Annotated in this window: 212 protein-coding genes, 1 other RNA gene and 2 riboswitches (2 of these 215 running past the window's edge); of the genes, 70 read left to right on the top strand and 143 right to left on the bottom strand. The window is 70.2% G+C overall.

Translation table 11 applies throughout. The features are described 5' to 3' along the window. On the top strand, positions 1-262 hold the final stretch of the coding sequence (gene sucB / locus BLR91_RS06715; protein WP_089876219.1) for a 2-oxoglutarate dehydrogenase, E2 component, dihydrolipoamide succinyltransferase. It extends 1313 nt beyond the left edge of the window; the window shows 262 of its 1575 coding nt (coding positions 1314-1575); the start codon falls outside the window, past its left edge; the stop codon is at positions 260-262. A gap of 5 nt (positions 263-267) precedes the next feature. On the opposite strand, the gene BLR91_RS19980 is transcribed toward sucB, so the two are convergent. Continuing rightward, on the bottom strand, positions 268-1776 hold the full coding sequence (locus tag BLR91_RS19980) for a hypothetical protein (RefSeq protein ID WP_157694654.1): 1509 nt from the start codon (positions 1774-1776) through the stop codon (positions 268-270). Positions 1777-1891: 115 nt separating this feature from the next. Between BLR91_RS19980 and lipB the strand changes: the two genes are divergently transcribed. The 3 genes from lipB (at position 1892) to BLR91_RS06685 (ending at position 4295) form a co-directional block, all read left to right on the top strand. Beyond that, positions 1892-2551, top strand: a complete 660-nt coding sequence (gene lipB / locus BLR91_RS06695; protein WP_089876227.1) for a lipoyl(octanoyl) transferase LipB — start codon at positions 1892-1894, stop codon at positions 2549-2551. Continuing rightward, the gene (lipA, locus tag BLR91_RS06690) at positions 2548-3537 is read left to right on the top strand and encodes a lipoyl synthase (RefSeq protein ID WP_026307205.1); all 990 of its coding nucleotides are present in this window, start codon (positions 2548-2550) and stop codon (positions 3535-3537) included. Before lipB ends, lipA begins: the two co-directional genes overlap by 4 nt. 62 nt (positions 3538-3599) lie before the next feature. Then, a complete protein-coding gene (locus BLR91_RS06685; RefSeq protein WP_020077407.1) occupies positions 3600-4295 on the top strand; it encodes a DUF4191 domain-containing protein in 696 nt (231 codons plus the stop codon). Between the two features lie 117 nt (positions 4296-4412). On the opposite strand, the gene BLR91_RS06680 is transcribed toward BLR91_RS06685, so the two are convergent. Further along, on the bottom strand, positions 4413-4835 hold the full coding sequence (locus BLR91_RS06680; protein WP_089876229.1) for an RDD family protein: 423 nt from the start codon (positions 4833-4835) through the stop codon (positions 4413-4415). Between the two features lie 188 nt (positions 4836-5023). On the opposite strand from BLR91_RS06680, the gene glnA (BLR91_RS06675) reads away from it, so the two are divergent. From glnA (BLR91_RS06675) to BLR91_RS06660, 4 genes are all read left to right on the top strand, one after another. Then, positions 5024-6448 carry a type I glutamate--ammonia ligase gene (gene glnA, locus BLR91_RS06675; protein ID WP_018191311.1) on the top strand — a complete coding sequence of 475 codons (1425 nt, stop codon included), beginning with the start codon at positions 5024-5026 and terminating at the stop codon, positions 6446-6448. 114 nt (positions 6449-6562) lie between these two features. Further along, positions 6563-8041, top strand: coding sequence for a dicarboxylate/amino acid:cation symporter (locus BLR91_RS06670; RefSeq protein ID WP_231918838.1), 1479 nt, complete (start codon positions 6563-6565; stop codon positions 8039-8041). A gap of 109 nt (positions 8042-8150) precedes the next feature. Then, positions 8151-8579, top strand: a complete 429-nt coding sequence (locus tag BLR91_RS06665) for a YciI family protein (RefSeq protein ID WP_089876234.1) — start codon at positions 8151-8153, stop codon at positions 8577-8579. Between the two features lie 22 nt (positions 8580-8601). Then, positions 8602-9837, top strand: coding sequence for an RNA polymerase sigma factor (locus BLR91_RS06660; protein ID WP_089876236.1), 1236 nt, complete (start codon positions 8602-8604; stop codon positions 9835-9837). Between the two features lie 135 nt (positions 9838-9972). On the opposite strand, the gene BLR91_RS06655 is transcribed toward BLR91_RS06660, so the two are convergent. Together BLR91_RS06655 and glnA (BLR91_RS06650) are read right to left on the bottom strand one after the other, a co-directional pair. Then, positions 9973-12996 (bottom strand): bifunctional [glutamine synthetase] adenylyltransferase/[glutamine synthetase]-adenylyl-L-tyrosine phosphorylase, encoded by a 3024-nt coding sequence (locus tag BLR91_RS06655; protein WP_089876238.1) that lies wholly within the window; start codon positions 12994-12996, stop codon positions 9973-9975. 10 nt (positions 12997-13006) lie between these two features. Beyond that, positions 13007-14344 (bottom strand): type I glutamate--ammonia ligase, encoded by a 1338-nt coding sequence (glnA, locus tag BLR91_RS06650; RefSeq protein ID WP_018191316.1) that lies wholly within the window; start codon positions 14342-14344, stop codon positions 13007-13009. A gap of 102 nt (positions 14345-14446) precedes the next feature. On the opposite strand from glnA (BLR91_RS06650), the gene BLR91_RS19975 reads away from it, so the two are divergent. From BLR91_RS19975 to panB, 3 genes are read left to right on the top strand one after another with little or no spacing between them, the layout of a single operon-like run. Then, the gene (locus BLR91_RS19975; RefSeq protein ID WP_157694655.1) at positions 14447-14707 is read left to right on the top strand and encodes a hypothetical protein; all 261 of its coding nucleotides are present in this window, start codon (positions 14447-14449) and stop codon (positions 14705-14707) included. After that, positions 14704-15090, top strand: coding sequence for a type II toxin-antitoxin system VapC family toxin (locus BLR91_RS06645; RefSeq protein ID WP_157694656.1), 387 nt, complete (start codon positions 14704-14706; stop codon positions 15088-15090). Before BLR91_RS19975 ends, BLR91_RS06645 begins: the two co-directional genes overlap by 4 nt. Before the next feature lie 41 nt (positions 15091-15131). After that, positions 15132-15983 (top strand): 3-methyl-2-oxobutanoate hydroxymethyltransferase, encoded by an 852-nt coding sequence (gene panB / locus BLR91_RS06640; RefSeq protein WP_018191319.1) that lies wholly within the window; start codon positions 15132-15134, stop codon positions 15981-15983. A 69-nt stretch (positions 15984-16052) separates the two neighbouring features. Here the strand turns inward: panB and BLR91_RS06635 are convergent, their stop codons facing one another. Beyond that, a complete protein-coding gene (locus BLR91_RS06635) occupies positions 16053-16262 on the bottom strand; it encodes an SPOR domain-containing protein (RefSeq protein WP_018191320.1) in 210 nt (69 codons plus the stop codon). A 12-nt stretch (positions 16263-16274) separates the two neighbouring features. On the opposite strand from BLR91_RS06635, the gene map reads away from it, so the two are divergent. Continuing rightward, a complete protein-coding gene (map, locus tag BLR91_RS06630; protein ID WP_089876242.1) occupies positions 16275-17141 on the top strand; it encodes a type I methionyl aminopeptidase in 867 nt (288 codons plus the stop codon). Here the strand turns inward: map and BLR91_RS06625 are convergent. Next, positions 17128-18567, bottom strand: a complete 1440-nt coding sequence (locus tag BLR91_RS06625; protein WP_089876245.1) for an MDR family MFS transporter — start codon at positions 18565-18567, stop codon at positions 17128-17130. The genes map and BLR91_RS06625 overlap by 14 nt on opposite strands. Positions 18568-18633: 66 nt before the next feature. On the opposite strand from BLR91_RS06625, the gene BLR91_RS06620 reads away from it, so the two are divergent. From BLR91_RS06620 to BLR91_RS06605, 4 genes are read left to right on the top strand one after another with little or no spacing between them, the layout of a single operon-like run. Continuing rightward, the gene (locus BLR91_RS06620; RefSeq protein WP_018191323.1) at positions 18634-19251 is read left to right on the top strand and encodes a TetR/AcrR family transcriptional regulator; all 618 of its coding nucleotides are present in this window, start codon (positions 18634-18636) and stop codon (positions 19249-19251) included. Positions 19252-19277: 26 nt separating this feature from the next. After that, positions 19278-20111, top strand: a complete 834-nt coding sequence (gene ppgK / locus BLR91_RS06615; RefSeq protein ID WP_018191324.1) for a polyphosphate--glucose phosphotransferase — start codon at positions 19278-19280, stop codon at positions 20109-20111. A gap of 6 nt (positions 20112-20117) precedes the next feature. Next, positions 20118-22682: an ATP-binding protein gene (locus BLR91_RS06610; RefSeq protein WP_089876247.1), complete on the top strand. Its 2565-nt coding sequence runs from the start codon at positions 20118-20120 to the stop codon at positions 22680-22682. Continuing rightward, a complete protein-coding gene (locus tag BLR91_RS06605) occupies positions 22679-23377 on the top strand; it encodes a response regulator (protein WP_089876249.1) in 699 nt (232 codons plus the stop codon). The genes BLR91_RS06610 and BLR91_RS06605 overlap by 4 nt, the downstream gene beginning before the upstream one ends. 69 nt (positions 23378-23446) lie before the next feature. On the opposite strand, the gene rnpB is transcribed toward BLR91_RS06605, so the two are convergent. The 4 genes from rnpB to BLR91_RS06585 form a co-directional block, all read right to left on the bottom strand. Continuing rightward, positions 23447-23814, bottom strand: an RNA gene (gene rnpB / locus BLR91_RS06600) — RNase P RNA component class A. Positions 23815-23904: 90 nt separating this feature from the next. Then, positions 23905-24639: a zinc ribbon domain-containing protein gene (locus tag BLR91_RS06595; protein ID WP_089876251.1), complete on the bottom strand. Its 735-nt coding sequence runs from the start codon at positions 24637-24639 to the stop codon at positions 23905-23907. Positions 24640-24667: 28 nt separating this feature from the next. Beyond that, the gene (locus BLR91_RS06590; RefSeq protein WP_089876253.1) at positions 24668-25486 is read right to left on the bottom strand and encodes a Nif3-like dinuclear metal center hexameric protein; all 819 of its coding nucleotides are present in this window, start codon (positions 25484-25486) and stop codon (positions 24668-24670) included. Positions 25487-25586: 100 nt separating this feature from the next. Continuing rightward, a complete protein-coding gene (locus BLR91_RS06585; RefSeq protein ID WP_089876255.1) occupies positions 25587-27833 on the bottom strand; it encodes a purine-cytosine permease family protein in 2247 nt (748 codons plus the stop codon). Between the two features lie 199 nt (positions 27834-28032). Here BLR91_RS06585 and BLR91_RS06580 point away from each other — a divergent pair, with 199 nt between their 5' ends. Both BLR91_RS06580 and BLR91_RS06575 read left to right on the top strand, forming a co-directional pair. Further along, a complete protein-coding gene (locus BLR91_RS06580; protein WP_089876257.1) occupies positions 28033-28839 on the top strand; it encodes a thymidylate synthase in 807 nt (268 codons plus the stop codon). Next, a complete protein-coding gene (locus BLR91_RS06575) occupies positions 28836-29318 on the top strand; it encodes a dihydrofolate reductase (RefSeq protein WP_089876259.1) in 483 nt (160 codons plus the stop codon). Before BLR91_RS06580 ends, BLR91_RS06575 begins: the two co-directional genes overlap by 4 nt. Positions 29319-29324: 6 nt before the next feature. Here the strand turns inward: BLR91_RS06575 and BLR91_RS06570 are convergent, their stop codons facing one another. Then, the gene (locus BLR91_RS06570) at positions 29325-29924 is read right to left on the bottom strand and encodes a DUF1345 domain-containing protein (RefSeq protein ID WP_089881512.1); all 600 of its coding nucleotides are present in this window, start codon (positions 29922-29924) and stop codon (positions 29325-29327) included. 108 nt (positions 29925-30032) lie between these two features. Between BLR91_RS06570 and BLR91_RS06565 the strand changes: the two genes are divergently transcribed. Together BLR91_RS06565 and BLR91_RS06560 are read left to right on the top strand one after the other, a co-directional pair. Then, on the top strand, positions 30033-31346 hold the full coding sequence (locus BLR91_RS06565; RefSeq protein ID WP_089876261.1) for an aminotransferase class I/II-fold pyridoxal phosphate-dependent enzyme: 1314 nt from the start codon (positions 30033-30035) through the stop codon (positions 31344-31346). A 5-nt stretch (positions 31347-31351) separates the two neighbouring features. Beyond that, entirely contained in the window at positions 31352-31888 is a 537-nt protein-coding gene (locus BLR91_RS06560) for a GNAT family N-acetyltransferase (RefSeq protein WP_089876263.1), read from the top strand. Positions 31889-31950: 62 nt separating this feature from the next. On the opposite strand, the gene dhaM is transcribed toward BLR91_RS06560, so the two are convergent. From dhaM to trpD, 4 genes are read right to left on the bottom strand one after another with little or no spacing between them, the layout of a single operon-like run. Then, positions 31951-32676: a dihydroxyacetone kinase phosphoryl donor subunit DhaM gene (gene dhaM, locus BLR91_RS06555; RefSeq protein ID WP_018191335.1), complete on the bottom strand. Its 726-nt coding sequence runs from the start codon at positions 32674-32676 to the stop codon at positions 31951-31953. Beyond that, positions 32673-33314 (bottom strand): dihydroxyacetone kinase subunit DhaL, encoded by a 642-nt coding sequence (gene dhaL, locus BLR91_RS06550; RefSeq protein ID WP_089876265.1) that lies wholly within the window; start codon positions 33312-33314, stop codon positions 32673-32675. The genes dhaM and dhaL overlap by 4 nt, the downstream gene beginning before the upstream one ends. 32 nt (positions 33315-33346) lie before the next feature. Continuing rightward, entirely contained in the window at positions 33347-34345 is a 999-nt protein-coding gene (dhaK, locus tag BLR91_RS06545; protein WP_018191337.1) for a dihydroxyacetone kinase subunit DhaK, read from the bottom strand. A gap of 40 nt (positions 34346-34385) precedes the next feature. Continuing rightward, positions 34386-35435 carry an anthranilate phosphoribosyltransferase gene (trpD, locus tag BLR91_RS06540; protein WP_089876267.1) on the bottom strand — a complete coding sequence of 350 codons (1050 nt, stop codon included), beginning with the start codon at positions 35433-35435 and terminating at the stop codon, positions 34386-34388. A gap of 132 nt (positions 35436-35567) precedes the next feature. On the opposite strand from trpD, the gene ctaE reads away from it, so the two are divergent. The 5 genes from ctaE to BLR91_RS06515 all read left to right on the top strand — a co-directional run bounded on the left by ctaE (position 35568) and on the right by BLR91_RS06515 (position 40708). Next, on the top strand, positions 35568-36212 hold the full coding sequence (ctaE, locus tag BLR91_RS06535; RefSeq protein WP_026307206.1) for an aa3-type cytochrome oxidase subunit III: 645 nt from the start codon (positions 35568-35570) through the stop codon (positions 36210-36212). 23 nt (positions 36213-36235) lie between these two features. Next, entirely contained in the window at positions 36236-37075 is an 840-nt protein-coding gene (gene qcrC / locus BLR91_RS06530; RefSeq protein ID WP_018191340.1) for a cytochrome bc1 complex diheme cytochrome c subunit, read from the top strand. Between the two features lie 42 nt (positions 37076-37117). After that, positions 37118-38185 carry a cytochrome bc1 complex Rieske iron-sulfur subunit gene (gene qcrA / locus BLR91_RS06525; protein WP_018191341.1) on the top strand — a complete coding sequence of 356 codons (1068 nt, stop codon included), beginning with the start codon at positions 37118-37120 and terminating at the stop codon, positions 38183-38185. Then, positions 38182-39798 carry a cytochrome bc1 complex cytochrome b subunit gene (gene qcrB, locus BLR91_RS06520; RefSeq protein WP_018191342.1) on the top strand — a complete coding sequence of 539 codons (1617 nt, stop codon included), beginning with the start codon at positions 38182-38184 and terminating at the stop codon, positions 39796-39798. Before qcrA ends, qcrB begins: the two co-directional genes overlap by 4 nt. Before the next feature lie 94 nt (positions 39799-39892). Further along, entirely contained in the window at positions 39893-40708 is an 816-nt protein-coding gene (locus BLR91_RS06515; protein ID WP_089876269.1) for a putative RNA methyltransferase, read from the top strand. A 793-nt stretch (positions 40709-41501) separates the two neighbouring features. Here BLR91_RS06515 and BLR91_RS06510 read toward each other — a convergent pair. The 5 genes from BLR91_RS06510 to BLR91_RS06490 all read right to left on the bottom strand — a co-directional run bounded on the left by BLR91_RS06510 (position 41502) and on the right by BLR91_RS06490 (position 46623). Continuing rightward, positions 41502-41924 carry a cytochrome c oxidase subunit 4 gene (locus BLR91_RS06510; RefSeq protein ID WP_018191344.1) on the bottom strand — a complete coding sequence of 141 codons (423 nt, stop codon included), beginning with the start codon at positions 41922-41924 and terminating at the stop codon, positions 41502-41504. Between the two features lie 3 nt (positions 41925-41927). Next, positions 41928-43676 (bottom strand): aa3-type cytochrome oxidase subunit I, encoded by a 1749-nt coding sequence (ctaD, locus tag BLR91_RS06505; protein WP_018191345.1) that lies wholly within the window; start codon positions 43674-43676, stop codon positions 41928-41930. 9 nt (positions 43677-43685) lie between these two features. After that, the gene (ctaC, locus tag BLR91_RS06500; protein ID WP_018191346.1) at positions 43686-44573 is read right to left on the bottom strand and encodes an aa3-type cytochrome oxidase subunit II; all 888 of its coding nucleotides are present in this window, start codon (positions 44571-44573) and stop codon (positions 43686-43688) included. Positions 44574-44717: 144 nt separating this feature from the next. Beyond that, the gene (gene erpA, locus BLR91_RS06495; RefSeq protein ID WP_018191347.1) at positions 44718-45074 is read right to left on the bottom strand and encodes an iron-sulfur cluster insertion protein ErpA; all 357 of its coding nucleotides are present in this window, start codon (positions 45072-45074) and stop codon (positions 44718-44720) included. Between the two features lie 94 nt (positions 45075-45168). Continuing rightward, the gene (locus BLR91_RS06490; protein WP_089876271.1) at positions 45169-46623 is read right to left on the bottom strand and encodes a dipeptidase; all 1455 of its coding nucleotides are present in this window, start codon (positions 46621-46623) and stop codon (positions 45169-45171) included. A 41-nt stretch (positions 46624-46664) separates the two neighbouring features. Here BLR91_RS06490 and BLR91_RS06485 point away from each other — a divergent pair, with 41 nt between their 5' ends. Further along, positions 46665-47261, top strand: a complete 597-nt coding sequence (locus BLR91_RS06485; RefSeq protein WP_089876273.1) for a DUF3043 domain-containing protein — start codon at positions 46665-46667, stop codon at positions 47259-47261. A 1-nt stretch (position 47262) separates the two neighbouring features. Then, positions 47263-48213 carry a ribonuclease HI family protein gene (locus BLR91_RS06480; protein ID WP_089876275.1) on the top strand — a complete coding sequence of 317 codons (951 nt, stop codon included), beginning with the start codon at positions 47263-47265 and terminating at the stop codon, positions 48211-48213. On the opposite strand, the gene BLR91_RS06475 is transcribed toward BLR91_RS06480, so the two are convergent. Genes BLR91_RS06475 through hisD form a run of 3 tightly spaced genes read right to left on the bottom strand, consistent with a single transcriptional unit; the run spans position 48181 to position 51043 of the window. Next, positions 48181-49224 carry a quinone-dependent dihydroorotate dehydrogenase gene (locus tag BLR91_RS06475; RefSeq protein WP_089876277.1) on the bottom strand — a complete coding sequence of 348 codons (1044 nt, stop codon included), beginning with the start codon at positions 49222-49224 and terminating at the stop codon, positions 48181-48183. The genes BLR91_RS06480 and BLR91_RS06475 overlap by 33 nt on opposite strands. 21 nt (positions 49225-49245) lie before the next feature. Further along, positions 49246-49716 carry a transcriptional regulator NrdR gene (nrdR, locus tag BLR91_RS06470; protein ID WP_018191352.1) on the bottom strand — a complete coding sequence of 157 codons (471 nt, stop codon included), beginning with the start codon at positions 49714-49716 and terminating at the stop codon, positions 49246-49248. A gap of 16 nt (positions 49717-49732) precedes the next feature. Beyond that, positions 49733-51043 carry a histidinol dehydrogenase gene (gene hisD, locus BLR91_RS06465; protein WP_089876280.1) on the bottom strand — a complete coding sequence of 437 codons (1311 nt, stop codon included), beginning with the start codon at positions 51041-51043 and terminating at the stop codon, positions 49733-49735. Between the two features lie 79 nt (positions 51044-51122). On the opposite strand from hisD, the gene BLR91_RS06460 reads away from it, so the two are divergent. After that, positions 51123-51653 (top strand): flavin reductase family protein, encoded by a 531-nt coding sequence (locus BLR91_RS06460; protein WP_089876283.1) that lies wholly within the window; start codon positions 51123-51125, stop codon positions 51651-51653. 22 nt (positions 51654-51675) lie between these two features. Here the strand turns inward: BLR91_RS06460 and dnaE are convergent, their stop codons facing one another. The 21 genes from dnaE to BLR91_RS06355 all read right to left on the bottom strand — a co-directional run bounded on the left by dnaE (position 51676) and on the right by BLR91_RS06355 (position 75924). Continuing rightward, the gene (gene dnaE, locus BLR91_RS06455; protein ID WP_089876286.1) at positions 51676-55191 is read right to left on the bottom strand and encodes a DNA polymerase III subunit alpha; all 3516 of its coding nucleotides are present in this window, start codon (positions 55189-55191) and stop codon (positions 51676-51678) included. A gap of 35 nt (positions 55192-55226) precedes the next feature. Continuing rightward, positions 55227-56147, bottom strand: a complete 921-nt coding sequence (locus BLR91_RS06450) for an RluA family pseudouridine synthase (protein WP_020077379.1) — start codon at positions 56145-56147, stop codon at positions 55227-55229. After that, positions 56148-56741: a signal peptidase II gene (gene lspA / locus BLR91_RS06445; RefSeq protein ID WP_089876288.1), complete on the bottom strand. Its 594-nt coding sequence runs from the start codon at positions 56739-56741 to the stop codon at positions 56148-56150. Positions 56742-56772: 31 nt separating this feature from the next. Beyond that, positions 56773-57609, bottom strand: coding sequence for a DivIVA domain-containing protein (locus BLR91_RS20325; protein ID WP_020077377.1), 837 nt, complete (start codon positions 57607-57609; stop codon positions 56773-56775). 148 nt (positions 57610-57757) lie between these two features. Then, positions 57758-58054: a YggT family protein gene (locus tag BLR91_RS06435; protein ID WP_018191359.1), complete on the bottom strand. Its 297-nt coding sequence runs from the start codon at positions 58052-58054 to the stop codon at positions 57758-57760. Between the two features lie 101 nt (positions 58055-58155). Continuing rightward, positions 58156-58683: a cell division protein SepF gene (locus BLR91_RS06430; protein ID WP_018191360.1), complete on the bottom strand. Its 528-nt coding sequence runs from the start codon at positions 58681-58683 to the stop codon at positions 58156-58158. Positions 58684-58747: 64 nt separating this feature from the next. After that, positions 58748-59461 carry a YggS family pyridoxal phosphate-dependent enzyme gene (locus tag BLR91_RS06425; protein WP_089876290.1) on the bottom strand — a complete coding sequence of 238 codons (714 nt, stop codon included), beginning with the start codon at positions 59459-59461 and terminating at the stop codon, positions 58748-58750. Beyond that, positions 59427-60608 (bottom strand): cell division protein FtsZ, encoded by a 1182-nt coding sequence (ftsZ, locus tag BLR91_RS06420; protein WP_018191362.1) that lies wholly within the window; start codon positions 60606-60608, stop codon positions 59427-59429. The genes BLR91_RS06425 and ftsZ overlap by 35 nt, the downstream gene beginning before the upstream one ends. Before the next feature lie 142 nt (positions 60609-60750). Further along, complete coding sequence (locus BLR91_RS06415; RefSeq protein ID WP_089876292.1) at positions 60751-61767, bottom strand: FtsQ-type POTRA domain-containing protein; 1017 nt, start codon at positions 61765-61767, stop codon at positions 60751-60753. An 11-nt stretch (positions 61768-61778) separates the two neighbouring features. Then, the gene (murC, locus tag BLR91_RS06410; RefSeq protein ID WP_089876294.1) at positions 61779-63206 is read right to left on the bottom strand and encodes a UDP-N-acetylmuramate--L-alanine ligase; all 1428 of its coding nucleotides are present in this window, start codon (positions 63204-63206) and stop codon (positions 61779-61781) included. A 95-nt stretch (positions 63207-63301) separates the two neighbouring features. Continuing rightward, on the bottom strand, positions 63302-64369 hold the full coding sequence (locus BLR91_RS06405) for a UDP-N-acetylglucosamine--N-acetylmuramyl-(pentapeptide) pyrophosphoryl-undecaprenol N-acetylglucosamine transferase (RefSeq protein WP_089876297.1): 1068 nt from the start codon (positions 64367-64369) through the stop codon (positions 63302-63304). Next, entirely contained in the window at positions 64366-65658 is a 1293-nt protein-coding gene (gene ftsW / locus BLR91_RS06400) for a putative lipid II flippase FtsW (protein WP_089876299.1), read from the bottom strand. The genes BLR91_RS06405 and ftsW overlap by 4 nt, the downstream gene beginning before the upstream one ends. Beyond that, positions 65621-67201 (bottom strand): UDP-N-acetylmuramoyl-L-alanine--D-glutamate ligase, encoded by a 1581-nt coding sequence (murD, locus tag BLR91_RS06395; RefSeq protein ID WP_089876301.1) that lies wholly within the window; start codon positions 67199-67201, stop codon positions 65621-65623. Before murD ends, ftsW begins: the two co-directional genes overlap by 38 nt. After that, the gene (gene mraY, locus BLR91_RS06390) at positions 67198-68313 is read right to left on the bottom strand and encodes a phospho-N-acetylmuramoyl-pentapeptide-transferase (protein WP_089876303.1); all 1116 of its coding nucleotides are present in this window, start codon (positions 68311-68313) and stop codon (positions 67198-67200) included. Before mraY ends, murD begins: the two co-directional genes overlap by 4 nt. Beyond that, positions 68310-69749, bottom strand: coding sequence for a UDP-N-acetylmuramoyl-tripeptide--D-alanyl-D-alanine ligase (locus tag BLR91_RS06385; RefSeq protein ID WP_089876305.1), 1440 nt, complete (start codon positions 69747-69749; stop codon positions 68310-68312). Before BLR91_RS06385 ends, mraY begins: the two co-directional genes overlap by 4 nt. After that, complete coding sequence (locus tag BLR91_RS06380) at positions 69750-71294, bottom strand: Mur ligase family protein (RefSeq protein WP_089876307.1); 1545 nt, start codon at positions 71292-71294, stop codon at positions 69750-69752. Positions 71295-71321: 27 nt separating this feature from the next. Beyond that, a complete protein-coding gene (locus BLR91_RS06375; RefSeq protein WP_020077369.1) occupies positions 71322-73064 on the bottom strand; it encodes a peptidoglycan D,D-transpeptidase FtsI family protein in 1743 nt (580 codons plus the stop codon). 20 nt (positions 73065-73084) lie between these two features. Then, entirely contained in the window at positions 73085-73756 is a 672-nt protein-coding gene (locus BLR91_RS06370) for a hypothetical protein (RefSeq protein ID WP_089876309.1), read from the bottom strand. Further along, positions 73753-74757 (bottom strand): 16S rRNA (cytosine(1402)-N(4))-methyltransferase RsmH, encoded by a 1005-nt coding sequence (gene rsmH, locus BLR91_RS06365; RefSeq protein ID WP_089876311.1) that lies wholly within the window; start codon positions 74755-74757, stop codon positions 73753-73755. The genes BLR91_RS06370 and rsmH overlap by 4 nt, the downstream gene beginning before the upstream one ends. A gap of 115 nt (positions 74758-74872) precedes the next feature. Beyond that, a complete protein-coding gene (gene mraZ, locus BLR91_RS06360) occupies positions 74873-75304 on the bottom strand; it encodes a division/cell wall cluster transcriptional repressor MraZ (protein ID WP_018191374.1) in 432 nt (143 codons plus the stop codon). A gap of 239 nt (positions 75305-75543) precedes the next feature. Beyond that, on the bottom strand, positions 75544-75924 hold the full coding sequence (locus BLR91_RS06355; RefSeq protein WP_018191375.1) for a DUF3040 domain-containing protein: 381 nt from the start codon (positions 75922-75924) through the stop codon (positions 75544-75546). A gap of 80 nt (positions 75925-76004) precedes the next feature. Here BLR91_RS06355 and BLR91_RS06350 point away from each other — a divergent pair, with 80 nt between their 5' ends. Further along, a complete protein-coding gene (locus tag BLR91_RS06350; RefSeq protein WP_089876314.1) occupies positions 76005-77135 on the top strand; it encodes a polyprenyl synthetase family protein in 1131 nt (376 codons plus the stop codon). 24 nt (positions 77136-77159) lie between these two features. Here the strand turns inward: BLR91_RS06350 and BLR91_RS06345 are convergent, their stop codons facing one another. After that, entirely contained in the window at positions 77160-77501 is a 342-nt protein-coding gene (locus BLR91_RS06345) for an Rv2175c family DNA-binding protein (RefSeq protein ID WP_018191377.1), read from the bottom strand. A 150-nt stretch (positions 77502-77651) separates the two neighbouring features. On the opposite strand from BLR91_RS06345, the gene BLR91_RS06340 reads away from it, so the two are divergent. Beyond that, entirely contained in the window at positions 77652-78767 is a 1116-nt protein-coding gene (locus BLR91_RS06340) for a LysM peptidoglycan-binding domain-containing protein (protein ID WP_089876315.1), read from the top strand. 86 nt (positions 78768-78853) lie between these two features. Then, positions 78854-80755, top strand: a complete 1902-nt coding sequence (gene pknB / locus BLR91_RS06335; protein WP_089876317.1) for a Stk1 family PASTA domain-containing Ser/Thr kinase — start codon at positions 78854-78856, stop codon at positions 80753-80755. Positions 80756-80913: 158 nt separating this feature from the next. Here pknB and BLR91_RS06330 read toward each other — a convergent pair whose 3' ends face one another. The 3 genes from BLR91_RS06330 to BLR91_RS06320 all read right to left on the bottom strand — a co-directional run bounded on the left by BLR91_RS06330 (position 80914) and on the right by BLR91_RS06320 (position 84026). After that, the gene (locus BLR91_RS06330; protein ID WP_020077360.1) at positions 80914-82248 is read right to left on the bottom strand and encodes a class II 3-deoxy-7-phosphoheptulonate synthase; all 1335 of its coding nucleotides are present in this window, start codon (positions 82246-82248) and stop codon (positions 80914-80916) included. Positions 82249-82357: 109 nt separating this feature from the next. Continuing rightward, complete coding sequence (locus BLR91_RS06325) at positions 82358-83047, bottom strand: lysophospholipid acyltransferase family protein (RefSeq protein ID WP_018191385.1); 690 nt, start codon at positions 83045-83047, stop codon at positions 82358-82360. A 28-nt stretch (positions 83048-83075) separates the two neighbouring features. Then, positions 83076-84026: an ROK family glucokinase gene (locus BLR91_RS06320; RefSeq protein ID WP_020077359.1), complete on the bottom strand. Its 951-nt coding sequence runs from the start codon at positions 84024-84026 to the stop codon at positions 83076-83078. A 148-nt stretch (positions 84027-84174) separates the two neighbouring features. Between BLR91_RS06320 and BLR91_RS06315 the strand changes: the two genes are divergently transcribed. Beyond that, positions 84175-86004, top strand: coding sequence for an AMP-dependent synthetase/ligase (locus BLR91_RS06315; RefSeq protein ID WP_089876320.1), 1830 nt, complete (start codon positions 84175-84177; stop codon positions 86002-86004). A gap of 14 nt (positions 86005-86018) precedes the next feature. Here BLR91_RS06315 and BLR91_RS06310 read toward each other — a convergent pair whose 3' ends face one another. The 5 genes from BLR91_RS06310 to BLR91_RS06290 form a co-directional block, all read right to left on the bottom strand. After that, positions 86019-86951 carry an endonuclease domain-containing protein gene (locus tag BLR91_RS06310; protein WP_157694657.1) on the bottom strand — a complete coding sequence of 311 codons (933 nt, stop codon included), beginning with the start codon at positions 86949-86951 and terminating at the stop codon, positions 86019-86021. A 173-nt stretch (positions 86952-87124) separates the two neighbouring features. Continuing rightward, positions 87125-87970, bottom strand: a complete 846-nt coding sequence (locus tag BLR91_RS06305; RefSeq protein ID WP_089876324.1) for an NAD-dependent epimerase/dehydratase family protein — start codon at positions 87968-87970, stop codon at positions 87125-87127. 35 nt (positions 87971-88005) lie between these two features. Further along, positions 88006-88497: a peptide deformylase gene (def, locus tag BLR91_RS06300; RefSeq protein ID WP_018191390.1), complete on the bottom strand. Its 492-nt coding sequence runs from the start codon at positions 88495-88497 to the stop codon at positions 88006-88008. Positions 88498-88535: 38 nt separating this feature from the next. Continuing rightward, on the bottom strand, positions 88536-89894 hold the full coding sequence (locus BLR91_RS06295) for a MinD/ParA family ATP-binding protein (RefSeq protein WP_089876326.1): 1359 nt from the start codon (positions 89892-89894) through the stop codon (positions 88536-88538). 88 nt (positions 89895-89982) lie between these two features. Then, complete coding sequence (locus tag BLR91_RS06290) at positions 89983-93387, bottom strand: pyruvate carboxylase (RefSeq protein WP_089876328.1); 3405 nt, start codon at positions 93385-93387, stop codon at positions 89983-89985. A 79-nt stretch (positions 93388-93466) separates the two neighbouring features. On the opposite strand from BLR91_RS06290, the gene BLR91_RS06285 reads away from it, so the two are divergent. Continuing rightward, positions 93467-94276, top strand: a complete 810-nt coding sequence (locus tag BLR91_RS06285) for a ParA family protein (RefSeq protein ID WP_026307211.1) — start codon at positions 93467-93469, stop codon at positions 94274-94276. A gap of 93 nt (positions 94277-94369) precedes the next feature. Here the strand turns inward: BLR91_RS06285 and BLR91_RS06280 are convergent, their stop codons facing one another. The 8 genes from BLR91_RS06280 to BLR91_RS06245 all read right to left on the bottom strand — a co-directional run bounded on the left by BLR91_RS06280 (position 94370) and on the right by BLR91_RS06245 (position 99497). Then, complete coding sequence (locus BLR91_RS06280; protein WP_018191394.1) at positions 94370-94921, bottom strand: MerR family transcriptional regulator; 552 nt, start codon at positions 94919-94921, stop codon at positions 94370-94372. A 132-nt stretch (positions 94922-95053) separates the two neighbouring features. Continuing rightward, the gene (gene ftsR / locus BLR91_RS06275) at positions 95054-95746 is read right to left on the bottom strand and encodes a transcriptional regulator FtsR (RefSeq protein ID WP_089876330.1); all 693 of its coding nucleotides are present in this window, start codon (positions 95744-95746) and stop codon (positions 95054-95056) included. Continuing rightward, on the bottom strand, positions 95746-96252 hold the full coding sequence (locus BLR91_RS06270; RefSeq protein ID WP_018191396.1) for an FHA domain-containing protein: 507 nt from the start codon (positions 96250-96252) through the stop codon (positions 95746-95748). The genes ftsR and BLR91_RS06270 overlap by 1 nt, the downstream gene beginning before the upstream one ends. Beyond that, positions 96245-96877 carry a CDP-alcohol phosphatidyltransferase family protein gene (locus BLR91_RS06265; protein WP_018191397.1) on the bottom strand — a complete coding sequence of 211 codons (633 nt, stop codon included), beginning with the start codon at positions 96875-96877 and terminating at the stop codon, positions 96245-96247. The genes BLR91_RS06270 and BLR91_RS06265 overlap by 8 nt, the downstream gene beginning before the upstream one ends. Positions 96878-96887: 10 nt before the next feature. Next, positions 96888-97718, bottom strand: coding sequence for a DUF72 domain-containing protein (locus BLR91_RS06260; protein WP_089876332.1), 831 nt, complete (start codon positions 97716-97718; stop codon positions 96888-96890). After that, positions 97718-98122, bottom strand: coding sequence for an RNA-binding S4 domain-containing protein (locus BLR91_RS06255; protein ID WP_018191399.1), 405 nt, complete (start codon positions 98120-98122; stop codon positions 97718-97720). The genes BLR91_RS06260 and BLR91_RS06255 overlap by 1 nt, the downstream gene beginning before the upstream one ends. 1 nt (position 98123) lies before the next feature. Beyond that, positions 98124-98618, bottom strand: coding sequence for a hypothetical protein (locus tag BLR91_RS06250; RefSeq protein WP_089876334.1), 495 nt, complete (start codon positions 98616-98618; stop codon positions 98124-98126). Positions 98619-98660: 42 nt separating this feature from the next. Then, positions 98661-99497 carry a DUF1295 domain-containing protein gene (locus BLR91_RS06245; protein WP_172823190.1) on the bottom strand — a complete coding sequence of 279 codons (837 nt, stop codon included), beginning with the start codon at positions 99495-99497 and terminating at the stop codon, positions 98661-98663. Between the two features lie 108 nt (positions 99498-99605). Here BLR91_RS06245 and BLR91_RS06240 point away from each other — a divergent pair, with 108 nt between their 5' ends. Continuing rightward, on the top strand, positions 99606-99905 hold the full coding sequence (locus tag BLR91_RS06240) for a hypothetical protein (protein WP_018191402.1): 300 nt from the start codon (positions 99606-99608) through the stop codon (positions 99903-99905). Positions 99906-99915: 10 nt separating this feature from the next. Here BLR91_RS06240 and BLR91_RS06235 read toward each other — a convergent pair whose 3' ends face one another. Both BLR91_RS06235 and BLR91_RS06230 read right to left on the bottom strand, forming a co-directional pair. Beyond that, positions 99916-100305 carry a VOC family protein gene (locus BLR91_RS06235; protein WP_089876337.1) on the bottom strand — a complete coding sequence of 130 codons (390 nt, stop codon included), beginning with the start codon at positions 100303-100305 and terminating at the stop codon, positions 99916-99918. A gap of 45 nt (positions 100306-100350) precedes the next feature. Further along, complete coding sequence (locus BLR91_RS06230; protein WP_089876339.1) at positions 100351-101298, bottom strand: nuclease-related domain-containing protein; 948 nt, start codon at positions 101296-101298, stop codon at positions 100351-100353. Positions 101299-101445: 147 nt separating this feature from the next. Here BLR91_RS06230 and BLR91_RS06225 point away from each other — a divergent pair, with 147 nt between their 5' ends. Further along, on the top strand, positions 101446-101826 hold the full coding sequence (locus BLR91_RS06225) for a glyoxalase superfamily protein (protein WP_089876341.1): 381 nt from the start codon (positions 101446-101448) through the stop codon (positions 101824-101826). Positions 101827-101941: 115 nt separating this feature from the next. Here BLR91_RS06225 and BLR91_RS06220 read toward each other — a convergent pair whose 3' ends face one another. From BLR91_RS06220 to BLR91_RS06195, 6 genes are read right to left on the bottom strand one after another with little or no spacing between them, the layout of a single operon-like run. Then, positions 101942-102814 (bottom strand): prenyltransferase, encoded by an 873-nt coding sequence (locus tag BLR91_RS06220; protein ID WP_442911257.1) that lies wholly within the window; start codon positions 102812-102814, stop codon positions 101942-101944. A gap of 5 nt (positions 102815-102819) precedes the next feature. After that, on the bottom strand, positions 102820-103143 hold the full coding sequence (locus BLR91_RS06215; RefSeq protein ID WP_089876345.1) for a lycopene cyclase domain-containing protein: 324 nt from the start codon (positions 103141-103143) through the stop codon (positions 102820-102822). Continuing rightward, positions 103140-103499 carry a lycopene cyclase domain-containing protein gene (locus BLR91_RS06210; RefSeq protein ID WP_089876348.1) on the bottom strand — a complete coding sequence of 120 codons (360 nt, stop codon included), beginning with the start codon at positions 103497-103499 and terminating at the stop codon, positions 103140-103142. Before BLR91_RS06210 ends, BLR91_RS06215 begins: the two co-directional genes overlap by 4 nt. Continuing rightward, positions 103496-105094 carry a phytoene desaturase family protein gene (gene crtI, locus BLR91_RS06205; protein ID WP_089876351.1) on the bottom strand — a complete coding sequence of 533 codons (1599 nt, stop codon included), beginning with the start codon at positions 105092-105094 and terminating at the stop codon, positions 103496-103498. Before crtI ends, BLR91_RS06210 begins: the two co-directional genes overlap by 4 nt. Then, complete coding sequence (locus BLR91_RS06200) at positions 105091-106014, bottom strand: phytoene/squalene synthase family protein (protein ID WP_089876352.1); 924 nt, start codon at positions 106012-106014, stop codon at positions 105091-105093. Before BLR91_RS06200 ends, crtI begins: the two co-directional genes overlap by 4 nt. Continuing rightward, positions 106011-107135 carry a polyprenyl synthetase family protein gene (locus tag BLR91_RS06195; protein WP_089876354.1) on the bottom strand — a complete coding sequence of 375 codons (1125 nt, stop codon included), beginning with the start codon at positions 107133-107135 and terminating at the stop codon, positions 106011-106013. Before BLR91_RS06195 ends, BLR91_RS06200 begins: the two co-directional genes overlap by 4 nt. Positions 107136-107210: 75 nt before the next feature. Between BLR91_RS06195 and BLR91_RS06190 the strand changes: the two genes are divergently transcribed. Continuing rightward, positions 107211-107864, top strand: a complete 654-nt coding sequence (locus BLR91_RS06190; RefSeq protein ID WP_157694658.1) for a MarR family winged helix-turn-helix transcriptional regulator — start codon at positions 107211-107213, stop codon at positions 107862-107864. Here the strand turns inward: BLR91_RS06190 and BLR91_RS06185 are convergent. Then, entirely contained in the window at positions 107746-109332 is a 1587-nt protein-coding gene (locus BLR91_RS06185; RefSeq protein ID WP_089881515.1) for an SDR family oxidoreductase, read from the bottom strand. The two genes, BLR91_RS06190 and BLR91_RS06185, sit on opposite strands and share 119 nt — an antisense overlap. A 91-nt stretch (positions 109333-109423) precedes the next feature. On the opposite strand from BLR91_RS06185, the gene BLR91_RS06180 reads away from it, so the two are divergent. Then, entirely contained in the window at positions 109424-109765 is a 342-nt protein-coding gene (locus tag BLR91_RS06180; protein ID WP_089876356.1) for a DUF7882 family protein, read from the top strand. Positions 109766-109869: 104 nt separating this feature from the next. Here BLR91_RS06180 and BLR91_RS06175 read toward each other — a convergent pair whose 3' ends face one another. Continuing rightward, entirely contained in the window at positions 109870-110781 is a 912-nt protein-coding gene (locus BLR91_RS06175) for a sigma-70 family RNA polymerase sigma factor (RefSeq protein WP_089876358.1), read from the bottom strand. Positions 110782-111087: 306 nt separating this feature from the next. Between BLR91_RS06175 and BLR91_RS06170 the strand changes: the two genes are divergently transcribed. After that, positions 111088-112509, top strand: a complete 1422-nt coding sequence (locus BLR91_RS06170; RefSeq protein WP_089876360.1) for an MFS transporter — start codon at positions 111088-111090, stop codon at positions 112507-112509. A gap of 83 nt (positions 112510-112592) precedes the next feature. Here the strand turns inward: BLR91_RS06170 and BLR91_RS06165 are convergent, their stop codons facing one another. Together BLR91_RS06165 and ku are read right to left on the bottom strand one after the other, a co-directional pair. After that, the gene (locus tag BLR91_RS06165; RefSeq protein WP_018191417.1) at positions 112593-113564 is read right to left on the bottom strand and encodes a DNA topoisomerase IB; all 972 of its coding nucleotides are present in this window, start codon (positions 113562-113564) and stop codon (positions 112593-112595) included. Next, the gene (gene ku, locus BLR91_RS06160; protein ID WP_020077335.1) at positions 113561-114496 is read right to left on the bottom strand and encodes a non-homologous end joining protein Ku; all 936 of its coding nucleotides are present in this window, start codon (positions 114494-114496) and stop codon (positions 113561-113563) included. The genes BLR91_RS06165 and ku overlap by 4 nt, the downstream gene beginning before the upstream one ends. 99 nt (positions 114497-114595) lie before the next feature. On the opposite strand from ku, the gene BLR91_RS06155 reads away from it, so the two are divergent. Continuing rightward, positions 114596-117052 (top strand): ATP-dependent DNA ligase, encoded by a 2457-nt coding sequence (locus BLR91_RS06155; RefSeq protein WP_089876362.1) that lies wholly within the window; start codon positions 114596-114598, stop codon positions 117050-117052. 73 nt (positions 117053-117125) lie between these two features. Here BLR91_RS06155 and BLR91_RS06150 read toward each other — a convergent pair whose 3' ends face one another. Next, on the bottom strand, positions 117126-118427 hold the full coding sequence (locus BLR91_RS06150; RefSeq protein WP_172823253.1) for an MFS transporter: 1302 nt from the start codon (positions 118425-118427) through the stop codon (positions 117126-117128). A 119-nt stretch (positions 118428-118546) separates the two neighbouring features. Beyond that, a complete protein-coding gene (locus tag BLR91_RS06145) occupies positions 118547-118990 on the bottom strand; it encodes a hypothetical protein (protein WP_020077333.1) in 444 nt (147 codons plus the stop codon). A 151-nt stretch (positions 118991-119141) separates the two neighbouring features. Here BLR91_RS06145 and BLR91_RS06140 point away from each other — a divergent pair, with 151 nt between their 5' ends. Next, entirely contained in the window at positions 119142-120716 is a 1575-nt protein-coding gene (locus tag BLR91_RS06140; protein WP_231918835.1) for a bifunctional phosphatase PAP2/diacylglycerol kinase family protein, read from the top strand. 18 nt (positions 120717-120734) lie between these two features. On the opposite strand, the gene BLR91_RS06135 is transcribed toward BLR91_RS06140, so the two are convergent. Continuing rightward, positions 120735-121250 carry a mycothiol transferase gene (locus BLR91_RS06135; protein ID WP_089876366.1) on the bottom strand — a complete coding sequence of 172 codons (516 nt, stop codon included), beginning with the start codon at positions 121248-121250 and terminating at the stop codon, positions 120735-120737. A 50-nt stretch (positions 121251-121300) separates the two neighbouring features. Next, positions 121301-122473, bottom strand: coding sequence for a citrate synthase (locus BLR91_RS06130; protein ID WP_026307214.1), 1173 nt, complete (start codon positions 122471-122473; stop codon positions 121301-121303). A 19-nt stretch (positions 122474-122492) separates the two neighbouring features. Between BLR91_RS06130 and BLR91_RS06125 the strand changes: the two genes are divergently transcribed. Further along, positions 122493-123764: a citrate synthase gene (locus tag BLR91_RS06125; protein WP_231918834.1), complete on the top strand. Its 1272-nt coding sequence runs from the start codon at positions 122493-122495 to the stop codon at positions 123762-123764. A gap of 90 nt (positions 123765-123854) precedes the next feature. On the opposite strand, the gene BLR91_RS06120 is transcribed toward BLR91_RS06125, so the two are convergent. From BLR91_RS06120 to BLR91_RS06110, 3 genes are read right to left on the bottom strand one after another with little or no spacing between them, the layout of a single operon-like run. Continuing rightward, positions 123855-124514: a methionine ABC transporter permease gene (locus BLR91_RS06120; RefSeq protein WP_089876370.1), complete on the bottom strand. Its 660-nt coding sequence runs from the start codon at positions 124512-124514 to the stop codon at positions 123855-123857. Further along, the gene (locus BLR91_RS06115) at positions 124511-125554 is read right to left on the bottom strand and encodes a methionine ABC transporter ATP-binding protein (RefSeq protein ID WP_089876372.1); all 1044 of its coding nucleotides are present in this window, start codon (positions 125552-125554) and stop codon (positions 124511-124513) included. The genes BLR91_RS06120 and BLR91_RS06115 overlap by 4 nt, the downstream gene beginning before the upstream one ends. Then, a complete protein-coding gene (locus BLR91_RS06110) occupies positions 125554-126501 on the bottom strand; it encodes a MetQ/NlpA family ABC transporter substrate-binding protein (protein WP_089876374.1) in 948 nt (315 codons plus the stop codon). Before BLR91_RS06110 ends, BLR91_RS06115 begins: the two co-directional genes overlap by 1 nt. Positions 126502-126702: 201 nt before the next feature. On the opposite strand from BLR91_RS06110, the gene BLR91_RS06105 reads away from it, so the two are divergent. The 3 genes from BLR91_RS06105 to BLR91_RS06095 are packed head-to-tail and all read left to right on the top strand — an operon-like array spanning position 126703 to position 129253. Further along, the gene (locus BLR91_RS06105; RefSeq protein WP_018191429.1) at positions 126703-126957 is read left to right on the top strand and encodes a hypothetical protein; all 255 of its coding nucleotides are present in this window, start codon (positions 126703-126705) and stop codon (positions 126955-126957) included. Next, on the top strand, positions 126957-128312 hold the full coding sequence (locus BLR91_RS06100) for a cupin domain-containing protein (RefSeq protein ID WP_089876376.1): 1356 nt from the start codon (positions 126957-126959) through the stop codon (positions 128310-128312). The genes BLR91_RS06105 and BLR91_RS06100 overlap by 1 nt, the downstream gene beginning before the upstream one ends. Beyond that, positions 128309-129253 carry a sucrase ferredoxin gene (locus tag BLR91_RS06095; protein ID WP_089876378.1) on the top strand — a complete coding sequence of 315 codons (945 nt, stop codon included), beginning with the start codon at positions 128309-128311 and terminating at the stop codon, positions 129251-129253. The genes BLR91_RS06100 and BLR91_RS06095 overlap by 4 nt, the downstream gene beginning before the upstream one ends. Before the next feature lie 76 nt (positions 129254-129329). On the opposite strand, the gene BLR91_RS06090 is transcribed toward BLR91_RS06095, so the two are convergent. The 11 genes from BLR91_RS06090 to BLR91_RS06040 all read right to left on the bottom strand — a co-directional run bounded on the left by BLR91_RS06090 (position 129330) and on the right by BLR91_RS06040 (position 139608). Next, positions 129330-129752 (bottom strand): VOC family protein, encoded by a 423-nt coding sequence (locus BLR91_RS06090; protein ID WP_018191432.1) that lies wholly within the window; start codon positions 129750-129752, stop codon positions 129330-129332. Between the two features lie 88 nt (positions 129753-129840). Beyond that, positions 129841-130245, bottom strand: coding sequence for a helix-turn-helix transcriptional regulator (locus BLR91_RS06085; RefSeq protein WP_018191433.1), 405 nt, complete (start codon positions 130243-130245; stop codon positions 129841-129843). Between the two features lie 59 nt (positions 130246-130304). Then, the gene (locus BLR91_RS06080; RefSeq protein WP_089876380.1) at positions 130305-133850 is read right to left on the bottom strand and encodes a TM0106 family RecB-like putative nuclease; all 3546 of its coding nucleotides are present in this window, start codon (positions 133848-133850) and stop codon (positions 130305-130307) included. Between the two features lie 125 nt (positions 133851-133975). Beyond that, entirely contained in the window at positions 133976-134542 is a 567-nt protein-coding gene (locus tag BLR91_RS06075; protein ID WP_089876383.1) for an HhH-GPD-type base excision DNA repair protein, read from the bottom strand. A gap of 4 nt (positions 134543-134546) precedes the next feature. After that, positions 134547-134765, bottom strand: a complete 219-nt coding sequence (locus BLR91_RS06070; RefSeq protein WP_089876385.1) for an SCO4848 family membrane protein — start codon at positions 134763-134765, stop codon at positions 134547-134549. 45 nt (positions 134766-134810) lie between these two features. Beyond that, positions 134811-135707, bottom strand: a complete 897-nt coding sequence (locus BLR91_RS06065) for an SseB family protein (RefSeq protein ID WP_089876387.1) — start codon at positions 135705-135707, stop codon at positions 134811-134813. Continuing rightward, a complete protein-coding gene (gene priA / locus BLR91_RS06060; RefSeq protein WP_089876389.1) occupies positions 135691-136437 on the bottom strand; it encodes a bifunctional 1-(5-phosphoribosyl)-5-((5-phosphoribosylamino)methylideneamino)imidazole-4-carboxamide isomerase/phosphoribosylanthranilate isomerase PriA in 747 nt (248 codons plus the stop codon). The genes BLR91_RS06065 and priA overlap by 17 nt, the downstream gene beginning before the upstream one ends. 65 nt (positions 136438-136502) lie before the next feature. After that, positions 136503-137156 carry an imidazole glycerol phosphate synthase subunit HisH gene (gene hisH / locus BLR91_RS06055; protein WP_089876391.1) on the bottom strand — a complete coding sequence of 218 codons (654 nt, stop codon included), beginning with the start codon at positions 137154-137156 and terminating at the stop codon, positions 136503-136505. Then, a complete protein-coding gene (hisB, locus tag BLR91_RS06050) occupies positions 137153-137755 on the bottom strand; it encodes an imidazoleglycerol-phosphate dehydratase HisB (protein ID WP_018191440.1) in 603 nt (200 codons plus the stop codon). The genes hisH and hisB overlap by 4 nt, the downstream gene beginning before the upstream one ends. Next, complete coding sequence (locus BLR91_RS06045) at positions 137752-138900, bottom strand: histidinol-phosphate transaminase (protein ID WP_089876393.1); 1149 nt, start codon at positions 138898-138900, stop codon at positions 137752-137754. The genes hisB and BLR91_RS06045 overlap by 4 nt, the downstream gene beginning before the upstream one ends. Positions 138901-139242: 342 nt before the next feature. Then, positions 139243-139608 (bottom strand): LysM peptidoglycan-binding domain-containing protein, encoded by a 366-nt coding sequence (locus tag BLR91_RS06040; RefSeq protein ID WP_018191442.1) that lies wholly within the window; start codon positions 139606-139608, stop codon positions 139243-139245. 262 nt (positions 139609-139870) lie between these two features. Between BLR91_RS06040 and lexA the strand changes: the two genes are divergently transcribed. Beyond that, entirely contained in the window at positions 139871-140551 is a 681-nt protein-coding gene (lexA, locus tag BLR91_RS06035) for a transcriptional repressor LexA (RefSeq protein WP_018191443.1), read from the top strand. Between the two features lie 98 nt (positions 140552-140649). Here the strand turns inward: lexA and BLR91_RS06030 are convergent, their stop codons facing one another. From BLR91_RS06030 to hflX, 4 genes are all read right to left on the bottom strand, one after another. Next, positions 140650-141000 (bottom strand): metallopeptidase family protein, encoded by a 351-nt coding sequence (locus BLR91_RS06030; protein ID WP_018191444.1) that lies wholly within the window; start codon positions 140998-141000, stop codon positions 140650-140652. A gap of 91 nt (positions 141001-141091) precedes the next feature. Then, complete coding sequence (gene metE / locus BLR91_RS06025; protein WP_089876395.1) at positions 141092-143455, bottom strand: 5-methyltetrahydropteroyltriglutamate--homocysteine S-methyltransferase; 2364 nt, start codon at positions 143453-143455, stop codon at positions 141092-141094. Continuing rightward, entirely contained in the window at positions 143452-144432 is a 981-nt protein-coding gene (locus BLR91_RS06020; protein ID WP_089876397.1) for a methylenetetrahydrofolate reductase, read from the bottom strand. Before BLR91_RS06020 ends, metE begins: the two co-directional genes overlap by 4 nt. 234 nt (positions 144433-144666) lie before the next feature. Continuing rightward, positions 144667-146202 (bottom strand): GTPase HflX, encoded by a 1536-nt coding sequence (hflX, locus tag BLR91_RS06015; protein WP_089876399.1) that lies wholly within the window; start codon positions 146200-146202, stop codon positions 144667-144669. A gap of 55 nt (positions 146203-146257) precedes the next feature. Here hflX and BLR91_RS06010 point away from each other — a divergent pair, with 55 nt between their 5' ends. Beyond that, complete coding sequence (locus BLR91_RS06010) at positions 146258-146875, top strand: class I SAM-dependent methyltransferase (protein WP_026307217.1); 618 nt, start codon at positions 146258-146260, stop codon at positions 146873-146875. 116 nt (positions 146876-146991) lie between these two features. On the opposite strand, the gene dapF is transcribed toward BLR91_RS06010, so the two are convergent. The 13 genes from dapF to dapA all read right to left on the bottom strand — a co-directional run bounded on the left by dapF (position 146992) and on the right by dapA (position 161126). Next, positions 146992-147870: a diaminopimelate epimerase gene (dapF, locus tag BLR91_RS06005; RefSeq protein WP_089876401.1), complete on the bottom strand. Its 879-nt coding sequence runs from the start codon at positions 147868-147870 to the stop codon at positions 146992-146994. A gap of 10 nt (positions 147871-147880) precedes the next feature. Then, on the bottom strand, positions 147881-148855 hold the full coding sequence (gene miaA, locus BLR91_RS06000; protein WP_089876403.1) for a tRNA (adenosine(37)-N6)-dimethylallyltransferase MiaA: 975 nt from the start codon (positions 148853-148855) through the stop codon (positions 147881-147883). Then, a complete protein-coding gene (miaB, locus tag BLR91_RS05995) occupies positions 148852-150462 on the bottom strand; it encodes a tRNA (N6-isopentenyl adenosine(37)-C2)-methylthiotransferase MiaB (RefSeq protein ID WP_089876405.1) in 1611 nt (536 codons plus the stop codon). Before miaB ends, miaA begins: the two co-directional genes overlap by 4 nt. A 71-nt stretch (positions 150463-150533) precedes the next feature. Further along, a complete protein-coding gene (locus tag BLR91_RS05990) occupies positions 150534-151403 on the bottom strand; it encodes a regulatory protein RecX (protein ID WP_231918833.1) in 870 nt (289 codons plus the stop codon). A gap of 31 nt (positions 151404-151434) precedes the next feature. Beyond that, a complete protein-coding gene (gene recA / locus BLR91_RS05985; protein ID WP_018191453.1) occupies positions 151435-152508 on the bottom strand; it encodes a recombinase RecA in 1074 nt (357 codons plus the stop codon). Between the two features lie 173 nt (positions 152509-152681). After that, entirely contained in the window at positions 152682-152906 is a 225-nt protein-coding gene (locus BLR91_RS05980) for a DUF3046 domain-containing protein (RefSeq protein WP_018191454.1), read from the bottom strand. Positions 152907-152988: 82 nt separating this feature from the next. Beyond that, a complete protein-coding gene (locus BLR91_RS05975; RefSeq protein WP_018191455.1) occupies positions 152989-153300 on the bottom strand; it encodes a helix-turn-helix domain-containing protein in 312 nt (103 codons plus the stop codon). Positions 153301-153458: 158 nt separating this feature from the next. Beyond that, positions 153459-153965: a CinA family protein gene (locus BLR91_RS05970; protein WP_089876407.1), complete on the bottom strand. Its 507-nt coding sequence runs from the start codon at positions 153963-153965 to the stop codon at positions 153459-153461. Next, entirely contained in the window at positions 153952-154575 is a 624-nt protein-coding gene (gene pgsA / locus BLR91_RS05965) for a CDP-diacylglycerol--glycerol-3-phosphate 3-phosphatidyltransferase (protein ID WP_018191457.1), read from the bottom strand. Before pgsA ends, BLR91_RS05970 begins: the two co-directional genes overlap by 14 nt. A 9-nt stretch (positions 154576-154584) precedes the next feature. Beyond that, positions 154585-157419, bottom strand: a complete 2835-nt coding sequence (locus tag BLR91_RS05960; protein ID WP_089876409.1) for a DNA translocase FtsK — start codon at positions 157417-157419, stop codon at positions 154585-154587. A gap of 422 nt (positions 157420-157841) precedes the next feature. Continuing rightward, a complete protein-coding gene (locus BLR91_RS05955; protein WP_089876411.1) occupies positions 157842-158333 on the bottom strand; it encodes a GNAT family N-acetyltransferase in 492 nt (163 codons plus the stop codon). 67 nt (positions 158334-158400) lie between these two features. After that, on the bottom strand, positions 158401-160077 hold the full coding sequence (locus tag BLR91_RS05950; protein WP_018191460.1) for a ribonuclease J: 1677 nt from the start codon (positions 160075-160077) through the stop codon (positions 158401-158403). Positions 160078-160148: 71 nt separating this feature from the next. Next, positions 160149-161126 (bottom strand): 4-hydroxy-tetrahydrodipicolinate synthase, encoded by a 978-nt coding sequence (gene dapA, locus BLR91_RS05945; protein WP_018191461.1) that lies wholly within the window; start codon positions 161124-161126, stop codon positions 160149-160151. A gap of 79 nt (positions 161127-161205) precedes the next feature. Here dapA and BLR91_RS05940 point away from each other — a divergent pair, with 79 nt between their 5' ends. The 4 genes from BLR91_RS05940 (at position 161206) to BLR91_RS05925 (ending at position 163562) form a co-directional block, all read left to right on the top strand. After that, positions 161206-161646, top strand: coding sequence for a TlpA family protein disulfide reductase (locus BLR91_RS05940; RefSeq protein ID WP_089876414.1), 441 nt, complete (start codon positions 161206-161208; stop codon positions 161644-161646). Then, complete coding sequence (locus BLR91_RS05935) at positions 161633-162109, top strand: DUF4395 domain-containing protein (RefSeq protein WP_026307218.1); 477 nt, start codon at positions 161633-161635, stop codon at positions 162107-162109. The genes BLR91_RS05940 and BLR91_RS05935 overlap by 14 nt, the downstream gene beginning before the upstream one ends. Before the next feature lie 113 nt (positions 162110-162222). Further along, the gene (locus BLR91_RS05930; protein WP_026307219.1) at positions 162223-162648 is read left to right on the top strand and encodes an OsmC family peroxiredoxin; all 426 of its coding nucleotides are present in this window, start codon (positions 162223-162225) and stop codon (positions 162646-162648) included. Positions 162649-162665: 17 nt separating this feature from the next. Beyond that, positions 162666-163562 (top strand): TIGR01777 family oxidoreductase, encoded by an 897-nt coding sequence (locus tag BLR91_RS05925; RefSeq protein ID WP_089876417.1) that lies wholly within the window; start codon positions 162666-162668, stop codon positions 163560-163562. A 40-nt stretch (positions 163563-163602) separates the two neighbouring features. Here the strand turns inward: BLR91_RS05925 and BLR91_RS05920 are convergent, their stop codons facing one another. Next, entirely contained in the window at positions 163603-164070 is a 468-nt protein-coding gene (locus BLR91_RS05920) for a tetratricopeptide repeat protein (protein ID WP_026307220.1), read from the bottom strand. 13 nt (positions 164071-164083) lie between these two features. Beyond that, positions 164084-164890, bottom strand: a complete 807-nt coding sequence (gene dapB / locus BLR91_RS05915) for a 4-hydroxy-tetrahydrodipicolinate reductase (protein ID WP_089876419.1) — start codon at positions 164888-164890, stop codon at positions 164084-164086. Between the two features lie 38 nt (positions 164891-164928). Between dapB and BLR91_RS05910 the strand changes: the two genes are divergently transcribed. Beyond that, complete coding sequence (locus tag BLR91_RS05910; RefSeq protein ID WP_018191468.1) at positions 164929-165423, top strand: GNAT family N-acetyltransferase; 495 nt, start codon at positions 164929-164931, stop codon at positions 165421-165423. 85 nt (positions 165424-165508) lie between these two features. Here the strand turns inward: BLR91_RS05910 and BLR91_RS05905 are convergent, their stop codons facing one another. After that, positions 165509-166111, bottom strand: a complete 603-nt coding sequence (locus tag BLR91_RS05905; protein WP_018191469.1) for a histidine phosphatase family protein — start codon at positions 166109-166111, stop codon at positions 165509-165511. Between the two features lie 40 nt (positions 166112-166151). After that, on the bottom strand, positions 166152-167510 hold the full coding sequence (locus tag BLR91_RS05900; protein ID WP_089876422.1) for a M16 family metallopeptidase: 1359 nt from the start codon (positions 167508-167510) through the stop codon (positions 166152-166154). A 184-nt stretch (positions 167511-167694) separates the two neighbouring features. Here BLR91_RS05900 and BLR91_RS05895 point away from each other — a divergent pair, with 184 nt between their 5' ends. Beyond that, positions 167695-168279, top strand: coding sequence for a TetR/AcrR family transcriptional regulator (locus BLR91_RS05895; protein WP_018191471.1), 585 nt, complete (start codon positions 167695-167697; stop codon positions 168277-168279). 98 nt (positions 168280-168377) lie between these two features. On the opposite strand, the gene BLR91_RS05890 is transcribed toward BLR91_RS05895, so the two are convergent. From BLR91_RS05890 to BLR91_RS05855, 8 genes are all read right to left on the bottom strand, one after another. Beyond that, positions 168378-169442 (bottom strand): aldo/keto reductase, encoded by a 1065-nt coding sequence (locus tag BLR91_RS05890; RefSeq protein ID WP_018191472.1) that lies wholly within the window; start codon positions 169440-169442, stop codon positions 168378-168380. 179 nt (positions 169443-169621) lie between these two features. Continuing rightward, complete coding sequence (locus BLR91_RS05885) at positions 169622-170434, bottom strand: HpcH/HpaI aldolase/citrate lyase family protein (RefSeq protein ID WP_089876424.1); 813 nt, start codon at positions 170432-170434, stop codon at positions 169622-169624. Then, positions 170431-170955 (bottom strand): MaoC family dehydratase, encoded by a 525-nt coding sequence (locus BLR91_RS05880; protein ID WP_089876426.1) that lies wholly within the window; start codon positions 170953-170955, stop codon positions 170431-170433. The genes BLR91_RS05885 and BLR91_RS05880 overlap by 4 nt, the downstream gene beginning before the upstream one ends. Beyond that, on the bottom strand, positions 170952-171599 hold the full coding sequence (locus BLR91_RS05875; RefSeq protein ID WP_018191475.1) for a CoA transferase subunit B: 648 nt from the start codon (positions 171597-171599) through the stop codon (positions 170952-170954). The genes BLR91_RS05880 and BLR91_RS05875 overlap by 4 nt, the downstream gene beginning before the upstream one ends. After that, positions 171596-172357 (bottom strand): CoA transferase subunit A, encoded by a 762-nt coding sequence (locus BLR91_RS05870; protein WP_018191476.1) that lies wholly within the window; start codon positions 172355-172357, stop codon positions 171596-171598. Before BLR91_RS05870 ends, BLR91_RS05875 begins: the two co-directional genes overlap by 4 nt. A 105-nt stretch (positions 172358-172462) precedes the next feature. Further along, complete coding sequence (locus BLR91_RS05865; RefSeq protein WP_089876427.1) at positions 172463-173698, bottom strand: acyl-CoA dehydrogenase family protein; 1236 nt, start codon at positions 173696-173698, stop codon at positions 172463-172465. A 23-nt stretch (positions 173699-173721) separates the two neighbouring features. Continuing rightward, positions 173722-175872: an acetyl/propionyl/methylcrotonyl-CoA carboxylase subunit alpha gene (locus BLR91_RS05860; protein WP_089876429.1), complete on the bottom strand. Its 2151-nt coding sequence runs from the start codon at positions 175870-175872 to the stop codon at positions 173722-173724. A gap of 4 nt (positions 175873-175876) precedes the next feature. After that, positions 175877-177484, bottom strand: a complete 1608-nt coding sequence (locus BLR91_RS05855) for a carboxyl transferase domain-containing protein (RefSeq protein ID WP_089876431.1) — start codon at positions 177482-177484, stop codon at positions 175877-175879. A gap of 120 nt (positions 177485-177604) precedes the next feature. Between BLR91_RS05855 and BLR91_RS05850 the strand changes: the two genes are divergently transcribed. After that, positions 177605-178228, top strand: coding sequence for an SACE_7040 family transcriptional regulator (locus BLR91_RS05850; RefSeq protein ID WP_018191480.1), 624 nt, complete (start codon positions 177605-177607; stop codon positions 178226-178228). Between the two features lie 78 nt (positions 178229-178306). Here BLR91_RS05850 and BLR91_RS05845 read toward each other — a convergent pair whose 3' ends face one another. From BLR91_RS05845 to BLR91_RS05825, 5 genes are all read right to left on the bottom strand, one after another. Then, on the bottom strand, positions 178307-180910 hold the full coding sequence (locus BLR91_RS05845; protein WP_089876433.1) for a penicillin acylase family protein: 2604 nt from the start codon (positions 180908-180910) through the stop codon (positions 178307-178309). 78 nt (positions 180911-180988) lie between these two features. After that, positions 180989-182317, bottom strand: a complete 1329-nt coding sequence (locus tag BLR91_RS05840) for a citrate synthase (protein ID WP_089876435.1) — start codon at positions 182315-182317, stop codon at positions 180989-180991. A 157-nt stretch (positions 182318-182474) separates the two neighbouring features. After that, positions 182475-183593: a succinyldiaminopimelate transaminase gene (gene dapC, locus BLR91_RS05835; RefSeq protein WP_089876437.1), complete on the bottom strand. Its 1119-nt coding sequence runs from the start codon at positions 183591-183593 to the stop codon at positions 182475-182477. Between the two features lie 54 nt (positions 183594-183647). Next, entirely contained in the window at positions 183648-183968 is a 321-nt protein-coding gene (fdxA, locus tag BLR91_RS05830) for a ferredoxin (protein WP_018191484.1), read from the bottom strand. A 34-nt stretch (positions 183969-184002) separates the two neighbouring features. Next, a complete protein-coding gene (locus BLR91_RS05825) occupies positions 184003-184383 on the bottom strand; it encodes a hypothetical protein (protein ID WP_089876440.1) in 381 nt (126 codons plus the stop codon). A 100-nt stretch (positions 184384-184483) separates the two neighbouring features. Here BLR91_RS05825 and efeU point away from each other — a divergent pair, with 100 nt between their 5' ends. The 3 genes from efeU (at position 184484) to efeB (ending at position 187944) form a co-directional block, all read left to right on the top strand. Continuing rightward, positions 184484-185347 (top strand): iron uptake transporter permease EfeU, encoded by an 864-nt coding sequence (gene efeU / locus BLR91_RS05820; protein WP_089876442.1) that lies wholly within the window; start codon positions 184484-184486, stop codon positions 185345-185347. Between the two features lie 69 nt (positions 185348-185416). Continuing rightward, positions 185417-186622 (top strand): iron uptake system protein EfeO, encoded by a 1206-nt coding sequence (gene efeO, locus BLR91_RS05815; RefSeq protein ID WP_089876444.1) that lies wholly within the window; start codon positions 185417-185419, stop codon positions 186620-186622. Between the two features lie 5 nt (positions 186623-186627). Next, positions 186628-187944, top strand: coding sequence for an iron uptake transporter deferrochelatase/peroxidase subunit (gene efeB / locus BLR91_RS05810; protein ID WP_089876446.1), 1317 nt, complete (start codon positions 186628-186630; stop codon positions 187942-187944). A gap of 9 nt (positions 187945-187953) precedes the next feature. Here the strand turns inward: efeB and BLR91_RS05805 are convergent, their stop codons facing one another. From BLR91_RS05805 to BLR91_RS05795, 3 genes are all read right to left on the bottom strand, one after another. Next, positions 187954-188418 carry a hypothetical protein gene (locus tag BLR91_RS05805; RefSeq protein WP_089876448.1) on the bottom strand — a complete coding sequence of 155 codons (465 nt, stop codon included), beginning with the start codon at positions 188416-188418 and terminating at the stop codon, positions 187954-187956. 128 nt (positions 188419-188546) lie between these two features. Next, on the bottom strand, positions 188547-190472 hold the full coding sequence (gene typA / locus BLR91_RS05800; protein WP_018191490.1) for a translational GTPase TypA: 1926 nt from the start codon (positions 190470-190472) through the stop codon (positions 188547-188549). A 287-nt stretch (positions 190473-190759) separates the two neighbouring features. Beyond that, positions 190760-192622 carry an ABC transporter ATP-binding protein gene (locus tag BLR91_RS05795; RefSeq protein ID WP_020077291.1) on the bottom strand — a complete coding sequence of 621 codons (1863 nt, stop codon included), beginning with the start codon at positions 192620-192622 and terminating at the stop codon, positions 190760-190762. Positions 192623-192672: 50 nt separating this feature from the next. Here BLR91_RS05795 and BLR91_RS05790 point away from each other — a divergent pair, with 50 nt between their 5' ends. Beyond that, positions 192673-193299 carry a PH domain-containing protein gene (locus tag BLR91_RS05790; RefSeq protein ID WP_089876449.1) on the top strand — a complete coding sequence of 209 codons (627 nt, stop codon included), beginning with the start codon at positions 192673-192675 and terminating at the stop codon, positions 193297-193299. 32 nt (positions 193300-193331) lie between these two features. Here the strand turns inward: BLR91_RS05790 and BLR91_RS05785 are convergent, their stop codons facing one another. The 3 genes from BLR91_RS05785 to BLR91_RS05775 form a co-directional block, all read right to left on the bottom strand. Next, positions 193332-194345: an ABC transporter permease gene (locus tag BLR91_RS05785; RefSeq protein WP_018191493.1), complete on the bottom strand. Its 1014-nt coding sequence runs from the start codon at positions 194343-194345 to the stop codon at positions 193332-193334. Next, a complete protein-coding gene (locus BLR91_RS05780; protein ID WP_018191494.1) occupies positions 194346-195878 on the bottom strand; it encodes an ABC transporter permease in 1533 nt (510 codons plus the stop codon). A gap of 193 nt (positions 195879-196071) precedes the next feature. Then, entirely contained in the window at positions 196072-197859 is a 1788-nt protein-coding gene (locus tag BLR91_RS05775; RefSeq protein WP_018191495.1) for an ABC transporter family substrate-binding protein, read from the bottom strand. Positions 197860-198089: 230 nt separating this feature from the next. Here BLR91_RS05775 and BLR91_RS05770 point away from each other — a divergent pair, with 230 nt between their 5' ends. Further along, a complete protein-coding gene (locus BLR91_RS05770; RefSeq protein ID WP_018191496.1) occupies positions 198090-198884 on the top strand; it encodes a CPBP family intramembrane glutamic endopeptidase in 795 nt (264 codons plus the stop codon). A gap of 105 nt (positions 198885-198989) precedes the next feature. Here the strand turns inward: BLR91_RS05770 and gcvP are convergent, their stop codons facing one another. From gcvP to gcvT, 3 genes are read right to left on the bottom strand one after another with little or no spacing between them, the layout of a single operon-like run. Beyond that, the gene (gcvP, locus tag BLR91_RS05765; protein ID WP_089876451.1) at positions 198990-201905 is read right to left on the bottom strand and encodes an aminomethyl-transferring glycine dehydrogenase; all 2916 of its coding nucleotides are present in this window, start codon (positions 201903-201905) and stop codon (positions 198990-198992) included. Between the two features lie 16 nt (positions 201906-201921). After that, positions 201922-202296, bottom strand: a complete 375-nt coding sequence (gcvH, locus tag BLR91_RS05760; protein ID WP_018191498.1) for a glycine cleavage system protein GcvH — start codon at positions 202294-202296, stop codon at positions 201922-201924. 2 nt (positions 202297-202298) lie between these two features. Continuing rightward, on the bottom strand, positions 202299-203486 hold the full coding sequence (gene gcvT / locus BLR91_RS05755) for a glycine cleavage system aminomethyltransferase GcvT (RefSeq protein ID WP_089876452.1): 1188 nt from the start codon (positions 203484-203486) through the stop codon (positions 202299-202301). Between the two features lie 63 nt (positions 203487-203549). Beyond that, a riboswitch (glycine riboswitch) is annotated at positions 203550-203654 on the bottom strand. 1 nt (position 203655) lies between these two features. Then, a riboswitch (glycine riboswitch) is annotated at positions 203656-203744 on the bottom strand. A 214-nt stretch (positions 203745-203958) separates the two neighbouring features. On the opposite strand from gcvT, the gene BLR91_RS05750 reads away from it, so the two are divergent. From BLR91_RS05750 to BLR91_RS05700, 11 genes are all read left to right on the top strand, one after another. Beyond that, positions 203959-204687: an NUDIX hydrolase gene (locus BLR91_RS05750; protein ID WP_018191500.1), complete on the top strand. Its 729-nt coding sequence runs from the start codon at positions 203959-203961 to the stop codon at positions 204685-204687. Next, positions 204684-205979 carry a quinolinate synthase NadA gene (gene nadA / locus BLR91_RS05745; protein ID WP_089876454.1) on the top strand — a complete coding sequence of 432 codons (1296 nt, stop codon included), beginning with the start codon at positions 204684-204686 and terminating at the stop codon, positions 205977-205979. Before BLR91_RS05750 ends, nadA begins: the two co-directional genes overlap by 4 nt. 1 nt (position 205980) lies before the next feature. Then, complete coding sequence (gene nadB / locus BLR91_RS05740; RefSeq protein WP_089876455.1) at positions 205981-207579, top strand: L-aspartate oxidase; 1599 nt, start codon at positions 205981-205983, stop codon at positions 207577-207579. Then, positions 207573-208427, top strand: coding sequence for a carboxylating nicotinate-nucleotide diphosphorylase (gene nadC, locus BLR91_RS05735; protein WP_089876457.1), 855 nt, complete (start codon positions 207573-207575; stop codon positions 208425-208427). The genes nadB and nadC overlap by 7 nt, the downstream gene beginning before the upstream one ends. After that, on the top strand, positions 208424-209566 hold the full coding sequence (locus BLR91_RS05730; RefSeq protein WP_089876459.1) for a cysteine desulfurase family protein: 1143 nt from the start codon (positions 208424-208426) through the stop codon (positions 209564-209566). The genes nadC and BLR91_RS05730 overlap by 4 nt, the downstream gene beginning before the upstream one ends. Positions 209567-209706: 140 nt before the next feature. Further along, positions 209707-210471, top strand: coding sequence for a hypothetical protein (locus BLR91_RS05725; RefSeq protein ID WP_231918832.1), 765 nt, complete (start codon positions 209707-209709; stop codon positions 210469-210471). Between the two features lie 118 nt (positions 210472-210589). Next, positions 210590-212077 carry an MDR family MFS transporter gene (locus BLR91_RS05720; protein ID WP_089876461.1) on the top strand — a complete coding sequence of 496 codons (1488 nt, stop codon included), beginning with the start codon at positions 210590-210592 and terminating at the stop codon, positions 212075-212077. Between the two features lie 154 nt (positions 212078-212231). Beyond that, positions 212232-212801, top strand: coding sequence for a carboxymuconolactone decarboxylase family protein (locus BLR91_RS05715; RefSeq protein ID WP_089876463.1), 570 nt, complete (start codon positions 212232-212234; stop codon positions 212799-212801). Next, positions 212798-213832: an ADP-ribosylglycohydrolase family protein gene (locus BLR91_RS05710; RefSeq protein WP_018191508.1), complete on the top strand. Its 1035-nt coding sequence runs from the start codon at positions 212798-212800 to the stop codon at positions 213830-213832. The genes BLR91_RS05715 and BLR91_RS05710 overlap by 4 nt, the downstream gene beginning before the upstream one ends. Next, positions 213825-214754: a PfkB family carbohydrate kinase gene (locus tag BLR91_RS05705; RefSeq protein WP_089876466.1), complete on the top strand. Its 930-nt coding sequence runs from the start codon at positions 213825-213827 to the stop codon at positions 214752-214754. Before BLR91_RS05710 ends, BLR91_RS05705 begins: the two co-directional genes overlap by 8 nt. Before the next feature lie 61 nt (positions 214755-214815). Then, entirely contained in the window at positions 214816-215175 is a 360-nt protein-coding gene (locus BLR91_RS05700; RefSeq protein WP_089876468.1) for a DUF488 domain-containing protein, read from the top strand. A gap of 135 nt (positions 215176-215310) precedes the next feature. On the opposite strand, the gene BLR91_RS05695 is transcribed toward BLR91_RS05700, so the two are convergent. The 3 genes from BLR91_RS05695 to aceA form a co-directional block, all read right to left on the bottom strand. Then, complete coding sequence (locus BLR91_RS05695; RefSeq protein WP_231918831.1) at positions 215311-216138, bottom strand: LysM peptidoglycan-binding domain-containing protein; 828 nt, start codon at positions 216136-216138, stop codon at positions 215311-215313. Positions 216139-216284: 146 nt separating this feature from the next. Continuing rightward, a complete protein-coding gene (aceB, locus tag BLR91_RS05690) occupies positions 216285-217928 on the bottom strand; it encodes a malate synthase A (protein WP_089876473.1) in 1644 nt (547 codons plus the stop codon). A 115-nt stretch (positions 217929-218043) separates the two neighbouring features. After that, on the bottom strand, positions 218044-219360 hold the full coding sequence (gene aceA / locus BLR91_RS05685; protein WP_089876475.1) for an isocitrate lyase: 1317 nt from the start codon (positions 219358-219360) through the stop codon (positions 218044-218046). Positions 219361-219485: 125 nt separating this feature from the next. Here aceA and BLR91_RS05680 point away from each other — a divergent pair, with 125 nt between their 5' ends. Next, a complete protein-coding gene (locus tag BLR91_RS05680) occupies positions 219486-220973 on the top strand; it encodes a helix-turn-helix transcriptional regulator (RefSeq protein ID WP_089876477.1) in 1488 nt (495 codons plus the stop codon). An 89-nt stretch (positions 220974-221062) separates the two neighbouring features. Here BLR91_RS05680 and BLR91_RS05675 read toward each other — a convergent pair whose 3' ends face one another. The 6 genes from BLR91_RS05675 to BLR91_RS05650 form a co-directional block, all read right to left on the bottom strand. Continuing rightward, positions 221063-222994, bottom strand: a complete 1932-nt coding sequence (locus BLR91_RS05675) for a cellulase family glycosylhydrolase (RefSeq protein ID WP_089876479.1) — start codon at positions 222992-222994, stop codon at positions 221063-221065. A gap of 37 nt (positions 222995-223031) precedes the next feature. Next, positions 223032-223871 carry a carbohydrate ABC transporter permease gene (locus BLR91_RS05670; RefSeq protein WP_020077270.1) on the bottom strand — a complete coding sequence of 280 codons (840 nt, stop codon included), beginning with the start codon at positions 223869-223871 and terminating at the stop codon, positions 223032-223034. Then, the gene (locus BLR91_RS05665; RefSeq protein WP_089876481.1) at positions 223864-224850 is read right to left on the bottom strand and encodes a carbohydrate ABC transporter permease; all 987 of its coding nucleotides are present in this window, start codon (positions 224848-224850) and stop codon (positions 223864-223866) included. The genes BLR91_RS05670 and BLR91_RS05665 overlap by 8 nt, the downstream gene beginning before the upstream one ends. A gap of 78 nt (positions 224851-224928) precedes the next feature. Continuing rightward, positions 224929-226233, bottom strand: coding sequence for an ABC transporter substrate-binding protein (locus BLR91_RS05660; protein WP_020077268.1), 1305 nt, complete (start codon positions 226231-226233; stop codon positions 224929-224931). Positions 226234-226548: 315 nt separating this feature from the next. Then, the gene (locus BLR91_RS05655) at positions 226549-227580 is read right to left on the bottom strand and encodes a LacI family DNA-binding transcriptional regulator (RefSeq protein ID WP_089876483.1); all 1032 of its coding nucleotides are present in this window, start codon (positions 227578-227580) and stop codon (positions 226549-226551) included. A gap of 151 nt (positions 227581-227731) precedes the next feature. After that, on the bottom strand, positions 227732-228313 hold the end of the coding sequence (locus tag BLR91_RS05650) for a PucR family transcriptional regulator (RefSeq protein WP_089876486.1). Its footprint extends 1158 nt past the window's final position; only the last 582 of its 1740 coding nucleotides appear in the window; the start codon falls outside the window, past its right edge — the gene reads right to left on this strand; it ends in the stop codon at positions 227732-227734.

Here is a 228313-nt window from a genome sequence, read left to right as displayed (position 1 = left end):
GAACACCGGTTCGCGTGGCGCCCTGTTCGACACCCCGGTCGTCTTCCTCCCGCAGGTCGCGATCCTGGGCACGGGCATCGTCACGAAGAAGCCGGTCGTCATCTCGGCCGACGGCACGGACTCGATCGCCATCCGTTCGACCGTGTACCTGGCTCTCTCGTACGACCACCGCATCGTGGACGGCGCCGACGCGGCCCGCTTCCTCGTCGCGGTCAAGAACCGTCTCGAGGGCGGCAACTTCGAGGCCAACCTCGGAATCTGATCCGCTCACGGGTACACCGCCCGTAGCCGCCAACCGGCCTCGATCCTCACCAGCAGGAGCGAGGCCGGTTCGCTTTTCGGGGTGCGGGTGGAGTCCGGGGCGGCGCTGACGAGGGCGGCACCGCCCCACCGTTCGACCAGCGACAGCGTCGCGCCGCTGAAGTCGCGCTTCGCGGCGGCACCCTCCGCACCCAACGCAGCCGTCTCTTCCGCGACCACGGGCGAGCCCTCGTCGAGGACGCCCGTCAGGCAGTCGGAAAACGCCGGGCGCGCCGTGAAGCACGAATGCCGAGCGTCGAGCACGGCACGGGCCGCATCCACCGGATCCTCCGTCGCCGAGCCGCCGGCGGCCTCGCCCGCCCCGACCGCAGCCTCTGCGACAGCAGCCGCAGGCGCCACCGCGGACGACGAAGGCGTCGGCGTCGGCGTCGCCGTCGCAGTCGGCGTAGCCGTCCGGCCGAACGGCGACGGAGTCGGCATCGGCGTCGCCGCCGTGTGCGGCGATGAGCCGGGTGCCGGCGATAGCGCGACGAACGCGAGCGCCGCCACCACGGGCACCGCCGCAGCCGCAACCAACGCGGGCCTCCGCCGCAGCGTCGTCCGGATCCGTTCACCGAGAGCACGACCCGGTCGACCGTCGAGCAGGTCCATCGCCCGGCTCACCAGCACGGCGGCCCGCCCGACGCGACTCGAAGATATCCGACGCTCAACGGGCTCGACGTCGTCGAGCGTGGACGGTTCCAGCCCCACAGATTCCGGCGCTACCACGCGCAGGACGGAGTCCGCGACGGCCGGCCAGCGCCCGCGACGGAGCCCGGCTTCCACAGCGGCCAACAGCCGCATCCCGAATCCGTCCACCACCTTCAGGCAGATCGTCCGAGCCAGGGCGTAGAAGCGCTCGGCGTCCGTCACGGCGGCGTCGGCGGTCCACGGCCCCACGTCGTCGAGCGCGTCGAGGGCCGGACAGCCGTCGCCGAGGAATACGATCCCCGAACCGGTCAGTCCCGGTCCGGCCCAGCCGGAGGAGTGCAAGGCGGCCAGCCCGGCAGCGACCCCGAGCAGGATGGTCGCCGCCTCGCCCGAACGCACGCCGCCCCTCCGTGCGAGCAGGCCGTCGAGGTCTCCGTGCTCCGGGAAGTCCAGGAGCACAGCATCCACCTCTCTCCCCCGCACGCGCCGGTCCGGAAGCTGTGCCACCACACCGACCACATGCTCGCTGACCGCCGCAACGCGCGCGTCGATGTCGGCACTGTCGGCGGCCACCCCGGGAGCACGCTCCCGCACCCGCAAGAGACGCCGCCCCGGGAGCCGCCCACCGGATGCCGCCACCCGGATCTCGTGCGGCGGCTCGCCGCGCACCTGACAGGTCGGCGCATCCACCTCCCACCCTTCGGCGGCGGCGATCGTCCGGGCCGCACGCAAGAGCTCGGCCTCGGCCGGGGCGCGGTCGGCGGAACGCGCGGAAGCCGAGGGCCGGATGGATGCTGAACGAAGGGAGACGGGAGAGGAAGTCACACATCGATCCCATCCCACCGCCGGACGCCGCGGTCGCCCGTCCGCGGATCTGTGCATAACGCATCCACTCGTCCGCCTGTGAACACCGAACGCGCCCCGCGCATAGACTGGCCCCGTGACCACGTATGACGTCACGGGGCTAAGCGCCAACTCCGTGCCGTATCTCGAGGCCCTTCAACAGCAGCGTGCCCTGCACGCCGCCGTCGTCGCAGGCCGGGCGCCCGATACCGTCATCCTCCTCGAGCACCCGCCGGTGTACACCGCGGGCAAAAGGACCTCACCGGACGAACGTCCCGACGACGGCACCCCCGTCGTCGACGTCGACCGGGGAGGCAAGATCACCTGGCACGGGCCGGGTCAGCTCGTGGGGTACCCGATCCTCCGCCTCCACGACCCCATCGACGTCGTCGGCTACGTCCGCGCGCTCGAACGGGTGCTCATCGACGTGCTCGCGCGCGTCGGCGTGACCGGGGTGCAGATCGAGGGCCGCTCCGGCGTGTGGATGCGACCCGAGCACAACCCCGGAGCCACCAGGGACGAGAAGATCGCCGCCATCGGCATCCGCGTCGCCGAGGGTGTCACCATGCACGGGTTCGCGCTCAACTGCTCCAACAGCCTCGACGCCTACGACCGCATCGTCGCCTGCGGCATCCGCGACGCCGGGGTGACCACGATCTCCCGGATCCTCGGCCGCACCGTGACACCGCAGGACGTCGCGCCGCTCGTCATAGACGCCTTCGACCTGGAGTTCACCGCTGCGGAGGCCGTCGCGTGAGCGCCGTACCCGAGGGGCGCCGGATGCTGCGCCTCGAGGTCCGCAACGCCCAGACGCCGATCGAGCGGAAGCCCGAGTGGATCAAGACCAAGGCGAAGATGGGGCCGGAGTACCGGCAGCTGCAGAGCCTGGTGAAGTCCGAGGAGCTGCACACGGTCTGCCAGGAGGCCGGCTGTCCCAACATCTACGAGTGCTGGGAGGACCGGGAGGCGACCTTCCTCATCGGCGGCTCGCAGTGCACGCGCCGTTGCGACTTCTGCCAGATCGACACCGGCAAGCCGGCGGAGTTCGACCGCGATGAACCGCGTCGCGTCGGAGAGTCCGTGCAGCGCATGGGCCTCCGTTACGCGACCGTGACGGGCGTTGCGCGCGACGACCTGGAGGACGAGGGCTCGTGGCTGTACGCGGAGACGATCCGCGAGATCCACCGCCAGTCGCCGGGCACCGGGGTCGAGATCCTCGTGCCCGACTTCTCCGGCAACCCCGACCACCTCGGCGAGGTGTTCTCCGCCCGCCCGGAGGTGTTCGCCCACAATGTGGAGACGGTCCCGCGCATCTTCAAGCGCATCCGGCCCGCGTTCCGCTACGATCGCTCGCTGGACGTGCTGACACAGGGCCGGTCCGCCGGGCTGATCACGAAGTCCAACCTCATCCTCGGGATGGGCGAGGAGCGCCACGAGATCAGCACAGCCCTGCGCGACCTCCATGACGCGGGAACCGACATCATCACGATCACGCAGTACCTGCGGCCGAGCCCGCGCCATCTGCCGGTGGCGCGGTGGGTGCATCCCGACGAGTTCGTCGAGCTCAAGCAGGAGGCGGAGGAGATCGGATTCCTCGGCGTCCTGGCGGGGCCGCTGGTGCGCTCGTCGTACCGAGCGGGACGGCTGTGGGCGCAATCCATGCAGGCGAAAGGACGGCCGGTGCCGGACGAGCTGAGGCACCTGGCCGACGCGACGCTCGGCTTCGCACAGGCCGTCTCCTGAGAGCCCTCTCCCCGCAGCGAACGGGTCATCTGGAACGCCGCCGAGCCGGTATCCTTGGAGCTATGGCAAAGGACAAGTCCACCAAGGAGCCCGGCCGTCTGAAGCAGATGTGGCAGGTGTTCCAGATGACCCGCCGGTACGACAACCGTGCGGTGCTGTACATCGTCCTCGGGGCTGTCCTGCCGATCATCCTCGGCATCCTGCTCGCCGTGTTCCTCTCCGGCGGCAACATCTTCACGATGGTGCTGTGGATCCTCGCGGGTGTGCTCGCCGGCGTCCTGATCGCGCTGATCATCCTCGGTCGTCGTGCCGAGCGTGCCGCGTACTCGCAGATCGAGGGACAGCCAGGCGCCGTCGGCGCTGTGCTCCGCTCGTCGCTGAAGCGCAGCTGGCGCGGCTCTGAGATGCCGGTCGCCGTCAACGGCAAGACGCAGGATGCGGTGTACCGGGCGACCGGCCGCGGCGGCGTCGTGCTCATCAGCGAGGGCCCGGTGACCCGCACCAAGCGCATGATCGACGAGGAGCGCCGCAAGGTGAACCGCGTGCTCCCGAACGTTCCGGTCACCGTCATCAGCGTCGGGCCGGACGCCGACTCCGTGCCGCTGCACAAGGTGCCGCGCACGCTCGCCAAGATCAAGCCGACCCTCACCAAGGCCGAGGTGCTCGCGATCAGCAACCGCCTCCAGTCGATGGAGAACCAGATGCCGATCCCGAAGGGCATCGACCCCATGAAGGTGCGCGCCCAGCGCGCGCGCTGACCCTCGCACTCCCCCGCCGTCGGGCCGCTCCGCCCGCCGTCGAGTACACAAAAGCTGCACGGATTCCACCCGGAAACCGTGCAGTTTTTGCGTACTCGGCGGCGGGTGGGAACCGCGTCAGGCGCGTATGAGGACGGTGCCAGCGATCTTGTCGTGGAAGCCGCGCTGGTCGGAGTCCCAGACCAGCGCCGGGATCACGATGCAGAGGAGCAGCGTCCGGACGATCGGGCGCCACACCCCGACCCAGCCGCCGCGCACGGCGACGACGCGCATCCCGAGCGCCCTGTGGCCGACACTGCCCCCGAGAGTCGGGATGAACACGATCTGCAGCACGGCGAAGATCGAGATCGTCGCCCACGAGTCGTAACGGAAGAACGCGAACGACAGCAGGGATGCGATGGCCCAGTCGATGGCGATTGCCGCGATCCGCCGTCCCACCCGTCCGACGGACCGCGGACCGGCCTCGGGCAGTCCGAGGCGCTCCCCCGGGTAACGACTGGGGGCGATGTCGTCGGGGCGGTTGGCGGGATTCTGCGGCACCCGCCGAGTCTATCGAGAGCTCCCCGGCGCATCCTGAGCCCTGCCGACCGCGATCGCGCATCCCCTGCCCGGGTACCCGTAACATGCCGGAAACATTTGCGTCACCCCCGGGAAACGGCCTCCCCTTAGCGTTGACGTGGGCTGCACGCGCAGTCCGGTCACCCGCAAAGCCATTGGGAGTCGTCCGTATGTTCCGTGATTCGTCTGAGGTGCTCAAGTTCATCAAGGACACCGACGTCAAGTTCCTTGATATCCGCTTCACCGACCTTCCCGGTGTGCAGCAGCACTTCAACATCCCCGCCTCGACGGTCGATGAGGAGTTCTTCTCCGTCGGTCAGCTCTTCGACGGCTCCTCGATCCGCGGCTTCGCGTCGATCCACGAGTCCGACATGCAGCTGATCCCGGACGTGTCGACGGCCTACATCGACCCGTTCCGTGCCGAGCGCACGCTGATCATGGTGTTCGACATCTACAACCCGCGCAACGGTGAGATCTACTCGAAGGACCCGCGCCAGGTCGCCAAGAAGGCCGAGAAGTACCTCGCCTCCACCGGAATCGCCGACACCGCGTACTTCGCCCCCGAGGCGGAGTTCTACATCTTCGACGACGTCCGCTACGAGGTGAAGCAGAACTCCAGCTTCTACTCCGTCGACTCCGAAGAGGGCGCCTGGAACTCGGGCCGCGTCGAAGAGGGCGGCAACCTCGCCAACAAGACCCCGTACAAGGGCGGCTACTTCCCGGTGAGCCCCGTCGACAAGCAGGCCGACCTGCGCGACGACATCTCGCTGAAGCTGATCGACGCCGGCCTCATCCTGGAGCGCGCACACCACGAGGTGGGCACCGGCGGCCAGGCGGAGATCAACTACCGCTTCGACACGATGGTCCACGCGGCGGACGACATCCTCAAGTTCAAGTACATCGTCAAGAACACCGCCAACGAGTGGGGCAAGACGGCCACGTTCATGCCGAAGCCGCTGTTCGGCGACAACGGCTCGGGCATGCACACCCACCAGTCGCTGTGGAACGACGGCAAGCCGCTGTTCTACGACGAGGCCGGCTACGGCGGACTCTCCGACATCGCGCGCTGGTACATCGGCGGCCTGCTGAAGCACGCCCCGGCCGTCCTGGCGTTCACGAACCCGACGGTGAACTCGTTCCACCGCCTGGTCCCCGGCTTCGAGGCCCCGGTCAACCTGGTCTACTCGGCCGGCAACCGCTCGGCGTCGATCCGCATCCCGATCACGGGCTCCAACCCCAAGGCGAAGCGCATCGAGTTCCGCGCCCCCGACGCGTCCGGCAACCCGTACCTCGCGTTCGCCGCGCAGCTGATGGCGGGCCTCGACGGCATCAAGAACCGCATCGAGCCGCACGAGCCGGTCGACAAGGACCTCTACGAGCTTCCCCCGGAGGAGGCGCGAAACATCCCGCAGGTGCCGGCGTCGCTCGGCGAGGCGCTCGACGCGCTCGAGGCCGACCACGACTTCCTCACCGCGGGCGGCGTGTTCACCCCGGAGCTCATCGAGACCTGGATCGAGTACAAGCGCGAGAAGGAGATCAAGCCGCTCGCGCAGCGTCCGCACCCGTTCGAGTACGAGCTGTACTACGGGGTCTGATCCGCACGTTCTCACGCGAAGGGCCGCATCCGATCACGGGTGCGGCCCTTTCGTGTGTTTCGGTATGTTGCCGTAGAACTGGGAGTCCACCTCCCCCGCTCCTAGCGTGGAAGCATGACTTCCACTTCGCTTTCCTCCCCTGCGCCACGGACCCGGCGCGGCCCCCGCTGGCTTCGCTCCTTCGGCGTCCAGGTCACCGCTGCGCTCGTGCTCGGCGTCGTCGCCGGCCTGATCGCACGCCAGCTCGGCGAACCGGGCGGGCAGCCCAACGGGCTCACTGCGACCCTCAACACGATCGGGCAGTCGTACGTCTCTCTGCTGAAGGCCGCGGTGATCCCGCTCATCTTCCTCGCGATCGTCTCCAGCATCGGCAACCTGCGCCGCGTCTCGAACGCCGCGCGCCTCGCCGGGCGGACGCTGCTGTGGTTCGCGATCACCGCGTTCATCGCGGTGAGCATCGGCATCGCACTGGGCGTCGTCATCCAGCCGGGCAGCCGGGCGTCGCACGGGGAACTCGCCGCCGCCGATCCCGGTGTCACCGCGACGTGGTGGAACTTCCTGCTCGGCCTGGTGCCGGCGAACTTCGTCGGCGCTCAGGTCAACACCCATGTGGATGTGGTGGATGGCGTGGCCACTGCCACCTCCGCCGTCAGCTTCAACGTGCTGCAGGTGATCGTGGTCGCTGCGGCCATCGGCATCGCCGCCCTGAAGGTGGGCAGGAAGGCGGAGCCGTTCCTCACCTTCACCGATTCGGCGCTGAAGATCGTCCAGCGTGTGCTCTGGTGGATCATCCGGCTGGCCCCGCTCGGCACGTTCGCCCTCATCGGCAACGCTGTCGCGACCTACGGATGGACGACCATCGGATCGCTCGCCTGGTTCGTGTTCGCGATCTACCTCGGCCTCGCGATCGTGCTGTTCGTTGTGTACCCGATCATCGTCCGCAGCAACGGTCTCTCGATCCGCCAGTACTTCTCGGGCGTGTGGCCGGCGGTGCAGCTGGGCTTCGTGAGCCGGTCCTCGATCGGGACGCTCCCGCTCACGCAGCGCGTCGTCGAGCGCAACCTGGGCGTGCCGAGCGGATACGCGTCATTCGCCGCGCCGTTGGGGGCGACGACCAAGATGGACGGCTGCGCCGCGATCTACCCGGCCATCGCCGCGATCTTCGTCGCCCAGTTCTACGGCATCCAGCTCAACTTCCTGCAGTACCTGCTCATCATCGTGGTGTCGGTCGTCGGATCGGCGGCGACCGCCGGGACGACCGGCGCGATCGTCATGCTCACGCTCACGCTCTCGACGCTCGGCCTGCCCCTCGACGGTGTCGGCCTGCTGCTCGCGGTGGACGCGATCCTCGACATGGGCCGGACGGCGGTCAACGTGGCCGGCCAGGCGCTGGTGCCGACGATCGTCGCCAAGCGGGAGGGCATCCTGGACCTCGAGCTGTACAACGCGCCGCGCTCTGGCGTGCCGTTCACCGATGAGGATGAGGCGCACGCCACAGAGGCCGGCGACACCGATGCGACGGTGGACGGCGGTGAGCCGGAGTCCAGCGACAGCGGCGACGACGCCCGGGGTAAGGTCGCGCAGCCGGTCTGAGGTCGGCATCCCGAAGATTTTCCACCGCCCTGTCGACCTTTCGCACCGCCGTTCGACACGATGGTAGGAGGGTGCGACCGAAGCACCCCGGATCTGAGGGAGACACCCCATGAAGTACATGCTGATCATGCGCTCGGACGACGCCGCGAAGCAGGCCTACCAGGAGATGGACTTCAACGAGGTCATCACCCAGATGGGCAAGTACAACGAGCAGCTGATCTCCGCCGGCGTCCTGCTGTCGGGCGACGGCCTCGCGGATGATGTCGCCGAGACGGGATTCGTCGTGGACTTCTCGTCGACGCCCCCGGCGATCACAGACGGCCCCTACGGCGAGACCCACGAACTGTTCAACGGCTTCTGGATCCTCGAGGTCGGCTCGAAGGAGGAGGCAGCGGAGTGGGCCAGCCGATGCCCGCTCGGCCCCGGCTCGAAGCTGGAGGTGCGCCGCGTCACCGACGAGAGCGACTTCGCCGCCTTCGCCGACAACGAGTACATCCGGAAGGAGGCCGAGTGGCGCGCGGCCGCCGACAAGGCCTGAGCAGAGCGGAAAGCAGCAGAAGATGAGCGGGATCCCGGCACGGGTCGACGCCGTCTGGCGCATCGACGGAGCGCGCGTCGTCGCGACGCTCGCGAAGGTGACCGGCGACGTCGGCCTGGCCGAGGATCTCGCGCAGGAGGCGCTCGTCGAGGCGCTGAACCAATGGCCCCGGGATGGCGTGCCCGAGAACCCGGGCGGCTGGCTCGTCGCCGTGGCGAAGCGCCGCGCGATCGACCAGTGGCGGCGGCGCGAACGGCTCGACGACCGGTACCGGGCGATCGCGGCGACACTGGAGGAGGCGGGCGAAGACTCCTGGGAGCCGATCGATGACGACGTGCTCCGGCTCGTGTTCACCGCGTGCCATCCTGCTCTGTCGAGGGAAGGCCAGGTCGCGCTCACCCTGCGCGTGGTGGCCGGGCTCAGCACGGCGGAGATCGCCCGGATGTACTTCGTGCCGGTCGCCACGGTGCAGCAGCGGATTGTCCGGGCGAAGAAGACCATCGCCGCCGCGCGCATCCCCTTCGCCTCCCCCGAGCCGGCCGAGTGGAAGCAACGGCTCGCCGGCGTGCTCAGCGTCGTCTACCTGATCTTCACGGAAGGCTACGCGGCGACGGCGGGACGCGAGTGGATGCGGGCCGACCTCGCGAACGAGGCGCTGCGGCTGGGACGCATGGTCGCCGCGCTGCTGCCCCGGGAGCCCGAGGCGCATGCGCTCGTCGCTCTCATGGAGTTGCAGGCCGCCCGCTTCCCGGCGCGGACCCGGCCGGACGGGACCCCGGTGCTGCTGACCGAGCAGGACCGGACGCGATGGGACCGCGCGCAGATCCTCCGTGGACGGGCGGCGCTCGCCCGGGCGGACGAGCTGGGCCGCGGGCGCGGGCCGTACGCGCTGCAGGCCGCCATCGCCGAATGCCACGCGGTCGCGCCGAGCGCCGACGACACCGATTGGGACCGCATCGTCATCCTCTACGAAGCGCTCGGCCGGATAGCCCCGAGCCCGGTGGTGGAGTTGAACCGGGCCGCGGCGGTGTCGATGGCGACCGGTCCGGCCAACGCGCTGCGGATCGCCGACGAGCTCGCCGCACGCGGCGCCCTCCCGGGGTCGCACTTGCTGCCGAGCGTCCGCGGCGAACTGCTGGCGCGCCTCGGGCGCACCGAGGAGGCGGCCTCCGAGCTGACCGCGGCGGCGGGCCTCACCGCGAACGAACGCGAGCGCGACGTCCTGCTCGCCAAAGCCGCCCGCCTCCGCGACGCCTGACCCCTCCGCGCCCGCCGCGCCGTCGCCCTACCGTCCCACCGTCCCACCGTCGAGTCCGCAAACTTTGCACGCTTGGCGCCCCGAAACTGTGCAAAGTTTGCGGACTCGACGGTGGGGGGAAGGGGCGCGGGCGCGTCAGGCGGTGGGGGCGGGGCGCTGCGGGAGGCCGTAGAAGGCGCGCTCGAAGACCTGACGGGCGCGGCGCGTCACCGCGAGGTAGTCCTCCTCGAGGCGGGAGGCGGAGCCGGGCGGGTACTCCATCAGGCGGGCGACGCCGTCGAGGGCGACGCGGTCGGACGGCAGCACATCGGCGGTCTTGTCCGCCCACAGGGTCATCGCCGATCGGGTCCGGGATGCGAACACCCACGCGTCACGCAGCCGCGCGGCGTCCTCGGCGGAGACGAACCCGTGTTCAGCCGCCGCAGCCAACGCATCCAGAGTGGATGTGGTCCGCAGCGCGGGCACCTCGGCGGCGTGCTGCAGCTGGATCAGCTGGACGAACCACTCGACGTCGCTCAGCGAACCGCGCCCGAGCTTGAGATGGCGGGACGGGTCGGCGCCCTGCGGCAAGCGCTCGTTCTCGACGCGCGCCTTGATGCGCTTCACCTCGCGGATCTCCTGCTCGCCGATGCTCTGCGGATAGCGCACCTCGTCGGCGAGTTCGGTGAAGTCAGCGAGCAGGCCGGCATCCCCCGCAATCCCGCGGGCGCGCAGGAGCGCCTGCGCCTCCCAGGTGAGCGACCAGCGCTGATAGTAGGCACGGTAGGAGTCGAGCGAGCGCGCCGGCGGCCCGTTCTTCCCCTCCGGGCGCAGGCCGATGTCGAGGTCGAGCGGGAGCCGGTTGTCCTCGGTGAGCCGGTTCAGCTCCGACACGATCGCCAGCGCGCTCCGGTTCGCGGCCTCCTGTTCCGCCGCCAGCGGCCGGAACACGTACATCACGTCGGCATCGGAACCGAAGCCGAGCTCGCGACCGCCGAACCGCCCCATGCCGATGACGGCGAACTCCAGCTGGTCCGCATCCCCTCGAGCGAGCCGGATGGCCTCCAGCACACCCGAGATGATGTTCTCGGTGACGTCGGTGAGCCCGTGCGCCAGCTCCTCGATCGTGGCGAAGCCGAGGATGCCGGAGAACGCGAGCCGCAGGATCTCCCGTCGACGCACCGCCCGCAGCGCCGCGGCGGCCGTGTCGACCGACTCGTGCCGGGCGAGGATCGCGGCCGTCTCCTCCCGCAGCAGCGCCGCCGGGCGGGGCCGCAGCTCGTCTTCGTCTTCGAGCCACGCGACGGACTCGGGGATGCGCCCCAGCAGCTCGCCGGCGAACCGGGAGCCGGACAGCACACGCGTGAGGCCTTCGGCCGCCCCCGTGGAGTCGCGCAGCATCCGCAGGTACCAGTGCGTGCTGCCCAGCTCTTCGCTGAGTCGCCGGAAGGTGAGGAGACCGTAGTCGGGATCCGGACCACTCGCGAACCACTGCAGCATCACCGGGAGGAGGTGCCGCTGGATCGCCGCCCGGCGTGAGACGCCGGAGGTGAGCGCGCCGATGTGCGAGAGCGCCCCGCGCGGGTCGCGGAACCCGATCGCGGCGAGACGTGCCTCCGCCTGCTCGCTGGTGAGCCCCGCTCCCCCGCCGAGCCGCGCGTCGTCGGCGGGTGTCGCCGCGACCGCGCTGAGCAGCGGGCGGTAGAAGAGCCGCTCGTGCAGCCCGCGCACGCGGTGCTTGATCTCGTTCCACTGCACGAGGAGCCCATCGGCGCTGGGAGCCAGACCGGTGGCGCGTGCGAGGATGCGCACATCCGCCTCGTCGCGCGGCATCAGGTGGGTGCGGCTCAGCCGTCGCAGCTGCAGGCGGTGCTCCATCAGGCGGAGCGACCGGTAGTCGCGCGAGAAGGTCGCCGCCTCCTCACGCCCGACGTAGCCCTGCTCGGCGAGGGCTGCCAGCGCGGAGAGCGTGTCGCGCTGCCGCACCGCGTCGTCGGTCTGGCCGTGGACGAGCTGCAGCAACTGGACCGTGAACTCGACATCGCGCAGCCCGCCCGGGCCGAGCTTCAGCTGGTAGTGGACCTCGTCGTCCGGGATGTGGTCGGTGACGCGCTCGCGCATCCGCTGCACCGACTCCACGAAGTTCTCGCGGGAGGCGCTGCTCCACACCTTCGGCGCGAGGGCCGCGACGTACCGCTCGCCGAGCCCGGGGTCGCCCGCGAGCGGACGTGCCTTGAGCAGGGCCTGGAACTCCCATCCCTTCGCCCACCGGTCGTAGTAGGCGATGTGCGAGTCGAGAGTGCGGACGAGCGCGCCGTCCTTGCCCTCCGGCCGCAGATTGGGGTCGACCTCCCACAGCCCCGGCTCGATGGCCGGCTCGTGGATGCCGCGCATCGTCAGCATCGCGAGACGGGTGGCGATGTCGACCGCGCGGCCTGGCTCCAGTCCGGCCGCGTCGTCGCCCTCGGTGACGAAGATGACGTCGACGTCGCTGACGTAGTTCAGTTCGCGGGCGCCCGCCTTGCCCATCCCGATGACGGCGAACCGTGTCGCGCGCACCTGCTCCTCCGGGAAGCGGCCGGGACCAGTGCCGATGGCCATCCGCCGTGCCACGGCCAGCGAGGCCTCGAGCGCCGCCGCGGCGAGGTCGGAGAGCGTCGCGGCGACCGCATCGAACCCGCCGACGGGGTCGGCCTGCTCCAGGTCGAAGCTCGCCACCTGGACGAGGCGGCGGCGGTAGCGGATGCGGAGGCGCGTCCACGCGCTCTCGTCGCCGTCGGCGGCCACACCGTCGACCGCTCCGACGACGGCGAGAAGGTCTTCTCGCAGTTCGTCGGCCGACGGGAGCTCGGCGATCGGCGCGGCGAGGGCATCCACTTCGGCCGGCTGGCGGAGGAAGAACTCGGCCGCGCCCTCCGACGCCCCGATCACGCGGAACACCCGGCGGGCGTCCTCCTCGGTGCGGAGAGCCGCCGTCGCCTGTTCCGGCGCCTGCCGCAGCAGCCGCAGCGCTGAGGCCAGCGCGGTGTCGGGATCGGCCGCAGCGGACAGCGCCGAGATCAGCGTCTCGGGAGTCAGCCCGGTGAGGTCGGCGAGCTCGTCCAGCGCGTCACGGACCGAACTCAGCCCCACGAACCCGGCGCGCGCCAGGGCGGTGAGGGAGAGCTGCTGCCGCGTCACGACGAAGGGGTCAGAGGATCTCGAGGTTGGATCGCAGCTCGTACGGGGTGACCTGCGCCCGGTACTCCGCCCACTCCTTGCGCTTGTTGAGCAGGACGTAGTTGAAGGCCTGCTCGCCGAGCGTCTCGGCGACGAGCTCCGAGTCCTCCATCAGGGAGATGGCGTGGTCGAGGCTGGCCGGGAGCTGGCTGTACCCGAGGGCGCGGCGTTCGCCGTCGGACAGGGCCCAGACGTTGTCCTCTGCCTCCGGCGGCAGCTCGTACTGGCCCTCGATGCCCTTGAGGCCGGCCGCGAGCAGGAGCGAGAACGCGAGGTACGGGTTCGCTGCCGAGTCCATCGCCCGGTACTCGACGCGCGAGCTCTGGCCCTTGCTCGGCTTATACAGCGGGACGCGGACCAGCGCGGACCGGTTGTTGTGACCCCAGCTGACGAAGCTGGGCGCCTCGTCTCCGCCCCACAGCCGCTTGTACGAGTTCACGAACTGGTTGGTGACCGCGGTGATCTCCGGAGCGTGGCGCAGCAGGCCCGCGATGAACTGGCGGCCGATCTTCGACAGCTGGTACTGGGCACCCGGCTCGAAGAACGCATTGGTGTCGCCCTCGAACAGCGACATGTGAGTGTGCATCCCGGATCCCGGGTGGCCGTAGAGCGGCTTCGGCATGAAGGTGGCGTACACGCCCTGCTCGATGGCCACCTCCTTGATGACCGTCCGGAACGTCATGATGTTATCGGCCGTGGTGAGCGCGTCGGCGTAGCGCAGGTCGATCTCGTTCTGCCCCGGACCGGCCTCGTGGTGGCTGAACTCGACGGAGATGCCGAGGTCTTCGAGCATGCGCACCGAGCGGCGGCGGAAGTCGTGGGCGGTGCCGCCGGGGACGTTGTCGAAGTAGCCGGCCGAGTCGACCGGCTCCGGGCCCTCGGTGCCGAAGGACGACGACTTGAGCAGGTAGAACTCGATCTCGGGATGCGTGTAGAAGGTGAAGCCGCGGTCGGCCGCCTTCTCCAGCGTGCGCTTGAGCACGTTCCGCGGGTCGGAGACGGCCGGCTGCCCGTCCGGCGTCGTGATGTCGCAGAACATGCGTGCGGTCGGGTCGATCTCGCCCCGCCACGGAAGGATCTGGAAGGTCGTCGCGTCCGGAAGGGCGAGCAGGTCGGACTCGTAGGCGCGGGTGAGGCCCTCGATGGCGGAACCGTCGAACCCGAGCCCCTCGCTGAACGCTCCCTCGACCTCGGCCGGGGCGATCGCGACGGACTTCAGTGTGCCGACGACGTCCGTGAACCACAGCCTCACGAACTTGACGCCACGCTCCTCGATCGTGCGAAGAACGAAGTCGCGCTGCTTGTCCATCCTGCCCCTTTCCTCGGCCGTGTCCAGACTACTGGTTGCGGGCAGCGTCCACCCCGCAACGCGTCGGTGCAACACCTGAGAGGCAGGTGCTACACTTCCGTCATGCCGACCACATTGCTCCGCACTCAAGTGACACATACGCCAGCCGTCGCCCATGCACTGGAGACTGCGCGGGAGAGGTGGCCTGGCGAATCGGATAGCAAGCTGCTCCTGCATCTGGTCGAGCTGGGCGAGCACGCCCTTCGGGCCGATCAGAGGAAGCAAGCGGAGGATCGGCTGGCCGAACTCGATCGCATCAGCGCGCGCTACGCGCATGCATTCACCGAAAGCCCCTCGGGCGCTCGAGACAGCCGGCCAGAGTGACCTTGGTTCTCGATGCGAGCGTGCTCATCGGACTGCTCAATCCGAATGACGAACACCACGCTGCATCAAAGAAGGTATTCGAATCAGAGCGCGCCTTTCTCGTCCACCCCGTGAATTTCGCGGAGGCACTCATCCGTCCTCACAAGGCACACCTGGCGGTCGAGGCGTTCGAAGACTTGCGGCGGCTCGGAGTTGTATCGACGCACCTCTCGGAGCAAGGCCCGCTCCTGCTCGCCCAGCTGCAAATCGCTGACGGACTGAGCGAGATGGACGCTTGCGCGCTCGGCCTGGCCGTTGACAACGACATCCCACTGGTGACCTTCGACAAGCGGCTTGCTGCCGCAGCGCGGAAGCGCGGACTCCACGAACCCATATCCGTCTGAGCCGCCGGACACCTCTGCGCGCCGTCACTAGACTGAGCCGCATGAGTGAGCAGTCACCGGTGCCCTCCGTCCATCCCGCGACCTCGTCGATGCAGTCGCTGAAGCGGGTGCGCACCCGCCACTTCCAGGCGGCGAAGGAGGAGGGGGCGCCGTTCACCGGCTTGACGAGCTACGACATGCTCACCGCCCAGATCTTCGACGAGGCGGGCATCGACTTCCTCCTCGTCGGCGACTCCGCCGGCAACAACGTGCTCGGCTACGACACGACGCTCCCGGTGACGGTCGACGACCTCATCCCCCTGACGCGTGCGGTCGCCGGCGCGGTCAAGCGGGCGTTCGTCGTCGCGGACATGCCGTTCGGCTCGTACGAGACCGGCCCGCTGGAGGCGCTGCACACCGCGGTCCGCTTCATGAAGGAGACCGGCGCGCACGCGGTGAAGCTCGAGGGCGGCCGGCGCAGCGCGGAGCAGATCCGCCGGATCGTCGACGCGGGCATCCCCGTCATGGCGCACATCGGCTTCACCCCGCAGAGCGAGCACGGCCTCGGGGGTCATCTCGTGCAGGGACGCGGCCAGGCGGCGGACGACGTGCTCGCCGACGCGCACGCGGTCGAGGAGGCGGGCGCGTTCGCGGTCGTCCTCGAGATGGTGCCGGCCGAAGTGGCCAAGCGCGTGACGGCCGAGCTGCGCATCCCGACGATCGGTGTCGGTGCGGGGCCGCACGTCGACGGCCAGCTGCTCGTGTGGACCGACTGGGCCGGCTTCACCACGGGCCGGGTGCCGCGCTTCGTCAAGCAGTACGCCGACATCAAGACCGTGCTGTCGGATGCGGCGCGCGCGTACAAGGCGGATGTGCAGGAGCGGACGTTCCCGACCGACGAGCACAGCTTCTAGCGGTCACCAACTCCCGCGAAGGGCGCCGCAGCGCGGCCGGCCGCGGCAGAGCGGCCGACCGTCGCGGGGCTAGCGACCGTCCTCGGCGTCCTCCTCGGCCCACTTCGCGGAGTTCTCGCGCAGCTTCTCGAGGGCGTGCTCGGCCTCGTCGCGGGTGTCGAACGGGCCGACGCGGTTCGGCGCGGGCGACAGGAAGCCCTGCTCCACCTCGCCGGTCTTCATGTTGTACCAGTACTTGTGCTCGGCGTCCTGCTTGATGCCGTACTCGTCGCTCGTCATAAGGTTGATCGTATGCCCAAGGATTCCGCCGGTCACCTGATCCCCGGTCGCGTCACACCGATGCGGCCCGTGCCGAGCCGGATCGCGCGCCCCGAGTACGTCGGTCGCCCCGGGCCCGCTCCGTACACCCGCGGCGACGTCTACACGCCCGACGAGGTGGAGCTCATCCGCGAGTCGGGGCGCATCGCCGCGCAGGCGATCGAACGCGTCGGCGAGGCCGTCCGCCCCGGCGTGACGACGGAGGAGCTGGATGCGATCGGGCACGAGTTCTTGCTCGCCCACGACGCCTACCCGTCGACGCTCGGCTACCGCGGCTACCCGAAGTCGATCTGCAGCTCGGTCAACGAGGTCATCTGCCACGGCATCCCGGACGACACCGTGATCGAGGACGGCGACATCGTCAACATCGACATCACCGCCTACAAGAACGGCTTCCACGGCGACAGCAACCAGACCTTCGTCGCCGGCACCGCCTCCGACGAGGTCGTCGGACTCGTCGAGCGCACCCGCGAAGCCTTGAACCGTGGCATCAAGGCCGTCGCCCCGGGGCGGCAGGTCAACGTCATCGGCCGGGCCATCGAGTCGTACGCCAAGCGCTTCGGCTACGGAGTGGTCCGCGACTTCACCGGTCACGGCGTCGGCGCGGCCTTCCATTCCGGCCTGATCATCCCGCACTACGACTCGGCGCCCGCGCACGACGACGTGATGGAGCCGGGGATGGTGTTCACCATCGAGCCGATGCTCACCCTCGGCACGCACGAGTGGGAGATGTGGGCCGACGACTGGGCGGTGGTGACCCGTGACCGGAGCATCACCGCCCAATTCGAGCACACCCTGGTCGTGACCGAGCGCGGCGCCGAGGTGCTCACGCTCCCCTGACGTCCACAGGAGCCGGCGCGACCGGGGCCGGGACCGCGTCGTCGGCCGTCGCGCGCGCGGGCCGCGGCAGCACGAACGCGATCCCCACGCCGAGCACTGTCGCCGCCGTCGCCACCCAGAAGGCGGTGTCGAAGGCCGAGGACACCGACGCCCCGCCCTGCACCGCCGCTTGCAGCAGCACCGCGAACAGCGCCGTACCGAACGACCCTCCTAGCTGCTGCGCCGTCCGGGTCAGGATGCTGGAGTGCGCGATCTGCTCCCCCGCGAGCCCCTGGTACGACGCCACCATGAGCGGCATCGTGATCGCGCCGAGCCCGAACCCGCGCACGAACAGGGCGACAAGCAGCAGCGGATCGGCCGCCGACGTCGGACCGAGCGCGAACGGGATGGTCGCCACCGCGACCACCGCGAATCCGGCCACCGCGATCCACCGCGCACCGATGCGGTCGATGAGACGACCGGCGATCGGACGGCACGCCAGCGTCCCGAGCCCCTGCGGCACGAGGAGCAGTCCGGCGCCGAGCGCATCCGTCCCCCGTGCCTGCTGCCAGAACAGCGGCAGCAGCAGCATCGCGCCATACAGGGCGACGCTGGAGAGGAACAGCAGAGTGGATGCCGACCAGACCGAGCGGACGCGCAGCAGCCGCACATCCACCAGCGCAGCGCCCTTCCGCCGCAGGGCCCAGAACGCGAAGGCGGCGACGAGGACGGCGCCCGCCACCAGGGGCAGCCACGCGTCGAGCCGCGCGAACCCGCCGTCGAGCACCGAGTCGGACAGGCCCAGCAGCAGTCCGGCGAGCCCAGGCACCAGGAGCAGCACGCCGATCAGGTCGAGGCGGCGCTTCGGGTCGCGGCCGCGGTCCGATGGCAGCATCCGCCAGGCCAGCAGGAGACCGGCGACCGAGAACGGGATGTTGACCCAGAACACCCAGCGCCAGTCGCCGAGTGCGAGGATGAGGCCGCCGATAACCGGTCCGAGGATCGGGCCGGCCATCGCCGGGAGCCCGATCACCGCCGAGACGCGGCCGAGCTGTCGGCCGCCGGCCACCTCCATCACCATGGTTGTCATGACGGGCAGCATGAGACCGCCGCCGACGCCCTGGAGCACGCGGAAGGCGATGAGGGAGTCCGCGTTCCAGGCCAGGCCCGAGAGCACCGAGCCGGCGAGGAAGATCGCCAGCGCCACCATCCATACGCGCTTGCCGCCCCACCGCGCCAGGCACCACGCCGACAGCGGCACGGTCGCGGCGAGCGCGAGCAGGTACCCGGTGGTCACCCACTGGATCTGCGCGACCGTCGTGTGCAGGTCGCTCGCCAGGGTGTGCAGGGCGACGCTGAGGATGGTCGTGTCGAAGACCACCGCCAGCGCGCCGATGACGAGTGCGGTCGCCGTCCGCACGACCGTCCGATCCAGTTTCTCCGCCATGTCCGCTCCTTAAGATGCGCGTCTGTATCTTAACGAGATCGTATGACGCTCGGATAAGATGCGCAAATGGACTCTAAAGAGACCGCTAGTCGTCGACGCCGCGGCGCGGCCCTCGAGAGCGCGCTGCTCGACGCCGCCTGGGACGAGCTCGACGAACACGGCTTCGCCGCCCTCACCATGGAGGCCGTCGCCGCCCGCGCCGGCACCAGCCGCCCCGTCCTCGCCCGCCGCTGGGCGACCCGCAGCGATCTGGCGCTCGCGGCCATCCGCCACCACTTCGCGGCCGAGCCGATCCAGGTGCCCGACCACGGCAGCCTGCGGGAGGACACGCTCGACCTGCTGCGCCAGATGAACACCCGGCGGCGCGGACTGGTGACGGAGGTGCTGCTCCGGTTCTCCGGCGTCGTCACCGAAGCCGACGGCGGAATCGCCGGCCTCCGCGAACGTCTGATCGGCGACCAGCCGACACAGCTCGGCGCCATCCTCGAGCGCGCGGACGCCCGGGGCGAGATCGACCTCGCCCGGCTCTCCCCCGTCGTCGCCGACCTCCCGCTCACCCTCGTCCGCCACGAGATGCTGATGCGGCTCACGCCGGCCGACGACGCGACGCTCCAGTCGTTCGTCGACGATGCGTTCCTCCCTCTCGCGCTGGCGACCCGTCGGCCGGGTGGCGGCACGCAGTGAGGTTCGCGGCGCGGTAGATTCGAGGCATGACTTCGCAGAAGCACGCGATCGGCATCGACATCGGCGGAACCGGCATCAAGGGAGGCCTGGTCGACCTGTCGACCGGCGAGCTCGTGAGCGACCGAGTCAAGCTGCCCACTCCGGAGGGCGGCAAGCCGGACGACATCGTCGAGACCACGAAGGAGATCGTCGACCGCCTGGCCCAGGAAGAGCCGGATGCGCCGGTCGGCGTCTGCTTCCCCGCGATCGTCAGCCACGGGGTCACCCTGTCGGCGGCCAACGTCGCGAAGGACTGGATCGGTCTACACGCCGAGGACCTGTTCGAGAAGGCGCTCGGTCGCGACATCCACTTCGTCAACGACGCAGACGCCGCCGGATACGCCGAGACCCGCTTCGGCGCGGCGAAGGGCAAGGACGGCCTGGTCATCATGACCACGCTGGGCACGGGCATCGGCTCCGCGCTGATCTACGACGGCATCCTCATCCCGAACGCCGAGCTCGGCCACCTGGAGATCGACGGCCACGACGCCGAGTCGCGCGCCGCGTACTCCGCCAAGGAGCGCGAAGACCTCAGCTGGGAGAAGTGGGCGAAGCGCCTGCAGAAGTACTACTCCACCGTCGAGTTCCTGTTCACGCCCGACCTCTTCATCGTGGGCGGCGGTGTCTCGAAGCACTACGAGGAGTTCCTCCCTCTGCTGAAGCTGAAGACCCCGATCGTCCCCGCCGTGCACCGCAACAACGCGGGCATCCTCGGCGCCGCGGCCCTGACCGTCCGCAACGAGCGCCGCGACGCCGGCGAGCGCGGCCGCAGCGCGGAGGCCGGGACGCCCCAGGACGCTCCTGCGCCGACCCCGGCGTAACATCCCATGCCGCGGGGTCGCCTCCGGGTGATGCTGGGTGCCGCCCCGGGCGTGGGCAAGACGTTCGCGATGCTGGAAGAGGGCGAACGGCTCCGCGCGCTCGGGAAGGACGTCGTCGTCGCCATCGTCGAGACGCACGACCGCGCGGCCACCGCCGCTCTCGTCGATACGCTCGAGGTCGTGCCCCGGCGCACCATCGAGCACCGCGGGGTGACGCTCACCGAACTGGACCTGGATGCGGTCCTGCGCCGCAATCCTCGCGTCGCGCTGGTCGACGAGCTCGCGCACACGAACGCTCCGGGCTCGGAGCACGAGAAGCGCTGGCAGGACGTCGAGACCCTGCTGGAGGCCGGGATCGACGTGATCTCGACCGTCAACATCCAGCACATCGAGTCGCTGAACGACGTGGTCGAGCAGATCACCGGCGTTCCGCAGCGGGAGACCATCCCGGATGCCGTGCTCCGGCGGGCGGACCGCATCGAGCTGGTCGACCTGGCGCCGCAGGCGCTGCGCGATCGGCTGGCCGACGGCCTCGTGTACCCGGCGGCGCGGGTGGATGCGGCTCTGTCGAACTACTTCCGCCTCGGCAACCTGACCGCCCTGCGCGAGCTGGCGCTCCTGTGGCTCGCCGACGAGGTCGACAACGCGCTGCTGGCGTACCGCGCCGAGCACGGGATCGCCGGCACGTGGGAGGCGCGCGAGCGCGTCGTCGTCGCGCTCACCGGCGGCCCGGAAGGGGAGACACTGCTCCGCCGCGGGGCGCGCATCGCCGCACGGAGCGCCGGCGGCGAACTGCTCGCCGTGCACGTCACCAGCCAGGACGGCCTCCGTGAGGCGCAGCCCGGCGTCCTCGCGGCACAGCGCGCGCTGGTGGAGCAGCTCGGTGGCAGCTACCACCAGGTGGTCGGCGACGACATCCCACGCGCCCTGGTCGAGTTCGCCCGCGGCGAGAGCGCGACCCAGCTCGTGATCGGCGTCTCCCGACGCAGCCGGCTCGCCGCGCTGCTGACCGGTCCGGGCATCGGCGCGACCGTCATCCGCGAGTCCGGTGACATCGACGTGCACATCGTGTCGCACGCGCGCGCCGGCGGGCGGTTCTCGCTGCCGCGTCCGCGCGGCGGGCTAACCGTGCGACGCCGGGTGTACGGGTTCGCCCTCGCCCTGATCGGCGGCCCTCTGCTGACCCTGCTGCTCACCAGTGTGCGGTCGGGCGAGTCGATGACGGCGGATGTCCTCAGCTACCAGCTCCTCGTCGTGCTGGTCGCCCTCGTCGGCGGCATCTGGCCGGCGCTCTTCGCGGCGCTGCTCTCGGGGCTGACGCTCGACTTCTTCTTCGTGGATCCGCTCTACACGATCACCGTCGGCGAGCCCCTGCACCTGCTCGCGCTCATCCTCTTCGTCGTCATCGCAGCGCTCGTCAGCCTGGTGGTCGACCAGGCGGCGCGCCGCAGCCGTGCGGCGATCCGGGCAGCAGCGGAGGCGGAACTGCTGGCCACCGTCGCCGGCGGGGTGATCCGCGGCGAAGACGCGCTGCAGGCACTCGTCGCCCGCACCCGGGAGGCGTTCGGACTGAGTGCGGTCCGCCTCGTGGTCGCCGCGCAGGACGGCGGACAGACCATCGTGGCCGAGGACGGCGAGGCCGGGGTGTCGGAACCGGTGCAGCGCGTCCCGGTCGGGCCGGGGGCGGGGGACGACCGAGGCGCGACGAGCGGTCGCGCGTCCACCTCGTCCGCGCAGCGCGAGATCGCGACGCTGGAGCTGTACGGACGCGACCTGGAGGCGAGCGATCGGCGGCTGCTGTCGGCCATCGTCGCGCAACTGGAGGCCGCACTCGAACACCGCCGCCTCACCGCCACGGCCGCGGAGCTCGCGCCCCTCGCCGAAGCCGACCGCGTGCGCAGCGCTCTGCTCGCCGCGGTCGGGCACGACCTCCGCCGTCCGCTCGCGGCCGCGACCGCCGCGGTGACCACCCTCCGCCAGTCGGACCTCGCGCTCGGCGACGACGACCGGGAGGCGCTGCTGGAGACCGCGGAGGACAGCCTCCACGGCCTCGCATCCCTCGTCACCGACCTGCTCGACGCCAGCCGGGTGCAGGCCGGCGCGCTAGCAGTGTCGCTGGCTCCGACCGAGGTGGATGACGTGGTGCTTCCCGCGCTCGACGAACTGGGGGCCGGCCCCGGCGACGTCGAGCTGGACCTCGGCGCCCACGTGCCGCCGATGCTGGCCGACGGCGTTCTGCTCCAACGTGTCATCGTGAATCTGCTCGGCAACGCCCTCCGCTACAGCCCGCCGGACGCGCGGCCGGTACTCGCCGCCAGCGAGTTCGCCGGGACGGTCGAGCTGCGCGTCATCGACCGCGGGCCGGGCATCCCCGCCGAGCGCCGCGAGGCAGTCTTCGCGCCGTTCCAGCGGCTGTCGGACACCGACAACGATGCCGGCATCGGTCTCGGGCTCGCCCTGTCGAAGGGTTTCGTCGAAGGGATGGGCGGCACACTCGAAGCGGAGGACACGCCCGGCGGCGGACTCACCATGGTCGTCTCCCTGCCCGCGGCACGGGAGGCGGACGCGTGAAGATCCTCATCGCCGACGACGACCCGCAGATCCTGCGCGCGCTGCGCATCCTGCTCACCGCCCGCGGCTACCAGGTGCTCACCGCGCGGAGCGGGGCCGAGGCGCTCAGTGTCGCCGTCGACCAGCATCCGGAGCTGGTGATGCTCGACCTGGGGATGCCGGAACTCAACGGCATCGAGGTCATCGAAGGGCTCCGCGGCTGGTCGAGCGTGCCCATCCTGGTGGTCTCCGGCCGCACGGGCTCTGCCGACAAGGTCGACGCCCTCGACGCCGGCGCCGACGACTACGTCACGAAGCCGTTCGCGGCGGACGAGCTGCTCGCGCGCATCCGCGCCCTCACCCGGCGGCAGAGCACGACGGCGGACGAACCGGTCATCACGTTCGGCGACGTGACGGTGGACCTCGCGGCGCGCCAGGTGACCCGGCGGGACGGAGACGGCGGCGGGGCCCGTGCGGTGCGGCTCACGCCGACGGAGTGGCAGATCCTGGAGGTGCTGCTGCGGAACCCGCGGCGCCTGGTGACGCGCCAATCCCTGCTGACCCAGGTGTGGGGACCGCAGTACACGACGGACACCGGGTACCTGCGGCTCTACCTGTCGCAGCTGCGCAAGAAGCTGGAGCCGGAGCCGTCGCGGCCGCGCTACCTGCTCACGGAGCCCGGGATGGGCTACCGCTTCACGCCCGACGACGCCTGACGCCGCACATTCGGCACGAATGTGCGCTTTGAGCGCCCGAAAACGCACATTCGGCACGAATGTCGCGAGGGAATGGGCCGGCTGATACGCCGGGTTCTGTCACGGTGCGAGCACCGCGGACGGCCATCTATCTCGGGACGACGTTGCCGCCGCCCTCCAGCGGTCTACCCGGGGACGAGACGAGCAGCCTCATGGTCCCCTGTCCGACCTTGCTCCGGGCGAGGTTTACCCAGCCGGCCGGGTCACCCCGGCCGCTGGTGGTCTCTTACACCACCGTTTCACCCTTACCGCGGGCCGAAGCCTGCGGCGGTCTGCTTTCTGTTGCACTTTCTCGCGGGTTGCCCCGGGTGGGTGTTACCCACCGCCCTGCTCTGCGGAGCCCGGACGTTCCTCGGCGGTCCGCTCTCGCGGACCGACGCGACCGTCTTGCCGACCCATTCCGCGCTCAACGATAGCGCAGGCGCCTGAGGGCGGACCGCCGCCCGAGGTCGGGGTCGGGAGTCAGGGCCGCACGTCAGTACCCCGCGTCAGAGCCCGGAGTCCTCCCCGCGCACCAGGATGGCGCCGCTGTCGGGGCAGAGCACGACGTCGTCGGCCGCAGCGCGGCGGATGTCGGAGAGGTCGGACTCGGTCAGCTTCACGTTGGAGCCCATGGAGACGCCACGGATCAGCGCCGCCGCGCCGATGCCGTAGCGGGTGCGCTGGCGCTCGTACAGTTCGATCAGGTCGGCCGGGAGCGTCTCCGCGATGGCGGCCCGGTCTTTCGCGAGCGCCGTGCGCTGCGCGTCCAGCTTGCCTGCCTCCTCCCCGCGCTCGCCTTCGAGCGCGGCGACGCGGCCGTTCAGTTCGGCGCGCTCCGCCTCGACTGCGGCGAGCGCCTGCTCGAGGTCTTCGACGCGCTGCATGACGGTCAGCTCGATCTCTTCGAGGTCGTTCTTGCGCTTGGCGAGCGAGGCGAGCTCCGCCTCGAGTGCCTGGACGTCCTTCATCGAGGCGGACTGCTGCACACGGTCGGAGTCGCGCTTCGATCGCGCATCGACGACCTGGACGTCGGACTCGATGCGCTTGAGCTCGGCCCGGGCATCCTCGAGCTCTCCGGTGGCGGCGATCCACCGCGCTCGGAGCGCCTCCACCTCCGGCTGCAGCTTCAGGAGCTCGGCCGCCTGCGGCAGGTTCTTGGTGGCATGGGCGAGCTGCGCCAAGCGGGTGTCGGCCGCCTGGAGGCGCAGCAGCTCGTTCTGGTCGGCAGGGCTGGCTTTCACGGTGTGGTGCTTCCTTCGTGCGAGGTGGTCATTGCAGGATGACGAAATCCCAGGGGTCGGTGCGGAGTTCGCTGACGACGACCTCCACCCCGGGCAGCGCGGCGCGCAGCTGATCGGCGGCGGTGTCGAGCCAGAGCCACTCGCTCGCCCAGTGGGAGACGTCGAGAAGGGCGGGGCCGCCGCCGAGCACCGCTTGCTCGCGTGCTTCGGAGGCGGGATGGTGCCGCAGGTCGGCGGTGATGTAGACGTCCGCACCGCGCACGGCGTCGCTGCCGAGCAGGGAGTCGCCCGCTCCGCCGCAGACGGCGACGCGCGTGACCGGCTGGTGGTAGTCGCCGGCGGCCCGGACTCCCCCGGCCGTCGGCGGGAGGATGTCGGCGAGCGCGCGAGCGAGCTGCCCGAGCGTCGTCGGCTGCGCGAGGTCGCCGACGCGCCCGATGCCCGTCGTGCCGTCGGCCGCCGGTGAGATCGGGCGGGTGTCGCGGAGCCCCAGCCGCGCGGCCAGGACGTCGCTGGTGCCGTCGGCGACCACATCGGCGGTGGTGTGCGCCGCGTACAGGGCGACGTCGCCGCGGATCAGCCGGGCGAGCAGCGCGCCCTTGTAGCGGTCCTCCGCGATGCTGGTGACGCCGCGGAGCAGAAGCGGATGGTGGGCGATCAGCAGGTCGGCTTCGAGTTCGACCGCCTCGTCCACGGTCGCCGCGACCGCATCCACAGACAGCAGGATGCGCTCGATCGCGGCAGCCGGATCGCCCGCCACGAGCCCGGGCGCATCCCAGCTCTCGGCACCGGCGAGCGGCCAGAGCTGCTCGATGGTGTCACGGACGGAGGCGAGGGTGTGGGGCACGCCGTTCAGCCTACGGGATGCGGTCCGAACGGCACCGGACGGGGTCGGGGATGTGGACAACGCGCCGGCGCCGAACCCTGTGGACGGAATCCCCTTCGCGTCACGCGGCGGCCAACTCCTGCCGCCGGACGGCGGGGACCGCGCTCACGAGCACTCCGAACATCCCGATGACGAGGGCGATGACCACCCCGATATTGCTCGCACCGATGCCCGCGTTGGGGTCGATGCCGACGAGCCGGAAGAGGTACCCCTCCCACGCCAGCCAGGGCAACGGCGAGCTGATCGTGCCCCACCCGACCGCCGTTCCGGCCACCAACAGGCCCACGTTGATCCACCGCCAATCCGGGTAGACGCCGCCACGGGCGAGCAGCGACGCCTGGTGGAACCGCCGCGTGCGCAGCATCATCTCGCCCGAGAACACGCCGACCCACGCGGCGACTGGCACGGAGAGGGCGGTCGGGACGCCGCGGATGACGGAGGAGAGGTCGGTCACCGTCGCGGCCAGCACGACACCCACCGCCGCGATCGCCGCACCGGCGATCAGCGTGCTCCATCGCCGCCCCAGCCGGACGCCCAGCGCGTCGAGCGTGAAACCGGCCGAATACACGGTCAGCACGAGCGCCGAGACGAGCGACAGCCCCACCGCGAGCAGCAGCGGCACGGGGTACCAGGCGGGCAGCCCGAGCTGCACCAGACCCGCCACCGGGTCGCGCGCGAGCTCCCCCGCGAGCCCCGGATTGGATGCAGCCAGCAGTCCCCCGTACGACACCAGCAGAAGCGGAGGGACGCCCGCGCCGAACGTCGCCCACAGCATCGCCGCACCGCCCGACGACAGCGGCCGCTGGTAGCGCGCGACCTCGGCGCTGCTCATCGCCCACGCCAGTCCGACGTAGCTGAACACGATGACGGCGCCGGTGACGACGTGCGTCCACAGCGCGTCGGGCACCGCGAGCGCTCGCGACACATCCACGTGCCGCCAGGTCGCCGCCACCATCAGCGCGATGAGTACGGCGGAGGCGATCGTCAGCACCAGCTGCACCCGCGCGACGAGGGCGTACCCGAAGTAGGCCACGGCGACGGCGGCCAGGATGGTGACAGCCAGGCCAGCGGACGTCGCGAGCACAGCATCCCCCGGCCACTGCTCTGCGACCGTGAGCGACCCGGCCGCCGACCCCGCCAGCCAGAGCAGGACCGACCCCCAGAACAGCTTCACGACCAGGGCGAGCACCGTCGGGATGATATTCCCGCGGAGCCCGAACGACGCGCGCGACACGACGAGCGTCGGCTGGCCGCTCCACTTGCCGGCGAGCGTGCCGAGGCCGAGCGGCAGGAACGACAGTGCGACGCCGACGAGGGTCGCCACGAGCAGCTGGCGCAGGCTCAGCCCGAGAGCGAACAGCGTCGCGCCGACTCCCACGCTGATGAGGGAGGAGGTGCCGGCGAACCAGAGCCAGAACATCCGGGAGGCGCGTCCGACGCGGCGCTCGACGGCCGTCGGTTCGAGGTCGGCGGCCTCGGGGATGAAGACCGCTGGACGGCGTTTCGCGGAGGGCTCGGGTGCCGGCGCTTCTCCGATCGTCGGCGGAGTGGCGGTCGTGGCCGCCGAGGCGGCTACGGGAGCGGGGATGTCGGTACCGGTCGAGTCGTCGGTGTCGGTCTCCAACGCGGCCCGCTCGGGCTCGACCAGAGGGGCCGCGGGAGCGACCGCCGTCACCACCGGGACGAGGGGAACCGGTTCCGAATCCCGCGGCGCCAGCTCTTCCGGCACCAGCCCGAGCGGCTCCGCCCGCGCGAGCGGCGGGTACGCGGGAGGGGCGACGGCTGCGGCGGGTTCCGGCTCCGGCTCCGGCTCGGCTTCGTTGGGCGCCGACGCGTGCCGCCCCGGCCGGTGCTCCTCGTCCTCGTCCTCCGGCTCGCGCTCGCTGATCGGCAGGGCGTGCGCGCCGGTGGGATGCGCCTCCCGCGTCACGGGCACCGCCTCGGGCACCGCCTCTGGCACCGGCTCACTGCGCTGGATGGGGATGGCCGCCGTCGCCACCCACGGGCTGAACGTCGGCTCGGGCCCGGTCGGCTCCCGGCGAACAGGGAGGTCGTCGAAGCTGATCGCCTGCGTGGGCGGCCCGGTCCACTCCCCTTCGTCATCTCCGACGTCGGCATCTGGCTCGTCCGCATCCACAACGTCGGGCTCGGTCTCGCCTGGCGCGCCGCCCTCGGACGCCTCCTCCGCACCCCCGCGGAGCGCCTCGGGAAGGATGATCGGGATGGCGGACGTGATGCGCGCGACCTCTTCCTCGAGCACGCTCGCCAGCTCGTCGTCGCTGTGCCGATCGGCCGCTCCCCGGTCCATGGCCCCCAGACTACGACGCGCCGCCTCCCAGCAGCAGAGCCTCCCTCCCGCCGCCGCCTCACCCACCGACCCCACCCACCGACCCCACCCACCGTCGAGTCCGCACATTTTGCACGTTTCGCGCCGAGAAACGGTAAGTCTCTGCGGACTCGGCGGTGGCGGGCCGGGATGCGCGGGCGGGGGAAGTAGCATCGGGGGTGTGAGCGAGATTGCGACCCCGTACGAGGACCTCCTGCGCGACGTGCTGACGAACGGCGCCCACAAATCCGACCGCACGGGCACGGGGACGCGCAGCGTCTTCGGCCGGCAGCTGCGGTTCGACCTCGCCGACGGCTTCCCGCTGATCACCACCAAGCGCGTCCACTTCAAGTCCATCGCGTACGAGCTGCTGTGGTTCCTGCGCGGCGAGAGCAACGTGGGCTGGCTGCGCGATAACGGCGTCACGATCTGGGATGAGTGGGCCGACGCCGACGGCGAGCTCGGCCCGGTGTACGGGGTGCAGTGGCGCTCCTGGCCGGCCCCGGACGGCCGGCACATCGACCAGATCCAGCAGGTCATCGACACGCTGCGCAGCGACCCCGACTCCCGCCGCATCATCGTCTCGGCGTGGAACGTGGCCGACATCCCGAACATGGCGCTTGCCCCGTGCCACGCCTTCTTCCAGTTCTACGTCGCCGACGGCAAGCTCTCCTGCCAGCTGTACCAGCGCAGCGCGGACATGTTCCTCGGCGTCCCGTTCAACATCGCCAGCTACGCGCTCCTCACCCTCATGGTCGCCCAGCAGGTCGGCCTCGAGCCCGGTGAGTTCGTCTGGACCGGTGGAGACGTCCACATCTACGACAACCACGTCGAGCAGGTCACCGAGCAGCTCACGCGCGATCCCTATCCCGCGCCAACCCTGCGCTTCGCCCGCAAGCCCGACAGCATGTTCGACTACCGGTTCGAGGACTTCGTCGTCGAGGACTACCAGCACCACCCGGCGATCCGCGCGGCCGTCGCCGTATGACGATCGCACTGATCTGGGCGCAGGCCCACGACGGGGTGATCGGCGCGGACGGCGTCATGCCCTGGCACCTCACCGAGGACTTGCGGCACTTCCGCGCGCTCACCGGCGACGATCCGGTGGTGATGGGCCGCCGCACCTGGCAGTCGCTGCCCGAGCGCTACCGGCCCCTCCCTGGGCGCGACAACATCGTGGTCACCCGGCAGGCCGACTGGACCGCCCCCGGCGCGATCGTGGCGCATTCTGTGGATGAGGCGCTCGCCTCCGCGGGAGACGCCCCCACCGTCTGGGTGATGGGCGGCGCCGAGCTGTACCGCCAGACGCTTCCGACGGCAGACCGGCTGGAGGTCACCGAGATCGACCTCGACGTCGCGGGAGACACGTACGCCCCCGAGCCCGGCGACGGCTGGACGGTCGACGCGGGCGAGTGGCTCACCGGCTCCAACGGGATGCGGTACCGCTTCGTCACCTACACGCGCTGAAGCACGTCAGGTCAGCCCGGCGACCAGGTTCACCGTCGCCGCGACGATGACCGTCCCGAACAGGTATGACAGCAGGGTGTGCCGCAGCACCGTCGCCCGGATGTACGCGTTCTGGATGTTCGTGTCGGAGACCTGGAACGTCATCCCGAGCGTGAAGGCCAGGTAGGCGAAGTCGCTGTAGCGCGGCGGCTCCTCCTGGTTGAAGTCGATGCCGCCGCCGGTGCGGTAGAAGATGCGGGCGTACCGGAGGGCGTAGACGGTGTGCACCAGCGTCCACGAGAGCGCGACGCTGACGACGGCCAGCAGCGCGACGCCGAGCTGAGCTCCGCCCTTGAGAGTTTTCGCATCGACCAGGATGTATACGACGGCGACGACGCTCGCCAGCGACGCGAGGAGCAGCACCAGATCGGTGGTCCGCCTGCCCGGATCCTCGAGGGTGGCGTGGTCTTTCGTGGAGGTGCCGTCGAGCCTCCAGACCGACAGCCACACCCAGGCGATGTAGACGATGCAGGCGGCCGCCCAGCCCGCGATGATCGCGTAATGCCAGGCGTTCAGCAGCCCGACGGCCACGGCGACCACGATGCCGGCGGCGACGGCGGTCGTCATCTTCGCGCGGGTCCGGCCGCGGCCCTTGTGCAGATCGTCGGTCACACTCCGGATGTTCGCACACGCCGCCTGAGCGCGCCGTGAAGCAGCGCCGGTACGATCGATGTCGTGACGTCAGCAGCCCACTCCGCCTCCGCTCTCCGGCCCTCCCCCCTGGCCGACCTCGACACCGCCGCGCTCCGCGAGGCGCACTCCGCATTCGCCCGCGCGTACGACGACCTGAAGGCCGCCGGCCTGAAGCTCGACCTCACGCGCGGCAAGCCGTCGGCCGAGCAGCTGGACCTCTCGAACGACCTGTTGCACCTCCCCGATGGCCGCTATCGGGATGCTGCGGGCACCGACCTGCGCAACTACGGCGGCGCGACGGGGCTGCCCGAGCTCCGTGCGATCTTCGCGGACGCGCTCCGCGTGCCGGTCGAGCAGCTGCTCGCGCTCGGCAACTCCAGCCTGACCCTCATGCACGACACCGTCATGTTCGCCCTGCTGCACGGCGTTCCGGGCGGCGAGCTGCCGTGGGCCGGCCGCCCGATCAGCTTCCTGGCACCCGTCCCCGGCTACGACCGGCACTTCACCATCGCCGAGCGTCTCGGCATCCGGCTCATCCCGGTGCCGTCCGACGACAACGGCCCCGACATCGAGGCGGTCGCGTCGCTGCTGGAGACGGATGACAGCATCCGCGGCATGTTCTGCGTCCCGGTGTACTCGAACCCGACCGGCGCCGTGTACTCGGAGGAGGTCGTGCGGGCGCTCGTGTCGCTGCCCGCCGCCGACGACTTCCGGCTGATCTGGGACAACGCGTACGCGGTCCACCACCTCACCGACGAGCGCCCCGAGCCGATCGACGTGCTCGCCCTCGCCGCGGAGGCCGGCAACCCGGACCGCCCGCTCGTGTTCGCCTCCACCTCCAAGGTCACCTACCCGGGCGCGGGCGTCTCGTTCTTCGGCGCCTCCCCCGCGAACGTCGAGTGGATGCTGCACAACCTGTCGGCCCAGAGCATCGGCCCCGACAAGCTCAACCAGCTGCGGCATGCCGAGCTGTTGCGCGACGCCGACGGCCTCGCCGCGCACATGGAGAAGCACCGCGCCATCCTGGAGCCGAAGTTCGCCGCCGTCGACGCGGCCTTCCGCGAGCGGCTCGCGCCGTGGGGCGGCGGCACCTGGACGGCACCGCGCGGTGGGTACTTCGTGAGCCTCGACGTGATCGACGGCGCCGCCAAGCGCGCCGTGCAGCTCGCCAAGGAGGCCGGGATCGCGGTCACGCCGGCCGGGGCGACGTTCCCGTACGGCGACGACCCGCGCGACGCGAACATCCGCATCGCCCCGACGTTCCCGCCGCTCGACGAGCTGACGACCGCGCTCGACGGGCTCTGCACGGCGATCCTCCTCGCCGAGGCGGAGACCCTGCTGTCCGCGCGGGACTGACCCGCATGACCGGCTGGACGGTCCGCGCCAGCACGGAGGACGACTGGCAGGCGTACCGCATGCTGCGGTTCGAGATGCTCGAGGATGCGCCGATCGCCTTCCTGGAGACTCTCGAGCAGGCGCGCGCGCATCCTGACGAGCATTGGCGCAGGCGCGCGGCGAACACGTCGTCGACGAGCCGGCTGTTCGCCGCGGTCGCGGACGACGGCCGGTGGCTCGGCAGCATGGGCGGGTTCCAGTCCGCGCCGTCGCGGGAGCCGTACCTGGTCGGCGTGTACGTGTCGCCGGAGTGGCGGGGCCGGGAGCACGGCATGACGGACGCCCTGCTGGATGCGGTGATCGACTGGGCGCGCGGGCGCGGCAGCCGCCTGCTGCTGGAGGTGCACGAGGACAACGAACCGGCCATCCGCTCGTACCTCCGCCGCGGCTTCACGTTCACCGGCCGCACGCAGCCCTATCCGCTCGACCGCACCGCCGACGAGCGCGAGATGCAGCTTCCCCTCACCGACCGCTCCCCCACGTCCCCCACCGCCGGCTCCTGAGTTTTTCGCGTTCCCGACGGCGTGTCGGGCGAAAAACTCAGGAGCTGATGGCGTGGATGCGGTCAGACCTCGCCGAAGCCGGTGTCGACGAGGTCGGCGAGAGCGTCCACCGCGGTGCGACCGTCAGGGTCGTCGGACGAGATGCGCGCGGTGGAGCCCGCGGTGAGCCCGAGCGACATGATGCCGAGGAGACTCTTCGCGTCCTTGCCGTTGACGGTCACCTTCACCGGGAAGGTGTTGGCGAGCTTGACGAACTCCGCCGCAGGGCGCGCGTGAAGCCCCTCCGGGTTGCGCACGAGCACCTCGCGCTCGTACGGACCGGCGGTCTCGGTTACCACTGGCTCGGCCGCTTCGGCCGGAGTGGATGCGGCCGCCGGCTCGCCGCCGGACCTCCCGGCCCACGCATCCACCGCACCCTCCGCTGCGGCGACGACCTCGTCAAGACTTCCGCCGGACTCGGCGGCGACAGCCGCAGCGACGCCGCCCTCGACGAACGGCACGTCCACGACCCGCACGCGGGACCGCTGCGCCTCGTCGAGCATGTCCAGCACCGTCTCCGCGGTGAGCAGAGCAGAGCCGAGGTCGCTGATCACCACGACACCATCGCCGCCGTCGGCCTCCGACACGGCGGACATCACCTTCGTGAAGCTGGTGCCGATCCCGTCGTCGTCGGTCCCGCCCGCCGCGACCAGGCGCACCGAGCCCGCCATCTGACCGGCGAGCTGCACCATCCCCGCGGCGATCTGGGAGCTGTGCGAGACGAAGACGACACCGACCTTCCCGGTCATCCGGCCGCCTCGGCGGTCTGGGCCGCTGCGCGCAGCAGCAGCGCCGTCGACTGGGCGCCCGGGTCACGGTGTCCGGCCGACCGCTCGCCGAGGTAGCTCGCGCGGCCCTTCCGGGCGACGAGCGGCTCGGTCGCCTCCGCGCCCTTCTCGGCGGCCTCCGCGGCGGCCGCCAGGATGCCCGCGGCCGAAGCCCCGGACTCCTGGGCGGCCGCAGCGGCGTCCACCGCGGGCGTCCATGCGTCGATCATGGTCTTGTCGCCGGGTTCGGCCTTTCCGCGGGACACGATGCCGTCGCGCGCGGCCGCCAGGGCCGCGACGAGCGCCTTCTCATCGATGGCGGCGGCGTCGCCCACGGGGTCGGCCGCCTTCAGGAACGCCGTGCCGTAGAGGGGACCGGACGCACCCCCCACCGTCGAGATCAGGGTCATGGCGACCGACCGCAGCGCCGCGTTCGGCGTGGTGTCGTCCGGCAGCTTCTCCAGGGCGATGACCGATGCGTGCAGCCCGCGGTCCATGTTCTCGCCATGGTCGCCGTCGCCGATCTCCCGGTCGAGCGTGTTCAGCTCCTGCTTGTGCTCGCCGATGGATGCCGCCGCGGCGGAGATCCACTGCCTCACCCAGTTCGTGTCCAGCGTCATCGACGCCTCCTCCTCGTTGTCGTTCCGGCTTCCTACAGACCCCAGCGCAGAGCCGCGGTGTGGACGGGGGCGTCCCACAGCTGCGTCAGCTCATCGTCCAGCTTGAGGAGCGAGATGGATGCGCCCTGCATCTCGAGCGACGTGACGTAGTTGCCGACGAGGGAGCGGCTGAGGGTGATGCCGCGCTCGTCGAGCACCTCGGCCGCCCGCCGGAACAGGATGTACAGCTCCGACAGCGGCGTGCCGCCCATGCCGTTGACGAACAGCAGCACCTGCGAGCCGTCGAACGAGAGGTCGGTGAGCACCGCATCCATCATCCGGTCGACCAGGCGGTCCGCCGGCTCCAGCTTGATGCGCTCGCGACCTGGCTCGCCGTGGATGCCCACCCCGAACTCGATCTCGTCCTCCGGGAGCACGAAACCGGGCTCTCCGGCGTGCGGCACCGTGCCGTCGGTCAGCGCGAGGCCGATCGAGCGCACATTCGCGTTGACGCGCTCCGCGATGGCCGTGACCGCGTCGAGGTCGTCACCGCGGTCCGCGGCTGCTCCGGCGATCTTCTCGACCAGGACGGTGCCCGCGACGCCGCGCCGGCCGGCCGTGTACAGGGAGTCCTGCACGGCGACGTCGTCGTTGGTGACCACGGAGCGGACCGTGATGCCCTCCGCCGCCACCAGGTCGGCCGCCGTCTCGAAGTTGAGCACGTCGCCCGTGTAGTTCTTGACGATGTGGAGCACGCCGGCGCCGCCGTCGGCGGCCTTGGTGGCCTCCACGATCGGCATGGGCGTCGGCGAGGTGAACACCTCGCCCGGCACCGCGGCATCCAGCATCCCCTTGCCGACGAAGCCGGCGTGGAGGGGCTCGTGACCACTGCCACCGCCGCTGACCAGGCCGACCTTGCCCTGCACCGGGCCATCGGCCCGGGAGACGAAGCGCGGATCCTGGGACACCGTGACGATGTCCGCGTGTGCCCGGCCGAAGCCCGCGAGGGATTCGGCCACGACGTCGGGTACGTCGTTGATGAGCTTCTTCATCGAAACCCTTCCTTCCATTCCAGTGGAATGCTCCACTTTGTCAGTGCGTCGCCGCCACCCACTCGTCGAGCTTCGCGGCCGCAGCCCCGGAGTCGATCGCTCGAGCAGCGACCGCCATTTGCGAACGGAACCGATCCAGGATGGATTCCTGAACCCTCGACGGGTCGGACGCGAGCTCGAAGGAAACGAGCCCGGCCGCCGCGTTGAGCAGGACGATGTCGCGCACGGGGCCTTCTTCACCCGCGAGCACGGCACGCACGACCGCCGCGTTGTACGCGGCGTCCTTCCCGAGCAGGTCGTCGATCCGCGCGCGGGGGATGCCCAGATCGCGCGGGTCGATGTCGTGCTCGGTGACGAGGCCCCTCGAGACCTCCCAGACGTGGCTGTGACCGGTGGTCGACAGCTCGTCGAGCCCGTCGTCGCCGCGGAAGACCAGCGCGGTCGCGCCGCGGGTCTGGAACACGCCGACGATGAGCGGGATGCGGTCGAGCGTCGCGACGCCGACCGCGGACGCCTCGGGGCGCGCCGGGTTGCACAGCGGTCCGAGGTAGTTGAAGACGGTGGGGACGCCCAGCTGGGCGCGGACGGGACCGGCGTGGCCGAACCCGGGGTGGAACGCGCTGGCGAAGGCGAACGTGATGCCGACCTTCTTCAGCACCTCGGCGACGCGGTCGGCGGGGAGCGTGAGGTCGATGCCGAGGGCGGCCAGCACATCCGAGGAGCCGGACGACGAGCTCGCGGCGCGGTTCCCGTGCTTGATGACGGGGACACCGGCGGCCGCCGCGACGATCGATGCGGTCGTCGACACGTTCACGGTGCCGAAGCGGTCGCCGCCCGTGCCGACGATGTCGAGCGCCATCGGATCCACCACCAGCGGCACGGCGTGGTCCAGGATCGCGTCGCGGAACCCGACGATCTCATCCACCGTCTCGCCCTTGGCGCGCAATGCGATGAGGAATGCCGCCAGCTGGGCGTCGGTCGCCTCGCCGGTCATCACCTGGTCCATGGCCCAGGCCGCGTCCGCCACGCTCATGTGCTCCCCCGCCAGGAGAGACGCCAGCACGGACGACCAGGACTGCGTGTGGACCATGAAGCGATCCTATCGGCGGGCGACACGCCACGGCGATAGCGGCCGCTGGACGCCTGGTAAGGCTGTCCTAACCGGAAATCCGCTCGATTCACGCCCCTCAGGTGGGAAAACCAAGGGTTCTTTTCAGCCATAATGGGTTACGTGACGAGCACCTCCATTTCTCCCTCAGCGAGTGCGCCGGCGATCAACCGGCCCAATGTCGTGGCCGTCGGCACGATCGTCTGGCTCGGCTCGGAGGTGATGTTCTTCGCGGGGCTCTTCGCGATCTACTTCACCCTCAAGTCGACGTCGCCCGATCTGTGGGCCGCCGAGACGCAGCACCTCAACATCCCGTACGCGGCGACCAACACGCTGATCCTGGTGCTCAGCTCGGTCACCTGCCAGTTCGGCGTCTTCGCCGCTGAGCGCATGCAGCCGCGCCGCACGGGCGGTCTGCTGCAGTTCTGGCGCTGGGGCATGGTCGAGTGGTTCACGCTGACCTACCTCATGGGCGCGGTCTTCGTCTCCGGCCAGGTGCTCGAGTACGCGACCCTCGTCTCGGAGGGCATCTCCCTCAGCTCCAACGCCTACGGATCGGCGTTCTACCTGACGACGGGCTTCCACGCCCTCCACGTCACGGGCGGCCTCATCGCCTTCCTCCTCGTGATCGGCCGTGCGTTCGCGGTCAAGATCTTCGGCCACAAGGAGGCGACGAGCGCCATCGTCGTCTCGTACTACTGGCACTTCGTCGACGTCGTGTGGATCGGACTGTTCGCGGTCATCTACATCATCCGATAGGAAACAGGAGCGTTCTTCACCCCATGCGTCCGAAAAACCCCCGCCCGGCCACCCAGCCTCGCACGGGCAAGCCCGCCCGCAAGGCCGGCCGTCGACACCCTCTGGCCACCGTCGCGCTGCTCGCGATCGGCCTCGGGCTGACCGGCGGCGCGTACGCCGCGTTCACGACGACCACCGCGTCCGCCGACGAGCCGCAGGTGGCCGCCGCCAGCCAGAACTCGGTCGACGAGGGCAAGAAGCTCTTTCAGGCCAACTGCGCCACCTGCCATGGGCTCGACGCCCAGGGCAGCTCGGTGGCCCCGAGCCTGATCGGCGTCGGCGCCGCCGCCGTCGACTTCCAGGTCGGCACCGGCCGCATGCCCATGCAGATGCAGGGCCCGCAGGCGCAGGAGAAGCCGGTCCAGTTCACCGACGACCAGGTCAAGGCACTCGCCGACTACGTCGCGTCCCTCGCCCCCGGGCCGTCCATCCCCGAGCAGAAGTACCTCGACGGGAAGGGCGACGCCGCCCACGGCGCCGAGCTGTTCCGCATCAACTGCGCCATGTGCCACAACGTGGCCGGCGCGGGTGGAGCGCTCACCGAGGGCAAGTACGCCCCGCCGCTCACCGGCGTCAGCGCCGAGCACATCTACGAGGCCATGGTCACCGGCCCGCAGAACATGCCGGTCTTCAACGACCTGAACATCACGCCGCAGGGCAAGGCCGACATCATCACGTACCTGAAGTACATTCAGAACAACCCGTCCCCGGGCGGCTTCGAGCTGGGCAACCTCGGCCCGGTCGCCGAGGGCCTGTTCCTCTGGATCTTCGGTCTGGGCGCCATCGTCGCCCTCACCGTGTGGATCACGGCCAAGTCCAACTAGTCGGCCCGCACAGGCACGAACCACAGCGTAAGAAGGAGAGCAATGGCACAGGACGAGAACGGCGGTCGCGAGCTGACGCCCGCCAGTTCGTCTGAGGCGCACCGCACCGGCGACCCCGGGACGGCGGTGATCATCCGCGACGCCGTCGAGAACCCCGGCTTCCCGCCTCACCGCCCGCGCGTCACCGACCTCGACCCGCGGAAGGAACGGCGCGCCGAGCGCACCGTCTACACGCTGTTCTACCTGTCGATCGCGGGCTCGGTCTGGGCGGTCGCCGCCTACCTCGCCTTCCCGATCGTCGACGGCGACCCTGGCTCGGTCCGCCTGAACAACCTGTTCATCGGCATCGGCGGAGCGCTCGCGCTCCTCGCGATCGGCATCGGCGCCGTCCACTGGGGCAAGGCGCTCATGCACGAGAAGGAGGGCGTCGACCTCCGCCACCCGGTGCGCGGCAGCGAGGCGACCACCGAGCGCGCGGCCGAGATCTTCCGTCAGGCCGACGAGGAGTCCGGCTTCAGCCGGCGCACGCTCGTGCGCAACAGCCTCATCGGCGCGCTGATCGCGTTCCCGCTGCCCGCCGTCGTCCTCTTCCGCGGCCTCGCGCCCGAGAACGAGGACCCGGTCGAGCTGCTCTCGAACACGATGTGGGCGAAGGGGGTCCGGCTCACCCGCGACCCAACCGGAACCCCGATCAAGGCCTCGGATGTGACCCTCGGGAGCGCGTTCCACGTGATCCCCGAAGGCCTCAACGAGTCGGAGAACATGCTGGAGGAGAAGGCCAAGGCCGCCGTGCTCCTCATGCGCCTCAAGCCCGAGGACCTGCACGTGTCCAAGGGCCGTGAGAACTGGAACTACGACGGCATCGTCGCCTACTCCAAGATCTGCACGCACGTCGGGTGCCCGGTGGCGCTCTACGAGCAGCAGACCCACCACCTGCTCTGCCCGTGCCACCAGTCGCAGTTCGACATCACGCACGAGGCGCAGGTCATCTTCGGACCGGCGAAGCGGCCGCTGCCGCAGCTGCCGATCACCGTCGACGCCGATGGCTATCTGGTCGCCCGCAGCGACTTCACCGAGCCCGTCGGCCCAAGCTTCTGGGAGCGCCATTGAGCACCACGACCGCCGCACCCGCGGCAACGACGACGGCCAAGAAGGGTGGCTTCACGGCGGCAGCCGCGAACTACCTCGAAGACCGCACCAGCATCTCAGGGGCCGTCAAGGAGTTCGGTCGCAAGATCTTCCCCGACCACTGGTCGTTCCTTCTCGGTGAGGTCGCGCTCTACAGCTTCATCGTCATCCTGCTGTCCGGCACGTTTCTGACGTTCTTCTTCCAGGCGTCGATGGCCGAGGTCACCTACAACGGCTCGTACGTGCCGCTGAAGGGCATCGAGATGTCCTCGGCGATGCAGAGCACGCTGAACATCTCCTTCGAGGTGCGCGGCGGCCTGCTGGTCCGTCAGATCCACCACTGGGCGGCTCTGCTGTTCGTGGCGTCCATCGGCCTGCACATGCTCCGCATCTTCTTCACGGGCGCGTTCCGCAAGCCGCGTGAGCTGAACTGGGTGATCGGCTTCGTGCTGTTCATCCTCGCGATGGCCGAGGGCTTCACCGGCTACTCGCTCCCGGACGACCTGCTCTCGGGCAACGGCCTCCGCATCATCGACGGCCTCATCAAGGGCCTTCCGGTGGTCGGAACGTGGATCTCGTTCCTGCTCTTCGGCGGCGAGTTCCCGGGCACGGCGATCGTCGGGCGCCTCTATACGCTGCACATCCTGCTTCTGCCCGCGTTCGTCGTGGCGTTCATCGCGCTGCACCTGATGTTCGTGGTCATCCACAAGCACACGCAGTACGCGGCTCCCGGTCGCACCCAGGGCAACGTCGTCGGCTACCCGGTTCTCCCGGTGTACGCCGCGAAGGCCGGTGGATTCTTCTTCATCGTCTTCGGTGTCCTGGTGCTGATGGCCTCGCTGTTCACGATCAACCCGATCTGGAACTACGGCCCGTACGACCCCTCCCCGGTGTCGGCCGGTACCCAGCCGGACTGGTACATCGGCTTCGCGGACGGCGCCCTGCGTCTGGTCCCGCCGGGCTGGGAGTTCGTGTGGCTCGACCGCACCTGGTCGTTCAACATCATCATCCCGGTGGCGATCCTCGGTCTGTTCATCGTGACCGTCATGATCTACCCGTTCCTCGAGTCGTGGATCACCGGCGACAAGCGTGAGCACCACATCCTGGACCGTCCGCGCAACGCTGCAACCCGCACCGCCATCGGCGCTGCCGGTGTCACGTTCTACGCGGTCTTCTGGGCGGCGGCGAGCTCGGACATCATCGCGACGCACTTCAAGCTGACGATGGAGGGTGTCATCCACACCCTGCAGGCGCTGCTGTTCGTCGGACCTGTCGTCGCGTACGTCGTGACGAAGCGCGTCTGCCTGGCGTTGCAGAAGAAGGACCGCTCGATCGCGCTCCACGGCTACGAGAGCGGCCGCATCGTGAAGCTGCCCGGTGGCGAGTTCATCGAGGTGCACGAGCAGCTGAGCGACTACGAGCGCTGGCGTCTGGTGTCGTTCGAGTCCTACGAGCCGCTGATGCTGCGTCCGAACCGTCGGGGCAAGATCACGGCGGCGAACCGCATGCGCGCTGGCCTGTCCCGCTGGTTCTTCGAGGACCGCATCGTTCCGCCGACCCGGAACGAGCTCGAGTCGGGTCACGACCACCACTGAGGCCCGCCTCCGTCGGAAGCGCCGGTGCGTTCATTCGCGCCGGCGCTTTCGTGTTCCCGCCCGTTGTTCCCGTTGCTTGACCGAGGGGCTGCCGATGTCCGCTGATCCGTCCCGCCTCTCCACCTGGCTGCGCTGCCCCGTCTGCGCGGCCGATCTGAAACCGGTCGACCGCCTCACCCTCGGTTGTGTCAACGGCCACCGCCACGACGTGAACAAGCGCGGGTACGTCTCTCTTCTGGGCGGAGGCACCAAACACCTGGGCGACACCGCCGAGATGCTGGATGCGCGCGACCTGGTGCTCGAAGGCGGCGCCTACTCCCCCATCGCCGACGCCGTGGCGGCGTCCACCGTCGGGACGCGAGTGCTGGATGCGGGCGCCGGGACCGGCCACTACCTCCGAGCAGCCTTGTATGCCCTGCCGGACGCCCTGGGGCTCGCCCTGGACCTGTCCCCTCAAGCGGTCGCTCGCGCCGTGCGCTCCTCGGACCGGATGGACGGCCTCGTCGCCGACACCTGGCGTCCGCTGCCCGTGCGCTCGGACACGGCCGACACCGTGCTCGACGTGTTCGCCCCGCGCAACCTCCCGGAGTTCCACCGCGTCCTGCGTTCCGGCGGAACCCTCGTGGTGGTGGTCCCCCGCGCCGACCACCTCGGTTCGCTGCGCGCCGCCGGGACCATGCTCGACATCCCCGCCGACAAGGCGGACGACGTGATCATGGCCGCAGAGCCCCTGTACGCCCTCCTGGCGCGCGAACCGGTCGCATACGACCTGGCACTCACGCCCCCCTTGCGCGAGGCTCTGGCGGGCATGGGGCCTTCCGCGCGTCATGCTGCCGCAGGCGCTGCCGTCCCGTCAGACGTCGACGCGACGCGCGTCTCCGTCGACGTCGTCCGCTTCACCCGCCGCTGACGCCGCCTGTCTCGCCTTCACCCTGTAGGCCCCATCCTCTGCGCCTGGTGGACGCAACACGCCGCCCATGGCGTCGCAGCCACGGCGTGTTGCGTCCACTGGACGGAGCAGGCCGGGCCCGGCGGCCGCCTCGGCGCGAGCCGGAGCACGAGACCAACTCGCGCGGGACACCTCCGAGGGTCGCAACACGCCGTTACGACGGCAGGATAACGGCGTGTTGCGTCCCACAGAACGAAACGTGGGACGACGACGCGTTGCATTACACGGGCCGGACGGGCCGGACGGTGCGACGGCTCACTCGTACGCAGCGCCAGTTGGAGACGCAGCCCTCGTTGCCCACGACCGTGCCATCCCTGGGTCGCAACACGCCGTTATGCCAGCGGGATAACGGCGTGTTGCGTCCCACACGCGAGGAGTGTGCCACACACGCTGAGTGCCCACGTCCGTGTCATCCGTGGGTCGCAACACGCCGTTCTGGCGGCGGGATAACGGCGTGTTGCGTCTCACACGCGAGGAGTGCGCGTCACGCACGCTGAGTGCCCACGTCCGTGCCATCCGTGGGTCGCAACACGCCGTTTGGGCGGCGGGATAACGGCGTGTTGCGTCTCACACGCGAGGAGTGCGCGCCACGCACGCTGAGTGCCCACGTCCGTGCCATCCGTGGGTCGCAACACGCCGTTTGGGCGGCGGGATAACGGCGTGTCGCGACCCACAGGCGACGCGTGAGTGCCCGGACACGCAGCGAGGGCCGCCTCCCGTGGGAGGCGGCCCCCAGCAGGCGCGGACGGCGCGCTCAGCGCGCGAAGTAGCCGCGGTAGTACTCGTAGACCCAGCCGACGATGCAGACCAGGGCGAAGGCGACGCCGATGTAGCAGATCCAGAAACCGACGGCGAGGCCCAGGACGACCAGGCCCGCGCCGAACGCGAGGGCGACCGGCCACCAGCTCCACGGGCTGAAGTGACCCAGCTCGGGGTCACCGTCGTCGATGTTCGCGTCGAGACGGTCCTCCGGCAGCTCCCCGCCCTGCGAGGCGTGGGAGCGACCGACATAGAACGCGATGAAGGCGGCGAGGATCGCACCGAGCAGCATGCCGATGGTGCCGACCCACTCGACGTTGCGGTGGGACTGGTCGAGCAGGTTCCACAGCGTGTAGACGACCGCCGAGAGCAGGAAGAAGATCGACAGGATCCAGAACAGGATGGCATTGGCGCGCATGGGTTACTTCACCTCGTCGTTCGCGACGTCGTGCACAGGGGCGTCGGGGGCGTCCTTCGCGGGACCCACACCGATCGGGATGCCCGCCTCGGGGTGGTTCAGGTCGAACGCCGGCGACTCCGAACGGATACGCGGGATCGACGTGAAGTTGTGCCGCGGCGGCGGGCAGCTGGTCGCCCACTCGAGCGAACGGCCGTAGCCCCACGGGTCGTTGACCGTGACCTTGGGCGCGTTGCGCGCGGTCAGGTACACGTTCACGAAGAACGGGATCATCGAGATCGCCAGGATGCCGGCGCCGATCGACGAGACCTGGTTCATCCAGGTGAAGCCGTCCGACGGCAGGTAGGTGGCGTACCGGCGCGGCATGCCCACGACTCCCAGCCAGTGCTGGATGAGGAAGGTCGTGTGGAAGCCGATGAACAGCAGCCAGAAGTGCCACTTGCCCAGCCGGTCGTTGAGCATCTTGCCCGTCCACTTGGGCCACCAGAAGTAGAAGCCGGCGAACATGGCGAACACGACGGTTCCGAACACCACGTAGTGGAAGTGCGCGACGACGAAGTACGTGTCGGACACGTGGAAGTCGAGCGGCGGCGACGCGAGGATGACGCCGGTCAGACCACCGAAGGTGAACGTGATCAGGAAGCCGATCGACCAGAGCATCGGCGACTCGAACGTGAGCGACCCGCGCCACATCGTGCCGATCCAGTTGAAGATCTTCACACCGGTCGGGACGGCGATGAGCATTGTCATCAGCGAGAACCACGGCAGCAGCACCGAGCCGGTGACGTACATGTGGTGCGCCCACACCGTGACGGACAGGGCGGCGATCGCGATCGTCGCGTACACCAGCGTCTTGTATCCGAAGATCGGCTTGCGGCTGAACACCGGGAAGATCTCGGACACGATGCCGAAGAACGGCAGAGCGATGATGTACACCTCGGGATGGCCGAAGAACCAGAACAAGTGCTGCCAGAGCAGGGCTCCGCCGTTCGCCGCGTCGTAGATGTGCGCGTCGAACACGCGGTCGGCAGCGAGAGCGAAGAGGGCGGCGGCGAGCACCGGGAAGGCCATCAGCACGAGGATCGACGTCACCAGAGTGTTCCAGGTGAAGATCGGCATGCGGAACATGGTCATGCCCGGGGCACGCATCGTGATGATCGTGGTGATGAAGTTCACCGCGCCGAGGATGGTGCCGAAGCCCGACAGACCGAGGCCGAGCACCCAGAGATTGCCGCCGATTCCCGGCGAGAAGGTCGTGCTCGAGAGCGGTGCGTAGGCGAACCAGCCGAAGGACGCTGCGCCCTGCGGGGTGAGGAAGCCGGCGACCGCGATCAGCGAGCCGAACGAGTAGAACCAGTACGCCAGCGCGTTCAGACGCGGGAACGCCACGTCAGGTGCGCCGATCTGCAGCGGCATGAGCACGTTGGCGAAACCGGCGAAGAGCGGCGTCGCGAACATGAGCAGCATGATCGTGCCGTGCATGGTGAACAGCTGGTTGTACTGCTCCTTGGTGGCGACCACCTGCAGGCCCGGCTCGAACAGCTGGGCGCGGATGATCAGCGCCATCACGCCGCCGATGAGGAAGTACACGAACGACGAGACCAGGTACATGTACCCGATGGTCTTGTGGTCCGTCGACGTGATGTAGTTCACGAGGATGTTGCCCTTGCGCTCCACACCGTTCGCGGTGAGGAACGTGGGCGCTGGCTTGGGGGCGGTGGTCGCTCCCGGTGCCGGTGCTGTCGTCGTCATCTGTGCGTCCTACTCGTTGCCCTGCGGGGCGCCCGTTCCGGGCAGGTTCTGGTTGCGGTCGTACTCGGAGCCCAGCTGACCCTCGTAGCCCTGGGCGCGGAGGCTCTTGATGTGTGCGTCGTACTCGGACTGCGGGACGATCTTCACGTTGAAGAGCATCGCGGAGTGGTACTCGCCGCAGAGCTCGGCGCATTTGCCGACGAAGGTGCCCGTGCGGTCGGTCGTCTCGAAGTACATGTAGTTGGTCTTGCCCGGGATGACGTCCTTCTTGTAGAGCATCGCCGGCACCCAGAAGGAGTGGATCACGTCGCGCGAGTCGAGCTGGATCGTGATCTTCTTGTTCTCGGGGAGGTACAGGGTCGGGACCTCGCCCTCCTGGACCGATCCGGGGGTGGCGCTGTTGTCATCCGGCTGGACCTGGATTCCCGGGTCGTAGACGTTGTCGCTGACGTAGTTGAAGTCCCATGCCCACTGCTTGGCGTAGACCTGGATCTTGACGTCCGGGTTCGCGTAGGGCTGCTCGATGGCGTTCTGGTCGCGCGCGGTGAAGGCGAAGAAGCCGAGCACCAGGATGAGCGGCACGATCGTGTAGAAGATCTCGATCGGCATGTTGTAGCGCAGCTGCACGGGGAGGCCGGTCTGGCCCTTCCGGCGGCGGTACACGATGACCGCCCAGAGCGTGAGGCCCCAGACGACGATGCCGACGATGAGCAGGACGATCCAGCTGGTCACCCAGAGGCCGCTGATGCGGTCGGTGTGGTTCGTGACGGGCGGCTCGCCCTCGACGAAGCCCGGGAGGAATCCGTGCAGCTGAGCCTGCGTGCAGCCCGCGAGTGCCACGACGAGCGTCGCGGCGATCGGGATGGCAGCCCATCGGAGACGGCGATTGTGACGCACCGGTGACCTTTCGAGTGACTACTGGACAGTTCACATGCAACTGTATGTGGCTGTGTCTACCCTACTCCGACTGACACCCTGATCCGAACAAAAGGGCCGCCCTGTGGAGGGCGGCCCGATGTGTTTCTCTGTGCTATATGAGGCTCAGTGGAAGGAGTCTCCGCACGCACAGGAACCGGTCGCGTTGGGGTTGTCGATCGTAAAGCCCTGCTTCTGGATCGTGTCCTCGAAGTCGATCGACGCACCGTCGAGGTACGGGACGCTCATCTTGTCGACGATGACCTCCACCCCGTCGAAATCGACGGTCGCGTCTCCGTCGAGCATGCGCTCGTCGAAGTACAGCTGGTAGATCAGACCCGAGCATCCGCCGGGCTGGACGGCGACGCGCAGACGCAGGTCGTCGCGGCCCTCCTGCTCGAGCAGGCTCCTGACCTTGGATGCCGCGGCGTCGGTCAGGCCGACTCCGTGGGCCTTGGTCGCGGTCAGCGTTGTGTCGGTCATGGGACTCCTCACGAAGGTGAAACGGGACTTCGGAACGAAATCTGCGTCGATTGTACGTCGCCGAACTGGAAATTCGGCAGAGCGCGGGATCTGCTCAGGATGCGGTGCGCCCGTTGAGCCGCGAGAGCAGGAGCGCCTCGGTCAGCACGGCGCGCTTGAACACGCCCAGGTGCAGCGACTCGTTGGGGCTGTGAGCGCGCGTGTCCGGGTCCTCGACGCCGGTCACGAGGATCTGCGCGGCCGGGAACTCGCGGACGAGATCGGCGATGAACGGGATGGAGCCGCCGACGCCGGTCTCGACTGCTTCGGCGCCCCAGGCGTCGGTCATCGCGCGCTTCGCCTCGGTCGCCGCCCATCCGTCGGTGTCGACGAGGAACGGGTCGCCGAGGTCGACGTCGTCGATCGCGATGTGCGCGCCGAACGGCGCGTGCGCCCGCAGGTGGCGTTCGAGCGCCTCGTACGCCTCGCGAGCGGGCTGGCCGGGTGCGACGCGGGAGCTGATCCGCACGGCGACGCTGGGCAGCAGGGTGTTGGATGCGTTGGCCACGCTGGGCGCGTCGATGCCGGTGACGGTGATGGTCGGCTGCGACCACATCCGCGACAGGATCGGCCCCCTTCCGACGCTGGTGACGCCCGGCAGGAACGCCGCGTCCTCGGCGAGCTGCTCCTCCGTGAACGCCGGCGGCTCGGCCGCTGCGTCGTACGAGGTGAGCCCCTCGACGGCCACCGCGCCATCGTCGTCGTGCAGGGTGGCGAGCAGCCTGACCATGGCGAGCATCGCATCCGGTGCCGCTCCCCCGAACATGCCCGAATGGGATGCGTGCTCCAGGGTCGAGACGGTGAGCCGGAACGTCACGTTGCCGCGCAGCGACACGGTCAGCGCGGGAGTGTTCACGTCGACGTTGTCGGAGTCGGCGACCACGATGACGTCCGCAGCGAGGGCCGCGGTGTTCTGCTGGAGGAAGTTCGCGAACGAGCGCGAGCCGAACTCCTCCTCCCCCTCGATGAAGACGGCGAGGCCGACCTCCAGGTCGTCACCCAGCACATCGCGCAGGGCGCGGACGCTCGCGACGTGGGTCATCACGCCCGCCTTGTCGTCGGCGGCGCCGCGGCCGTACAGGCGGTCGCCGCGCACGGTCGGCTCGAACGGCGGAGTGTCCCAGTTCGCCTCGTCCCCCTCGGGCTGGACGTCGTGGTGCGCGTAGAGGAGCACGGTCGGGCGGCCGTTCTTCGCGGCCCGCGTGGCCAGCACGGCCGGCTGTCCGAGCGTGTCGCTGTCGCCGATCGGCGCCTGCTTGATCTCGACGCTGTCGAACATCCCCGTGTCCGTCAGAAGCGCGGCGACGGCTTCGGCGCTGCGGCGCACGTTCTGCGGGTCGAACGCGGACCACGACACCGAGGGGATGCGGACGAGCTGCGAGAGGTCGGCGACGGCCGACGGCAACCCCGCCTCGACCGCGGCGCGGACCTCCCCTTCGACGCCGGGGGTCGCTCCGCCCGACGCATCGTCGGCGGCCGCGGGAACTGGGGTCTGCTGGCTGTCTGTCATGCGGGTAATCTTAAGCGGACCCCACAAGCGAAGGCTCGAAGTTGGCGAAACGACAGAATGCGGCAAGCGAGGCGGAGACGCCCGTCGCCGAGACCCCCGAAGAGACGGCTGCCCGGCTGAAGCAGGGCAAGGGTGCACCGACGCCCTCGCGCCGCCAGCAGGAGGCCGCCCGCAAGCGCCCGCTGGTGCCGACGGACCGCAAGGAGGCGGCGCGCGTCGCCCGGCAGAAGCAGGCGGAGGCACGCGAGAAGGCGCGCATCGGCATGGCGGCAGGCGACGACCGCTATCTGACCGCTCGCGACCGCGGACCGCAGCGCCGGTACGTGCGCGACTACGTCGACGCCCGGTTCTCGATCGGCGAGTTCCTCATCCCCGTGATGCTGATCGTCATCATCCTGACCTTCCTGCCGTGGCCGGAGATGCAGGTCTACGGCCTGTTCGCGCTCTGGGGCTTCTTCCTGATCGCGGTCATCGACTGCTTCGTGCTCGGCTTCCTGGTGCGCAAGCGCATCGGCGCCAAGTTCGGCGCGACGAAGGTGGAGCGCGGCCTGCGCTGGTACGCCGCGATGCGCGCACTGCAGCTGCGGGTCATGCGCCTGCCGAAGCCGCAGGTCAAGCGCGGCCAGTTCCCGAGCTGACGTGGCGATCGTCGCGGCGGCGGACGGCTCCGCCCTCGGCAATCCCGGCCCGGCCGGCTGGGCCTGGTACGTGGATGACGACCACTGGTCCGCGGGCGGCTGGCCGCACGGCACCAACAACCAGGGCGAGCTCATGGCGGTCATCGACCTGCTGGAGGCGACCGCCCACCTCGGCGACGACCTGCACATCTTCTGCGACAGCCAGTACGTGATCAACGCGGTGACCAAGTGGATGCCGGGCTGGAAGCGCAAGGGATGGCGTAAGGCCGACGGCGCTCCGGTGCTGAACCGCGAGCTGTTGGAGCGTCTCGACCGTGCCCTGCAGGGCCGCAGCTATCGCTTCGAGTGGGTCAAGGGCCACGCGGGCCACGAGCTCAACGAAGCGGCGGACGAGCGTGCTCGCGCCGTCGCGCTCGCGTATCAGAAGGGCGACCCCATCCCGATCGGTCCGGGCTGGCCGGGTCGCGCGGCCGTCGCGGAGGAGCCGGCGCCGGCACCAGCGGCAGCGGCGCCCGCGGCTGCACCAGCTGCCGCCGCTGCAGCCGCCGTACCCGCCCCCGCGCAGGACGCCTCCCTCGAACTCGACCTCTTCGCCGACCTCGCCGCCGACGAGACGGACGAGCAGGTCGTCGCGCGACTGGAGCGCGAGCTGCTGGAGCCCGCGGTGCGCTCGGACGCATCCCGCCTCGCCGAGCTGCTGCATCCCTCGTTCGAGGAGATCGGGCGCTCCGGCCGGCTCTGGGGTCGGGATGCGATCATCTCCGAGCTGGCCGTCGAAGACGATCAGGCGGCCGCCATGGAGGTGCTCGCGGTCGACCGCGTCGCCTCGGAGACGCTGCTGCTCACCGCACGAACGACGGATGCGCGCGGAGCGACCCTGCGCAGCTCGCTGTGGGTGCGCAGCTCCGGACGCTGGCGCCTACGGTTCCACCAGGGCACGCCGGAGGCGTAGCAGCCCCCGGTTGATCTGCCGGGCCCAGAGCGGGCCGCGGTAGAGGAACGCGGTGTAGCCCTGCACCAGGGTCGCCCCGGCACCCAGCCGCTCCTGCACGTCCTCCGCGGTCTCGACGCCTCCGACGGAGATGACGCAGAGCTCGGCGGGCACGACGGCCCGGATGAGGCGCAGCACCTCCAGGGAGCGCGCGGCGAGCGGGGGGCCGCTGAGGCCGCCTGCCCCCGCCGCTTCAACGACGGAGGGATCGGTGCGGAGCCCGTCGCGCGAGATCGTGGTGTTGGTGGCGATGATGCCCGCGAGTCCGAGCTCCACGGCGAGGCGCGCGATGCGCTCGACCTGCTCGTCGGTGAGGTCGGGGGCGATCTTCACCAGGAGCGGCGTCGCGCCGGCGACATCCTTGACGGCGGTGAGGAGCGGGCCGAGCAGTTCCAGCTCCTGCAGGCCGCGCAGGCCCGGGGTGTTCGGGGAGCTGACGTTGACCACCAGGTAGTCGGCCACCGGTGCGAGCGCGCGGGCGCTGGTGAGATAGTCCTCCGTCGCGTCCTCGACGGCGACGACCCGAGACTTGCCGATGTTCACGCCGAGCACGGGGCGCTGGGATGCGCGTCGCACGCGGAGCAGCCGGTTGGCGGCGGCACCGGCGCCATGGTTATTGAAGCCCATCCGGTTGATGACCGCACGGTCCGGGATGAGACGGAACAGCCGCGGCTTGTCGTTGCCGGGCTGCGGCCGGGCGGTGATCGTGCCGACCTCGACGTGGCCGAAACCGAGTGCGCCGAGACCGAGCACGCCCTCGCCGTCTTTGTCGAAGCCGGCGGCGACGCCGAACGGCGAGTCGAACCGCAGACCGAGCGTCTCGACGGCGAGCGACGAATCTGGGGCCGTGAAGCGCCGGGCCAGGCCGCCGAGCCCGACGGCCGGGAGGGCGCGGATCACCACGAAGGCGAGGTGATGGGCCCGCTCGGGGTCGAGTCGGGACAGGACGAGGTCGAAGAGTGCGCGATACATGCCGGTAAGAGAATACCTGGCTTAGTCGACCTGCACCGGCTCCGCGTGGTGCGCCAGCCGCAGCGAGCGGATGGCCTCCTCGAAGTCATCGAGCGAGTCGAAGCCCTGGTAGACGCTCGCGAAGCGCAGGTACGCCACCTCGTCGAGCTCGCGCAGCTCCGGCAGGATCGCCAGACCGATGTCGTTGGCCTCGATCTGCGACGCGCCCGTCGAGCGGATGGTCTCCTCGACCTTCTGCGCCAGCACGGCGAGATCGGAGTCGGTCACCGGCCGGCCCTGGCAGGCCTTGCGGACGCCGAGCACGATCTTCTCGCGGCTGAACGGCTCCGCCACCCCGCTGCGCTTGATCACGCTGAGGCTCGCCGTCTCCGTCGTCGAGAAACGACGGCCGCACTCCGGGCACTGCCGGCGGCGGCGGATGGACAGCCCGTCGTCGCTCGTCCGAGAGTCGATGACGCGGGAGTCCGGGTGACGGCAGAAAGGGCAGAACATGGAGGGATTCTATCGCTCAGCGGGTGCGGAACCGCTGGGTGACCGCTTCGCCGTGCGCGGGCAGGTCTTCCGCCGTCGACAGGGCGACGATCCGGTCGGCGACCTCCTGCAGTGCCTCGCGGTCGTACTGCACGACCTGCTGCGGCCGGAGGAAGGAGTACGCGCCGAGTCCCGACGAGAACCGCGCCTGACCGCCCGTCGGCAGCACGTGGTTCGACCCCGCCAGGTAGTCGCCGAGGCTCACCGGCGACGTCGGCCCGAGGAAGATGGCGCCGGCGTTGCGGATGGAGCCGAGGAGCTCCTGCGGGTCGTCCGTCTGCAGTTCGAGGTGCTCCGGGCCGTAGGCGTTGCTGAACGCGGCGGCAGCGGCCAGGTCGTCCACGAGTACGATCGCGGACTGCGGGCCGCCCAGCGCGGTGCGCACCCGCTCGCTGTGCTTGGTGGCGCCGGCCAGCGCATCCAGCTCGGCCACGACCCGCTCGGCGAACGCTGGGCTGTCGGTGACCAGCAGGGATGCGGCCGCCTCGTCGTGCTCGGCCTGCGACACGAGGTCTGCCGCGACGTAGGCGGGGTCCGCCGAGTCGTCGGCGATCACGAGGATCTCGGTGGTTCCGGCCTCGGAGTCGATGCCCGCCTGCCCGCGCACTACGCGCTTCGCGGCGGCGACGTAGATGTTGCCCGGGCCGGTGATGACCTGGACCGGGTCGAGCCCGAGCTCTTCGACTCCGTACGCCAGCGCGCCGATCGCACCCGCGCCTCCCATCGCGTACACCTCGTCGATGCCGAGGAGGCCCGCCGCGCCGAGGATGACCGGGTGGACCGCTCCCCCGAACTCGCGCTGCGGGGGGCTGGCGAGGGCGACGGAGGCCACGCCGGCGATCTGCGCCGGCACGGCGTTCATGACCACGCTCGACGGGTACACGGCCTTTCCGCCCGGCACGTAGAGTCCGGCGCGCTCCACAGGCTCCCAGCGCTGCACGATGGACGCGCCCGGGCGGATGACGGTCTCGGTCGGCGGCGGAACCTGCGCGGCCGTCGCCTCGCGCACGCGTGCGATCGCCTCCTGCAGCGCCTCTCGGACCTCGGCGGGAAGGGCCTCGACGGCCGCATCGATCTCGGCCTGCGGAACGCGGACGGAGGCGGGAGCCGCGCCGTCGAAACGCTCGGCCTGCTCTGCGAGGGCGGCGACGCCGCGATGGCGCACGTCATCGATCAGCTCGGAGGCGACCGACATCGCCACCTGCACGTCCACGACGGGACGGGGCACGAGTCGCTGGAAGGCGGCGCGAGTAGGCTGGACACCGCGGAGGTCGATGGTCTGGATCATGGCCCATCCACCTTATCCGCTCGGGCGAGTCCCTCCCCCGCGGAATGGTCCACACAGATTCGGGCTTGTATCCAACAGTATGAACAGCGCATCCCCCGACCCCACCGACGGCGCCATTGCCGACGCGACCCCCGACCTCGCGGCCTTCCGGCAGACGTTCCGGCGGCACGCGGCCGGGGTGGCCATCATAACGGCCCAGCGCGAGGACGGCACGCCCGTCGGGTTCACCGCGACCTCGCTCGCCTCACTCGCCGCCGTCCCGCCGCTCGCGACGTTCAACATGGCGCTGTCTGCCTCGAGCTGGCCGGCGATCGCGGAGACCGATCGCGTCGTCATCCACACCCTCGGGGTGCGCAACCGCGAGGTCGCCCAGACGCTGTCCGGCGACAACAGCCAGCGGTTCCTCGGCGACCACTGGTACCGCGGCCCGCACGGCCTGCCGGTGATTAAGGACACGACGGCGTGGATGATCGGACGGATCGTCGAGCGCGTGCAGGTGCACCAGAGCGCCGTGGTCGTCGTGCAGATCGAGCAGGGTGGCCTCGGCGAGGACGACGCGCCGCTCGTCTACCACGAGCGCACCTACTGGCGTCCCGGCACCCCGGTCTGACCCGGCGCCCTCCGGACCCCGGTCAGACCAGGCAGTGCGGGCCCAGCAGGCCCTTCAGCTCGCCGTAGAGATCGGCGCTCACCGTCACCGGCTTCGGCACCTCGAACACGCGCGCGACCTGCCCCTTCACCAACCGGAGACGCACCTCGCTCTCGCCCGGATGCCGTGCGAGCACCTCGCTCAACGACATGACCGTGTCGGTCGTCGCCCGCTGGTCGGGCATCGTGATGACGAGCGGACCGGAGTCGTTCGCCTGCCCGAGGTCGGGCGTCATCAGCGAGAACGCGTGCAGGTTCATCCCGTCGTCGCGCAGGCTCACCCGGCCGCGGACGACGACGATCGCGTCTCCCTGCAGCTGCGCCGAGTACTCCTGGTACGCCTTGCCCATGAACATCACGGTCAGCTCGCCGCCGAAGTCCTCGACCTGGATCATGCCGTACTGATTGCCGGACGCCTTCGCCACGCGATGCTGCACGCTCGTCACGAGGCCCGCGATCGTCACCGTCTCGCCGTCCTGGATGTTCTCCGACGCCACGAGCTCGGCGATCCCCGTGCTGGCGAGCTTCGCCAGCTGCAGTTCGAGGCCGGCGAGGGGATGGTCGGAGACGTACAGCCCGAGCATCTCGCGCTCGAACGCCAGCTTGTCGCGCTTGGCCCACTCCGGCCGCTGCGGGATGTGGTGCTGCGTCTGCGACACCTCGTCCTCGCCCCACAGGCTGTCGAAGTCGAACCCGACGTCGCCGTTGGCCTCATTGCGCTTGATCTTCACGGCCGATTCGACCGCATCCTCGTGCACCTCGACGAGCGCACGGCGGGTGTGGCCGAGCGAGTCGAACGCGCCCGCCTTGATCAGCGACTCCACCGTGCGCTTGTTCGCGGCGTGGATGGGCACCTTGTTCAGGAAATCGTGGAACGACTCGAACCGGCCCTTGCTCTCGCGCGCCTCGCGGACGCCCTCGACGACGTTGGCGCCGACGTTGCGGACGGCTCCCATGCCGAAGCGGATGTCCTCGCCGACGGCGGCGAAGTAGAGATTGGACTCGTTGACGTCCGGCGGGAGCACTGTGATGCCCATGCGGCGGCACTCGTTGAGGTACAGCGCCATCTTGTCCTTGGAGTCGCCGACGCTGGTGAGCAGCGCGGCCATGTACTCCGCCGGGTAGTGCGCCTTGAGGTACGCCGTCCAGTACGAGATGACCCCGTAGGCCGCCGAGTGCGCTTTGTTGAACGCGTAGTCGGAGAACGGGAGCAGGATCTCCCAGAGCTTGTTGACGGCGTCCATCGAGTAGCCGTTGGCCTGCATTCCCTGCGAGAAGCCCTCGAACTGCTTGTCCAGCTCCGACTTCTTCTTCTTGCCCATCGCGCGGCGCAGGATGTCTGCTTGACCGAGCGAGAAGCCGGCGACCTTCTGCGCGATCGCCATCACCTGCTCCTGGTAGATGATGAGGCCGTAACTGGTCGAGAGGATGTCGGCCAGCGGCTCGGCGAGCTCCGGGTGGATGGGCGTGATCGCCTGCTGCCCGTTCTTGCGGAGCGCGTAGTTGGTGTGCGAGTTCGCGCCCATCGGGCCCGGGCGGTACAGCGCGATGAGTGCCGAGATGTCCTCGAAGTTGTCCGGCTTCATCAGGCGCAGGAGGGACCGCATGGGGCCGCCGTCGAGCTGGAACACGCCCAGCGTGTCACCGCGCGACAGCAGTTCGTAGGCGGGCCGGTCGTCGAGCTCCAGGTCTTCGAGCACCAGCTCTTCACCACGGTTGTCGCGGATGTTGTCGAGGGCGTCGTTGATGATGGTGAGGTTGCGGAGCCCCAGGAAGTCCATCTTGATCAGACCGAGCGACTCGCAGGCCGGATAGTCGAACTGCGTGACGATCTGGCCGTCCTGCTCCCGCTTCATGATCGGGATGACGTCGATCAGCGGGTCGGACGACATGATCACACCGGCGGCGTGCACACCCCACTGGCGCTTCAGGTTCTCGAGCCCGAGCGCCGTGTCGAAGACGGTCTTCGCCTCGGGGTCGGTCTCGACGACCGCCCGGATGTCGACGGCCTCCTTGTAGCGCGGGTGGTTCTTGTCGAAGATCCCGGTCAGCGGGATGTCCTTGCCCATGACGGGCGGCGGCATCGCCTTCGTGAGCTTCTCGCCCATCGAGAAGGGGAAGCCGAGGACGCGGCCCGAATCCTTGAGCGCCTGCTTCGCCTTGATCGTGCCGTAGGTGACGATCTGGGCGACGCGCTCCGAGCCGTACTTCTCGGTCACGTACTTGATGACCTCGCCGCGGCGACGGTCGTCGAAGTCGACGTCGAAGTCGGGCATGGAGACGCGGTCGGGGTTGAGGAAGCGCTCGAAGATGAGGCCGTGCTGCAGCGGGTCGAGGTCGGTGATCCGCATCGCGTAGGCGGCCATCGAGCCGGCGCCGGAGCCACGGCCCGGACCGACGCGGATGCCGTTGCGCTTCGACCAGTTGATGAAGTCGGCGACGACGAGGAAGTAGCCCGGGAAGCCCATCTGCGAGATCACGCCGATCTCATAGTCCGCCTGCTTGCGCACCTCGGGTGTGATGCCGTTCGGGTAGCGCTGCTCGAGGCCCTTCTCGACCTCCTTGACGAACCAGGTCTGCTCGGTCTCGCCCTCGGGCACCGGGAAGCGCGGCATGTAGTTGGCGGCGGTGTCGAACTTCACGTCGCAGCGCTCGGCGATCGCGAGCGTGTTGTCGCAGGCGTCCGGGTAGTCGCGGAACAGCTGCCGCATCTGCTCCGGGGTCTTCAGGTAGAACTCGTCGGCGTCGAACTTGAAGCGGTTCGGGTCGTCGAGGGTCGAGCCGGACTGCACGCACAGCAGCGCCGCGTGGCTCTTGGCGTCCTCCGCGTGCGTGTAGTGGAGGTCGTTGGTCGCGACGAGCGGGAGGCCGAGGTCTTTCGCCAGCCGGATGAGGTCGGACATGATCCGGCGCTCGATGCCGAGGCCGTGGTCCATGATCTCGGCGAAGAAGTTCTCCTTGCCGAAGATGTCGCGGTAGTCGGCCGCCGCGGCCCGTGCCGCCTCGTACTGCCCCAGCCGCAGGCGGGTCTGCACCTCGCCGGACGGGCAACCGGTCGTCGCGATGATGCCCTTGGAGTACTTGCTCAGCAGCTCGCGGTCCATGCGCGGCTTGAAGTAGTAGCCCTCCATCGAGGCGTACGACGACAGCCGGAAGAGGTTGTGCATCCCCTCGGTCGTCGCCGCCAGGAGCGTCATGTGCGTGTACGCGCCCGACCCGGAGACGTCGTCGCCGCCGCCGTCGCCCCACCGGATGCGGGTCTTGTCGGAGCGGTGCGTACCCGGGGTGAGGTAGGCCTCCGTGCCGATGATCGGCTTGATCCCGGCGTCGGTCGCCGTGCGCCAGAAGTCGAACGCACCGAACATGTTGCCGTGGTCGGTGATCGCGACGCCGGGCATTCCCTGGGCGGCCGCGGACTCCACCAGGGGTTTGACACGCGCCGCCCCGTCGAGCATCGAGTACTCGCTGTGGACGTGGAGGTGGACGAAGGAGTCGGACATCGATCTAAGCCTAAGGCCGTCCTCCGACGTCGGCCCTACGACTCTCGGAGGACGTCCAGAGCGTGCTGCAGGTCGGCGGGATACGTCGTCGTGAAGGTGACCCACTCCCCCGTCGCCGGGTGGTCGAAGGAGAGCTGCACGGCGTGCAGCCATTGCCGGGTGAGGCCGAGCTTCGCGCTGAGGACGGGGTCGGCGCCGTACATCGCATCCCCCACACACGGGTGCCGCTGAGCGGCCATGTGGACGCGGATCTGGTGCGTGCGCCCGGTCTCCAGGTGGATCTCCAGCAGGCTGGCGGAGGGGAACGCCTCGATGGTCTCGTAGTGCGTCACGGAGGGCTTGCCGCCGGCGACGACCGCGAACTTCCAGTCGGACCGGGGATGCCGGCCGATCGGGGCGTCGATGGTGCCGGTCAGCGGGTCGGGGTGACCCTGGACGACCGCGTGGTAGATCTTCTCGACCGTGCGGTCGTGGAAGGCGCGCTTCAGCACCGTGTAGGCGTGCTCCGACTTGGCCACGACCATGAGCCCGCTCGTGCCCGCGTCGAGCCGGTGGACGATGCCCGCGCGCTCGGCGGCGCCGGAGGTGGAGATGCGGAAACCCGCGGCGGCCAAGGCGCCGAGCACGGTCGGGCCCTCCCAGCCGACAGAGGGATGCGCAGCGACGCCGACGGGCTTGTCGATGACCACGATGTCGTCGTCGTCATGGACGATCGTCAGCTCGGGGACCGCGATCGGCACGATCTCGACGTCGGACTTCGGCTGCCACGAGACCTCGAGCCAGGAGCCGGCGGAGAGGCGGTCGGACTTGCCGGCTTCGCGGCCGTCGACGGTGACGCCGCCGGCCTCGGCGATCTCGGCGGCGAAGCTGCGCGAGAACCCGAGGAGCTTGGCGAGACCCGCATCGACCCGCGAGCCCTCCAGGCCGTCCGGGACGGGGAAGCTGCGCGACTCCATCTAGGCCTGCGGTTTGTCGTCGTGCGGTTCGGGCGCGGGGCGAGTGGTGTCAACGGCCGCTGCATCCGCGGCCGCTGCATCCGCGGCCTCAGCGTCCGCATCCGCCTCATCCTCGTCCTCGTCGCGCGCATGCCGGCCGTCGAGGCCGACACCACGGAGGGTGAGGATGAGGAAGAGCGCCATGCTCGACACGATGGCGACGTCCGCCAGGTTGAAGATCGCCGGCAGCAGCGGGATCTGCAGGAAGTCGACCACGTGACCGACCCCGAAGCCCGGCTCGCGGAACAGCCGGTCGGTCAGGTTGCCGAGCAGGCCGCCCAGCAGGAGGCCGAACAGCACGGCCCAGGCGGTGGAGCGGATGCGCGGGGCGTACCAGATCACGAAGCCCAGGACCCCGACCCCGACGATGGAGAAGATCCACGTCGAGCCGCTGCCGATGGAGAAGGCCGCGCCGGCGTTCTTGACGAAATGGAACTGGAGCAGCTGCCCCAGGACCTCGATCTGCTGGCCCTCGTACAGGTTCGAGACGACCAGGACCTTGGCGATCTGATCGACCAGGTACACGCACAGCGCGACCACCGCCAGGACCGCCAAGGCCCTGATGCTGACCTTGGACCGGGAGGGACTAGCCTCCAAAGCCGGGGAACGCCGGGGGCTGCTGCCCCTGGCCGGAGTCGTCGGAGCCGCCCGCGGGGACCGGCGCCGGGACGGAGCCGCTCACGGGTGCCGCGGAACGGCTGCCGGACGCACCGCCGGGCTGGGCTCCGCCGCCCTGCACCGGAGCGTCGAGGTCGCGGAGCTGGCCCTCGATGTAGCTCTTGAGGCCCTTGCGGTAGTCGCGCTCGAACGTGCGCAGCTCGTCGATGCGGCGCTCGAGGCCGCTGCGCTCCTGGTCGAGGGCGCTGATCTGCGCGCGCTGCTTCGACTCGGCCTCTGCGACGATCCGGGCTGCCGTCGCGTGACCCTCGGCGATGAGCTGGTCGCGCTTCTCGACGCCCTCGCGCACGTGCTCCTCGTGGAGACGGCGGGCGAGCTGGAGCAGGTTGTTGGTGGCGTTGGGGTCGTTCGCGTCGTCCGCGGGCGCCTGGTAGGCCGGAGCGGCCTGCGCCTGCTGCTCGGCCTGCTGCTTCGCCTGCGCGGCCTCCTGCTGGGCCTGGGCGAGGCGCTGCTTGAGCTCCTCGTTCTCGCGCTGGAGGCGCTCGGTCTCGGCGTTGTCAGCCGCCTGCGGCGCTGCGGCGGCGACCGGGGCGGCACCGCCCTGACCGCCGCTGCGCTGCAGCTCGGCGATCCGCGAGTCGGCCGCCACGAGGCGCTGCTTGAGCTCTTCGTTCTCCTGGTTCAGGCGACGCAGCTCGACGACGACCTCATCGAGGAAGTCGTCGACCTCGTCCTGGTCGTAGCCCTCGCGGAACTTCGTCGGCTGGAACCGCTTGTTGACTACATCTTCCGGAGTCAGCGCCATGGCAAGCCACCTTAGATCGTGAAATTGGAACAGAAACGCGTTCAGCCAACGCTAGCAAAGCGGGCGGGAGTCGCGCACTCCAGCGCCTGTCCGGCGCGTCGGCTCGTCAACGATACAACGGGCCTTCCCCCGAACAGCGGACCGACGCTCAGCGGAATCCCAGGGTCACGTACAAGCCGATGATCACCACGAGCATGGTGAGGCTCCAGCCGAAGTCGATCGCCACCGGGCCCATCGAGACGCGCGGGATGATCCGACGGAAGAAGCGGATGGGCGGATCGGTCACCACGTACGTCGACTCGGCGAGCACGAGCCCGAAGCCCCGCGGGCGCCACTGGCGCGCGAAGACGCGCACCAGATCGAGCACGAACCGGGCCCACAGAACGAAGAAGTAGAGCAGCAACGCATAGTAGAGGACGGTCGCGATGAGGGAGACGACAAACACCTTCCCAGTATGGACGAAAGCGCACCGCGTCCCCTGAGCGTCCGCAATGGACGAGAGGGAGGCGGTGCGCTTCGAGCGTCGACGGGCCGGAGCCCGCAGGTTCAGGCCTGGGCGAAGAAGGAGGCGTCGACCTCGGCGTCCTGGCCGCCGTGCTCGCCCGAGACGACGACGTGGCTGGGCGACAGCAGGAACACCTTCGGGGTGACCCGCTCGATCTTGCCGTAGAGGCCCTGCGAGAGGCCGCTGGCGAAGTCGATGAGGCGGCGGGCGTCGCCCTCGCTCATCTGCGAGAGGTTGATGATGACCGGGATGCCCTCCCGGAACGACTCGGCGATCGCCTGGGCGTCGCGGTACTGGCGGGGGTGGACCGTGAGGATCTCGTTCATTTCCTGTACCGATGCATTCCGTGCGGTGGACGACTTGCGCAGCGGCGTGACCGGAGCGCGACCGGCCGCGGGAGCGACCGGAGCGGGGTGGGGGACGGCCTGGACCGGCGACGGGGCCGGGGTGTGGACCGGTGCTTCGCGGCGCGGCTGGTGATGAGCCTGCTCCTGCGGCTGCTCCTCGAACTCCAGTTCCTCGTCGGCGAGGCCCAGGTAGACCATCGTCTTCTTCAGCGGGTTGGCCATGGTTCCTCCGTACAGACCTGCGCGTCGACGCCTCGCCACGCACTTCGAACTCTTCTTTTCGAGATTAACGAAGCTCCGGCCGATTCCCGGTAATGGCGGTCCCGATCCGAAGGTGTGTCGCGCCGGCCGCGATGGCTTCGCGGTAGTCCTGCGACATCCCCGCGGAGATCGACGTGGCCTCCGGCGCGAGGATGCGGACGCGGTCGGAGGCGGCACGGACCCGCTCGAAGGCGCTGGCCGGCGTCTCGCCGAGCGGGGCGACGGCCATGACCCCGAGCAGGTTGAGCCCGGGCGCGGCGAGCACGTGCTCCACCAGCGGTTCGAGGTCGCGGTCGGCGACACCGCCGCGCGCGGGGTCGTCGGTCAGGTTCAGCTGGACGAACACGTCCACATCCGGGTCGCCTTCGCCCTCGCGCGCGGCGAGGGCGTCGACGAGCGAGAACCGGTCGACCGAGTGGATGACGGACGCGTAGCGCCGCGCCTGCCGCGCCTTCTTGCTCTGCAGCTGGCCGACGAAGTGCCACGTGAGGTCGAGGTCGGCGAGCTCCGCCGCCTTCTCCTGCGCCTCCTGGTGGCGGTTCTCCCCCACGTCGTGCACGCCGAGGGCCGCCAGCTCGCGGACGAGCGAGGCCGGGTGGAACTTGGTCACGACGATCGTCGTCAGCTCGTCGGGCGAACGGCCGGCGGCCCGGGCGGCGTCGGCGACGCCCTCCCGGACCGCGGCGAGCCGCTCGGCCAGCGGACTACTTGAGGAAGTCGGGGATGTCGAGGTCGTCATTCTCGTCGTCGAACGCCGGGTCCTTCTGCTGGGCGGCCTCGGTGACCGGGCTCTCGCCCGTCTGCCAGGCGTCGGTCGTCACGGGCGCGGGGATCTCGCCTGCCTCGACCTCGGCGGAGGAGGCCACCTGGGACTCCTCGGAGCCGGCCTCGATGTAGCTGGCGCGGCGCGCATCCACCGCGGCCGGCCGCGTGCTCGGCTCGCCGCCGTCGAATCCGGCCGCGATCACGGTCACGCGCACCTCGTCGCCGAGGGTGTCGTCGATGACCGCACCGAAGATGATGTTCGCCTCCGGGTGCACCGCCTCCTGCACCAGACGGGCGGCGTCGTTGATCTCGAAGATGCCGAGGTTCGATCCACCCTGGATGGAGAGCAGGACGCCGTGGGCGCCGTCGATGGACGCCTCCAGCAGCGGGGAGGCCACGGCCAGCTCCGCCGCCTTGATCGCCCGGTCGGCGCCGCGCGAGGAGCCGATGCCCATGAGGGCGGAGCCGGCTCCCTGCATGACCGACTTGACGTCGGCGAAGTCGAGGTTGATGAGGCCGGGGGTCGTGATGAGGTCGGTGATGCCCTGGACACCGGCGAGGAGCACCTGGTCGGCGGTGGAGAACGCCTCCAGCATGCTGATGCCGCGGTCGCTGATCTCCAGCAGCCGGTCGTTCGGCACCACGATGAGGGTGTCGACCTCTTCCTTCAGGCGCTGCACGCCGGCCTCGGCCTGCTGCTGGCGGCGCTTGCCTTCGAAGGAGAAGGGCTTGGTGACGACACCGATGGTCAGTGCGCCGATCGACTTCGCGATGCGCGCGACGACGGGTGCGCCACCGGTGCCGGTGCCGCCGCCCTCACCCGCGGTGACGAAGACCATGTCGGCGCCCGCGAGCGCCTCCTCGATCTCCTCCGCGTGGTCCTCGGCGGCGCGACGGCCGACCTCGGGGTCCGCTCCGGCGCCGAGGCCGCGCGTGATCTCACGGCCGACGTCGAGCTTCACGTCGGCGTCGCTCATCAGCAGCGCCTGGGCGTCCGTGTTGATGGCGATGAACTCGACGCCGCGGAGGCCGAGCTCGATCATGCGGTTGACGGCGTTGACGCCGCCTCCGCCGATGCCGACGACCTTGATCACGGCGAGGTAGTTCTGTTGTGCTGTCACGTCCGGCCTCCACTGGAACCTTCAACCTCTAGCTGAGGCTTAAAGTCTTGCTGAGTATGCAATTCTCGATCCGACGTTAGGTGGGCCGGGCCGCCGCCCCGGTATCCGGTCAGGCGTGTCGGAAAAGTCGTGCCCAACCCGGTCATCCCGTCGTCACGCTGTGGGGCGAGGAGACGTCGTACCGCGACGATCCCGGCGCGCTCTTCAGCAGGGCGCCCAGGTCCGCCGCCTTCAGCGACGAGTCCTCCGCACTCCCCCACACCACGGTCGCACCGTTGCCCCGGAGAGTGAAGCTCACGTCGTCCTTCGTCTTGGCCGCGATAGTGTCGACCTGCGCGAGCACGTCGGCCGGGAGAGCGCTCAGGACGCTGGCCGCCGCCGCGAAGCCGGAGCCGGCATCCACGTCGGCCGCCCCGCCGCTCGCCGCGATCAGGGGGTACCCGTCCGGCCGCTTCTCGCTGCTCGAGATCGGCACCTTCGCGGCATCCACCAGCGTGTACGCGGCCCCCTGCTGGATGACGCCCACCGGCTGCCGCTCCACCACGCGCACGATGATCGAGTCGGGCGGGTGGCTCTCCACCGTGTAGCTGCGGATGAGCGGGAACGCGGCCAGGTCTCTCGAGATGCCGGCCTGGTCGAGCAGCGGCAGCGGGGTGCCCAGCTGATCCGACAGCTTCTTCTCGACGGCCTTCGCATCCAGCCGGGAGGTGCCGGTCACCTGGATGTGCTTCAGCGCGAGCAGCGGGGAGTACGCGATGAGCGCGACGGAGAGCACGAGCCCGGCCACGACGGCGCCGGCGGCCAGCCAGGCGATGCGGCGCCTGCGCGACCGCTTGGTGAAGCGGCGTACCTCGCCCCGCTCGAGCCGTTTGCGCTCCCGGCGGGCCGCTCGCAGCGCCTTGTCGATCTCCCGGTTCGTGGGGAGCCGCGAGTACGGCGAGGTGTCCGTCGGCCGGTCGGCGCGGGCGGGACGCGTGGGTTCGGCGTCAACGGGCTGCGCGGCCGAGGGATCGGCGATCACCGGGATGGGCTCGGTCACCGTACCGACGCCGCGCGCGGGCGCGGACTCCCGCCGCTGCTCGTCGCGCGCCTCCGGCTCGCGCCGGAGTGGCGCGGACGCCGGCACCTCCTGCCGGTCGAAACCCTGGGGACGCTTCACCGAGCAGCCCGCTAAACGCCGGGCGCGTCCGGGTGCTCCCGGCGCAGCGAGTCGAGCAGCTGGGGCACGATGCGGTACACATCGCCGCAGCCGAGGGTGATCACGAAGTCGCCCTCCCGGGCGATCTGAGCGGTGTGGTCGGCGGCCTGCTGCCAGTCGGCGATGAAGGCCACCCGCTCGGGATGCTCGAAGCGGTCGGCGACGAGCGCTCCGGTCACGCCGGGCTCCGGGTCTTCGCGCGCTCCGTATACGTCGAGCACGACGGTCTCGTCGGCGTAGCGCTCGAGCGTCTCGGCGAACTCCTGCGCGAACAGACGCGTGCGGCTGTACAGGTGCGGCTGGTGGACGGCGATGATGCGTCCGTCTCCGACCACCGTGCGGGCGGCGGAGAGCGCGGCGGCGACCTCGGTCGGGTGGTGCGCGTAGTCGTCGTAGACGCTGACGCCTCCCACCGTGCCGTGCAGCTCGAAGCGGCGCTCCGTTCCGCCGAACTCGGCGATGGCGGCGAGGGAAGCGGCCGGGTCGAATCCGAGGCCGGTCAGCACGGCGAAGGCGCCGCCGGCGTTGATGGCGTTGTGCCGCCCGGGCACGCGCAGCTGCGCGGAGTAGTCCTCGCCCTGGTAGCGCAGAGAGAACGAGACGGGGCCGTCGGTCACGATGGAGTGGACGCGGACGTCAGCGTCCTCCGCCTCGCCGAACGTGACGATCCGCTTGTCCGGCGACTGCTCGCGCAGCCGGCCGGTCACGTGCACGGCGCCCGCGTCATCGGACGAGACCACGACGAACTCGTCCGCCTCGCGGGCGAACGATACGAAGGCGTCCTCGAACGCCTCCAGCGAGCCGTAGTGGTCGAGGTGGTCGGGGTCGACGTTGGTGATCAGGGCGACGGCCGTGTCGTAGAGCAGGAACGAGCCGTCCGACTCGTCCGCCTCGACGACGAACAGCTCGCCGGTGCCGGTCTTGGAGCTCGTGCCGAGGGAGGCGATGACGCCGCCGTTCACGAAGCTCGGGTCCTCGCCGAGGCCCAGCAGGCCGGTGATGATCATGCCGGTGGAGGTCGTCTTGCCGTGCGCGCCGGCCACGGCGACCAGGCGCGAACGGTTGATCAGCCAGGCGAGGGCCTGCGACCGGTGCAGAACCGGGAGTCCCTTGGAGAGCGCCAGCTGGTACTCCGGGTTGTCCTGCCAGAGGGCGCCGGTGACGACCAGCGTGTCCGCGTCGCCGACGTTCGCGGCGTCGTGGCCGATGGCGATCGTCGCGCCGAGGTTCCGCAGGGTGTCGATGTTCGCGGAGTGCCGCACATCCGATCCGGTCACGGTGTAGCCGGCCTCGAGGAACAGGCGGGCGATGCCGCTCATCCCGGAACCGCCGATGCCGACGAAGTGGAGCTTTCCGAGCTCCTCCGGGAGGGCGAGGGTCAGGTCGGGCTTGATCGTCACAGGTACAGCTTTCGGTTACGCGAGAGGGACTCCATCCAGTATGAGGCTACGCGGCGACCCTGCGGATCGGCCCGAGGCTCACCGGAGTGGAGCTGTCAGAGGGCCGAGCGGATGAGGGCGACCATGCGGTCGGAGCCGTCGCGGACCCCGACCGACGCGGCCCGGCGCGCCATCTCGGCAACACGGGCACGGTCGGACAGCAGCGGAAGCAGCTCGCCGTCCACCCAGTCCGGAGCGAAGGCGGCATCGTCGACGAGCACGCCGCCTCCCGCCTCGACAACCCCGGCCGCGTTGAACCGCTGCTCGCCGTTGCCGATCGGGAAGGGAACGTACACCGCCGGGATGCCCAGCGCGGCGAACTCGCACACCGTCGCGGCGCCCGCGCGGGCGACGGCGACGTCGGTCAGGGCGAAGGCGAGATCCATGCGGTCGCAGTAGTCGAGCAGCCGGTAGTGCTCGATGCCGGGGTCCGTCAGCTCGCCGCGGCCGCCCTGGATGTGCAGCACCTGCCAGCCGGCAGCCGTCAGCTCGGCGGCGCGTGCGAAAACGGTCTGGTTGATCCGGCGCGCGCCGAGCGAGCCGCCTGTGACGAGCAGCGTCGGGCGTTCGGGGTCGAGCCCGAACTCGGCCGCGGCCTGTGGGCGGACGGCGGCCGCATCCAGCTGCTCGATCTCCACCCGCAGCGGCATGCCGACGAAGGTGGGATGCGGCAGCGGCGTCCCCTCGAAGGCCACGCCGACCCACGGCGTGTAGCGGGCGCCGAGCCGGTTCGCGAGGCCCGGCCGCGCGTTCGCCTCATGCAGGACGAGCGGGATGCCCTCACGTCGGGCCGCCGAGTAGGCCGGGGCCGCGGCGTAGCCGCCGAAGCCGACGACGGCGTCGATCCCGCGGTCGCGGATCAGGGCGCGGACGGTCGAGATGCTGCGCCGGTACTCGCCAGGGAAGCGCAGCGCGGCCGCGTTCGGGCGGCGCGGGAACGGGAGCTTCGGGATGGTCGCGAGCTCGTAGCCGCGCTGCGGGACCAGACGCGCCTCGAGCCCCTCCTTCGTCCCGAGCACCAGCACCTCGGCATCCGGCTGGTCACGGCGCAGACGGTCGGCGACGGCGAGCAGGGGGTTCACGTGGCCGGCGGTGCCCCCGCCGGCGAGAAGGTACCGCGTCATGCCCGGGGGCCCGCCGAACCGGTCTCGGAGGCGGCCTGGGAGTCACGGTGCGACTGCCGGGCGAACGACAGCACGATTCCGATGGCGATCATGGAACTGATCATCGCAGTCCCTCCCGCAGAGATCAGTGGGAGCGGGACGCCCAGCACCGGGATCACCCCCAGCACCACGGCGATGTTGACGAACGCCTGGCCGATCAGCCACACCATGATGGCCGCCGTCGTCACCCGCGCGAACGGGTCGGTCGACGCGTGGATGATGCGCAGGAAGACGACCGCGAGCATCACGAAGAGCAGGAGCACGACGACCGCGCCGATGAGGCCGAGCTCCTCGCCGATGATCGCGAAAATGAAGTCGGTGTCGGCGGCGGGCAGCCACGACCACTTGGAGTGCGAGTTGCCGAGCCCGACCCCGAAGACGCCCCCGGAGGCGAGCGCGTAGAAGCCGTTCTTGATCTGCCAGTCCACGTCCGGGTTCGCGACGCTCGTCCCGCCGAAGTAGGCGGCGATGCGGCCGACTCGGCTCGCGCTCGACAGCGCGACAACGACCGCGAGCGCGCCGACGGCGACGACACCGGTGAGGAGGTACCGGAGGCGCACGCCGGCGAAGTAGAGGGCGCCGAGGATGAGCGCCGCCATGATCATGGTCGTGCCCAGGTCGCCGCCGAGCAGCACGAGCGCGACCGCGCCTCCCGCGATGGGGACGACGGGGACGGCCACATGCTTCCACTGGTCGAGCACATCCCGCTTGCGCGCAAGGACGACGCCCAGCCAGACGACGAGCGCGAGCTTGATCGCCTCCGACGGCTGGGCCGTGACCGAGCCGATGCGCAGCCAGTTGCGATTGCCGCCGATCTCGACGCCGAGCGGAGTGAGCAGCACGAGCAGCTGCAGGAAGCAGGCGGCGCCGAGGAAGAACCAGATCGTCTTCTTCCAGAACCCGCGCGGGATGCGCGAGACGAGGAACATCAGCGGCAGGCCGACCAGCGTGTACGCGCCCTGCGACCAGAAGCGGGAGAAGAAGTTGTCGTCGTCGTTGTGCGCCTCCACCGAGGAGGAGGACAGCACCATGACGAGGCCGAACACGACCATGAACAGCGTGATGCCGAGCAGGAGGAAGTAGTTGGCCGATTCGGACGTCATGCCCCGACCCAGCTGGATGCGGGTGGTCAGCGCACCGATGCGTGCGGCGGCGCTGGGGCGGGACGCGGCCGATGGAGCAGCGCTCTGCTGAGACCGGGCGCTCGGACGCTCAGTCCTGCGCGTCGGGACGCGGGGCGGACTCGTCATCCGCCTCACCTCCCAAATACTCGTTCACGGCCGACTGGAAGCGGCGGCCTCGTTCTGCGTAGTCGGCGAACTGGTCCATCGATGCCGCCGCCGGAGCGAGCAGCACGGTGTCTCCTTCGTGCGCGAGACCACCGGCCAGCCGAACCGCCGTCGGCATGACCTCATCAGTCTCGTCGGCGACGACCTCCAGCACCGGAAGGTCCGGCGCGTGTCGCCGGAATGCGGCGAGGAGCGCCTCCCGGTCGACGCCGATGAGCACAGCGCCGCGAAGGCGGCCGACGTGTCGGCCGACCAGCGCATCCACGTCGACACCCTTGAGCAGGCCGCCGACCAGCCACACCACGGAGGGATAGGCACGCAGGGACGCGTCGGCCGCATGCGGGTTCGTGGCCTTCGAGTCGTCCACCCAGTTCACGCCGGCCTGGACGCGCACCAGCTCGATACGGTGCGCGTCGAGCCGGAAGGCCGTGAGCACGTCGCGGATGACCTGTGGAGCGACACCGTACGATCGCGCGAGCGCGCTGGCGGCGAGGATGTTCGCGACGACGTGCGGCGCCGAGAGCCCGGCCTCCTGCAGCTCGTCGAGAGTGGTCAGCTCGAGCGCCGCGTTCGCTCGGTCGTCGAGGAAGGCGCGGTCGCAGAGGATCCCGTCCACGATCCCGAAGTCGCTCGGGCCGGGCACGCCGAGGCCGAAGCCGATGGCGCGTGCGCCCTCGGTGACCTCCGCCTCCTCCACCATGTGCAGGGTGTTCTCGTCGGCCTTGTTGTAGACGCAGGCGACGCGGGTGTTGTCGTACACCTTCGCTTTGGCGGCGATGTACGCCTCGAGCGAGCCGTGCCAGTCGAGGTGGTCGTCGGCGATGTTGAGGCACGCCGCCGAGAACGGCGACAGCTCTCCTCCGACGTTCCGGTTGACCCAGTGCAGCTGGTAGCTGGAGAGCTCGACCACGAGCACGTCGAATCCCTCGGGATCGCGGATGGCGTCGAGGACGGGGACACCGATGTTGCCGCACGGTGCGACGCGGTTGCCTCCCGCGAGGATCATCGTCGCGGTGAGCTGCACGGTGGTGGTCTTGCCGTTGGTGCCGGTGACGCAGATCCAGTCGGCGGGGCCTTCGGCGCCATCGGGACGGGCGACCTTGTCGCGCAGACGCCAGGCGAGCTCGATGTCGCCCCACACGGCCGTGCCGCGCTGCTCCGCCCAGAGCAGGAGGGGGTGATCCCAGTGGAAGCCCGGCGACGCGATGACCAGTTCAGGGTCGAACGCGACGAGACGCTCCGGCGGCGCGGCGAGGTCGGGCTCCTCGAGGAGCTCGGCGCCGATGACCTCCAGCAGCATCCGCCGCTCGTCGTCGGCCTTCGCCGCGACGACCAGCACGTCGGCGCCCAGCTCGACGAGGGTGTCCGCGACCGAGAAGCCGGTGACGCCCAGGCCGTACACGGCGACCCGGAGGCCGCTCCAATCGTGGTGCCAGCTGGTCAGAGCGGCCAGGCGCTGCGCCAGGGCGTCGCCCGCGCGGGCGGTGTCGTCGGAATCGGTCACGTCGCCAGCCACTCCAGGTAGAAGGACCCGACGCCGGCGGCGACGAGGAGTCCGCCGATGATCCAGAACCGTACGACGACCGTCACCTCCGCCCATCCCTTCAGCTCGAAGTGATGGTGGATGGGGCTCATCAGGAAGATGCGTTTGCCGTGCGTGAGCTTGAAGTACGCCCGCTGCACGATCACCGACCCGGCCTCGATCACGAAGATTCCGCCGATGAGGACGAGCAGCAGCTCCGTGCGGCTCAGGATGGCGAGGGCCGCGACCGCGCCGCCGAGCGCCAGCGAGCCGGTGTCGCCGAGGAAGATCTGCGCGGGCGAGGTGTTCCACCAGAGGAAGCCGACGACCGCGCCGACGATCGCCGTTGCGACGATCGCGAGGTCGAACGGATCGCGCACGTCGTAGCATTTCGCGACGTTCTCGGGGTTCAGGTTGATGCTCGCGCACGACTGGATCGACTGCCAGAACCCGATGATGATGTAGGCGCCGATCGCCAGGATGGACGCGCCGGAGGCGAGCCCGTCGAGGCCGTCCGTGACGTTCACGCCGTTCGATGTCGCCGCGACCAGGAAGTTGATCCAGATCAGGTAGAGGCCGTAGCCGACGATCACGCCGATGGCGCCGTACCGGGTGATCTCGCCGAAGTCGATCGCCGGCAGGTCGCGGATGAAGGACACCGTCATCGTCGCAGGCGTGTAGCCGTTGCCGTTCGGAAAGCGGATCGCGAGGAAGGCCCAGACGGTGGCGACGATGACCTGGCCCGCCACCTTTGCCCAGCCGGTGAGACCGAGGCTGCGCTCGCGCCGGGTCTTCAGGAAGTCGTCGATGAACCCGACGACGCCCAGGCCGACCATGAGGAACAGCACGAGGAGCGCCGAGACGCTCGTCTCATCCCCCGTCAGCAGGAGGGCCGTGAAGTAGCCGAACAGGGTGCCGAGGATGACGACGATGCCGCCCATGGTCGCGGTGCCGCGCTTGGCGTGGTGGCTCTGCGGTCCGTCGTCGCGGATGAACTGTCCCCACTGCAGCCGGCGGAAGAGCCGGATGAAGAGCGGGGTCAGGAAGAGCGTGAACGCCATCGACAGCGCACCGGATGTCAGCAGGGCTCTCACGAGAACGATTCTCCCAGTCGGTCGCCCAGGAAGCGCAGTCCGGCCGAGTTGGAGGACTTCACGAGCACCGTGTCGCCGGGGCGCAGCGCGCCCCGGAGGTGCTCGAACGCGGCGTCCTGCGTGTCGAAGTACAGGGATTCGCCGTCCCAGGAGCCCTCGTTGATGGCGGAGATGTGCATCCGGCGCGCCGCCGGTCCGACGATCACGAGCTGGTCGATGCCGAGCCGGACGGCCAGCAGGCCGATGCGGTCGTGCTCCTCGCCGGAGAACTCCCCCAGCTCGCTCATCTCGCCGAGGACGGCGATGGTGCGGCCGTCCGGTTCGGCGATCTGCGCCAGGGTCTTGATCGCTGCGGCCATCGAGTCCGGGCTCGCGTTGTAGGCGTCGTTGATGACCGTCACATCGCTGCCGCCCATGACCTCCATCCGCCAGCGCTCCGCCGTCTTCACGGTCTGGAGCGCTGACACGATGGTGTCGATGTCGACGTCGAGCACGTACGCGGAGGCGGCGGCGGCCAGGGCGTTCATGACGTGGTGCTCGCCGAGCACCTGGAACCGCACCGGGCGCGACTGCGACTCGGAGCTCGGGCCTTCGGCCCCGTTTCGGGGCGGCAGGTGGAGCGTGAACGACGTGCCCCTCCGGTCGGAGACGACGTCGGTCGCGCGCACGTCGGCGCGCTCGTCCAGGCCGAACCAGAGCACGCGGGCGACGGTCTTGTCCGCCATCGTGGCGACGCGCGGGTCGTCCATGTTCAGCACGGCGACGTCGGACTCCAGCAGGTCGGTGACCATCTCGGTCTTCGCCTGCAGGGTCTTCTCGATGCCGCCGAACTCGCCGGCGTGCGCGAGGCCGACCTTGAGGACGACTCCGACGTCCGGGCGCGCCATGCGCACCAGGCGGGCGATCTCGCCGATTCCGCTCGCGCCCATCTCCGCGACGAGGAACTGCGTCTCCTCGGTCACCTGGAGCATGGTCACGGGTGCGCCGACCTCGTTGTTGAAGGAGGCGCGCGGCGCGATCGTCGGTCCGACCTGCTCGAGCACGGCGCGGAGCAGGTTCTTGGTCGTGGTCTTGCCGTTGGACCCGGTGATGCCGACGGTCTTGAGCAGTCCGAGCGCCCGGACACGGGCGATCACCTCGGTGGCGAGGTCGCCGAGGGCGACGACGGTGTCCTGCACCAGCAGCTGCGGGACGGGCAGCTCGAGTGGATGGTCGACGACGACGAGCGCGGCGCCCGCCTCGACCGCCTGCGGGGCGAAGAGGTGGCCGTCGGTCACATCCCCCGGCTTCGCGAAGAAGATACTGCCGGGGACGACCTCGCGCGAGTCGGTCGTGGACAGTCCGGAGACGACCGTCTCCGGCGAGACGTGGGTGCCGTCGAGCAGCAGGGTGCCGCGGGTGGCCTCGGCGATCTCGGCCAGGGTGAGGGCGATCATTTACAGCCACCCGGCCTCTCGCAGCGCGAGGCGCACGTCGTCGCGGGCAGAGTACGGCAGCCGCTGGCCGGCGACCTCCTGGTAGTCCTCGTGGCCGGGACCGGCGTACAGGACCACGTCGCCCTCGTCGGCCAGGGACAGCGCGGTGCGGAATGCGGCGCGCGGGTCGGGCACCTCGTACAGCTCGAGGTCGGGGACGGCGCTGCGCGCTCCGTCGAGGAGGGCGGCACGGATGCTCGCCGGGTCCTCCCAGCGCGGATGGAAGTCGGTGATGACCACGGCGTCCGACCCGCGGGCCGCGATGGCCCCCATGTCGGTGCGCTTCGTGGTGTCGCGGTCGCCGTCGGCGCCGAACACCATGACGATGCGGCCGTCGGTCACCTTGCGGAGTGCGCTCAGCATCGAGAGGAACGCGTCGGGGCTGTGGCCGTAGTCGATCAAGACGACGGGGCCGCGATCGCCGGAAAGCCGCTCTGCACGGCCTGGGATGTACGCGTCGATCCCGCCGTCGCGCTCCAGCGCCGCTCCGATCGCGTCGAGGTCGTACCCCGACTCGACGAGCATGACGATGGCGAGCGCCGCGTTCGCCGCGTTGTAGGCGCCGAGCAGCGGGATGTTGGTCTCCAGCCGGCGGCCGTCCGGGCCTTCGAGGGCGAACGAGGTGCGGGTGAGCGTCTCCTCGAGCACGGTGAGCAGCCACTCGGAGTCGGCCCCCGGCGAGCTGGAGAGCGTGGCGACCGGGATGCGCGACTGCTCGACCAGGGCGCGGCCCCAGTCGGAATCGACCGTGACGACGCCGCGTCGGGCGCGGTCGGGCTGGAAGAGCTCGAGCTTCGCGGCGAAGTAGTCGTCCATCGCGGCGTAGTCGTCGAGGTGGTCGTGACTGAGGTTGGTGAAGCCGACGACGTCGAACACGATCCCGTCGACGCGGTGGCGGGTCAGCGCCTGCGCCGACACCTCGATGGCGACGGCGCGGACGCCCTCCTCGCGCATCCGGGCGAGCAGCGCGTGGAGCTCGCTCGCCTCCGGCGTGGTCAGCTTGCTCGTGATCGCCGTGTCGCCGATGCGGCGCTCCGCCGTCGAGCTGAGGCCGGAGACGACTCCGAGCTGCCCGAGGATGGCGTTGAGCAGGTACACGACGCTGGTCTTGCCGTTGGTGCCGGTGACGCCGAACAGGGTCGCCGAGTTCTCGTCGGTGCGGTAGATCCAGGCGGAGACCGCGCCGAGCGCGGCCCGGGGCTCCGGCGTGACGATGACCGGGAGGCCGGACTCGGCGGCGAGGGCCGCACCCTCCTCGTCGGTGAGCACGGCGACGGCTCCGGCCTCCGCCGCCGCGGTCGCGTACGTCGCGCCGTGGGCGTTGCGGCCGGGTACGCCGACGTAGAGGTCACCGGGTTCGACGGCGGAGCTCGCGAGAGCCGCACCGGTCACCTCGACCCCGTCGAGGTCGCCGCGGCAATCCAGCCCGAACTCCGCTACCAGCTGGGCGAGCGGGCGGGCGACGGGATGCTCGGGGCGCAGTGAAGAGGGCGCCGGTCCTGTCACGTGGCTCACTTTCCGTTGACGCTGTTTCTAGTAGTAGGGCGGATAGTCCGCCGGGCTCGACGTGGAGGGCTTCACCCGGTAGGTCTTCAGCACCTGACTCATGATCGTGTGGAACAGCGGAGCGGCGGCTGCCGACGAAGTAATGGTAGTCGGGAACCCGAGGTTGACCGAAACGACGTACTGCGGATCGTCAACCGGCGCGACGCCCATGACCGACACGTAGTACGACGGCAGGTACCCGCCCTTGCCGTCCGGCTGCTGGGCCGTTCCGGTCTTCGCGGCGATGCGGTACCCGGGGATCTGGAGCTGCTTCTTCAGCTCGCCGTCGGTGACGACGGACTCCATCATCCCGAGTGTCGTGGCCGCCGCCTGAGCGGAGACGACCGGCGTCGGCTTGCTGTTCGGGATGTCCGTCACCGAGCCGTCCGGGTGCTCGCATCCCTCGACCAGGGACAGCGGGATGCGGGTGCCGCCGTTGGCGAGCGCCTGGTACGCCCCGACCATCTGCAACTGGGTCGCCGAGACGCCCTGGCCGAACATCGTCGCGTACTTGGTCTGGTCGTCCCAGTCCTTGACCGGGTGGAGCTCGCCGGCGGACTCGTCGGGGTACGGCAGACCGGTGGGATCGCCGATCCCGAACTTCTTCAGGTAGTCGTACCGCGTCTGGTCGCTGAGCGCGCGGCCCAGCTGCGACATGCCGGTGTTCGACGACATCATGAGCACGCCGGTGAGCGTGAGCCGGAGCGGTGCGTGGAATCCCGAATCGTGCAGGTCGGCCCCGTTGCCTGACTGCCACGAGTACGGGGCGAGCACCTGCGAGGTCGGCGTCGCCTTGCCCTGGTCGATGAGCATCGCGGCGGTCAGCGCCTTGAAGGTCGAGCCCGGCTCCCGCGGGTCGGTGAGCGGCTGGAGCCGCCAGAACGACGGGTCCGTCGCATCGATGTTGTTGGGGTCGAGCGACGGCACCTGCGCGATCGCCTTGATCTTCCCCGTCTTCGCCTCCGCCACGGTCACGAAGCCGAACTTGGAGCCTGTCGCGGCGACCTGTTGCGCGAGGGTCTGCTGCGCGAACCATTGGAGATCCGAGTCGATCGTCAGCTTGAGCGTGCCGCCGTCCTTCGCCTCCTTCTGCACCACGGTGCTGCCCGGGATGGCGACGCCGTCGGCTCCGCGCTGGTAGGTCTCCTCGCCGTTCTCCCCTGCCAGACAGCCGTTCTCGCTGGCCTCCAGCCCCGCGTCGCCGCCCTGTGAGAGGTAGCCGAGCAGGTTGCCCGCGACGGCGCCGTTCGGGTAGCTGCGGGCCTGCTTCTTGGTGAAGGTGAGCCACGGGTACGGGAGCTTGTCGAGCTTGTCGAACGTCCCGACATCCATACCGGCCTTGATGAGGACGTACTGCGACTTCGGGTTCTCTTTGAGCGCCGCGTCGAGGAGCGCGACGACGGCATCGCCCCCCTGGCCGGTGATCGCACCGATCTTCGCGGCCGCCTCGACCATCTTCGCCCGGCCGCCGGCGATCGCATCCTTCGGCGATGCCGCAGCCGTGTACGTGTAGATCGTGGTGGCCAGCACCGTGCCGTCACTGTCGATGATGTCGCCGCGGTTGCCCAGCAGCGGCGTCGACACCTCTTTGGCGGTCACCGACTGCTTCTGCAGCGCATCCGCCCGGACCACCTGGATGTCGACCAGCTTGGCGCCGAGGATGCCGACGGTCGCTGCGACGGCGAGGACCGTCATGGCGGTCCGCCGCCGCAGCATCTTCTTGCTGACCATGCCCCGCATCCGTCCCGTCGTCAGTGCGTCACCGGAGTCGGCAACGCTCCCTGCAACGGTACGGTCGGCGCGGCCCCGGATCCGGTAGCCCCACCCGAAGTTGTGGAATTCCCAGCCTGCCTCGCCGCTGGGGACGGATTCGCCGTCTGCTGCGGCTGCGTCACCAGCGAGACGCCCGCGAGCAGTGCGTTCGGGACGAGGTTGCCCTGCGTGCCGGTGACCGTGCCCGCGGCCCCGCTCGCCGGCAGCGGCGCCCCCAGCACCGCTCCGTCGGAGAGGCGCAGGTAGGCGGGGTTGCTGTTGCTGACCATCCCGAGCGCGTTGGCGTTCGCGGCCAGATTCTGCGGCGACGCGACCCGGTTGAGGTCCTCCGACACCGCCTGGTACGAACGCTGCAGCTCGGTCTGCTTCGACTCCAGCGTCTGCAGCTGGTAGGCGCCCTGCGAGATGCCGATGCTGAGGAGGAGCTGGGCGACCACGACCGCGAGCAGCGTGGCGACCGCGATCCCCGCGTACAGGGCCCGCGGGCGTGCACGTCGCTGGGACCGGGTCGGGACGACCTCGAGGTGGGTCCGCTTCGGCTCCTCCACCGGTGCGGGGAGGGCGCCGCCGCGCCAGAGCGCCGCGGGGCGCAGTGTCGCGGGACGTCTGCGCCCGGTGACCGGGGCCGCCTCTGCCAGATTGCCGCTCACGACCGCCTCCTCGTCTCGTCTTTGCTGTGGGATGCGCCGCTCGCCGGGCGCACCCGCTCGGCCGCCCGCAGGCGCACCGGGGTGGCCCTCGGGTTGGCGGCCTTCTCGTCGTCGTCGGCCAGTTCCGCACCGCGGATGAGGAGCTTCAGCTCCGGCCGGTGCTCGGGGAGCTCGACGGGCAGTCCCGCCGGAGCGCTCGACGTGGAGCGGGCCTGCAGCTCGCGCTTCACGATGCGGTCCTCGAGCGACTGATACGCCTCCACGACGATGCGCCCGCCCACCGACAGGGAGTCGATGGCCGCAGGGATCGCCCGCTGCAGCACCGCCAGCTCCTGGTTGACCTCGATGCGCAGAGCCTGGAAGACGCGCTTGGCGGGATGCCCCTGCCGCTGCAGGGCCACCGGAGTCGCCTTGATGATGAGGTCGACCAGCTGGCCGGAGCGCACCAGAGGCTCGCGCTCGCGCGACTCCACGATCCGGGAGGCGTAGCGGCCCGCAAGCTTCTCTTCGCCATACTCGCGGAAGATGCGCCGCAGGTCGGCCTCGGAGTACTCCGCCAGGACCGTCGCGGCGGTGAGCTCGCTCGTGCCGTCCATCCGCATGTCGAGCGGCGCGTCCTTCGAATAGGAGAAGCCGCGCTCCACCCGGTCGAGCTGGAGGGAGGAGACGCCGAGGTCGAACAGCACGCCGTCGACCGCCTCGAAGCCGAGCCCCTCGATGGCCTCGCGGATGCCGTCGTACACCGTGTGGACGAGGTGCACGCGGTCACCGAAACGCTCCAGGCGCTCCCCCGCGATCGCCAGCGCCTCGGGGTCGCGGTCGAGCCCGACCAGCGTGACGTCCGGGAAGCGCTCGAGGATGCCGGCGGAGTGGCCGCCCATCCCGAGCGTGGCGTCGACGAAGACGGCGCCGGGCCGCGTCAGCGCGGGGCCGAGCAGCTCGATGCAGCGCTCCAGGAGGACCGGAGTATGGATGCGGGAGGTGTCGTCGGAGTCGGTCATGGTCGTTCGGGACGAGTCGCCTGCCCCTGATCCCGGATCCCCATCCATTCCGACCTGGCACCGGGGAAGTGGTGTCAGGGCGTATGGCTGGGAGTCCGGCGCCAGGGACGCGGGCTCAGAAGAGTCCCGGGATCACCTCCTCCTCCGTGTTGGCGAATGCTGCTTCCTGTTCGGCCAGGTAGGTCTCCCAGGCCTGGGCGTCCCAGATCTCCGCGCGGCTGCCGGCGCCGATCACGACGAGGTCGCGATCGAGTCCCGCGTACGAGCGCAGCGCGGACGGGATGGTCACCCGGTTCTGCTTGTCCGGGACCTCTGCGCTCGCCCCCGAGAGGAAGACGCGCAGGTAGTCACGGGCCTGCTTGCTCGTCACCGGCGCCTGGCGGATCTTCTCGTGGAGCGATTCGAACTCGCGCTGCGAGAAGACGTAGACGCAGTGCTCCTGGCCACGGGTGAGGACGAGGCCGGACGCGAGCTCATCCCGGAATTTCGCCGGCAGGATGATGCGCCCCTTCTCGTCCAGCTTGGGGGCGTGCGTACCGAGGAACATCGGCTGCCACCCCCACTCTCCCGGCCCAGGTTGCGGTGTGGCTCCACTTTACTCCACTTCCATCCACAAAATCGCGCATTGAGGACAGATTGCCCCGAAGTGGGTACGTCAAGGCCCGGAAAGACGGGGAATTTGCGGGTGGAGGAAAGTGGAGCGATCGGGCGGCTCCTGGAGCAACAAAAAAGGGCCGATCAGAAGATCGGCCCTTCGTCGAAGAACGTGTGGAGCGGAGTGGAGGGTTAGCCCTCGCCGCCGTCGTTGCGCTTGTCCCAGCGGTCGTTCATGCGGTCCATGAAGCCTGTCTGACCGCCGCGCGCCTTGGCCTTCTTCGGCTCGGCGGCGCCCGGCTCGACCGCGACGCGCTTGCCCGGCGCGATGGACACGAGGACACCCGCGAACATCACGACGAAGCCCAGGATCCCGACGATCGGCTGCTGGTAGTAGACCCCGGCGATCAGCACGCCGACGCCCACGACGGCGAGCAGGATGCCGAGCACGATCGACCGGTAGGCGGGACGTGCCCGCTTGCCCCCGACCTTCGCGACGAAATCTGCATCGTTCTGATAGAGACTGCGTTCCATCTCTTCGAGGAGGCGCTGCTCGTGTTCCGAAAGCGGCATCCGATTCCCCCTCTTTCTCGCGGGTTCGAGGCTTCAGTGAGGTCGATTCTAGACCTCACGTGTCTGGCTAGGCTAGGCGTGTGTCTGAAAGCATCCGATTCGTCGACCTCATCCAGTCAAGAATCGATGGATTCTTCGATGCGCGTGCCTCCATTCTCGTCTCGATCGCCGACGAGCTCTCTCCCGTAGCGGCGTTCTCAAGGGAATTTCTCAGCGGCGGCAAGCGCTTCCGCGCCCTGTTCTGCTTCTGGGGATGGCAGGCCGTCCGCACCACAGGAGACGCGGGCGACGACGGGTCGGACAGTGGCGCCGTCACGGCCGGCGGCGCCCTCGACGCCGTGGTCTCCGTCGCCAGCGCCCTCGAGCTGTTCCACGCCGCCGCGCTCGTCCACGACGACCTCATCGACAACTCGGACACCCGGCGCGGCAAGCCGGCCGCCCACAAGCGCTTCGAGCACCTCCACGAGAACGAGGGATGGGGCGGTTCCGGCGCGACATTCGGCACGGGCGCGGCGACCCTCCTCGGGGACCTGCTGCTCATCCTCAGCGACGAGCTGTTCGACGAGGGGCTCACCCAGCTGGTGAGCGCACCGGCCCGGCGGGCGACGCGGGCGGAGTTCAACCGCATGCGGATCGACGTCACGGCGGGCCAGTACCTCGACATCTTCGAGGAGATCGGCTGGTCGGGCCGCCCCGACTCGGAGCAGCTGGAGCGCGCCGAGCGCGTCATCGTCTTCAAGTCGGCCAAGTACTCGATCGAGTCCCCTCTGCTCATCGGCGCGAGCCTGGCCGGAGCGAGCGTCGGCCAGCTGGAGTCGCTCCGGGCGTTCGGGCTCCCCCTCGGCATCGCCTACCAGCTGCGCGACGACCTGCTCGGCGTCTTCGGAGACGCCGACGTGACGGGGAAGCCCAGCGGAGACGACCTCCGCGAGGGCAAGCGGACGGTCCTCATCGCGCTCACGCGCCAGTCCATCCCTTCGGGCGCGCGTGCTGCCCTGGACGAACTGCTCGGCGACCCCGAGCTCACGCCGGAGCAGATCAGGACGATGCAGCTGACCATCCGGGAGTCCGGGGCCGTCGACACGGTGGAGCGGATGATCGCCGACAACGTCGCGCGCGCCATCGAGGCGTTGGATGCGGCACCGCTCGGGGCGGCGGCGAAGGGGCAGCTCCGCGAGCTCGCGGTCGCGGTCACGCGTCGGAGCGCGTAGGCCCATCCCTGAGCCGGGAGCGATTCAGGCCAGCGCTTGGGCCACGCGGCGCACCTCGGCCTTGCGGCCGGCGCGCAGAGCCTCGATCGGCGATGTGCCGAGGCTCTCCTCCTCCGTCAGCAGCCAATCCACCGACTCGTCGTCGCTGAAGCCGTCGTCCGCCAGGACGATCAGGGTTCCCCGCAGCTCGCTGAGCGGCTGGCCGTCCTTGAGGAAGGACGCGGGCACCTTGAGCACGCCGTCGACGCGCTTGGCTCCCAGGTGGCGGTCCTCGATGAGCCGACGGACGCGGCTCACGCTCAGTCCCATCAGCTCGACGAGGTCGGGTACGGTCAACCACTCGGTGGTCTGGACGTGCTCGGTCACCCCACCAGCGTGCCACGGATTGCCGTCCGGCGAGAAGCGGGAGTAATTGTTACGATCATGTAAACCCGTGTCACATTCGTCACTCCTGTTGACTCCTCTCTCCTTGTGTGTCAGCGTGATGGGCGACGTGTCACTCGAAGAGGGGGTCACATGGCTCTGGCAGACACCGGCAGATCGCGCAGCATCCTGGGCACCGTCCCGATCGCGGTCGCGAGCTCGCTCGCGGTGACCCTGAACCTGGTCACGCCCGCACAGGCGGCGCCCCAGGAGGACCGCGCGACCGACCACTCCGGAGACACCGGCGAGATCAGTCCTCTCGAGCGCGCCGCGCTCGGCAGCACCATCGGGATGACGCCCAGCGGATCGACGTCGAGCACGTCCGCTCCGCTCACCTCCGTCGCGGCAGCACCCGCGACCTACCGCGTGCAGTCGGGCGACACCATCTCCGGCATCGCGGCCCGTTTCGGACTCTCGACCGCAGCCGTCCTCGCGATGAACGGCCTCAGCTGGAAGAGCCTGATCTTCCCGGGCCAGGTGCTCGCCCTCGCGCAGGCCGCACCCGCGGCCGCGCCGGCCCCGGCTCCCGCGGCTCCCGCACCGGCTCCCGCTGCCACGGTGTACTCCGTGGTGCGCGGCGACACGATCAGCGGCATCGCCGGCCGTTTCGGCGTCACCACCCGCGCGGTGCTCGCCGCGAACGGCCTGAGCACGTCCAGCCTGATCTTCCCCGGGCAGAAGATCCGTATCCCGGGCATGACCACCGCCGCGCTCAACGCACCCGCACCGGCGCCCGTCGCCGCTCCGGCCCCCGTCGCCGCGCCGGCACCGCTGCCGACCGCGTCCGCCGGTCAGGTGGTCGCCCTCACCGACGAGATGCGCGCGAATGCCCAGCTGATCATCCGCATCGGCCGCCAGCAGGGCGTCCCGGACCAGGGCATCGTCGTCGCCCTCGCCGCGGCCGCACAGGAATCCGGCCTCCGAAATGTCCGCTACGGCGACCGCGACTCCCTCGGGCTGTTCCAGCAGCGGCCGAGCACCGGATGGGGCACGCCGGAGCAGGTGCTCGACCCGACGCGCGCGACGCTCGCCTTCTACGGCGGAGCGGGGAACCCCAACGCCGGCCGCACCCGTGGCCTCCTCGACATCCCCGGATGGACGCGGATGAGCGTGACGCAGGCCGCGCAGGCCGTGCAGATCTCGGCGTTCCCCGACGCCTACGCCAAGTGGGAGACGTCGGCGCGCACCTGGCTGGCCCAGCTCGGCTGAGCCGGAATGTCACAGCCCGATCACAGCCACCGCGTCCACCGGTGTTTTGCAGGGTTCTCGCCCGGCTCGTTCCCTAGACTCGATCCGTGACCACGAGCCAGACCGACCCGATGATCGGCCGTCTCATCGACGGCCGCTATCAGGTGCGCTCGCGGATCGCCCGAGGCGGCATGGCCACGGTGTACCTCGCGACCGACCTGCGCCTCGAGCGCCGCGTCGCGATCAAGATCATGCACGGCCACCTCGCCGACGACTCCACGTTCAAGAGCCGCTTCGTGCAGGAGGCCCGCTCGGCCGCACGGCTTGCACATCCCAACGTGGTCAACGTCTTCGATCAGGGCCAGGACTCGGACATGGCCTACCTGGTCATGGAGTACCTGCCCGGCATCACCCTGCGCGACCTGCTCAAGGACTACGGCAAGCTGACGCCCGAGCAGACCATCGACATCATGGAGGCGGTGCTCGCCGGCCTCGCCGCGGCGCACAAGGCGGGCATCGTCCACCGCGACCTCAAGCCGGAGAACGTGCTGCTCGCCGACGACGGGCGCATCAAGATCGGCGACTTCGGGCTCGCCCGTGCGGCCAGCGCCAACACGGCCACCGGCCAGGCGCTGCTCGGCACGATCGCGTACCTCTCCCCCGAGCTCGTCACCCGCGGCGTCGCCGACGCCCGAAGCGACATCTACGCGCTCGGCATCATGATGTACGAGATGCTCACCGGCCAGCAGCCCTTCCAGGGCGAGCAGCCGATGCAGATCGCCTACCAGCACGCGAACGACGCCGTGCCGGCGCCGAGCAGCAAGAACCCGGCCGTGCCCGCCGAGCTGGATGAGCTCGTCCTCTGGGCGACGGAGAAGGACCCGGACCGTCGACCCCGCGACGCGCGCGAGATGCTCGATCGCCTGCTGGAGGCCGAGAAGGCGCTCCGCGGCGAGGCCGTTCTGCAGCCGACGATGGTGCTGCCGCCCGCGTACGAGATCGACCAGGGCGACACCCAGATCATCAACCCGGCGATCCGCCAGCAGGTCGCGTCCAGCACGCCGGCCGCGGCGACGACCCTCACCACCGCCGCTGCCAAGCGCCGCTCGAAGGGCTGGTGGCTGTTCGCTCTCGTCCTCGTGCTCGCCGGCGTCGCAGCCGGCACCGGCTGGTACTTCGGGGCGGGCCCTGGTTCGCTGGTCGCCATCCCGAACGTCGTCAACAAGGCGCCGGATGCGGCGGTGTCGCAGCTGCAGAAGCTCGGCTTCAAGACGGCGCAGGCACCCGAGTACAGCACGACCGTCGCGGCCGGGATGGTGTCGAGCACCGACCCGGGAGCCGGCGTGCCCGCGGGGCGCGGCAGCACGGTGACGCTGCGCGTCTCGCAGGGGCCGAAGCCCGTGACCATCCCGCCGCTCGCCGGCACGACGATCGACACCGCCAAGAGCGCCATCACCGGCGTCGGGGCGAAGGTCGGCACGGTCGCCGAGCAGTTCGATGCCAAGGTGCCCGCCAACACCGTCATCTCGGCGACCCGCGCCGACAACGGCGCGGACATCTCCGGCGGCGGCAACTACTTCGAGGCCGCGTCGGTGAACCTCGTCGTGTCGGTCGGTGCGATCCCGGATGTCGCCGGCAAGTCCGTGGAGGACGCCTCGGCCATCCTGAGCAAGGTCAAGCTCCTCACCTCCGCCGGCCCGCAGAGCTACAGCGACACGGTCGAGGAGGGCGACGTGATCTCCGCGCAGCCGCAGCACGAGCCCGTGCGCCCCGGCGACACGCTGCTGCTGGAGACGTCGAAGGGGCCGGAGCCCGTCACGATCCCGGATGTCGCCGGCAAGACCTGGGATGTGGCCAAGAAGGCGCTCACCGACGCCGGCTTCAAGCTCAAGTACAGCGCCATCGCCGACGTCGCACCGAACGCGTTCGTCGTGTCGAAGGTGTCGCCGGCCGGCGGGACCCAGGCGCCCAAGGGCTCCACCATCACGGTCAACTTCGCCGGGTTCTGAGCGACCGACGCCGCAACCGGCGCGGTCTGCCGCGCTGACCCGTGTCGGAACGGAGGAGATACCGCTCCGCCGCGCCCGTCAACGCAGAAAACGGAGGAGCACCGCGGCCGTGGGGCCGTGGGCTCCTCCGTTTCTGTGGAGGGTGCTGCGAGCTGGTGTCAGCGGCCCGCGGCCGAGAGCTCCTCGGCGACCAGGAAGGCCAGCTCCAGCGACTGCTGGTGATTCAGACGGGGGTCGCAGAGCGACTCGTAGCGGGTCGCCAGCGTCTCCTCGTCGATGTGCTCGGAACCGCCCAGGCACTCGGTCACGTCGTCGCCGGTGAGCTCCACGTGGATGCCGCCCGGGTTGGTGCCGGCAGCGCGGTGCGCCTCGAAGAAGCCCTTCACCTCGTCGACGATGTCGTCGAACCGGCGCGTCTTGTAGCCGGTCGGCGTGGTGAGACCGTTGCCGTGCATCGGGTCGGTGACCCACAGCGGCTTCGCGTCCGACCGCTTGATCGCCTCGAGCAGCGGCGGGAGGGCATCCCGGATCTTGCCGGCGCCCATCCGGGTGATGAAGGTCAGGCGGCCGGGCTCGCGCTCGGGGTCCAGCTTGTCGATCAGGCGCAGCATGTCGTCGCGGGAGGTGGTCGGCCCGAGCTTCACGCCGATCGGGTTGCGCACGCGGGACAGGAAGTCGACGTGCGCGCCGTCGAGCTCGCGCGTCCGCTCGCCGATCCAGACGAAGTGCGCCGACGTGTTGTACGGAGTGCCGGTGCGGGAGTCGATGCGCGTCATCGGCCGCTCGTAGTCCATGAGCAGCGCCTCGTGGCTGGAGTAGAACTCCACCCGCGTGAGCTCGTCGAAGTCGGCGCCCGCCGCCTCCATGAACTTGATGGCGCGATCGATCTCGCGTGCGAGGCCCTCGTAGCGCTGGTTGGCCGGGTTCGCGGCGAAGCCGCGGTTCCAGCTGTGCACCTGGCGCAGGTCGGCGAAACCACCCTGGGTGAAAGCGCGGATGAGGTTCAGCGTGGATGCGGCGGTGTGGTACCCCTGCACCAGCCGGCGCGGATCGGCCTGGCGCGACTCGGGCGTGAAGTCGTAGCCGTTGACGATGTCGCCGCGGTACGCCGGCAGCGTGACGCCGTTGCGCGTCTCTGTGTCGCTGGAGCGCGGCTTGGCGAACTGCCCGGCCATGCGGCCCATCTTGATGACGGGCACGGAGGCGCCGTAGGTGAGAACGACGGCCATCTGCAGCACCGTCTTGACGCGGTTGCGGATGGCGTCGGCGGTCGCTCCGGCGAACGTCTCGGCGCAGTCGCCGCCCTGCAGCAGGAATGCCTTACCCTCGGCGGCCCGGGCCAGCCGCGTCCGCAACTGGTCGACCTCGCCGGCGAACACCAGCGGCGGAAGGGTGGCGATCTCGGCGGACGCGGCGGCGGCCGCCTCCGGGTCCGGCCAGGCCGGCTGCTGCTTGATCGGGAGAGTGCGCCAATACTCCAGGCCCTCGATCACGGACTCGTCAGGTCGCACGACGGGCTCTGTGGTCTGTAGCACTGGTCTTCCGCTCACTCGGGGTTTGGATGGGATATCCGAGCCTATCGCGAAAGCCGATGCGGCCGTCCTACTGTGACAGCGTCGCCCGCTTCTCCTTGACCGTGCTGGCGTAGACATCGACGTATTCCTGGTCGCCGAGGCGCTGCAGCTCGTACATGATCTCGTCGGTGACGGAGCGCAGGATGAAGCGGTCGCCCTCCATCCCGTCGAACCGGGAGAAGTCGAGCGGCTCCCCCACGATGATGCCGATGCGCCCGATCTTCGGGAGCCGCTTGCCGATCGGCATGATCTTGGCCGTATCCACCATCGCGACGGGGACGACCGGGACGCCGGCCTCCAGGATCATCCGCGCGACGCCCGTTCGGCCGCGGTACAGCTTGCCGTCCGGGCTGCGGGTGCCCTCCGGGTAGATGCCGAGGATCTCGCCACGAGCGAGTACGGCGAGCCCGGTGTTGAGCGACGCCTCCGACGCCTTGCCGCCGGAGCGGTCGATGGGCAGCTGGCCGGTGGCGTTCATGAACGCCTTGGTCGCCCATCCCTTCAGGCCCCTGCGGGTGAAGTAGTCGCTCTTGGCGAGGAAGGACACGTGCCGGTCGACCTCGAGCGGCAGGAAGATCGAGTCGATGAACGACAGATGGTTGCTCGCGAGGATGACCGGTCCGTCGGTGGGGATGTTCTCGAGGCCGACGACCCACGGCCGGAAGATACCGCGCAGCAGCGGTCCCACGATCACGTACTTCATCAGCCAGTAGAACATCGAACCGAAGCCTATCCCCGCGCTGCCCCTAGAGCGAGGATGCGTGCAGTCGCGCCAGGTCGGCCGCTCCGACCACCCCGGCGTCGTTCACCAGCTCGGCGATCGCGAACTCGGGCTCCGGGTGGAAGCCGCGGGCGGGCAGGTTCTCCAGATACGCCAGCCGGATGGGCTCCAGCAGCAGCTCGCCGGCCTGGGCGACGCCGCCGCCGAAGACGAAGAGCTGCGGGTCGAGGATGGCGCCGAGGCTCGCGCACGCCTGCCCGAGCCAGTCGCCGAGCTGGCGGAGAGCGGCGAGCGCGCCCGGGTCGCCCGCAGTGATCAGGGCGCTGATGTCGTTCCCGGTGAGCGCGCCGGTCCGGCTGCGCACATCCGCGAGTCCCTGGCCGATCCCGCCCGCATCCGCGAGCTCGTTCGCCATGCGCTGCAGGGCGCGGCCGGAGCCGTACTGCTCGATGCAGCCGTGCGCGCCGCAGCCGCAGGGAAGCCCTCCGGGTACGACGCGCATGTGGCCGATCTCGGCTCCCGCGCCGAAGCCGCCGCGGAACAGGCGGTCGTTGCTGACGATCGCACCCCCCACACCGGTTCCGATGGTGAGGACCACCATGTCGGAGACCAGCCGGCCCGCGCCGTAGCGGAACTCCGCCCAGCCGGCCGCGTTGGCGTCGTTCTCGATGATCACGGGGATGTCGAGACGCTCCTCGAGCTTCTCCCGGAAGGGCTCGTGGCGCCAGTTGATGTTCGGCGCGTAGTAGACGGTCGACTGAGCGGCGTCGATGAAGCCGGCGGCGGCGACTCCCGCACCGGCGATCTCCTCGGGGCCGTCGCTGAGGCGCTGGATCATCGCGACGACCGCGTTCTCGATCTCCTCCGGACGCGTCGCGTCGGTGGGGACGCGATCCTCCCGGACGATCGTCCCGAGCTCGTCGACGAGGGCTCCGGCGATCTTGGTCCCTCCGATGTCGATGCCGATGGCGTGCACGTGGGGCCTTCCTGGAGGGATGGTGAGAGGGAGGGGCGGTCGGGCCGGGTCTCGGGCGAGCCGTGGCGGGACCATCTAGAGTGTAATCAACCGAATCGCCCCGAGCCATTCGGCCGCACGCCCGCCCACCGGTATCGAGGGAGCTACCGTGAAACAGATCCTTACCCCCGCGATCGTCCCTGCTGACCCGGACGCCAACGCCACCGACCTGCTCGTCGACCGCGTTGCGCAGACGCCGGACCAGCCGCTGTTCAGCCTCCCGGATGGCGACGGCTGGCGCGACGTCTCGGCGGCGGAGTTCCACCGCCAGGTGATCGCACTCGCCAAGGGCCTGGTCGCCGCCGGCATCGAGCCCGGCGACAAGATCGGGCTGATGTCGAAGACCCGATACGAGTGGACTCTCATCGACTTCGCCGTGTGGTTCGCCGGCGCGGTGCTCGTTCCGATCTACGAGACGTCCTCCCCCACCCAGATCCAGTGGAACATGTCCGACTCCGGCGCGATGGCGGTGTTCCTGGAGAACGCCGAGATGCACGCGCGCTTCGACGAGGTGCACCCCGAGCTCCCCGACATCCGCACCGTCTGGCAGCTGCACCTCGGCGACCTCGACAAGCTCGCCGCCGCGGGCGTCGACGTGCCCGACGAGGAGATCGAGCGTCGCCGCCGCATCGCCAAGGGCTCCGACATCGGCACGCTGATCTACACCTCCGGTTCGACCGGACGGCCGAAGGGATGCGTCCTCACGCACTCGAACTTCGTCGAGCTCTCGCGCAACTCGGCCGAGGCGCTCAAGCAGGTCGTGCAGCAGCCGGGTGGCGCATCCACTCTGCTCTTCATCACCACCGCGCACGTCTTCGCCCGCTTCATCGCCGTGCTCTGCGTCACCGGCGGCGTGAAGGTCGGCCACCAGGCCGACACCAAGCAGCTGCTGCCTGCGCTGGCGAGCTTCAAGCCGACGTTCCTGCTGGCGGTGCCGCGCGTTTTCGAGAAGGTCTACAACTCGGCCGAGCAGAAGGCGGAGTCCGGTGGCCGCGGCAAGATCTTCCGTGCCGCCGCGGAGGTCGCGGTCGAGCACTCGAAGGCCGTCGAGGCGGGCTCGGTGCCGTTCGGACTGAAGCTCAAGTTCGCCCTTTACGACCGGCTCGTGTATTCGAAGCTCCGTGCCGCGATGGGCGGCCGCGTGAAGTTCGCGGTTTCGGGCTCCGCACCGCTCGGCTCGCACCTCGGCCACTTCTACCACAGCCTCGGCATCAAGGTCCTGGAGGGATACGGGCTCACCGAGACCACGGCGCCCGCGACCGTGAACCGGCCGGACACGTTCCGGATCGGCACGGTCGGACCGGCGCTCCCGGGCGTCGACCTGCGTCTCGCCGACGACGGCGAGATCGAGGTGCGCGGCATCAACGTCTTCAAGGAGTACTGGAAGAACCCGGAGGCGACGGCCGCGGCGTTCGACGACGGCTGGTTCAAGACCGGCGACCTCGGTTCGTTCGACGAGGACGGCTTCCTCACGATCACGGGGCGCAAGAAGGAGATCATCGTCACGGCCGGTGGCAAGAACGTCTCCCCCGCCGCGCTCGAGGACCCCATCCGCTCGAACCCGCTCGTGAGCCAGGTGATCGTGGTGGGCGACCAGAAGCCGTTCATCTCCGCCCTCATCACCCTCGACACCGAGATGCTGCCCACGTGGCTCGCCAACAACGGCGAGGACAAGGACATGACCCTCGCCGAGGCGTCGGTCAATCCGGCCGTCCACGCCGAGATCCAGCGCGCCATCGACCACGCCAACGCCGGCGTCTCGCGCGCCGAGAGCGTCCGCAAGTTCGTGGTGCTCGCGACGGAGCTGAGCGAGGCGAGCGGCCACCTGACGCCCAAGATGAGTATCAAGCGCAACGTCATCCTCGCCGACTTCGCGGACGTGATCGACGGCATCTACAGCGACAACCCCCGCACCGAGGGCTTCTCCCTCGCCCACTGACCCGACCGTCTCGTTCACGATTTGCGCCAAATCTCGGTTTTCGGCGTCGCAATACCGAGATTTGGCGCAAATCGTTGGAGGCGTTGGACGAATGCGGCGCGGTCGGCGAAGAGGTCGTCGGCGGTGACCCTGAGCACCCGCCAGCCTGCCGCCACGAGAAGGTCGTGACGTTTGATGTCGAGGAACCACTGGCGCCTCTCGACCCGGTGTCCGTCTCCGTCGTACTCGAACGCGATGCGCTGGTCGGGAAGTGCAAGGTCCGGGTGCAGGACCCGGCCGTCGGCAACCAGGACGGGCTCGTTCACCCTGAGGCCCGTGATGCCGAGCTCCTCCAGGAACAGGCGCAGCAAGCTCTCCGGGCGGGAGTCGGTTCCGAACCGGATGCGGGACAGAGCCCAGGCGCGCGCCTTGCCTCCTTTCGTCCGGCGAACGCGGGCGGATGTCTCCGCCAACTGATCGATCGTGACGATCGGAGGGCGGTTTCGCGCGCCGACGAGATGGTCGCCGGCAGCGACGAGATCGCTCGGCCCGAGCATCCCGGAGAGCTGGCACCAAACATGAGCGGGCATGGACACCGGAAGGCCGCTAACGTCCATCCCTTCGATCTCTCGCAGACTGTGCCCGGTCACCCCTCGACCGTGCGGGGCTGTGCGTGGAGAGAGCACCGACACGTGCAAGGGGCGACGAGGCGCATCAGCCGGCAACGGGATGCCGAGGAGTTCAGCGGCCGTGGTGTGACTGAAGAACGCATGCATCGGCATGACGCGCAGGTACGCCCGACACAGCTCCTGCAGCTCACCTGGACCATACGACAGATTCACGCCGTGAAACGGATGGTGGATGTCGCCGGCGCGCAAGCGCAACGCGTCGACGCCGTGCCGCTGTGCCTGCGACAGAGTGAAAGGGACACCGACGAGCGGTCGTGGGAGGGGTGGTGGGGTTCGCATCCCGTCATCATGGCGAACACGCCCGCCGCAGGACCCTGCAGCCCGCCGATCTGTGGACAGCGCGCGTTCTCCACAGCCGCGCCGCGGATCGAGATTTGCGCCAAATCGCGGTTTTGACGCCCCCATAACCGAGATTTGGCGCAAATCTCAGGAAGGGCGGATGCGACGGCGGGTCAGACCTCGTCGCGCCAGGAGTGGGTGGGGGCGTAGCCGAGGACGCGGCGGGCCTTGTCGATCGACAGGAGGGTGTCGTTGACGCCGAGCTCGCGCTTCAGCGGCACACCGGGGAACACCTCGGCGACGAGCTCGTCGTTGGGGCGGCTCATCACGGTGTCAGCGGCGGCGATGATGAAGCGGTCGAAACCGGTCGTGTCCCACTCCAGCGCGCGGCGGATGGCCTGGGCGCCGTCCCGCGCGTCGATGTAGCCCCACAGGTTCCACTTGCGCGCCCACGGGTCGTCGTCGAACGCCGGGAACGCCGCGTAGTCCTCCGGGTCCATCACGTTCGAGAAGCGCAGCGCCACGATCTTCAGCGCAGGATCCCAGCGCACCAGCTCGATCGCCATCTGCTCCTCAAGGTGCTTCACCAGCGAGTAGGTGCTCTCCGGCCGGGCCGGGTAGTCCTCGTCGACGGGGATGTACGGCGGCGGCACGTCGAACGGCAGGCCCAGCACGGTCTCGCTCGACGCGTACACGACATTCCGGATGCCTGCGCGGCGCGCGGCCTGGAACACGTTGTACGTGACCCGGATGTTGTTGTGGAACGTAGCGACGTCGCTCAGGATGCCCGGCGCCGGGATGGCCGCCAGGTGCACGATCGCGTCGAAGCCGTCGTGCTTGTCGTTGACGCCGAAGATCGCATCCACCGTCTGCCCGTAGTCGGTGAGGTCGACGCGGACGAAACCAGGACCACGCTCCCCCGCCGCGTCGAGGGAGACGACGACGTCTCCCGACTTCCGCAGCTCGCGCACGACAGTGCGTCCGAGCTTGCCCGATCCTCCGGTGACCGCGATTCGCATGCGGCCAGTCTACGAGTGCCGCGGGCGGCGAGGCGTCAGAACCAGTCCGACTCGCGGACCTGCTTCATCGCCTCGCGGCGGCTCTCCTTGTCCAGCCGGTCGAGGTAGAGCTTGCCGTCGAGGTGGTCGGTCTCGTGCTGCAGGGCCTGCGCGAGCACACCGGTGCCGGAGACCTCGATCTCGTTGCCGTCGAGGTCGATGCCCGTCACCCGGGCGAACGGGTAGCGCAGCGTCTTGAACCAGAGACCGGGCACCGAGAGGCAGCCCTCGTCCATCAGCTCCGGCTCCCCCGACACCTCGACGAGCACGGGATTGATGACGTACCCGACCTTCCCGTCGACGTTGTAGCTGAACGCGCGCTCGTTGACGCCGATCTGCGGAGCTGCGACGCCGGCGCGGCCCGGCGGGAGCACGCTGTCCACCAGGTCCTCGACCAGCCCCCGCACGCCGTCGTCGATCTCGCCGATCGGATCGGACGGGGTCTTCAGGACGGGGTCGCCGAACAGGCGGATCTGACGCTCGGTCACAGGTGCTCCTCGGTGGATCGGGCGGACGGTCGGGATGCTCAGTCGCGCTCCGCGGGCAGGCCCTCGACGACGAGAGCGGCCAGCGTGCGGGCCGAGAGGCGGGTCAGCGGCTTGAGGTCCTTCCACGACACCACCGAGCCGGCGGCCAGCTGCGGGTCGTACGGGACACGGACGATCTCGCGGACGCGCGAGCGGAAGTGCGCCTCGATCTCCTCCAGCTTCACCAGGTTCGTGGCGTGCGTGGCGGTGTTCAGCGCGACGACGGCGTTGCGGACGAGTTCGCCGTAGCCGTTCGCCTCCAGCCAGGTGAGCGTCTCGGAGGCCAGGCGCGCCTCATCCACACTGCCGCCGGACACGATGACGAGCGAATCCGCCCGCTGCAGAGTCGCGCGCATGACCGAGTGGACGATGCCGGTTCCGCAGTCGGTGAGCACGATCGAGTAGAACCGTGCGGAGAGGTCGGCGACGACGTTGTAGTCGTTCTCGTCGAACGCCTCCGAGAGCATGGGGTCGGTGTCGGACGCGAGGATGTCGAGCCGCGTCTCGTCGCGCGAGACCAGTGCCGAGAAGTCGGTGAAGCCGCCGATGCTCGCGGCCTTGTGCACTACGTCCCGCACGGTGGAACGCGTCTGGCGCGGAACCCGCTCCGACAGCGTCCCGCGGTCCGGGTTCGCGTCGATGGCGATGATGCGGTCCTCGCGGGCCGACGCCAGCGCCATCCCGAGCAGCGTGGTGACCGTGGTCTTGCCCACGCCGCCCTTACGGGTCAGCACGGGTACGAAACGTGCGCCGCCCTCGAAGTGCTTCTGGATGCGGTGGTCGAGCTCTTTGCGCGCCCGCACCTTGGCCGAGTCGCCCAGGTTCACGGTGCGGAAGGTGACGTTGTAGACGAAGCGCTGCCACGGTCCCTCCGGGCCGGGACGCGTCTTGCGGTTGACCTCGAGGAGGCGGTCCGCGGTCAGCATCGCGGCGGGCTCGGGCTGCCCCGACTGCTCGCCGCGGAGCCGATCGCGGCGGGAGCCGGCGAACGCATCGGACGCGGACAGCGGGGGCACGTCGGCGGCGGGAGCCGATGCACCCTCCGGAGGCTCGGGCGTCGACGCGAGACGCGAGGCGACGATGGCGACCGACATGGTGGTCGGCTCGGCGGGCGAGGCGACGAATCCCGGGTCGACCGGGACCTCGTCGATCGCGACGGCGGCCTCGTCCTCCGGGATCTCGCGCGGCGGCGTCGGCGGGAGGTCGACGGCGATGCTCAGCGTCGATTCGACATCCAGCGTCGGCTCGCGCGACGACGTCGGCTCGAACGAGCGCGCGGGCGTCAGCTCGTCATCCGCGGGCACGAGGTCGCGCGGGGCGCGCTCCTCGGGCGCGTCGGCGTCGGACCTGTCAGCCACGTCGTCTCGTCCTCCTTCTGCCGCGGGAGTGTCCCGCCGACTCGTCATTGTAGGCCGCCCCGGGCCGGGGCGGCCGATCAGCGCCCGCTCAGGCGGGCTGGATCACCACGAGCAGGTCGCCCGCGTCGACCTGCTGGGTCTTCGGGATGGCGAGCCGCTCGATGGTCCCGGCGATCGGAGCCGTGATGGCGGCCTCCATCTTCATCGCCTCGATCGAGGCGACCGCCTGGCCCGCGGCGACCGTGTCGCCGACCGCGACCTGGAGGGTGACGACGCCGGAGAACGGCGCGGCCACCTGGCCCGGGTTCGCGGAATCGGCCTTCTCGGCCGCCTTCGTCTCGACGACGATGCTGCGGTCGCGCACGAACACCGGCCGCAACTGGCCGTTGAGCGTGGTCATGACCGTGCGCATGCCCTTCTCGTCCGCCTCGCCGATGGCCTCCAGACCAACGTACAGGCGCACGCCGCGGCTGAACTCGATGACGTGCTCCGAGCCCTGCTTGAGCCCGTACAGGTAGTCGAGCGTGTCGACGACGGAGAGGTCGCCGAAGAGCTCGCGCATCTGCTCGTAGATGCGGGTGGGAGCCGGGAACAGCAGGCGGTTGAGGGTCGCGCGACGCTCCTCGCTCGACCCCTCGAGCGCGCTGCGGTCGTCGGCCGAGAGGTCCTCGACGCCGACCTTGACCGTCTTGCCCGCGAGCACCTTCGTGCGGAACGGCTCCGGCCATCCACCCGGCAGTTCGCCCAGCTCGCCCGCCATGAAGCCGACCACCGAGTCCGGGATGTCGTAGTTCTGCGGGTTCTCGGCGAAGTCGTCCGGGTCCGCCTTGACCGCTGCGAGGTGCAGGGCCAGGTCGCCGACGACCTTCGAGGACGGCGTCACCTTCGGGATGCGGCCCAGGATGCGGTTGGCCGCCGCGTACATGTCCTCGACGAGCTCGAAGTCCTCCGCGAGGCCCAGCGCCTTCGCCTGCTGACGCAGGTTGGAGAGCTGACCGCCGGGGATCTCGTGCTTGTATACGCGGCCGGTGGGGCCGGGCAGACCCGACTCGAACGGGCGGTAGACCTGGCGCACGGCCTCCCAGTACGGCTCGAGGTCCTCGACCGCGGTGAGGGAGATGCCGGTGTCGCGCTCGGTGTGGGCGAGGGCGGCCACCAGGGCGGAGGCGCTCGGCTGGCTGGTGGTTCCGGCCATGGGGGCGCTGGCCACATCCACCGCGTCCGCACCCGCGCGCGAGGCGGCGAGCAGCGTGGCGAGCTGGCCGCCGGGGGTGTCGTGGGTGTGCACGTGGACCGGGAGGTCGAACCGCTCGCGGAAGGCGGCCACGAGCTCCTCGGCGGCCGACGGGCGCAGCAGTCCGGCCATGTCCTTGATGGCGAGGATGTGGGCGCCCGACTCGACGATCTGCTCGGCGAGGCGGAGGTAGTAGTCCAGCGTGTACAGGTCTTCCGCCGGGTCGAGCAGGTCGCCGGTGTAGCAGACCGCCACCTCGGCGATCGCGGAGCCCGTTGCGAGCACGGACTCGATGGCCGGGCGCATCTGCGACACGTCGTTGAGGGCGTCGAAGATGCGGAAGATGTCCACACCGGTCGCGGCGGCCTCCTGCACGAAGGCGTCGGTCACCTGCGTCGGGTAGGGCGTGTACCCGACGGTGTTGCGACCGCGCAGCAGCATCTGGATGTTGATGTTCGGCAGTGCCTCGCGGAGCGTTGCGAGACGCTCCCACGGGTCCTCGCCGAGGAAGCGGAGCGCGACGTCGTAGGTCGCGCCGCCCCAGGCCTCCACCGAGAGGAGCTCCGGCGTCATCCGGGCGACATAGGGGGCGACGGCGACCAGGTCGCGGGTGCGGACGCGCGTGGCCAGCAGCGACTGGTGCGCGTCGCGGAAGGTGGTCTCCGTGACCGCGAGCGCCTTCTGCGCACGCAGGGCCTCCGCGAATCCGGCCGGGCCGAGCTCGAGCAGGCGCTGGCGCGAGCCCGCGGGGGCCGGCGCACTCAGGTCGACCTTCGGCAGCTTCTCCGCCGGGTCGGCGCTGAGCGGGCGCGGGCCGTTGGGCTGGTTCACCGTGACATCGGCGAGCCAGTTGAGCACCTTCGTGCCGCGGTCCTTCGACGCACGGCCCTTGAACAACTCCGGGCGCTCCTCGATGAAGGAGGTGGAGACGTTGCCGGCGATGAAGTCCGGGTCCTCCATGACCGCCTGCAGGAACGGGATGTTCGTGGCGACACCGCGCACGCGGAACTCGGCCAGCGCGCGGCGAGCACGCAGCACGGCGGCCGGGAAGTCGCGTCCGCGGCAGATGAGCTTCGCCAGCATGGAGTCGAAGTGCGGGCTGATCTGCGCGCCCGGGTTGATCGTGCCGCCGTCGAGGCGGATGCCCGCACCGCCCGGAGAGCGGTAGGTCGTGATCTTGCCGGTGTCGGGGCGGAAGCCGGCCGTCGGGTCCTCCGTGGTGATGCGGCACTGCAGCGCCGCGCCCCGGATCTGGACCGTGTCCTGGCTGAGGCCCAGGTCGGCCAGCGTCTCGCCCGCCGCGATGCGGATCTGCGACTGGACGAGGTCGACGTCGGTGATCTCCTCGGTGACCGTGTGCTCCACCTGGATGCGCGGGTTCATCTCGATGAACACGTGCTGTCCGGCGCGCTCGCCCGCGGTGTCGAGCAGGAACTCCACCGTTCCCGCGTTCTCGTAGCCGATGGAGCGGGCGAACGCGACGGCGTCGCGGTACAGCGACTGACGGATGTCCTCCGACAGGTTCGGCGCCGGAGCGATCTCGACGACCTTCTGGTGGCGGCGCTGCACCGAGCAGTCGCGCTCGAACAGGTGCATCGTCTCGCCCGTGCCGTCGGCGAGGATCTGCACTTCGATGTGACGCGGGCGGAGCACGGCCTGCTCCAGGAACATCGTGGGGTCGCCGAAGGCGCTGCCCGCCTCGCGCATGGCCTCCTCGAGCGCCGGACGCAGCTCGTCCTTGCTGCTGACGCGGCGCATCCCGCGGCCACCGCCACCGGCGACCGCCTTCGCGAAGATGGGGAAGCCGATCGCGTCGGCGCCCGCGAGAAGTTCGTCGATGTCGCGCGACGGCGGGGTGGACTTGAGGACGGGGACGCCCGCGGCGATCGCGTGCTCCTTCGCCGTGACCTTGTTTCCGGCCATCTCGAGCACGGAGGCGGACGGGCCGATGAAGGTGATGCCGGCGGCGCGAGCCGCCTCGGCCAGGTCCGGGTTCTCGGACAGGAAGCCGTAGCCGGGGTAGATGGCGTCCGCGCCGGACTCCTTCGCGACGCGGATGATCTCGTCCACATCCAGGTAGGCGCGGACCGGGTGGCCCGGCTCGCCGATCTGGTAGGCCTCGTCAGCCTTCAAGCGGTGCATCGAGTTGCGATCTTCGTACGGGAAGACGGCGACCGTTTCGGCGCCGAGCTCGTACGCGGCCCGGAAGGCTCGGATGGCGATTTCACCGCGGTTGGCAACGAGGATCTTTCGGAACATGGGGACCTTTCGAGCAGGGGTCGACACCACACAGCAAACGGTTAGGTTCTCTAAGACTAGTGAAGGTAACGTGGCTCTCGTGCACGTACTCAGCGTTAGCTCCCTCAAGGGCGGTGTCGGAAAGACGACGGTGACGCTCGGTCTGGCGTCGGCGGCGTTCGCGAAGGGCCTCCGGACGCTGGTGGTGGACCTCGATCCGCAATCGGATGTCTCGACCGGCATGGACATCCAGGTCGCCGGTCACCTCAACGTCGCCGATGTGCTCGCGTCGCCCAAGGAGAAGATCGTGCGCGCCGCGATCGCCCCTTCCGGCTGGACGAAGGGCCGTTCCGGCACGATCGACGTCATGATCGGCAGCCCGTCCGCGATCAACTTCGACGGACCGCACCCGAGCATCCGCGACATCTGGAAGCTCGAGGAGGCGCTCGCCAACGTCGAGCACGACTACGAGCTGGTCCTCATCGACTGCGCCCCGTCGCTCAACGCGCTCACCCGCACAGCGTGGGCCGCGAGCGACCGGGTGGCCGTCGTGACCGAGCCCGGCCTGTTCTCGGTCGCCGCCGCCGACCGTGCACTGCGTGCGATCGAGGAGATCCGCCGCGGGCTCTCGCCGCGCCTCCAGCCGCTCGGCATCATCGTGAACCGCGCGCGCGTCCAGTCGCTCGAGCACCAGTTCCGCATCAAGGAGCTGCGCGACATGTTCGGGCCGCTCGTGCTGTCGCCCCAGCTGCCGGAGCGCACGTCACTGCAGCAGGCGCAGGGCGCGGCGAAGCCGCTGCACGTCTGGCCGGGCGAGAGCGCTCAGGAGATGGCGCACAACTTCGACCTGCTGCTGGAGCGTGTGCTGCGCACCGCCCGCATCGGCGAGTACGCGACCGCCCAGTCCTGACCCGGGCAAGAAGCAATCAGCTCCTGAGTTTTTCCGCTCAAAACATCGTTTGAGGCCGAAAAAGTCAGGAGCTGTTGGCTAGGTGGCGGGAGTTTAGGAGGCGCGGGTGCGCGCGGCGCGACGGGCGGCTAGCTCGTCCATGGCGTCGGTCTGCGTGTCCAGCTCGACGAGGCTCGACTCGACCTCGCGCAGCACCTTGCCGACGGCGATGCCGAAGACGCCCTGCCCGCGGCTGACCAGGTCGATGACCTCGTCGTTCGAGGTGCAGAGGTAGACGCTCGCGCCGTCGCTCATGAGCGTCGTCTGGGCGAGGTCGTTGACGCCCGACTCGCGCAGCTGGTTGACCGCCGTGCGGATCTGCTGCAGCGAGATGCCGGTGTCGAGAAGGCGCTTCACCAGCTTGAGGACGAGGATGTCGCGGAAGCCGTACAGGCGCTGCGAACCGGAACCAGCGGCACCGCGGACGGTCGGCTCGACCAGTCCGGTGCGCGCCCAGTAGTCCAGCTGGCGGTACGAGATGCCGGCCGCGCGGGCGGCGACCGCACCGCGGTAACCGTTCACGTCGTCCATCTCGGGGAGGCCGTCGGTGAAGAGGAGTCCGAGGTCGTACCGGGCGACGCCGTCTTCACGACTCAGTTCGCTCATGTTGTTCGCCTCTCACCCCGGGTTGTGGATCGCGCGTCGCATCCGCGTCGCTTCATCCACGGTACCCACGCGGCGGTCGCCGGGCAACGACATCCGCCCTTTCGGTTTCGGCGTGTCGAGGCGCCGGGGCCGTCACGGACGCAGCCGGGCGATGGATGAGCGGATGATGCTGCCGCGCACCACGTCGAGCTGCGCCGCGATCTCCCGGGCGAGTTCGGCCGTACGGGCCTTGCTGCTCACGTCGTTGCGGCGCGCGATGGGGACGAGCGCGGTCTCGATCAACCCGATCTCGCGCTCGGCCGCTGCGCGGAAACCGCGAAGATGCCGCGGCTCGATCCCGCTGCGGCGGAGCTCGGCAAGGGCGCGGAGCACGGTCAGCGCTTCGTCGCCGTACACGTCGGAGGCCGGGAGCAGCGAGGCGCTCACGGCGTCCTGCAGCAGTTCCGCGTCGGCGCCGGCCTCGCGCAGCAGCTCGTCACGCCGGTACCGCCGGGTGCCGGCGAGGATGGACCCCGCGGGCGCGGTGCCAGGGAACGCCGGATCGAGCCCCGCATCCAGATCGGCGAAGTATTTCTTGATGACCTTCAGCGGGAGGTAGTGGTCGCGCTGCATGGCGAGCACGGCGCGCAGCCGCTCCACATCGGCCGGCGAGAACTTGCGGTACCCCGAGGCCGTGCGAGCCGGCGCAACCAGCCCGCGCTCCTCCAGGAAGCGCAGCTTCGACGACGACAGGTCCGGGAACTCGGGAGTGAGCCGCGCGAGGACCTGGCCGATGCTGAGCAGGGCCGGAGCGCCGTCGGCGGCCCTGGTGGCCGGCCGGGCCACTAGCCGTTCGCCGCTGCGGCGAGGTCGTGACGCGAGGCGTAGAAGGTGAGGCGGAACTTGCCGATCTGCACCTCGGCCGAGTCGGAGAGGAGCGCGCTCTCGATCCGGACGCCGTCGTAGTACGTCCCGTTCAGAGAGCCCAGGTCGCGGACCTCGAAGGAGGTGCCGCGGCGGGTGAACTCCGCGTGACGACGCGAGACCGTCACGTCGTCGAGGAAGATGTCCGCGTTGGGATGGCGACCGGCCGTCGTGACGTCGGCATCGAGGAGGAAGCGGGCGCCCGAGTTCGGCCCCCGTCGCACGATCAGCAGGGCGGAGCCGGACGGCAGGGCGGCGATGGCCTCCTGCTCCTCCGGCGACACCTCGCCCGAGGGGTACATCTTCGAGATGAACTCCTCGCCGAAACGCGCGGTCGTGTCCTCGTTGCCCGCCGCGTCCCGCAGGGGGCCCTTGGCGGCGTCGTCGGCTCCGTCGGCCGGGCCGTTCGGGTTAATGTCTTCAGGCACCGTCAACCTCCTTGCCGTCCAGCGTATCCGATCGCGGGCTCCTGTCATCGGCCGGAAGGCGGATTACCCGTGCCGTCTCCCGGATGTACACGATGCCGGCCCACCAGTAGAGGAAGGCGCCCCACAGTGCGAAGGCCCAGCCCAGCGGGAGGGAGAAGGGTGCGAGCGGCTCGAACGCCTCGCCCAGCATCAGCAGCGGGAGCGCCCAGAACAGGCAGAAGGTGGCCACTTTTCCCAGGTGGTGCACGGGAAGCGGCCCGAACCCGTGGTTCGCGAGGATGACGCCGAGGACGGCGAGCATCACATCCCGCGCCACGATCACCAGGAACAGCCACCAGGGGATGACCTCGCGCCAGCACAGGCCGATGAGCGCCGCGAAGATGTAGAGCCGGTCGGCGGCGGGGTCGAGCAGCTGCCCGAGACGGGACTCCTGGTGCAGGCGGCGCGCGAGGAAGCCATCGAGGAAGTCGGTCACGCTGGAGAAGACCAGCACGAGGAGGGCGAGGCCGTCCTCCCCGACGATGATCAGCCACAGGAACACGGGGACCAGCGCGAGCCGGAAGAAGCTGAGCACGTTGGGGATCGTCCACACCCGCGAACTCACCACGGCGCTCTCACCCTGCACGCTCCCGAGTCTAGTGAGGACGCGGCGTCCACTCGGAAAGGCGGTCACGCAGGCCCATGGCATCGTAGGGGGCGCGCACCTTCACGTCGTTGTCGAAGTAGGCGTACACATCCCGGCCCTGGGCGAGGTGGATGCTGAGCTCCGCCGCCCAGCGGTCGAGCGACTCGTCGGTGTACCCGCTGGTGTACAGCTCCTCGTCGCCGTGCAGCCGCACGTAGACGAAGTCGGCGGTCGTGTCGCGGATGACCGGATAACGGCCGGCGGTGTCGGCCAGCACGATCGCGACCCCGTGTGCGCGGGCGAGCGCGGCGAACTCCGGGACGTCGAAGGAGGCGTGGCGCACCTCCACCGCGTGCCGCAGCGGGCGCTCCTCCCCCGCCGCCAAGTGCGTGCGGTCCTCCTTCAGCGTCGTCTCGCGGGCGAGCGCAGCCGCCTCGGTCGTGGTGCGCGGCAGCATGCCGAGGAACGCATCCACCTCACCCGCCTCGAACTGCAGGGTCGGCGGCAGCTGCCACAGCAGCGGTCCGAGCTTCGGGCCGAGGGCGAGCACGCCGGAGGCGAAGAAGTTGGCGACGGCTCCCCTGGCGTTCTTCAAGCGCAGGATGTGGGTGATGTAGCGACCGCCTTTGACCGAGAACACGAACTCGTCCGGTGTGCGCTCCGCCCACGTCCGATAGCTCGTCGGACGCTGCAACGAGTAGAAGCTGCCGTTGATCTCGATGGAGTCCAGCCGTTCGGCGGCGTACTCCAGCTCGAGGCGGTGCGGCAGCTTCGGCGGGTAGAACACGCCTCGCCACGGGGCGTAGGTCCAGCCGGAGATGCCGATGCGCGCGAACGCCATCAGCGGCCCCGGAGCTGCTCGAGCAGTCGCCGTTCGCGCTTGGTCGGGCGTCCGGCGCCGCGCTCGCGCAGCACGGCGGCCGGTGCCTCGGTGCGTGGCGGGGGTGGCGGAGTGCGGTCCTCGAAGCAGTCGGCGGCCGCGGCGGCGCTCAGCCGCTTGGTGATCAGGCGGCGTGCGATGTAGATGCGCTCGACGCCGCCGACGAGCGCGCGCACCTCGTCGCCGACCTTCACCGGTTGGGCGGGCTTCGCGCGGTCGCCGTTCACCTTCAGGTGGCCCGCCTTGCACGCGTCGGAGGCTGCGGAGCGCGTCTTGAACAGCCGGACCGCCCAGGCCCACGAGTCGACGCGGACGCTGGAGCGGCCGCCGTCCGGCGGCGTCGCGTGCGGGGTGGAGCCGGCCATGTCAGGCCACCGGGACCGGGCGGCTCTCCGCCCGCTGCCCTTCCGGCGCCTGCTCCTCGTCCGCCAGCGATGCCTTCCACTTCACCAGGCTCCGGACCGTGCGGCTGCGGTCGGACGCGAGCTTCTCCATCACATCCGCCGGGACGAAGTAGTTGACGGCCACCCAGCCGCGCACAGTCTCGGAGCGGTCGTCCGCGAGCTCACGCAGGATGTCGCACGGCGTCGCCTCGTTCTTCGCGACGCAGCCGCGCACTCCGTCGTCGGGGTCCTTCGCGAGCGTCGCGAACAGGTCCACCGGCGTGTTGTAGCTGCTGGCGACCGCCTCCCGGATCTTCGGATTCGGGTCGGACGCCAGCAACCTCAGACGGCGGAACTTGCTCTCCGTCACCTCGGGTGCCGGGTGAAGCGCGGCCGCCTCCTCGGCGGTGAGCATGGCCGGCCGGTGGTTCCGCATGGCCTGGCGCTGGGCGGGGGTGTTGAACCGGATGCAGGACATGCCTCCACCGTAGCCCCGGTCCTCAGCGTCGCGCGGGGTGTGTCACCGCGATTCGGGCGACACGCGCGCCGCTCCGGCCCCGCGGCCGGGGAACCACGGGATCACCGGCGAGGTGCGCGCCTGGTACTCCGCGTACTCCGGGTAGCGCGACCGGCTGATGCTCTCGGTGAACACAGTCGAGCCGATGAACAGGCCGGTCAGCAGGAGCGGCCCGATGACCGTCCACTGCAGGAGGGATCCCGCGGCGACGCATCCGAACAGGAAGAGCACCCACCACTGCGCCTGCTCGAAGAAGAAGTTGGGATGGCGCGAGAACCGGAAGAGGCCCGACTGGAGGAAACGCGGCGACGGCTCGCGGCCGGCCGCCACCTCAAGCTTCTTCCAGCGGTGGAAGTTCCACTGCTGCTGGTCGGCGATCGTCTCGCCGGTGAGGAAGAAGAGGAACACGGCGGCGAGGATGACGTCGAGCGCGTTCAACGGCGTCCGGTGCTGGTATGCGGTCCACGCGGGGAGGGCGATGAGGAGCAGCAGGATGTTCTGGTAGATCACGATGAAGAACAGGTTGAAGACCTGGAACGCCCCCGCGCCCATCCGCCCGCGCAGCACCACCCAGCGGTAGTCCTCTCCCCCGGGCGCGTAGCCGCCCTTCCGGGCGAAGTTGAAGGTGAGGCGTGCTCCCCACAGCGTCACCAGGATCGCCATGAGGTCGAGGCGCGCGTCCGCGAGACCGGCCGCACCTGCGAAGACCCATACGTACACGACGGGCACGATCGACCAGATGCGATCCACCCAGGAGTGCTCGTTGGTGATGAGGGACAGCACCCAGGTCGCCAGGCAGGCGGCGGCCAGTATCCAGAGACAGACGATGAAGGGCTCCACGTGCACAGTGTAGAACTCCCGTGCGGCCGCCGTGACTTCGTCGGGATGCTGCTGAATGAAAGCCGAGGAGGACTCGAACTCTCAGCGCGACACGCCTAACGTGTCAGCGTGTCGATTTCCGGTCCCCACGCGTTCCGCGCCGTGCTCCTCCGTGACAACGGGGAGCCCGCGCGCACGCTCACGCTGCCCAGCGACGTGGATGTGCCGCCGAGCCGCATCCGCGTGCCGTCCGACTTCGTGGGCGCGTCGGCGTTCGACGTCTACGAGCTGGTCGACGACCGGTCATGGCCGGAGGAGGCGACGTTCCAGCTGGTGTCGACCGTCCCGCGTTCCACCGACGACCTGCCCGAGCACGAGCGCGACCTGCAGCAGAGCGGCGATCTCGACAGCGACGACGAGCGCGCCTGAGGCCGCGCCGTCAGTTCTGCAGGACCGAGATCACGTTGCCCGCGGGGTCGCGGAACCAGGCGATATCCGGTCCCTGGCCGGCCGCGCGGCCCCGGAGCACGCCCTTCCCGTCGGTCGGCAGCGACGGATCGTCGTAGATCGCCGTCGCCACCCCGCGCGAGTTGAGGTCGTCGACGGCAGCGTCGATGTCCTCCACGACGAGGTTCAGGATGGTGAACGTCGCCGGAGTGTGGTCGGGCTTCGGGTAGATGAACACGTGACCGCCGGAGGGCAGCTCGAGGTCGAGGTTGCCCATCGGGCCGTCGCTGATCGCGAGCCCGAGGGTGTCGCCGTAGAAGGATTTGGCCGCGGCGATGTCGTCGACGCTGAAGCCGCTGAAGATCTCGAGTGGGGTGACCATGGCGTCCACTCTGCTCGCGCCGGCCGCGCCGTGTCTAGAGCGGGTTCAGACGAACCGCACGGCCTCCTGCAGCCGGGTCCGCAGTTCGAACGCGCGGTCGACGCTCTCGCGCCCGGCCGCGTTGGCGCCGTCGCGGAGCAGCCGCGGGAGGAGGGACCGGCGCACGAGCATCGAGCCGCTCAGCCGGCCGCGCCGCACGACATCGAAGGGGACGTCGAGGTCGTCGTCCGGCACGACGACGATGTAGCCAGTGAACCGGACGCCGGCCTGCCGACCGAAGCTCTTCGCCGCGTGGTACAGGTCGTGGAAGGGCTCCTCGTCGGGGCCGATACCCTCGCCGACCACCTCACCCTTGGCGAGCTTGACCGGAGCGCCCCAGTCCGCCGAGCGGATGGCGAACAGTCCGGCCGGGCCGAGCACGATGTGGTCGATCTTCGCGTCGGTGGAGGGATGCACAGCCACGTCGTTCCAGATCGTGAAACCGATGCCCAGCCCGGAGACGGCGCGTGCCGTCGCCTCCTCGGCGAGCGCGACCGCGAGCAGCTGGCGGATCTCGCGCGGTGCGGAGCGCACCAGGGCGGGATCGTACGGGTCGCGGTCGTCGGTGCCCCGGCCCATCCACTCGCGCATGAGAGAGAGGAAGCGCTCCCGCGATCGGCCGCCGGGATGCCCGTAGCTGCGGGCACGGACGGTCGCGCCGCGCGACGTCCCGCGCGAAGAGTGGAAGGTCGCGCTGAACCCGCCGCCGGCGGAGTCGCCGGCCACCGCATCCACCGTGATGCTCTCGCCGCGGTCGTACCGTGCGCGGTCCTCCGGGTCGCCGATGAGTTCCCACGCCTGCTGGACGGCCTGGAACGCCGCCGCCGTGCCGCCGGTGTCGGGATGGGTCTCCCGCAGCAGACGTCGGTAGGCGCGGCGCAGGTCGTCGTGGCTCACATCCGGACGGACGCCGAGGACCTCGTAGGGGCTCGGGGCGGCCGGGGAGTCGCTCATCGCTGGGGCGTCGCTTTCGGTTCTGGCGGGGGCGGAGATTACGACGATAGCGCGCGCGACCGCGAAAATGCCGAAACCATATTGCGGCCGGAAACTGACCGCATCCCGCTCTAGCCTGGAATCAACCGATCACGAAAGGGTGTCATCATGACCATCACCGACTGGCGCATCGAGCTCATCATCCTCCCCGTCACGGACGTCGACCGGGCCAAGGCCTTCTACGTCGATGCGCTCGGCTGGAACGCCGACCACGACCAGCGGGTCTCGCCGGAGCTCCGCTTCGTGCAGATCACCCCTCCCGGTTCCGCGTGCTCGATCGCGTTCGGCGAGGGACTCACCGACATGGCGCCCGGAACGATGAAGGGCCTCCAGATCGTCGTGCCCGACGCCGACGCGGCCCTCGCGCACCTCACAGAGCACGGCGTCGAGGCGCGCGGCGTCGCGGACCTCGCCTGGGGCCGCTTCGTCGACTTCACCGACCCCGACGGCAACGCCTGGACGCTGCAGCAGCTCCCGAAGCGCGACTAGCACGCTCTCCCTCTTCTCCCGCGCGCTCCGCCCCACCGTCGAGTCCGCACAAATTGCACGCCGACCACGCGATCGGCGTGCAATTTTTGTGGACTCGACGGTGGGGGGATGGGGGTCAGCGGAGGGAGGACCAGAGGATGAGGAGGAGGGTGACGACGAAGCCGCAGGCGTAGTTGATCCAGAGGAAGCGGCGCCAGCCGCGGTTCGCGGTGCTGGAGTCCGCGTCCGTCACCGACCAGAACGGGGCGGCGGCCGCGATGTACGGGAGGGCGAGCACCGCGGCGAGCGGGCCCGGCCACGCGGTGAACAGCATCGCGACGCCGGCCGCCGCCCACGCGACGATCGCAAGCCGGACGGTCGCCGCCGCGCCGATGGCGGTCGCGATGGACGAGATGCCGCCCTCACGGTCGGGCACCACATCCTGAACGGCGCCGAACGCGTGGCTGCCGACGCCCCAGAGGAAGAAGGCGAGCAGCACCAGCCACAGCTGCGGGGTGAAGACCGCGCCCGCGAGCACCAGCCCGTAGAGGGCGGGGCTGACGAAGTGGACGCTCGAGGTGGCCGAGTCGAGGAACGGCACCTCCTTGAACCGGAGGCCCTTCACCGAGTACGCCAGCACCGCGAACAGCGAGAACGCGAGCACCAGCCAGGACAGGGGCGACCCGACGATCACGAGGTACACGACGAACGGGAGGGTCGTCACCGCCGCCGCGATCAGGGTGCGGCGGTGCGCCGACCGGTCGAGCAGCGCCCCCTCCGCGCCGCCCTTCCGCGGGTTGCGCAGGTCGGACTCGTAGTCGAAGACGTCGTTGATCCCGTACATCGCCAGGTTGTACGGAATGAGGAAGAAAATGGTGCCGATGACGAACGTCGCATCCACCCGGCCGGTCGTGAGCAGGTAGGCGGCGGCGAACGGGAACGCGGTGTTGATCCAGCTGAGCGGGCGCGACGCCAGCACGAGCTGCCGGAAGGGGGCTGCCGGGGCCACGGCGGTCACGACCTGCTCCCCCGCCGCCGGGTCAGCAGCCACAGCGCGGGCAGCAGGAGGAGGCCGGCGATGGGGTACGCGAAGTCCTCGAGCGGCACGAGCCCGACGCGCACGCCGCTGATGCGCGCGTCCTCGTACGTCATGAACCCCGCCGCGATCATCAGATTGTCGAAGACCGCGGTCAACAGCAGGATGACGACGGCGGCGACGGCGATCGGAGCCCACCAGCGACGCACCAGTCGCGCCCGGTCGCGCGCGGTCGCCAGCGCGATGACGAGCACGGCCGCCGCGATCGCGAGGAAGACCAGGCTGAGCAGGGCATACGTCATCGGGCCCGCTCCTTCGCGTGCTGCGGCTCGTCGGTCGGCCGGCGGCGCGCATCCATCACCGCTCGCGCACCGAACACGGCCACCAGGGTGAGGTAGCAGAGGAACAGGAGGAAGAAGACCTCCTCCAGCGGCAGCTCCGGAGCGAGCTCGACGCCAGTCATCAGCGGCGACTCTCCCCGGGCGAACACGCCGAGCAGGATACCGGCGGCATCCCACGCCAGGAAGAAGGCGAGGCCGAGGGCGAGCACGATCGTCGCCCGGCGCGCATCCCGCCAGAACACCAGGCGGAAGCGGGCGTCGAGCAGCACCATCGCCGCCAGCGAGAGGAGCAGGCAGCCGAGGTAGACGAACGTCACGACACCCGCTCCGCCTGCGGGGCGGGAAGCGGTTCGGGCAGCGGACCGGCCCCGCCGTCGCCGCGCAGCCGCTTCAGCACCAGCTCGGCGCTGATCAGGCACATGGGGAGGCCGATGCCGGGGATCGTGGAGCAGCCGGCGTAGAGCAGGTTGTCGACCTTCGCCGAGGCGTTGCCGGGGCGGAAGAACGCACTCTGCCGGAGGGTGTGCGCCGGGCCGAGGGCGCCGCCGCTCCACGCGTTCAGGTCGGTCGCGAAGTCCTCCGGCCCGACCGTGCGACGCAGCACGATCCGGTCGGCGAGGTCCGGGATGCCCGCCCAGGCGGAGATCTGGGCGATGGCCGCGTCGGCGGCATGCTCGATCGCGCGGTCGCCGGCGCCGTTCAGTCCGCCGGCGCCGAGCGACACATCGGCCGGCACCGGGATGAGCACGAACAGGTTCTCGTGCCCGTCCGGCGCAACCTCCGGGTCGGTGGTGCTCGGCATGCAGACGTACAGCGAGGCCGGGTCCGGGATGCTGGGGTTGGGCCCGTAGATCGTCTGGAAGTTCGCCTCCCAGTCGGTGGTGAAGAACAGATTGTGGTGGGTCAGCTCCGGCAGCCGGCCGCGCACGCCCAGCATCGCGAGCACCACGCCCGGGCCCGGGTCGCGGCGCTCCCACTTCTTCTCGGGATGCGTGCGCAACTTCTCGGGGAGCAGTGCGGTCTCCGTATGGTGCAGGTCGGCGCCGGACACGACCACGTCGGCGTCGACGGTGTGCACGCCACCGGACGCATCCCGGTACTCGACGCCGGAGGCGCGCGGACGCGGCGAGTCGCCGTCGGCGGTGGTGCGGATGGCGGTGACCCGCGCCCCGGTCACGAGCCGGGCCCCCGCCCCCTCCGCGAGCGCGGCCACCCGGTCGATCAGCGCTGCGAAGCCGCCGAGCGGATACCGCACCCCGTCGTCGAGGTCGAGGTGGCTCATCAGGTGGTACATGCTCGGCGCGCGGTCCGGTGAGGTGCCCAGGAACACCGCGGGGTAGCCGAGCACCTGGCGCAAGCGGACATCGCGGACGAAGCGGGCGGCGTAGCGGTCGAGCGGTTCGAGCAGCAGGCGGGCGAGGCGGGGCAGCCGGCGGATCAGGTCCGACGCGAACAACGGCCGCAGGTCGGCGAAGGTGCTGTAGAGGAAGCGGTCGACGGCCAGGCGGTACGTCTCGGCAGCGCCCGTCAGGTACCGGTCGAGCGCGGCACCGGCGCCCGGCTCCTCCCGTTCGAACACCGCGCGGTTTGCGGCGCCGTCGGCGAGGATGTCGAGCGGCGGCCGGCCGTCCTCCGAGAACACGCGGTAACCCGGATCGAGCGTGACGAGGTCGAGCTGCTCGGCCGTGGAGGTGCCCATCAGCCGGAAGAAGTGGTCGAAGACCTCGGGCATGAGGTACCAGGAGGGCCCGGTGTCGAAGCGGAACCCGTCGTGCTCCCACGAGCCGGCGCGGCCGCCGAGGGTCGCGTTCTGCTCCAGCAGCGTGACCCCGTAGCCCTCGCGGGCGAGCAGCGCCGCTGTGGCGAGGCCCGCGATCCCGCCGCCGATGACGACCGCGGTCTGCCCGGTCACGGTCGTTCCCCCTGCGGCGAGCGCGGGAGTGCGGCCGAGACCGTCGCGCGCGTCAGGATGCCGAGCTTCACCCGGGTCGGAACGCTGATCCGGCGGGTCAGCAGTTCGCTCGCGGGCGTCGCGCGGATGCGGTCGCTGAGCTCCGCGAACAGACCGTGCGCGGCGATGATCGCCCGGCGGCAGTTGTCCGGGAGCTCGGGGATGACGTCGGCCGCCGCCCCGAGGTCGCAGTCGATGTCGACGACCAGGGCGAGCTTCTGCCGTTCCGTCAGCCGCGCCGGGTCGATCCCCGGGAAGTAGCTGCGGCCGAGCTCGGTCCAATCGACCGCCAGGTCGCGGAGGAAGTTGATCTTCTGGAAGGCGGCGCCGAGCCGTCGGGCGCCCGCCTCCAGCCTCCGTCGCGTGTCGTCCGGCACCGGACGGTCGGCCAGGAAGACCCTGAGACACATGAGGCCGACCACCTCGGCCGAGCCGTAGACGTACTCGCGCAGCTCCTCCGCCGTGAAGTCCACGGGGCTGAGGTCGCGGCGCATGGACGCGAAGAAGGGACGGGTCAGCTCGACACCGATGCCCGTCGCCCGGGCGGTCACCGCGAACGAGTGCACGACGACGTTGGCGCTGTACCCGGTGCGCATCGCGCGCTCGGTGTCGGCCTCCAGGGCGTCGAGCAGCTCCCGCTGGTCTTCGACGTCGAGCCCGGCCTCGGCCGCGGCCCCGTCGACGATCTCGTCGGCGACGCGGACCAGCGCGTACACGTCCTCCACCCGGGGACGGATCTGCGCGGCGAGGAGGCGGGTCGCCATCCCGAACGAAGTCGAGTAGGCGTGGATGATCGTGGCCGCGCCGGCGTGGGCCGCGTCCGTGTAGGTGGCGAGGTCGGTCGGCACGGTGGTCGTCGGAGCCTCGGGCGCTCGAGTCATGCGATCCTCCCGATGCAGGAGCGTGCCACGTCGGCGAGGGGTTCGGCCAGTGCCGGCGGCATGGATGGGGAGTCGAGCAGCGCGACGGCGCGATCGACATGGTCGGCGAGCAGCCGCTCGACGAACCGGCGTGCGCCGCATTCCTCGAGCACGGTGGCGAGCCGTCCGGCCTCATGCGGCGCGAGGTCGCCGCGGCCAAGGGACGGCGCGACCTCCTCCCAGCGGGCGGTTCCACGCGCGTACGCGATGAGGGAGGTCTCCTTGCCCTGACGGAGGTCGCTGACGATGCTCTTGCCTGTGACATCCTCCGCGCCGAAGACGCCGAGAAGGTCGTCGCCCAGCTGGAAGGCGATTCCGACGAGCCGGCCGTACTCGGCCAGCGACGCGAGCACGTCCTCTCCTCCGCCGGCGAGCAGCGCGCCCGTCATCAACGGACCGGACACCGAGTAGGCGGCCGTCTTGTGCTCGGTCATGGCGAGCACGTCGTCGAGCGCCGGGGCGTCGTCGCCCAGGCGCTCCGAGAGGGCGACGTCGGCGAGCTCGCCTGCCGCCGTGACGAACACGCTGTGGTCGAGGATGTCGAGGAGGCGCTCGCGCGTCCACTCGTCTGTATCGGCACGGGCGAGGACAGTGGCTGCGGCGTGGAGCAGCAGATCGCCGGCCAGGATGGCGCCGGACTCGCCCCAGCGCCGGGCCCGGGCGGCGCTCGCCCCGTGAGCGACGGCGTCCGCGGCGAACTCGCCCGCGGTGTTCGGTCGACCGCGCCGGACGGTGTCACCGTCGATCACGTCGTCATGCAGCAGGAACGCAGTGTGCAGCAGCTCGTACGCCACAGCCGCCGTGCAGGCGACGTCGCGCTCGACGCCGCCGAGTCCGCGGTAGGCCAGGAGGACGAAACGCGGGCGGATGCGCTTGCCGCCGTCGGCCGCATCCCGAGCCGACTCCCACAGCCGGCGGTAGGAGGGGTCGTAGGCGGAGGCTGCGGAGATCCGCTCGGTGAAGAAGCGGTCGAGCCGCTCCTCGACCGACGCGAGGTCGTGCGCCAGAGTGCTGTCGCCGGTCGAGTTCTGACCGGTCGCCTTCTCCTCAGGAGTCCGCGTTTGGGGGTGCAGCTGTGTCATGCCCGGCGCTCCCTTGTCTAGCTTGGATAGCAAATAACCTAGCACGATTCTTACGGATGGGAATAGGATGTTCGCATGACACCGGCTCGGGATGACGCGCGACGCGACGCACGCCGCATCTCCGCATCCCTCACCGATCCCCGCGTGATCGACCCGCGACAAGAACTCGTCCGGCACGACGACCTGAGCGAGGAGGAGCTGGCCCAGATCGTCCGGCTGCTCGCCGCGATGCGCGAGTGGCGTGACGCCGACCAGCGGCTCAGCTTCGAATCCCGCACGCACATGAAGCTCAACGAGACCGACATGCGGGCGCTGCGGTACATCATCGCGTCGATGAACGCCGACGTCCCGGTCACCGCCGGGGCGCTATCCGACCACCTGCATATCTCCACCGCCTCCACGACGAAGCTGCTCGACCGCCTGGAGCGTGCCGGCCACGTCGTCCGCCGCCCGCATCCCACCGACCGCCGTGCCGTCACCGTCGAGATCACGCCGGAGACGCACCGCGAGGTCCGCCGGACCATGGGACTGCAGCACGCCCGCCGGTTCGAGGTGGCGCGGTCTCTCAGCCCCCAGGACCGTGACACGGTGACCCGATTCCTCCGCGACCTCAGCGAGACGACGCTGGCGTCGGTTCCTGCCGTGGGTGCGGGTTCGAACGATCCGGATGCCCCTGCGCCGGACTCCGGTCCGGATTCTGCTGCCCGGTCGGACGCGCGACGCGGCTAGCCGCCTTCGGGTGCTCCGCCTCGTACACGATGCGGTTCGCCATCCCGTTGAAGATCACGCCGTGGAACGGCAGGATCGCGAACCAGTAGAGCCGCCCCGAGAGTCCGCGCGGGAAGAACACGGCGCGCTGCCGGTACTGCGATCCCCCGCCCTCGCGGGGACGGACCGCGAGCTCCAGCCAGGCACGCCCCGGAACGCGCATCTCGGCGCGCAGCCGGAGGCTGCTCCCCCGCTCGATCCGCTCCACCCGCCACCAGTCGAGGGCATCGCCCGTGTTCAGGTGGTCGGCGTCGCGGCGTCCGCGGCGGAGGCCGACGCCCCCGACCAGCTTGTCTGCCCAGCCGCGGAGCGCCCAGGCGAGCGGGAACGAGTACCAGCCGCGCTCTCCGCCGATGCCCTCGACGACGCGCCACAGCATCTCGGGGTCGGCGGTCGAGTCGCGTTCGCGCAGGTCGGTGTAGACGGTGTGCCCCGACCATTCGGGGTCGCTCGGCAGCGGATCGCTGGGCGCCCCCGCAACCGACGCGTCCTGCCAGCTGGTCTCCACCTCCCCCGACCGCTCGCGCGCCAGGGCCAGCCGGACCGCCCGGCGATACGGGGTCAGCCCTTCTGGCGGCGGCGCGATGACGGCGTCGATGTCGTGCTCGCGCATCACGCAGTCGTATTGCAGCGACTCGATGATGGGGACGGCGAGGCTGCGCGGGATGGGCGTGACCAGGTTGACCCACTGCGAGGCGAGCCACGGGGTGAACACCGGCAGGGACGCGATCGGTCGTTGCGGCAGGCCCGCCTCCAGGGCGTAGGCGTTCATCATCTGGCCGTAGCGGAGGATGTCCGGGCCGCCGATGTCGAAGGCGCGCGACACCTCCGGCGGGAGCTCGGCCGCCTCGAGCAGATAGTGCAGGACGTCGCGGATGGCGATCGGCTGGATGCGGTTGCGCACCCAGCGCGGCGCCGGCATGTACGGCAGCACTTCGGTCAGGTGCCGGATCATCTCGAACGAGGCGGACCCGGAGCCGATCACCACGCCCGCCTGGAAGACCACCGTCGGGACGCCGGAGTCGAGCAGGATGCGGCCGACGGCCACGCGGGAACGCAGATGCCGTGAAAGCTCGCCGTCCGGGTGCAGGGCGCCGAGGTACACGATCCTGCTGACGCCCGCCGCCTCGGCCGCCTCTGCGACCGTGCGAGCCGCCGCGGACTCCTCCTCGTCGAAGTCGCCGCGGGCACGCATCGAGTGGACGAGGTAGTAGACGACGTCCACATCCCGGACCGCGCGGGCTACGGCATCGGCATCGTGCAGGTCGCCCTCCACCACCTCCACATCGCCCGCCCACGGCACGTCCGTCAGCTTCTGCGGCGAGCGCGCCAGCACCCGGACGTCGTGACCGCGCGCGAGCAGTCGCGGGACGAGGCGGCCGCCGATGTAGCCGGTAGCGCCGGTGACCAGGATGCGGGAGGGGCTCATGCCGGCGACAGTACGCCCGTGGGCGAACATCCGGGCATGGCAGCCGTTCGGCGTCGCATCGAACGGGGGAACCATCCTGTACGTTTTTCCTATGGGCAAGCTCGTCTACGGTGGCACCACCGAGATCGGTTTCGAGGACCGGGTGCTGGCGCACCTGCAGATCGTGATCGGACTGAAGCTCCGCCGCAAGGAGGGTTTCTTCTTCTCCTGGCGCGACGAGCAGGGCGTCGGCGACGGTCGCAGTGCGATCTGGATCGACCCGGCCATCCCGCTGCTCTTCCGTTACAGCGGCGGCCGGTACCCCCGCATCAACAAGGCGTGGCTGGAGCAGCTGACTGCGTCGTCGAACAGCTCGCAGGGTCTCCAGCTGACCGAGGAGATCGGCGCGCTCGGCGCGGACGAGGTGGACGCGGATTCGCCTCCCGGGCGCTGACCGCATCCCGCTGACCGCATCCCGCTGACCGCATCCACACGCATCCACACGCAGAAGGACCCCGCACCGATCAGGTGCGGGGTCCTTCTTCTCGTGCTCTCGATTCAGCGCAGGTACTCGAGCAGCTCCGGGCAGCGGAGGCGCTTGAGGCTGCGGGTCTCCAGCTGGCGGACGCGCTCACGGGTGATGCCGTACACCTCGCCGACCTCGTCGAGGGTCATCGGCTTGTGACCGTCGAGGCCGAAGCGCATGCGCACGACCTTCGCGTCGCGCGGCGGCAGCTCGCGGAGGCGCTCCTCCAGGTCGCGGTGACGGAACTCCACCTCGACGGCCTCCGGCGGACCGGCGAAGTCGCCGTCCTCGATCAGGTCGCCGAGCTCGGCGCCCTCGTTCTCGCCGACCGGCACGGCCAGCGAGACGGTCTCCGAGTCGCTCATCTGCAGCTTGTGGACTTCGGCGGGGTCGAGGTTCGAGGCCTCGGCCATCTCCTCCAGGGTGGGCGTGCGGCCCAGCTCCCCGCCCAGGTCGCGGCGGATGCGGTCCAGCTTGTCGATCTTCTCCACCGTGTGCACGGGGATGCGGATGAGGCGGGCCGTGTCGGCGATCCCGCGGAGGATCGACTGGCGGATCCACCAGGTGGCGTAGGTGGAGAACTTGTTGCCCGTGCGGTAGTCGAACTTCTCGACGGCGCGGACGAGACCGAGGTTGCCCTCCTGGATGAGGTCCATCACGGGGAGGCCGCGGCCGGCGTAGCGCTTGGCGATGCTCACCACCAGGCGGAGGTTCGCCTCGATGAACCGCTCGAACGCGCGCTTGCCGTCATCGGCGAGGTACTGCAGCTCGCGCTTCTCGCGGGGGGTCAGGTTCGGGCGGATCGCCAGCCGCTCTCCGGCCAGCACTCCCACCTCGATCCTCTTGGCCAGGGCGACTTCCTCGTCGGCGGTCAGCAGCCGCGTGCGGCCGATGGCATTGAGGTAGTCCCGTACCGGGTCGCTGGTAACTTCGAGCGTCGTCATCGTGTCATCCCATTCAGCCCGTGTACGCACGGGCGACCATCGTTTGTGCTCTCAGTTCGGGTGCGCCACCTCGCCTTCCGGGTCGGTGGTTCGTTAGCCACGATAAGCAATGCACCCCGTACCCCAACAAGGGGTTGACAGGGGTACCAGCGGTGCGCTACCGGACCCTGAGAACAAGTGAACGCCGGTTTGTCAAGGCTCTCCCTTCGGATACACAGGACCCGTACAGTCCCCCGAGTGACAGCTCACACATCGCAGAGGAACGCGGCGTCGCTGAAGACGATCCGCACAGCCATCCCCGCTCGCATGGACCGCCTCCCCTGGTCCCGCTTCCACTGGCTCGTCGTCGTCGGACTCGGGACCGTGTGGATCCTGGACGGCCTCGAGGTGACCATCGTCGGCGCCATCGGAAGCCGCCTGACCGAACCCGACAGCGGCCTCGGACTCACCACCGCCCAGGTCGGACTCGCGGCGGCCATCTACGTCGCCGGCGCCTGTACCGGCTCCCTGGTGTTCGGCTATCTGACCGACCGGTTCGGCCGCAAGAAGCTGTTCATCATCACCCTGGGCCTCTACCTGGTGGCGACGGTGCTGACCGCGTTCGCCGTCACCCCGTGGATGTTCTTCCTGTTCCGGTTCTTCACCGGCGCCGGCATCGGCGGCGAGTACGCGGCCATCAACTCCGCGATCGACGAGCTGATCCCGGCCCGGCGGCGCGGACTGGTCGACCTGGCCATCAACGGGTCTTACTGGCTCGGCACGGCGTTCGGCGCCATCCTCACCGTGTTCCTGCTGAACACCGACATCTTCGCCCCGAACATCGGCTGGCGCATCGCGTTCGGTCTCGGCGCGGTGCTCGGCCTCGTCATCCTGCTGGTCCGCCGGAACGTGCCGGAGTCGCCGAGGTGGATGTTCATCCACGGTCGCGACGAGGAGGCCGAGAAACTCGTCGACGAGATCGAGGAGAGCGTCGAGAAGGACACCCACCAGACGCTCGAAGCGGTGCCCAGCGACCGCGAGATCGAGATCCACCAGCGCCGCTCCACCGGCTTCGGCGAGATCGTGCGCGTCGCGATCACGCAGTACCCGAAGCGGTTCGTGCTCGGCCTCTCGTTGTTCATCGGCCAGGCGTTCCTCTACAACGCCGTGTTCTTCACCTATTCGCTGGTGCTCACCAAGCTGCTGAACGTCCCGGACGACGTGGCGCCGTGGGCGCTGGTCCCGATCGCGATCGGCAACTTCCTCGGGCCGTTCCTGCTCGGTCACCTGTTCGACACGGTCGGGCGGAAGTTCATGATCACCCTCTCGTACGTCGGCAGCGGCGTCCTGCTGGTCGGGACGGCCATCCTGTTCGACTCCGGTGTGCTGGACGCGTTCTGGCTCACCGCCTGCTGGATGGTCGTGTTCTTCTTCGCGTCGGCCGGCGCCAGCGCGGCGTACCTCACCGTCAGCGAGATCTTCCCGATGGAGACCCGGGCCATGGCGATCGCGTTCTTCTACGCGGTCGGAACCGGCATCGGCGGCATCATCGGCCCGATCCTGTTCGGGAACCTGATCGAGGGCGGCATCCACTCGGTGGTCATCGGGTACTACATCGGGGCCGGGCTGATGATCGCGGCCGGGCTCGTGGAGCTGTTCCTCGGCGTGAACGCGGAGGGCAAGTCGCTGGAGGAGATCGCCTCCCCGCTCTCCGCCTCGACGAAGGCGCAGGCACCCGCCAAGCGCTGACCTGGTCCCACGCCGACAGCTCCTGAGTTTTTCGCCCCCGCGACGGCGTGTCGCGCGAAAAACTCAGGAGCTGTTGGCGTGTGTCAGCTGGTGGAGAGCAGTTCGAGAAGGGCGGGCTCCGGCGCGCGACCGCCGGAGGTGTCGATGACCTCGCCGCTGCGGTAACGGTCGAAGATGCGCGGGTCGATGTAGCTGTTGCGCGCGATCGCCGGCGTGTTGCCGAGGGCCGCGGCCGCCTCGTTCACGGCCGCGCTGATCCGCTTCTTCCGCTGGGAGTCCGAGCCGGCGACACCCAGCTCGGCGAGCGCCTCCGCTGCGACGATCGTGCCGTGCAGCGTCCGGAAGTCCTTCGCGGTGAACTCGCCCCGCGTCTGCCGGCGGATGTACTCGTTCAGGGATGCCGGACGGATGGAGTGCCAGGTGCCGTCCTTCCACGACAGCAGCCGCGAGCGCTGGCCACGGAGCGCCTGGATCTGCCGCAGCAGCTCCGCCAGGTCGGCGTCGGTGATCGTGCTCGTCCACTTCTGCGCCGACTTCGCGGGGAACGTCAGCGTGATGTCGTCGTCCTCGATGCGGGCGTGCCGGCAGAGCAGGGTCGTGAGCCCCCGGCTGCCGTTGGCATGCAGGTACTCCTCGCTGCCGATCCGGACGCTGCCGAGGTCGATGATGCGGAAGGCTGCGGCGAGGATGCGGTCCCGGCCGAACCCCTCCTCCCGGAGGTCCATGGTCACCTTGCGGCGCGCCGACGGCAGGGTCTCGGCCAGCTGCGCGGCCCGCTCGAACTTGACGCGATCCTGGTGCAGCCTCCACGAGTCGTGATAGCGGTACTGCCGTCGGCCGGCCTGGTCCGTGCCAACGGCCTGGATGTGCCCGCGGGCGTCCGGCGAGATCCACACGTCCTGCCAGGCGGGCGGGAGCACGAGCGAGCGGATGCGTTCCAGCTCGCGCTCGTCGACGATCGTGTTGCCCGCCTCGTCCTCGTACACCGGTCCCGAATCCGTCATCCTCCGGTGGTAGCCGGGGCCGGACGGGTTGCTGCGCTTCAGCCGCGTCACGCGGGCTTCTTCGCAGACTTCTTGGCCGGGGCCTTTCGCGTGGATGCGGTGGACGACTTCGATGAGGCGGACTTCGATCCGGAGGCGGAGCTCTTCCGCGCCGCAGGCTTCTTCTCGTCGGACTTCTCGCCAGAGGACTTCGACGAGCGGCTGCGCTCGACACTGCGCTGCAGAGCCTCCATCAGGTCGATGACCTCGCCACCGCCCTTCTTCTCCTCCGCCTCCTCGCCGAAGGTGGCGGCGGTGTCGACGCTCTCCCCCTGCTCCAGCTTGGCGTCGATGAGCTTGCGCAGCTCGTCCTGGTACTCGTCGCTGAACTTCTCCGGCTCGAAATCGCCGGCGAAACTCTCCATCAGGGCGCTCGACAGCTGCAGCTCGCGGTCCGAGATGCGCGGGGTCTGGTCCAGCGACGGGAAGTCGGCCTCCCGGATCTCGTCGTGCCAGAGCAGCGTCTGCAGCACGAGCAGGTTGCCGCGCACGCGCAGCGCGCCCAGCCGGGTCTTCTGGCGGAGGGCGAACTCCACGATCGCCGTACGTTCCTCGTCCTCCAGCGTCTTCCGCAGCAGCGCGTACGCCTTCAACGACTTGGAGTCCGGCTCCAGGTAGTAGCTGCGGTCGAACATCAGCGGGTCGAGCTGGTCGTTCGGGACGAACTCCACCACGTCGATCTCGCGGCTGCGCTCCGAGGGCAGCGACGCCATGTCCTCGGCGGTCAGGATGACGGTGCGCTCACCGTCGTCGTACGCCTTGACGATGTGCTCGTACGGGATCACCTTGCCGTCGATCTCGCACCGCCGTTGGTAGCGGATGCGGCCGCCGTCCGCGTCGTGCACCTGGTGCAACGGCACGTCGTGATCCTCGGTCGCGCTGTATACCTTCACCGGAACGTTGACCAGACCGAAGGTGATCGCGCCCGTCCAAATGGCCCTCATGTGCCCATCGTGTCCGGCAAGTGTCGCATTTTCAAGCCATGATCAGGGAATGCGCCGGAACGCATCCGCGACCGCACGGCCCGGGCGTACGGTGAGGGCATGGCCGCGCAGGACACCGAGGTCGTCGAGATCGACGGCCACCGCCTCAAGCTGACCAACCTCGACAAGGTCATGTACCCGGAGACCGGGACGACGAAGGCCGACATCTTCGGCTATTACAACGCCGTCGCCGACGTGATGATCCCGCACGTGCGCGACCGGATCGCCACGCGCAAGCGCTGGGTGCACGGCGTCGGGACGCCCGACGACCCGGCGGAGGTGTTCTTCCAGAAGAACCTCGACCCGGCCTCCACCCCGGACTGGGTGCGCCAGGCATCCATCACCCACAAGACCAGCACGAACACCTACCCGCTGGTCAACGACCGCGCGACGCTCATCTGGCTGGCGCAGATCGCGTCCCTCGAGATCCACGTGCCGCAATGGCGGGTGGGGCGCGGCGGCGAGCGGAAGAACCCCGACCGGCTGGTGCTCGACCTCGACCCCGGCGACGGCGTCACCCTCGTCGACTGTGCGGAGGTCGCCCGGCTGGCCCGCGCCATCCTCACCGACATGGGGCTCGACCCGATGCCGGTCACCTCCGGCTCCAAGGGCATCCACCTCTACGCCGCACTCGACGGGTCGCAGACCAGCGACCAGATCAGTGCGGTGGCGCACGAGCTGGCGCGCGCGCTCGAAGCCGACCATCCCGACCTCATCGTGAGCGACATGAAGAAGTCGCTACGCGCCGGGAAGGTGCTCGTCGACTGGAGCCAGAACAACGGCGCGAAGACCACGATCGCGCCGTACTCGCTGCGCGGCCGCTTCCATCCCACCGTCGCGGCGCCTCGCACCTGGCGCGAGCTCGCCTCCAAGAACCTGGAGCACCTGGACTACCGCGAGGTCATGCAGCGGCTGAAGCGCCGGGGAGACCCGCTGGCGGAGCTCTCCGCCGGGCACGGTGGTCACGCGTCGGAGCCGGATCGGCTTTCCACCTACCGCTCGATGCGGGATGCGGCCAAGACCCCCGAACCTGTTCCCGCCGAGCGGCCCGCTGCCCGGGAGGGACGCTCGTTCGTCATCCAGGAGCACCACGCCCGGCGACTCCACTGGGACTTCCGGCTCGAGAACGACGGCGTTCTCGTCAGCTGGGCGCTGCCGAAGGGCACGCCGACCGACACCAAGCAGAACCACCTCGCGGTGCACACCGAGGACCATCCGCTCGAATACGGCAGCTTCGCGGGCGACATCCCGCACGGCGAGTACGGCGCCGGGCACGTCGACATCTGGGACCACGGCGACTACGAGCTGGAGAAGTGGCGCGACGACGAGGTGATCGCCACGCTGCACGGCCAGCCGGACGGCGGGCTCGGCGGGGAGCCGCGGAAGTTCGCGCTCATCCGCACGGCGCAAGGCGGCGACGAGAAGAACTGGCTCATCCACCTCATGAAGACGGAGGGGCAGGACGGACATTCGGAGTCGAAGGATCGGGCCAAGGGGGGATCGAAGCGCGCCTCCGCGGCGACGTCCCGCGAGCCGGGTCCGGCGATCACCGGTGACCCGGTCTCCCCGATGCTCGCAACGCTCGGCTCGCAGGTCGACGTGACCGATGAGGACGAGTGGGCGTTCGAGATGAAGTGGGACGGCATCCGGGCCATCGCGGAGGTGCGTGGCGGCCGGCTGCGGCTCACCACCCGCAACGGCAACGACGTGACCGTCACGTATCCCGACCTCGCCGGGCTCGTGGACCTCGCGGGCGACCACGACCTCGTCCTGGACGGCGAGATCGTCACCCTCAACCCGAAGGGGCGGCCCGATTTCGGACTGCTGCAGACGCGAATGGGACTGACCCGGCCCGCCGACGTGCAGTCCGCCCTCACACGAGCGCCCGCGCACTACATGGTGTTCGACGTGCTGGAGGTGGACGGGCGGAAGCACACGCGCGACACCTACGACGAGCGCCGTGAACTCCTCGGCGAGGTGCTGCGGCCCGACCGCGGCGACCCGGTGCAGGTGCCGCCGGCGTTCGACGGCGACCTCGAGCACGCCATCGCATCCAGCCGGGAGCTCGGCCTCGAAGGCGTCATGGCCAAGCGCCGCGACAGCACCTACGCGACCGGCCGGCGCTCGCGCTCGTGGATCAAGATCAAGCACCACCTCACGCAGGAGGTCGTCATCGGCGGGTGGACCCCCGGAAACGGGCGCCGGGCGAACACCATCGGAGCGCTGCTGCTCGGCATCCCGGACGGCGGCACCCTGCGCTACGTCGGCAAGGTCGGGACGGGATTCACCGACCGCGTCCTGGATGACCTGGCCGCCAAGCTCGGAGCGCACGAGCGCAAGACGCCGCCTCTGGAGGGTGTGCCGCCCGCCGACGCGCGCGGCGCCCACTGGGTGCGGCCGGAACTCGTCGGCGAGGTCGAGTTCGCCGAGTGGACCGGGCCCGGGCGACTGCGGCAGCCGTCCTGGCGCGGGCTCCGGCCCGACAAGCGGCCGGACCAGGTCGTCCGGGAGTCGTGATCCTCGTCGACGTGCACGTCGTGGCGGTTATTTCGCGCGAATAGCGACCACGACGTGCACTTCGGCGAGGGATTCAGGGCGTCGGCGCGAGCGCGTCGTAGCGGCGGAACGAGCCCTGAATGCGGGCGATCACGCCGACCAGCACGACGATCAGCAGGCCGCCGAGGAGCGGTGGGAACCAGAGGGCACCCGTCACGGCGAGCACACCGATGTACAGGTCGCCGAGGCGCGGACCGCCGGTGACGACGACGGTGAACACGCCCTGGAGCCGGCCGCGCATCGCATCCGGCGCGGAGGCCTGCAGGATCGTCATCCGGAAGATCGAGCTGACGTTGTCGGCCGCTCCCGACGCGGCGAGCAGCACCGTCGCCGCGATGAGTGCGGGCAGGTTCGCCTCGACGAGGGAGGCGCCGCCGCCGGCCGTGCCGGTGAAGGCGACCACCGCCAGCACGATCCCGAAGCCGAGGATGCTGGCCCCGTAGACGATGATGGCCCGTTCGACCGCGCGGCCCTGCCAGCGGACCCCGCCGAGCCGCCCGGAGAAGACGCTCGAGAGCAGCGTCCCGACCGCCCCGGCTGCCGTGAGGATGCCCACCGTGATCGGTCCGCCGCCGATCAGCAGCGCACCCACCGCGGGGAACAGCGCACGCGGCTGACCGAACGTCATCGCGATGACGTCGAGCACGAACGTCATGCTGAGGTTCGGCGCGGTGCGGAGGAACCGCAGACCCTCCAGCACCGAGGAGAGGCCCGCGCTCTTCCGCTCGCCCTCCGGCACGATGGACGGGAGGGTGAAGATGCCCAGGAACGCGGCCGTGAAGAGCACCGCATCCACCGTGTACGTCCACGGGATGCCGACCGTCGCGACCAGCAGGCCCGCCAGCGCCGGGCCGACGGTCACCATGACGCCCAGGCTGATGCCGCCCAGGGCGCTGGCCGCGGGGAGCAGGCTCACCGGGAGCAGTCGCGGCGTGATCGCCTGGCGGGTCGCCCCGATCATCACTCCGGCCACGGCGTTGATCGTCGTGATGACGTACAGCGGCCAGACGACCGGGATGTGCATCCACGCCAGGAGCGCGAGCGCGGCCGTCGACGACCACGCGACGATCGCGGTCACCAGCGCGACGGTGCGCCGGTCGAAGGCGTCGGCGAGGACGCCGCCGTAGAGGCCGAAGACGATCATCGGGACCAGGGCGAACAGCGCCACCAGCGACACCGCGAGCGTCGAGTGCGTGAGGTCGTAGATGTGCAGCCCGACCGCGACGATGGTCATCTGCGAGCCGATGCCGGAGATCGCACCGCCCGCCCAGAGCCGGGCGAAGGCCGGGGATTCGCGCAGCGGCGAGAGGTCGACGAAATGGCGACGCCGCGACAGTGTCTCGGCCGGTGGCGCCGAGGGGTCCGCGGGGGCGGTCGGGTCGGGGAGGCCGGTCCGGTCGGTGCTGGTCCGGTCGGAGCTCGGGTGCGGGTCCGTCCCGCGCTGCCGGTCCGTGCTCAGAAGCGAGGCTGCTTGCTGAGGCGCACCGCGGCGGTCGAGAAGACGACGCCGGCGAGCATGATCACCACGGTGATCGCCTGGAGCAGCACCTGGAAGAACGGGGTGAACGGTGTCACGGAGACCCAGAGCCAGAGGATCGCGCCGATGAGCGTGATGACGTAGCTGAACGTGCGGCGGGCGTAGAGCGCGTTGAGCGACACGACGGTGGCCGCGACCGTGACCTGGAAGAAGGGCAGGAAGTCCTCCGCGTTGCCGGTCCAGGTGGCCACGAGGCTCCACACGCCGATGACCAGCGACGCGAGCACGACGATCGTGGCGAGGAGGTTGCCGAGGGCCGTCGGAAGGGTCGTGCTGAGGCTGCGGACGAGCGTGCCGTGCTCGTCGCTGCCGACGACGTCGCGCTGCTGTTCGTTGGGCTGGGAGATGACGTGCGTGCTCACGCCGTCGATCCTACCGCCCGCGGCGACGTCCCGCAGAGGCCGTCCACAGGGCGGGTCGTGCGCAATCGTCCACAGCTCCGCGACCCCGGGTGTTCTCCACAGACAGCGGCGATGAGCGCCTCACCACGCGGGCCCGGCGTACGTTGGCGGTATGGCAGCATCCCGTCGTCGCACCCGATCGCGCACCTCGCGCCGCGCTCCCCGTCGCCTCTCGCTCCCCGCCCGCCTCAAGAGGTGGGATGCGAGGGTCGCGTCACGCATCAACGCGCGCACGACGGGCGCGGTGTCGGACGGGTTCTGGCGCGGCCTCACACTCGCGGCCAACCACGGCAAGTTGTGGTTCGCCGCGGCGGCCGTCCTGGTCGCCCTGGGCCGCCCGCGGGCGGCGGTGCGGGGGCTCGCCTCGCTCGGCATCGCCAGCTTCGTCGCCAACCTGGTCGGCAAGCGACTGGTCGGCGGCGACCGGCCGGCGCTCACGTCCATCCCGCTCGCGCGTCGGCTGGAGCGCTCCCCCACCTCGCCGTCGTTCCCGTCGGGCCACACGGCGAGCGCCGCCGCCTTCGCGACCGGGGCGGCGCTGGAGTGGCCCGCGGCCGGCGCGCTGCTCGCGCCACTGGCCGCGGGCGTCGGATACTCGCGCCTGCACACCGGAGCACACTGGCTGTCCGACGTCGCCGGGGGCGCGGCGATCGGCGCGGGGGCCGCCGTCGCGCTGAAGCTCGCCGCCCCGGCGGTGAAGACCGCCGCGCGCCGCGACCCGCCCACGGCACGCATGATCGACCTCCCGGCGATCGACACCGGCGATGGCGTGTTCATCGTGGTGAACCCGGGCTCCGGTCGCGGGCTCGGCGGCCCGGAGCCAGGGCCGCTGTTGCGGAAAAGGCTGCCGCAGGCCGACATCCACGAGCTGGCGGACGGCGACGACATCGGCGAGGTGATCGAGGGCCGGCTCGGTGCGGAGACGCCGCCGCGCGTGCTCGGCGTCTACGGCGGTGACGGCACGGTCGCGGCGGTCGCCCAACGCGCTCGGGCCGCGGACCTCCCGCTCCTGGTGTTCCCAGGAGGGACGTTCAACCACTTCGCGAAGGCCGCCCTGCTCGACACCGTCGACGCGACGCTGCAGGCGCTGGCCGACGGGTCCGGCCGCCAGGTCGACGTCGCAGACCTGACCTTCGGCACCGGCGAGACGATCACCGTGCTGAACACGGCCTCGGTCGGCATCTACCCGTCGTTCGTCGAAGAGCGCGAGAAGCACGAGAAGCGGCTCGGCAAGCCGATCGCGGCGCTGATCGCGGCGATCCGGGTCGTCCGCCGCGGCGATCCCCTGCAGATCGAGATCGACGGGCGACCGCGAACGGTCTGGTCGGTGTTCGTCGGCGTGGACCGGTACTACCCGGTCGCGGTCGCGCCGATCGAGCGGCGGCGGCTCGACGACCACCTGCTCGACGTGCGCATCCTGTTCGCCGGCGGGAAGCCGCGATCCCGCGGCGCGGTCGCCCTCGCCTTCGGCGGCAGGACCGACGCCCTGGTCGCCCGGCTGCCGTTCCTGCAGGGGCCGCCCGCGCTCGAGGCGCGGACCGTCGAGGAGATCACCATCGCGGCGCGGGGCGACGACCCGGGCTACGCGCACGACGGTGAGGCGTCGACCGAGACACCCGGCGACCCCCGGAAGATCACCCTCCGGATGCGGCCGGCGGGCCTGAAGGTGTACTCGCCGAAGGCGTGACGCGCACCGACGGCGCGGTCAGCCGCGGCGCTGGAGCACGCCCTTCACATACGCGGCCTGGCCGGCGTGCTGCAGGTCGTCCGAGATCACGCTGACCAACCGCACCGCCAGCGTGACCGGCGGATCCCACTGCCGGTCGACGACGCGGGCGAGATCGTCGTCGGTGAGCGTTCGGACGAACTCCTCGGTACGTGCGTGCACCCCTTCGTGATACCCGACCAGGTCGGTCGCGCTCACGTCGGCGAGCTGCGCGACATCGTCGGAGCTGTGGCCGTACCCGGTGTCGGAGACGTCGAACGGCAGGGCGAAGCGCTCCGCCCATCCCTCCTCCGTCCACGCCTGGGCACGGCCGGCGACCTCGGAGACGTGATCGTCCTGCACCCGGGTCAGATGCCAGACCAGCCACGCGATCGAGTTCGCGTCCGGGTCGACCCGGCCTCCCAAGGTCTCGGCGTCCAATCCGCGGACGGTGCTGCGCACCACCCCCGCGATCCGGTCGAATGCATCGATCAGAAGCTCACTGCTCGCGGTCACGTATCCTCCTCGCATCGTCTGCCCCGCACGATACGCCGCCCACGCTCCGCTCAGTGAACGGCGGCCTCCCGCGCCGGAAGCGGCTCGGGTGCCGCCGGGCCGACGTACCGCGACGACGGCCGCAGGATCTTCCCGTCGGCCGCCTGCTCCAGGATGTGCGCCGTCCATCCCACCACCCGCGCGGCGGCGAACGTCGGCGTGAACATCGACCGGGGGATGCCGCAGAGCTCCATCACGACGCCCGCGTAGAACTCCACGTTCGTGTGCAGCTCCCGCCCGGGCTTCAGCTCCGCGAGGAGCTCCTGCACCCGCCGCTCGACCTGCACCGCGAACTCGACCCGCGGGCCGCCGAAACCCTCGGCGAACTCGCGCAGCATGCGCGAACGCGGATCCTCCGTGCGGTACACCGCATGCCCGAACCCCATCACGCGGCCACCCTCCGAGAGCGTGCGCCGCACCCACTCGTCCGTCCGGTCCGGCGTGCCGATCTCATCCAGCGTGTCCAAGGCTCGGCTCGGCGCGCCGCCGTGCAGGGGCCCGGACAGCGCGCCTAGCGCCCCGCCGACCGCCGACGCGAGATCCGCCCCGGTCGACGCGATCACGCGGGCGGTGAATGTGGAGGCATTGAACCCGTGGTCGATCGCCGCGGTCATGTACGCGCTCAGCGCGCGCTCCTCCTGCGGCGTCGGTTCGCGACCCGTCACCAGCTGGAGGTACCCGGCGACGTATCCCAGGTCGTCCCGGGGTTCGAGCGGCTCACGTCCTTCCGCGAGCGCGTGGAGCGCGGCGAGCAGGACGGGCGTGACCGCGGCCGTGCGGATGGCGTCCTCCACCCGCGCCTCCGGGCTCTCGTCGTACAGCGGACGCGCCCCGTCGGCCGCGGCAACCGCGGTGAGAGCCATGCGCAGACCGGCCAGCGCGTCCCCGCCCGCTGTCAACCGGGCGATCGCCGGGAGCAGGTCGCGCACCTCGGACGGGACCGACCGGGCCGCCACGATGCGCGCGCGGAACGCCTCCAGCTCCGCCGGGGTCGGCAGCGACCCGAAGAGCAGCAGGTGCCACGCCTCCTCGAACGTCCGCTCGCGCGCCAGGTCGACGGCCGAGTACTGCCGGTAGTGGTAGAAGCCTTCGTGACCGCGCACATCGCCGAGCTCCGTCCGCGCCGCGACCACGTTGGTGAGGCCGCGGGGAACGTCGATGAGGGTGTCATCCATCCTGTCCATATCGGTAGTGTGAACGTGGATGCAACACATCGTCAACGTTGATCGGATCAATATGGATGCGCTCCCCCGCCTCACCGCCGACCAGACCGCCGAGCGGCTCGGCGTGAAGCTGGAGACCCTGTACGCGTACGTCGCGCGCGGTCGGCTCGGACGCGAACGCACCGCGGAGGGCTCGACCTTCGACCCTCTGGAGGTCGAGCGCTTCGCGGCGAACAGGCGCCGCCGTCCCTCCGCCGACGGCGGCCACTCCGAGGGTCGCCCGTTGATGGTGATCGAGACCGCCTTCGCCCTCATCGAGGACGGCGAGCTGCGCTATCGCGGCCGTCCCGTCGACGAGCTCGCCGCCGAGCCGTTCGAGACCGTCGCGCGCTGGGCGCTCACCGGTAAATGGGATGCGGCGGCGCGATTCGCTCCCGGAACCGGCGTCGACGCTGCGCGGGCCGTGGCCCGCGCCCTCCCCGCTGCGGCCGGCGACCGCGACCGCCAGCTGGTCGCGGTGAGCGCCTTCGCGGCTTCCGACCCGCTGCGCGCCTCCCTCGACCCGGCCGCCGTGGCATCCGCCGCCGAGCGCCTGGTCGCCGGGATGGTGGAGGTGCTCGCGCCGAGGCGGAGCATCGACCAGGGGCCGACCGATGCGCCATCGAACGCGAATGGCCAGCCCGACCTCGCCTCCCGCCTGTTCGCACGGCTCTCCCCCGCGGCGCCGTCGGCCAACGACATCCGGCTGTTCAACGCCGCCCTCGTTCTGCTCCTCGACCACGACATCGCCGTCTCCACGCTCGCTGCTCGCGCCGCGGCGTCGGCCCGCGCCACCCCGTACGGCGTGGTCGTCGCGGGACTCGGCGCGCTCGACTCGCCGCTGCACGGCAACGCCAGCCGGGCGGCGCACCAGCTTCTGGCGCGCGTCGTCGCCGGTGAGGACCCGGCCCGCGCGGTCGCCGACGCCGTGGTCGCAACGCACGGACCCGTTCCGGGATTCGGCCAGCCGTTGTACCCGGCGGGCGATCCGCGGGCGCGCATCCTGCTCGGGATGCTGGCCGACGAGCCGCGCCATGCTGCCGTCACTGCCGCGGTGGAGGCCGTCGGCGACGTGGTCCGCGAGCGCACCGGCGCGCATCCCAACGTCGACCTCGCCCTCGGCGCCCTCACCCTCGCGACGGGGATGCGCGACGACGCCGGCGAGGTCGTGTTCGCCACGGCCCGCACCGTCGGCTGGATCGTGCACGCCCTCGACGAGTACGCACAGCGGCCGTTGCGGCTGCGGCCGGTCGGCCGTTACGTCGGCCCGTGACCGGCGCCGCGCCCGTCCACCACATCCGTGGGTCGCAACACGCCGTTACAGCGACGCCTCAACGGCGTGTTGCGACCCACGGATCGGCGGTCAGCGCCGCAGCGCCTTGCGCGCCAGCCAGTTGCCGAGGAACTGCGCCGCCTGCACCAGCACGACGATCGTGATGACCGCGATCCACGTCACCGCCCAGTTGTAGCGCTGGTACCCGTACGAGATCGCGAAGTCGCCCAAACCTCCGCCGCCGATGCTGCCGGCGATGGCGGACAGGTCGACGATCGCGACGAAGATGAACGTGTAGCCGAGGATGAGCGGGCCGAGCGCCTCGGGGATGAGCAGCGTCGTGATGATCCGCCACGGGCTCGACCCCATCGCCCGCGCCGCCTCGATGACGCCCGGCTCGATGGTGACGAGGTTCTGCTCCACGATCCGAGAGATGCCGAAGGTCGCCGCGATCGTCATCGGGAAGATCGCCGCCGGGGTGCCCAGGAACGTGCCGAGCACCAGCTGCGTCAGCGGCGCGATCGCGGTCATGAAGATGATGAACGGGATCGGCCGGATGAAGTTGACGACGACGTTCAGCACGGTGAAGAGCGCCCGGTTCTGGAGCAGTCCGCCGCGCCGCGTCGTGTAGAGCAGGACGCCGAGCGCGAGTCCGAGGATGCCGCCGAGCACCAGGGTGGCGACGACCATCCACAGCGTCTGGCCGATGGACTCCAGGTACACCGGCCACAGGGTCGACCAGTCGGTCATGCGGCCACCTCCTCGACCTCGGTCACCGTGCGGAGCTCGGCGATCAGCGCATCCACGTCGCCCGGCTCGCCGAGGAGCTCCAGCGTGAGGCTGCCGAACGATCGGCCCTGCAGCGCGGAGATGCCGCCGTAGACGATCTCGAAGCGCACGTTGTGGCGGCCTACCGCGTCTGACAGCACCGATCCGAGGCGGCCGTCGTCGTGGATGCGCGCCGAGACGATCCGCCCGGAGTGCTTGCCGCGGAGGCGCTCGATGTCCGCCTCGGCGGGCTGGTTGCGCAGCACCGTCCCCACGAACCGCCGGGCCGTCGGCGTCTGCGGGTCGGAGAAGACCTCGAACACCGTGCCCTGCTCGATCACCCGGCCGGCGTCGAGCACCGCGACGCGGTCAGCGATCGAGCGCACGACCTCCATCTCGTGCGTGATCACGACGATGGTGACGCCGAGTTCGCGGTTGACCCGCTTCAGCAGGGCGAGCACGTCGGACGTGGTCTCGGGGTCGAGAGCGCTGGTGGCCTCGTCGGCGAGCAGGATGTCGGGGTTCGTCGCGAGCGCGCGGGCGATGCCGACGCGCTGCTTCTGGCCGCCGGAGAGCTGGTCGGGGTAGCTCCACGCCTTCTCGGTGAGGCCGACGAAGGCGAGCAGCTCGGCGACCCGCTGCTTGCGCTTGTCGGCCGGCCACCCGGCCACCTTGAGCGGGTAGGCGACGTTGCCGAAGACGGTGCGCGAGCGGAACAGGTTGAACTGCTGGAAGATCATGCCGATGCCGGCGCGGACCTGTCGCAGGTCGCGTTCCCGCATGGTCGTCAGGTCGCGTCCGTCGACGATCACGGCCCCCGCGGTGGGATGCTCCAGCGCGTTGATCAGCCGGACCAGGGTGCTCTTGCCCGCGCCGGAGTAGCCGATGATCCCGAAGATCTCGCCGCGGCCGATCGTGAGGTCGAGCCGGTCGACGGCGGGAACCGCGGCGCCGCCAGAGCCGAAGCTCTTGGTGACGCCGCGGAACTCGATGATGGGACCCGCGGTGGCCGTGTCGGGCACTACTGCGCCGCCTCGATGGTCTTCTTCAGGTCGTCGAGGATGCCGATCAGGTCGGACTCGGGACGGTTGACGATGACCGCCGTGTTCTTCGACTCGGCGAGCACCGCATCCGTCACCGCCTTGGTGTGGTACAGCTTCGCGATCTTCAGGTAGGTCGGGTTGTCCTTGTCCTTCTCGCGGGCGACGAAGGCGTTGATGTAGGGCTCGGCGGTCTCCGACTTCGGGTCGTCCTGGAACAGCGCCGACTTCGGGTCGATGCCCGCGGTCAGGGCGTAGTTGTTGTTGATGATCGCGCCGTCGGCCGAGCTGAGCGCCGGGGCCGTCTGGGCGGCGTCCACCGGGATGACGGTGACCTTCGAGGCGGCGGCGTCGATGTCGGCCGGGGTGGCCAGGGTGCTGCCGCCGTTCTTCAGCTTCAGCAGCCCGGCCTTCTGCAGCACCAGCAGGGCGCGCGCCTGGTTGGTCGGGTCGTTCGGGATGGCGATCTTGCCGCCCTGGGGGATGTCTTCGAGGCTCGTGTGCTTGGTCGAGTACAACGGCAGCGGGACGACGAGGGTCGCGCCGATCGGCACCAGGTTCTGCTTCGCCTGCACGTCGTAGTTGGCGAGGAACTGCAGGTGCTGGAACAGGTTCAGGTCGAGCTGACCGTCGGCGAGCGCCGGGTTCGCCTGCGTGTAGTCGCGGAAGTTGACGGTCTGGATGTCGATGCCCTCCTTCGCCGCCTCCTTCTTCAGCACGGCCCAGTACGGCGAGGACGCCTCCGTTGTGCCGATCTTCACCGTGACGCTCTTGGCGGTGGCGGCCCCCGATCCCGTGAGGTTCACGACGACGAGGACGATGGCCACGATCACCGCGACGACGGCGATGCCGATGCCGACGAAGAGGCCGGTGCGGGAGCGCTTCGGCTTCTCCGGGAGCGCGGGGGTGGACGGGGTGGCGTCGGACATGGCGGTGCCTCTCTCTCGTGAAGGGGGGATGTGCCGGCGAGCGCTGTGGCGGCACCTCCGAGCCTCTCCCGAGCCGACGACAGTGGTCAAAACGTCTTGCGAAATGTGACGCCGCCCGTTCATCCAGCGACCCTTACGGTCGCGGTGGGCCACGCGTAGGGTGAGTGGGGTCAGCGTTCCCGCAGACGGAGTGGAGACGGAATGAGCGACATCAACGACGACGACATCAGCACCGACGCGGTCGGCGGCGGCGAAGGCCCCGCGGACGGCGGAGCGAACCCGGGCGGCCACGACGGCGGAGCCGACGGCTCGGCCGCAGGCGAAGGCCCGGCCGACGGCGGAGCGAACCCGGGCGGCCACGACGGCGGAGCCGACGGCTCGGCCGCAGGCGAAGGCCCGGCCGACGGCGGAGCGAACCCCGGCGGCCACGACGGCGGAGCCGACGGGTCCGCTTGATGACGACCCACGAGCGCGGGCCGGGCGACCGGCCCGCGCTTTCGCGTTGCGTGCCGATCGGCCGCGAGGAGTTCGCGACCGATCACTGGGGCCGGAAGCCACTGTTCACCCGCGCGTCCGCGCTCCCGGAGGACTTCTCCGACCTCTTCAGCGTCGACGCCGTGGATGAGCTGGTCTCGTCCCGGGCGATCCGCACCCCGTTCGTCCGCATGGCGAAGGAGGGCTCCGTCCTCCCGCCGTCGCGGTTCACCGGCCCCGGCGGCTTCGGTGCGGAGGTAGGCGACCAACTCGACTCCGCGAAGGTGCTGGCCGAGTTCGCGAACGGCGCGACCCTCGTGCTCCAGGGGCTGCACCGCACCTGGCCGCCCATCCAGGAGTTCGCGCGACAGCTCGCCACCGAGCTCGGGCATCCCGCCCAGGTGAACGCGTACATCACGCCCGCGTCCTCCCGCGGCTTCGATCCGCATTACGACGTGCACGACGTGTTCGTGCTGCAGATCGCCGGGGAGAAGCACTGGCGCATCCACGAGCCGGTGCATGTGGACCCGCTGCGCGACCAGCCGTGGAGCGACCACCGCGACGCCGTCGCCGCCCGCGCCCAGGAGGCGCCGGCGATCGACGAGACGTTCCGCCCCGGCGACGTTCTCTACCTCCCGCGCGGGTGGATCCACTCGGCCGAGGCGCTCGGTGGCGTCTCGGTGCACCTGACCATCGGCGTCGCCGCGTACACCCGACACGACGTGGTGCGCGAGGCCGTGGCCCGAGCGGCGGACGCCGCCGCGCTGCGCAGCTCGCTTCCGCTCGGCTTCGACCCGTCCGACCCCGCGGCGATCGCACCCATCGTCGAGGAGACGGTGGATGCGCTGATCGAGGCACTCAGCGACCCGTCCGCCCGGTCCGCGGTCGCCGCCGCAGTGACGGACCGCCTGCGGCGCCGCCAGCGGTCGGACACCCCGCCCGCGGCCGTCCGGCCGCTGGCGACGATCGCGGTCGCCGACGAGCTGTCGGTCGACAGTGTGGTCGCCGCACGGCCCGGTCTCGGCGTCGACGTCACGGTGGAGGTGGAGACGGTCACCGTGCGGCTCCCGACCAAGACGGTCGCGCTGCCCATCGCCGCGCGAGCAGCGGTCGAGCGTCTGCTGGACGGGTCACCGGTCGCCGTGGGCGAACTGCCGCTCGACGAGCGCTCGGCGGTCGTCGTGGCGCGGAGGCTGCTGCGTGAGGGGATCGTCATTCTGGTGTCCGACCCGGCTGACGCCGCCTTCCCGGACGTCGACCCCGCCGACGAAGCGGGTGTCTCGAGCGACGGCGAGCGGAGCGCGACCGCCGACTTCGGGACCGCGACGGCGACGTGACCGGCCTTCCGCCGGATCTCGCCGGACCGGCGCGCGCATCCGCCGGGCATGGCACCCCCGGGTGGCTGCCCTGCAGCGATCGCGCCCTGGAGCGGCACGACCCGCTGGCCGGGACGGCCGGCTTCGGTGAGCGCTGGCTGCTGGTGGAGATCGAGAGCGGATGGGGTCGCCACGCGTTCTTCGACTCGGCGCTCGATCCCGCGCTCGGCGCCCGGATCGTCGCGCGGGCGGAGGAGGCGGGCATCCGTCCGCTGGCGATCCGGCGCACGCGGCTGCGCGCGCCGCTCCGCCGCGACCAGACCTCGTGGCGCTGGGCGCTGGTGGACTCGCGTCCCGGCCGCGAGAGCATCAACTGGGGGCAGGTCGACGACCCGGCCGAACTCCTGACTCTCCCGCTCGACGGGAGCTCCGGCGAGCCGAGCGAGGCGCCGATCTACGCGGTGTGCGCGCACGCTCGCCACGACCAGTGCTGCGCCGTGCGCGGACGCCCGGTGGTGGAGGCCCTGGCCGCCGAGCATCCCGAGCTGACGTGGGAGTGCTCCCATCTGGGCGGCGACCGGTTCGCCGCGACGATGGTCGTGTTTCCCGAGGGCCTCCTCTACGGTCGGGTCGGAGCCGAGGACGCGTCGCGCATCGTGGAGCGTCACGCGGAGGGCCGCGTGGTGCTGGAGCTGCTGCGCGGACGCACCAGCCGCAGCACCATCGCCCAGGCGGCGGAGGCGTTCGCCCGGGCCGACACCGGAGACGACCGCATCGGTGCGTTCCGGCCGCTGGCGGAGCGTCCGCATCCCCACGGCTGGACGGTGGAGCTCGCCCACGGTCGCGATCGCCTCACCGTGGAGGTGGGCGAGCGACTCTCTGAGCCCCTGCTGAGCACGTGCGCCGCGACGATCGCGCATCCGGTCCGGGAGTTCGTTCCGGTGTCGGTCGCCCACACCTGACGCGGGTGACGGACGCACGCGGCCGGCGCAGGCGACCGGCATGCGCGGCGAACGGCCGCGCACGCCGGCCTCCGGCTCAGGCGTTCTGCGTCGCGGGCGTCGACTGGAGGATGCGCACCATGTTGCCGGACGGGTCGCGGAAGGCGCAGTCGCGGGGACCCCACGGCTGGTCGATCGGCTCCTGGAGCACCTCGGCGCCGGAGGCGCGCACCCGCTCGAAAGCGGTGTCGAGGTCGTCGGTGCGGAAGACGATCGGGCTCAGGGAACCCTTGACGACGAGCTGCGCGAGCGCGTCGCCGTCGGCCTGGGAGCGGCCCGCGTGCGGGTCGCTGAGCACGACGGCCGCGCCGTCGTCGCCGGCCACCCCGAGGGTGACCCAGCGGTGGTCGCCGGAGGTGACGTCCTGGATGACGTCGAGGCCGAGGGCGTCGCGGTAGAACGCGAGCGACTCCTCCGGGTCGAGGACGGTGATCTGCGAGTACTGGAGTGAAACGGTCATGAGTCGACTCTAGGAACGCCGGAACGGCCGCGCTTCTCCAAAACTGCTCAGGTGGATAACTGCCCGCGCGGGCGGCCTGTGGACGGGTTCAGGCCCGCGCCCGGACGGGCCGGGTGCGCTGCTTGGCGATGCAGTCCGGCATCGCTCGCACCGCCTCGTGCTCGCGGGCACGGTAGTCGGTCGGTGTCATCCCGACGATCTCCGAGAACTTCGAGCTGAACGACCCGAGCGACGTACAGCCGACCGCCATGCAGGCGTCGGTGACCGACATCCCGGTGCGCAGCAGGGCCATCGCCCGCTCGATCCGCCGGGTCATCAGGTAGCTGTAGGGCGTCTCGCCGTATGCGGCCCGGAACTGGCGGGAGAAGTGTGCGGGCGACATGTAGGCGCGCGCGGCCATGGTCGGGACGTCGAGCGGCTTCGCGTAGTCGCGGTCGATGAGGTCCCTGGCCCGGCGCAGGTGCGCGAGCGTCTGCAGCTCCTCCGGTGACACGGGATGAGCGTAACAGGACGCGTCTCGCGGCGGCAGAGTCGCTGTCACGGGCGTGCGCGTCAGCCGACCGGCAGCGCGGCCGTGCGCTCTGCTCCTTCCACCAGCCGGATGAACGCGCTGAGCTCCCCCACCCCGGCCGGCGTCGTCGGGAGGAACTCCGTGAGCTCCGGCGAGTGAACGAGGTACGCCGCCCATTTCGCCCGCGAGATGGCTACGTTGAGCCTGTTCTTCATGAGCAGGAACGATACGCCGCGCGGCACGTCGACCGCGGACGACGCAGCGAGGCTGACGATGGCGACGGCCGCCTCCTGACCCTGGAACTTGTCGACCGTGCCCACCCGTACCCCGCGATGACCCGCCGCATCGAGAAGGGCGCGCACCTCGGCGAGCTGGGCGTTGTACGGCGTCACGACGATGATGTCGTCCTCCGCGAGCGGAACATCGTCGCGCCCGGCCGCCGGGTCGCTCCACGACCGGCCGAGCAGGTCGTCGACGAGGGCGACGACGGTCTCGGCCTCCTCGGGCGACGCGGTCGAGTTGCCGACGTGCAGCACCGGCACGGGATGCACCCCGGGCATTACCCCGCCGAGCTCGCGTTCCGACGCGCCCTCATGTGCGCGCAGTTTGCCCTCGTACGAGAGCCTCGACACCGCGGCCGCGAGAGCGGGATGCATGCGATGCGTCTCCGCGAGGAAGTACCCGTACTCGGGCGGCAGCACGTCGTGGCCGTCGCTCACCCAGCCGAGCGCGGAGCCGTCGACCGGTTCGGGATGCCGCCCCTGGCTCACCTGCGGCAGCTGCTGCGGGTCGCCGAGCAGGAGGAGGTTCTTCGCCGCGACACCCACGGCGATGGTGGATGCGAGCGAGAACTGGCCGGCCTCGTCCACCACCAGCAGATCCAGACTGCCCCGCGGGACGCGGCCGGCGTTCGCGAAGTCCCACGCTGTGCCGCCCAGCACGAACCCGCGCTCCTCGTTGATGCCGGCGAACTCTAGATGCCCGTTGGCGGACAGCGGCGTGAAACGGACGGCCGACTCCCCCGCCGCGTCATCCACGGCCTCCGCCTGATCCGGCTTCTGGCCCCCGCTCGGAACCTTGCCGACCTGTTCGGGATCGAGGCCTGCGGCCACCACCCGGTCGAGAAGGTTCTCGACGACCGCGTGCGATTGCGCGACGACGCCGACCTTCCAGCCGTGCTCGGCCACCAGCCGCGCGATGACGTGCGCGCCCAGATACGACTTCCCCGTACCGGGAGGCCCTTGGACCGCCAGATACGACCGGTCGAGGTCGAGCAGGCTCGCGACGACCGCGTCGATCCGTCCCGTGCCGTCGCTCGCCCCGTCGTCTCCACTGCTCGTCGGGTCAGGCACCAGGGCACCAGACCGGGTTCGTGGCGGTGTGCGCCGCAGCAGGTCGATCGTCGCATCCACCGGCCAGGTCTCATGGTGCCGGGCGATCAGCAGCGCGGTCCCCCACTCGCGGATCGCCTCCCCGAGCCGCCGCGAATCCGGTGGAGCGGCCGGAGTGAGGGCGCTCGGCAGATCGCGGTAGGGGGCGACCTCGGGCGGCAGCGTCTCGCGGACGACGATGGAGCCGTCTTCCAGCGCGTCGATCACCGCGACCGTGCGGGAGGCGCGCGCACCGGGCTGCGCACGCGGCTGACGGAAGGGTCCGGGGTACTCGTAGAGCAGGTACGGTCCGGTGCGCTCGCTCACGCGGACGGCACTGCCCGCACCCCAGGCGCCCGTGAGCAGCAGCTCGCGCCGCTCGACGCGCTGGCCCTCATCGAGATACCAGTCGCGCAACACCGTCGCGCTCTCGACGACGAGTACATCGCGCGTCTCGCCCCACTCTTCGATCGGCTGGATCAACCGCGCGAAGTGCGACTGCCAGAAGCTCTTCTGCTCCCGCCGGTGGAAGTCGATCGCCGCGGCGGCGAGCGCCATCGCCCGGCGGTCGGCATCGCGATGCGGGTCGAGCGGATCGCCGGCGAACGCCAGCAGTCCGGCGCGAAGGGGCGACGCCTCGGGTGCGGCCTCCGTCTCCTCCATCGGCGCCGCGCCGATCGGGATGCCATTCTCCGTCGCGCGGGAGATCAGCCAGTCGCGCAGGCGCAGCGTGGAGACGCAGTCGTACCGGTTGTAGTCGCCGATGTCGTCGAGCAGTGGCTGCGCCTCGTCCAGGCGGCCGAGCGCGATCAGGTCGCGTGCGTTGGCGTACTCGGTGATCGAGTCGGCGCCGGTGGTCACGTCGCTCTCGCGGAGCTCGTCGCCCATGTAGAGCGGCTCGAGCTTCTTGATCGAGTACGACCGCGACCCGACCCGGACGGCCTTCCGCACCAGCGGATACAGGTCGACCATCACGTTGTCGCGCAGCAGGCCGTCGACCTCCTCTTCGCCGACGCCGTGGCGGGCGGCGAGGGCGAGCAGGTGCGTCTGCTCGTACGCCGCGTAGTGGTAGATGTGCATTCCCGGGAACTGGGCACGGCGGTCGCGGACGAACGCCAGGAACGCCTCCAGCGCCACGCGCTCCGCCGCGAAGTCGTGCGCCCAGAACGCCGTGAAGCGCTCCTCCTGGTCGACCAGCCCGAACAGGTAGTCGAGGTTCCAGCGCTCACCGGCTCCCTCGGTGTACAGCGGATCGCCCTCGAAGTCGAAAAAGATGTCGCCGGGATCGGGATGCGGCAGCACCGCGAGAACCGGCGCGTTGAACACCCGCACCGGCGGCGGAGCGTCCGGCACCGCCTGCAGCTGCAGCCGCGCCTGTTCGCGCAGGCCGTCGAGCGTGCCTTCGGGGATGCCGTCGATCGAGCCGGTCGAGGCGGCGAGCGCGTCGATGGTGGGGATGCCGGCCGCGAGGAGGTGCTCCCGCTGGGTCACGCGCATACCCGCCACCAGCAGCACGTCGCGCGACGCCTGCACCTCCGCGTCGCAGGTGTCGCACCGCCCGTCGACCGTGAAACGCGGGTCGCCCCAGACGACCGGCCCGGTGTCCGCCGCGTGCTCCGCGACGATGGTCAGAAGCCGCGCGCGCCGCTTGCGGTACACCGGTTCGATGTCGCTCAGCGAGTGTTCGCTCACCGAGCCGTCGCCGAGCAGCAGCTCGACCGTGTCGTCGACATCCACACCCATCCGCCGCAGCTGCTCCGCGTAGGCGGCGAGCTGCAGCAGCGCTGTGACGCGGGCGCTGCGGGCCAGCTTGGAATCCTGCACCCGATAGCGGCCGTCGGGCAGCCGCACGACGAAGTCGGCGAACCCGACGAACGAACCGTCGAAGAACGTCGCCTGGAAGACGACCTCCGCTCCGCGCTCGAACGCCTCGGACGTGCGACGCACCGCGTCGGCGAGCGACTCCGCCGTCAGCTGCTCCGGCCGCTCGATCTCGGCCACGCCGCTCCCGAACCGCTCGCGGTAGCGCTCCAGGATGCGGTGCTCGTGCTCGTCGCCCATGCGCGACGAGCGCACGTACATCGGGTCTTCGACCTCTTCGGTCTTCTCGAGCCGCCCCAGCTTCACATCGAGCGTGCGCAGGAAAGCGAACTCGCACTTGGACGCCTCAGTGAGGTCGCTGGCGCTCGTGACGATGATCCCGTCGAGCAGGAACACGGCGACCTCCCTTCGCTTCGGGACGGCTGTAGCGCCACCCGCTCTGCGAGACTACCGGCGACCACCGACAGCAGCGGGTTCTCCACAGGGGCGGCCGGCTGGGCGCCGAAAGCCGCTTCCTGTGGTCACTTTCCCTTCGCGGCCGCCTTCATCGCCCGCTTGTGGTCGCGCACGCGGGCGAGCGAATCGGCGTCGACGATATCGGCCACCGACCGGTAGCCCTCACTGCCGTAGTCGCCGGCAGCCTGCTGCCAGCCGGCGGCGGTCAGTCCCTTCTGCTTGCCCAGCAGGGCGAGGAAGATCTTCGCCTTCTGCTCGCCGAAGCCCGGCAGCGCCTTCAGCCGGCGCAGCACTTCGGCGCCATCCGGGTCGCCCTGCGTCCAGATGGCCGCGGTGTCGCCGCCCCAGTCGCTCACGATCGCGGCCGCCAGCGCCTGCACCCGCGCGGCCATCGACCCGGGGAAGCGGTGCACGGCCGGGGTCTGCTTCATGACCTCCGCGAGCTTGTCCGGGTCGAGCGCCGCGACCGTCGCCGGATCGAGCGAGCCGAGCCGGTCACGCAGCTTCGCAGGACCGGCGAAAGCGGTCTCCATCGGGATCTGCTGGTCGAGCAGCATGCCGGTGAGCAGGGCGAAGGGCGACTGGTCGAGCAGCGCGTCGGCCTCGGGGTCGCCGGTGATGTTGAGAGCCATGCGCTCAGCCTGCCACCAGCAGCAGCACACCCGCCACCGCCGAGAGCACGGCCAGCAGCAGGGCCACCCCGAGCAGCACGCCATGGACGATGAGGAACGGCGTCGCGCGGCCCGACGCATCCCGAGCCCGCGCATCCTTCCGGACCCGGGTGAAGAACCGCGGCCAGGCGAAGATGTTGAACAGGGCGTTGAGGAACAGCACGATGGCGGCGAAGACGGTCATGGTGCCTCCAGCCTAAGCGGCCGGCGGCGGCGCATCGCCGCAGCCTCAGTCACCCGAGGCGACGAGCTGCACGCGCAGCGAGTCGACGCGCGTCGCGATCACGTCGTCCGCCGCCCAGCGCTGCGCCAGCCGCGAGAGGATGGCGTCCAGCTCCTCGCGCGTCAGGCCGGCGGCGAGCGACAGCCGCACCACGAGTTCCTCGCCCACCAGGCGGTTGCCGGGATCGCCCGCCAGCAGGGCGACGTCATGCACACCGAGCTCGGAGGCGATGGACCGCTGGAACGCCTCCCGCACCTCCGCGTCGCGGTCGCTCGGCACCCACGCCGTGCCCTGCGCGACCGCCCACACGGCCGGCCGCCGCAGCACGAACTCGGTCTCCGACGTCGGGTCGAGGACGATGAGCTCCGTCCCTTCCGCCGCGGCGGCGAGCGCAGCCCGACGGCTGTCCACCGGCACGGGACGCGCCGACGGGTTCCACGCCTGCAACGCCGTCACCGAGGAGAACACGGGCTGGACGGTGCGCCCGTCCGGCCCCGCCACCGTCACGATCGACAACTCCTGCGTCTTGTCGACGCGCAGCCCCGCGTCATTCGTGCCCTCGTCGCCGAGGTCCGCCATCAGCGGGATGAGGAGGCGCACATCCCGCAGCGCATCCACGACGGTCTCCGCGCCTGTCTCCCCGGCGCGGAAGGCGGCGAGCGCGCCGAGCAGCGCAGGCGGCGCGGAGCCGTCGTCGTCACCGAAAGGATTGTCGTCGAACTCGCGCCCCTGCCACGGCTGACCGGCGGAGTCGGCGAGGGACGAGTCGGCGAGAGACGCGGCGAACCCGGCCAGCCGCGCGGCGCCCTCGGCGCTGGGTCGGCCCGTCGGCGTCACCCCGTCAGCGTCCGCCGCGTCCTCCGGAGCGGCGCCCGTCCCGGCGTCGTCAGCGTCCCGCGACATCCAGCGCCTCGGGCAGCGTGAACGCGCCGGCGTACAGCGCCTTCCCGACGATCGCGCCTTCGAGCCCGAGCGGAACCAGCTCGCGCAGCGCGGCGATGTCGTCGAGGTTGGAGATGCCTCCGGAGGCGACGACCGGGCGCTCGGTGCGATCGAGCACCTGGCGCAGGAGCTCCAGGTTCGGGCCGCGCAGCGTGCCGTCCTTGGTCACGTCGGTGACGACGTAGCGGGCGCAGCCCGCGTCCTCCAGGCGCTCGAGCACCTCCCACAGGTCGCCGCCCTCGCGGGTCCAGCCGCGGGCCGCAAGGGTGGTACCGCGCACATCCAGTCCGACGGCGATCGCCTCGCCGTAGCGGCCGATCGCGCTGGCGGCCCACTCGGGGTTCTCCAGCGCGGCCGTGCCGAGGTTGACGCGGGTCGCGCCCGCCTCGAGGGCGTGCTCGAGGGAGGCGTCGTCGCGGATGCCGCCCGAGAGCTCGATGCTCACACCGTCCACCTCGCGGATGACCTTCTTGAGCAGCGACCGGTTGTCGCCCCGCCCGAATGCGGCGTCGAGGTCCACCAGGTGGATCCACTCGGCGCCCGCCGCCTTCCACTCGGCCGCGGCATCCACCGGGTCGCCGTAGCTCGTCTCGCTGCCGGCCTCGCCCTGCGTGAGGCGCACCGCCTTGCCGTCGGCCACATCCACCGCGGGCAGGAGGACGAGCCGGGGCGTGCTGATGAAGTCGGTCATGTGTTTCCTCGTGTCGGTCCGCGGCGCGGACGGGTGGGCCGGAGTCGGCGAAGGCCGGACGGCGGCTACAGCGTGCCGATCCAGTTGCGGAGCAGCTGGATGCCGGCGCGGCCGGACTTCTCCGGGTGGAACTGCGTCGCGCTCAGCGGGCCGTTCTCGACCGCGGCGACGAACGGCGAGCCGTGATCCGCCCACGTCACCTTCGGCTGCGCGAACGGGCCGGACGCCTCCAGCGTCCAGTCCTGGGCGGCGTACGAGTGGACGAAGTAGAAGCGCTCGTCCCGGAGCCCCGCGAACAACGTCGAGTCCTCGGGCGCACGCACCGTGTTCCAGCCCATGTGCGGCACGACGTCGGCACGGATGAGGTCGACCGTTCCCGGCCACTCGCCGAGCCCCTCGGTCTCGACGCCGTTCTCGACGCCGCGCTCGAACATGACCTGCATGCCGACGCAGATGCCCAGCACGGGTCGTCCGCCCGCGAGGCGCCGGTCGACGACCTCGTCTCCGTGTGACGCCTTGAGCGCCTCGGCGACGGCGGTGAACGCGCCCACGCCGGGCACCAGCAGGCCGTCCGCCTCCAGCGCACGCTTGCGATCGCCGGTCAGCTCGACCTCCGCACCCGCGGCCTCGAGCGCCTTGACGGCCGAGTGGACGTTCCCCGTCCCGTAGTCGAAGACGACGACCTGCGGGGCGCTGCCGGGAGTGCGTGCCACGGTCACAGCGCGCCCTTGGTCGAGGGGATGCCGCTGATCAGCGGGTCGAGCGCCTTCGCCTGGCGGAACGCGCGCGCGAACGCCTTGAATTCGGCCTCCGCGATGTGGTGCGGGTCGCGACCGCCCACCACGGTGATGTGCGTGGTGATGCGGGCGTTGAACGTGATCGCCTCGAAGACGTGACGGACCATCGAGCCGGTGAAGTGGCCGCCGATGAGGTGCAGCTCGAAGCCGGCGGGCTCGCCGGTGTGCACGAGGTACGGGCGACCGGAGATGTCCACGACCGCTTGCACCAACGCTTCATCGAGCGGCACCAGGGCGTCGCCGTAGCGGGAGATGCCCGATTTGTCGCCGAGCGCCTCCAGGATCGCCTGGCCGAGGACGATGCCGATGTCCTCCACCGTGTGGTGGACGTCGATGTCGGTGTCACCGGTCGCGCGGATACGCAGATCGGTGAGCGAGTGCTTGGCGAACGCGGTCAGCAGGTGGTCGTAGAAGGGGACGCTCGTCTGGATGTCGGATGCTCCGGTGCCGTCGAGATCGAGGCTCAGCTCGATGCTCGACTCGCTGGTCTCCCGCGTGACCGTGGCGGCGCGATTCGTCATGCGTCCGAGTCTACCGGGGCGCTCTGGGCCCTGTCGGGGGCCTCGTCGGCGCCCGCGTCCTCTGCGGCGGGCCGGCCGAGCGCGGCCAGCGCCTCGAGGAAGGCGGTCGTCTCGGCCTCGGTCCCCGCGGTGACCCGCAGGTGGTGCGGGATGCCGACATCCCGGATCAGGATGCCGCGGTCGGCCAGCGCTTCGAACGTCGCGTGCGGGTCGTCCACCCCGCCGAAGAGAACGAAGTTGCTGCCGCTGCGGTGGGGCGTGTAGCCGAGGCGTGCGAGCTCCGTCACCAGCCGGTCGCGTTGGCGGCGGATGTCGCCGACCGTCGCGAGCATCTCGTCGGCGTGCGCGAGCGCGCCCAGCGCGGCTGCCTGGGTGATGGCGGACAGGTGGTACGGGAGGCGCACCAGCCGGAGCGCGTCGATGACCGCGGGGTCGGCGGCGAGGTAGCCGACGCGCGCCCCGGCGAAGGCGAACGCCTTGCTCATCGTGCGCGAGATCAGCAGGCGCGGACGGCCGGGGAGCAGGGTCAGCGCGGACGGCTCGCCCTCCGGCATGAATTCCGCGTAGGCCTCGTCGACGACGACGATCCCGTCGGTGGCGTCGTAGACGGCCTCGATGGTGTCGAGTCCGAGGGGCGTGCCCGTCGGGTTGTTCGGCGAGCAGAGGATGACGATGTCCGGGTTGTGCCGGCGGAGCTCGGCGACGGCCGTCTCCGGTGTCAGCTCGTAGTCGGCGTCGCGCGCGGCCGCGACGTACGCGGTCCCGGTGCCCGAAGCGAGCAGGGGGTACATCGAGTAGGTGGGCGCGTACCCGAGCAGCGTTCGTCTGGGGCCGCCGAAGGCCTGCAGGATGTGCTGAAGCACTTCATTGGACCCGTTCGCCGCCCAGATGTTCTCCGGTGCCAGTCCGTGGCCGAGGTAGCGGGCGAAAGCCGTGCGGAGCTCGGTGAACTCGCGGTCGGGGTAGCGGTTCACTCCGCCGACCGCAGCGGCGACGCGGGCAACGATGTCTGCGGCGACGTCGTCCGGGACGGGATGCGTGTTCTCGTTCACGTTGAGCGCGACGGGCACCGGACGCTGCGGAGCGCCGTACGGGGACCGACCGCGCAGGTCGTCCCGGATGGGCAGCTCGGAAAGAGAAGTCACCCCTCAATCGTAGCCAGCGCCGTCACCCCGCTTCCGCCGGATGACGCCCGGCGACGCCGCGCGACGAGCCCCACCAGGCAGGGCTCGAGATCGCTCGCCCGATGAAACGGAGGAGATCCGGTGGTGCTGCGACCGCATCCACCTCCGTTTCGGCCGAATCCGGCCTCCTGCCGACCGATCCCCTCCCTTTTCGCCACCGGCCTCCGTGCGACGGAAACGGAGGACCTTCCGACGAGATGCAAGCCCGGGAACGGGAAACGGAGGCGATCCCGGCTTCCGAGCCGCGGATCCCCTCCGTTTACGACCGCGAGTTGCGGACGGCGCCTACCGTCCGGACGCCGCCTAGTGCGCGTACTTCGCCGGGACCGCGAGCTGCTGGCCGGGCGAGACGACTGCCGAGTCGAGGCCGTTCAGGGAGACGATGTCGGCGATCACATCGCGCGGGTCGGCGTTCGGCGCCACGCGCTCGGCGACCGACCAGAGGGAGTCGCCCGACTCCACCGTGACGTACTGGAAGCTGACGTGCGTCTGCTCACCGGTGGCGACCGCGCCGCCGCCGTTGAGTGCGAACACGAGGGCTCCGATGACGAGGGGCAGCGCGACGAGGGCGGAGAGGACCGCGCGACCGCGCCGCGTGAGACGCAGGCGAACCCGTGCTCCCTCCGGCAGCGGCGGGACCGCACGAAGGGTGGGAACCGACTCGCTCATCAGTACTGCGCTCATGGTCGTGACCTCCTCAGACTCGCGGGTGCGAAGCTGTGTTCCGAATGTATCTTCGAATGTCCGAATCCGCAAGATGCCCTCAGGCCGGGAATTCGGGGACGAAGTTCGCGACACACTCGAACACATGTTTGTCTTCCCTTCCCGACGCGGATACAGTTTCGACTGTCTGAGGACATCAGATCAGGAACCACCGACATTCCTGCAGGGAGCATCCCCGCAGGACCGCCGACGCCAGGAGAGGACGCCCGTGTCGAATGAGAACCAGGCACGCGGAGGCACCCGTCGCCGCAAGAACCTGAGCGACAAGCAGCTGGCGATCCTCGATGTGATCCAGCGGTCGGTGAGCCAGCGCGGTTATCCGCCGAGCATGCGCGAGATCGGTGACGCCGTCGGCCTCTCCTCTCTGTCGTCCGTGACGCATCAACTGAACCAGCTGGAACTGAGCGGCTACCTCCGGCGCGACCCGAACCGTCCGCGCGCCCTCGAGATCCTCATCGACCTGCCGTCGTCGTCGCAGTCCGCCCCGGACTACGAGAACCAGACGCCGGTCGGCGACGCCGCGATGGTCCCGCTCGTCGGCCGTATCGCGGCCGGAATCCCGATCACGGCCGAGCAGCAGGTGGACGAGGTCTTCCCGCTCCCCCGCCAGCTGGTCGGCAACGGCGAGCTGTTCATGCTGAAGGTCGTCGGCGAGTCGATGATCGACGCAGCGATCTGCGACGGCGACTGGGTCGTCGTCCGCGCGCAGAACACGGCCGAGAACGGTGACATCGTCGCCGCGATGCTCGACGAGGAGGCGACCGTCAAGGTCTTCCGCCAGCGCGACGGCCACACGTGGTTGCTGCCGCGCAACTCGAACTTCGAGCCCATCCTCGGCGACTACTCGCAGGTTCTCGGCAAAGTCGTCGCGGTCCTCCGCGCGGTCTGAGCATCCCGCCCGCCCCACCCCACGTTTTGCGCCAAATCGTGGTTATGACCGCCTCATAACCGCGATTTGCGCCAAATCGTGGCACCGGGAAGTGAGGGCTAGGCCCAGCCGAGTTCCCGCAACCGGTCGTCGGAAAGCCCGAAGTAGTGCCCAATCTCGTGCACCAGGGTGAGCCGGACCCGGGCCCGCAGGTCGTCCTCCGACACGGCCGACGCCTCCAGATTGTTGCGGAACAGCGTGATCCGGTCCGGCAGCTCGCCGAACCCGTACACCGAGCGCCGGGTCAGCGGCCGTCCGCTGTACAGCCCGAACAGCCGCGGCCGGGCGCCGTCCGGTTGATCCTCGATGAGGATGGCGACGTTCTCCAGCGGCCCCACCATGTCGTCCGGCAGCGCATCGAAGATGTCGCCGACCATCCGCTCGAACTCCTCGTCCGGGATGCGCACCATGCGCCCATCCTCACACGCACGCTCTCCCGAAACACGACGGCCCCGGTACGCCGTGAGCGTACCGGGGCCGCAGATCGCCTCGGCGAAGGCGTCAGGCGTTCACAGCCGCCCGCTCGCGCACCCCGCGCGTCGCCTCGATGATGTTCCGCAGCGACGCGACCGTCTCGTCGTACCCGCGCGTCTTGAGGCCGCAGTCCGGGTTCACCCAGAGCTGACGGCCGGGGATCGCCTCCAGTGCCGTCTCCAGCAATTCGGTCACCTCGGCGACCGACGGCACGCGCGGCGAGTGGATGTCGTACACGCCCGGTCCGATGCCGTGCTGGAAGCCGGAACGCTGGATGTCGTGGACGACCTCCATCCGGCTGCGGGCCGCCTCGATGCTGGTGACGTCGGCGTCCAGGTTCCGGATCGCATCGATGACGACGCCGAACTCCGAGTAGCAGAGGTGCGTGTGGATCTGCGTGCCGTTGGCGACACCCGAGGTGGCGAGGCGGAACGACCCGACCGACCAGTCGAGGTACTCCCCCTGCGCCGCCTTCTTCAGCGGCAGCAGTTCGCGCAGCGCCGGCTCGTCCACCTGGACGACGCGGATGCCCGCCTCCTCCAGGTCCGCGATCTCGTCTCGGAGCGCGAGCGCGACCTGTCGCGCGGTCTCGCCGAGCGGCTGGTCGTCGCGCACGAACGACCACGCGAGGATGGTCACGGGCCCGGTGAGCATCCCCTTCACCGGCTTGTCGGTGAGGCTCTGGGTGTACGCCGACCACTCGACGGTGATGGGTGCGGGCCGCGAGACATCGCCCCAGAGGATCGACGGGCGTGTACAGCGCGAACCGTAGGACTGCACCCAGCCGTTGTGCGTGACCGCGAAGCCGTCCAGGTTCTCGGCGAAGTACTGCACCATGTCGTTGCGCTCGGGCTCGCCGTGCACGATCACGTCGATCCCGATCTCCTCCTGGAGGTCGACGACGCGCTTGATCTCGTCGCGCATGCGGCCCAGGTACTCCGCCTCGGTGATGAGGCCCGTCGCCAGCTGCGCGCGCGACCGGCGGATGTCGGCCGTCTGCGGGAACGACCCGATCGTCGTCGTGGGCAGGAACGGGAGGCTGAGGGCGGCATCCTGCGCCGCCAGCCTGTCCGCGTACGCGCCACGACGGAAGTCGTCCTCGGTCAGCGCGGCCTCGCGCTCGCGGACGGCGGGGACGCGGACGCCCGGCGCCGACGCACGGTCGGCGAGCGCAGCGGTCGCGGCGGTCAGCTCCTCCTGGATCGCCTCGTGGCCGTCGACGATCCCGCGCGCGAGCACGGCGACCTGGGCGACCTTCTGGTCGGCGAAGGCGAGCCACGACGTCAAGCGCGCGTCGAGGTCCGGCTCGTCATCCACGTCATGCGGGACGTGCAGCAGCGAGGTGGACGTGGACACGGTCACGTCGGGGCTGAGCGACAGCAGCTCCGTGAGCTTCCCGAACGCCGCCTCGAGGTCGCCGCGCCAGATGTTGTGCCCGTCGATCACGCCGCCGACGAGTGTCTTCCCGGCGAGGGCGGATGCGGTCGCCGCGTCCAGCCCCGACGGGATGGACCCGCGCACGAGGTCGAGGGAGATCGCCTCCACCGGGCTGGCCGCGAGGACGGGCAGGGCGTCGTCGAGGCTCCCGTAGGGAGCCGCAACGAAGAGGGCAGGACGGTCGGACGCGCGCCCGAGCACGTCGTACGCCTCGCGCACCGCGCCGAGCACCGCATCCCGCGGCTCGTCGATGCTCTCGCTGACGAGAGCCGGCTCGTCGAGCTGCACCCAGGGCGCGCCTGCGGCGGACAGGCGCGAAAGCAGCTCCGCGTAGACGGGCAGCAGGTCGCTCAGGCGCGAGAGCGGACGGAACCCCTCCGGGGCGTCGTCGGCCGCCTTGCTCAGCAGCAGGAAGGTCACCGGCCCGACGATGACCGGACGCGTGACGAACCCCGCAGCGCGGGCCTCCTCGAACTCGCGGACGATGCGGTCCGAGGCCAGCCGGAACGCCGTCTCCGGGCCGATCTCCGGCACGAGATAGTGGTAGTTAGAGTCGAACCACTTCGTCATCTCCAGCGGCGGGTTCTCCCCCTCGCCGCGGGCGATCGTGAAGTAGCCGGCCAGGTCGACGGAGCCGTCGGCCGAGGCGAGCCCCGCGAACCGCGAGGGCACGGCGCCGACGGTGACCGCCGCATCCAGCACCTGGTCGTAGAAGCTGAAGCTCTCCGGGATGGACGCATCGGTGCGGCCGAGGCCGAGGGTCGCGAGCCGCTCACGCGTGGCGGCGCGCAGGTCGGCCGCAGCCGACTCCAGCTCGTCCGCGTCGATGCTGCCCGCCCAGAACGCCTCGACGGCCTTCTTCAGCTCTCGGCGGCGGCCGATGCGTGGGTAGCCGATGATGGTGCCCGCCGGGAACGCGGGGCGGCCCGAAGCGGCGGAGGTGGTGTCGGTCATGCTGGTTCCTTCTCGGTGGCCGGGTTCGCCGGGGTGGTGGATGCGGTCTCGCTCGCCGCCGGGAGGGCGCCGATGCGGTCCAGCACGGACAGGACGGCCTCGTGCTGATTGAACGTGTACAGGTGGAGTCCGGGGGCGCCGCCGGCGAGCAGCCGCTCGCCGAGCCGGGCCGCCCAGGCGATGCCGATCTCGCGGCGACCCTCGTCGGTCGGCTCGACCTCCAGCTCGATCGCGAGGTCGCTCGGGAGGTCCTCGCCGCTGAGCTCCAGCATCCGCTTCAGGCGTGCGGGGCTCGTCACCGGCATGATGCCCGGCAGGATGGGGAACGTCACGCCCGCCTCGGCCGCGCGCTGGGTGAAGTGGAAGTAGTCCTCGGCGTGGAAGAACAGCTGCGTGATCCCCAGGTTCGCCCCGGCCGCCTGCTTGGCGAGCAGGGCGTCGATGTCCTGCGAGACCGAATGCGACGACGGATGCCCGTTCGGGAAGGCGGCGACGGCGATCTGCACATGCTCGCGATGCTCCAGCACGGCCTGCGCGTGCAGCTCGGGAACGGCCAGCTCGCCGTACGGGACCCGCTCGGCCTGGACGCGATGGATGAGCTGCACCAGCTCCGCGGTCGTGCGGATGTCCCCGATTCCGTCGTCCCCTTCGGCCAGCCCCTCCGGCGGGTCGCCGCGGACCGCGAGGAAGCGGCGAACGCCCGCGTCGAGGAAGTCGCGGATCAGCCGGTGCGCCTCCTCGTGCGACGAGCCGACGCAGGTGAGGTGGGCCATCGGGCTGACGTCGGTGTGCTCGATGATGTAGCGCAGCACGTCGAGGGAGGCGGTCCGCGAAGAGCCGCCGGCGCCGTACGTCACGGAGATGAAATCCGGACGCGTCGCGGCCAGCAGGTCGATCGTCCCCGGCAGCGCCGCCGCGGCGCGTTCGGTGCGCGGCGGGTACAGCTCGAAGGAGAACCGGGCCTCGGTACAGCTCATGGGTTCCTCGGATGGTCGGACAGCGGCACAAGGACGTCCCACCCGCGCTCGGCACAGGCCGCTCGGCACAGGGAGGGATTCACTCGGGCGGGTGCCGGGCTCGGCTGTCGCACCACGTCGGCGGTCGCCCGCTTCGGTTGTCTGGCAATCTAGCAACGCAGAAGGCCGGGCGGAACCTCCCGCGTCATCCAGTGACACAGAGGATCCGCCCGGCCTTCGGGATGCGGCTCGTGGCTATGAGGTCGCGGCCACCTCGAACGGTTCGAACGCCGCGTGGTATTCGGGCATGATCCGCGCGGTCACGCGGGTGCCCTCCTCCACGTACTCAGTCGAGATCACGCGGCCCCGCTCGTGCAGCGCCGAGATGAGGTCGCCGCGGTCGTACGGCACCACCAGCTCCACCTCGAGGGAGGGATCCGGCAGCAGCCGCGCGATGGCGGCCAGCACCTCGTCGATCCCCTCGCCGGTCCGGGCCGACGCGAAGATCGCGCCCGGCTCCAGTCCGCGCAGGATGAGCCGGTCGTCCGCCGAGATCAGGTCGGCCTTGTTGAAGACCACGATCTCCGGGATGTCGCGGGCGCCCACCTCGCCGATCACGTCGCGCACCGTCGCCAGCTGCGAGGCCGGGTCCGGGTGCGAGCCGTCGACCACGTGGAGGATGACGTCGGAATCGGCGACCTCCTCCAGCGTCGAACGGAAGGCCTCCACCAGCTGGTGCGGCAGGTTGCGCACGAAGCCGACGGTGTCGGCGAGCGTGTACAGCCGGCCGTCGGCGGTCACCGAGCGGCGGACCGTCGCATCCAGCGTCGCGAACAGCGCGTTCTCGACCAGCACGCCGGCCTTGGTCACGCGGTTCAGCAGGCTCGACTTGCCCGCGTTGGTGTAGCCGGCGATCGCCACCGACGGAACCGAGTTGCGGTTGCGGTTCGCGCGCTTCGCCTCGCGGGCGGGCTTGAAGCCGGCGATCTGCTTGCGCAGGCGGGCCATGCGCGTGTGGATGCGACGACGATCCAACTCGATCTTCGTCTCACCCGGTCCGCGCGAGCCCATGCCGGCGCCCGCTCCACCCACCTGGCCACCGGCCTGGCGGGACATCGACTCACCCCAGCCACGGAGGCGCGGGAGCAGGTACTCGAGCTGCGCGAGCTCGACCTGCGCCTTGCCCTCACGGCTCTTGGCGTGCTGGCTGAAGATGTCGAGGATCACGGCGGTGCGGTCGATCACCTTCACCTTCACCACGTCCTCCAGCGCACGGCGCTGGCTCGGTGCGAGCTCGGTGTCGGCGATCACGGTGTCGGCGCCGAGGGCCGCCACGATCCCGGCCAGCTCCTCGGCCTTGCCGCGGCCGAGGTAGGTGCTGGGGTCGGGATGCGGTCGGCGCTGCAGGAGGCCGTCGAGCACGGCCGCTCCTGCGGTCTCCGCCAGGGCGGCGAGCTCGCGCATCGAGTTCTCGGCGTCCTGCAGGGAGCCCTGCGAGTACACGCCGATCAGCACGACGTTCTCGAGTCGCAGCTGCCGGTACTCGACCTCGGTGACGTCCTGCAACTCGGTGGAGAGCCCGGACACACGCCGGAGCGCCGCGCGCTCCTCGCGGTCGAGCTGCTCGCCGTCGTGCAGTCCGCCCTCGACGGCGTCCGCCTGCAGGGCCTGCGCCCGTGCGGACGCATCCGAGCCGAACAGCGTCACCGTTGCACGGTTGTCCTGCGTGGCGAGCACGCGCGCGACCACGTCGTCTGCGTCGTGATCGCGGATGTCGGTCTTATCAGTCATTCAGTTCCCCGATCCGGGTTAACCCTAGTTTGTTCGTGTCCTGTACGGTCTGCTTATGGCCAGCGGAGATCACTACTTTTCCCCGGCGCCCGAGAGCGAGATGAACCTGCGGCCGTTCACCGTTCAGCTCGCCGGCCAGACATATGAGCTGGTGACGGCGAACGGGATCTTCAGCCCCGAGCGCATCGACATGGGTACGCGAGTGCTGCTGGACCATGTCCCCGCAGCGCCGCCCGGAGGTCAGTTCCTCGACCTCGGCTGCGGCTGGGGGCCACTGGCTCTCACACTTGCTCTCGAATCCCCTCATGCGACGGTCTGGGCCGTCGACGTCAACACCCGAGCGTTGGACGTGGTGCGCAGGAATGCGCAGAAGCTCGGTCTCACCAATGTCAACCCGGTGACGCCGGATAATGTTCCCGATGACGTGCGATTTACGACGATCTGGTCGAATCCACCGATCCGCGTCGGCAAGAACGAGCTGCACAACATCCTGGAGCGCTGGCTGCCCCGGCTCGAGCCCGGGTCGGACGCCTGGCTCGTCGTGCAGCGCAACCTCGGCAGCGATTCCCTCCAGCGATGGATCCAGGCGACCTTCCCCGAGCTGACCACCACGCGAGCCGCGACCTCGAAGGGTTACCGCGTCCTCCGAGCCCGCTCCCACGCCGACGCCTGACGCACGCCCTGGCGCCTCCCCTCCCCCGTCGAGTACGCACAAACTTGACGCCGTCGCGGCGCGTCGCGTGCAATTTGTGCGGACTCGACGGTGGGAGCAGAGAAGGGGGAAAAGAGTCAGGCGAGGTCTAGGGTGCCGGTGAAGACGAGGGCCGCGGGGCCGGAGAGGCCGACGTGCTCGCCGTCCTCCGTCGCGAACATGCGGACGCCGACGGTGCCGCCGGGCACCTCCACGCGCCACTGGTTCGGGGCGCCCTCGCCCGCCCAGTAACGGACCGCGAGCGCGGCGGCCGCAGCACCCGTGCCGCAGGAGAGCGTCTCACCGCTCCCGCGCTCGTGCACGCGCATCCGGATGCGGCCGACGCCGTCGACGACGAGCGGCTCGTGCGGCACCACGAACTCGACGTTCGCTCCGTGCTCGGGGGCCGGCTCGATGTGCGGGATGTAGGAGAGGTCGGCCGCGTCGAGCTCGGAGTCGTCGGCGACAGCGACAACGACGTGCGGGTTGCCCATGTCGATGCCCAACCCGGGCCGAGCGACGGCGAGCTCCTTGGCGCGGACGAGCGGCTCGCCGCCGTCGAGCCGCCAGCGGCCCAGGTCGACCTGGAAGCCGCTGGTGCTGCGCTGCACATCGCGCACGCCGGAGCGCGTGCCGATGGCGATCGTCCCGCCCTCGGGGAGCTCGGCGAGGCCGGTCTCGAGGAGGTAGCGGACGTAGACGCGGATGCCGTTGCCGCACATCTCGGCGGGCGACCCGTCGGCGTTGTAATAGTCCATGAACCAGGTGGCCGCTTCGTCCTCGGCGAGGGCTGCCTCGCCCTCGGAGAGGTGCGCGGAGCGGACCGCACGGATGACACCGTCGGCACCGACGCCGAAGTGGCGGTCGCAGATCTCGGCGATCTGGGCGGCGGTGAGCGGCAGGCGCCCCTCCGGGTCGGAGTAGAGCACGAAGTCGTTGCCCGTACCCTGACCCTTGGTGAAGTGGATGGTCGCCATGCGTTCCAGCCTAGCGACCCGCAGCGGGTGCACCGCGCTCGACGGCCTCCGCCGAATCCACCAGCGCGATGGCCGCATCCACCAGGTCCGGGGCGTCGTAGTCGAGCCAGTGGATGCCCGGGTAGCGCTTGAACCAGCTGACCTGCCGGCGGGCGTAGCGACGGGTCAGCTGCTGGGTCCGGGCGATCGCGTCCTCGCGGGAGAGCTCGCCGCGCAGCTCGGCGAGGGCTTGGGCGTAGCCGATCGCACGGCGGGCGGTGACACCGCGGTCGATGCCATCAGGGATCAGTGCCGTCACCTCGGCGAGCAGCCCCTCCGCCCACATCCGGTCGACGCGGGCGTCGAGCCGGGCGACGAGTTCGTCGCGCGGGGCGGCGAGCCCGATGATGACGGTCGGTTGGTGCCAGAAGGACGGTTCGTCGGGCAGCGCGCCGGTGACGGAGGTGCCGGTCAGCTCGGCGACCTCGAGGGCGCGGACGATGCGGCGGCCGTTCCGCGATCCGATCCGCCGTGCGGCTTCCGTGTCGCGTTCGGCCAGGCGCTGGAAGAGCATCCCCGGCCCGTGCTCGGCGAGTTCGGCTTCGAGGCGTGCCCGAAGCTCGGGGTCGGTGCCCGGGAACCGCAGGTCGAACAGCACGCTCGACACGTACAGTCCTGAGCCGCCGACCAGGATGGGGACGGCGCCACGGTCGGCGATCTCCTGGATGCGCGCCCGCGCTTCCGGCTGGTAGCGGGCGACGGTGGCCTCGTCGGTGACGTCGAGCACGTCGAAGAGGTGGTGCGGGATGCCGCGCCACTCCTCCGCCGGGAGCTTGGCCGTGCCGATGGCCATGCCGCGGTAAAGCTGCATCGCGTCGGCGTTGACGACCTCGGCGGCCCATCCTCGGACGCGCATCGTCTCGGCCAGCGCCAGCGAGAGGTCGGTCTTGCCGGTGCCGGTCGCGCCGACGATCGCGACGAGCGGAGGGACGAGCGCCGCGCTCAGCGCTGTCCGTCCGTCGGGTCGTAGATCGGCATCGTGCCGACGCCCGGCGACGTGAGCGGCTCGCGGGTGCGGAGCGTCGGGAGTCCGAGGGAGACCCGGCCCGCTGCGGCGCCCGCCGCCGTGCCGCCGTGGGTGGGCACGGCGCAGGACTCGGCCTCCGCTCGATCCCAGGCGTCGCCCGCGCGGGTGCGGCGGATGCGCAGGGGCGCGCCGTCCGCCGAGTCGGCGATGAGGTGGTGCGGCGCGGCCTGGGTGACGCGGACGGTGACGACGTCTCCGGGACGCGGCGTCTCGGAGCCTGCGGGCAGCTCGAAGTGCACGAGGCGGCTGTCTTGGGCGCGGCCGCTGAGCCGGCGCGTGTCGGCGTCCTTCCGGCCCTCGCCGTTGGCGACGAGGAGTTCGACCTCGCGGCCGATGAGCTTCTGGTTCTCCTCCAGGGAGATGCGCTCCTGCAGCGCCGTGAGCCGGTCGTAACGCTCCTGGACGATCTCCTTGGGCACCTGGTCCTCCATGGTCGCCGCGGGCGTGCCGGGGCGGATGGAGTACTGGAAGGTGAAGGCCGACGCGAAGCGGGCGGCTTCGACGACGCGGAGCGTCTCCTGGAAGTCCTCCTCGGTCTCGCCGGGGAAGCCGACGATGATGTCGGTGCTGATCGCCGCATCCGGCAGCTTCGCCCGCACGCGGTCGAGGATGCCGAGGAACTTCTCGGAGCGGTACGAACGGCGCATGGAGCGGAGGATGCGGTCGGACCCGGACTGCAGCGGCATGTGGAGCTGCGGCATGACGTTGGGCGTCTCGGCCATCGCGTCGATCACGTCGTCGGTGAACGCTGCGGGGTGCGGGCTGGTGAAGCGGATGCGCTCAAGCCCGTCGATCTGGCCGGCGGCGCGCAGGAGCTTGCTGAACGCCTGACGGTCGCCGAACTCCACACCGTAGGAGTTGACGTTCTGCCCGAGCAGCGTGACCTCGATGGCCCCGTCGTCGACGAGGGCCTGGATCTCGGCGAGGATGTCTCCCGGGCGGCGGTCCTTCTCCTTTCCGCGGAGCGACGGGACGATGCAGAACGTGCAGGTGTTGTTGCAGCCGACCGAGATGGAGACCCACCCGGAGTACGACGAGTCGCGCTTGGTCGGAAGCGTCGACGGGAAGGTCTCGAGCGATTCGAGAATCTCGATCTCGGCGGCGTCGTTGTGACGGGCGCGCTCGAGAAGGCTCGGAAGCGATCCCATGTTGTGAGTGCCGAAGACGACGTCGACCCACGGCGCCTTCTCGAGGATGACGTTCTTGTCCTTCTGGGCGAGGCACCCGCCCACGGCGATCTGCATGCCTTCGTGCCGGCGCTTCACGCCGGCGAGGTGGCCGAGGTTGCCGTAGAGCTTGTTGTCGGCGTTCTCGCGCACCGCGCAGGTGTTGATGACGACGATGTCGGCCTCTTCACCGTTGGCGGGGATGTAACCCGCCGCTTCGAGCGAGCCGCTGAGGCGCTCGGAGTCGTGGACGTTCATCTGGCAGCCGAACGTGCGCACCTCGTAGGTTCGCGCTCGGCCGTCGGGACGGACTGCCGCCTCGGAGGGCGCGATGACGCTGTGCTGTTCCAGGATGCTCATGATGGCGACAAGTCTACGTTTCTCGCCGCCTCGCAGGCGACGTGGTCACGGGACGCGCGGCAGACGCCCGCCTACTGGAAACGGACTCCGGAACCGCCACGCGGGCGCCGGGTCGCGAACGCCGCATCCATCGCCTGCCGCACGACATCCGACGCGTACCCTTTGCGCGCAAGGAACCCGTGCAGCCGGCGTCGGGCGGTCTCGTCGTCGTAGGACGACAGCTGCCCCATGCGTTTCACGGCCAGCTCCGTCGCGCGCTCCAGTTCGTCGTCGTCGCCGATGTCGGCCAAGGCGGCCTCGATCAGGACGGGATCGATGTGGCGCCGCTTGAGCTCCTGCTCGATCGCCGTGCGCCCGAGGCCCTTCCGGCTGTGCTGGGTGAAGGCGAGCGTCGCAGCGAGCGCTGCGTCGTCGATCACGCCCAGCACCTCCAGCCGATCGAGCTCCGGCCCGTACACCGCCGGGTCGATCTCGCGCTTGGTGAGCAACTGCTCGAGCTCCCACCGCGACATGCCCCGCCGCGCCAACTGACGGATCGCGACCCCGGACGTCTTGCGCGCCTGCCGAACCGTCTCCTCGTCGACCTCCGCCTCGTCGGGAATCGATGGCGCCGGGGGCTCGGCGCCCCAGGTGTTGTTCCACCCGGAGTCCAAGCCCGCGTCGGTCCCCTGACCGGGTCGCCCGCGCGCGGCGCCCGCCACGCCGTCCCCGCCCGGAGCCTCCCCGGGCAATGCGACCACTGGCCGCACAACGCCTTCCTGCGACCGGCCCTCGCGGGCCTTGCCGCGCCGCGACGGATGCTGGTCGCCGTCGGCACCGCGGGCGGAGGCCGCTCGCCGGAGCGGGGTCACGGGAGCCAGATGCTCCCGCTCCCCCACCTCGGCGGTCGACGTGCCGTCACCCTGGTCGTCCTGCGGAGAGGACGGGAACTTCACCACCACGAGGATCTCCTCCGTGAGGCGAAGGGCACGGTTACGCGCCCTTTCGAGCCTGCAGCTTGTCTTCGATCGACCCGACGTTGGACGGCTCTTCCGCCACCGCGTTCGGGTCGGCCATGATGCCCAGCTTGATCTTGATCTTCTGCTCGATCTCGGACGCGATGTCCGGGTTGGCGATCAGGAAGTTGCGCGAGTTCTCCTTGCCCTGGCCGAGCTGGTCGCCCTCGTAGGTGTACCAAGCGCCCGACTTCTTGACGAGGCCGTGCTCCACACCGAAGTCGAGCAGACTGCCCTCGCGGGAGATGCCGACACCGTAGAGAATGTCGAACTCCGCCTGCTTGAAGGGCGGGGCCATCTTGTTCTTGACGACCTTCACCCGGGTGCGGTTGCCGACCGCGTCGGCGCCGTCCTTCAGGGTCTCGATACGACGGATGTCGAGGCGCACCGACGCGTAGAACTTGAGCGCCTTACCACCGGCGGTGGTCTCCGGACTGCCGAAGAAGACACCGATCTTCTCACGCAGCTGGTTGATGAAGATCATCGTGGTGTTGGTCTGGTTGAGGCCACCGGTGAGCTTACGAAGAGCCTGCGACATCAGACGGGCCTGGAGGCCGACGTGCGAGTCACCCATCTCGCCCTCGATCTCGGCGCGGGGCACGAGCGCGGCGACGGAGTCGATGACGATCAGGTCGATGGAGCCGGAGCGGACCAGCATGTCGGCGATCTCGAGCGCCTGCTCACCCGTGTCGGGCTGCGAGACGAGGAGCGCATCGATGTCGACGCCGAGCTTTCGCGCGTACTCGGGGTCGAGTGCGTGCTCCGCGTCGATGAAGGCTGCGATGCCGCCCGCCCGCTGGGCGTTGGCGATGGCGTGCAGGGTCAGGGTCGTCTTACCCGACGACTCCGGGCCGTAGATCTCGACGATGCGGCCGCGGGGCAGTCCGCCGATGCCGAGGGCGACGTCGAGGGCGATGGATCCGGTCGGCACGACCTCGACGGGGGCGCGCTCGTCGCTGCCCAGTCGCATGACGGAGCCCTTGCCGAACTGGCGGTCGATCTGCGCGAGGGCTGTTTCCAGGGCCTTCTCGCGGTCTGCGGGTGATGGCATTTTGCGGTTCTCCTTCGTGGGCTTCGCTACGGTTCGACTCTAGGAGTGACGTCCGACACCCGAAGCGAGGGACGCGCATCTGTGGACAACCGGTTTTCGACTGCCGATGTGAAGAAGTGTAGCCAGTTCCGAACATATCTTCGAGAACCGAAAATGGCGTGTCGCGCCGACGGTCAGCGCTTCGGGGCAGGCTTTCCCGCGCCATACCAGTGCGACTGCGGCACACCGGTCTCCTTGCAGAGCGCGATCCACACCTCGCGCGGAGACAGACCCGCGGCGATGGCCTCGTTGGGCGTGCGACCGCCGAGTTCGCCGAGGACGAGGTCGGTCAGCAGCGTCTGACCGTAGGTGCTGCCGAACTCGTCGGTGACGGCGCGCTGGAACTCGCTGAGCTTCATGGGTCCTTAGTTTCGGAGAGCCGGGAGGGGGTAAACGAAGGACGCCCCGCCGAGAGCGGGGCGTCCTCCTGAGTGTGCGGGATCAGCGGGCAACCAGGTCCGAGTCCATCGCCGAGACGAACTCGTCCGGAACCGTGTCCGGAATGACCGGCTCGAGACCCTCGAGCACCGCGATCCGATCGCCGACCTCGCGCATGATGACCGAGACCGGCGTCTCCAGAGCGTCTGCCACGGAGGCGAGGATCTCACTCGACGCCTCCTTCTGTCCGCGCTCGACCTCACTGAGGTACCCGAGCGCGACGCTCGCCTTACTGGCGACCTGGCGGAGCGTACGACCCTTTTGCAGGCGGAAGTCCCTGAGCACGTCGCCGATTTCCTGACGTACAAGAATCATTCGGAGCCTCCCTCTCTTACCCTGCCGACGTATCGATGGGATACGAATGTACCGCATCCCTGCGCTCCACGATATCGAGGGCTACTGGGCTTTTCTTGTGAATGCAGCAGGTGTAACCAGACCGAAACACCGCGTATTCCCGCGGTAATCCGGGAGTCTCAAACACCCGTTATGCCGAGCTCGTCCGCAAGCGCCCGGACGGCCTCGACGACCGTCTGCCGGCGGATGCCGTCTCGATCGCCCGTGAGAGCGAGCGCGACGGACCGCGCACCCGCATCGGAAGCGACTCCGACATAGACCGTGCCGACCGGTCGCCCGCCCTGCGGATCGGGTCCGGCGACTCCCGTCGTCGCCACTCCGATGTCGGCCGGGCGGCCGGAGACGGCCAGACGATCGCGGACGCCGACGGCCAGTTGACGGGCGACCTCGGGATGGACGGGGCCCTCCGCCGCGAGCAGAGCGGCGTCCACCCCCAGCAGGGTGCGCTTCAACTCGGTGGCGTAGACCACCGCTCCCCCGAGGACGACGGCGGAGGCTCCGGGGACGCTGGTGAGCTCGGCGGTGAGGAGGCCGCCGGTGAGCGACTCGGCCACCGCGATCGTGAGCCTGCGCTGGATCAACGCGTGGACGACCGTCTCTGTCGCTGATGGATCAGGCGACGGCATGCTTCGCTCTCCGGCCCTTCCACGCCTGCCAGAGGTAGTCGATGCCGGTCCAGACCGTGAGGATGACGGCCGCGGTCATGAGGATGCCGTTGACCCAGAAGATCCAGTCTCCGAACACCGTCCACAGCGGGACGAGCGCGAAGGAGATGGCCACCGACTGGACGATGGTCTTGATCTTGCCGCCACGCGAGGCGGCGATGACGCCCTGCCGGATCACGACGAAGCGGTAGACGGTGATCCCGATCTCGCGCACCAGGATCACGACGGTCACCCACCAGGGCAGCTCCCCCAGGATGGACAGCGCGATGAGCGCACCCCCGGTGAGCACCTTGTCGGCGATGGGATCGAGGAGCTTGCCGAGATCGGTGACGAGCCCCTGGCGACGGGCCAGGGCGCCGTCCACGCCGTCCGTCGCGATCGCGACGATGAAGAGCACTGCGGCCGCCCAGCGGAGCCAGCCGTCGTCTCCGCCGTCGGCGAGCAGCATCCAGACGAACAGTGGAGCGAGCAGGATGCGCACCACGGTGATCGCGTTGGGCAGGTTCCAGTTGCTCACGTGCTCTGTTCCGCCGTCCGCCGCTGCGGGCGGAGGCGTGTCGGGCACCGACATCGTGGTCGTCTACTCTCTGTCGGTCAGCTGCCAGGCGTCCTCGTCGGAGTCGCCCTCGACCTCAGGATAGCCCGCCGTCATCGCCGCGACGGGGTCGTTTCCGTAGCGGTCGTCGATCTCGGCGTCGCCGGCCCCGGCAGCGGGTCCGAGCGCAGCGGACGCGCCCGCTCCCGCTCCCGCCGCCGCGCTTGGCGCGGACGGGGCCACGCCTGCGGGCGGCTCCTCGCCGCGGAGCCGCGCGATCACCTGCGGGAGCTGCTCCGCCGTGGCGAGCACGTCGCGGGCCTTGGACCCCTCGGACGGCCCGACGATCTCGCGGGACTCCAGCAGGTCCATGAGCCGGCCGGCCTTCGCGAAGCCGACGCGCAGCTTGCGCTGCAGCATCGACGTGGAGCCGAACTGCGACGACACGACGAGCTCGGCGGCCGCGAGCAGGAGCTCGAGGTCGTCGCCGATATCCGAGTCGATCTGCTTCTTCTCGGCCGACACCGTGACGTCCTGCCGGTACTCCGGCCGCGCCTGCCGGGTGACATGGTCGACGACCTTCTGGATCTCATCCTCGTTCACCCACGCACCCTGCACGCGGATCGCCTTGGACGCACCCATCGGCAGGAACAGGGCGTCGCCCTGGCCGATCAGCTTGTCGGCGCCCGGCTGATCGAGGATGACGCGCGAGTCGGTGACGCTCGTCACCGCGAACGCCAGCCGCGAAGGGACGTTCGCCTTGATCAGTCCGGTCACGACATCCACCGAGGGTCGCTGGGTGGCGAGCACAAGGTGGATGCCGGATGCGCGTGCCAGCTGCGTGATGCGGACGATCGAGTCCTCCACGTCGCGCGGCGCGACCATCATCAGGTCGGCGAGCTCGTCGACGACGACGAGCAGGTACGGATACGGCTTCAGCTTCCGCTCACTGCCGGCGGGCAGGACGATCTCGTCGTTCACGACGGCGCGGTTGAAGTCGTCGATGTGGCGGAAGCCGAAGCTCGCCAGATCGTCGTACCGCATGTCCATCTCCTTCACGACCCACTGCAAGGCCTCGGCGGCCTTCTTCGGGTTCGTGATGATGGGCGTGATGAGGTGCGGGACGCCGCCGTAGATGGTCAGCTCGACGCGCTTCGGGTCGATGAGCACCATCCGCACCTCGGACGGCTTCGCGCGCATCAGGAGGCTGGTGATCATCGAGTTGACGAAGCTCGACTTGCCCGAACCGGTGGAACCGGCGACGAGCAGGTGGGGCATCTTGGCCAGGTTGGCGACCACGAAGCCGCCGCCGACGTCTTTGCCGACGCCGATCGTCATCGGGTGGACGCTCTTCGTGGCCGCGGGAGACCGCAGCACGTCGCCGAGCGACACGATCTCGCGGTCGCTGTTCGGGATCTCGATGCCGATCGCGCTCTTGCCCGGGATCGGCGAGAGGATGCGGACCTCGTTGCTCGCGACGGCGTACGACAGGTTCTTGCTGAGCGCGGTGACGCGTTCGACCTTGACGCCGGGGCCGAGCTCGATCTCGTACTGCGTGACCGTCGGGCCCCGCGAGTAGCCGGTGACCTTCGCGTCCACACCGAACTGGGTGAGGACGGACGTGATGGCGGCGACGATCTCGTCGTTCGCGCCGGAGCGGGTCTTCGCGGGCGTTCCGGCGGAGAGCATGGTCGCGGACGGGAGGTTGTACGGGGCGGACGGCTCTGGGAGCGCCGGCGGGGCGACATCCTCGTCGAAGTCCTCGGCGCCGGCCTGGAAGCCGGGGAGCACGGCCGCGCCTCCGGGCGCCCCGCCCACGGGCGGGAGCGGCGCGACGGCCGTCGGCGGCTGCTCTCCGGTGAAGCGCTGCAGGGCGTCCTCGGCGTTGGCGAGCTCGCTCAGCACCTCGGTGTTGTAGTGGTCGCTGGCCGGGTCGGGTTCGAGGGCGGTCGCGAACTCCCCCTTGCCCCGCTGCCCTGCGCCGAAGACCTCGGTGAGGCCGTCCGCGGGGGCGGCGTCGTACTCCGGGTCCTCTTCGCGCTGCGACTTGTTCCGGCGCCACCAGGGCAGGTTCGCCTCCTGCTCCGGCTCGTCGTCGACGCCGTCGAGCTCGACCTGCTTCGATCGGGCTTCCTTCGCCTCCTGACGCTCGTCCTCCGTCGGCAGCTGCGCCCCGAACAGGTAGGCGTACAGCTCACGGATGCGCTCGGGCAGCTTGTTCGGCGGTGTCTTGGTGATGATGAAGAGGCTGAGGATCAGCAGCAAAATGATGACGGCGCCCGCGCCGTACGGCGTGATCAGCAGCGACAGCGGCGCGGCGATCAGCCACCCCAGCACACCGCCCGCCTGCGCGAGCGCGTTCACGCCGTCGCTCGGCGACGGGTGCGGGCTGAACAGATGACACAGCCCGGACACCGTGAGCAGCAGGATGCTCAGGCCGATGCCGATGCGCGTGTTGTCGTGAACCGAGCTGGGATGGCGGAACAGCCACGCGGCGAACAGCACCATGACCACCGGGAGTGCGAACGCCACGCGCCCGAAGAGCAGACCGAACGTCGATGCGTCCAGCATGCGCGCGACCTGGTTGTTGATGAAGAACCACTCGATGACGGCACCGGCGGCTGCTAGCAGGACCAGGAAGAACGGAAACCCGTCACGGCGCTCTTCTTTCGCCAGCTTCTCCGGACCGAGCGCACGGAATGCGGCGCCGGTGAGGTGGGCGAGGCCCATCCACGCGCGGATCAGCGGACTGGACCCCGCATCGGCTGCCGGGTAGGCGACCGTCTTCTGCTGCGCGGTCTTCGACGCCGGCTTGCGCGCGGTCGACCCGCCGCGACCGGAGTTCCGGGCGCGTGCATTCGACTTGGTGCTCGTAGCCATGGCACAACGGTACGTCGTGCCCCCGTCATCACGCGGTTCCCGCGCCTGAGTTGTGGAAATCCGGCCCGCCGCGGGGAGTGTGCACAACTCGTCGGAGCGACCGTGTGGCGACCGAATTCCGGTTGTGAGACGAATGGCTCTCGCCCTGAGAGGGCGAGAGCCATTCGTGCTTTCTGACGTCACCCAACGTTCCGGGGCGATCGGCTCGCAGCACTCACCTACATTCGGCAGCGCTTGCGTCCCGGGAACAGGGCTCCGAAGAGCGGATACAGTCCGTAATACACAATGCAACCCATGACTACTCCTTCGTGTCAAAGATCCAGAAAGGGACCTCTTGATCAGAAGGACGCGCGCACTCCGAGATCGTGACGCTCAGTCGCCCAGGAACTCGTGTTCGCCTGAGTTGTGGAAATCCGGCCCCGTCAGCGAACTGTGCGCACCATCGTGTCGGAGCCCTCTCCCGAGGCGACCGTCACGTACCCCTCGCTGATGTAGAGGCGCTGGGCGAAGTTGGAGCGCTCGACGCTGAGGCTGAGTCGCGCGTGGCCGCGGGCCGCCGCGTCGCGCGCCAGCTCGCGCAGCAGCGCCCGGCCGACACCCTGCGCGCGCCACTGGGGGTAGACGCCCAGCGTCAGCTCGGGCACCCCGGCCGCGACGAAGCCGTAGCCGGGGTCGCTCGGCGAGAACAGGCGTGCCCAGGCGGCGCCGACAGGCACGCCGCGGGCGTCCTCGGCCACGCAGCCGAAGTCGCCCGGCCGCTGCCAGCCCGCGATGTAGTGGCGGACGGACGGATCGTCGAGGACCGTCACCCGCGGCCTGGTGCGCACCGGATTCCAGTTCGCGGCCTCCACCAGCATGTCCGCGAGCACCCGGGCGTCGCCGGGAACGGCGGGGCGGATGTGGAACGCGTTCATGGACGAACGTTATCCACCGGCGTGTTTCCGGCGGGTAACGATCCCGGCCGGCCTGCGCGAGGCCGGGTCAGGCCTCGATCACCAGCGGCACGATCATCGGCCGGCGGCGGTAGCTGGTGTTGACCCAGCGGCCGACGGTCCGGCGGACCACCTGCGAGAGCGCGTGCGAGTCGCGGACACCGTTGTGGGCGGCCTCCGAGAGGGCGGCGGCGATCTTCGGCTTGACGTCGTCGAACACCGCGTCGTCCTCCGCGAAACCGCGGGCGTGCACCTCCGGGCCCGTCACGATGCGGCCGGTCGCGGCCTCCACGACGACGATGATCGAGATGAAGCCCTCCTCGCCCAGGATGCGGCGGTCCTTCAGGTCGGCGTCGGTGATCTCGCCGACGCTGGAGCCGTCGACGTAGACGAAGCCCAGGTCGAGCTGGCCGACCACGCGGGCGACGCCGTCGCGCAGGTCGACGACCGAGCCGTCCTCCGCCAGGATCGTGTTCTTCTCGGGAACGCCGGTGTCCATGGCGAGGCGCGCGTTGGCCACCAGGTGGCGGTACTCGCCGTGCACAGGCATGACGTTCTTCGGCTTCAGGATGTTGTAGCAGTAGAGCAGCTCGCCCGCGGCCGCGTGGCCCGAGACGTGGACCTTCGCGTTGCCCTTGTGCACGACGTTCGCACCGAGCTTGGTGAGCCCGTCGATGACGCGGTAGACCGCGTTCTCGTTGCCCGGGATCAGGCTCGACGCCAGGATCACCGTGTCGCCGGGACCGACCTCGATCTGGTGGTCGAGGTTCGCCATCCGCGCGAGCACGGCCATGGGCTCACCCTGCGATCCGGTCGACATGTAGACGATCTCGTCGTCGGGGAGGTCGGCGGCCTTCTTGTAGTCGATGAGCACGCCATCGGGGACCTTGAGGTAGCCGAGCTCCGCCGCGATGGTCATGTTGCGGACCATCGAGCGGCCGAGGAGGGCGACGCGGCGGCCGTTCGCGGCGGCGGCATCGAGCACCTGCTGCACGCGGTGGACGTGGCTGGAGAAGCTGGCGACGATCACGCGACGGGGCGCCCGGGCGATGACGGCGTCGAGCACCGGGCCGATCGAGCGCTCCAGCGGCGTGAAGCCGGGCACGTCGGCGTTGGTCGAGTCGGCGAGGAACAGGTCGACGCCCTTCTCGCCGAGGCGCGCGAAGGCCCGCAGGTCGGTGATGCGGTCGTCGAGCGGCAGCTGGTCCATCTTGAAGTCGCCGGTGTGGAGCACGACCCCGGCCGGGGTGGTGATCGCCACGGCGAGCGCATCCGGGATGGAGTGGTTGACCGCGACGAACTCCAGGGAGAACGGGCCGAGCTGCTCGACCTGACCCTCCTTGACCGTCAGCGTGTACGGCTGGATGCGGTGCTCCTTGAGCTTCGCCTCCACCAGGGCCAGCGTCAGGCCCGAGCCGATCAGGGGGATGTCGCGCCGCAGCCTGAGCAGGTACGGAACAGCGCCGATGTGGTCCTCGTGCCCGTGGGTGAGCACGACGCCGACGACGTCATCCAAGCGATCGCGCACCGGGGCGAAGTCGGGGAGGATGAGGTCGACGCCCGGCTGGTCCTGCTCGGGGAAGAGGACGCCGCAGTCGACGATGAGGAGTTTTCCCTCGTATTCGAAGACGGTCATGTTGCGGCCGATCTCACCGAGACCGCCCGTCGGGATGATGCGGAGTGTTCCGGGTTCGAGCGCGGGAGGCTCGGCGACGAGGTTGGGCATGTGCCCTCCTATTTCTGTGTTCTTTGCGGGGCTTCGCGCGCCCGCCATGTGTTCGACCGCCTGTGCGGTCGTCAGCGTGTGGTCCCGGCGATCTTCGGGAGCGCACCGCCCGCGGCCGCGTTGCGGTCGGGGCGGAAGTTCGAGAAGTCGACACCGGGGATGTCTGTGACGAGGTCGAGCTCGTCTTCGATCTGAGCGGCCTCCCACTCCTCGGGCCCGACGAGCGGCAGACGCACGCGGGGGCTCGAGATGCGGCCGAGGCCGTGGAGGATGTACTTGGCAGCAACGGTACCGGGCACGTGTGTCATCACGGCGCGCACCAGCGGTTCGAGCTTCATGTGGGCGGCGGTGGCGGTCGCCAGGTCGCCTGCGTTGACCGCATCCACGATCTGGCGGTACGGGGTCGCGGCGATGTTGGCGGTGACGCCGATGAGCCCGCTCGCCCCGATGGAGAGGTGCGGGAGCACGTTGGCGTCGTCGCCCGAGAAGTACATCAGGTCGGTCTGGTTGAGCACGCGGCTGACCTCGCTGAAGTCGCCCTTCGCGTCCTTGATCGCGAGCACGTTCGGATGCTTCGCGATGCGGAGGATGGTCTCGTACTTGATCGGGACGCCGGTCCGGCCGGGGATGTCGTAGAGGATGACCGGAAGGTCGGTCGAGTCGGCGATCATCCGGAAGTGGGTCAGGATGCCGGCCTGCGTCGGCTTGTTGTAATACGGCGTGACGACCATGACGCCGTCGGCCCCGGCCTTCTCGCTCTGCTGGTACAGCTGGATGGCGTGGGCGGTCTCGTTGGAGCCGCCGCCGGTGATGATCTTGGCCCGGCCGTCGGCGACGGACTTGCCCACCTCGACCAGGCGGAGCTTCTCGGGGTCGGTCAGCGTCGAGGTCTCCCCCGTGGTGCCCGTGACCACGATGCCGTCCGCCCCCGCGCGGATCACGTCGTCGATGTGCTTCTCGACCGCCGCCCAGTCCACTTCGCCATCAGCGGTGAACGGGGTGACCAGGGCGACGAGGACCTGGCCGAACGGATTCTCGGAAGCAGCCATGGCACAAGGCTATCGGGTCGCCGTCACGGGAGGTCACATTAGCTGCGCTGTCCACAGCGTCGGCGTAGCGTCCCGACCTGTGAACGGATTCGCGGCTCTCGGCATCCTGCTCGGGCTCGTCGCCGTCGTCACGGCGGCCGGCCTCCTCTGGCGCGCGACGACCGGCCGGGCCCGGACGGTGCGCACCCACGACGTCGTCATCCCCGCCGAGATCGGCGTCGACGGCTTCGGCGGCCGTGCCACCCTCCTGCAGTTCTCCACCGAGTTCTGCGCACCCTGCCGCTCCACCGCCCGCGTGCTCGACGACGTCGCCGCCGACGTCGACGGCGTCACTCACGCCGAGGTCGACCTCACCGACCGGCCGGAGCTCGCCACCCGCTTCGGGATCCTCCAGACGCCGACGACCCTCGTCCTCGACGCCACGGGCGCGGTCCGCGCCCGGATCGGCGGCGCCGCCCGCCCGGACGATGTCCGCCTCACCCTCCACCGCATCCTCGGGAGTGACCATGTCTCAGCCTGATCCATCCGCTCGCACGGGCATCGACCCGCGGTCGCCGCGTTTCGGCGCCGGGATCACCGCCGTGCTGCTCCTGATCGACCTGTTCCTCTCGCTCGTCGGTGCGACGACCGCCGCCGCTGTGCTGCTGCTCGTCATCGCGCTCCTCTTCGCCTGGGGCGCCTTCGCGGGCATCCGCCGCCATCCGTACGGCGTGCTGTTCCGCGCCGTGATCCGGCCCCGGCTCGCGCCTCCGACGGAGCTCGAAGACCCGGCGCCCCCGACTTTCGCGCAGGCGGTCGGGCTGCTCGTCACCGGCGTGGGCCTCGTTCTGTTTGTGTCCGGGGTGCCGCTCGCCCTCCCGATCGCGGCGGCGCTCGCGTTCGCCGCCGCCTTCCTCAACTCCGTGTTCGGATACTGCCTGGGCTGCCAGCTGTACCTGCTGCTGGTGCGCGCGCGGCTCATCCGGCGCCGCGTCGACGCCTGAGCGAGCGGCCCAGCCGGGAATCCGCCCAGCACCCGGTGACGGTGTCGGAACCCGTCACTAGGGTGGGAGACGCCCGGCCGCGCTCGGCGGCGGAGCGTCACGAGGAGGTCTTCATGGCAGTCACCAGCGCATCCACCACCGTCTGGAACGGCGATCTCAGGAGCGGTTCGGGAACGGTCACGCTCGATTCGTCGCACGCGGCGGAACTGGCCGTCAACTGGAAGGCCCGTTCCGAGGGCGGCGCCGAGGTCACCACCCCGGAGGAACTGCTCGGAGCGGCGCACGCCGCCTGCTTCTCCATGGCCTTCTCGAACGTGCTCGCGCAGTTCGGCAACGCGCCGGAGAGCATCCGGACCACCGCCGCGGTCACCTTCGACCCGGCTCAGGGCATCACCGGCAGCCACCTGACCGTCACCGCGAGCGTTCCCGGGCTCTCGGACGAGGACTTCCAGCGCCTCGCGGATGAGGCCAAGAGCACCTGCCCGGTGTCGCGGGCGCTGGTCGGCATCCCGATCACCCTCGACGCGTCGCTCGCCTGATCCGCCGGCGGCCGGACATGCGCGTACTGCTCGCCGGGGCCTCCGGCATGATCGGCGGCGAGCTGCGCCGCCAGCTGGCCGCGGCGGGACACGAGACGCGGAGGCTGGTCCGCCGCGAGCCCGCCGGCGCCGACGAGTTCCGCTGGGCGCCGGAGGAACGCTCCATCGACCCCGCGCTTCTCGACTGGGCCGACGCGGTCGTCAACCTCTCCGGCAGCTCACTGCAGCGACTGCCCTGGACACGCGCGACCAAGCGGCGCATCCTGTCGTCGCGCCTGCAGGCAACGGGCACGCTCGCCGAGGGGATGCGCCGGGCCGACACCCCGCCCGATGTGTTCGTCAGCGGCTCCGCCGTCGGCTACTACGGCGACCGCCCGGGCCAGCAGCTGACCGAGGCGGCGACGAAGGGGCGGGGATTCCTCGCCGATGTCGTCGACGCGTGGGAGGCGGCAGCCCGGCTCGCGCCATCGTCCACCCGGGTGGCGCTCGCGCGGACCGGTGTCGTCATCGGCCGCGGCGGCGCCCTGAAACCGCTGCTCCCGCTCGCCAAGGCGGGACTCGCGGGACCGCTCGGCGGCGGACACCAGCATTGGCCCTGGGTCAGCCTGCACGACGAGGCGGCAGCGCTCGTCCATCTGCTGACCTCGTCGCTCGAGGGGCCGGTCAACATCGCCGGGCGGACGCCCGCGACGGCCGGAGAGATCGTGCGGGCGCTCGCACAGGCGGTGCGACGGCCGTACCTCCTGCCGGTGCCGAAGTTCGCGATCGAGCTGGCGCTGCAGGACGCCGGCCGTGAACTGCTGCTCGCGGATCAGCTGGTGGTGCCGAAGGCGCTACTCGACGACGGCTTCGAGTTCCGGGATCCGACGATCGAGGATGCGATGGACCGGCTCGTCGAGGTGCGCGCGGCCTGACGCAGTTGCACTCCCGCCGCCGGCATCCGGAGCCGGGTGCTCAGCGTGCCGCGGGACGTTCCGCCTTCGCCTGTGCACGCTCGAGGCGGATCGCCTGCCGCAGTGCCTCCCTCGCCCGACGCCGGTCTCCGGACGCGTCGTAGGCGAGCCCGAGCCGGAACCAGGCGCGCCAGCTCTCCGGCTCCGCCTCGACCTCGGCGCGGTACCGCGGGAACTCCGCATCGGCGGCGTCCCGGAGCGGTCGGCCGCTCGCACGGGTCGGCAGGTCTTCGACGGGGAGCGCGCCCTCCGCATCCAGCTGTCGCACCAGACGCTCGGTGCGCGCGCCGAACAGCAGCTCCCGGCCGATGGCCCACGCGGCGATGAACGGGAGCACGATCAGCGCGACACCCATGGCGATGCCGACCGGCTCGCCGGTCAGCACGAGCATGACCGCGCGCTGGGTGACCAGCACGAGGTAGACGAGCAGGAGGACCGCCATCAGGATGGCGGCCAAACGGTTTCTCATGGCGGCCGGTCTCTTATCGCGTCGGGTCGGTGCCGTCGTCGCCCGCATCCCGGACGGTCGGGCGCGGCGGCTCGCCACTCGGCTCGGCGATCCCGAGGTCGACGAGCTTGTCGAGGCCGACGGTCACCCCGGTCGCGGTGGCGGCCGCGCGCAGCGCGAGGAGGATGCCCGCCTCGTACGCCTCGGGGCCGATCGTGTCGTGGCGGATGGTCAGCTGCTCCCCGGCGCCGCCGAAGATCACCTGCTGCTGGGCGACGACCCCGCGCATCCGGAGGCTGTGGATGGGCACGCTCGCGACCTGCTGCCCGCGAGCGCGCTGGTCGGAGTGCGGCGCCTCCACCGGGCCCTTCGCCGCGCGTGCGGCGCCGATGAGTTCGGCCGTGCGCACCGCCGTGCCGGACGGCGAGTCGACCTTGCCCGCACCGTGCGTCTCCACGATCTCGATGGAGTCGAAGAACCGGGCGGCGACGGTGGCGAACGCGGTGCCCAGGGCCGAGCCGAGGGAGAAGTTGGGGATGACGACGGCGCCGCGTCCCTCGTGCTCGGCGACGCGACGCTCCAGGTCGAGGATGCGGTCCGCCGACCAGCCGGATGTCCCGACGAGAACGTTGAGGCCGTGATCGACCGCGAAGGCGACGATCCGGGGGCTGACCTGCGGAAGCGTCATGTCGACGAGCACGTCCGCGCCGAGCATGTCCTCCAGCGGTGAGCGGGAGCCGAGCCGTGCGACGAGCTCGAAGTCGTCGGCCTCCTCGATGAGACGGACCGCCACGCTTCCCAGTTTTCCGGTCGCTCCGGCGACGGCCACGCGAATGCTCACCCGATCAGCCTACCCGCGGGCCGCGTTACGCTGGGCCGATGGTGTCTTTCGCAGACGTCGCCGTCACCGACGCGACCGCCCACCGGATGCTGTCCGACTACTTCGCCGAGCGCGCGGAGACGTTCCCGAGCTCGCAGGGCGCGTACCGGACCTCGTTCCCGGATCCTGGCCAGTTCGTGGCGCCGAACGGCGTCTTCCTGCTCGCCTACGACGAAGGCGTGGAGGTGGGATGCGGCGGGATCCGCGAGCTGCGCGTCCCGCTGTCGGAGATCGAGGAGGGCGTGCCGGTCGTGCGGTACGAGATCAAGCACCTGTGGGTGACGCCGACGCAGCGCGGCAACGGGTACGGCCGGGCGATCCTCGCCGAGCTGGAGCTGCGCGCCCGCGGCTTCGGTGCGACCGAGCTGGTGCTCGACACGAACGCGAGTCTGGAGGCGGCCGGCGGCTTGTACCGCTCGCACGGCTACGAGCCCATCCAGCCGTACAACGACAACCCCAACGCGACCGACTGGTTCCGCAAGCCCCTCCACTGACGCCAACAGCTCCTGAGTTTTTCGGCCGAATCGGCGCTCGGAGGCCGAAAAACTCAGGAGCTGTTCGCTGCTTGGCCGGGGCGGGTCAGACCGGCTGCAGCTCGGGGAGCCCTGTACGCAGTTCGACCGGCAGATGCCCGAGGTCGTTGTGCACCACCAGCACCGGCGGCTTGGCGGAGCGGACGCGGATGATCGTCAGGCCGCAGTTCGCCTGGTTGAGGCCGAGCCAGCGCCAGTCCGGCGCGTCGAACACGTGCCGGACGAACCAGCCGATCACGAAGTTGTGGGTCACCAGCAGGTCGTGCCGGTCTCCCATCGCCGGGGTGAGGAACTCGTGCACGGCGTCATCCATCTGCGCGCGGCCCGCCTCGATCTCCGCCTCCGTCACCGGGCCGAAGAACGACTCGAACGCCTTGGGCATGTCCGGGGTCGGACCGGAGGGGATGCAGTCGAACAGCAGGCTCGACGGCTGCGGTTCGAGCGCCGGCATCCGCTCGGCCATGATCTCGGCTGTCTGGGTCGCCCGCACCAGGGGCGAGTGGTACATCGACGTGAACGGGATGCCGCTCAGCCGCTCGGCGACCAGCTGCGCCTGGCGTTTGCCGCGCGGGGAGAGCGGGCCGTCCGGCAGGCCGTGCTCGGCATCCTGCTGCTCGCCATGGCGCACGAGGTAGATGTAGTGGGGCACGAGCGGGACCTTTCGGAGATGGAACGGAAGGAAGGGCGGGTCAGGAGGCGAGGCCGGCGAACACGTCGTCGGTGACGCTCCCCACCGCGGCGACGGAGACCGGCCGGTCCGCCAGATCGGCGGCGAGGGCGCGCACATCGTCTGCGGTGACGAGGTGGAGGCGCCGGAGGCTCTCATCGAGGTCGGCGAACTCGCCGAGCGTGATCTCGGCGCGGCCGAGACGGGACATGCGGGTGTCGGAGTCCTCGAGGGCGAGGGCCGCGCCACCGGACAGCTGGCCGACCGCGCGGCGCAGCTCGTCGGGCGTCACGCCGCCGGACGCGAGCCGCCGCAGCTCGTCGAGCATCAGCTCGGTGACCTGGCGTGCCTTCGCCGGGGTGCATCCCGCGTAGAGGCCGAACACGCCGGCGTCGGAGTACGAGCCAGAGAACGAGTAGACCGAATAGGCCAGGCCGCGACGCTCGCGCACCTCCTGGAACAGGCGGCTCGACATCCCGCCGCCGAGGATGGAGTTCAGCACGCTCATGGTCGTGCGGCGGTCGTCCGTGGCCAGGATCCCGGGCATTCCGACGAACACGTTGGCCTGCTCGATGGGGCGCTCCACCGTGACGATGGGGCTGCCGCGGCGGATGTCGGCGGGGACCGCAGGGCGGCGGGCGACCGGGGTGGCGACGAGCTCCGGATCCCAGCCCGCGGCGGCGAGAGCCCGCTCGACGCCGGCGACCAGCAGTTCGTGGTCGACGGCGCCCGCGGCGGTGATCACGAGGTCCTGCGGCCGGTAGTTGGCGCGGTAGTGCTCCCACACGCCGTCGCGGCTCGCGGCACGGATGGTGTCGGGGCGACCGCCGATGGGACGGCCCAGCGGGTGGTCGCCGAGGACGGCCTGGAACATCCGCTCGTTGGCGACGTCGGCCGGGTCGTCCTCCGCCATGGAGAGCTCCTCGAGGATGACGCCGCGCTCGTTCTCGAACTCGGCCGCGTCGAGCACCGACGACGTGAGCATGTCGCCGATGACCTCGACCGCCATCGCGAGGTCCCGGTCCTGGACCTTCGCGTAGTAGCAGGTGTATTCCTTGGCCGTCATGGCGTTGTGCTCGCCGCCCACCGAGTCGAACGACACGGCGATGTCGAGGGCGGTGCGGGTGCGCGTGCCCTTGAAGAGGAGGTGCTCGAGGAAGTGCGTAGAGCCGAGGGAGCCGGGATGCCCGGGCTGGCCGTCGCTCTCATCGCGCGAGCCGACGGCGACCCAGTAGCCGAGTGTTGCGCTGCGTGCGCCGGGCACCTGCTCGCTGAGGATGCGGACTCCGCTCGGGAGCACCGTCCGCCGGACCAGCGCTTCGCCGGACGCCGCGAAGGTGAGGTCGGCCATACCGAGCGGGAGGTCGACTGCGCTGTTCATCCCCTCCACCCTACGCCAGAGCACGCGGGATGCCGTGGCTGGGAAAAAGAGGACAAACAGACTCGTCTGTCTACCGCTATACTGTGAAAGCCATCGTGTCCGGTGCCCCGCGCCGGATGCGATCGGCCCTACGAACAGCAATGCGGAGGCGACCCAGCCTCCCCCGAAAAAGGAGTCGTGCCGGATGGTCGTAAGTGCCCGAGCGACCATCCGGCCGCCCGCGCCGTCGAAGGTCAAGATCCTCGCGACGGCGGATCAGCTCTTCTACCAGGAGGGCATCCACACCGTCGGCGTGGACCGCATCATCGCGGGCGCCCGTGTGACGAAGGCGACGTTCTACAAGCACTACCGGTCGAAGGACCTGCTGATCATCGCGTACGTCGAGGGTCGCGACCGCCAGGTGCGCGAATGGTTCGCCGAGCAGGAGGCCAAGCACGACGACCCACGCGACATCGCTCGCGCCCTCGTCGACTCGATCAACGACCAGGCCGTCAGCCCCGGCTTCCACGGCGACCCCTTCATCAACGCCGCCGCGCAGTTCGCCGACGAGACGGACCCGGTCCGTGTCGCCGTGACCGCGCACCGCGACTGGTACGCCGACCGCATCGAGGAGCTGTTCCGCCAGATCGGCCACCCGCGGCCGGGAGACGCCGCGGACGACCTCATCCTCGCGCGCGACGGCGCACTCGCCGGCGGCTACGTCGGCGACCCGATCGCCGCGGGCGCCGCCCTGCACCGGGCGCTCGACCGCATCCTCGGCGAGGTCTGACCGGCGCGACCAGCTGTGGGTCGCGACACGCCGTTATGCGACCCGAATAACGGCGCGTTGCGACCCACGTCTGCGCGGGCGGGCCGGGCAGGCGCGAGCTACTCCGAGACGCGGTCGAGGTCGAGCATCTGCGACCGCGTGAGGCGGATGCCCGCGGCGGCCATCAGCGCGTCGACCTGATCCGGCCGGCTGGCGCTGGCCACAGGTGCCGCGATCGTCCGCTTGGCGAGCAGCCAGGCGAGCGCGATGCTGGCGGGCGCCACGTGGTGCTCGGCCGCGATGCGGTCGAGGACGGCGAGCACGCGCTGGCCCCGACGGTTCACGTAGGCGGCGGCGCGGACGCTGCGCGCCCCGGCCGTCAGGTCGCCCTTGCTGCGGTACTTGCCGGTGAGGAAGCCGTTCGCCAGGGCGTAGTACGGCATCACCGCGAGCCCCTGCGCCGCCGCGACGATGCGCGGGGCGCTCTCGAACTCGCTGCGGTGCATCAGGTTGTACTGCGTCTGGATGGCGACGAACTTCGGCAAGCCCGACGATGCCAGGATGCGCGCCTCGATCAGGCGGTCCGCACTGAAGTTGGATGCGCCCAGGTACCGCACCTTGCCGCTCTCGATCAGCCACTCGGCCGTCGCCAGGCTGTCCTCCAGCGGAGTCTCCGGGTCGTCCTCGTGGAAGTAGAGCAGGTCGATGTGGTCGGTCTGCAGCCGCTCGAGGGACGCCTCGACCGCGCGGATCATGCTCACGGAGCCGAGGCCCGGGTTGTCGTGGTGCCGCCCAACCTTCGTCGCCACGACCATGCGGTCGCGGTTGCGGCGCTCGCGCATCCACTTGCCGATGAGCACCTCGCTGCGGCCGCCGACGTAGCTGTCGGCCGTGTCGATGAAGTCGCCGCCCAGTTCGGTGAAACGGTCGAGGATGGCGAGGGACGTGTCGCCGTCTGCTGTCCAGCCGAAGACGCTCGCGCCGAGCGACAGCGGGTACACCGCGAGGTCGCTCTCGCCGATGCGGCGGGGCGCGATGATCGACAGCGGGCCGGTGCTCGCGATTGCCGGGTCGACGTCGATAACGCCCGTCGGCGGCTCGGCGGAGCCGGCGCGCGGGTCGGCAGTGGCGCTGCTGCGGAGGCCGACGGTCTCGAGCAGGCGCAGGGGTAACAGCTGTGGCATGTCTCCCCCTCCCCCGCGACCTCCAACCGCCGCGTATGTCCGTTCCCCGCGAATCGATTGCCCTCGAATCGATTCGAGAACGGCGGATTCCCAATTGAACACTTGCAGCGTACGACATGCCTCCGACGTGCGAAGGACGAAACGGGTGAACCGTGGAGGAAAGCTAGGTCACAGTTTCATCACGAACGCCGGAGCACCGTCCGGGCGTGCGCGAGCACCGGTCCGTCGACCATCCGGCCCTCATGCCGGAACACTCCCCCGCCCGCGTTCTCGGCCGCCGCGAGCAGCTCGCGAGCAGCCTGTACCTCGGCCGGATCGGGCCGGTAGGCGGCCCGGATCGTCTCCACCTGACCGGGATGGATGCACGCCGTCGCCGCGAACCCGACGGCCACGGCGTCCTCCGCCTCGGCCGCGAGTCCGGCGAGGTCGGCGATGTCGAGGTGAACCGTGTCGACGGCGTCGATGGATGCGGCGCCCGCCGCCAGCAGCACCGCCGACCGCGCATGGCGGGCGACGTCGCGGTACCGTCCGTCGGGGTGCCTGCTCGACGTGCCGCCGAGCGAGGCGACGAGGTCTTCTGCGCCCCACATCAGCGCGATCACGCCGGGCGCGGCCGCCAGCGACGGCGCCGCGAGAACGCCGGCGGCCGTCTCGCAGAGAGCGATGACGGCGTAGTCGCGCAGCCCGTCGAGGTCGGCCGGCCGCTCGGCCTTGGGAAGCATCACCGCGCGGTACGGCGTCGCGGCGAGCGCCGACAGGTCGGCGTCGTGGTCGTCGGTCCCGGCCGGGTTGACCCGGACGATGACGCGCTCCGGATCCAGCTCCGACGCGACGAGCGCTTCCCGGGCGGCGGGCCGCGCGGCCGGGTCGACCGCATCCTCCAGGTCGAGGATCACCGCATCCGCCCGCTCGATCGCTTTGGCGTAGCGCTCCGGGCGGTCGGCGGGGCAGAACAGCAGCGCCGGCCCCCAGGGGAATGGGGCGTCGCTCACAGGATCTCGTCCGACCCGTCGCCTCCCGCTGCGCCCGGATCGGACGCGACCGGAGAGACGTCCCGACACCACACCATCACCTGACGCGTCGCCGTGGCGACGACGACCCCGTCCTGGTTGCGTCCGGTGTGCTCGAGCGTGACGATGCCCTGCCCCGGCCGGGAGGCGGAGAGCCGCTTCGCGAGCACGACGGTCTCCGAGTAGAGCGTGTCGCCGTGGTGCAGCGGATGCGGGAACGCGACCTCGCTGAACCCCAGGTTCGCGACGATCGTGCCCTGCGTCAGCTGGGTCACCGAGGCTCCGACGATCGTCGCCAGCGTGAACATGGAGTTCACCAGCCGCTCCCCGAAGGGCTGCCGGGCGGACCACGCGGCGTCCAGGTGCAGCGCCTGCGTGTTCATGGTCAGGGTCGTGAAGAGGACGTTGTCGGCCTCCGTCACCGTGCGCCCCGGCCGGTGCAGGTACCGCGTCTCCGGCTCGAACTCCTCGTAGTAGAGCCCCCGCTGCTCGATCTCCCTCATGCCGCCTCCTCCAGTTCCACGCGCAGCGGTGCGCCGGTCGCGGCGACCACGTCGTCCACGGTGACGCCCGCGGCGACTTCGCGGAGCACCAGCCCGTCGTCCGTGACGTCGATGACGGCCAGGTCGGTGATGATCCGGTCGACGCATCCCGTGCCGGTCAGCGGGAGGCTGCACTCGGTCACGATCTTGGGCCGGCCTTCGCGGTCGACATGCTCCATCATTACGATGAGCCGCTTGGCGCCGAAGACGAGGTCCATCGCGCCGCCCATCCCCTTCACCATCTTTCCGGGGATCATCCAGTTGGCGAGGTCGCCGCGCTCCGAGACCTCCATCGCGCCGAGGACGGCCAGGTCGACGTGTCCGCCGCGCACCATCCCGAACGACAGCGACGAGTCGAAGAAGGCGGCGCCGCGGTTCACCGTGACCGTCTCCTTGCCCGCGTTGATGAGGTCGGGCTCGACCGCGTCGTCGGCGGGATACGGGCCGACGCCGAGCACGCCGTTCTCCGAGTGCAGGATGACCTCGACACCCTCCGGGATGTAGTTCGGGATGAGCGTGGGCATGCCGATGCCGAGGTTGACGTATTGCCCGTTCTCCAGTTCGCGCGCCACCCGGGCGGCGAGTTCGGTGCGGCTGAGGCTCATCGTGCGCTCCCTTCGGCGACTGTGCGCCGTTCGATCCGCTTCTCGACGCCCGGCGCGTGCACGACCCGCTGGACGAAGATGCCGGGGCAGTGCACGGCGCCGGGATCGAGCTCGCCCGGCTCGACCAGCTCCTCCACCTCGGCGATGGTGACACGGCCGGCCATCGCGGCGAGCGGGTTGAAGTTCATCGCGGCGGCATGGAAGACGAGGTTGCCGTGCCGGTCGCCCTTCGCGGCGTGGACGAGGGCGAAGTCGGGGCGGAGGGACCGCTCCAGCACGTACTCGGCGTCGTCGAACGTCCGCACCTCCTTCGGCTCGCTCGCGACCGCGACGGAGCCGTCGGCGGCGTAGCGGCGCGGGAGGCCTCCCGTCGCGATCTGGGTGCCGACGCCGGCGGGCGTGAAGAACGCGGGGATGCCCGCGCCGCCCGCCCGCAGCTTCTCGGCGAGCGTTCCCTGCGGGGTGAGCTCGACCTCCAGCTCGCCGGAGAGGAACTGACGAGCGAACTCCTTGTTCTCGCCGACGTACGAGCTGATCATCTTGCGGATGCGGTGCTCGGCGAGAAGCAGCCCGAGGCCCCAGTCGTCGACGCCGCAGTTGTTGCTGACCACCTCGAGGTCGGTGGTCCCCGCATCGAGCATCGCCTGGATCAACGCGCTCGGGATGCCGCACAGGCCGAACCCGCCGACGGCGAGCGTACTGCCGTCCGGGATGTCGGCGACGGCCTCCGCGGCGCTTCCGACGGTCTTGTCGATCATGCGTCCTCCCCTTCGAGGGTCTCTCGCCATCAGCTCCTGAGTTTTTCCGGCGACACGCCGGGTGCTGCGCGGAAAAACTCAGGAGCTGTCGGCTGCGGATTCAGGTTAGGCGGAGAAGCCCAGGGCGCGCGAGATCACCATCAGCTGGACCTCGCTCGTGCCCTCGCCGATCTCCAGGATCTTCGAGTCGCGGTAGTGCCGCGCGACCGGGTTCTCGTTGAGGAAGCCGTAGCCGCCGAAGATCTGCGTGGCGTCGCGGGCGTTGTCCATCGCGGCCTCGCTGGAGACCAGCTTGGCGACGGAGGCCTCCATCTTGAACGGCTTGCCGGCCATCAGCTTGAAGCAGGCGTCGTAGTAGGCGAGCCGGGCGGTGTGGACCCGAGCCTGCATCCGCGCGATCTTGAAGGCGATGTACTGGTTGGATCCGATCGGCCGTCCGAACACGTTCCGGCTCTTGGCGTAGCGGATGGCCTCCTCCAGGCAGCCCTGCGCGGCACCCGTGCAGAGCGCGGCGAACGCCACCCGGCCCTCGTCGAGGGTCGCCACGAAGTTCGCGTAGCCGCGGCCGCGCTCCCCCAGCAGGTTCGCCTCGGGGACGCGCACGTCGGTGAGGGTCAACGGATGCGTGTCCGAGGTGTGCCAGCCGACCTTGTCGTACACGGGCTCCGCGACGAAGCCGGGGGTGCCGGTCGGGACGATGATCGCCGACAGCTCCTTCTTCATCGATCCGTCCGCGCGCCGCTCCTCACCGGTGACCGCCGTGATGGTGACCAGCCGCGTGATGTCCGAGCCGGAGTTGGTGATGAACTGCTTGGTGCCGTTGATCACCCACTCGCCGTCGCGCAGCTCGGCCGTGGTCTTCGTGCCGGACGCGTCGGAGCCCGCCTCGGCCTCGGTGAGCCCGAAACCGGCGAGCGCCTGGCCGCGGGCGAGCATCGGCAGCCACTGCTGCTTCTGCTCCTCGGTGCCGCTGCGGAAGATCGGCATGGCGCCCAGCCCGACACCGGCCTCCAGGGTGACGCCGATCGACTGGTCGACGCGTCCCAGCTGCTCCACGGCGAGGCAGAGGGAGAGGTAGTCCTTGCCCTGCCCGCCGTATTCGACCGGGAACGGGAGACCGAACAGGCCCATCCGGCCCATCTCGGCGATGATGTCGTACGGGAGGCTGCGCTTGGTGTCGTACTCGTAGGCGGCGGGCGCGACGACCGTGTCGGCGAAGTCGCGGACCTCGTCGCGGAGGCGGCGCTGCTCGTCGGTGAGCTGGAAGCCGGCGACATCGGTGTCGTCGGCTCCGGCGGCTCCGGCCGCGGGGCCGGTGGGGCGGGTCATCTGCATGGTCATGCGGGTCCTGTCTCTTGTGGTGACTATCGCTGTGCGGCGGCCGGTCGTGTCGGCGCCGCGTCCGCCGGTTGGGGCGGAACGTCGGAAGTGCTCGGGATGGGCAGGGTCGCGTCGGCAGCGTCGGCAGCGTCCGCCTCGTCGGCGTCGACGCGGGCGACGAGCTGATCGAGCCGCACGAGGTCGCCGGGGCCGACGTGCACCGCGACGACGCCGTCGACGGGCGCCACCAGGCGGTGCTCCATCTTCATCGCCTCGACCACGACGACCGTGTCGCCCGCGGCGACGCGCGCGCCGGTCTCGACCGGGACGGCGACGACGGTGCCGGGCATGGGCGAGCGGAGCTCGGGATGCGCCGCGAGCGTCCCGCGGTCGACCGCGGCCAGCCGCTCGGCGAGGCGCGTCGCGCGGTCGCGCAGCCGCAGCGGACGGGAGCGGCCCTCACGCGCCAGCCACACGGTGTCGCCGTCGCGCGCGATGTCGAAGCGGATGGTCTCTCCGTCGAGGTCGAGGAGGGCGACCGCGGGGCGGCCCGCCGCATCCGGTTCGCGCAGACGAAGGGAGGCGCGGCGGGCGTCGGGCGTCGACGTATCTGCTGCATCCCGAACCACGGTGACCATCGCATCCTCGACCGGTCCGCTGACGGACACCGCCACCCCGTCCACGTCGTACCGCACCGGTCGCGCCCGGCCGGGACGCCATCCCGTCGGCGCACCCCACACCGCGCCGACTCCCGCCGGCGGTTGTTGCCAGCGATCACGGTGCGCGAACAGCGCCGCCGCGATCAGCTCCGGCTCGGTCACCGGCGCGGGCGTCTGCTCGGCGAAGCGGCGGTCGATCAGGGTGGTGTCCATCCGTCCGGCCAGGACGTCGTCGTCGGAGACGAGCCCGACGAGCCACGCCAGGTTGGAGACCGCGCCGAGGATACTCGTGCCGGCGAGCGCGCCGCGCAGCCGGGCGAAGGCCTGGTCACGGTCCTCGCCCCAGGCGACGATCTTGGCGAGCATGGGGTCGTAGTCGGTGACGATCGGGATGCCCGCGACGATGCCGCTGTCGACCCGCACGCCGTCGCCCTCCGGCTCGCGCAGCGCCAGCACGTGGCCGGCCGCGGGAAGGAAACCGCGCTCCGGGTCCTCCGCGTAGACGCGGGCCTCGACGGCGTGGCCGTTCAGGCGCACGTCCTCCTGCGCGAACGACAGCGGCTCCCCCGCGGCGATCCGCAGCTGCTGCTCGACGAGATCCAGACCCGTCACCAGCTCGGTCACGGGATGCTCGACCTGCAGCCGGGTGTTCATCTCCATGAAGAAGAACTCGTCCGGCGCCTCGGCCGACACCAGGAACTCCACCGTGCCTGCGCCCACATAGCCGACGCTCTCGGCGACACGACAGGCGGCCTCGCCGATGCGCGCCCGGGTCACCTCATCCAGCAGTGGCGACGGCGCCTCCTCCACCACCTTCTGGTGACGGCGCTGCAGCGAGCACTCGCGCTCGCCCAGGTGCACGATCCCGCCGTGGCGGTCCGCGAGCACCTGCACCTCGATGTGGCGAGGGGAGGCGACCAGCCGCTCCAAGAACAGGGTGTCGTCGCCGAATGCGGCCGCGGCGACGCGTCGGGCCGCCCGCAGCGCCTCCGGGAGCTCGGCAGCGGAACGCACGGCCTGCATCCCCTTGCCCCCGCCGCCCGCCGACGGCTTCACCAGCACGGGGAACCCGATGCGCTCGGCGGCGGCGATCAGGTCGTCGTCGCCGAGGCCCGGCTCGGCGATCCCGGGGATCGTGGGAACGTCGTGCTCGGCGACCGCGTGCTTCGCCGTGATCTTGTCGCCCATGACCTCCAGCGCGTGGACGCCCGGGCCGACGAACACGATGCCCGCCGCCTCGCACGCCTCAGCGAGCGCCGGGTTCTCGGAGAGGAAGCCGTAGCCGGGGTGGACGGCCTCGGCGCCGGTGCGGCGGGCCGCATCCACGATCTGGTCGACATCCAGGTAGCTCTCGCGCGCGGCGGGCGGTCCGAGGCGCACGGCGACGTCGGCGAGCGCGACGTGCGGCGCATCGCGGTCGGCGTCGCTGTAGACCGCGACCGAGCGGATGCCCAGGCGCTGCAGGGTGCGGATGACGCGGCAGGCGATCTCGCCGCGGTTGGCGACGAGGACGGTGCGGAAGGGGGTGGTGGTCACGCGATCACATCCGGAAGAGCCCGAAGGCGGTGTCGGGCAGCGGCGAGCGGGAGACGACGTCGAGCGCCAAGCCCAGCACGGTGCGGGTCTCGGCGGGGTCGATCACCCCGTCGTCCCAGAGCCGGGCGGTCGAGTAGTACGGGTTGCCCTGCTCCTCGTACTGGGCGGCGATCGGGGCGCGAAACGCGGCCTCGTCGTCGGAGGACCACTCCTCGCCGCGCGCGTCCAGCTGGTCGCGCTTGACGGTGGCCAGAACGCTGGCCGCCTGCTGGCCGCCCATCACCGAGATGCGGGCGGCGGGCCACATCCACAGGAAGCGCGGCGAGTAGGCCCGGCCGCACATGGAGTAGTTGCCGGCGCCGAAGGACCCGCCGATCACCACGGTGAGCTTCGGCACGCGGGCAGTAGCGACGGCCGTGACCATCTTGGCGCCGTTCTTGGCGATCCCGCCCGCCTCGTAGTCGCGGCCGACCATGAAGCCGGAGATGTTCTGCAGGAAGAGCAGCGGGATGCCGCGCTGGTCGCACAGCTCGATGAAGTGCGCGCCCTTGAGGGCGGACTCGCTGAACAGCACGCCGTTGTTCGCGACGATGCCGACGGGATGCCCGTGGATGTGTGCGAAGCCGGTCACGAGTGTGGTGCCGTACTCCGGCTTGAACTCGTGGAAGCCGCTGCCGTCGACGATGCGCGCGATCACCTCGTGGACGTCGTAGGGCGCCTGCACGTCGACCGGGACGACCCCGTACAGCTCGGCCGGATCGGCCGCGGGCTCGACCGGCGCTTCGACCGCCCAGGCCGGCGCCGCGGGCGGCGGGAGCGTCGCGACGATGTCGCGCACGATGGCGAGCGCGTGCTCGTCGTCCTCCGCCAGGTGGTCGACCACGCCGGACGTACGGGCGTGCAGGTCGCCGCCGCCGAGCTCCTCCGCGCTGACGATCTCGCCGATGGCCGCCTTCACGAGCGGAGGACCGCCGAGGAAGATGGTGCCCTGGTTGCGGACGATCACCGTCTCGTCGCTCATCGCGGGCACGTAGGCGCCGCCGGCGGTGCACGAGCCGAGCACGGCGGCGATCTGCGGGATCTTCGCCGCGGAGAGCCGCGCCTGGTTGTAGAAGATGCGACCGAAGTGGTCGCGGTCCGGGAAGACCTCGTCCTGCATGGGCAGGAACGCTCCTCCCGAGTCGACCAGGTAGATGCAGGGCAGCCGGTTCTCCAGTGCCACCTCCTGCGCCCGCAGGTGCTTCTTGACCGTCATGGGGTAGTACGTCCCGCCTTTGACCGTCGCGTCGTTGCACACGACCATGACGTGGCGGCCCGCGACCAGGCCGATCCCGGCGATGACGCCGGCCGCCGGGCTCTCGTCGTCGTACATCCCGGTGGCGGCGAGCGGAGCCAGCTCGAGGAACGGGCTGCCCTCGTCGAGCAGGGCGTCGATGCGGTCGCGCGGCAGCAGCTTGCCACGGGCGACGTGACGCTCGCGGGCGCGCTCGGGGCCGCCGGCCGCCGCGACGGCCAGTCGCCGCCGCAGATCGGCGACGAGCTCGCGCTGGGCGGCGTCGTTCTGCTCGAACCGGGCGTCCGTCGCGGACGCCTCACTGGTCAGGGTCGGCATGCTGCTCCATATGTCGTCGTCGACATCCGGTTAGTGGTCACTAACTCGGTTTTTAGGTTAGTGTTCATTAACCGAAAAGTCCAGCGTCGCCGACCGGGCGGCCCGACCCCATCGAGGACGATGACCCAGCCGAGTCCCGCCGCTCCCCTCGAGCGGCCGACGCAGCGCAGCCAGGCCAAGGCCGACCGGCGTGCCGCGCTGCTCGAGTCCGCAGCGACGCTCTTCGCCGAGCGCGGCTTCAACGGCGTCTCGATCGAAGACCTCGGGGCGGCCGTCGGCGTGAGCGGCCCGGCGGTGTACCGTCACTTCTCCTCCAAGCAGGCCGTGCTGTCGGCGCTCCTGATCGGGGTGAGCGAGCGTCTGCTCGCAGGCGGTCAGGCGGTCGAGCAGGCTGCGGCGGATGCGGCGACGGCCCTGCGGTCGCTGATCGGCTTCCACATCGACTTCGCCCTCGGAGAGCCCGACACCATCCGCGTGCAGGACCGCGACCTCGACTCGCTCGACGATGCTGCCCGCCGCCAGGTCCGCCGGCTCCAGCGCCGTTACGTGGAGGTGTGGATGGGCGTGCTCGGCACCCTGCACCCCGCCCTCGCCGACGACGAGCTGCGCGTGCGCGTGCAGGCCACGTTCGGCCTCCTGAACTCGACGCCGCACACCGCGCGCGTAGGCGCCCTACAGGTCGCGCCCGGCGTCGTGCGCCCCGTCCTCGAGCGCATGGCGTGGGCCGCCCTCACCTCCCCCTGACTGACATTCGTGCCGAATGTGCGTTCAGCGGCGCGCTTTCCGCACATTCAGCACGAATCCTCGGAGGAGGAGCTGGAGTCAGCGCGCGGGACGCAGCGTCAGGGTCTGGTCGGCCGCCTTCTTCACCGCGGCGGGGGTGAACGGCCACGGGCGCGTCTTCCCCACCGCCCACAGGTCGGTCTGGTCGGTGTAGTGCGCGTCGAACGCGTGACCGGATGCTCCCGTGAGGTTGATCCACGTGCTCTTGTCGAAGTCGGAGAGGTCCACCACCATCCGCATCGACGGCACGCGCTGCACCGCGAACCCGACGGTCGCATCCCAGCCCGCCGCATCCACGACGCTACTGCCGCCGCCCACGTGCCAGGGCCCGCGGTTCAGCAGCGCCTCGATGGGGGCGATGCCCGACTCCCCCAGGCTCGCGTTCTTCAGCGTGAGCGTGTGGAGGCGGTCCCAGCGCCACGACGACACGTCGCCGCCCAGCTGGTGGGCGGTCTCCTTCCACGCCTGACCGGCGGCGTAGGCGATCATCGAGTCGCGGTCGGACGTGCCGAGGTCCGAGTCCGCCCACCACGACGACTCCGGCTGCCCGAGCAGGGAGGCGACGACGGTGAACCAGCGGTCGCCGCCGGTCGGCGCGGTGGCCGCCGGGATCTTGCGGGCGAACATGTCGTGGAGCAGCTCCCGCCAGAACACCGCGAAGTAGGCGGCGGCCGCGCTGTCCGCATCGTCGCGGTAGTCCCAGTCGGCGAGCAGCCGGGCGGCCTGCTGCACGTCGGCGGACGCATCCGGCTTCTCGGCGACCGCGCGGATCACCGGGACGAGGTTCGCCGCGTTCGCGTCGTAGGTGTCCGCCTGGATGTCCGACATGTCCTTCGACGTCAGCTTCTTCCCCTGCGCCATCAGGGCGCTCAGGCGCACCTCGATCTGGTTGGCGCGGTACCCCTGGTCCCAGTCCGCCGTGATCAGCCGCGGGAAACCCGGCCCGACGGCGGCGTTGTTCGCTGTGACGATGTATCCGGCCGGCGGGTCGAACACCGACGGCAGCTCCTCGAACGGGATGGTGCCCGTCCAGCCGTACCCGCTGCTCCAGCCGGGCATCGGCATCGTCCCGTCGCCACCCGAGCGGACCGGGATGAGACCGGGCGCCTGGTAGCCGATGTTGCCGTCCACGTCGGCGTAGACCAGGTTCTGCGACGGAACCTGGAACTGCTGCGCCGCCGCCCGGAAGCTCGGCCAGTCGCGGGCGGTGTCGAAGGCGAAGATCGCGTTCGCGGTCGTGCCGGGGGTCAGCGCCGTCCACGCCAGCGACAGCTGGAACTGCTGCGCGGGCACACCGAGCTTGCCCGCCTGGTCCTTCGCGATCACGGCGTACGCATCGCCGATGTCCGTCACGATCGGCCCGTGCCGGGTCGACCGGACGGTGATCGTCACGTCCTTACCGCCGGCGACGCGGATGCGCTCCGTGCGCTTCTCGAGCGGCACCTGCCGGCCGTCGTACTCGTACGTGTCGCCGGTGACCTTCTCGACGAACAGGTCGGCGACGTCCGGACCCAGGTTGGTGAAGCCCCAGGAGATGCGGTCGTTGTGGCCGATGATGATGCCCGGGAAGCCGGAGAAGCTGAAGCCGGACACGTCGAACGGACACTCCGGCCCCACCGTCGTGCAGTGCAAGCCCATCTGGTACCAGACCGACGGCAGGGCGGCGCCGAGGTGCGGGTCGTTGGCGAGGAGCGGCTTGCCGCTGGCGGTGTGCGCCCCGCCGATCACCCACGAGTTGGATCCGATGCCGTCGCCGGCCGGACCCATCAGCTGCGGCAGGGAGTCGACACTCGCGGCCACCTGCTCCAGCTGCGACGCGTATGCGGTCGGCGCCGGCGCGGAGGCGTCCGCAGAGGACTGGTCCGCGGCTCCCGCGGCACCCGCTTCGGCATCCGGCGTGACGGTCCGCGGATTCCCGCCGCCGAGGTCGGTGATCGTCGGGTGGCCCGTGTACGGGTAGCCGGGATGGAGTTCCGCGACCTGCTCCGGCTTCAGCTTGGTCGCCAGCAGCGCGCGGTCGATCTCGTCCTCGAGGTTCGACCGGAGGTCCCATGCCATCGCCTTCAGCCACGCGATCGAGTCCGCGGGCGTCCAGGGCTCCGGCTTATAGGACGGATTCTGCAGGCCGAGGATGGCGTACTCCAGCGACAGCCCCGCGCCCGACCGCTGCTTGAGGTAGGCGTTCACGCCATCCGCGTAGTCCTGGTAGTACCGCAACGATGTCGGATCGAGCAGCTTCACCTCCTGCTCGGCGACGCGACGCCAGCCGAGCGTGCGAATGAAGGTGTCGGTCGGCACCTGGCTCGCGCCGAACATCTCCGACAGCCGGCCCGCGGTGACGTGACGGCGGAAGTCCATCTCCCAGAAGCGGTCCTGCGCGTGCACGTACCCCTGCGCGCGGAAGAGATCGTCGGCGGTGGATGCGGACAGCTGCGGCACGCCGGCGTCGTCGCGGTACACCGTGACCGGCTTCGTGAGGCCCGGGACATCCACCGACCCGGCGGTCTGCGGGAACGAGCGCGTGATCGTCCACACGCCGATGCCCCCGGCGACGACGACCAGCACCAGGAGGACGGCGAGCACGCCGCCGATCACCCTCAGGACCCGATGGTGCCGCCTCAGTCGGGGGGTGTCGTCGCCCACGTCGCTCCTTCGTCGGCCGGTACCGCCGTCTCTGAAGGAGCGTATCCCTCCGAGATGACGTCGAGTCGTGGATGCGGCTCAGCGGCCGAGATCGCGCTCCGGCGAGCCGACGTACAGCTGCTGCGGGCGGCCGATCTTCGTCTGCGGGTCGAGGTTCATCTCGCGCCAGTGCGCGATCCAGCCCGGCAGGCGGCCGATCGCGAAGAGCACGGTGAACATCCGCGTCGGGAAGCCCATCGCCTTGTAGATGACGCCCGTGTAGAAGTCGACGTTCGGGTACAGCTTGCGGTCGACGAAGTACTGGTCGGCCAGCGCGACCTCTTCCAGCTCCTTCGCGATGTCGAGGAGCGGATCGTGCACGCCGAGCGCCTCGAGCACCTCGTCGGCAGACTGCTTCACGAGCTTGGCGCGGGGGTCGAAGTTCTTGTAGACGCGGTGACCGAAGCCCATCAGCTTGACGCCGGACTCCTTGTTCTTGACGCGCTCGACGAACTTCTGGACGCTCTCGCCCGAGTCACGGATGCCGGCGAGCATCTGCAGAACGGCCTCGTTCGCTCCGCCGTGCAGCGGGCCGTAGAGGGCGTTGATGCCGGCGGAGACGGAGGCGAACAGGTTGGCCTGCGTCGACCCGACCAGACGGACGGTCGAGGTGGACGCGTTCTGCTCGTGGTCCTCGTGCAGGATGAGCAGGCGCTCGAGCGCCCGCGACAGCACCGGGTTCACCTCGTACGGCTCCGCGAGGGTGCCGAAGTTGAGGCGCAGGAAGTTGTCCACGAAGCTCAGCGAGTTGTCCGGGTACAGGAATGCCTGGCCCAGGCTCTTCTTGTGCGCATAGGCGGCGATCACCGGGAGCTTCGCGAGAAGACGGATGGTCGAGAGCTCGATCTGCTCCGGGTCGTGGACGCTCAGCGAGTCCTGGTAGAAGGTCGACAGCGCCGACACCGCGCTCGACAGCACCGACATCGGGTGCGCGTCGTGCGGGAGGGCGTCGAAGAAGCGGCGCAGGTCCTCGTGCAGCAGGGTGTGCCGGCGGATGCGCTCGTCGAACTCCGCGAGCTCCGACGTCGACGGCAGCTCGCCGTGGATGAGCAGCCACGCCACCTCGAGGAACGTGGAGTTCTCGGCGAGCTGCTCGATCGGGTAGCCGCGGTAGCGCAGGATGCCCTGCTCGCCGTCGATGTACGTGATCGACGAGCGCGTGGCGGCGGTGTTCACGAAGCCGTAGTCCAGGCTGGTCAGCCCGGTCTGCTTCGTCAGCGTCGAGAAGTCGATGCTCGAGGCCCCGTCGACGCTCGGCCGGATCGGGAACTCGGCGACACCGCCCGGATAGGTCAGAGAGGCCGTCGCGAGTTCGGCCTCCGCTACGGCCTTCTCGGTGCCAGTGCTCTCGGTGCCGAGTCCGCTCACAACGCCTCCTGGTGGGTTAGTCGCCCATATGGGTGGTCAAAGGTGCGCGCCGATCGTGGCAGCGCTGCCCGGCGCCGTCCGCTCGACAGGCCGTGCCGGTACAGCCTAACGAACGCCGGCGACAACTGCGGCATCGGGCAAAGGGGCCGGCGACCCGTTAGAGGTTGTCTCCAAACGCCCGTAGCCGCTCCGCCGCCGCGGCCACCCGCTCGTCGGTCGCCGTGAGCGACAGGCGCACGTGCTCCGGGTAGAAGTCGCCGTAGAAGTGGCCGGGGCCGGCGAGGATGCCGAGGTCGGCGAGCCGTCCGATGCTCTCCCAGGCGTCGCGTCCCTCCGTCGCCCACAGGTAGAGGCCGCCCTCGCTGCGGTCGATGCAGAAGCCCGCGGCCTCGAGCGCCGGCTTCAGCAGGTCGCGACGGGAGCGGTACAGCGCCTTCTGCGCCTCCACGTGCCGCTCGTCGCCGAGCGCGGTGACCATCGCGGCCTGCAGCGGCGCCGGCAGCATGAGGCCGGCGTGCTTCCTGACGTTGACGAGCCGCCCGATGATGGCGCTGCACCCCGCGACGAACGCCGCGCGGTAACCGGCGAGGTTCGACTGCTTGCTGAGGGAGTAGACCGCGAGGACGTTGCGGCGGTCCTGCCCGATGACCCGCGGGTCGAGGATGCTCGGAACGCGCTCCGCATCCCACGGCGCCTCCCAGCCCAGCTCGGCGTAGCACTCGTCGCTGGCGATGTAGGCGCCCAGCTCGCGGGCGCGGGCGACGGCCGCGCGCAGCTCCTCGACCGAGAGGATGCGGCCGTCCGGGTTGCCCGGCGAGTTCAGCCAGATCAAGCGCGTTCCCTCCGGCCATTCGGCCGGGTCGTCGCTCGCGACGGCGGTCGCGCCGGCCATCGCCGCGCCGATCGCGTACGTCGGGTACGCGGCGCGCGGATGCACCACGATGTCGCCGTCGCCGAGTCCGAGCATGAACGGCAGCAGGGCGACGAGCTCCTTCGAGCCGATGGTCGGCAGCACGTTCTCGACCGTCAGCCCGCGGACGCCCCGCCGGCGGTGGAACCAGTCGACGATCGCCTCCCGCAGGGCGGGCGTCCCGACCGTCTGCGGGTACGCGTGCGCGTCCGTCGCGCTGGCGAGGGCCTCGCGGATGAGGTCCGGCGTCGGGTCGACCGGCGAGCCGATCGACAGGTCGACAAGACCGTCCGCATGCGCCCGCGCCCGCTCGGCATACGGCGCCATCTGATCCCAGGGGTAGTCCGGGAGCTCCTGCAGCGCCACGTCAGCGCTCCTTCGCCGGCGCGGCCATCGATGCCGTCATCGGTGCGCCGAGGCTCAGTGCGCCTGCGGCGGCAGCGCGGCGATCAGCGGGTGGTCCTTGGAGATCACACCCACCTTCGACGCTCCGCCGGGCGAGCCGATGTCGTCGAAGAACTCCACGTTCGCGCGGTAGTAGTCCTTCCACTCCTCGGGCAGGTCGTCCTCGTAGTAAATCGCCTCGACCGGGCAGACCGGCTCGCAGGCGCCGCAGTCGACGCACTCGTCGGGGTGGATGTACAGCGACCGTTCGCCCTCGTAGATGCAGTCGACCGGACACTCGTCGATACAGGCCCTGTCCTTCACATCGACGCACGGGAGAGCGATGACATAGGTCACAGTGGATCGGATCCCTTCAGGTGGAGCTGTCCCTCTAGCTTAGGCCGTCGCGGGCCGGCTGCCGGGTCTTCACATCGGGCCAGGCGATCACGATCGCCGCGATCAGGATGGGCCCTGCGAGCCACACCTGTCCGGCGAGGTCGTTCTGGATGAGCACGGAGCCGCCCGCGCTCTGCTGCGCGAACAGGAGGATGACGGCGATGCAGCCCAGCGCCGCGAGCAGCGCGGGCAGCCGGCTGTGCCCGAGCAGACGCAGGCCCACGAGCAGGGCCGTGAACGCGAGAAGCGAGCCGATCAGCCCGAGCGGGATCGGGATCCCCCAGGTCACCGAGTACTGGTGGGCGACCGTCCCGATCGCCCCGAAGACCGCTCCCGCCAGCACGAGGAGGATGGCGCTGACGATCCGGCTGAGCATCCTCGCATCCTATCTGGACACATCCAGGACGGTGCTCTACGCTCGATTCAGTAAGGTTAGCCTTACCAATCATGAACCCCTCCCCCGACGAAGGTCACCTGTGCTCGCGAACTACCTGATCGGCCTCCGCGAAGGCCTCGAGATGGCGCTCATCGTCACCATCCTGGTGGCCTACGTGGTGAAGCTGGGCCGCACCGAGGTGCTGTCCAAGCTCTGGATCGGCGTGGGCATCGCGCTCATCGTCCCGCTCGGGATCGGCGCCGTCCTCACCTGGGGCCCCTACGGCATGAGCTTCCAGGCGCAGGAGATCCTCGGCGGCTCCCTGTCGCTCGTTGCGGTCGGGTTCGTCACCTGGATGGTGTTCTGGATGGGCAAGACCGCCCGCAGCATGAAGTCCACCCTCCAGAACCGGCTCGACTCCGCGCTCGTCGGCGCCGGCTGGGGCGTCGTGCTGCTCGCCATGCTGAGCGTCGGACGCGAAGGCATCGAGACCTCGCTCTTCGTCTGGGCGACCGTCGCGAGCACCGGGGGCAGCTGGGAGCCGGCCGTCGGCGCCCTCCTCGGCATCGCCACCGCCGCGGTCATCGGCTTCCTGCTCTACCGCGGAATGGTCAAGATCAACCTCGGCAAGTTCTTCACCTGGACCGGCGCCTTCCTCATCCTCGTCGCCGCCGGCGTGCTCGCCTACGGGCTCGGAGACCTGCAGGAGGCCGGCCTGCTCCCCGGCGGAGGCGTCCACGCGTACGACATCAGCCGCGCGATCCCCGCCTCCAGCTGGTACGGCACCCTGGCCGCCGGCATCCTCAACTTCAACCCGTCGCCGACCGCACTGCAGGTCGCGGCCTGGTTCATCTACCTCGCGGTGGTCGGCTACTTCTACATCCGGCAGCACCGTTCCGCCGCACGACCCGCGCCGACGGCCCCGGCCGCGGCTTCGGCGCCGCACGCGCCGATCGCGTCGTGACCCCCTCTTCTTGACCCCTCACTGCACCACAAGAGAAAGAACAGCACACCCATGCCTCGACAGCGCCCGGTGACCACCCGCACGCTCGCCTCCCGCTCGACCCTACGCCGCCTCACGGCCGTCGCCGGATCCCTCGCGGGGACCGCCGCCCTGGCCGCCGCGCTCACCGGCTGCGTCCCGAACCAGGCCACCGCCTCGGACGAGGCCATCGCGGTCACCCTGAGCGACGACAAGTGCACGGTGTCCACCAACACCGCGAAGGCCGGACCGATCACCTTCCAGGTGACCAACACGGGCACCGACGTGAACGAGTTCGAGCTGCTGGCCACCGACAAGCTGCGCATCGTCGGCGAGAAGGAGAACATCGGCCCGGGCACGACCGTCAACTACGTGGTCCAGCTCCCTGAGGGCGACTACTTCTCGGCCTGCCGCAAGGGGATGGTGGGCGAGCCGGCGCACGTCGCCAAATTCACCGTCACCCCGGGCACCGGCAAGACGGTCTCGCAGAGCGAGAGCAAGCAGGTCGCCCAGGCCGTCGCCAACTACACCGGCTACGTGAAGGACCAGTCCGGTGCGCTGCTGACCGCGACGAAGACCTTCGCCACCGCCTACGCTGGCGGCGATGACACGGCCGCCCGCGCGCAGTACGCAGCGGCCCGCTCCTTCTACGAGCGCATCGAGCCGACCGCCGAGCAGTTCGGCGACCTCGACCCCGCCCTCGACCTGCGCGAGGCCGACCTGGCCGAGGGCCAGGAGTGGACCGGCTGGCACCGCATCGAGAAGGACCTGTGGGCTCCCGCCGGGTACACGCCGTCCGACGCCGCAACGCGCACGCAGCTCGCCGACAAGCTCGTGACCGACACCCAGCGCCTGTACGACCTCGTCCACGCGAAGGACTTCACGCTCACCATCGACCAGATCTCCAACGGCGCCATCGGCCTGATGGAGGAGGTCGCCGGGTCGAAGATCACGGGCGAGGAGGAGGCCTTCTCGCACACGGACCTGCAGGACTTCCAGGCCAACCTCGAGGGCGCCCAGGTGGCCTACGGCGTCGTCCGCGACATCGCCGAGCAGAAGGGCAGCAACGGCAAGGACGTCGTCGCGAAGCTCGACGGCGAGTTCACGACCATCGAGAAGACGCTGGCCCAGTACCGCTCAGGCGACGGCTTCGTCAGCTACACGGAGCTCAGCACCGAGCAGGTCAAGGAGCTCTCCGACCAGGTCAACGCGCTCAGCGAACCGCTCAGCCACCTGACCTCGATCATCGTCAAGTAGGGCGCGTGACCGAGAACCACCACGACGCCGAGCGCCCGGAGGCCGACCAGGTCACCGGGCGCTCCGGCCTGTCCCGTCGAGGGATGCTCGGCCTCGCGGGCGCGACGGTCGGCGCCGGGCTCGTCGGCATCGGCGCGGGTGTCGCGGCCGACCGTGTCGTGGTCGGCGCGACCGCTGCCTCCGCCACGACGTACCCGTTCTACGGCGCCCACCAGGCCGGCATCACCACACCTGCGCAGGACCGCCTCCACTTCGCCGCCTTCGACACCTCCCCGGGCCTCGACCGGGACGGGCTGATCGAGCTGCTGCACGACTGGACGGCCGCCGCCGCGCGGATGACGCAGGGGCGTCCCGCCGGCAAGTACGGCCCAGCATCCGGACCGATGGACGCCCCGCCGGACGACACCGGCGAGGCGCTCGACCTGCCGCCCGGCGGCCTGACGCTCACCTTCGGCTTCGGTCCGACGCTGTTCCGCACGGCGAGCGGCGAAGACCGGTTCGGGATCGCCTCCCGCCGCCCGGAGGCCCTTGTGGACCTGCCCCGGTTCCCCGGCGACGCTCTGCAGGAGTCGATCACCGGCGGCGACCTGTGCGTGCAGGCGTGCAGCGACGACCCGCAGGTGGCTGTGCACGCCATCCGCAACCTCTCCCGCATCGCCTTCGGGCGCGCGGCGATCCGCTGGTCGCAGCTCGGCTTCGGCCGCACGTCGTCGACCTCCCGAGCCCAGGTGACCCCGCGCAACCTGTTCGGCTTCAAGGACGGCACAGCCAACATCAAGTCCGAGGACCAGACCGTGGTCGAAGACCAGGTGTGGGCCTCCGGGAGCGACGGCGCCGGGTGGATGGCCGGGGGCTCCTATCTCGTCGCCCGCAAGATCCGCATGGTCATCGAGACCTGGGACCGCCAGCAGCTCGGCGAGCAGGAGCGCATCATCGGCCGCGACAAGGGCGAGGGGGCGCCGCTCTCCGGCGGCACCGAGTTCAGCGACCCCAACTTCCTGGCGCTGGCGAAGGACGGCGGCACGAAGATCGACCCCGACTCGCACGTGCGGCTCGCGCATCCCACGATGAACAGCGGCGCGCAGCTGCTCCGTCGCGGCTACAACTTCGTCGACGGCAACGACGAGCTGGGTCGCCTCAACGCCGGGCTGTTCTTCATCGCGTTCCAGCGGGATCCGCGGAAGCAGTTCATCCCGATCCAGCAGCGCCTGGCGCAGAACGACCTGATGAACGAGTACGTCCGCCACGTCGGCTCCGGCGTGTTCGCGGTGCCGCCCGGTGCGAAAGAGGGCTCGTACGTGGGAGCCGGGCTCTTCGCCTAGCTTCTTCGCCTAGCCGGCCGACGGCGTCGGGCTCGGCGTGCCGCCCTTCGACACCGAGTAGTTGGCGACCCAGCCGTTGCTTCCCGCGTCCGTCACCACGACGAGCACGCCGTACGTGCCGTTGCTGAACGTCCCGGTGCCGCCGCCGTTCGGGCCGCGGGTGCCGAACTGGCCGGTGAACCCGGCGTCGGTGAGCTGCTTCTCGATGGCGGTGTAGGCGTCGCCGTTCTCGACCTTGACGGTCACGTTCCACACCTTGTCGGCGCCGGAACCGAGGCCGGCGCCGAACACGACGTCGCCGTCGGCGAGCGGGACCTCCTTCGGGAAGTCCGCCGGGACGGATTTGCCGCCCAGGTCGACGTTGCCGCCCGAGACATCCTTCACGACGCCCTGGAAGCTGCACGCGGTCAGCGCGGGGGCGGCGCCCAGGAGCAGGACGGCAGCGAGGGGCAGGGCGACGAGGCGGCGTTTCATGCATCCATTCTCCCGGATGACCGACCAGCCCTGGCTAGGCAGTGCCGTCAGCGGCCATCCAGAGGACGCAACACGCCGTTCTGGCTGAGCCAGAACGGCGTGTTGCGACCCCTCGGTAAGCGGGCAGGTCAGACGGCTGCGGCGTCCTGGCGCTTGAGGCGGGCGGCGGCGCGACCGCGGGCGGTCGCATCCAGCTCGACCTTGCGGATGCGCACGGCCTCCGGCGTCACCTCGACGCATTCGTCGTCGCGGGCGAACTCCAGCGACTCCTCGAGGGTCAGCTGACGGCTCGGCGTCATCGACTCGAACGTGTCGGCCGTGGAGGAGCGCATGTTGGTGAGCTTCTTCTCCTTGGTGATGTTCACGTCCATGTCGTCCGCGCGCGAGTTCTCGCCGATGACCATGCCCTCGTAGACCTCCTCCGTGGGGTTCACGAAGAACGTCATGCGCTCCTGGAGCGCGATGATGGCGAACGGCGTCACGACGCCGGCGCGGTCGGCCACGATCGAGCCGTTGCTGCGGGTCACGATGTGACCGGCCCACTCGTCGTAGCCGTGCGAGATCGCGTTCGCGATGCCCGTGCCGCGGGTGGTGGTGAGGAACTCGGTGCGGAAGCCGATCAGACCGCGCGACGGAACGATGAACTCCATGCGGACCCAGCCGGTGCCGTGGTTCGCCATGTTCTCCATGCGGCCCTTGCGGGCGGCGAGCAGCTGCGTGATCGCACCCAGGTACTCCTCGGGGGCGTCGATGGTCAGGTGCTCGAACGGCTCGTACGTCTTGCCGTCGATCTTCTTGGTGACCACCTGCGGCTTGCCGACGGTGAGCTCGTAGCCCTCGCGGCGCATCTGCTCGACGAGGATGGCCAGCGCCAGCTCACCGCGGCCCTGCACCTCCCACGCGTCGGGACGGCCGATGTCGAGGACGCGGAGCGAGACGTTACCGACCAGCTCGCGGTCGAGGCGGTCCTTCACCATGCGCGCGGTCAGCTTGTGACCCTTCACCTTGCCGACCAGCGGCGAGGTGTTCGTGCCGATGGTCATCGAGATCGCGGGCTCGTCGACGTGGATCGCGGGAAGGGGTCGCACGTCGTCCGGGTCGGCCAGCGTGTCACCGATCATGATGTCGGCGAAACCGGCGACGGCGACGATGTCGCCCGGGCCGGCGGACTCGGCCGGGTAGCGGTCGAGCGCCTTGGTGATCAGCAGCTCGGTCACGCGGACGTTGTGCACGTCGCCGTCGTGACGGACCCAGGCGACGGTCTGGCCCTTCTTCAGGGTGCCGTTGAAGATGCGGAGCAGCGCGAGGCGGCCGAGGAACGGCGACGCGTCGAGGTTGGTCACGTGCGCCTGCAGCGGGGCCTCGGGGTCGTAGCTCGGCGCCGGAATGTGCTCCAGGATCGCCTCGAACAGCGGCTCGAGGTCGTCGTTGTCAGGCAGCTCGCCGTTCGCCGGCTTGTTGCGGCTCGCAGCGCCGGCGCGACCGGACGCGTAGACGACGGGGACGTCGAGGATCGCGTCCAGGTCGAGGTCCGGGACGTCGTCCGAGAGGTCGCTCGCGAGGCCGAGCAGGAGGTCCTGGCTCTCGCCGACGACCTCGTCGATGCGGGCGTCACCGCGGTCGGTCTTGTTGACCGCGAGGATGACGGGGAGCTTCGCCTCGAGCGCCTTGCGCAGCACGAAACGGGTCTGGGGCAGCGGGCCCTCGGACGCATCCACCAGCAGGACGACGCCGTCGACCATGGAGAGGCCGCGCTCGACCTCGCCGCCGAAGTCGGCGTGGCCCGGGGTGTCGATCACGTTGATGGTGATCGGGCCGTTCGGGGCGTGCTTGCCCTTGTACGAGATCGCCGTGTTCTTGGCGAGGATGGTGATGCCCTTTTCGCGCTCGAGCTCGTTCGAGTCCATCGCGCGCTCCTCGACGTGCGCGTGCGCGTCGAAGGAGTTCGTCTGCTTGAGCATGGCGTCGACCAGCGTGGTCTTGCCGTGGTCGACGTGGGCGACGATCGCGACATTTCGCAGATCATCGCGGCGGGCGACGGCGTTCTCGGACATGCGTACAGACTCGACTCTCGTCAGAAGGAAGAAGGGGAACGGTCCATTCTATCGTGGATCCGCCCCCCTTCTCCTGTGTCCGCTGTCAGCGAGCCCTTCAGCCCTGCGAAACGGAGGACATTCGCGCGGTCACCGCCGCCCGCACCTCCCATTCGTGCGCAGCAGGGGCGTGTCTTTCCGGATCTCCACCGTTTGCCGTGGTCGCGGCCCGTGCAGGGTTTCCTCCGCCGCAGACGCCAAGAGGGCCGGTCCTGTTGGACCGACCCTCCCCTGTGTCGTCGAGCGGCTCAGAGCCCCTGGGCGACCGGCGGCTCCGGCGCCGGAGGCTCCTCGACGATCGTCGGGGCGGGCGCGGTGTCGTCGGAACCGGCGGCGAGCAGCTCCAGGCGCAGGGCGCGACGGGCGCGCTGCTGCTCCGGGTCCGGAAGCGGCACGGCGGCGAGCAGTCGCTGCGTGTACGCCTCCTTCGGGTAGCGGAGTATCTCGTCGCGCGTGCCCACCTCGACCAGGCGGCCGTGGTGCATCACCGCGATGCGGTCGGCGAGCACGTCGATGACGGCGAGGTCGTGGGTGATGAACAGGCAGGCGAAGTTCATCTCCTTCTGGAGGGTCTGCATCAGCTGCAGCACGCGCGCCTGCACCGACACGTCCAGCGCGCTCGTCGGCTCGTCGGCGATGAGCACCTGCGGCTTCAGCGACAGGGCGCGGGCGATGCCGACGCGCTGCTTCTGGCCGCCCGACAGCTCGTGCGGGAACCGGCTGCGGTAGGCGCGCGGAAGCTCGACGCTGTCGAGCAGGCGGTCGACCTCCTTCGAGAGCTCCGCGCCCTTGAGGTTCTTCGCGAGGCGCAGCGGCTCGGCGATGGAGTCGGAGATCTGGAGGCGCGGGTTCAGCGACGACGACGGGTCCTGGAACACGATGCCGACGTTACGGTGCAGCTTGCGGATCTCGTCCCGGCTCGGGCTGCTGATGTCCTGCCCGGCGACGACGAGCTGACCCGAGTGGATGGGAAGCAGGCCGATCGCGGCGCGGCCCAGGGTCGTCTTGCCGGAGCCCGACTCGCCCACGAGGCCGACGACCTCGCCCTCGTGGATCTTCAGGTCGATGTCGCTCGCCGCGCGGAACGCGGGCACGCGGCCGTGCTTCGGATACTCGATCGCGACGTTGCGGAAGTCGACGACGACCTCGCGCTTGTCCATCTCGGCCTTCTCGTGCTCGGCCTGCGCCGCCCGCTCGTTGGCGCGGATGCGCTCGGTGAACGACGCATCCGGGTTCTCCGTGCCGGCGGCGAGGGCGGCCGTCGTGTCGATCTCCTCGTCCTCGCGCTGGCCGAGGTGCGGAACGGCGTCGAGCAGGGCGATCGTGTACGGGTGCTTCGGCTCGGCGAAGACCTCCGCCACCGTCCCCGACTCGACGATGTCGCCCTTGCGCATCACGACGATGTTGTCCGCGAGGTCGGCGACAACGCCCATGTCGTGCGTGATCAGCAGGATCGCGCTGTCGAGACGGTCGCGAAGGCTGCGCAGCAGCTCCAGGATCTCGGCCTGGACCGTCACGTCGAGCGCGGTGGTCGGCTCGTCGGCGATCAGCAGCTTCGGGTCGCACGAGATCGACTGGGCGATCATCGCGCGCTGGCGCTGGCCGCCGGAGAGCTGGTGCGGGTACGAATTGAACGCCTTCTTCGGGTCGGGCAGCTCGACCATGGCGAGCAGTTCGAGCGCACGCTCCTTGGCCTCGTGCGGCGACATCCCGAAGTGGATGCGCAGGGTCTCGACGATCTGGAAGCCGACCGTGTACACGGGGTTCAGCGCCGTCATCGGCTCCTGGAAGATCACGGCGACCTGACGACCGCGCACGCGCCGCATCTGCGGCTGGCTGAGGCCGGTCAGCTCGCGGCCGTCCAGCTTGATGGAGCCGCGGACGCGCGAGTTCTTCGGCAGGAGGTCGAGGATCGCCATCGAGCTCGCACTCTTGCCCGAACCGGACTCACCCACGATCGCGAGCACTTCGCCCGCCTTGATCTGGTAGTTCAGGTTCTTCGCGGCGGGCACCCAGACGCCGTCCACACCGAAGTCGACGGAGAGGTCGTTCACCTCGAGGACGGGGCCGCCGGCCTGCGCCGTCGCCCGGACCGGGTTGGTCTCGGTCATGATTCGTGGTTCCTTTCGGGGGCGTTCCGGCGGGATGAGAGCATGGACCCATGCCCTACGTCTCTCCCGCCGAACGCGAGGTTTTCGTGTCCCGGTTCAACCGGGTCCTTGCCGTTCTGATCTGGGCGGCCGCTGCCGCCCTGACCATGGGCCTGCTGTTCAGCGTCCACGACGCCCGGCTGCTCTACATCGTGCCGGGCGCGCTGTTCGCGTTCGTCGCGTGGGCGATGCTCTGGCGTCCGCAGCTGACGGTCGCCGACGAGGGCATCACGGTCGTCAATGTCACGCGCACCGTCCGCATCCCGTGGGAGGCGCTGATCGCGGTGGACACCAAGTACGCCCTGACGCTGTACACCCCGGGCCGCAAGATCCCGGTGTGGGCCGCTCCCGCGCCCGGCACCGGAAGCACGCTCCGCGCAACCCGCAACGAGACGAAGGGCCGCATCGGCCGCCCGCGCGTCGAGGACAGCGTGCGCCGCCCCGGCGACCTGCTGGGCACCGAGTCCGGCGCGGCGGCCGAGGTCGTGCGCCGCCGCTGGGGCATGCTGCAGGATGCGGGCGCCATCGACGCGGGTCGTGCCGACGAGACGCCGGTCACGGTGCGCTGGCACCTGGTCGAACTCGCGGTGCTGGTGCTCCTGCTCGCGGGCACCGTCGCCGCGCTGCTCCTGGCCTGAACCGGCCGGGAGCAGCGCGACGCGGGCGGGCGTCACAGCACGTCCTCCGCGAGGGCCGCTCCGGTCTTCGGGCTCCGGCCGTCGCCTTCACCCTCCTCCGGCTCCTGCTCCCGCATCTTGCGGAGGTTGAACCGGCGGTGGCGCGGGTCGAACGCGTCGCGCAGGCCGTCGCCGACGAAGTTGACGAGCAGCGCGAGCGTCACGATGAACGCACCGGGCCACCAGAACAGCCACGGCCGTGTCTGGAACGCGGACTGGTTCGAGCTGATCAGGAGGCCGAGCGAGACGTCCGGCGGACGGATGCCGTAGCCGAGGTAGGACAACGCGGTCTCGAGCAGGATGGCCGAGGCCATGATCAGCGTCGAGGCCACGATGACGACGCCGATGGCGTTCGGCAGGATGTGCTTGAAGATGATGCGCGCGTCCGAGGCGCCGGCCACGCGGGCCGCCTCCACGAACTCCCGCTCGCGCAGGGAGAGGAACTCACCGCGAACCAGACGGGCGATGCCCATCCAGGAGAAGAACCCGAGCATCAACGCCAGGAAGAACGCGCCGAGACCGCCGAACGCGTGACCGACGACCGAGCCGATGACCAGCGCCGGGATGACGATGAACACGTCGGTGATGCGCATCAGGATCGCGTCGACCACGCCGCGGAAGTAGCCCGCGACGGCGCCCACGACGACACCCACGACGCTCGCGATGAGTCCGAGGACCACCATGACGAGGATCGAGTTCTGGATGCCGCGCATCGTCAGGGCGAAGTAGTCCTTGCCGATGCGGTCCTGGCCGAACGGGTGCTCCCAGGTCGGGGAGCCCTGCTGCACCTGGTCGTTCAGCTCGGTGTAGTTGTACTTCCACCAGCCGGGGATCGGACCCAGCCCGATCGCCGAGATCGAGAACAGCAGGATCAGGATGAACAGGATGGCGCTGGCGACGGCGACCTTGTTGGAGAGGAACCGCTTCCAGACGAGCTTCCCCTGGCTGACGGGCGGGGCGCTGGGCGCCTGCAGCTCATCGGCGATACGTGTGTCGTTGACGGACATTTATCGGACCCTCACTCTCGGGTCGAGTGCGGCGTACGCGAGGTCTGCCAGGAAGTTGAACAGGATGGCCATGGCCGCGATCACGAGGAAGTACGCCATGACGGGGTTAAGGTCGCCGCGGCTGAGGCCGAGGTTGAACAGCGAGCCCATGCCCGGGATGGCGAACACGCGCTCCGTGATGACCGCACCACCGAGCAGCGCTCCCACGTCGAAGGCGACGAGGGTCGTGATCGGGATGAGCATGTTGCGGAAGGCGTGACGCACGACGACGGTCCGCTCCGGCAGGCCCTTGGCGCGCGCGGTGCGGATGAAGTCCTGGTTGAGCACCTCGAGCATCCCGGCACGCGAGTAGCGGGTGTAGGACGCGAACGAGATGAGCAGCAGGGCGATCGTCGGCAGCACCAGGTGCGTGAACGTGTCGAGGCCGGTGACCCACATATCGCCCTCGAGGCCCGGGGTCGAGGAGCCGACGGTCGCGATGGGGCGGCCGTTGGTGTCCTGGAAGTACTGCGGCCACGCCTGCATGAAGCGGTCGACGATGATCAGGAAGCCCGAGACGATCGTGACGATCACCGAGATCCGCATGTTCTGGCCGCGGTCGTAGCCTCCGACGAACCAGCCGATCGCGAGGCTCACGATGATGGCCACGATCGCCAGGATGATGATCGTGCCGATGGTGGAGACGTCGAAGAGCGGCTGGAGCGCGAAGTAGCAGACCAGGCTGATCGCGCCCGCGATGGCCGCCGAGATGAGCGCCCGCCGATTCTGCAGTCCCGAGATGAGCGCCGTGGCGCCGATCACGGTCGCGGCGATCAGCAGGATCATCACCACCGGGCCGAGGCCCGGCATGAGGAACCAGTTCATCGCCGACATGAGCAGCAGGACGCCCGCCGTCGCGACACCCGAGATGACGAAGGTCAGCAGACGCCGCCTCCGGTCACCGCCGATCAGCGACTGCCAGATGAGTCCGGCCACCAGCCCGATCAGCACGGCCACCCACCAGGGGATGGTCGGGTGCGCGAGGAAGTTGTTGAAGCCGATCGCGACGAACTCCTTGAGCAGAACCGCCACGAGGAACGCAGGAAGCGAGTACAGGAAGAAGCTGAGGAACGTGACGACGTTGTCGAGTCCGCTGTACTGCCGCAGGGCGGTGACGATGCCGATGGTGACACCGAGGAGGATCGCGAGGATGAGGGCGAACGTGACCAGCTGCACCGTCGACCCGAGGGCCTGCGGGAGGATGTCGGTCACCTTCGCGTTGGAGACGGTGGACCCCAGGTCGCAGGCGTTGGCGAACGGGATGAGGCACTTGGCCGCACCGCCCAGCCAGAGCAGCCAGCGCAGCGGCGGCGCGACGTCGAGCTGCAGGAGCTGGATGCGCGCGTTGATGAGCTGCGTCTTATTGGGGGAATTGCTGCCTCGGAGATCCTGGAGCGGGTCGGCGCTATAGGCGACCAGCATGTACATCAGGAACGAGGCGGCGATGATGATGAGCACTGAGACCAGAAGGCGTCTCAGGATGAAACTCGCCATAGGTTCAAAACCTTCACTGACAGGACGCGCCGATCGGGGGTGCGGCGGAGGGGGGTTTGCCGCCAGGCGCGTATCTCACGGGGCGGACGGATCACGTCCACCGACTACATGATACGGGGCGCCGGCCGGAACCGACGCCCCGCCGCAGTAAGAGTGCCCGGGGTTCACCCGGGCACTCTCACTTGCGGAGCTGTTACTTCTTGGAGGACTTGACCGACCACTCCCAGAAGTTCCAGAACGGACCGGACTGTCCGCCGTTGTACTTGACGCCGTCAACCCGCGAGGTGGTCGCGAAGACACCCGGGAGCTGGAACAGCGGCAGACCGTAGCCGTCGGTGAAGGTCTGCTTGTCGATCTGGTACTCGATCTTCGTCAGCTCATCCTTGTCCAGGGTGGTCTGCGACTTGAGGGCCAGGTCGTTGGTGCCGGTGTAGCGGTTGTAGTTTCCGCCACCCTGCGAGGCGAACACCTGCGGCAGCTGCGTGGTGCCTGCACCCGGGCTGATCCAGCCGAAGAGCGAGGCGTCGTAGTCGCCACCCGGGAGCAGCTTGCTCCAGTCGGGCGAGCCGGCGTCGACGACCTTGATGCCGGCCTTCGCGGCCGAGGCCGAGATCGACTGGAACTCGTCGACACGGTTCGGGTTGTTCGTGTTGTAGAGGATGCGCACGGTCGGGGTGGCACCGGCGAGCAGCTGCTTGGCGCCCTCGATGTCGACCTTGTCGTACTTGTCAGATCCGTTCTGCTTGACGCTGCCCTCGTACTGCTCCTGGTTCGGCAGGAAGATCTGCGAGTTCAGGACCTTCGCCTTCGAGTCGACCGGCGTGACGATCGAGTCGAGGATCTGCTGACGCGGGATCGTCTTGAGGAACGCCTCGCGGACCTTCTCGTCCTTGAACACCGGCGAGCCGAAGTTCAGGTCGAGGTGGTCGTACGACGCCTGAGCACCGGTGAGGATCTTGGCGCTGGTCTGCTTGAGCGCGGTGATCGTGTCGGCGGACGCCTGCGGGTTGATGATGTCGACCTCACCGTTCTGGAGAGCGGTGACCTGGGCGTTCGCGTCCGGGATGATGCGGAACACGATCTTGTCCACGTTCGGCTTCAGACCGCCGGCGTAGTACTTGTTCGGCGTCATCGTGAGCGACTGGCCGGGGGTCCACGACGAGACGACGAACGGGCCGGAGGAGACCAGCAGGTCCTTGTCGGTCGGGAACGCGGTCACGTCGTAGCCGGTGTTGACGAACTCCGCCGCCTTCTTCAGCGTCGGGTCGGCCGGAGCCGGGTTCGCCGGGTCGCCCTTGGGCAGGCCCTTCAGCAGCTTCGTCAGGTCGGCGGCCGAGGAGAGGCCCGCCTTCTTGGCGACGATGTGCGCGGGCTGCGCGATCGGGTTGACGAGCTCCCAGTCCACGTACGGCGTCGCGTACTTGAGGGTGATCGTGCGGTTGTCGTTGCTGACCGTCGGGAAGTCGGTCGCGTCGATGCCCGCGGTCGAGCCCGCGATCTGGAAGTACTGCGTGCCGCTGGTGACGTTGCCGTCATCGTCGAACTTCGCCGAGTCGTAGTGGCCGGAGGCGATGGCCCACGCGAGGATCATGTCATCGGCGGTGACGGGCTCGCCGTCAGACCACTTGTCGTCCTTGTTCAGGGTGTACTTGACGGTCAGCGGGTCGTCCGAGGTCTTCTCGAACGTGCCGAACTTGTCGTCGTGGACGATCTTGTAGTTGTTGTCGATGTACTGGAAACCGGTCCCGTACGAGCCGTTGAGGTATCCGACCTGGCCGTTGGTGTCCAGGTTGCCCTGCGGCGTCTGCGAGTTGAACGAGGTGAAGTCGTTCACGACCGCCACCGTCACGGTGCCGCCCTTGGCAGCGGACGAGGTGCTGGTGCTCCCGGACGTGGTGCAGGCCGACAGCGCGAGTGCTGCGACGCCTGCGACGGCGACCGCGCTGACCGCGAACCTGCCCTTTCTTCCGTTGATGTGCAATGTTCCTCCTGTGCGAAGTGTGCGTCGGAACGGGCATGCGAGAAGCCTGGTCCGCGCGGGATAAGAATGACCCTAGGTATCGCTGCCAGTGATTGCAAAACAGCGCGGGAAAACGTTACAGAGTGGTAACTCAGTCGGAGGATTCGTGCACGATGCGCACAAAAACGGTGGATTTGATCGTGCAATGCAACGATTGAATGGTTTGCGGTCCGGGCTGGCAGGATGCCGGTATGGCTGACGCGCTGACCTGGGCCGGAGAGACCCCCGTGGAGCGCGCCGCGCGCCCCCGCCTCTGGTGGGAGGTCGCGATCGTGCTCGGCCTGTCGCTCGGCCAGTCGGCGATCTACTCCATCGTCACCATCATCGACCGTGCGACTCAGAGTACGCCCCTGGCGGACCAGAAGGCGGAGGTGAACCCCGCCCAGTCGAGCCGGGAGGTCTTCGACTTCCTGTACCAGGTGCTCGGCAATCTGTTCCCGCTGTTCGCCGTCGCCCTGGTGATCTACCTGCTCTGGCAGCCGCAGCGCAGCGGCTTCCGTCGCATCGGCTTCGACCTCACGCGTCCCGCCCGCGACCTCGGCGGCGGGGCGCTGCTGTTCCTCGTGATCGGCATCCCCGGCATCCTCTTCTACGCCCTCACCCGGCTGCTCGGGATCACGGTCACGGTGGAGGCGTCGACGCTCGACGCGCACTGGTGGACGGTGCCGGTGCTCATCCTCGCCGCGCTTCGTGCCGCGCTCCAGGAGGAGGTCATCATCGTCGGCTACCTCTTCACACGCCTGCGCCAGCTGGGCTGGGGAACGTGGTCGATCATCCTGGGCGCCGCGGTGCTGCGCGGCAGCTACCACCTGTACCAGGGCTTCGGCCCGTTCGTCGGCAACGCGATCATGGGCATCGTCTTCGGCTGGTGCTACACCCGCTGGGGCCGCGTGATGCCGCTCGTCGTCGCCCACACGATCATCGACATCGTCTCGTTCGTCGGCTATCCCCTCGCCGTCGCCCTCTTCCCCCACATCTTCGCCTGACCCCCGCCGTCGAGTCCGCAAGCTTTGCACGGAATCGCGGGGCGAAGCGTGCAAAGTTTGCGGACTCGACGGTGGGGGTGAAGGGCGGAGGCGGTTAGGGGTGGGTCAGGCGAAGGCCTCGGGCGGCGGGCAGGCGCAGAAGAGGTTGCGGTCGCCGTAGGCCTGGTCGATGCGGCGCACCGGGGGCCAGTACTTGTTCCGGACGAGAGCGGGGACCGGGTAGACCGCCTGCTCCCGCGAGTACGGGTGCGTCCAGTCGGACGAGACCGCCGACTCCGCGGTGTGCGGCGCGTTCCGCAGGGGGTTGTCGTCCGACGGCCAGTCCCCCGCCGCGACGGCGTCGGCCTCCTCGCGGATCGCGATCATCGCGGCCACGAAGCGGTCGAGCTCGGCGAGGTCCTCGCTCTCGGTCGGCTCCACCATCAGGGTGCCGGCGACGGGGAATGACATCGTCGGCGCGTGGAAGCCGTAGTCGATGAGCCGCTTGGCGACGTCGTCGACCGTGACCCCGGTGCGCTCGGTCAGCGGGCGCAGGTCGAGGATGCACTCGTGCGCGACGAGGCCGTCCTCCCCCGCGTAGAGCACCGGGAAGTGCTCCCGCAGCCGCGCAGCGACGTAGTTGGCCGACAGAACGGCCGCTCCCGTCGCATCCTTCAGGCCTTCTGCGCCCATCATCCGGACGTACGCCCAGCTGATCGGCAGGATGCTCGGGCTGCCGTACGGGGCCGCCGAGACCGGCGCTCCGCCGTGCTCGACGCGGCCGCCGCCCGCGATCGGGTGCGTCGCGTCCTGCGCGAGCGGGTGGCCGGGCAGGAACGGCGCGAGGTGCGCTTTGGCCGCGACCGGACCGACACCCGGGCCGCCGCCGCCGTGCGGGATGCAGAAGGTCTTGTGCAGGTTGAGGTGGCTGACGTCGCCGCCGAAGTCGCCGAACCGGGCGTAGCCGAGCAGCGCGTTGAGATTGGCGCCGTCCACGTACACCTGGCCGCCGGCGTCGTGCACGGCTTGGGTGATCGCGACGACCTCGTGCTCGTACACGCCGTGCGTCGACGGGTAGGTGATCATCAGAGCGGCGAGGGTGTCGGCGTGCTCGGCGATCTTGGCGCGCAGGTCGTCGAGGTCGACGTTGCCGAGCTCGTCCGTCGCCACGACGACGACGCTCATGCCGGCGAGCACCGCGGAGGCCGCGTTCGTGCCGTGCGCGGACTGCGGGATGAGGCACACGGTGCGCTGCAGGTCGCCGCGCGACCGGTGGTACCCGCGGATCGCGAGCAGTCCGGCGAGCTCGCCCTGGCTGCCGGCGTTCGGCTGCAGCGAGACGGTGTCGTACCCCGTGACGTCGGCGAGCCACTCTTCCAGCTGGTCGATGAGCTCCAGCGAGCCGGCCACGTCGGCGGCCGGAGCGAAGGGATGCAGCGCAGCGAACTCCGGCCAGGTCACGGCCTCCATCTCGGTCGCCGCGTTGAGCTTCATGGTGCACGACCCGAGCGGGATCATGCCGCGGTCGAGGGCGTAGTCGCGGTCCTGCAGCAGGCGCAGGTAGCGCATCATCGCGGTCTCGGAGTGGTGCGTGTTGAACACCGGGTGGCTGAGGTACTCGGACTCGCGCGCGAGCACCGGGTCGTAGGACGCCTCGCCGGAGAGCGTGAGCGCCGGGACGCCGTCGACCGTGCCGCCGAGCACCTCGATGAGGTCGCCGAGCGGGAAGTCGCCGTCGCGGAGGTCCTCCGCCGACTCCTCGTCGATGCTCAGCGAGACGAGACCGGCGTCGGTCGCGTGCAACAGGAGGCCGCGGTCGTGCGCGCGGGCGACGACGGTGGCCGCGTCGTCCACCTCGACCTGCAGCGTGTCGAAGAACGAGCGCGACACGACCTCGACACCGGATGCGCGGAGCGCCTGGGCGACGGCGGCCGTCGTCAGGTGCACCTGGCGACCGATCGCGCGAAGCCCGGCAGGGCCGTGGTAGACGGCGTACATCGCCGCCATGACGGCGAGGAGCACCTGCGCGGTGCAGATGTTCGAGGTCGCCTTCTCGCGGCGGATGTGCTGCTCGCGGGTCTGCAGCGTGAGCCGGTAGGCGGGCTTCCCGACCGCATCCTGCGACACTCCGACCAGACGGCCGGGGAGCTGCCGCTCGAGGCCCTTGCGGACCGCCATGTAGCCGGCGTGCGGGCCGCCGAACCCCATCGGGACGCCGAAGCGCTGGCTCGTGCCGACCGCGACATCCGCTCCGAGCTCGCCGGGGGCGCGCAGCTGGGTGAGGGCGAGCAGGTCGGCGGCGGCGACGATGACGGCCCCCGCCTCCTTCGCCGTGCGGATGACGGCGCTCGGATCCCACACGCGCCCGGAGGCGCCCGGGTACTGCACGAACAAGCCGAAGGCGTCGCTCAACTCCGGGGCATCCGCCGGGAGGCTCGCCAGGTCGAGCACGACCAGCTCGATGCCGACCGCGTCCGCCCGGTTGCGCAGCAGCGCCAGCGTCTGCGGGAACGTGTCGACGTCGACGACGAAACGCGGCGACTTCGCCTTGGATGCGCGGCGCGCCAACAGCATCCCCTCGACGACCGCAGTCCCCTCGTCGAGCATCGATGCGTTCGCCGTGTCGAGGCCCGTGAGGTCGGAGACCATGGTCTGGAAGTTGATCAGCGCCTCCAGCCGGCCCTGCGAGATCTCCGGCTGGTACGGCGTGTACGCGGTGTACCAGCCCGGGTTCTCGAGCACGTTCCGCTTGATCACCGCGGGCGTGATCGTGCCGTAGTAGCCGAGGCCGATCAGGCTGCGGTTGACGGTGTTGCGGGCGGCCAGCGCGCGCAGCTCGCGGAGGGCGGCGCGCTCGCTCAGCGGAGCCGGAAGCACGGACTCGCGCCCGGCGTCCACGCGGATGGAGTCGGGGACGGCCGCGAGGACGAGGTCCTCCACGGAGGCCCACTCGCGGGAGGCGGCCGCGCCAATCGCGGACAGCATGGTGCTCTGCGCGTCGCCGTCGGTGCCGATGTGACGCGCTGGGAAGAGGTCGGTCATGTGAGGTGGGGGAACCTTACTCGCCGGTCAGGGCGGCGTACTCGTCGTAGCTCAGGAGGTTGTCGGGCAGCTCGGTGAAGCGGACCTTCACCAGCCAGCCCTCGCCGAACGGGTCGGAGTTGACGAGTTCGGGGGCGTCGACCACGGCACTGTTGGCCTCGGCGACGGTGCCGTTCACCGGGGCGAACAGCTCGCCGACCGACTTGGTCGACTCGATCTCGCCGACCACGCGGCCGGCGGTGACGTCGCTGCCCTCCTCGGGCAGCTCCACGAACACGACGTCACCGAGCTTCTCGGCCGCGTAGGCCGTGATGCCGACGGTCGCGACGTCGCCATCGACCAGGAGCCACTCGTGCTCGGGCGTGTACTTCAGGTCTCGTTCTGCGGCCATGGCTAGCGCTTCTTTCTGCTGTAGAAGGGGAGGGCGGTGACGGTGAACGGGAGGCGGGTGCCTCGCACATCCACCTGGAGCACGGTGTTCTCACGGGCGAAGCGGGGGGCGACGTAGGCCATCGCGATGGGCATGCCCAGCGTCGGGGAGAGCGCGCCGGAGGTGACGACGCCGACCTCGGCGTCGTCACCGGTCGTATCGTCGTGCGCGAAGACCGGGTAGCCGGCGCGGGCAGCGCGCTTGCCCTCCCCGGCGAGGCCGACGAGCACACGGGCCTCCGGGTCCGGCCCCTCCTCGCTGGCGGCGCGGCCGACGAAGTCGGTGTCCTTCGCGAGGTTGACGACCCGGCCGAGTCCCGCCTGCGCCGGCATCGTGTCGAGGCCGAGCTCGTGGCCGTACAGCGGCATCCCGGCCTCGAGGCGCAGGGTGTCGCGGCTGGCGAGGCCGGCGGGGACGAGGCCCTGATCGGCTCCCGCCTCGAGCAGGGCATCCCACAGGGCGCGCGCGTTGTCCGGCGCGAGGTAGAGCTCGAAGCCGTCTTCGCCGGTGTAGCCGGTGCGAGCGATGAGCACGGGATGCGTCTCGAACTCGGCCGGGAGCGACCAGTAGTACTTGAGGGCCGAGAGGCGCTCCCCGAAGTCGGAGCCGCCGAGCGCCCCGGCGTCGGCCGACAGGCCCGGCGTCGCGAGCAGGATGGAGAGGGCGGCCGGACCCTGCACGGCGATCAGGGCGATGTCGTCGGACTCGTCGAAGACCTCGACGTCGAACGGCGCGGTCCGGTCGCGCAGCTCGGCGGCCACCGCATCCCGGTTCGACGCGTTCGCGACCACCATGTAGCGGTCGTCGCCGGTGCGGTACACGACGAGGTCGTCGACGATGCCGCCGGAGCGGGAGAGCAGGAGGCTGTACTTCGCCTGGTCGACGTTGAGGGCGGAGAGCTTGCCTGCGAGCGCATAGTCGAGCGCCTGACCGGCCTCCGGGCCGAGGAGCACGATCTCGCCCATGTGCGACAGGTCGAACAGGCCGGCGGCGGTGCGCACGGCGTGGTGCTCGGCGAGATCGGAGGAGTACCGGACCGGCATCTGCCAGCCGGCGAAGTCGGTGAAGGAGGCGCCGGCCGCCGTATGGGCGTCGTGGAGCGGGGAGGTGCGCTCGGCGTTCGTACCGTCTGGCGTGCTCTGCGAGGTCATGAGTTCTCCGATCGCCGGCCGTCGGCCGGGGGCTGCGGGGGCGTCGCCGCTCCCGGGAAGAACTCCCCCTCTGTCATCCGGCCTGAGAGTTTCACCTCGCCTCCCTGAGGGATGCGCGGCTTTCACCGTGGGCGAGGACGGCGGGCGCCATCCTGCTTTTCAGAGTGGCCAGTCCGATGCGGTACGCGTACCTGAGAGATTGTCGGGGAGGATTGCTCCTTCGGTGTCGCGCTCGCGCGACTCTCCCGCATCGACCTCGTTGGCCCGGTATTCGGTTGTCCGGCCAGCATATCCGCTCCCGCCGTCCCGTGCGCACGCGAAGATTTGCGCCAAATCTCGGTAATGCGCCCGTCATAACAGAGATTTGGCGCAAATCTCAGCGTGTAGGGAGGCGTTTGGCGTTCTGGTCGAGATGACACTAAGATGATCAGCACGTTAGAGTCAAGTTGACCTTTAGGTGACGGGAGCGGCCATGACGGCACGGCACGAACGCGCGAGTGCGATCCTCGCCGTGTCGACGGTCATCTTCGCCCTGCGCACCGACGACGAGACCGGCGGCGTCCCGCAGGTGTGGCTGCCGCTCGTGCGCCGAATCCGCGAACCGTTCGAGGGACGCTGGGCCCTGCCGGGCGGACCGCTGCGGGTCGGCGAGGACCTCCCCTACGCCGCTGCCCGCACGCTCAACGACACCACCGGCCTGACGCCCAGCTACCTGGAGCAGCTGTACGCCTTCGGCGACGCCGACCGCTCCCCCGGCGCCGAGCGCGTCGTCTCCGTCGTCTACTGGGCACTCGTCCGCAGCGAGGAGGCCGAGCGCGCCAGCGTCGGCGAGAACGTTCGCTGGTTCCCCGCCGACGACCTGCCCGAGCTCGCCTTCGACCACAACGTGATCGTCGAGTACGCCCTCTGGCGCCTTCGCACGAAGATGGAGTACTCCCGCATCGCCCACGCGTTCCTCGGCGAGCGCTTCACGCTGGCCCAGCTGCGCGGGGTGCACGAGGCCGTGCTCGGCCGCGCCCTCGACCCGGCCAACTTCCGCCGCACGATCGAGTCCTCCGGGGCCGTCGTCGCCACCGACGAGTACCTCACCGGCACGCCGCACCGTCCGCCGCGGCTGTACCGCTACAACGACCAGATCGACCTCGCCGACGCGGGGCCGCTCCCCCGCCAGCAGCATCCGTTCGAAGGAAGAAACGCATGACCATCGCTTCGGTCGACACCACCATCCGGCTCATCGCGTCGGGGCAGCTCGACGGCGACACCTGCACCCCCGACCTGGTGGAGGCGCCGTGGACGTTCGACAGCGCGACGCCCTCCTACGGGCCCGGCGCGTCGCTCGGCGACCCCATCCCGGCGAACGCCCCTCGGCAGGGCGAGCTGCCGGAGGAGTACCGCACCGCCACGGCCCAGGAGCTCGGCGACCGCATCCGCGCCGCCAAGGAGACCCTCGGCGACCGCGTCGCGGTGATGGGCCACTTCTATCAGCGCGACGAGGTCGTCCAGTACGCCGACTTCGTGGGCGACTCCTTCCAGCTCGCCAACGCGGCCAAGGCCCGGCCGGAGGCGGAGGCGATCGTGTTCTGCGGCGTCCACTTCATGGCCGAGACGGCCGACATCGTGTCGCGTCCCGAGCAGCGGGTCATCCTCCCCAACCTCGCCGCCGGCTGCTCGATGGCCGACATGGCCGACCTCGACTCGGTCGAGGAGTGCTGGGAGCAGCTGGAGGAGCTGTACGGCACCGAGCCGGACGCCGACGGCCGCGTCCCCGTCATCCCGGTCACCTACATGAACTCGTCCGCCGCCCTGAAGGCCTTCTGCGGCGAGCACGGCGGCATCGTCTGCACCTCGTCGAACGCGGCGACCGTGCTGGAGTGGGCGTTCGAGCGGGGGCAGCGCGTGCTGTTCTTCCCCGACCAGCACCTGGGCCGCAACACGGCGAAGGCCATGGGCATCCCGGTCGAGCGGATGCCGCTGTGGAACCCGCGCAAGGCGTGGGGCGGGACGGACGCCGAGACGCTGCAGGACGCCCAGGTCATCCTGTGGCACGGCTTCTGCTCGGTGCACAAGCGCTTCACGGTCGGCCAGATCGAGCACGCGCGCGCCGAGTTCCCCGGCGTCCGAGTGATCGTGCACCCCGAGTGCCCGATGGATGTGGTGGATGCGGCCGACGAGTACGGCTCCACCGACTACATCGTCAAGGCGATCCAGGCGGCGCCCGCAGGCTCCACCTTCGCGATCGGCACCGAGATCAACCTGGTGCAGCGGCTGGCGGCGCAGTTCCCGCAGCACACGATCTTCTGCCTCGACGCGGTGGTGTGCCCGTGCTCGACGATGTACCGCATCCACCCCGGGTATCTCGCCTGGGTGCTGGAGGGGCTCGTCCGCGGCGAGGTGCTCAACCAGGTGACCGTTCCCGCGTCCGTCGCGGAGCCCGCGCGGGTGGCGCTCGAGCGGATGCTGGCGGCGCGGCCCGACACCACGATGGCGGCCTGACATGAGCCGTGTGGTCGTGGTCGGGAGCGGCATCGCGGGGCTGACCGCGGCGCTGCGAGCGCACACGCTCGGCCATGACGTCACGGTCGTGACCAAGTCGTCGTCCGTCGCCTCCGGAAGCACGCCGTACGCCCAGGGCGGCATCGCGGCGGCGCTCTTCCCCGACGATTCGGTGGAGGCGCACGTCGCCGACACCCTCCGCGCGGGGGCCGGGCTCAACGTCCGCGAAGCGGTGGAGGCGCTCTGCTCCGACGGCCCCGACCGCGTCCGCGAGCTGATCGCCCGCGGCGCGGCGTTCGACCGCGACGGCGACACGCTCGCCCGCGGCCTCGAGGCCGCCCACTCCTCCGCCCGCGTGCTGCACGCCGGAGGGGATGCGACCGGCGCCGAGCTGGAGCGGGCGCTGGTCGCCGCGGTGACGGCGGCGCGCATCCCGGTCGTCGGGGGCGCGTTCCTCCGCGACGTCATCGTCGAGGACGGCCGGGCCGCCGGGGTGTCGCTGTGGGTCGACGGCGAGGCACTCACCATCGACGCCGACGCGGTGCTGCTGGCCACGGGAGGCTGGGGCCAGCTGTACGCGCACACCACCAACCCGTCGGTCGCGACGGGTGACGGAGTGGCGGCGGCCTGGCGCGCCGGGGCGATGCTCGCCGATCTGGAGTTCACGCAGTTCCATCCCACCGCGCTGTACGCGGGCGATGGCGCGGCGGGCGACGCGGGCGCAGGCGCGTTCCTCGTCTCCGAGGCCGTGCGCGGCGAAGGCGCGGTCCTGCGGAACGCCGCCGGCGAGCGCTTCATGCTCGACGCCCACCCCGACGCCGAGCTCGCGCCCCGCGACGTCGTCGCCCGCGGCATCGCGGTCGAGATGGCCGCGCAGGGCGGTCGCCCCGTGCTGCTCGACGCGACGGCGCTCGGCGCAGCGTTCCTCGCCCGGCGGTTCCCGACGATCGACGCCGCCTCGCGCGCCGCCGGCCACGACTGGGCCCGGCGTCCACTTCCTGTCACCCCGGCCGCGCACTACGCGATGGGCGGCGTCGCGACGGACACCGAGGGGCGCACCAGCGTCCCCGGCCTGTTCGCCGTCGGCGAGGTCGCCTGCACCGGGGCGCACGGCGGCAACCGGCTCGCCTCCAACTCCCTGCTCGAAGGTCTGGTGTTCGCCCATCGGGCGGCCGGGGCGATCGATGCTCCGTGGGCCGAGCCTCCCGTGTGGACGCAACGCGCGGTGCGGGTGGAGGCGGACGCCGCACGATCTGTCGCGGCCGGCTCGCCGCATCCCGTTCTCCGCACCTTCGACCGCGACCGGTTGCGCGCGCTGATGTGGGAGGCCGCCGGCGTGCACCGCGACGGGGCACGCCTCGCCGCGGCCTCCGACGAGCTCGCCGCCACCGCGATGCCCGACGCCAATGCCGGGGCGAGGTCCGGAGAGGATGCGAACCTCCTCACCCTCGCCCGTCTCGTCGTCGCCGCGGCGCTCGCCCGCGAAGAGTCGCGCGGGGCGCACTTCCGCTCCGACTTCCCGCTCGCCGGCTCCGGCGAGCCAGCCCACACCGTCCTGCTCCCCCAGCCGACCCGTCTCGAGGTTCCCGCAGCATGCTGACCCGCCAGCTCATCCACACCGCCGTCCAGGCCGCCCTCGTCGAGGACGCCCCCTGGGGCGACGTGACCAGCCAGCTGCTCATCCCCGAGACGGCTCGCGCGACCGCGCGCCTGGTGGGCCGCGAGCCGGGCACCTTCGCGGGCGGCGAGGTGTTCGCGGCCGCGATGACGCTGACCGATCCGGCGATCGCCGTGAACGTGCACGTCGCCGACGGCGCGACGTTCGCGGCCGGGGATGCGCTCGCGACGGTCGAGGGACCGGCCCGCTCGGTGCTCCAGGCCGAGCGCGTCGCCCTCAACTTCGTCCAGCGCATGAGCGGCATCGCAACGCTCACGGCCGCGTTCGTCGCCGAGGTCGCCGGCACCTCCGCCCGCATCGTGGACACGCGGAAGACCACCCCGGGCCTGCGCGCGTTCGAGCGGCACGCCGTCCGCGCCGGCGGCGGCCACAACCACCGCTACTCCCTCTCGGACGCGGTCATGGCGAAGGACAACCACCTCGCCGTCCTCACCGCGCAGACCGGCCTGTCGGTGACGGATGCGCTGCTGCGGGTGCGCGAACAGCTCTCGCACACCACGCACCTGGAGGTCGAGGTCGACCGCATCGACCAGATCGCGCCGGTGCTCGCGGCCGGGGTGGACACGATCATGCTCGACAACTTCACCCTCGACGAGCTGCGCGAAGGCGTCGCCCTTGTCGGCGGACGGGCCATCGTGGAGGCCAGCGGCAACGTCAGCCTCCCCACCGTCCGCGCGATCGCGGAGACCGGCGTCGACGTGATCTCGTCCGGCGCGCTCACCCACAGCGTCCGCTCGCTCGACCTCGGACTGGACGTGGTGGTGGAGTGATCTACCTCGACGCGGCCGCCACCTCCCCGCTCCGCCGGGAGGTGCTGGAGGCGATGTGGCCGTACCTGACGGGCGACTTCGGCAACCCGTCGAGCCACCACGCCGTCGGCGAATCGGCCGCCCGCGGGCTCACCGACGCCCGCTCGGCGGTCGCAGACTGGCTGGGCTGCCGCGCGTCGGAGGTGACGTTCACCTCGGGCGGGACGGAAGCCGACAACCTGGCCGTGAAGGGAATCGCGCTGGCGAACCCGCGCGGACGCCACATCGTGACGACACCGATCGAGCACGAGGCGGTGCTCGAGTCGGTGGACTACCTGGTGCGGCTGCACGGCTTCGAGGTGACCTTCGTGCCGGTCGGACCGGACGGCCTGGTCACGGCCGAAGCGTTCGCCGCCGCCGTACGGCCCGACACGACGCTGGCGAGCGTGATGCTCGCCAACAACGAGGTCGGTACGGTGCAGTCCATCGCCGAGCTTGCCGCTATCGCGCACGAGCACGGCATCCCCTTTCATACGGATGCGGTACAGGCGGCCGGCTGGCTGCCGCTCGACGTGCGGGAGCTGGGGGTGGATGCGCTGAGCGTCTCCGGCCACAAGCTCGGAGCGCCGAAGGGCGTCGGTGCGCTGTACGTGAGAGGGCGCATCCCGCTGGAGCCGGTCATCCATGGCGGAGGTCAGGAGCGCGGCCGCCGCTCGGGGACGGAGAACGTCGCCGGCGCGGTGGCCCTGGCGACGGCTGCGCGGCTCAGCGTCGCCGGGCTCGAGGAGCGGGCGACGGCCGTTGCCGCAGCGCGGGACGCGTTCGTCGCCGCCGTGCTCGCTGAGGCGCCAGGCGCATCCCTGACCGGGCATCCCACGTCGCGGCTGCCCGGGACGGCGTCGTTCGTGTTCCCCGGGATCAACGGGGAGGCGGTGCTGCTGGAGCTGGAACGGCGCGGTGTCGTGTCGTCCAGCGGCTCGGCGTGCGCCGCCGGCAGCGAGGACGCGTCGCACGTGCTCCTCGCGCTCGGGTACCCGGAGGACGTCGCCCGCACGGCGGTGCGGTTCTCGTGGGGGCCGGAGGTGACGGCCGAGCAGCTCGCCGCGGTGGCTCCCGCCGTGGGCGAGGCGGTGCGGGCCGTGGCGGGGCTCGGCGGGTAGGGGCTGGTCCGCGGGAGCGCGGGATGATCCTCCCGCTCGGGGCGGAAATCAAGCGCCTATGGAGCGCTTCAGGGTCGGCCTACCGTGCTCATCGACCGACGACCACCCGCCATGCGCGGGCGAACCGGAAGAGGCACGCCATGACCGATCGACCGTTGCCGCCCGAAGACCGGGCGGCCGCTGACACTGTGCGCGACCGCGACGCCGTGCGTGACCGCGAGGCCGTGCGCGACCGCGAGGCCGTGAGGGACGGCGCCGGCGCTCCGACCACGGCTGCGCCCGCAACGGCTCCCGTCGACGGAATCCACCCGGACGGGACATACGGGGACGGGACGCACACCCTCCGTGAGGACGTCGTCGCCCGCGAGCGCAGCGAGTTCGGCGGGATGAAGTTCGGCTCGGCCTTCTTCGGCTGGCTCACCGCGACGGGAACCGCGGTGCTGCTGACCGCGTTGGTCGCAGCGGCCGGCGCGGCCGTCGGCCTCGGCACCGCGGGGAGCGCCGACCGCGCGATCGACCAGGCCAACGCCAACGCGTCGACGGTCGGGCTCGTCGGCGCGATCGCGCTCGTCGTCATCCTGCTCGTCGCCTACTTCTGCGGCGGGTACGTGGCCGGGCGGATGGCGCGCTTCGACGGCGTCAAGCAGGGCATCGCGGTGTGGCTGTGGGCGGTGATCATCGCCGTGGTCGTCGCCGTGCTGACCCTCATCTTCGGCAGCCAGTACAACATCCTCGGCAGCCTGAACAGCTTCCCGCGCATCCCGCTGGGCGAAGGATCCGTGACGCTCACCGGCATCATCACGGCCGTCGTGGTCGCGGTGGTGAGCCTCGCCGGCGCCATCCTGGGAGGCGTCGCGGGGATGCGGTACCACCGCCGGGTGGACCGGGCCGGCCTGGGGCGCTGAGCGGGCGTTTTATTCCCCAGTTCTGCGGTGAGCGAACTCATCCACAGTTCAGGTCACGGACACTCCCAGCGTCAGTGGTCCCCGATAAGTTGTAGCGGTGACTGAGAAGACCTCACCAGTGCCTTCGGTCGATGCCGGCGCCATCGGGCAGCCGGCCGCGCCCGCCGCCGCGCCGCGTATCGCCCCGCGCGACCAGCGCGTGATCTGGCTGCTGCTCGCGGCCACGTTCGTCGTGATCCTCAACGAGACGATCATGACCGTCGCCATCCCGAAGCTGATGGACGACCTCCACGTCGACGCCCTCGCTGCGCAGTGGCTCTCGACGGCATTCATGCTGACGATGGCCGTGGTGATCCCGATCACGGGCATCCTGCTGCAGCGGTACACGACGCGGCAGATGTTCATCGCGGCGATGTCGCTGTTCTCGCTCGGCACCCTGTCAGCGGCCCTGGCTCCCGGGTTCCTGGTGCTGGTCGCGGCGCGCGTGATCCAGGCATCGGGCACCGCGATCATGATCCCGCTGCTGATGACGACCCTGATGACCCTGGTGCCGCCGGCGATGCGCGGGCGCACGATGGGCAACGTGTCGATCGTCATCTCGGTCGCGCCGGCCATCGGGCCGACGATCTCGGGCCTCATCCTGAACTTCCTGCCCTGGCGCTGGATCTTCCTGATCGTGCTGCCGATCGCGCTCGTGATGCTGCTGATCGGCATGAAGTTCGTCGAGAACGTGACGGAGACCCAGAAGGTGAAGATCGACGTGCTGTCGGTCATCCTCTCGGCACTGGGGTTCGGAGGACTGGTCTACGGGCTCACCCTCTCCGGCGAGTCCGGCGGGTCGTCCGCGAGCCCGGTCATGCTGTGGGGGTCGCTGATCGTCGGAGTGCTCGGTCTGGCGGCGTTCATCACGCGCCAGCTGCTCCTGCAGCGCAAGGATCGGGCCCTGCTCGACCTGCGGACGTTCACGTTCCCCATCTTCACCATCTCGATCGTGCTGATGGCCATCACGACCGCGTCGATGTTCGGCGTGATCATCGTTCTGCCGCTGTACCTGCAGCACGTACTGCACCTCGACACGCTGGCGACCGGGCTCATCCTGCTCCCGGGCGGGCTGATCATGGGGCTCGCGGCGCCGTTCGTCGGCCGCCTGTACGACCGCTTCGACCCGCGCGTGCTCGTCGTTCCCGGCTCGATCCTTGTCAGCCTCGTGCTGTGGTCGCTCACGATGGTGACGGAGCACACGCCGGTCGGACTCGTCATCGCCGCGCACGTCACCATGAGCCTCGGCCTCGCGATGATGTTCACGCCGCTGTTCACGGCCGGTCTCGGTGCGGTGCCGCCGCACCTGTACTCGCACGGCAGCGCCATCCTGGGCACCATCCAGCAGGTCGGCGGAGCGGCGGGCACGGCCCTGCTCATCGCGGTCCTGACGCTGCAGGGCACAGCCCTGGCCGCGGGCGGCGCAGGAGTGGACGCCGCGCAGGCGGGAGGCATCCGGGCGGCGTTCGTCGCGGGCGCGATCATCTCCCTGTTCGCGGTCGCAGGCTCCTTCTTCCTCCGGAAGCCCGCCGACTCCCCGTCCGAGGACGTCGCCTTCGCCCACTGACCCGATCCCCACCGTCGAGTCCGCAATCTTTGCACGCTCGCCCCGCGCGGCGTGTGCAATGTGCGCGGACTCGACGGGGATGGATGCGCAGGGCAGTGGTGCTCGGCGGGGCGAGCGCGTGAGAATGAGGCGGTCCGTATGGGAGGAGACCACCGTGTCCATCATCGAGAGCCCGGAACCGTCCGAAGCGACCGGAGCCGTCGCCGAACTGTATGCCGAAGACATCGACGACCTCGGATACGTCCCCGAGTACACCCGCGTACTGAGCACGAACCCCGAGGCGTTCCGCGCGTTCGAGGATCTCGTCCGCACGATCGTGCCGACCCTCGGCAAGCGCCGGTACGAGCTGGTCACGCTCGCGGCCGCCCAGGCGCTCCGCTCGCAGCACTGCCGTCTCGCTCACGGTCGCAAGACCCTGACGATCATGGATGAAGCCGAGCTCGAGCGCATCGCCCGGGACTACCACGACGCCGGACTGAGCGAGGCGGAGGTCGCCATGATGGAGTACGCCGAGCGGCTCAGCACGGACTCCTCCGCCATGACCCCCGACGACGCCGGCCGGCTGCGCGACCTCGGCTTCACGGACCGCGAGATCGTCGACATCACGTTGGCGGCCGCAGTGCGCAACTACTTCAGCCGCGCCATCCAGGCCCTCGGCGTCGCCGTCGAGGTCCCGCCCGACCTGAGCGAGCGACTGCGCGGGGCGCTCCTGGCGCCGCTGTGAGGGACACCACCCGCGCCCGGGCCTTGAGCGCGCTCCAGGGCCTGGCGCTCGGCGACGCCCTCGGCATGCCCACCCAGTCGATGTCGCGCGAACGCATCTTCGCCGACCACGGCACCCTCCGCGGTCTCGTTGCGGCCGGCCCGCACCAGCAGATCGCCGCAGGGATGCCCGCCGGCTCGATCACCGACGACACCGAGCAGGCCGTTCTGCTCGCGCGCCTCCTCATCGACGGGCGTGGGACCGTCCGCCCGAGCGTCTTCGCCGCCGAGCTGCTCGCGTGGGAGCGGACCATGGAGTCCCGCGGCTCCCTCGACCTGCTCGGTCCGAGCACCCGCGCGGCCCTCCAGCGGCTGCAGGACGGCATGCCGCCCGAAGAAGCCGGCCGGTTCGGGGCTACGAACGGCGCGGCGATGCGGATCACCCCGGTCGGCATCGCCGTGCCGGTCGAACCGCTCAGCGGGTTCGTCGACGCCGTGGTGTCCGTGAGCGCGCTCACCCACAACACGGGCATCGGCATCGCGAGCGCCGCCGCCGTCGGAGCCGCTGTGAGCGCCGGCGTCGACGGAGCGGACACCCCGGAGGCGCTGGATGTGGCGGTCGCGGCAGCCCGCGAAGGAGCACGGCGCGGTCATTGGGTCGCGGGCGGCGACATAGCCGCCCGGCTCGAGTGGGCCATCCCCTACCTCCTCGGTCTGGCGCCGCGGGAGCAGGACGACGCCCTCTCCGAGGTCATCGGCACCTCGGTCGCCGCACAGGAGTCCGTGGTGGCCGCGCTCGCGCTCGTCGCGGTGACCGTCGCCGGGTCCGAGCCCGCGCATCCCGACCCGGACGCCGCCTGGGACACGCTCTGCCGCGCCGCCGCGCTCGGCGGCGACACCGACACGATCGCGGCCATGACGGGAGCCGTGCTCGGCGCCACCGGAGCGGCCGCCTGGCCACGCACCGCGCTCGAGACGGTCCGCCGCGTCAACGCCCTCGACCTGGAACCCCTGGTCGACGGACTGCTGGAGCTGAGGAGACGACATGGCTGACGGACGACTCATCTTCACCGGGACGGTCGTCGTCGACCTTCTCCTCACCGTGGATGCGCTGCCCGAGCGCGGCGGCGACGTCCTCGCCTCCTCGGCGGGCATGTCCGCCGGCGGCGGCTTCAACGTCATGGCCGCAGCGGCCCGCGACGGCGCGGACGTCGTGTTCGCCGGCCGCTCCGGCACCGGCCCGTTCGGCGAGGTCGTCGCCGAGGCGCTCTGGAGCGAAGGCATCTCGGTCGCGAATCCGCCGCTCGACGGCGTCGACAACGGCTACAGCGTCGTCCTCCTCGACAGCGCGGCCGAGCGCACGTTCGTCACCGCGCCCGGCGCCGAGGGGATGCTGAGCCGAGCCGACCTGGATGCGGTGCAGCCCCGTGCGTCGGATGTCGTCTACGTCTCCGGCTACAGCCTCGCGCATCCCGGATCCGGCCCGGCCGTCACGGGGTGGCTGGGCGCCATCGGTCCGGAGACGCGCGTCGTCTTCGACCCGTCTCCGCTCGTCGGCTCGCTCGACCCGGAGCTCCTGGAGACGGTGCTGCGCCGCACCGACGTACTCAGCGCGAACGCACGCGAGGCGCGCATCCTTCGCGCCCACGCCCATCCCGCGCCCGCTGCCGGGTCGCTGCGCGGCAGCCTGCGCGAGGGTGGGGTCGCGGTCGTGCGCGACGGCTCCTCGGGATGCTGGGTCGCCACTGACGAGCCGGCGCCTGCGCACCTGCCGGCCTTCCCGGTCGACGCGGTGGACACGACGGGAGCGGGCGACGCGTTCGGCGGGGTGCTCGCCGCGGCCCTGGCCCGCGGCGCCGCACCGATCGACGCCGCGCGGCGGGCGAACGCGGCCGCGGCGATCGCCGTGACGCGGCGCGGACCGGCGACCGCGCCGACCGCCGCGGAGACCGACGCCCTGCTGGCCTCGGGCTGACCGCACGGGGGCACACTCGGAAGGGATGAACGAACCGACCGCCGACCGAAGGAGGCCTCCCGTGTTCACGGTGAAACGCATCTACGACGCGCCCGAACCCGACGACGGCTACCGCGTGCTCGTCGACCGGCTGTGGCCGCGCGGCGTCAGCAAGGACCGTGCCGACATCGACGAATGGCTCAAGGAGGTCGCGCCATCGACCGAGCTGCGACGCTGGTTCCATCAGGACCCGTCGGGCGAAGCCGAGGTGTTCGACGAGTTCCGTCGCCGGTACGAGAGCGAACTGGACACGAACCCTGCCGTGGATGTGCTCCGCGGCCTGGGCCGGACCCATCCGACCGTGACCCTGCTGGTCGGAGCTCGCGACCCCGAGCTCAACCACGCCAACGTGCTCCGCCAGTACCTAGAACACCACCCCTGACCGCCCACCGTCGAGTCCGCAAACTTTGCACACGACACGCGGCGGAAGTGTGCAAAGTTCGCGGACTCGATGGCGGGCGGTGGTCCAGCGCAGGGCGTCGGTCCAGCGCAGGGCGCCGGTCAGCGGGTACGCCGGTCAGCGGCGGGCGGGGTCCAGATTAACGCCGATCCCGCTCTTCAGTTCAGGATCCGGCGAGTCCATGAGGAGCTCGGGATTGAGCCACACCAGCTGGGCCTCGGTCAGGCCGAAGCGGCGCGACACCTGGTAGAGCGTGTCGTACGGGTTGGGGATGTAGTAAGCCAGCGTCCCGCTCTCGACGACCGTCCGCCCGTGCGCGTAGCTGACCACGCCGTGATCCACGGGCTTCAGGCCCGGGTAGGCGGAGGGGAGCGTCCAGGTGATCGACGCGGCGGCCATCACCCGCCCGTCCCCGTCAGGCGACTCCTCGATCGAGTGCAGGAACGACGGGTCGCCGAGGGACGCCTGGTCGAGCAGCACGGGGAGAACGAGTTCGCCATCCGGATCGACGCTCTGAGCACCGGAGGTCACGGGGAAGTAGTCCTCGTCCTGGATGTTCTCCGGCAGGCCGTCGTACCGTTTCCCGGTCAGCATCAGGTCGATCCCGGCGAGGCTCGCACGGGCCGGGTCGTCGGGACGGATACGCACCTCGATCCCCCGATCGGGACGGACCACGATGCGAACGACCCCGGTCACGGGATGCTCGGCCACCGGATCACCGATCGGTTCATGGTCGATGACGCTCAGCCGGCCTGAGCCGATCGTCTCGCCGGCGACGAGCAGGTTCGGGATCTGCTGCGCCATGGGCTCGGACGCTTTCGCCGTGGCCCGTGGCGTCCCACTCGAACGAGCCGGAGGAGCGACCAGCGCGCATCCCGACATCATCCCCACGACGCATGCTGCGACCACGGCCGCGGCGACGCGACCCATCCCCCGATCCATCATGGTGCGACCCTACCAACGCGATCCGCCTCCCGCGCACGACCGCCCACGACCGCCCACCGTCGAGTCCGCAAACTTTGCACACGACACGCGGCCGAAGTGTGCACAGTTCGCGAACTCGACGGCGGGGGACGACGGATCGAGGAGGGCTAGCCCGCGAGCGGGAGCTGCTGCGAGGCCGGCTCGGCCGTGTCGACCAGGTACCGCGCGTATGCGGGGATGGTCAGGAACGTCGGGAACTCCTCCCCCAGTGCCACCTCGCGCAGGAGCTCCGCGGCATCCGCGAACCGCCCGCCCGCGCCGGCCTCCGCGCTCAGGCGCTCGAGCTCGGCGTCCAGGATGCGCGACACGGCCTCCCGGTCGACGGCCGTCCCCTCCGCCGTGACGATCCGGTTGTCGATCCACTGCCGCAGCAGCGACCGCGAGATCTCGGCCGTCGCGGCATCCTCCATCAGGCCGTCGATGGCGACCGCGCCCGTCCCACGCAGCCACGCCTCGATGTAGCGGAGAGCGACGGAGACGTTCGACCGCACCCCCGCATCCGTCACCGTGGCGTCCGCGCCGCGCACGTCGAGCAGGTCGTCCGCGCTGACGTCCACGTCCTCCCTCTGGCGTTCGACCTGGTTCGGCCGCTCTCCGAGCACAGCGTCGAACTCGGCGAGCGCGGTCGGGATGAGGTCGGGATGCGCCACCCAGGTGCCGTCGAAGCCGTCGCCGGCCTCGCGCCGCTTGTCGTCCGCGACCCGGGCCAGCGCCCGCTCGGTCGCCTCCGCATCCCGCCGGTTGGGGATGAAGGCGCTCATCCCGCCGATCGCGTGCGCGCCGCGACGGTGGCACGTCGCGACCAGCAGCTCGGTGTACGCCCGCATGAACGGCACCGTCATCGTGATGCGATCGCGGTCGCCGAACGCGAAGCGGCGTCCGCGACCCTGGAACGTCTTGATCATCGAGAAGATGTAGTCCCAGCGGCCGGCGTTGAGGCCCGCGCAGTGGTCGCGCAGCTCGTAGAGGATCTCCTCCATCTCGAACGCGGCAGGGATCGTCTCGATCAGCACGGTGGCGCGGATGGTGCCGACCGGCATCCCGATGCGCTGCTGGGCGAACACGAAGATGTCGTTCCAGAGCCGCGCTTCGAGGTGCGACTCCAGCTTCGGCAGGTAGAAGTACGGGCCGCGGCCGTTCGCGACCAGCTGCTCGGCGTTGTGCCAGAAGTACAGGCCGAAATCGGTGAGGGATGCGCTGGCCGGCGCTGTACGTCCCGCCCGGTCGGTGAATGCGAGGTGCTTCTCGACCAGGTGCCAGCCGCGCGGGCGCATCACGATCGTCGGCGTGTGCTCGAACGGCGTGGTGACCCGGTACTCCTTGCCCTCTGGACTGGTGAAGGCGAGGCGTCCGCGGACCGCGTCGTGCAGCGTCCGCTGGCCGCCCACGATGTTCGCCCAGGTGGGGCTGGTGGCGTCCTCCAGGTCGGCGAGCCAGACGCGGGCGCCCGAATTGAGGGCGTTGATCGCCATCTTCGGGTCGGTCGGGCCGGTGATCTCGACGCGGCGGTCCTCGAGCCCGGGTCCGGCCCCGGCCACGCGCCACGAGCGGTCGTCGCGGATGGCGGCGGTGGCGCTCAGGAAGCGCGGGTCACGGCCGTTGCCTGCCTCCGCTCGGTGCTGCTGGCGCTGGGCCAGCAGCTCCTGCCGCCGGGCGGCGAACGCCTGGTGCAGGTGGTCGACGAAGGCGATGGCCTCCGGTGTCAGGATGGTGTCGGTCGCGGCGTCGCGCGTCCCGCAGATCTCGATCATGTCTTTCTTCCTTCTGTCGTCGTGGTTTCTCGCGCCGCCCGCAGCTCCTGAGTTTTTCCGCTCTGCGACGGCGTGTCGGGCGAAAAACTCAGGAACGGATGGCGGGGGCACAGGGTCAGAACTGGTGCTCCTCGGTGGAGCCGGTGAGGGCGAGCGTCGCGCTGTCGGGGTTGAGCGCGGTCGCGACCCGGTCGAAGTAGCCGGTGCCGACCTCCCGCTGGTGGCGGGTGGCGGTGTAGCCGTCGCTCTCCGAGGCGAATTCCGCCTCCTGCAGGTCGACGTAGGCGCTCATGTGGCGCCGTCCGTAGTCCCGGGCGAGCGTGAACATGGAGTGGTTGAGGGCGTGGAAACCGGCCAGCGTGATGAACTGGAAGGCGTATCCCATCGCGGCGAGCTCCCGCTGGAACCGCGCGATCGTCTCGTCGTCGAGGTGCCGGCGCCAGTTGAACGACGGCGAGCAGTTGTACGCGAGCCGCTTCTCCGGGTGCTCGGCGTGGACCGCCTCGGCAAAGCGGCGCGCGAGCTCCAGGTCGGGCTCGGCCGACTCCACCCAGAGCAGGTCGGCGTACGGCGCGTACGCCAGCCCGCGGGCGATGACCGGCTCGATGCCGTTCTCGACCTCGTAGAAGCCCTCGGCGGTGCGCGTCCCGGTGAGGAAGCGGGCGTCGCGCTCGTCGTGGTCGCTGGTGAGCAGCGTCGCGGCGAGGGCGTCGGTGCGGGCGATGACGATGGTGGGCACTCCGGCGACATCGGCCGCCAGCCGTGCGGCATTGAGGGTGCGGATGTGCTGGCCGGTGGGGACGAGCACCTTGCCTCCCATATGGCCGCACTTCTTCTCGCTGGCCAGCTGGTCCTCCCAGTGGACGCCGGCGGCGCCCGCCTGGATCATCGCGTGCATGAGCTCGTACGCGTTGAGCGGGCCGCCGAAGCCGGCCTCGGCGTCGGCGACGATGGGCGCCATCCAATCGCTCACCGGCCCGTCGACGCCCTCGACCTGGCCGGCCCTCAGCAGGGCGTTGTTGATGCGGCGGACGACGGCCGGCACGGAGTTCGCCGGGTACAGGCTCTGGTCGGGATACGTCTGGCCGGCGAGGTTCGCGTCGGCGGCGACCTGCCAGCCCGAGAGGTAGATCGCTTCGAGCCCGGCGCGGACCTGCTGAACGGCCTGGTTGCCGGTGAGGGCTCCGAGGGCGGCGACCCAGCGCGGATCGTCGGCGGTGCTCTCGCGCTGGATCAGCTCCCAGAGCCGGTCAGCGCCACGGCGGGCGAGGGTCTGCTCCTCGCGGACCGGGCCTCGCAGGCTGACGACGTCGTCGGCGGTGTAGTCGCGGCGGATGCCCGACCAACGGGGATCCGCATCCCACTCGAGCTGCAGCTCGGCGGCGGTCTGGGTCGTGTCTCCGGGGCGGGGCTCTGTCGTCCGGTTTTCCATGTCGGGACCTCCATCGGTCGGATCGGATGACTCGATCCTTTGCCCGCCGCAGCCCGCCGGACCCGGATCCGCGGACAGAAATTCGCCGGTTCTTCTGTTTGCCAGAACTTCACAGGAGTGTCAGCATGGCCACCATGACCGTCATCGACGACGTGTACGACGACGCGCACGCCGACCAGCCCGCAGCCGACGCACTCACCCTGGGCCGGCGCATCCGCGCGTTCCGGCAACGGCGCGGGATGACGCTGGAGGCGCTCGCCACAGCTGTCGACCGGGCACCGTCACAGGTGTCGACCATCGAGAACGGCAACCGCGAGCCGCGGCTGGCGCTGCTTCGGGCGATCGCGGATGCCCTCGGCGTGAGCGTCGACGACCTGCTCTCGCCGGAGCCGCCGGACGAACGCTCGGCCCTGGAGATCGCGGTCGAGCGGGCGCAACGCGGGCCGGTGTTCGCGTCCCTCGGCATCGACCCGGTGCGGGTCAGCCGGACCGTCCCTGACGCGACATTGCAGGCGATTCTTGCGCTTCACCAGGAGGTGGAGCGCCTGCACCGCGAGCGCGCGGCGACGCCGGAGGAGGCCCGCCGCGCGAACGCGGAACTGCGGGCGACGATGCGGGCGCGCGACAACCATTTCCCCGAGCTCGAGGCCATCGCGGCCGACCTGCTGGCCGCCGTCGGGCACACCGGCGGCCCCGTCTCGCACCAGACCGTGACCGACATGGCCGACCACCTCGGCTACGAGCTGCACTACGTCGGCGACCTGCCGCACTCCACCCGTTCGGTCACCGACCGGCGCAACGGGCGCATCTACCTGCCTACCGAGCAGTCGGCGTCCCGCGACTCGCGCTCGCCCATCCTGCAGGCCTTCGCGTCGCACGTGCTCGACCACGATGAGCCGCGAAACTACGCCGATTTTCTGCGACAGCGGATCGAGACCAACTACCTGACCGCGGCGCTGCTGCTGCCCGAGAAGGATGCGGTCGCCTTCCTGACCGAGGCGAAGAACTTCCGGCGCATCTCGATGGAGGACCTCCGCGACGCGTTCGCCGTGTCGTACGAGACGGCGGCGCACCGGTTCACCAACCTCGCCACCGCGCGCCTCGGCATCCCGGTGCACTTCATGAAGGTGCACGAGTCGGGCACCATCATCAAGGCGTACGAGAACGACGCCGTGGCCTTCCCGTCGGATGCACTCGGCGCTGTCGAGGGGACGCCCGTGTGCCGCAGCTGGACCGCGCGCACGGTGTTCGACGTCGCCGACCGGTTCAGCCCGTACTACCAGTACACGGACACGCCGAGCGGGACGTTCTGGTGCACGTCACGCGTCGAGAAGGCGAAGGAGGGCGACTACTCCGTCAGCGTCGGCGTGCCGTTCGTGCACGTCAAGTGGTTCCGCGGGCGGGAGACGACGCATCGGGCAGTCTCCCGCTGCCCCGACGAATCCTGTTGCCGACGTCCACCCGGTGCGCTGGCCGAGCGCTGGGAGGGGATGGCGTGGCCGGCCGCGCGCACGCCGACGTCGCTGCTCGCCGCGCTCCCGACCGGAACGTTCCCCGGAGTGGACGCCACCGAGGTATACGCCTTCCTCGACCGCCACGCCCCCGCATCCTGAGACATCCCAGCCAACAGCTCCTGAGTTTTTCGCACGAAAGAGCCTCGAAAGGCAGAAAAACTCAGGAGCAGTTGGCTTGGGCGGAGGGGTCAGTCGAGGGCGAGGAGGCGGATCGCGACGCCGTAGGGATCGAGCGCGACGGACGGGGATGCGTCGCCGTCGAGCGTCCGCAGCTCGCCGCCGGCGACGGTCGGCTCGACCGTGACCGCGGTGTCGTGCTGCGACACGAAGAACACGAAGCGGCGGCCGTCCTCGTGCACCAGCGCGTCGGTGAACACCCGCGGGTCGTCGAGCCGCACATCCCGCTCCACGTCCGCGACCACGGCGAGCGCGTCGTACAGCCGCCACGTCTCCTCCGGGTTCACCCGCCCCTGCGCCGACGCGAAGAACTCGAGTGGATACGTGCACAGCACCGCGCGCCCCGCACCGTGATCGCGCACCACGACAGCCGGCCGGCCGTGCGCATCCACCGCGACGACGCGGCCCGAGGTCGCCCGCACCGGGAGGTACGTCCGCCCGTTCTCGTTGCCCGCCGCCGCGAACGACAGCTCCGTCCCGGCCGCGATCGACCCGAAGTCCTCGGTGAACCGCAGGGTGACGGTCGCGTCCGTCACCGGCTCGGCGAGCCCGTACGCGCTGTCCATCCGCACTCCGAAGAGCTCCTCCGTGTGCGCCCACCACGGCCCGCGCTGCACGCCGCTCGACCCGTGCGAGTACGACGCATAGACGGTCGCCCCCTCGCCCGCCAGCGACACCAGCTGCTCCCACGAGGTCGCGCACAGCTGCTTGACCGACGGCAGCAGGTACAGGCCGTACCCGGCCGGCAGACCGCCGTCCTCCTTCTCGCGCACCACCGCGACGGGGATGTGCGCCTCATGCGCCGCGACGTATGCCTGCTCCCCCGTCGCCACGATGTGCGCGCGCTCCTCCTCCTGCGTGAACGGGTAGTCCTCGGCGAGGTGCGAGGGGACGACGAGCGCCGCATCCACCGGCGCCCGTCGCACCGACGGCAGCTCGATCGCGGCCAGGTCGGCGGCGAACCGCGCCAGCTCGCGCAGCGGCGGCTTGGGGTTGCCGTGACGGTCGGTGATCCCGAAGTGCATCTCGAAGGGATGGTGCGAGTACGGCCGCTGATCGGCGAGGTCGTCGTAGTCGGTGTTGTTCCACGCGATCCATCCCGTGGCACCGGCCAGCAGCGTAGAGTACAGCAGCTGCCGGTAGTAGGAGGCGGCGCCCGCGTCCGAGACGAAGTCGCTCGTCAGGCCGAACTCCTCCATGATGACGGGCAGTCCGTCGGTCGCCGCGAGCTCCGCGATGAACGCCGCCTTGAGGTGCTGCCGCACCTGGTCGGTCTCCATCCGGTACACGTGCGGGCCGATGAAGTCGGTGAACTTCGCCAGGTCGCGCACCGAGAACCCGTTGTCGTGACCCGTCGTCTCGATGCCCCAGGCACCGTCGCCGACGGCGACCGGCTGCGTCCCGCCGCCCGCGCGCACCGCATCCACCAGCAGCGAGGCCCACGCGTCGACGATGGGACGCGGCGCCTCCCCTCCGTAGATCGGCACCTCGTTGGTGAGCAGCCATCCGGCGACGGCGGGATGCGCGGCGAACCGCGACGTCAGCTCCCGCACGTACCAGGCCTGCCGTCCGACGAACCAGACGTCGCTGTACAGGTCGCGGCCGTCGCGCCACGCCGGATCCCAGTTCTCGCCCGACATGTGCCCGACGAGGAACGTCGGGACCGTCGTCATCCCGACCTCCGTGTGCGCGTCGAGGAAGTCGGCGAAGTTCGCCATGCACTGCTCGTCGAGGGAGTCCGGGGTCGGATGGAAGTCGGGCCAGTAGATGAAGGAGCGGGTCATGTTCAGGCCATGTTCGGCGAGCACACGCAGCTCCTCCCGCACGACGGACGCGTCGTAGCGCGTCCACATCAGCGGGCCGCCGGTGCGCGACCAGAAGTTGGCGCCGAGCCACACCACGGGGGCGTCGTCGACCTGCAAGACCGGGGATGGGCGATCCATGGTGCCTTTCAGAAAGAAGAGGGGATGCGGTCGCGCGTCACTTCACCGCGCCGGCGGTCAGACCGGCGACGAAGTTGCGCTGCAGCAGGAGGAACGCGACGACGATCGGGATGGACACGACCAGCGACGCCGCCATGATCTGGTTCCAGTACACGTTCGTCTGTGTCGAGTAGAGCTGCAAGCCGACCGCGAGCGTCCTGTTCTCGTCCGTCGTCATCACGGATGCGAACAGCACCTCGCCCCAACTGGTCATGAACGAGTAGATCGCGACCGCGATCAACCCGGGGCGGGCGGCCGGCAGCACCACGTGCCACAGTGCGCCCATGGGCCCGGAGCCGTCGACCTTCGCGGCCTCGTCGAGGTCGCGCGGGATGCCGTCGAAGTATCCCGCGAGCATCCAGATCGAGAACGGCAGCACGAACGTGAAGTACGTGATGATGAGGCCCCACCGCGTGCCGACCAGCTGGATGCCGGTCGCCTGGTTGATGTTCACGAAGATGAGGAAAAGCGGGAGAAGGAAGAGCACTCCGGGGAACATCTGCGTCGACAGCACGGTCGTGGTGAACACGTTCCGGCCCTTGAACCGGTAGCGCGACACGGCGTACGCGGCGAACACGGCGATGACCAGCGAGATCAGGGTCGCCGCGCTCGACACGATGAGCGAATTCACGAAGTACGACGCCAGCGGGACGGTCGACCACATGTCGATGAACGGCTGGAACGTGATCGTCTGCGGCCACCAGGTGAATGCCGCCTGCACTTCGGACAGCGGCTTCACCGACGACGTGATCATGACGTAGAGCGGCACCACCGTGAAGACGGTGAGCACGGCGATGGTGACCCAGCGGAAGACGTGGGAAGAGCGGGTCTCACGCATTGCGGTTCCTCCGGTTGACGACGAGCAGGTAGGCGCCGGTCACGACCAGCAGGAACAGCAGCAGGAGCACGCTCATCGCGGCTCCGGAGCCGAAGTTCCAGGTCAGGAAGGAGGCGTTGTAGATGTGGAACGAGATCAGGTCGCCTGCCGCGGGTTGGGCTGTGCTCCCGAACAGCACGAACGGTGTGTTGAAGTCGTTGAAGGTCCACAGGAACATGACGAGCAGCAGGACCGAGTTGACCGGCCGCAGCATCGGCAGCGTGATCGCACGCCACTGCCGGAAGTGCTTGGCGCCATCCACCGCGGAGGCCTCGTACACCTCCGACGGGATGGACTGGAGACCCGCCATCAGCATCAGGAACGCGAACGGCCAGAGGCGCCAGATCGCGACGATGACGATCGACCAGAAGGCGTTGCCGCCGATCAGCCAGAACGGCTTGTCGCCCGGAAGCCCGAGGTTGTCGAAGAGGAAGTGGTTGATCGCGCCGGTGTCCTTCTGGAACATGAACTTCCAGGTGATGATGCCGGCGTACAGCGGCAGCGCGTACGGCACGAGGAACAGCGTGCGGAAGAACGCGCGCCCCCGGAACCGGCCCTGCAGGGAGACGGCTGCCGCCATCCCGAGCGCCCAGGAGAGGCCGACGACCAGGATGGTGAAGCCGACGGTGACGAGGAACGACCGGAGCAGCCCGGCGCCGACCGACCCGTTGAAGTCGAGCGCGACGGCGTAGTTCTTCAGGCCGACGAACGGCGCCTCGCCCCAGTTGGCGATGTAGAACTTCGTCAGCTGCGTGAAGCTGATCCATATGCCGGTGAGCATCGGGACGACGTGGATGAGGAGCTCGAACACGATCGCCGGTGCGAGCAGGATGAACGGGAGCCACCATCCCTTGGGGCGGCGGCGCTTGGGCTGGGGCGGTGCAGCTGCGGCAGCCGGCACGGTGCGCGCTGGGCCGCGGACGTCTGTCGTCGTCGACATGGGTCTCCTTGGGGGTGTGACTGTCCGCCGGGCGGGACGCGGTGGCCGCGCCCCGCCCGACGAGCTGGTTTCCGGGTGTCAGCCGCCGAGCGACTGCTTGACCTGGTCCTGTGCGTTCTTCAGAGCCGCCTTGATGTCGGCGTCGGAGACCGTGCTGCCGGTGGCGATCTTGGCGAACATGTCGTTCATCGCCTTGCCGACGGTGTTCTCGAACTGGTCCTCGGCCGGCACCAGCGGGAGCGGCTTGGACATGTCGTTGTAGATCTTCTGGAACGTCGCCGCCTCTTCGGCGTTGTCGGTGAACACCGGCTTGGCGTCGTTGAGCACCGGCAGGCTGGCGTACGGCTTGCCCAGGGTGGTCTGGACGTCCTCGCTCGTCATGTACTTGACGAACTTGAGCGCCGCATCCTTCTGCTTGGTGTTCTTGAAGATCGACAGGTTGATGCCGGCGATGAAGGTGGCGATGTCCTTGCCGCCCTCAGGAGCCGGGAACGGGACGACGCCGTACTGGTCGTTCTTCATGCCGTTGGCCACGATCGAGGCGTCCGCGTTGTTCTGGCTGAGGATCATCGCGACCTTGCCGGTGGCGAAGTCGTTGACCGCCTGCACGCCGTTGTCGTACTGCGCGTTGGACGGGTTGACGACCTTGTCGCTCTGCATCAGGTCGAGGTAGCGCTTGATGCCGTCGATGTTGGCCTGGCTGTCGAACGTCGGGTTGCCCTTCTTGTCGAACCACTCGCCGCCGTTCTGGGCCGAGTTGATGAACGCGAAGTGGACGTTCTCGGTGTAGCTGCCCGCTGCGAGGGCGAAGCCGTACTGGCTGCCGTTGGTGAGCTTCTTCGCCGCGGCGACGAGCTCCTCCCACGTCGTCGGCGGCTGCACGCCGGCGTCCGTGAACATCTTCTTGTTGTAGTACAGGCCGTAGGCCAGGCCGTACAGCGGGACGCTCGTGACGGGCTTGCCCTCGGCGCCGCCGGTGTCGAGCGCGGCCTTCACGAACTTGTCGCTGCCGCCGATCGCCTTCATGTTGGCGTCGTCGAACGGCAGGAACGCTCCGGTCGCCTGCAGGGAGGCGGCCCAGGTGTTGCCGATGTTCAGCACGTCCGGGCCCTGGCCCGAGGTGACGGCCGTCTGGATGCGGGTCTGCAGGTCGTTCCAGCCGATGACCTCCAGCTTGACCTTGATTCCGGTCTGCTTCGTGAAGTCGTCCAGGACGGGGGTGAGGACCTGCTTGTCGTTGTCGAGGCTGGTCCCCTGGTTGCTCGCCCAGTACGTGAGTGTCGCCCCGCTGGACGACCCTCCGGATCCCGAGCTGCTGCAGCCCGCGACCACGAGCGAGACCGCTGCGGCCAGTGCCGCGACGGCGATGGCGCGTTTCCTCATTGTGACTCCTTCGTCTCTTGATGGGGGGCGATCCCGGCCCTGGTGCGAGAGCCGGACGCGGGAGCGCCACGCTGAGCCTAACTTAACCGGTTCAGGTGTCAATCCTTGACTTCAACTCGTCCGAGGGTATACCGGCCGGTCGCCCCGGCCGCGCCACCCCGCGCGCCCCGCGCGCTGCGCGCCGCCCCCGCGCTGCGCTGGCCGCCAGGATCTGGCCGTGAGGTGCACGTAGTGGCGGTCGGCTACGGCGTGTCGCCCGCAACTACGTGCACCTCGGCGGGCGCGGAGCGCGCGGCGCGGGCGCGGAGCGCGCGCTCAGCGCGCGGCGTGCTCCCCGGCGCGGATGCTCGTGGCACGCGGCACGAGGCGGCTCGGCCGCGCGCGGCGGTCGAACGCCGGACGGCCGGTGAGCTGGTCGAGCAGCAGCCGCGTCGACCGCCGCCCCTGCTCCTCCGGGTACCGGTCGAGCGCGGTGATCGGGCGGGTTCCGAGGCGGCAGAGCAGGGAGTCGTCCCAGCTGACGATGGCGACATCCTCACGGCCGGTGTGGTTGAGCGCCGTCTGTGCGCCCAGGGCGAGCAGGTCGTTCGAGGTCAGCACCGCGGTGATGGATGTGTCGGTCGCCAGCAGCTCGGCGGCGACCCGCTCCCCCGACTCCATCGAGTAGTCGGAGACCGCGAACGAGAACTCTATGCCGAACTCCTGCCCGTGCGCGGCGACGGCGTCGCGCCGGTCCTGCTCGTGCTCGAACTCGGCGGGTCCGGCGATGTGCAGCGCGCGCCGGTGGCCGAGGGAGGCCAGGTGCTCGACGAGCAGTCCGGCGTCGGCGCGCGCGTCGTAGAGCAGCACCTTGCCGGGCGCGACGGCCTCCCGGTTGCCGTGGAGCACGAACGCGAGGCCGAGCTCTTCCAGCAGCTGCGGGCGCGGGTCGTCGAAGGTGATGTCGAAGAGCATGACGCCGTCCACCCGCGCCTCCGCACTCCAGCGACGGTAGGCGGCGACCTCCTGACCTGCGTCCGTGCCGACCATGCGCAGCAGCAGCGACTGCCCGGTCTCGGACAGCTCCGACTCGACCCCGGCGAGCAGGCTCATGTAGTACGGCTCGGCGCCGAGCAGGCTGGGATCGCGGCGGAGGACGATGCCGATCGTGTCGGACCGCGCCCGCGACAGGGCACGCGCGGACGAGCTGGGATGCCATCCCAGCTGCTCCGCCAACGCCAGCACCCGCTCGCGCGTCTCGTCGCTCACTCCGGGCAGCCCGTTGAGCGCGTACGACACGGACGCCTTCGAGAGCCCCAGCTGGTCGGCCAGCCCCGCGATGGTCACGCGCCCCGCTCCGTTGCTCACGGCCGCCTCCCTTCATGGTGCGCGGCCAACAATACTTGTTCGCGCGTTTCGCGCACCCGTCGCATCGTGCGAGAGCGCTCAGGCGGCGACGGGATGCGTTCGCAGGCACGACACGCGAGACTCGGCACGGATGCTGCAGCAGCGGCCGCCGTCAGGTCGCCGTGCGACCCCGCGCCAGCACCGCCGCGTGAAGGGCGGCGACGGTCTCGCCGTCGTCCAGATCCATCCCGAGCAGCTCCTCGATCAGGGCGATCCGCTGGTAGAAGACCGACCGGGACAGGTGGCTCGCGGCAGCCGCGCGCGTGCGGTTCCCGGGGTGGCTGAGGTAGGCACGCAGCACCTCGACGAGGTCTCCGCCGGTCGCCAGGTCGTACTCGATCAGCGGCCGCAGCAGCTGCTCGGTGTGCTCCAGCAGCCGCGGATCGCTGCCGAGCGCGTTGACGAGCCGCAGCAGCGGCCGATGCTGAACGCGCTGGATGTGCGGCGTCCGCCCGAGACGCGCGTCGGCCCGCGCGGCAGAGCCGGCCGCCAGTTCGACCGCCTCCTCCAGCGACGACAACAGCCCGGTGATCCCGCGCGCGTCCGACCCGACGGCGACGACCGCGGCCGGGTCGTCGAGCCGCACCGACCTGACGGCGTCCGCGATCGACGCGAACAGCCCATCCGTGAGCTGGCGCCCCGGCCGCGCGGACACAGCGACGACGAGTGTTCCCGGCTGCTCGGGATGCCGTCC

It is taken from the genome of Leifsonia sp. 466MF (assembly GCF_900100265.1).
GTDB lineage: Bacteria > Actinomycetota > Actinomycetes > Actinomycetales > Microbacteriaceae > Leifsonia.
Note: the sequence above shows the minus strand (reverse complement) of the source record. Positions and strands in the feature narration are given on the sequence as shown.

Bases quoted from the DNA above. Each gene is read 5' to 3' on its own strand.
- BLR91_RS06685 (WP_020077407.1), top strand. From the start codon at position 3,600: ATGGCAAAGGACAAGTCCACCAAGGAGCCCGGCCGTCTGAAGCAGATG.
- glnA (WP_018191311.1), top strand. From the start codon at position 5,024: ATGTTCCGTGATTCGTCTGAGGTGCTCAAGTTCATCAAGGACACCGAC.
- BLR91_RS06670 (WP_231918838.1), top strand. From the start codon at position 6,563: ATGACTTCCACTTCGCTTTCCTCCCCTGCGCCACGGACCCGGCGCGGC.
- BLR91_RS06665 (WP_089876234.1), top strand. From the start codon at position 8,151: ATGAAGTACATGCTGATCATGCGCTCGGACGACGCCGCGAAGCAGGCC.
- BLR91_RS06660 (WP_089876236.1), top strand. From the start codon at position 8,602: ATGAGCGGGATCCCGGCACGGGTCGACGCCGTCTGGCGCATCGACGGA.
- glnA (WP_018191316.1), bottom strand. From the start codon at position 14,344: ATGGACAAGCAGCGCGACTTCGTTCTTCGCACGATCGAGGAGCGTGGC.
- BLR91_RS19975 (WP_157694655.1), top strand. From the start codon at position 14,447: ATGCCGACCACATTGCTCCGCACTCAAGTGACACATACGCCAGCCGTC.
- panB (WP_018191319.1), top strand. From the start codon at position 15,132: ATGAGTGAGCAGTCACCGGTGCCCTCCGTCCATCCCGCGACCTCGTCG.
- BLR91_RS06635 (WP_018191320.1), bottom strand. From the start codon at position 16,262: ATGACGAGCGACGAGTACGGCATCAAGCAGGACGCCGAGCACAAGTAC.
- map (WP_089876242.1), top strand. From the start codon at position 16,275: ATGCCCAAGGATTCCGCCGGTCACCTGATCCCCGGTCGCGTCACACCG.
- BLR91_RS06625 (WP_089876245.1), bottom strand. From the start codon at position 18,567: ATGGCGGAGAAACTGGATCGGACGGTCGTGCGGACGGCGACCGCACTC.
- BLR91_RS06620 (WP_018191323.1), top strand. From the start codon at position 18,634: ATGGACTCTAAAGAGACCGCTAGTCGTCGACGCCGCGGCGCGGCCCTC.
- ppgK (WP_018191324.1), top strand. From the start codon at position 19,278: ATGACTTCGCAGAAGCACGCGATCGGCATCGACATCGGCGGAACCGGC.
- BLR91_RS06610 (WP_089876247.1), top strand. From the start codon at position 20,118: ATGCCGCGGGGTCGCCTCCGGGTGATGCTGGGTGCCGCCCCGGGCGTG.
- BLR91_RS06585 (WP_089876255.1), bottom strand. From the start codon at position 27,833: ATGGACCGGGGAGCGGCCGATCGGCACAGCGACGACGAGCTGGCGAGC.
- BLR91_RS06575 (WP_089876259.1), top strand. From the start codon at position 28,836: ATGACGATCGCACTGATCTGGGCGCAGGCCCACGACGGGGTGATCGGC.
- BLR91_RS06570 (WP_089881512.1), bottom strand. From the start codon at position 29,924: ATGACGACCGCCGTCGCCGCCGGCATCGTGGTCGCCGTGGCCGTCGGG.
- BLR91_RS06560 (WP_089876263.1), top strand. From the start codon at position 31,352: ATGACCGGCTGGACGGTCCGCGCCAGCACGGAGGACGACTGGCAGGCG.
- dhaM (WP_018191335.1), bottom strand. From the start codon at position 32,676: ATGACCGGGAAGGTCGGTGTCGTCTTCGTCTCGCACAGCTCCCAGATC.
- dhaL (WP_089876265.1), bottom strand. From the start codon at position 33,314: ATGACGCTGGACACGAACTGGGTGAGGCAGTGGATCTCCGCCGCGGCG.
- dhaK (WP_018191337.1), bottom strand. From the start codon at position 34,345: ATGAAGAAGCTCATCAACGACGTACCCGACGTCGTGGCCGAATCCCTC.
- trpD (WP_089876267.1), bottom strand. From the start codon at position 35,435: ATGGTCCACACGCAGTCCTGGTCGTCCGTGCTGGCGTCTCTCCTGGCG.
- ctaE (WP_026307206.1), top strand. From the start codon at position 35,568: ATGGGTTACGTGACGAGCACCTCCATTTCTCCCTCAGCGAGTGCGCCG.
- qcrC (WP_018191340.1), top strand. From the start codon at position 36,236: ATGCGTCCGAAAAACCCCCGCCCGGCCACCCAGCCTCGCACGGGCAAG.
- qcrA (WP_018191341.1), top strand. From the start codon at position 37,118: ATGGCACAGGACGAGAACGGCGGTCGCGAGCTGACGCCCGCCAGTTCG.
- BLR91_RS06515 (WP_089876269.1), top strand. From the start codon at position 39,893: ATGTCCGCTGATCCGTCCCGCCTCTCCACCTGGCTGCGCTGCCCCGTC.
- BLR91_RS06510 (WP_018191344.1), bottom strand. From the start codon at position 41,924: ATGCGCGCCAATGCCATCCTGTTCTGGATCCTGTCGATCTTCTTCCTG.
- ctaD (WP_018191345.1), bottom strand. From the start codon at position 43,676: ATGACGACGACAGCACCGGCACCGGGAGCGACCACCGCCCCCAAGCCA.
- erpA (WP_018191347.1), bottom strand. From the start codon at position 45,074: ATGACCGACACAACGCTGACCGCGACCAAGGCCCACGGAGTCGGCCTG.
- BLR91_RS06490 (WP_089876271.1), bottom strand. From the start codon at position 46,623: ATGACAGACAGCCAGCAGACCCCAGTTCCCGCGGCCGCCGACGATGCG.
- BLR91_RS06475 (WP_089876277.1), bottom strand. From the start codon at position 49,224: ATGTATCGCGCACTCTTCGACCTCGTCCTGTCCCGACTCGACCCCGAG.
- nrdR (WP_018191352.1), bottom strand. From the start codon at position 49,716: ATGTTCTGCCCTTTCTGCCGTCACCCGGACTCCCGCGTCATCGACTCT.
- hisD (WP_089876280.1), bottom strand. From the start codon at position 51,043: ATGATCCAGACCATCGACCTCCGCGGTGTCCAGCCTACTCGCGCCGCC.
- BLR91_RS06460 (WP_089876283.1), top strand. From the start codon at position 51,123: ATGAACAGCGCATCCCCCGACCCCACCGACGGCGCCATTGCCGACGCG.
- dnaE (WP_089876286.1), bottom strand. From the start codon at position 55,191: ATGTCCGACTCCTTCGTCCACCTCCACGTCCACAGCGAGTACTCGATG.
- BLR91_RS06450 (WP_020077379.1), bottom strand. From the start codon at position 56,147: ATGGAGTCGCGCAGCTTCCCCGTCCCGGACGGCCTGGAGGGCTCGCGG.
- BLR91_RS20325 (WP_020077377.1), bottom strand. From the start codon at position 57,609: ATGGCGCTGACTCCGGAAGATGTAGTCAACAAGCGGTTCCAGCCGACG.
- BLR91_RS06430 (WP_018191360.1), bottom strand. From the start codon at position 58,683: ATGGCCAACCCGCTGAAGAAGACGATGGTCTACCTGGGCCTCGCCGAC.
- BLR91_RS06425 (WP_089876290.1), bottom strand. From the start codon at position 59,461: ATGACGACCTCGACATCCCCGACTTCCTCAAGTAGTCCGCTGGCCGAG.
- BLR91_RS06405 (WP_089876297.1), bottom strand. From the start codon at position 64,369: ATGACGCGGTACCTTCTCGCCGGCGGGGGCACCGCCGGCCACGTGAAC.
- ftsW (WP_089876299.1), bottom strand. From the start codon at position 65,658: ATGACGAGTCCGCCCCGCGTCCCGACGCGCAGGACTGAGCGTCCGAGC.
- BLR91_RS06385 (WP_089876305.1), bottom strand. From the start codon at position 69,749: ATGATCGCCCTCACCCTGGCCGAGATCGCCGAGGCCACCCGCGGCACC.
- BLR91_RS06375 (WP_020077369.1), bottom strand. From the start codon at position 73,064: ATGGTCAGCAAGAAGATGCTGCGGCGGCGGACCGCCATGACGGTCCTC.
- rsmH (WP_089876311.1), bottom strand. From the start codon at position 74,757: ATGACCGACTCCGACGACACCTCCCGCATCCATACTCCGGTCCTCCTG.
- mraZ (WP_018191374.1), bottom strand. From the start codon at position 75,304: ATGTTCCTCGGTACGCACGCCCCCAAGCTGGACGAGAAGGGGCGCATC.
- BLR91_RS06355 (WP_018191375.1), bottom strand. From the start codon at position 75,924: ATGCCGCTTTCGGAACACGAGCAGCGCCTCCTCGAAGAGATGGAACGC.
- BLR91_RS06340 (WP_089876315.1), top strand. From the start codon at position 77,652: ATGGCTCTGGCAGACACCGGCAGATCGCGCAGCATCCTGGGCACCGTC.
- BLR91_RS06325 (WP_018191385.1), bottom strand. From the start codon at position 83,047: ATGTTCTACTGGCTGATGAAGTACGTGATCGTGGGACCGCTGCTGCGC.
- BLR91_RS06310 (WP_157694657.1), bottom strand. From the start codon at position 86,951: ATGCGAACCCCACCACCCCTCCCACGACCGCTCGTCGGTGTCCCTTTC.
- BLR91_RS06305 (WP_089876324.1), bottom strand. From the start codon at position 87,970: ATGCGAATCGCGGTCACCGGAGGATCGGGCAAGCTCGGACGCACTGTC.
- BLR91_RS06290 (WP_089876328.1), bottom strand. From the start codon at position 93,387: ATGTTCCGAAAGATCCTCGTTGCCAACCGCGGTGAAATCGCCATCCGA.
- BLR91_RS06280 (WP_018191394.1), bottom strand. From the start codon at position 94,921: ATGAGCGAACTGAGTCGTGAAGACGGCGTCGCCCGGTACGACCTCGGA.
- BLR91_RS06260 (WP_089876332.1), bottom strand. From the start codon at position 97,718: ATGGCGTTCGCGCGCATCGGCATCTCCGGCTGGACCTACGCCCCGTGG.
- BLR91_RS06255 (WP_018191399.1), bottom strand. From the start codon at position 98,122: ATGGCCGGCTCCACCCCGCACGCGACGCCGCCGGACGGCGGCCGCTCC.
- BLR91_RS06250 (WP_089876334.1), bottom strand. From the start codon at position 98,618: ATGTCCTGCATCCGGTTCAACACCCCCGCCCAGCGCCAGGCCATGCGG.
- BLR91_RS06235 (WP_089876337.1), bottom strand. From the start codon at position 100,305: ATGGTCACCCCACTCGAGATCTTCAGCGGCTTCAGCGTCGACGACATC.
- BLR91_RS06230 (WP_089876339.1), bottom strand. From the start codon at position 101,298: ATGAGCGACTCCCCGGCCGCCCCGAGCCCCTACGAGGTCCTCGGCGTC.
- BLR91_RS06225 (WP_089876341.1), top strand. From the start codon at position 101,446: ATGACCATCACCGACTGGCGCATCGAGCTCATCATCCTCCCCGTCACG.
- BLR91_RS06215 (WP_089876345.1), bottom strand. From the start codon at position 103,143: ATGACGTATGCCCTGCTCAGCCTGGTCTTCCTCGCGATCGCGGCGGCC.
- BLR91_RS06200 (WP_089876352.1), bottom strand. From the start codon at position 106,014: ATGACTCGAGCGCCCGAGGCTCCGACGACCACCGTGCCGACCGACCTC.
- BLR91_RS06195 (WP_089876354.1), bottom strand. From the start codon at position 107,135: ATGACACAGCTGCACCCCCAAACGCGGACTCCTGAGGAGAAGGCGACC.
- BLR91_RS06190 (WP_157694658.1), top strand. From the start codon at position 107,211: ATGACACCGGCTCGGGATGACGCGCGACGCGACGCACGCCGCATCTCC.
- BLR91_RS06185 (WP_089881515.1), bottom strand. From the start codon at position 109,332: ATGAGCCCCTCCCGCATCCTGGTCACCGGCGCTACCGGCTACATCGGC.
- BLR91_RS06180 (WP_089876356.1), top strand. From the start codon at position 109,424: ATGGGCAAGCTCGTCTACGGTGGCACCACCGAGATCGGTTTCGAGGAC.
- BLR91_RS06175 (WP_089876358.1), bottom strand. From the start codon at position 110,781: ATGACGACGCTCGAAGTTACCAGCGACCCGGTACGGGACTACCTCAAT.
- BLR91_RS06170 (WP_089876360.1), top strand. From the start codon at position 111,088: ATGGACCGCCTCCCCTGGTCCCGCTTCCACTGGCTCGTCGTCGTCGGA.
- ku (WP_020077335.1), bottom strand. From the start codon at position 114,496: ATGAGGGCCATTTGGACGGGCGCGATCACCTTCGGTCTGGTCAACGTT.
- BLR91_RS06155 (WP_089876362.1), top strand. From the start codon at position 114,596: ATGGCCGCGCAGGACACCGAGGTCGTCGAGATCGACGGCCACCGCCTC.
- BLR91_RS06140 (WP_231918835.1), top strand. From the start codon at position 119,142: ATGGCAGCATCCCGTCGTCGCACCCGATCGCGCACCTCGCGCCGCGCT.
- BLR91_RS06130 (WP_026307214.1), bottom strand. From the start codon at position 122,473: ATGGACAGGATGGATGACACCCTCATCGACGTTCCCCGCGGCCTCACC.
- BLR91_RS06125 (WP_231918834.1), top strand. From the start codon at position 122,493: ATGCAACACATCGTCAACGTTGATCGGATCAATATGGATGCGCTCCCC.
- BLR91_RS06120 (WP_089876370.1), bottom strand. From the start codon at position 124,514: ATGACCGACTGGTCGACCCTGTGGCCGGTGTACCTGGAGTCCATCGGC.
- BLR91_RS06110 (WP_089876374.1), bottom strand. From the start codon at position 126,501: ATGTCCGACGCCACCCCGTCCACCCCCGCGCTCCCGGAGAAGCCGAAG.
- BLR91_RS06105 (WP_018191429.1), top strand. From the start codon at position 126,703: ATGAGCGACATCAACGACGACGACATCAGCACCGACGCGGTCGGCGGC.
- BLR91_RS06100 (WP_089876376.1), top strand. From the start codon at position 126,957: ATGACGACCCACGAGCGCGGGCCGGGCGACCGGCCCGCGCTTTCGCGT.
- BLR91_RS06090 (WP_018191432.1), bottom strand. From the start codon at position 129,752: ATGACCGTTTCACTCCAGTACTCGCAGATCACCGTCCTCGACCCGGAG.
- BLR91_RS06075 (WP_089876383.1), bottom strand. From the start codon at position 134,542: ATGGCTCTCAACATCACCGGCGACCCCGAGGCCGACGCGCTGCTCGAC.
- BLR91_RS06070 (WP_089876385.1), bottom strand. From the start codon at position 134,765: ATGACCGTCTTCGCCGCCATCGTGCTGTTCCTCAACGCCCTGTTCAAC.
- BLR91_RS06065 (WP_089876387.1), bottom strand. From the start codon at position 135,707: ATGTCGCGGGACGCTGACGACGCCGGGACGGGCGCCGCTCCGGAGGAC.
- priA (WP_089876389.1), bottom strand. From the start codon at position 136,437: ATGACCGACTTCATCAGCACGCCCCGGCTCGTCCTCCTGCCCGCGGTG.
- hisB (WP_018191440.1), bottom strand. From the start codon at position 137,755: ATGACGAATCGCGCCGCCACGGTCACGCGGGAGACCAGCGAGTCGAGC.
- BLR91_RS06040 (WP_018191442.1), bottom strand. From the start codon at position 139,608: ATGAGCGAGTCGGTTCCCACCCTTCGTGCGGTCCCGCCGCTGCCGGAG.
- BLR91_RS06030 (WP_018191444.1), bottom strand. From the start codon at position 141,000: ATGGTGCGCATCCCGGACGAGGAGTTCGAGCGGATGGTCGGCGACATC.
- metE (WP_089876395.1), bottom strand. From the start codon at position 143,455: ATGACCGACACCACCTCCGCCGCTTCGGGCCGCCCCGCGTTCCCGGCG.
- BLR91_RS06020 (WP_089876397.1), bottom strand. From the start codon at position 144,432: ATGAGCTGTACCGAGGCCCGGTTCTCCTTCGAGCTGTACCCGCCGCGC.
- hflX (WP_089876399.1), bottom strand. From the start codon at position 146,202: ATGACTGATAAGACCGACATCCGCGATCACGACGCAGACGACGTGGTC.
- BLR91_RS06010 (WP_026307217.1), top strand. From the start codon at position 146,258: ATGGCCAGCGGAGATCACTACTTTTCCCCGGCGCCCGAGAGCGAGATG.
- dapF (WP_089876401.1), bottom strand. From the start codon at position 147,870: ATGGCGACCATCCACTTCACCAAGGGTCAGGGTACGGGCAACGACTTC.
- miaB (WP_089876405.1), bottom strand. From the start codon at position 150,462: ATGAGCATCCTGGAACAGCACAGCGTCATCGCGCCCTCCGAGGCGGCA.
- recA (WP_018191453.1), bottom strand. From the start codon at position 152,508: ATGCCATCACCCGCAGACCGCGAGAAGGCCCTGGAAACAGCCCTCGCG.
- BLR91_RS05980 (WP_018191454.1), bottom strand. From the start codon at position 152,906: ATGAAGCTCAGCGAGTTCCAGCGCGCCGTCACCGACGAGTTCGGCAGC.
- BLR91_RS05975 (WP_018191455.1), bottom strand. From the start codon at position 153,300: ATGATTCTTGTACGTCAGGAAATCGGCGACGTGCTCAGGGACTTCCGC.
- BLR91_RS05970 (WP_089876407.1), bottom strand. From the start codon at position 153,965: ATGCCGTCGCCTGATCCATCAGCGACAGAGACGGTCGTCCACGCGTTG.
- pgsA (WP_018191457.1), bottom strand. From the start codon at position 154,575: ATGTCGGTGCCCGACACGCCTCCGCCCGCAGCGGCGGACGGCGGAACA.
- BLR91_RS05960 (WP_089876409.1), bottom strand. From the start codon at position 157,419: ATGGCTACGAGCACCAAGTCGAATGCACGCGCCCGGAACTCCGGTCGC.
- BLR91_RS05955 (WP_089876411.1), bottom strand. From the start codon at position 158,333: ATGAACGCGTTCCACATCCGCCCCGCCGTTCCCGGCGACGCCCGGGTG.
- BLR91_RS05950 (WP_018191460.1), bottom strand. From the start codon at position 160,077: ATGCCCAACCTCGTCGCCGAGCCTCCCGCGCTCGAACCCGGAACACTC.
- dapA (WP_018191461.1), bottom strand. From the start codon at position 161,126: ATGGCTGCTTCCGAGAATCCGTTCGGCCAGGTCCTCGTCGCCCTGGTC.
- BLR91_RS05935 (WP_026307218.1), top strand. From the start codon at position 161,633: ATGTCTCAGCCTGATCCATCCGCTCGCACGGGCATCGACCCGCGGTCG.
- BLR91_RS05930 (WP_026307219.1), top strand. From the start codon at position 162,223: ATGGCAGTCACCAGCGCATCCACCACCGTCTGGAACGGCGATCTCAGG.
- BLR91_RS05925 (WP_089876417.1), top strand. From the start codon at position 162,666: ATGCGCGTACTGCTCGCCGGGGCCTCCGGCATGATCGGCGGCGAGCTG.
- BLR91_RS05920 (WP_026307220.1), bottom strand. From the start codon at position 164,070: ATGAGAAACCGTTTGGCCGCCATCCTGATGGCGGTCCTCCTGCTCGTC.
- BLR91_RS05910 (WP_018191468.1), top strand. From the start codon at position 164,929: ATGGTGTCTTTCGCAGACGTCGCCGTCACCGACGCGACCGCCCACCGG.
- BLR91_RS05900 (WP_089876422.1), bottom strand. From the start codon at position 167,510: ATGAACAGCGCAGTCGACCTCCCGCTCGGTATGGCCGACCTCACCTTC.
- BLR91_RS05895 (WP_018191471.1), top strand. From the start codon at position 167,695: ATGGTCGTAAGTGCCCGAGCGACCATCCGGCCGCCCGCGCCGTCGAAG.
- BLR91_RS05890 (WP_018191472.1), bottom strand. From the start codon at position 169,442: ATGCCACAGCTGTTACCCCTGCGCCTGCTCGAGACCGTCGGCCTCCGC.
- BLR91_RS05880 (WP_089876426.1), bottom strand. From the start codon at position 170,955: ATGAGGGAGATCGAGCAGCGGGGGCTCTACTACGAGGAGTTCGAGCCG.
- BLR91_RS05875 (WP_018191475.1), bottom strand. From the start codon at position 171,599: ATGAGCCTCAGCCGCACCGAACTCGCCGCCCGGGTGGCGCGCGAACTG.
- BLR91_RS05870 (WP_018191476.1), bottom strand. From the start codon at position 172,357: ATGATCGACAAGACCGTCGGAAGCGCCGCGGAGGCCGTCGCCGACATC.
- BLR91_RS05865 (WP_089876427.1), bottom strand. From the start codon at position 173,698: ATGACCATGCAGATGACCCGCCCCACCGGCCCCGCGGCCGGAGCCGCC.
- BLR91_RS05855 (WP_089876431.1), bottom strand. From the start codon at position 177,484: ATGCCGACCCTGACCAGTGAGGCGTCCGCGACGGACGCCCGGTTCGAG.
- BLR91_RS05850 (WP_018191480.1), top strand. From the start codon at position 177,605: ATGACCCAGCCGAGTCCCGCCGCTCCCCTCGAGCGGCCGACGCAGCGC.
- BLR91_RS05825 (WP_089876440.1), bottom strand. From the start codon at position 184,383: ATGCTCAGCCGGATCGTCAGCGCCATCCTCCTCGTGCTGGCGGGAGCG.
- BLR91_RS05805 (WP_089876448.1), bottom strand. From the start codon at position 188,418: ATGAAACGCCGCCTCGTCGCCCTGCCCCTCGCTGCCGTCCTGCTCCTG.
- typA (WP_018191490.1), bottom strand. From the start codon at position 190,472: ATGTCCGAGAACGCCGTCGCCCGCCGCGATGATCTGCGAAATGTCGCG.
- BLR91_RS05795 (WP_020077291.1), bottom strand. From the start codon at position 192,622: ATGACCGAGACCAACCCGGTCCGGGCGACGGCGCAGGCCGGCGGCCCC.
- BLR91_RS05790 (WP_089876449.1), top strand. From the start codon at position 192,673: ATGCCCTACGTCTCTCCCGCCGAACGCGAGGTTTTCGTGTCCCGGTTC.
- BLR91_RS05785 (WP_018191493.1), bottom strand. From the start codon at position 194,345: ATGTCCGTCAACGACACACGTATCGCCGATGAGCTGCAGGCGCCCAGC.
- BLR91_RS05780 (WP_018191494.1), bottom strand. From the start codon at position 195,878: ATGGCGAGTTTCATCCTGAGACGCCTTCTGGTCTCAGTGCTCATCATC.
- BLR91_RS05770 (WP_018191496.1), top strand. From the start codon at position 198,090: ATGGCTGACGCGCTGACCTGGGCCGGAGAGACCCCCGTGGAGCGCGCC.
- gcvP (WP_089876451.1), bottom strand. From the start codon at position 201,905: ATGACCGACCTCTTCCCAGCGCGTCACATCGGCACCGACGGCGACGCG.
- gcvH (WP_018191498.1), bottom strand. From the start codon at position 202,296: ATGGCCGCAGAACGAGACCTGAAGTACACGCCCGAGCACGAGTGGCTC.
- gcvT (WP_089876452.1), bottom strand. From the start codon at position 203,486: ATGACCTCGCAGAGCACGCCAGACGGTACGAACGCCGAGCGCACCTCC.
- BLR91_RS05750 (WP_018191500.1), top strand. From the start codon at position 203,959: ATGACGGCACGGCACGAACGCGCGAGTGCGATCCTCGCCGTGTCGACG.
- nadA (WP_089876454.1), top strand. From the start codon at position 204,684: ATGACCATCGCTTCGGTCGACACCACCATCCGGCTCATCGCGTCGGGG.
- nadB (WP_089876455.1), top strand. From the start codon at position 205,981: ATGAGCCGTGTGGTCGTGGTCGGGAGCGGCATCGCGGGGCTGACCGCG.
- nadC (WP_089876457.1), top strand. From the start codon at position 207,573: ATGCTGACCCGCCAGCTCATCCACACCGCCGTCCAGGCCGCCCTCGTC.
- BLR91_RS05725 (WP_231918832.1), top strand. From the start codon at position 209,707: ATGACCGATCGACCGTTGCCGCCCGAAGACCGGGCGGCCGCTGACACT.
- BLR91_RS05705 (WP_089876466.1), top strand. From the start codon at position 213,825: ATGGCTGACGGACGACTCATCTTCACCGGGACGGTCGTCGTCGACCTT.
- BLR91_RS05695 (WP_231918831.1), bottom strand. From the start codon at position 216,138: ATGATGGATCGGGGGATGGGTCGCGTCGCCGCGGCCGTGGTCGCAGCA.
- aceB (WP_089876473.1), bottom strand. From the start codon at position 217,928: ATGATCGAGATCTGCGGGACGCGCGACGCCGCGACCGACACCATCCTG.
- aceA (WP_089876475.1), bottom strand. From the start codon at position 219,360: ATGGAAAACCGGACGACAGAGCCCCGCCCCGGAGACACGACCCAGACC.
- BLR91_RS05680 (WP_089876477.1), top strand. From the start codon at position 219,486: ATGGCCACCATGACCGTCATCGACGACGTGTACGACGACGCGCACGCC.
- BLR91_RS05675 (WP_089876479.1), bottom strand. From the start codon at position 222,994: ATGGATCGCCCATCCCCGGTCTTGCAGGTCGACGACGCCCCCGTGGTG.
- BLR91_RS05670 (WP_020077270.1), bottom strand. From the start codon at position 223,871: ATGCGTGAGACCCGCTCTTCCCACGTCTTCCGCTGGGTCACCATCGCC.
- BLR91_RS05665 (WP_089876481.1), bottom strand. From the start codon at position 224,850: ATGTCGACGACGACAGACGTCCGCGGCCCAGCGCGCACCGTGCCGGCT.
- BLR91_RS05660 (WP_020077268.1), bottom strand. From the start codon at position 226,233: ATGAGGAAACGCGCCATCGCCGTCGCGGCACTGGCCGCAGCGGTCTCG.